This window comes from Cupriavidus sp. F041 (genome assembly GCF_057814235.1).
Window position 1 is genome coordinate 2,835,502 of sequence record NZ_JBVASY010000001.1, and the last position, 227,304, is coordinate 3,062,805.

Annotated in this window: 216 protein-coding genes and 7 pseudogenes (1 of these 223 only partly in view); 139 read left to right on the forward strand and 84 right to left on the reverse strand. The window is 63.0% G+C overall.

Translation table 11 applies throughout. From position 1 onward, the window contains the following. Positions 1-246: 246 nt before the first annotated feature. From ACZY0R_RS12940 to ACZY0R_RS12955, 4 genes are all read right to left on the reverse strand, one after another. Positions 247-645 (reverse strand): hypothetical protein, encoded by a 399-nt coding sequence (locus ACZY0R_RS12940; protein ID WP_488858770.1) that lies wholly within the window; start codon positions 643-645, stop codon positions 247-249. 147 nt (positions 646-792) lie between these two features. Beyond that, complete coding sequence (locus ACZY0R_RS12945; protein WP_488858771.1) at positions 793-2,133, reverse strand: metallophosphoesterase family protein; 1,341 nt, start codon at positions 2,131-2,133, stop codon at positions 793-795. Between the two features lie 220 nt (positions 2,134-2,353). Beyond that, positions 2,354-3,757: a recombination directionality factor gene (locus tag ACZY0R_RS12950; protein ID WP_488858772.1), complete on the reverse strand. Its 1,404-nt coding sequence runs from the start codon at positions 3,755-3,757 to the stop codon at positions 2,354-2,356. 144 nt (positions 3,758-3,901) lie between these two features. After that, positions 3,902-4,042 carry a hypothetical protein gene (locus ACZY0R_RS12955; protein WP_156177282.1) on the reverse strand — a complete coding sequence of 47 codons (141 nt, stop codon included), beginning with the start codon at positions 4,040-4,042 and terminating at the stop codon, positions 3,902-3,904. Between the two features lie 325 nt (positions 4,043-4,367). Between ACZY0R_RS12955 and ACZY0R_RS12960 the strand changes: the two genes are divergently transcribed. After that, positions 4,368-4,886, forward strand: a complete 519-nt coding sequence (locus ACZY0R_RS12960; RefSeq protein WP_488858773.1) for a hypothetical protein — start codon at positions 4,368-4,370, stop codon at positions 4,884-4,886. Here the strand turns inward: ACZY0R_RS12960 and ACZY0R_RS12965 are convergent. Both ACZY0R_RS12965 and ACZY0R_RS12970 read right to left on the reverse strand, forming a co-directional pair. Then, positions 4,883-6,730, reverse strand: a complete 1,848-nt coding sequence (locus ACZY0R_RS12965; protein ID WP_488858775.1) for an ATP-dependent helicase — start codon at positions 6,728-6,730, stop codon at positions 4,883-4,885. The genes ACZY0R_RS12960 and ACZY0R_RS12965 overlap by 4 nt on opposite strands. After that, entirely contained in the window at positions 6,730-7,641 is a 912-nt protein-coding gene (locus tag ACZY0R_RS12970; RefSeq protein ID WP_488858776.1) for a hypothetical protein, read from the reverse strand. The genes ACZY0R_RS12965 and ACZY0R_RS12970 overlap by 1 nt, the downstream gene beginning before the upstream one ends. A 338-nt stretch (positions 7,642-7,979) precedes the next feature. On the opposite strand from ACZY0R_RS12970, the gene ACZY0R_RS12975 reads away from it, so the two are divergent. The 3 genes from ACZY0R_RS12975 to ACZY0R_RS12985 all read left to right on the forward strand — a co-directional run bounded on the left by ACZY0R_RS12975 (position 7,980) and on the right by ACZY0R_RS12985 (position 11,558). Further along, entirely contained in the window at positions 7,980-9,089 is a 1,110-nt protein-coding gene (locus tag ACZY0R_RS12975) for a carbon-nitrogen hydrolase family protein (RefSeq protein ID WP_488858777.1), read from the forward strand. A gap of 922 nt (positions 9,090-10,011) precedes the next feature. Next, positions 10,012-10,530, forward strand: a complete 519-nt coding sequence (locus ACZY0R_RS12980; protein WP_488858778.1) for a bactofilin family protein — start codon at positions 10,012-10,014, stop codon at positions 10,528-10,530. A gap of 488 nt (positions 10,531-11,018) precedes the next feature. Next, positions 11,019-11,558, forward strand: a complete 540-nt coding sequence (locus ACZY0R_RS12985; protein ID WP_488858779.1) for an AAA family ATPase — start codon at positions 11,019-11,021, stop codon at positions 11,556-11,558. Between the two features lie 57 nt (positions 11,559-11,615). On the opposite strand, the gene ACZY0R_RS12990 is transcribed toward ACZY0R_RS12985, so the two are convergent. The 3 genes from ACZY0R_RS12990 to ACZY0R_RS13000 form a co-directional block, all read right to left on the reverse strand. Next, positions 11,616-12,173: a FlhC family transcriptional regulator gene (locus ACZY0R_RS12990; protein WP_488858780.1), complete on the reverse strand. Its 558-nt coding sequence runs from the start codon at positions 12,171-12,173 to the stop codon at positions 11,616-11,618. Positions 12,174-12,290: 117 nt separating this feature from the next. Further along, entirely contained in the window at positions 12,291-12,911 is a 621-nt protein-coding gene (locus ACZY0R_RS12995) for a hypothetical protein (RefSeq protein WP_488858781.1), read from the reverse strand. Then, complete coding sequence (locus ACZY0R_RS13000; protein WP_488858782.1) at positions 12,908-13,942, reverse strand: hypothetical protein; 1,035 nt, start codon at positions 13,940-13,942, stop codon at positions 12,908-12,910. The genes ACZY0R_RS12995 and ACZY0R_RS13000 overlap by 4 nt, the downstream gene beginning before the upstream one ends. Positions 13,943-14,424: 482 nt before the next feature. Here ACZY0R_RS13000 and ACZY0R_RS13005 point away from each other — a divergent pair, with 482 nt between their 5' ends. The 7 genes from ACZY0R_RS13005 (at position 14,425) to ACZY0R_RS13035 (ending at position 21,222) form a co-directional block, all read left to right on the forward strand. Further along, on the forward strand, positions 14,425-15,549 hold the full coding sequence (locus ACZY0R_RS13005; RefSeq protein WP_488858783.1) for a TraI domain-containing protein: 1,125 nt from the start codon (positions 14,425-14,427) through the stop codon (positions 15,547-15,549). Further along, a complete protein-coding gene (traD, locus tag ACZY0R_RS13010; protein WP_488858784.1) occupies positions 15,549-17,396 on the forward strand; it encodes a conjugative transfer system coupling protein TraD in 1,848 nt (615 codons plus the stop codon). Before ACZY0R_RS13005 ends, traD begins: the two co-directional genes overlap by 1 nt. Positions 17,397-17,570: 174 nt before the next feature. Beyond that, positions 17,571-18,227 (forward strand): IncC plasmid conjugative DNA transfer DtrJ family protein, encoded by a 657-nt coding sequence (locus ACZY0R_RS13015; RefSeq protein ID WP_488858785.1) that lies wholly within the window; start codon positions 17,571-17,573, stop codon positions 18,225-18,227. Positions 18,228-18,679: 452 nt separating this feature from the next. Next, positions 18,680-19,669: a TadA family conjugal transfer-associated ATPase gene (locus ACZY0R_RS13020; RefSeq protein ID WP_045240677.1), complete on the forward strand. Its 990-nt coding sequence runs from the start codon at positions 18,680-18,682 to the stop codon at positions 19,667-19,669. After that, a complete protein-coding gene (locus tag ACZY0R_RS13025; RefSeq protein ID WP_156177274.1) occupies positions 19,635-19,964 on the forward strand; it encodes a hypothetical protein in 330 nt (109 codons plus the stop codon). The genes ACZY0R_RS13020 and ACZY0R_RS13025 overlap by 35 nt, the downstream gene beginning before the upstream one ends. Continuing rightward, the gene (locus ACZY0R_RS13030; RefSeq protein WP_488858786.1) at positions 19,964-20,269 is read left to right on the forward strand and encodes a VirB3 family type IV secretion system protein; all 306 of its coding nucleotides are present in this window, start codon (positions 19,964-19,966) and stop codon (positions 20,267-20,269) included. Before ACZY0R_RS13025 ends, ACZY0R_RS13030 begins: the two co-directional genes overlap by 1 nt. Continuing rightward, positions 20,263-21,222 carry a VirB4 family type IV secretion/conjugal transfer ATPase gene (locus ACZY0R_RS13035; protein WP_488858788.1) on the forward strand — a complete coding sequence of 320 codons (960 nt, stop codon included), beginning with the start codon at positions 20,263-20,265 and terminating at the stop codon, positions 21,220-21,222. Before ACZY0R_RS13030 ends, ACZY0R_RS13035 begins: the two co-directional genes overlap by 7 nt. Positions 21,223-21,239: 17 nt before the next feature. Here the strand turns inward: ACZY0R_RS13035 and ACZY0R_RS13040 are convergent, their stop codons facing one another. Beyond that, positions 21,240-22,274 (reverse strand): IS630 family transposase, encoded by a 1,035-nt coding sequence (locus tag ACZY0R_RS13040; protein ID WP_477115608.1) that lies wholly within the window; start codon positions 22,272-22,274, stop codon positions 21,240-21,242. Between the two features lie 57 nt (positions 22,275-22,331). Here ACZY0R_RS13040 and ACZY0R_RS13045 point away from each other — a divergent pair, with 57 nt between their 5' ends. The 15 genes from ACZY0R_RS13045 (at position 22,332) to ACZY0R_RS13115 (ending at position 38,985) form a co-directional block, all read left to right on the forward strand. Further along, positions 22,332-23,837, forward strand: a complete 1,506-nt coding sequence (locus ACZY0R_RS13045) for a VirB4 family type IV secretion system protein (RefSeq protein WP_488858789.1) — start codon at positions 22,332-22,334, stop codon at positions 23,835-23,837. A gap of 20 nt (positions 23,838-23,857) precedes the next feature. Next, entirely contained in the window at positions 23,858-24,577 is a 720-nt protein-coding gene (locus tag ACZY0R_RS13050) for a hypothetical protein (protein WP_488858790.1), read from the forward strand. A gap of 3 nt (positions 24,578-24,580) precedes the next feature. After that, on the forward strand, positions 24,581-25,939 hold the full coding sequence (locus tag ACZY0R_RS13055) for a type IV secretion system protein (RefSeq protein WP_488858791.1): 1,359 nt from the start codon (positions 24,581-24,583) through the stop codon (positions 25,937-25,939). A 266-nt stretch (positions 25,940-26,205) separates the two neighbouring features. Beyond that, positions 26,206-26,928, forward strand: a complete 723-nt coding sequence (locus ACZY0R_RS13060) for a VirB8 family type IV secretion system protein (RefSeq protein WP_488858792.1) — start codon at positions 26,206-26,208, stop codon at positions 26,926-26,928. Continuing rightward, positions 26,925-27,740, forward strand: a complete 816-nt coding sequence (locus ACZY0R_RS13065) for a TrbG/VirB9 family P-type conjugative transfer protein (protein ID WP_488858793.1) — start codon at positions 26,925-26,927, stop codon at positions 27,738-27,740. Before ACZY0R_RS13060 ends, ACZY0R_RS13065 begins: the two co-directional genes overlap by 4 nt. After that, positions 27,740-29,014, forward strand: a complete 1,275-nt coding sequence (locus ACZY0R_RS13070; RefSeq protein ID WP_488858794.1) for a TrbI/VirB10 family protein — start codon at positions 27,740-27,742, stop codon at positions 29,012-29,014. The genes ACZY0R_RS13065 and ACZY0R_RS13070 overlap by 1 nt, the downstream gene beginning before the upstream one ends. Next, positions 29,011-29,634 (forward strand): hypothetical protein, encoded by a 624-nt coding sequence (locus ACZY0R_RS13075; RefSeq protein ID WP_488858795.1) that lies wholly within the window; start codon positions 29,011-29,013, stop codon positions 29,632-29,634. Before ACZY0R_RS13070 ends, ACZY0R_RS13075 begins: the two co-directional genes overlap by 4 nt. 74 nt (positions 29,635-29,708) lie before the next feature. Beyond that, positions 29,709-30,173: a toxin co-regulated pilus biosynthesis Q family protein gene (locus ACZY0R_RS13080; protein WP_488858796.1), complete on the forward strand. Its 465-nt coding sequence runs from the start codon at positions 29,709-29,711 to the stop codon at positions 30,171-30,173. A gap of 45 nt (positions 30,174-30,218) precedes the next feature. Beyond that, positions 30,219-31,985, forward strand: coding sequence for a type II secretion system protein GspD (locus ACZY0R_RS13085; RefSeq protein ID WP_488858797.1), 1,767 nt, complete (start codon positions 30,219-30,221; stop codon positions 31,983-31,985). 13 nt (positions 31,986-31,998) lie between these two features. Beyond that, positions 31,999-33,276 carry a hypothetical protein gene (locus ACZY0R_RS13090; RefSeq protein WP_488858798.1) on the forward strand — a complete coding sequence of 426 codons (1,278 nt, stop codon included), beginning with the start codon at positions 31,999-32,001 and terminating at the stop codon, positions 33,274-33,276. Between the two features lie 15 nt (positions 33,277-33,291). Beyond that, positions 33,292-33,750, forward strand: a complete 459-nt coding sequence (locus tag ACZY0R_RS13095; protein ID WP_488858800.1) for a hypothetical protein — start codon at positions 33,292-33,294, stop codon at positions 33,748-33,750. Continuing rightward, positions 33,747-35,552: a GspE/PulE family protein gene (locus ACZY0R_RS13100; protein ID WP_488858801.1), complete on the forward strand. Its 1,806-nt coding sequence runs from the start codon at positions 33,747-33,749 to the stop codon at positions 35,550-35,552. Before ACZY0R_RS13095 ends, ACZY0R_RS13100 begins: the two co-directional genes overlap by 4 nt. Positions 35,553-35,581: 29 nt before the next feature. Continuing rightward, positions 35,582-36,709 (forward strand): type II secretion system F family protein, encoded by a 1,128-nt coding sequence (locus ACZY0R_RS13105; RefSeq protein WP_488858802.1) that lies wholly within the window; start codon positions 35,582-35,584, stop codon positions 36,707-36,709. Positions 36,710-36,907: 198 nt separating this feature from the next. Continuing rightward, positions 36,908-37,525, forward strand: a complete 618-nt coding sequence (locus tag ACZY0R_RS13110; RefSeq protein ID WP_488858804.1) for a type 4 pilus major pilin — start codon at positions 36,908-36,910, stop codon at positions 37,523-37,525. Between the two features lie 173 nt (positions 37,526-37,698). Then, complete coding sequence (locus ACZY0R_RS13115) at positions 37,699-38,985, forward strand: hypothetical protein (protein ID WP_488858805.1); 1,287 nt, start codon at positions 37,699-37,701, stop codon at positions 38,983-38,985. A 52-nt stretch (positions 38,986-39,037) separates the two neighbouring features. Here the strand turns inward: ACZY0R_RS13115 and ACZY0R_RS13120 are convergent, their stop codons facing one another. Then, on the reverse strand, positions 39,038-39,511 hold the full coding sequence (locus ACZY0R_RS13120) for an RES family NAD+ phosphorylase (RefSeq protein WP_488858806.1): 474 nt from the start codon (positions 39,509-39,511) through the stop codon (positions 39,038-39,040). Continuing rightward, entirely contained in the window at positions 39,508-40,014 is a 507-nt protein-coding gene (locus tag ACZY0R_RS13125; RefSeq protein WP_488858807.1) for an Xre family toxin-antitoxin system antitoxin, read from the reverse strand. Before ACZY0R_RS13125 ends, ACZY0R_RS13120 begins: the two co-directional genes overlap by 4 nt. Positions 40,015-40,227: 213 nt before the next feature. Here ACZY0R_RS13125 and ACZY0R_RS13130 point away from each other — a divergent pair. Beyond that, a pseudogene (locus ACZY0R_RS13130) lies at positions 40,228-40,308 on the forward strand (IS200/IS605 family transposase); the annotation flags it as partial. Between the two features lie 177 nt (positions 40,309-40,485). On the opposite strand, the gene ACZY0R_RS13135 reads toward ACZY0R_RS13130, so the two are convergent. From ACZY0R_RS13135 to ACZY0R_RS13150, 4 genes are all read right to left on the reverse strand, one after another. Further along, positions 40,486-40,683: a YqaE/Pmp3 family membrane protein gene (locus ACZY0R_RS13135; RefSeq protein WP_488858808.1), complete on the reverse strand. Its 198-nt coding sequence runs from the start codon at positions 40,681-40,683 to the stop codon at positions 40,486-40,488. A 70-nt stretch (positions 40,684-40,753) separates the two neighbouring features. Further along, the gene (locus tag ACZY0R_RS13140) at positions 40,754-41,311 is read right to left on the reverse strand and encodes a hypothetical protein (RefSeq protein ID WP_488858809.1); all 558 of its coding nucleotides are present in this window, start codon (positions 41,309-41,311) and stop codon (positions 40,754-40,756) included. A gap of 531 nt (positions 41,312-41,842) precedes the next feature. Further along, entirely contained in the window at positions 41,843-42,382 is a 540-nt protein-coding gene (locus ACZY0R_RS13145; RefSeq protein ID WP_488858810.1) for a hypothetical protein, read from the reverse strand. Between the two features lie 227 nt (positions 42,383-42,609). After that, a complete protein-coding gene (locus ACZY0R_RS13150; RefSeq protein ID WP_488858811.1) occupies positions 42,610-42,819 on the reverse strand; it encodes a lipoprotein in 210 nt (69 codons plus the stop codon). Positions 42,820-43,122: 303 nt separating this feature from the next. Between ACZY0R_RS13150 and ACZY0R_RS13155 the strand changes: the two genes are divergently transcribed. Next, positions 43,123-43,710 (forward strand): hypothetical protein, encoded by a 588-nt coding sequence (locus tag ACZY0R_RS13155; RefSeq protein WP_488858812.1) that lies wholly within the window; start codon positions 43,123-43,125, stop codon positions 43,708-43,710. Positions 43,711-43,718: 8 nt separating this feature from the next. Beyond that, a complete protein-coding gene (locus ACZY0R_RS13160; RefSeq protein ID WP_488859672.1) occupies positions 43,719-44,162 on the forward strand; it encodes a lytic transglycosylase domain-containing protein in 444 nt (147 codons plus the stop codon). A gap of 280 nt (positions 44,163-44,442) precedes the next feature. Here the strand turns inward: ACZY0R_RS13160 and ACZY0R_RS13165 are convergent, their stop codons facing one another. Next, a complete protein-coding gene (locus ACZY0R_RS13165; RefSeq protein ID WP_488858813.1) occupies positions 44,443-46,164 on the reverse strand; it encodes an IS1634 family transposase in 1,722 nt (573 codons plus the stop codon). A 42-nt stretch (positions 46,165-46,206) separates the two neighbouring features. On the opposite strand from ACZY0R_RS13165, the gene ACZY0R_RS13170 reads away from it, so the two are divergent. The 3 genes and pseudogenes from ACZY0R_RS13170 to ACZY0R_RS13180 all read left to right on the forward strand — a co-directional run bounded on the left by ACZY0R_RS13170 (position 46,207) and on the right by ACZY0R_RS13180 (position 47,356). Further along, positions 46,207-46,557 (forward strand): DUF6788 family protein, encoded by a 351-nt coding sequence (locus ACZY0R_RS13170; RefSeq protein WP_488857120.1) that lies wholly within the window; start codon positions 46,207-46,209, stop codon positions 46,555-46,557. Between the two features lie 68 nt (positions 46,558-46,625). Then, positions 46,626-46,742 (forward strand): annotated as a pseudogene (locus ACZY0R_RS13175) (peptidoglycan L,D-endopeptidase MepK); the annotation flags it as partial. A gap of 308 nt (positions 46,743-47,050) precedes the next feature. Continuing rightward, positions 47,051-47,356, forward strand: coding sequence for a hypothetical protein (locus tag ACZY0R_RS13180; RefSeq protein WP_488858814.1), 306 nt, complete (start codon positions 47,051-47,053; stop codon positions 47,354-47,356). A 67-nt stretch (positions 47,357-47,423) separates the two neighbouring features. Here ACZY0R_RS13180 and ACZY0R_RS13185 read toward each other — a convergent pair whose 3' ends face one another. From ACZY0R_RS13185 to ACZY0R_RS13195, 3 genes are all read right to left on the reverse strand, one after another. After that, positions 47,424-47,882 (reverse strand): hypothetical protein, encoded by a 459-nt coding sequence (locus ACZY0R_RS13185; protein ID WP_488858815.1) that lies wholly within the window; start codon positions 47,880-47,882, stop codon positions 47,424-47,426. A 98-nt stretch (positions 47,883-47,980) separates the two neighbouring features. Continuing rightward, positions 47,981-48,655 carry a hypothetical protein gene (locus tag ACZY0R_RS13190; RefSeq protein WP_488858816.1) on the reverse strand — a complete coding sequence of 225 codons (675 nt, stop codon included), beginning with the start codon at positions 48,653-48,655 and terminating at the stop codon, positions 47,981-47,983. A gap of 136 nt (positions 48,656-48,791) precedes the next feature. Then, positions 48,792-49,514: an AAA family ATPase gene (locus ACZY0R_RS13195; RefSeq protein WP_488858817.1), complete on the reverse strand. Its 723-nt coding sequence runs from the start codon at positions 49,512-49,514 to the stop codon at positions 48,792-48,794. Between the two features lie 166 nt (positions 49,515-49,680). On the opposite strand from ACZY0R_RS13195, the gene ACZY0R_RS13200 reads away from it, so the two are divergent. The 5 genes from ACZY0R_RS13200 to ACZY0R_RS13220 all read left to right on the forward strand — a co-directional run bounded on the left by ACZY0R_RS13200 (position 49,681) and on the right by ACZY0R_RS13220 (position 53,788). Next, the gene (locus tag ACZY0R_RS13200) at positions 49,681-50,115 is read left to right on the forward strand and encodes a hypothetical protein (protein WP_488858818.1); all 435 of its coding nucleotides are present in this window, start codon (positions 49,681-49,683) and stop codon (positions 50,113-50,115) included. A 15-nt stretch (positions 50,116-50,130) separates the two neighbouring features. Continuing rightward, positions 50,131-50,469: a hypothetical protein gene (locus tag ACZY0R_RS13205; protein ID WP_045240655.1), complete on the forward strand. Its 339-nt coding sequence runs from the start codon at positions 50,131-50,133 to the stop codon at positions 50,467-50,469. A 186-nt stretch (positions 50,470-50,655) separates the two neighbouring features. Continuing rightward, positions 50,656-51,585, forward strand: a complete 930-nt coding sequence (locus tag ACZY0R_RS13210) for a DUF932 domain-containing protein (protein ID WP_488859674.1) — start codon at positions 50,656-50,658, stop codon at positions 51,583-51,585. Positions 51,586-51,641: 56 nt separating this feature from the next. Then, a complete protein-coding gene (locus tag ACZY0R_RS13215; protein WP_488858819.1) occupies positions 51,642-52,022 on the forward strand; it encodes a hypothetical protein in 381 nt (126 codons plus the stop codon). 647 nt (positions 52,023-52,669) lie between these two features. Beyond that, positions 52,670-53,788, forward strand: a complete 1,119-nt coding sequence (locus ACZY0R_RS13220) for a tetratricopeptide repeat protein (RefSeq protein ID WP_488858820.1) — start codon at positions 52,670-52,672, stop codon at positions 53,786-53,788. 82 nt (positions 53,789-53,870) lie between these two features. On the opposite strand, the gene ACZY0R_RS13225 is transcribed toward ACZY0R_RS13220, so the two are convergent. Beyond that, on the reverse strand, positions 53,871-54,278 hold the full coding sequence (locus ACZY0R_RS13225) for an FAD-dependent monooxygenase (protein ID WP_488858821.1): 408 nt from the start codon (positions 54,276-54,278) through the stop codon (positions 53,871-53,873). Positions 54,279-54,295: 17 nt separating this feature from the next. On the opposite strand from ACZY0R_RS13225, the gene ACZY0R_RS13230 reads away from it, so the two are divergent. Further along, positions 54,296-55,330, forward strand: a complete 1,035-nt coding sequence (locus ACZY0R_RS13230; protein WP_477115608.1) for an IS630 family transposase — start codon at positions 54,296-54,298, stop codon at positions 55,328-55,330. A 275-nt stretch (positions 55,331-55,605) separates the two neighbouring features. Here the strand turns inward: ACZY0R_RS13230 and ACZY0R_RS13235 are convergent, their stop codons facing one another. The 5 genes from ACZY0R_RS13235 to ACZY0R_RS13255 form a co-directional block, all read right to left on the reverse strand. Then, positions 55,606-56,640: a ParM/StbA family protein gene (locus ACZY0R_RS13235; RefSeq protein ID WP_488858822.1), complete on the reverse strand. Its 1,035-nt coding sequence runs from the start codon at positions 56,638-56,640 to the stop codon at positions 55,606-55,608. Positions 56,641-57,345: 705 nt separating this feature from the next. After that, positions 57,346-58,035: a GGDEF domain-containing protein gene (locus ACZY0R_RS13240; protein ID WP_488858823.1), complete on the reverse strand. Its 690-nt coding sequence runs from the start codon at positions 58,033-58,035 to the stop codon at positions 57,346-57,348. A 76-nt stretch (positions 58,036-58,111) separates the two neighbouring features. Beyond that, complete coding sequence (locus tag ACZY0R_RS13245; RefSeq protein WP_488858824.1) at positions 58,112-58,486, reverse strand: zinc ribbon domain-containing protein; 375 nt, start codon at positions 58,484-58,486, stop codon at positions 58,112-58,114. Between the two features lie 315 nt (positions 58,487-58,801). After that, positions 58,802-59,077 carry a hypothetical protein gene (locus ACZY0R_RS13250; protein WP_488859758.1) on the reverse strand — a complete coding sequence of 92 codons (276 nt, stop codon included), beginning with the start codon at positions 59,075-59,077 and terminating at the stop codon, positions 58,802-58,804. Next, the gene (locus ACZY0R_RS13255; protein WP_488858826.1) at positions 58,998-59,309 is read right to left on the reverse strand and encodes a helix-turn-helix domain-containing protein; all 312 of its coding nucleotides are present in this window, start codon (positions 59,307-59,309) and stop codon (positions 58,998-59,000) included. Before ACZY0R_RS13255 ends, ACZY0R_RS13250 begins: the two co-directional genes overlap by 80 nt. 54 nt (positions 59,310-59,363) lie before the next feature. Here ACZY0R_RS13255 and tnpA (ACZY0R_RS13260) point away from each other — a divergent pair, with 54 nt between their 5' ends. After that, positions 59,364-59,735 (forward strand): IS200/IS605 family transposase, encoded by a 372-nt coding sequence (tnpA, locus tag ACZY0R_RS13260; protein ID WP_488858827.1) that lies wholly within the window; start codon positions 59,364-59,366, stop codon positions 59,733-59,735. A gap of 63 nt (positions 59,736-59,798) precedes the next feature. Here tnpA (ACZY0R_RS13260) and ACZY0R_RS13265 read toward each other — a convergent pair whose 3' ends face one another. Together ACZY0R_RS13265 and ACZY0R_RS13270 are read right to left on the reverse strand one after the other, a co-directional pair. Continuing rightward, a complete protein-coding gene (locus tag ACZY0R_RS13265; protein ID WP_488858828.1) occupies positions 59,799-60,650 on the reverse strand; it encodes an NAD(P)H-binding protein in 852 nt (283 codons plus the stop codon). A gap of 226 nt (positions 60,651-60,876) precedes the next feature. Further along, positions 60,877-61,365 (reverse strand): hypothetical protein, encoded by a 489-nt coding sequence (locus tag ACZY0R_RS13270; RefSeq protein ID WP_488858829.1) that lies wholly within the window; start codon positions 61,363-61,365, stop codon positions 60,877-60,879. Between the two features lie 1,401 nt (positions 61,366-62,766). Between ACZY0R_RS13270 and ACZY0R_RS13275 the strand changes: the two genes are divergently transcribed. The 17 genes from ACZY0R_RS13275 (at position 62,767) to ACZY0R_RS13355 (ending at position 80,911) form a co-directional block, all read left to right on the forward strand. Then, entirely contained in the window at positions 62,767-63,093 is a 327-nt protein-coding gene (locus tag ACZY0R_RS13275; RefSeq protein ID WP_488858830.1) for a hypothetical protein, read from the forward strand. 310 nt (positions 63,094-63,403) lie between these two features. Then, positions 63,404-64,543, forward strand: coding sequence for a polysaccharide biosynthesis/export family protein (locus ACZY0R_RS13280; RefSeq protein ID WP_488858832.1), 1,140 nt, complete (start codon positions 63,404-63,406; stop codon positions 64,541-64,543). Further along, positions 64,540-64,977: a low molecular weight protein-tyrosine-phosphatase gene (locus ACZY0R_RS13285; protein ID WP_488858833.1), complete on the forward strand. Its 438-nt coding sequence runs from the start codon at positions 64,540-64,542 to the stop codon at positions 64,975-64,977. The genes ACZY0R_RS13280 and ACZY0R_RS13285 overlap by 4 nt, the downstream gene beginning before the upstream one ends. 20 nt (positions 64,978-64,997) lie before the next feature. Continuing rightward, positions 64,998-67,241 carry a polysaccharide biosynthesis tyrosine autokinase gene (locus ACZY0R_RS13290; RefSeq protein ID WP_488858834.1) on the forward strand — a complete coding sequence of 748 codons (2,244 nt, stop codon included), beginning with the start codon at positions 64,998-65,000 and terminating at the stop codon, positions 67,239-67,241. A 465-nt stretch (positions 67,242-67,706) separates the two neighbouring features. Beyond that, positions 67,707-69,023, forward strand: coding sequence for a UDP-N-acetyl-D-glucosamine 6-dehydrogenase (gene wbpA / locus ACZY0R_RS13295; protein ID WP_488858835.1), 1,317 nt, complete (start codon positions 67,707-67,709; stop codon positions 69,021-69,023). Between the two features lie 16 nt (positions 69,024-69,039). Beyond that, positions 69,040-69,990: a UDP-N-acetyl-2-amino-2-deoxy-D-glucuronate oxidase gene (gene wbpB / locus ACZY0R_RS13300; RefSeq protein ID WP_488858836.1), complete on the forward strand. Its 951-nt coding sequence runs from the start codon at positions 69,040-69,042 to the stop codon at positions 69,988-69,990. Positions 69,991-69,997: 7 nt separating this feature from the next. Continuing rightward, positions 69,998-70,585 carry a UDP-2-acetamido-3-amino-2,3-dideoxy-D-glucuronate N-acetyltransferase gene (gene wbpD, locus ACZY0R_RS13305; protein ID WP_488858837.1) on the forward strand — a complete coding sequence of 196 codons (588 nt, stop codon included), beginning with the start codon at positions 69,998-70,000 and terminating at the stop codon, positions 70,583-70,585. Beyond that, positions 70,582-71,679 (forward strand): DegT/DnrJ/EryC1/StrS family aminotransferase, encoded by a 1,098-nt coding sequence (locus ACZY0R_RS13310; protein ID WP_488858838.1) that lies wholly within the window; start codon positions 70,582-70,584, stop codon positions 71,677-71,679. The genes wbpD and ACZY0R_RS13310 overlap by 4 nt, the downstream gene beginning before the upstream one ends. Positions 71,680-72,276: 597 nt before the next feature. Then, on the forward strand, positions 72,277-72,924 hold the full coding sequence (locus ACZY0R_RS13315; protein WP_488858839.1) for a lipopolysaccharide biosynthesis protein: 648 nt from the start codon (positions 72,277-72,279) through the stop codon (positions 72,922-72,924). 62 nt (positions 72,925-72,986) lie between these two features. Continuing rightward, positions 72,987-74,294, forward strand: coding sequence for an O-antigen ligase family protein (locus ACZY0R_RS13320; protein ID WP_488858841.1), 1,308 nt, complete (start codon positions 72,987-72,989; stop codon positions 74,292-74,294). Next, complete coding sequence (locus ACZY0R_RS13325; protein WP_488858842.1) at positions 74,291-75,391, forward strand: glycosyltransferase; 1,101 nt, start codon at positions 74,291-74,293, stop codon at positions 75,389-75,391. Before ACZY0R_RS13320 ends, ACZY0R_RS13325 begins: the two co-directional genes overlap by 4 nt. Beyond that, a complete protein-coding gene (gene wecB, locus ACZY0R_RS13330) occupies positions 75,388-76,482 on the forward strand; it encodes a non-hydrolyzing UDP-N-acetylglucosamine 2-epimerase (RefSeq protein WP_488858843.1) in 1,095 nt (364 codons plus the stop codon). The genes ACZY0R_RS13325 and wecB overlap by 4 nt, the downstream gene beginning before the upstream one ends. Then, on the forward strand, positions 76,479-77,702 hold the full coding sequence (locus ACZY0R_RS13335; protein WP_488858844.1) for a glycosyltransferase family 4 protein: 1,224 nt from the start codon (positions 76,479-76,481) through the stop codon (positions 77,700-77,702). Before wecB ends, ACZY0R_RS13335 begins: the two co-directional genes overlap by 4 nt. Before the next feature lie 21 nt (positions 77,703-77,723). Further along, on the forward strand, positions 77,724-78,332 hold the full coding sequence (locus tag ACZY0R_RS13340) for a sugar transferase (protein WP_488858845.1): 609 nt from the start codon (positions 77,724-77,726) through the stop codon (positions 78,330-78,332). Positions 78,333-78,335: 3 nt separating this feature from the next. After that, positions 78,336-78,986 (forward strand): acetyltransferase, encoded by a 651-nt coding sequence (locus ACZY0R_RS13345; protein ID WP_488858846.1) that lies wholly within the window; start codon positions 78,336-78,338, stop codon positions 78,984-78,986. A gap of 11 nt (positions 78,987-78,997) precedes the next feature. Beyond that, positions 78,998-80,176, forward strand: coding sequence for a DegT/DnrJ/EryC1/StrS family aminotransferase (locus ACZY0R_RS13350; RefSeq protein ID WP_488858848.1), 1,179 nt, complete (start codon positions 78,998-79,000; stop codon positions 80,174-80,176). A 78-nt stretch (positions 80,177-80,254) separates the two neighbouring features. Beyond that, positions 80,255-80,911 (forward strand): phosphatase PAP2 family protein, encoded by a 657-nt coding sequence (locus tag ACZY0R_RS13355; protein WP_488858849.1) that lies wholly within the window; start codon positions 80,255-80,257, stop codon positions 80,909-80,911. 150 nt (positions 80,912-81,061) lie between these two features. Here ACZY0R_RS13355 and ACZY0R_RS13360 read toward each other — a convergent pair whose 3' ends face one another. Further along, positions 81,062-82,756 (reverse strand): IS1634 family transposase, encoded by a 1,695-nt coding sequence (locus tag ACZY0R_RS13360; RefSeq protein ID WP_488858850.1) that lies wholly within the window; start codon positions 82,754-82,756, stop codon positions 81,062-81,064. Positions 82,757-83,460: 704 nt separating this feature from the next. Here ACZY0R_RS13360 and ACZY0R_RS13365 point away from each other — a divergent pair. Continuing rightward, on the forward strand, positions 83,461-84,348 hold the full coding sequence (locus tag ACZY0R_RS13365) for a transcriptional regulator (protein WP_488858851.1): 888 nt from the start codon (positions 83,461-83,463) through the stop codon (positions 84,346-84,348). Here the strand turns inward: ACZY0R_RS13365 and ACZY0R_RS13370 are convergent. Next, on the reverse strand, positions 84,286-85,422 hold the full coding sequence (locus tag ACZY0R_RS13370) for a helix-turn-helix domain-containing protein (protein ID WP_488858852.1): 1,137 nt from the start codon (positions 85,420-85,422) through the stop codon (positions 84,286-84,288). The genes ACZY0R_RS13365 and ACZY0R_RS13370 overlap by 63 nt on opposite strands. Positions 85,423-85,512: 90 nt before the next feature. Then, entirely contained in the window at positions 85,513-87,516 is a 2,004-nt protein-coding gene (locus ACZY0R_RS13375) for a polysaccharide biosynthesis protein (protein ID WP_488858853.1), read from the reverse strand. 968 nt (positions 87,517-88,484) lie between these two features. On the opposite strand from ACZY0R_RS13375, the gene ACZY0R_RS13380 reads away from it, so the two are divergent. The 7 genes from ACZY0R_RS13380 (at position 88,485) to ACZY0R_RS13410 (ending at position 96,001) form a co-directional block, all read left to right on the forward strand. Continuing rightward, the gene (locus tag ACZY0R_RS13380; protein WP_488859676.1) at positions 88,485-89,261 is read left to right on the forward strand and encodes an XpsR family transcriptional regulator; all 777 of its coding nucleotides are present in this window, start codon (positions 88,485-88,487) and stop codon (positions 89,259-89,261) included. A 400-nt stretch (positions 89,262-89,661) separates the two neighbouring features. Further along, complete coding sequence (locus ACZY0R_RS13385) at positions 89,662-91,368, forward strand: hypothetical protein (protein WP_488858854.1); 1,707 nt, start codon at positions 89,662-89,664, stop codon at positions 91,366-91,368. A gap of 172 nt (positions 91,369-91,540) precedes the next feature. Further along, the gene (locus tag ACZY0R_RS13390; protein WP_488858855.1) at positions 91,541-92,653 is read left to right on the forward strand and encodes a hypothetical protein; all 1,113 of its coding nucleotides are present in this window, start codon (positions 91,541-91,543) and stop codon (positions 92,651-92,653) included. A gap of 469 nt (positions 92,654-93,122) precedes the next feature. Next, a complete protein-coding gene (locus ACZY0R_RS13395; protein WP_488858856.1) occupies positions 93,123-94,046 on the forward strand; it encodes an EAL domain-containing protein in 924 nt (307 codons plus the stop codon). Positions 94,047-94,218: 172 nt separating this feature from the next. After that, complete coding sequence (locus tag ACZY0R_RS13400; RefSeq protein ID WP_488858857.1) at positions 94,219-94,791, forward strand: nitrogen fixation protein NifQ; 573 nt, start codon at positions 94,219-94,221, stop codon at positions 94,789-94,791. Positions 94,792-95,022: 231 nt separating this feature from the next. Further along, complete coding sequence (locus ACZY0R_RS13405) at positions 95,023-95,247, forward strand: hypothetical protein (protein ID WP_488858858.1); 225 nt, start codon at positions 95,023-95,025, stop codon at positions 95,245-95,247. Then, a complete protein-coding gene (locus ACZY0R_RS13410) occupies positions 95,183-96,001 on the forward strand; it encodes an AraC family transcriptional regulator (protein ID WP_488859678.1) in 819 nt (272 codons plus the stop codon). Before ACZY0R_RS13405 ends, ACZY0R_RS13410 begins: the two co-directional genes overlap by 65 nt. Before the next feature lie 122 nt (positions 96,002-96,123). Here ACZY0R_RS13410 and ACZY0R_RS13415 read toward each other — a convergent pair whose 3' ends face one another. Continuing rightward, positions 96,124-97,515: an aminotransferase-like domain-containing protein gene (locus ACZY0R_RS13415; RefSeq protein ID WP_488859680.1), complete on the reverse strand. Its 1,392-nt coding sequence runs from the start codon at positions 97,513-97,515 to the stop codon at positions 96,124-96,126. Between the two features lie 420 nt (positions 97,516-97,935). On the opposite strand from ACZY0R_RS13415, the gene ACZY0R_RS13420 reads away from it, so the two are divergent. The 9 genes from ACZY0R_RS13420 (at position 97,936) to scpA (ending at position 106,677) form a co-directional block, all read left to right on the forward strand. After that, on the forward strand, positions 97,936-98,418 hold the full coding sequence (locus ACZY0R_RS13420; protein WP_045243109.1) for an MSMEG_0572/Sll0783 family nitrogen starvation response protein: 483 nt from the start codon (positions 97,936-97,938) through the stop codon (positions 98,416-98,418). A gap of 34 nt (positions 98,419-98,452) precedes the next feature. Next, entirely contained in the window at positions 98,453-99,469 is a 1,017-nt protein-coding gene (locus tag ACZY0R_RS13425) for a Nit6803 family nitrilase (RefSeq protein ID WP_045243108.1), read from the forward strand. Further along, entirely contained in the window at positions 99,420-100,553 is a 1,134-nt protein-coding gene (locus ACZY0R_RS13430; protein WP_488858859.1) for an MSMEG_0568 family radical SAM protein, read from the forward strand. The genes ACZY0R_RS13425 and ACZY0R_RS13430 overlap by 50 nt, the downstream gene beginning before the upstream one ends. Then, the gene (locus ACZY0R_RS13435) at positions 100,550-101,095 is read left to right on the forward strand and encodes an MSMEG_0567/Sll0786 family nitrogen starvation N-acetyltransferase (RefSeq protein ID WP_488858860.1); all 546 of its coding nucleotides are present in this window, start codon (positions 100,550-100,552) and stop codon (positions 101,093-101,095) included. Before ACZY0R_RS13430 ends, ACZY0R_RS13435 begins: the two co-directional genes overlap by 4 nt. After that, entirely contained in the window at positions 101,092-102,102 is a 1,011-nt protein-coding gene (locus ACZY0R_RS13440) for a sll0787 family AIR synthase-like protein (protein ID WP_488858861.1), read from the forward strand. The genes ACZY0R_RS13435 and ACZY0R_RS13440 overlap by 4 nt, the downstream gene beginning before the upstream one ends. 9 nt (positions 102,103-102,111) lie before the next feature. Then, a complete protein-coding gene (locus ACZY0R_RS13445; protein ID WP_488858862.1) occupies positions 102,112-102,399 on the forward strand; it encodes an MSMEG_0570 family nitrogen starvation response protein in 288 nt (95 codons plus the stop codon). 66 nt (positions 102,400-102,465) lie between these two features. Next, positions 102,466-103,746 carry an MSMEG_0569 family flavin-dependent oxidoreductase gene (locus tag ACZY0R_RS13450; protein ID WP_488858863.1) on the forward strand — a complete coding sequence of 427 codons (1,281 nt, stop codon included), beginning with the start codon at positions 102,466-102,468 and terminating at the stop codon, positions 103,744-103,746. A 1-nt stretch (position 103,747) separates the two neighbouring features. Beyond that, complete coding sequence (locus tag ACZY0R_RS13455; RefSeq protein WP_488858864.1) at positions 103,748-104,587, forward strand: Pnap_2097 family protein; 840 nt, start codon at positions 103,748-103,750, stop codon at positions 104,585-104,587. Further along, positions 104,584-106,677, forward strand: coding sequence for a methylmalonyl-CoA mutase (scpA, locus tag ACZY0R_RS13460; protein ID WP_488858865.1), 2,094 nt, complete (start codon positions 104,584-104,586; stop codon positions 106,675-106,677). The genes ACZY0R_RS13455 and scpA overlap by 4 nt, the downstream gene beginning before the upstream one ends. 80 nt (positions 106,678-106,757) lie before the next feature. Here scpA and ACZY0R_RS13465 read toward each other — a convergent pair whose 3' ends face one another. Then, entirely contained in the window at positions 106,758-107,432 is a 675-nt protein-coding gene (locus ACZY0R_RS13465; RefSeq protein ID WP_488858866.1) for an FABP family protein, read from the reverse strand. Between the two features lie 388 nt (positions 107,433-107,820). Here ACZY0R_RS13465 and ACZY0R_RS13470 point away from each other — a divergent pair, with 388 nt between their 5' ends. Next, positions 107,821-108,978: a patatin-like phospholipase family protein gene (locus ACZY0R_RS13470; RefSeq protein WP_488858867.1), complete on the forward strand. Its 1,158-nt coding sequence runs from the start codon at positions 107,821-107,823 to the stop codon at positions 108,976-108,978. A 338-nt stretch (positions 108,979-109,316) separates the two neighbouring features. Next, positions 109,317-110,720 (forward strand): class II fumarate hydratase, encoded by a 1,404-nt coding sequence (fumC, locus tag ACZY0R_RS13475; protein WP_441625692.1) that lies wholly within the window; start codon positions 109,317-109,319, stop codon positions 110,718-110,720. Between the two features lie 82 nt (positions 110,721-110,802). Here fumC and ACZY0R_RS13480 read toward each other — a convergent pair whose 3' ends face one another. From ACZY0R_RS13480 to ACZY0R_RS13505, 6 genes are all read right to left on the reverse strand, one after another. Continuing rightward, complete coding sequence (locus tag ACZY0R_RS13480; RefSeq protein WP_488858869.1) at positions 110,803-111,828, reverse strand: ribonuclease Z; 1,026 nt, start codon at positions 111,826-111,828, stop codon at positions 110,803-110,805. 6 nt (positions 111,829-111,834) lie between these two features. Then, entirely contained in the window at positions 111,835-113,016 is a 1,182-nt protein-coding gene (locus ACZY0R_RS13485) for an FIST signal transduction protein (protein ID WP_488858870.1), read from the reverse strand. Positions 113,017-113,076: 60 nt separating this feature from the next. Further along, on the reverse strand, positions 113,077-114,180 hold the full coding sequence (locus tag ACZY0R_RS13490) for a dihydrolipoamide acetyltransferase family protein (protein ID WP_488858871.1): 1,104 nt from the start codon (positions 114,178-114,180) through the stop codon (positions 113,077-113,079). 20 nt (positions 114,181-114,200) lie between these two features. After that, entirely contained in the window at positions 114,201-115,178 is a 978-nt protein-coding gene (locus tag ACZY0R_RS13495) for an alpha-ketoacid dehydrogenase subunit beta (RefSeq protein ID WP_488858872.1), read from the reverse strand. Continuing rightward, positions 115,171-116,268 (reverse strand): pyruvate dehydrogenase (acetyl-transferring) E1 component subunit alpha, encoded by a 1,098-nt coding sequence (gene pdhA, locus ACZY0R_RS13500; RefSeq protein ID WP_488859682.1) that lies wholly within the window; start codon positions 116,266-116,268, stop codon positions 115,171-115,173. The genes ACZY0R_RS13495 and pdhA overlap by 8 nt, the downstream gene beginning before the upstream one ends. Positions 116,269-116,370: 102 nt before the next feature. Then, the gene (locus tag ACZY0R_RS13505) at positions 116,371-116,688 is read right to left on the reverse strand and encodes a hypothetical protein (protein WP_045236621.1); all 318 of its coding nucleotides are present in this window, start codon (positions 116,686-116,688) and stop codon (positions 116,371-116,373) included. A 462-nt stretch (positions 116,689-117,150) separates the two neighbouring features. Between ACZY0R_RS13505 and ACZY0R_RS13510 the strand changes: the two genes are divergently transcribed. The 5 genes from ACZY0R_RS13510 to ACZY0R_RS13530 all read left to right on the forward strand — a co-directional run bounded on the left by ACZY0R_RS13510 (position 117,151) and on the right by ACZY0R_RS13530 (position 122,118). Beyond that, positions 117,151-118,017, forward strand: coding sequence for an IclR family transcriptional regulator (locus tag ACZY0R_RS13510; RefSeq protein WP_488858873.1), 867 nt, complete (start codon positions 117,151-117,153; stop codon positions 118,015-118,017). A 25-nt stretch (positions 118,018-118,042) separates the two neighbouring features. Next, complete coding sequence (locus ACZY0R_RS13515) at positions 118,043-118,984, forward strand: dihydrodipicolinate synthase family protein (protein WP_035870485.1); 942 nt, start codon at positions 118,043-118,045, stop codon at positions 118,982-118,984. Between the two features lie 87 nt (positions 118,985-119,071). Next, positions 119,072-119,764 carry an SDR family NAD(P)-dependent oxidoreductase gene (locus tag ACZY0R_RS13520; protein WP_488858874.1) on the forward strand — a complete coding sequence of 231 codons (693 nt, stop codon included), beginning with the start codon at positions 119,072-119,074 and terminating at the stop codon, positions 119,762-119,764. A gap of 76 nt (positions 119,765-119,840) precedes the next feature. After that, entirely contained in the window at positions 119,841-121,013 is a 1,173-nt protein-coding gene (locus ACZY0R_RS13525) for a mandelate racemase/muconate lactonizing enzyme family protein (protein ID WP_488858875.1), read from the forward strand. Positions 121,014-121,155: 142 nt separating this feature from the next. Continuing rightward, the gene (locus tag ACZY0R_RS13530; RefSeq protein WP_488858876.1) at positions 121,156-122,118 is read left to right on the forward strand and encodes a Bug family tripartite tricarboxylate transporter substrate binding protein; all 963 of its coding nucleotides are present in this window, start codon (positions 121,156-121,158) and stop codon (positions 122,116-122,118) included. A gap of 43 nt (positions 122,119-122,161) precedes the next feature. On the opposite strand, the gene ACZY0R_RS13535 is transcribed toward ACZY0R_RS13530, so the two are convergent. Further along, positions 122,162-123,097 carry a LysR family transcriptional regulator gene (locus ACZY0R_RS13535; RefSeq protein WP_488858878.1) on the reverse strand — a complete coding sequence of 312 codons (936 nt, stop codon included), beginning with the start codon at positions 123,095-123,097 and terminating at the stop codon, positions 122,162-122,164. Between the two features lie 220 nt (positions 123,098-123,317). On the opposite strand from ACZY0R_RS13535, the gene ACZY0R_RS13540 reads away from it, so the two are divergent. The 6 genes from ACZY0R_RS13540 (at position 123,318) to ACZY0R_RS13565 (ending at position 130,176) form a co-directional block, all read left to right on the forward strand. After that, positions 123,318-124,832, forward strand: a complete 1,515-nt coding sequence (locus ACZY0R_RS13540) for an ABC transporter substrate-binding protein (RefSeq protein ID WP_488859684.1) — start codon at positions 123,318-123,320, stop codon at positions 124,830-124,832. Positions 124,833-124,906: 74 nt separating this feature from the next. Further along, a complete protein-coding gene (locus ACZY0R_RS13545) occupies positions 124,907-125,824 on the forward strand; it encodes an ABC transporter permease (protein ID WP_488858879.1) in 918 nt (305 codons plus the stop codon). A 23-nt stretch (positions 125,825-125,847) separates the two neighbouring features. Continuing rightward, positions 125,848-126,786: an ABC transporter permease gene (locus ACZY0R_RS13550; protein ID WP_488858880.1), complete on the forward strand. Its 939-nt coding sequence runs from the start codon at positions 125,848-125,850 to the stop codon at positions 126,784-126,786. Between the two features lie 44 nt (positions 126,787-126,830). Beyond that, on the forward strand, positions 126,831-127,826 hold the full coding sequence (locus tag ACZY0R_RS13555) for an ABC transporter ATP-binding protein (protein ID WP_488858881.1): 996 nt from the start codon (positions 126,831-126,833) through the stop codon (positions 127,824-127,826). After that, positions 127,823-128,674: an ATP-binding cassette domain-containing protein gene (locus ACZY0R_RS13560; RefSeq protein ID WP_488858882.1), complete on the forward strand. Its 852-nt coding sequence runs from the start codon at positions 127,823-127,825 to the stop codon at positions 128,672-128,674. Before ACZY0R_RS13555 ends, ACZY0R_RS13560 begins: the two co-directional genes overlap by 4 nt. A gap of 89 nt (positions 128,675-128,763) precedes the next feature. Beyond that, positions 128,764-130,176 carry a M20 family metallopeptidase gene (locus ACZY0R_RS13565; protein ID WP_488858883.1) on the forward strand — a complete coding sequence of 471 codons (1,413 nt, stop codon included), beginning with the start codon at positions 128,764-128,766 and terminating at the stop codon, positions 130,174-130,176. 59 nt (positions 130,177-130,235) lie between these two features. Here the strand turns inward: ACZY0R_RS13565 and ACZY0R_RS13570 are convergent, their stop codons facing one another. Then, positions 130,236-130,745, reverse strand: coding sequence for an Lrp/AsnC family transcriptional regulator (locus tag ACZY0R_RS13570; RefSeq protein ID WP_488858884.1), 510 nt, complete (start codon positions 130,743-130,745; stop codon positions 130,236-130,238). 204 nt (positions 130,746-130,949) lie between these two features. Here ACZY0R_RS13570 and ACZY0R_RS13575 point away from each other — a divergent pair, with 204 nt between their 5' ends. Next, positions 130,950-131,966, forward strand: a complete 1,017-nt coding sequence (locus tag ACZY0R_RS13575; RefSeq protein ID WP_488858885.1) for a 1-aminocyclopropane-1-carboxylate deaminase — start codon at positions 130,950-130,952, stop codon at positions 131,964-131,966. 329 nt (positions 131,967-132,295) lie between these two features. On the opposite strand, the gene ACZY0R_RS13580 is transcribed toward ACZY0R_RS13575, so the two are convergent. Together ACZY0R_RS13580 and phnN are read right to left on the reverse strand one after the other, a co-directional pair. After that, positions 132,296-133,288, reverse strand: coding sequence for a tripartite tricarboxylate transporter substrate binding protein (locus tag ACZY0R_RS13580; protein ID WP_488858886.1), 993 nt, complete (start codon positions 133,286-133,288; stop codon positions 132,296-132,298). Between the two features lie 43 nt (positions 133,289-133,331). Then, entirely contained in the window at positions 133,332-135,137 is a 1,806-nt protein-coding gene (gene phnN, locus ACZY0R_RS13585; protein WP_488858887.1) for a phosphonate metabolism protein/1,5-bisphosphokinase (PRPP-forming) PhnN, read from the reverse strand. A 352-nt stretch (positions 135,138-135,489) separates the two neighbouring features. Here phnN and ACZY0R_RS13590 point away from each other — a divergent pair, with 352 nt between their 5' ends. Then, the gene (locus ACZY0R_RS13590) at positions 135,490-136,035 is read left to right on the forward strand and encodes a MarR family winged helix-turn-helix transcriptional regulator (RefSeq protein ID WP_045236619.1); all 546 of its coding nucleotides are present in this window, start codon (positions 135,490-135,492) and stop codon (positions 136,033-136,035) included. A 100-nt stretch (positions 136,036-136,135) separates the two neighbouring features. Here the strand turns inward: ACZY0R_RS13590 and nadC are convergent, their stop codons facing one another. Both nadC and tnpA (ACZY0R_RS13600) read right to left on the reverse strand, forming a co-directional pair. Continuing rightward, the gene (gene nadC, locus ACZY0R_RS13595; RefSeq protein WP_441633157.1) at positions 136,136-136,969 is read right to left on the reverse strand and encodes a carboxylating nicotinate-nucleotide diphosphorylase; all 834 of its coding nucleotides are present in this window, start codon (positions 136,967-136,969) and stop codon (positions 136,136-136,138) included. 367 nt (positions 136,970-137,336) lie between these two features. Continuing rightward, a complete protein-coding gene (gene tnpA / locus ACZY0R_RS13600; protein ID WP_488858888.1) occupies positions 137,337-138,329 on the reverse strand; it encodes an IS200/IS605 family transposase in 993 nt (330 codons plus the stop codon). A 54-nt stretch (positions 138,330-138,383) separates the two neighbouring features. Between tnpA (ACZY0R_RS13600) and ACZY0R_RS13605 the strand changes: the two genes are divergently transcribed. Further along, positions 138,384-139,607 carry an RNA-guided endonuclease InsQ/TnpB family protein gene (locus ACZY0R_RS13605; protein WP_488858890.1) on the forward strand — a complete coding sequence of 408 codons (1,224 nt, stop codon included), beginning with the start codon at positions 138,384-138,386 and terminating at the stop codon, positions 139,605-139,607. A gap of 60 nt (positions 139,608-139,667) precedes the next feature. Here ACZY0R_RS13605 and ACZY0R_RS13610 read toward each other — a convergent pair. Further along, positions 139,668-140,057, reverse strand: a pseudogene (locus tag ACZY0R_RS13610) (LysR family transcriptional regulator); the annotation flags it as partial. A gap of 10 nt (positions 140,058-140,067) precedes the next feature. Here ACZY0R_RS13610 and ACZY0R_RS13615 point away from each other — a divergent pair. The 4 genes from ACZY0R_RS13615 to ACZY0R_RS13630 all read left to right on the forward strand — a co-directional run bounded on the left by ACZY0R_RS13615 (position 140,068) and on the right by ACZY0R_RS13630 (position 143,989). Further along, the gene (locus ACZY0R_RS13615; protein WP_488858891.1) at positions 140,068-140,412 is read left to right on the forward strand and encodes a ketopantoate reductase family protein; all 345 of its coding nucleotides are present in this window, start codon (positions 140,068-140,070) and stop codon (positions 140,410-140,412) included. Positions 140,413-140,495: 83 nt separating this feature from the next. Next, entirely contained in the window at positions 140,496-141,869 is a 1,374-nt protein-coding gene (locus ACZY0R_RS13620) for an MFS transporter (protein WP_488858893.1), read from the forward strand. A gap of 35 nt (positions 141,870-141,904) precedes the next feature. Next, positions 141,905-143,041 carry an alpha-hydroxy-acid oxidizing protein gene (locus ACZY0R_RS13625; protein WP_488858894.1) on the forward strand — a complete coding sequence of 379 codons (1,137 nt, stop codon included), beginning with the start codon at positions 141,905-141,907 and terminating at the stop codon, positions 143,039-143,041. A gap of 93 nt (positions 143,042-143,134) precedes the next feature. After that, positions 143,135-143,989 (forward strand): alpha/beta fold hydrolase, encoded by an 855-nt coding sequence (locus ACZY0R_RS13630; protein ID WP_488858895.1) that lies wholly within the window; start codon positions 143,135-143,137, stop codon positions 143,987-143,989. 10 nt (positions 143,990-143,999) lie between these two features. Here the strand turns inward: ACZY0R_RS13630 and ACZY0R_RS13635 are convergent, their stop codons facing one another. Together ACZY0R_RS13635 and ACZY0R_RS13640 are read right to left on the reverse strand one after the other, a co-directional pair. Beyond that, positions 144,000-144,551, reverse strand: coding sequence for a DUF934 domain-containing protein (locus tag ACZY0R_RS13635; protein ID WP_488858896.1), 552 nt, complete (start codon positions 144,549-144,551; stop codon positions 144,000-144,002). Further along, positions 144,544-146,283 (reverse strand): nitrite/sulfite reductase, encoded by a 1,740-nt coding sequence (locus ACZY0R_RS13640; RefSeq protein WP_488858897.1) that lies wholly within the window; start codon positions 146,281-146,283, stop codon positions 144,544-144,546. Before ACZY0R_RS13640 ends, ACZY0R_RS13635 begins: the two co-directional genes overlap by 8 nt. Positions 146,284-146,373: 90 nt before the next feature. Between ACZY0R_RS13640 and ACZY0R_RS13645 the strand changes: the two genes are divergently transcribed. The 4 genes and pseudogenes from ACZY0R_RS13645 to ACZY0R_RS13660 all read left to right on the forward strand — a co-directional run bounded on the left by ACZY0R_RS13645 (position 146,374) and on the right by ACZY0R_RS13660 (position 148,707). After that, the gene (locus tag ACZY0R_RS13645; RefSeq protein ID WP_488858899.1) at positions 146,374-146,589 is read left to right on the forward strand and encodes a hypothetical protein; all 216 of its coding nucleotides are present in this window, start codon (positions 146,374-146,376) and stop codon (positions 146,587-146,589) included. Between the two features lie 108 nt (positions 146,590-146,697). Next, positions 146,698-147,765: a maleylacetate reductase gene (locus tag ACZY0R_RS13650; protein WP_488858900.1), complete on the forward strand. Its 1,068-nt coding sequence runs from the start codon at positions 146,698-146,700 to the stop codon at positions 147,763-147,765. Between the two features lie 48 nt (positions 147,766-147,813). Beyond that, positions 147,814-148,290: pseudogene (locus ACZY0R_RS13655) on the forward strand (NAD(P)-binding domain-containing protein); the annotation flags it as partial. Positions 148,291-148,323: 33 nt separating this feature from the next. Continuing rightward, on the forward strand, positions 148,324-148,707 hold the full coding sequence (locus tag ACZY0R_RS13660) for an NAD-binding protein (protein ID WP_441633177.1): 384 nt from the start codon (positions 148,324-148,326) through the stop codon (positions 148,705-148,707). A gap of 12 nt (positions 148,708-148,719) precedes the next feature. On the opposite strand, the gene ACZY0R_RS13665 is transcribed toward ACZY0R_RS13660, so the two are convergent. Next, complete coding sequence (locus ACZY0R_RS13665) at positions 148,720-149,634, reverse strand: LysR family transcriptional regulator (protein WP_488858901.1); 915 nt, start codon at positions 149,632-149,634, stop codon at positions 148,720-148,722. Between the two features lie 313 nt (positions 149,635-149,947). On the opposite strand from ACZY0R_RS13665, the gene ACZY0R_RS13670 reads away from it, so the two are divergent. From ACZY0R_RS13670 to ACZY0R_RS13705, 8 genes are all read left to right on the forward strand, one after another. Continuing rightward, positions 149,948-151,279 (forward strand): amidohydrolase family protein, encoded by a 1,332-nt coding sequence (locus ACZY0R_RS13670; RefSeq protein WP_488858902.1) that lies wholly within the window; start codon positions 149,948-149,950, stop codon positions 151,277-151,279. 186 nt (positions 151,280-151,465) lie between these two features. Further along, positions 151,466-152,974 (forward strand): sugar ABC transporter ATP-binding protein, encoded by a 1,509-nt coding sequence (locus ACZY0R_RS13675; protein ID WP_488858904.1) that lies wholly within the window; start codon positions 151,466-151,468, stop codon positions 152,972-152,974. Further along, positions 152,967-153,923 (forward strand): ABC transporter permease, encoded by a 957-nt coding sequence (locus ACZY0R_RS13680; protein WP_488858905.1) that lies wholly within the window; start codon positions 152,967-152,969, stop codon positions 153,921-153,923. Before ACZY0R_RS13675 ends, ACZY0R_RS13680 begins: the two co-directional genes overlap by 8 nt. Then, on the forward strand, positions 153,920-154,888 hold the full coding sequence (locus ACZY0R_RS13685; protein WP_488858906.1) for an ABC transporter permease: 969 nt from the start codon (positions 153,920-153,922) through the stop codon (positions 154,886-154,888). Before ACZY0R_RS13680 ends, ACZY0R_RS13685 begins: the two co-directional genes overlap by 4 nt. 63 nt (positions 154,889-154,951) lie before the next feature. Beyond that, positions 154,952-155,917: a sugar ABC transporter substrate-binding protein gene (locus tag ACZY0R_RS13690; protein WP_156177013.1), complete on the forward strand. Its 966-nt coding sequence runs from the start codon at positions 154,952-154,954 to the stop codon at positions 155,915-155,917. 49 nt (positions 155,918-155,966) lie between these two features. After that, positions 155,967-156,860 carry an intradiol ring-cleavage dioxygenase gene (locus ACZY0R_RS13695; protein WP_488858907.1) on the forward strand — a complete coding sequence of 298 codons (894 nt, stop codon included), beginning with the start codon at positions 155,967-155,969 and terminating at the stop codon, positions 156,858-156,860. A gap of 6 nt (positions 156,861-156,866) precedes the next feature. Then, the gene (locus ACZY0R_RS13700) at positions 156,867-157,169 is read left to right on the forward strand and encodes a YciI family protein (RefSeq protein ID WP_488858908.1); all 303 of its coding nucleotides are present in this window, start codon (positions 156,867-156,869) and stop codon (positions 157,167-157,169) included. Between the two features lie 19 nt (positions 157,170-157,188). Then, positions 157,189-157,500: a Dabb family protein gene (locus tag ACZY0R_RS13705; protein ID WP_045236571.1), complete on the forward strand. Its 312-nt coding sequence runs from the start codon at positions 157,189-157,191 to the stop codon at positions 157,498-157,500. 75 nt (positions 157,501-157,575) lie between these two features. On the opposite strand, the gene ACZY0R_RS13710 is transcribed toward ACZY0R_RS13705, so the two are convergent. Next, the gene (locus ACZY0R_RS13710; protein ID WP_488858909.1) at positions 157,576-158,001 is read right to left on the reverse strand and encodes an ElaB/YgaM/YqjD family protein; all 426 of its coding nucleotides are present in this window, start codon (positions 157,999-158,001) and stop codon (positions 157,576-157,578) included. A gap of 343 nt (positions 158,002-158,344) precedes the next feature. Between ACZY0R_RS13710 and ACZY0R_RS13715 the strand changes: the two genes are divergently transcribed. Together ACZY0R_RS13715 and ACZY0R_RS13720 are read left to right on the forward strand one after the other, a co-directional pair. Beyond that, positions 158,345-158,803, forward strand: a complete 459-nt coding sequence (locus tag ACZY0R_RS13715) for a PRC-barrel domain-containing protein (protein WP_488858910.1) — start codon at positions 158,345-158,347, stop codon at positions 158,801-158,803. Between the two features lie 259 nt (positions 158,804-159,062). Further along, the gene (locus ACZY0R_RS13720) at positions 159,063-160,625 is read left to right on the forward strand and encodes a class I adenylate-forming enzyme family protein (protein ID WP_488858911.1); all 1,563 of its coding nucleotides are present in this window, start codon (positions 159,063-159,065) and stop codon (positions 160,623-160,625) included. 677 nt (positions 160,626-161,302) lie between these two features. On the opposite strand, the gene ACZY0R_RS13725 is transcribed toward ACZY0R_RS13720, so the two are convergent. Beyond that, on the reverse strand, positions 161,303-161,818 hold the full coding sequence (locus ACZY0R_RS13725) for an ureidoglycolate lyase (RefSeq protein ID WP_488859687.1): 516 nt from the start codon (positions 161,816-161,818) through the stop codon (positions 161,303-161,305). A 278-nt stretch (positions 161,819-162,096) separates the two neighbouring features. On the opposite strand from ACZY0R_RS13725, the gene ACZY0R_RS13730 reads away from it, so the two are divergent. Continuing rightward, complete coding sequence (locus tag ACZY0R_RS13730; RefSeq protein ID WP_488859689.1) at positions 162,097-163,419, forward strand: MFS transporter; 1,323 nt, start codon at positions 162,097-162,099, stop codon at positions 163,417-163,419. A gap of 154 nt (positions 163,420-163,573) precedes the next feature. Here ACZY0R_RS13730 and ACZY0R_RS13735 read toward each other — a convergent pair whose 3' ends face one another. Then, on the reverse strand, positions 163,574-164,038 hold the full coding sequence (locus tag ACZY0R_RS13735; protein WP_276285998.1) for a carboxymuconolactone decarboxylase family protein: 465 nt from the start codon (positions 164,036-164,038) through the stop codon (positions 163,574-163,576). 231 nt (positions 164,039-164,269) lie between these two features. Between ACZY0R_RS13735 and ACZY0R_RS13740 the strand changes: the two genes are divergently transcribed. The 5 genes from ACZY0R_RS13740 to ACZY0R_RS13760 all read left to right on the forward strand — a co-directional run bounded on the left by ACZY0R_RS13740 (position 164,270) and on the right by ACZY0R_RS13760 (position 168,885). Then, entirely contained in the window at positions 164,270-165,136 is an 867-nt protein-coding gene (locus tag ACZY0R_RS13740; protein ID WP_488858912.1) for an RNA polymerase sigma-70 factor, read from the forward strand. 238 nt (positions 165,137-165,374) lie between these two features. Further along, complete coding sequence (locus ACZY0R_RS13745; protein WP_488858913.1) at positions 165,375-166,103, forward strand: FadR/GntR family transcriptional regulator; 729 nt, start codon at positions 165,375-165,377, stop codon at positions 166,101-166,103. 107 nt (positions 166,104-166,210) lie between these two features. After that, positions 166,211-167,407, forward strand: a complete 1,197-nt coding sequence (locus ACZY0R_RS13750) for a methyl-accepting chemotaxis protein (protein ID WP_488858914.1) — start codon at positions 166,211-166,213, stop codon at positions 167,405-167,407. 444 nt (positions 167,408-167,851) lie between these two features. Next, the gene (locus ACZY0R_RS13755; RefSeq protein ID WP_488858915.1) at positions 167,852-168,214 is read left to right on the forward strand and encodes an RcnB family protein; all 363 of its coding nucleotides are present in this window, start codon (positions 167,852-167,854) and stop codon (positions 168,212-168,214) included. 350 nt (positions 168,215-168,564) lie between these two features. Further along, the gene (locus ACZY0R_RS13760) at positions 168,565-168,885 is read left to right on the forward strand and encodes a high-potential iron-sulfur protein (RefSeq protein ID WP_035860975.1); all 321 of its coding nucleotides are present in this window, start codon (positions 168,565-168,567) and stop codon (positions 168,883-168,885) included. A gap of 136 nt (positions 168,886-169,021) precedes the next feature. Here the strand turns inward: ACZY0R_RS13760 and ACZY0R_RS13765 are convergent. Then, positions 169,022-169,291 (reverse strand): annotated as a pseudogene (locus ACZY0R_RS13765) (MlrC C-terminal domain-containing protein); the annotation flags it as partial. Between the two features lie 53 nt (positions 169,292-169,344). Here ACZY0R_RS13765 and ACZY0R_RS13770 point away from each other — a divergent pair. Then, positions 169,345-170,142 carry a hypothetical protein gene (locus ACZY0R_RS13770; protein ID WP_488858916.1) on the forward strand — a complete coding sequence of 266 codons (798 nt, stop codon included), beginning with the start codon at positions 169,345-169,347 and terminating at the stop codon, positions 170,140-170,142. A 332-nt stretch (positions 170,143-170,474) separates the two neighbouring features. Here ACZY0R_RS13770 and ACZY0R_RS13775 read toward each other — a convergent pair whose 3' ends face one another. Next, complete coding sequence (locus tag ACZY0R_RS13775) at positions 170,475-171,236, reverse strand: metallophosphoesterase (protein WP_488858917.1); 762 nt, start codon at positions 171,234-171,236, stop codon at positions 170,475-170,477. Between the two features lie 115 nt (positions 171,237-171,351). Here ACZY0R_RS13775 and ACZY0R_RS13780 point away from each other — a divergent pair, with 115 nt between their 5' ends. From ACZY0R_RS13780 to ACZY0R_RS13790, 3 genes are all read left to right on the forward strand, one after another. Further along, positions 171,352-172,137: a DUF6597 domain-containing transcriptional factor gene (locus ACZY0R_RS13780; RefSeq protein ID WP_488858918.1), complete on the forward strand. Its 786-nt coding sequence runs from the start codon at positions 171,352-171,354 to the stop codon at positions 172,135-172,137. 83 nt (positions 172,138-172,220) lie between these two features. After that, the gene (locus tag ACZY0R_RS13785; RefSeq protein ID WP_447434471.1) at positions 172,221-172,574 is read left to right on the forward strand and encodes a VOC family protein; all 354 of its coding nucleotides are present in this window, start codon (positions 172,221-172,223) and stop codon (positions 172,572-172,574) included. 274 nt (positions 172,575-172,848) lie between these two features. Then, positions 172,849-174,213 carry an MFS transporter gene (locus ACZY0R_RS13790; RefSeq protein ID WP_488858919.1) on the forward strand — a complete coding sequence of 455 codons (1,365 nt, stop codon included), beginning with the start codon at positions 172,849-172,851 and terminating at the stop codon, positions 174,211-174,213. Positions 174,214-174,257: 44 nt separating this feature from the next. Here the strand turns inward: ACZY0R_RS13790 and ACZY0R_RS13795 are convergent, their stop codons facing one another. The 4 genes from ACZY0R_RS13795 to ACZY0R_RS13810 form a co-directional block, all read right to left on the reverse strand. Continuing rightward, a complete protein-coding gene (locus ACZY0R_RS13795) occupies positions 174,258-175,235 on the reverse strand; it encodes an aldo/keto reductase (RefSeq protein ID WP_488858920.1) in 978 nt (325 codons plus the stop codon). 153 nt (positions 175,236-175,388) lie between these two features. Further along, a complete protein-coding gene (locus ACZY0R_RS13800) occupies positions 175,389-177,404 on the reverse strand; it encodes an acyl CoA:acetate/3-ketoacid CoA transferase (RefSeq protein WP_488858921.1) in 2,016 nt (671 codons plus the stop codon). Between the two features lie 45 nt (positions 177,405-177,449). Then, on the reverse strand, positions 177,450-178,841 hold the full coding sequence (locus ACZY0R_RS13805) for a GntP family permease (RefSeq protein WP_488859691.1): 1,392 nt from the start codon (positions 178,839-178,841) through the stop codon (positions 177,450-177,452). Between the two features lie 84 nt (positions 178,842-178,925). Further along, complete coding sequence (locus ACZY0R_RS13810) at positions 178,926-179,510, reverse strand: CBS domain-containing protein (RefSeq protein WP_488858922.1); 585 nt, start codon at positions 179,508-179,510, stop codon at positions 178,926-178,928. A 308-nt stretch (positions 179,511-179,818) separates the two neighbouring features. On the opposite strand from ACZY0R_RS13810, the gene ACZY0R_RS13815 reads away from it, so the two are divergent. Beyond that, positions 179,819-180,355, forward strand: coding sequence for a hypothetical protein (locus tag ACZY0R_RS13815; RefSeq protein WP_488858923.1), 537 nt, complete (start codon positions 179,819-179,821; stop codon positions 180,353-180,355). Between the two features lie 553 nt (positions 180,356-180,908). After that, positions 180,909-181,922, forward strand: a complete 1,014-nt coding sequence (locus ACZY0R_RS13820; RefSeq protein ID WP_488858924.1) for a 1-aminocyclopropane-1-carboxylate deaminase — start codon at positions 180,909-180,911, stop codon at positions 181,920-181,922. Positions 181,923-182,322: 400 nt separating this feature from the next. Here ACZY0R_RS13820 and ACZY0R_RS13825 read toward each other — a convergent pair whose 3' ends face one another. From ACZY0R_RS13825 to ACZY0R_RS13850, 6 genes and pseudogenes are all read right to left on the reverse strand, one after another. Further along, positions 182,323-183,171, reverse strand: a complete 849-nt coding sequence (locus ACZY0R_RS13825) for an enoyl-CoA hydratase-related protein (RefSeq protein ID WP_488858925.1) — start codon at positions 183,169-183,171, stop codon at positions 182,323-182,325. Next, the gene (locus tag ACZY0R_RS13830; RefSeq protein WP_488858926.1) at positions 183,168-183,950 is read right to left on the reverse strand and encodes an enoyl-CoA hydratase-related protein; all 783 of its coding nucleotides are present in this window, start codon (positions 183,948-183,950) and stop codon (positions 183,168-183,170) included. The genes ACZY0R_RS13825 and ACZY0R_RS13830 overlap by 4 nt, the downstream gene beginning before the upstream one ends. Positions 183,951-183,989: 39 nt before the next feature. Beyond that, the gene (locus ACZY0R_RS13835; protein ID WP_488858927.1) at positions 183,990-185,213 is read right to left on the reverse strand and encodes a CaiB/BaiF CoA transferase family protein; all 1,224 of its coding nucleotides are present in this window, start codon (positions 185,211-185,213) and stop codon (positions 183,990-183,992) included. A gap of 10 nt (positions 185,214-185,223) precedes the next feature. After that, a pseudogene (locus ACZY0R_RS13840) lies at positions 185,224-186,182 on the reverse strand (Bug family tripartite tricarboxylate transporter substrate binding protein). 134 nt (positions 186,183-186,316) lie between these two features. After that, positions 186,317-186,835 (reverse strand): LysR substrate-binding domain-containing protein, encoded by a 519-nt coding sequence (locus ACZY0R_RS13845; RefSeq protein WP_488858928.1) that lies wholly within the window; start codon positions 186,833-186,835, stop codon positions 186,317-186,319. A gap of 256 nt (positions 186,836-187,091) precedes the next feature. Continuing rightward, positions 187,092-187,283 (reverse strand): annotated as a pseudogene (locus ACZY0R_RS13850) (helix-turn-helix domain-containing protein); the annotation flags it as partial. Positions 187,284-188,066: 783 nt separating this feature from the next. On the opposite strand from ACZY0R_RS13850, the gene ACZY0R_RS13855 reads away from it, so the two are divergent. From ACZY0R_RS13855 to ACZY0R_RS13865, 3 genes are all read left to right on the forward strand, one after another. Further along, a complete protein-coding gene (locus tag ACZY0R_RS13855) occupies positions 188,067-189,788 on the forward strand; it encodes an amidohydrolase (protein WP_488858929.1) in 1,722 nt (573 codons plus the stop codon). A 242-nt stretch (positions 189,789-190,030) separates the two neighbouring features. Beyond that, entirely contained in the window at positions 190,031-190,558 is a 528-nt protein-coding gene (locus tag ACZY0R_RS13860; RefSeq protein WP_488858930.1) for a DUF3455 domain-containing protein, read from the forward strand. A gap of 780 nt (positions 190,559-191,338) precedes the next feature. Beyond that, positions 191,339-191,623 (forward strand): septal ring lytic transglycosylase RlpA family protein, encoded by a 285-nt coding sequence (locus tag ACZY0R_RS13865; protein ID WP_080744829.1) that lies wholly within the window; start codon positions 191,339-191,341, stop codon positions 191,621-191,623. 422 nt (positions 191,624-192,045) lie between these two features. Here the strand turns inward: ACZY0R_RS13865 and ACZY0R_RS13870 are convergent, their stop codons facing one another. Next, positions 192,046-192,459 (reverse strand): hypothetical protein, encoded by a 414-nt coding sequence (locus ACZY0R_RS13870; RefSeq protein WP_488858932.1) that lies wholly within the window; start codon positions 192,457-192,459, stop codon positions 192,046-192,048. A 625-nt stretch (positions 192,460-193,084) separates the two neighbouring features. On the opposite strand from ACZY0R_RS13870, the gene phaP3 reads away from it, so the two are divergent. Both phaP3 and phbB read left to right on the forward strand, forming a co-directional pair. Continuing rightward, entirely contained in the window at positions 193,085-193,642 is a 558-nt protein-coding gene (gene phaP3 / locus ACZY0R_RS13875; protein WP_488858933.1) for a TIGR01841 family phasin PhaP3, read from the forward strand. 264 nt (positions 193,643-193,906) lie between these two features. After that, positions 193,907-194,650, forward strand: coding sequence for an acetoacetyl-CoA reductase (gene phbB / locus ACZY0R_RS13880; protein ID WP_488858934.1), 744 nt, complete (start codon positions 193,907-193,909; stop codon positions 194,648-194,650). A 316-nt stretch (positions 194,651-194,966) separates the two neighbouring features. On the opposite strand, the gene ACZY0R_RS13885 is transcribed toward phbB, so the two are convergent. Beyond that, positions 194,967-195,935: a LysR family transcriptional regulator gene (locus ACZY0R_RS13885; protein ID WP_488858935.1), complete on the reverse strand. Its 969-nt coding sequence runs from the start codon at positions 195,933-195,935 to the stop codon at positions 194,967-194,969. 83 nt (positions 195,936-196,018) lie between these two features. On the opposite strand from ACZY0R_RS13885, the gene ACZY0R_RS13890 reads away from it, so the two are divergent. The 4 genes from ACZY0R_RS13890 to ACZY0R_RS13905 all read left to right on the forward strand — a co-directional run bounded on the left by ACZY0R_RS13890 (position 196,019) and on the right by ACZY0R_RS13905 (position 198,602). Next, the gene (locus ACZY0R_RS13890) at positions 196,019-196,240 is read left to right on the forward strand and encodes a hypothetical protein (protein ID WP_488858937.1); all 222 of its coding nucleotides are present in this window, start codon (positions 196,019-196,021) and stop codon (positions 196,238-196,240) included. 59 nt (positions 196,241-196,299) lie between these two features. Continuing rightward, positions 196,300-196,638 carry a hypothetical protein gene (locus tag ACZY0R_RS13895; protein WP_488858939.1) on the forward strand — a complete coding sequence of 113 codons (339 nt, stop codon included), beginning with the start codon at positions 196,300-196,302 and terminating at the stop codon, positions 196,636-196,638. A gap of 226 nt (positions 196,639-196,864) precedes the next feature. Continuing rightward, positions 196,865-197,476 (forward strand): glutathione transferase GstA, encoded by a 612-nt coding sequence (gene gstA / locus ACZY0R_RS13900; RefSeq protein ID WP_488858940.1) that lies wholly within the window; start codon positions 196,865-196,867, stop codon positions 197,474-197,476. Between the two features lie 157 nt (positions 197,477-197,633). Next, entirely contained in the window at positions 197,634-198,602 is a 969-nt protein-coding gene (locus ACZY0R_RS13905; RefSeq protein WP_488858941.1) for an MBL fold metallo-hydrolase, read from the forward strand. A gap of 556 nt (positions 198,603-199,158) precedes the next feature. Here ACZY0R_RS13905 and ACZY0R_RS13910 read toward each other — a convergent pair. Both ACZY0R_RS13910 and ACZY0R_RS13915 read right to left on the reverse strand, forming a co-directional pair. Continuing rightward, on the reverse strand, positions 199,159-199,491 hold the full coding sequence (locus ACZY0R_RS13910) for a hypothetical protein (protein ID WP_488858942.1): 333 nt from the start codon (positions 199,489-199,491) through the stop codon (positions 199,159-199,161). 177 nt (positions 199,492-199,668) lie between these two features. Beyond that, a protein-coding gene (locus ACZY0R_RS13915; RefSeq protein ID WP_488859618.1) for an IS3 family transposase occupies positions 199,669-201,233 on the reverse strand; the annotation gives its coding sequence in 2 pieces (ribosomal slippage) (positions 199,669-200,795 and positions 200,795-201,233; 1,566 coding nt in all). Positions 201,234-201,373: 140 nt separating this feature from the next. Here ACZY0R_RS13915 and ACZY0R_RS13920 point away from each other — a divergent pair. After that, on the forward strand, positions 201,374-202,300 hold the full coding sequence (locus ACZY0R_RS13920) for a LysR family transcriptional regulator (RefSeq protein WP_488858943.1): 927 nt from the start codon (positions 201,374-201,376) through the stop codon (positions 202,298-202,300). A 6-nt stretch (positions 202,301-202,306) separates the two neighbouring features. On the opposite strand, the gene ACZY0R_RS13925 is transcribed toward ACZY0R_RS13920, so the two are convergent. Beyond that, positions 202,307-203,428, reverse strand: a complete 1,122-nt coding sequence (locus ACZY0R_RS13925; RefSeq protein WP_488858944.1) for a Gfo/Idh/MocA family protein — start codon at positions 203,426-203,428, stop codon at positions 202,307-202,309. Between the two features lie 231 nt (positions 203,429-203,659). On the opposite strand from ACZY0R_RS13925, the gene ACZY0R_RS13930 reads away from it, so the two are divergent. Continuing rightward, complete coding sequence (locus ACZY0R_RS13930) at positions 203,660-204,889, forward strand: MFS transporter (RefSeq protein ID WP_488858945.1); 1,230 nt, start codon at positions 203,660-203,662, stop codon at positions 204,887-204,889. Positions 204,890-205,024: 135 nt separating this feature from the next. Then, complete coding sequence (locus tag ACZY0R_RS13935; protein ID WP_488858946.1) at positions 205,025-206,131, forward strand: alkene reductase; 1,107 nt, start codon at positions 205,025-205,027, stop codon at positions 206,129-206,131. A 9-nt stretch (positions 206,132-206,140) separates the two neighbouring features. On the opposite strand, the gene ACZY0R_RS13940 is transcribed toward ACZY0R_RS13935, so the two are convergent. Continuing rightward, positions 206,141-206,767, reverse strand: a complete 627-nt coding sequence (locus ACZY0R_RS13940; protein WP_488858947.1) for a cysteine hydrolase family protein — start codon at positions 206,765-206,767, stop codon at positions 206,141-206,143. Positions 206,768-207,521: 754 nt separating this feature from the next. Then, positions 207,522-208,562: a GlxA family transcriptional regulator gene (locus ACZY0R_RS13945; RefSeq protein ID WP_488858948.1), complete on the reverse strand. Its 1,041-nt coding sequence runs from the start codon at positions 208,560-208,562 to the stop codon at positions 207,522-207,524. Between the two features lie 109 nt (positions 208,563-208,671). Here ACZY0R_RS13945 and ACZY0R_RS13950 point away from each other — a divergent pair, with 109 nt between their 5' ends. From ACZY0R_RS13950 to ACZY0R_RS13975, 6 genes are all read left to right on the forward strand, one after another. Beyond that, positions 208,672-209,205 (forward strand): tautomerase family protein, encoded by a 534-nt coding sequence (locus ACZY0R_RS13950; RefSeq protein WP_488858949.1) that lies wholly within the window; start codon positions 208,672-208,674, stop codon positions 209,203-209,205. Positions 209,206-209,291: 86 nt separating this feature from the next. Next, complete coding sequence (locus ACZY0R_RS13955) at positions 209,292-209,732, forward strand: hypothetical protein (RefSeq protein WP_488858950.1); 441 nt, start codon at positions 209,292-209,294, stop codon at positions 209,730-209,732. Between the two features lie 265 nt (positions 209,733-209,997). After that, positions 209,998-210,462, forward strand: a complete 465-nt coding sequence (locus ACZY0R_RS13960; protein WP_488858951.1) for a MarR family winged helix-turn-helix transcriptional regulator — start codon at positions 209,998-210,000, stop codon at positions 210,460-210,462. A gap of 82 nt (positions 210,463-210,544) precedes the next feature. Further along, positions 210,545-211,537 (forward strand): carbon-nitrogen hydrolase family protein, encoded by a 993-nt coding sequence (locus tag ACZY0R_RS13965; protein WP_488858953.1) that lies wholly within the window; start codon positions 210,545-210,547, stop codon positions 211,535-211,537. Between the two features lie 411 nt (positions 211,538-211,948). Next, complete coding sequence (locus ACZY0R_RS13970) at positions 211,949-212,884, forward strand: SDR family NAD(P)-dependent oxidoreductase (RefSeq protein ID WP_488858954.1); 936 nt, start codon at positions 211,949-211,951, stop codon at positions 212,882-212,884. Between the two features lie 224 nt (positions 212,885-213,108). Further along, a complete protein-coding gene (locus ACZY0R_RS13975; RefSeq protein WP_488858955.1) occupies positions 213,109-213,687 on the forward strand; it encodes an NnrU family protein in 579 nt (192 codons plus the stop codon). 133 nt (positions 213,688-213,820) lie between these two features. Here the strand turns inward: ACZY0R_RS13975 and ACZY0R_RS13980 are convergent, their stop codons facing one another. Next, positions 213,821-214,585: a helix-turn-helix domain-containing protein gene (locus ACZY0R_RS13980; protein WP_488858956.1), complete on the reverse strand. Its 765-nt coding sequence runs from the start codon at positions 214,583-214,585 to the stop codon at positions 213,821-213,823. A 116-nt stretch (positions 214,586-214,701) separates the two neighbouring features. On the opposite strand from ACZY0R_RS13980, the gene ACZY0R_RS13985 reads away from it, so the two are divergent. Then, positions 214,702-215,403, forward strand: a complete 702-nt coding sequence (locus ACZY0R_RS13985) for a YebB family permuted papain-like enzyme (RefSeq protein WP_488858957.1) — start codon at positions 214,702-214,704, stop codon at positions 215,401-215,403. A 65-nt stretch (positions 215,404-215,468) separates the two neighbouring features. Here the strand turns inward: ACZY0R_RS13985 and ACZY0R_RS13990 are convergent, their stop codons facing one another. Beyond that, on the reverse strand, positions 215,469-215,993 hold the full coding sequence (locus ACZY0R_RS13990) for a TolC family protein (protein WP_488858958.1): 525 nt from the start codon (positions 215,991-215,993) through the stop codon (positions 215,469-215,471). A gap of 31 nt (positions 215,994-216,024) precedes the next feature. Next, complete coding sequence (locus tag ACZY0R_RS13995) at positions 216,025-216,735, reverse strand: TolC family protein (RefSeq protein WP_488858959.1); 711 nt, start codon at positions 216,733-216,735, stop codon at positions 216,025-216,027. Between the two features lie 88 nt (positions 216,736-216,823). On the opposite strand from ACZY0R_RS13995, the gene ACZY0R_RS14000 reads away from it, so the two are divergent. After that, positions 216,824-217,354, forward strand: coding sequence for a MarR family winged helix-turn-helix transcriptional regulator (locus tag ACZY0R_RS14000; protein WP_441636523.1), 531 nt, complete (start codon positions 216,824-216,826; stop codon positions 217,352-217,354). Between the two features lie 26 nt (positions 217,355-217,380). Here the strand turns inward: ACZY0R_RS14000 and ACZY0R_RS14005 are convergent, their stop codons facing one another. The 10 genes from ACZY0R_RS14005 to ACZY0R_RS14050 form a co-directional block, all read right to left on the reverse strand. Then, positions 217,381-217,905, reverse strand: coding sequence for an aromatic-ring-hydroxylating dioxygenase subunit beta (locus ACZY0R_RS14005; RefSeq protein WP_045241619.1), 525 nt, complete (start codon positions 217,903-217,905; stop codon positions 217,381-217,383). Positions 217,906-217,922: 17 nt separating this feature from the next. After that, entirely contained in the window at positions 217,923-219,212 is a 1,290-nt protein-coding gene (locus tag ACZY0R_RS14010; RefSeq protein WP_488858961.1) for an aromatic ring-hydroxylating dioxygenase subunit alpha, read from the reverse strand. A gap of 23 nt (positions 219,213-219,235) precedes the next feature. Then, positions 219,236-220,516 carry an NAD(P)/FAD-dependent oxidoreductase gene (locus tag ACZY0R_RS14015; protein ID WP_488858962.1) on the reverse strand — a complete coding sequence of 427 codons (1,281 nt, stop codon included), beginning with the start codon at positions 220,514-220,516 and terminating at the stop codon, positions 219,236-219,238. A 9-nt stretch (positions 220,517-220,525) separates the two neighbouring features. After that, positions 220,526-220,843, reverse strand: a complete 318-nt coding sequence (locus tag ACZY0R_RS14020; protein ID WP_488858963.1) for a non-heme iron oxygenase ferredoxin subunit — start codon at positions 220,841-220,843, stop codon at positions 220,526-220,528. A gap of 74 nt (positions 220,844-220,917) precedes the next feature. Further along, on the reverse strand, positions 220,918-221,961 hold the full coding sequence (locus tag ACZY0R_RS14025; protein ID WP_488859693.1) for a branched-chain amino acid ABC transporter permease: 1,044 nt from the start codon (positions 221,959-221,961) through the stop codon (positions 220,918-220,920). Continuing rightward, positions 221,961-222,845, reverse strand: coding sequence for a branched-chain amino acid ABC transporter permease (locus ACZY0R_RS14030; protein WP_488858964.1), 885 nt, complete (start codon positions 222,843-222,845; stop codon positions 221,961-221,963). The genes ACZY0R_RS14025 and ACZY0R_RS14030 overlap by 1 nt, the downstream gene beginning before the upstream one ends. A gap of 12 nt (positions 222,846-222,857) precedes the next feature. Next, on the reverse strand, positions 222,858-223,589 hold the full coding sequence (locus tag ACZY0R_RS14035) for an ABC transporter ATP-binding protein (RefSeq protein WP_488858965.1): 732 nt from the start codon (positions 223,587-223,589) through the stop codon (positions 222,858-222,860). Beyond that, positions 223,586-224,365 carry an ABC transporter ATP-binding protein gene (locus tag ACZY0R_RS14040; protein WP_441636511.1) on the reverse strand — a complete coding sequence of 260 codons (780 nt, stop codon included), beginning with the start codon at positions 224,363-224,365 and terminating at the stop codon, positions 223,586-223,588. The genes ACZY0R_RS14035 and ACZY0R_RS14040 overlap by 4 nt, the downstream gene beginning before the upstream one ends. 41 nt (positions 224,366-224,406) lie before the next feature. Then, positions 224,407-225,624: an ABC transporter substrate-binding protein gene (locus tag ACZY0R_RS14045; RefSeq protein WP_488858967.1), complete on the reverse strand. Its 1,218-nt coding sequence runs from the start codon at positions 225,622-225,624 to the stop codon at positions 224,407-224,409. Between the two features lie 177 nt (positions 225,625-225,801). Next, positions 225,802-227,304, reverse strand: partial view of an MFS transporter gene (locus ACZY0R_RS14050; RefSeq protein ID WP_488858968.1) — the 3' portion only. The gene runs 102 nt beyond the window's last position; only the last 1,503 of its 1,605 coding nucleotides appear in the window; the start codon falls outside the window, past its right edge; it ends in the stop codon at positions 225,802-225,804.

Genomic DNA, 227,304 nt, shown 5'->3' on the forward strand with positions numbered 1-227,304 from the left:
GTCGTGAGCGGTTGTTGCTTGGGATGCGTGGCGTTGTTCGAGTACCAGCCATTGCCGAAGCCAGCCCCTGCGTTCGGCCGGCGAGGCTTCGAACCACTGGCTGTTCTCGCTATCCATAAAACTGAAGAACAGGCCGGCGGCGTCGCCCGCCTCGATACCGGCAGCGATTTGCAGAGGCTGTCGTGCGGTGTCCAGATCGTGTTCCTGAGTAGCGCCCCGGCGTGATGGCATCGAACCGGATGAGGCCTAGGGTTCGCTCATTCCCTCCGGTGGAAATTCTCTGACGTAGATGGCACCTGGACCTCCACGGACGCAATATGCCCTCTCGAGGGAAGCCCATTCGGTCAGCCACGCAATCCGCTTGGATCGCAGGCTTCCAGCCCATTCGCCGTCGGTCGTCTCCATGTACGTCTCGTACATTGCGGTGATGTCGACGAGCGGCTTTCCGAGGGCGGCCTGGATGCGCGCCATCGCCGCTGCCTTTGTTGGCTGCGATGCGGCATGCACGATGAGATCGGCTGTGATCATGCGTAGCAGCGTGCGCAGCGCAATACTCGGATCACTGCTCTCATCAAGCGGATCTGGCTGGAAGTCAGGCCAGACGACGTTGAGTTTGCGGTGTTTCCGCCCACGTCGCTTAGCCATGTTGGTATCCCATTAGTCGCGCGTTCTCTGCGACCAGTTCCTGTGTCATGCTGCTTCTCCTTGTCCTCGGCAGCCGGAAGCCGGCGGTGCCGAGGGTGGTGACCTTGGAATGGCGGGGCAGGGCTGATATTTGCCCCGCGGATGGCGCTAAGCGAACAGGTCCTCGGTGACCCAGGACGGGACCTCGGAATCGATCGCCGGCGGTAACGGATCGGTCGGGTTGCGGGCGGCGGCTACCGGTACCTGGCCAAGGGCGTCAGGGGTGTCTCGCGCGGCTTCCTCCGCCTTGAGGCGCTGGACAATGCTGCTGGCGATGGCCTCTGGCGCTTCGGCCGACAGTGCCTGAAGCCGATCGCACAAGGGCTCGAAGGGTGACTGCGTTTGCTCGCACCACATCTTGACCTTGTCATCCAGGCTCGCCACGGTAGAGATGCCCGCCGCGCGCTGGCGCTCGACCACCAGGGTCTTGCCTTCGAGTTTCACCTCGGCCGCGCCTTGCAGCGCGTCCTTGATCGCCGCGCGGTCCACCGACTGCAGGTGCTCCTCGTCGACCAGGTAACGCACGCGCACGAAGGCGCCGGCGCAGCGCTGGCCGAACTCGCGGATCGCCTCCAGGTCGGGCGGACCGTCGAAGTGCAAGTCCAGCGTGACCCGCGCTGGCGTCACGAAGACCGTATATTCGGCTTGCCCGGGACGGATGTCCCAGATCAGGGCGGACTTGTCGCCATCCTCGCCGTAGTGGAAGCGTCCGATGGAACCGGCGTAGGCAATCAGTTGCCGTCTGCCGGCGAACTCGCGCCGCCACGCTTGCTGCTTATGGATGTGGCCCAGTGCGACCGCGTCGGTGTTCGCCTGGAACAGCGAGCCCAGATTGAACTCGTGGTCCTGGCCCGCCATCGGCACGCCGTGTTCGGTCAGACAACCATCCACCGTGCCGTGTCCGATGAGCAGCGTCGGCACCCCTTGCGCGAACAGCCGCGCATTGACGGACCCGAACAGGGTCAGCAGTTGATGGAGCGCCTGGCCAACCTCGGCCGCGGCATGGTCCGCGCCGACCGTGGCGATCAGGTCTGCCTTGTTGACGGTCGGCAAGCACGTGACCACCAGATCGGCGGGTGCGTCCCATGTCAACCCGTTGCTGTGCCACTGGCCTTGCACCAGGGCGATCTGGCCGATCCGGTCTGCGACGGCAATGGGATGCCGTGCGCCGACCAGTTCCAGGACGCGCAGCAAGCCCGGGGGCTCGTGTGAGAAGGTGCCTTGCAGCATCAGGACCGGGCAATGATTGGCCAGCCGCTGGATCTGCTTGGCCAGTTCCCGGAAGGCCGGTTCGTGGGCGTCAAGTGCATGGTCGGTGGCGTCGCCGGTGATGACCGCCGCCTGCACGCTGATCTCGATAGCATGGGAGACCGCAGCGCCAAAGCAGCGGCTCGATTCTGCGAGATGGGTTGCGGAGTAATGCAGATCACTCATGTGAGCGAGTTTCATGGAAGTTCCTCCTTACCTGCCGCGTTCGCGGCGATTGGAAAGCGAGGGAACGGCTTTCCGTTGCGCGCTGCGGGAGCGCGCAAGAGAAAGCCCCCGGAAAATCGGGGGAGACGCGGATGCGTCATTGAGGAAAGGTCTGCCGGCGTCAGGCCTCGACGGAAGCGTTAGCGGTGTCGGACGCGAGGCTGGCCTGCGCCATCGTGGCAGTTGGTGCCGACCGTTACGCGACTTCCAGGTCGTCCAGGAAGCCCAGCATCAAGCTGCTGGCATAGTTCGCGCCGCGCTCGGCCAGCGCCTCGAGTTCGCCGGCGGCGGTGGCCAGCCGGTCGATCTCGCGTGTCCAGCCGTTGCCCAGCTTGGCCTTGAAGTACTGCTTGCGCAGCGTTTCGTCGATGCCACTCACCAATGCCGCGATCTCGAAACGCAGACGGGCGTTGACGTACGCGCCGTCGTTGCCCAGGCCGCGGAAGACGGTATGGACGCTGGCGAGCGAGGCGTTGGTGCGGGACCAATCCTGCCCATACCGCAGCGTGGCCCAGTGGCTGATCTGTTCCGGGTCGCCGTTGCTGTCGTTGACAGCATGTAGGACCCGCGCTTGCAGCTCGGCATCGTAGTCGCCGGGAGGATCGGCGTCCGGCCTGGGGGCCGGCGTTGCCGGGGTACCGGGCGTTGTCCCGGCCAGCCATCCCTGGGGGGCGGTAGGAGCCAGGCCGAGCGACAGCGCCGGGGCCGTGTTCAGGCTCAGGGCCTTCGCCATATCGAGATCCGCGGTGAGCTTGGGCACCCACTGCATACCCAGACGTTTGGCACCCTGGTCGTCGTAGTACGTCCGCGTTTCCTGCACCTTGGTGAGCCAGTAGATCGGCTTGCCAGGTTGGAACGGATTGAAGCGCGGGATCGTGCCCAGCGCCGTCTTGATCCGCATCAGGTCCGTGAAGATGCCTTCGGCGGCGTACTGGCTGGTCGTGGTGATCGACACGGGCCCCACAGTTGGGATGTCGGGAATATAGAACAGCAAGTCGCCGCGGAACTTGCACAGCCCCTGCAGGTACTCGGGGCAGCACTCCGGCTTGCACTCGCAGCGTGGGACCAGCTCGCGGCGCGGGAGGAACTTCATGCGCCGGGCGCGCTGCTCGCGGACTTGCTCCGGAAACACGGGTTCGCGATACATGCAGTAGCGCTTGCCGTCCTTCCCATAGAGGGACTCGTAGTTGATCGCCCCGCCATAGGACCTGAATGCGTGGGGGAAGAAGTCGAGCAACTGGTCGGTATGAAAGACGATTGGGAAGCGGTAGAGCCGTGGCTCGCCGCGCTCGTCAGGCTCGCCGTAGGTATCGAGGATGTGCCGGGCGAATTCCGGCATCTCGAAGTCTGCCCCGGAGACATTGAAGTAGGGCGTGTTGGCGGGACGGGTGGGATGGGGGATGTTGCACTGCGCGGCGATGGCCGCTTCGGCGTCCTTGAACTTCTGCTGGCCGGCAACTGCCGGGGCAAAGAGGGAGACGGCCTTGGGGTTCTTTGCGGCGGCCGCGGTGAGCAGCTTGGTGCCACTGCGGATACGGCCCGATATATTCAGGCGCGCGGTTCCGTTGCTGAGTCGGTCCGACAGGATGGACTTCTCCATGATTTCTCTCCATGACGGCAATCGCCGTGACGGTTTATCCACCGGCAAATCCGGTGGATCTCCATGTATGCCTCGACGAGGCTTGGGAAGTCCGTGTGCCCTATGCACTGGAATGGCGAGGCCATTCCGCTGCGAAGGCAGCTGTTATTCGTCGTCCATGCTGTCCTTGTCTTGCGAAAAGAAGAATGGATCGATCTGCGGGGCGTCATCGTCGGACCGGCCGCGTTTCCCGAAGGCGAACAGCAGCAGCACGGCCACGATCAGCACGGCGGCAAGGGATTCCATGTCGATCAGCGGGGAGGTGGAAGGATGCCGGCAATGGCCATCGGCAGCCAGCGGCGAGGATTGCAGGGCGCACGCCTCAGCGGAAATGATCCCGGCCCATGGTATGGAAGGGGACCAGCACCGCGGAATGGTCGCATCTTGGCGTCGAAGGGCGAATTCGCGATGAAACGTGCTGGTATTCGCCAATGACGCAATGCCGCTTGTGCGGCGGAGAAGTGCATCCATCATAGGGCGTGGCACGGGGAAAGGAAAGCGGCGAGTCGCGTGCGATTTCCAGCCGGTTTTGCCCCGCCCACGCAGCGGCGAACCCTAAATAATGCTTGCCATGGACCAGAAGACCTCACTCGTCATCAAAAATGCGCACCGTATCGAGGAGGTGCGCACGCCCGTGCAATCCCGCGCCGTGCTCCCGCTGCGAACGGCACTGGTGTGCCGTCTGGTTCGGCGTGACTTCCACTTGCTGACCACCAAGATGCTGGCCTGCGCGCGTCAGCGCGGCTACCTGGGCGCCGTGCGTCGTGACCTCGATCAGCTCGAGACGGAGGTCGATCTGCTGGAGATTCGCTGCCATGCGATCCATCCGACCACGACGCCGGTGCTCTACGCGGAGGTCGAAGTGCGTCTGGTATCGACGGATGGAGCACGGTTGTTTCGATTGATGCGTCGCTTCGACGAGGCCTATGGGTGTCTCTATGTGGCGCGATACGCGGGGCGCATCGATCGCGACCAGCAACTGGCGGTCTTGCCGCCGGTACTGATGGCGTATGCCGCGGTCAAGTGCAGTGCGCTGCGGCTTCAGCGCAAGACGGCGCAGGAACTGGCCGACGAACACGGCATCGGCTAAGGGGCTGGGGCAGGCCGATCCGAAGTCTCGTATTTCCCTTCCGGCGCGCGCGCAATTCCCGTTTCCGCGATGAACAGGCTGGGCCGGCGCTTGCCGGCGGCGCTGATCCACAGCTGCTCGCGCGCCCGCGTCATGGCAACATACATCAGGCGCCGCTCCTCTTCTAGGGCGCCATGCTTGGATGGCCATGCCTCCTCCTCGGCGCCAAGGATCCAGACCCGATCGAACTCCAGGCCCTTGGCGCTATGTGCCGTCATCAGGGCAACCCGGACGGTGCCGGGCACCGTTTCCTCCTTCTTTTTCTTCTGGCGGGCCAGGCGCAGTTCGTCGAGCCGCTCCCTTGGGCTCTTGCCCGCCGGGCGGTAGATCGCCGCCGCGACCTCTAGCATGCGCTTGGTCCGGTCGTCCTTCGCATGAAGCATCAGCCACTCCTGAATGCCGTGCAGCATCAGGTGGTACAAGCCCGCCTTGTTCAAGTTGGCCCAGGCCTGGTGGCGCTTGGCAAAGTCCTTCCAGGTGGCGATGGCGTCAGATGAGAGCGTGGTGGTCTCGAAATCCTGTTTCGCCCCGATCCGGATGGCATTGCCAAACAGCTGGTGGATCTGAACGAGGTTGTCCTCGGACAGACCCGCCCAGCCGAGCACCTGGTCCACCGCCCGGGCGCTTTGCGTGCCCACGGCATCGATGACCGCACCGAACAGGGCCACCTCCGGTTTGTCCAGCACGGACTCGCCATCGGTGCGCCGGTGGGGGAGCTGGCGCGCCACCAGCATGGCCTCGACCAGGTCCAGCCGGCGGTTGGCGCGGGTGAGCACCGCAAAGGAGGCGCCGTCCGACGCGGCGGCCGCGACGGCGTCGACGCAGGCTTCGGCTTCCAGCTCGAAGTCGCTGAACCGCTCCCATTCGACGTGGCCACCCGGTCCCTTGGCCGCCCGCAGCAGCTTGGGGATACGGCCGAGGTTGGCCTGCACCATCTTGCCGGCGGACGACAGGATCTCGTCCCGGCAGCGGTAGTTCATGCCGAGCAGAATGGTGTTGGCATGAAACTCCTTGGTGAACATCTGCATGCACTCATAGCCGAGCGCGCGCCGGAAGGCATAGATCGACTGGTCGTCATCGCCCACCGCCGTAATCTGGCTGCCGGCGGCGCCATGGTGCGCGCTCCAGCGATATTGCACCAGGTCGGTATCCTGGAACTCGTCGATTAGCAGGTAGTCGACCGGCAGCGGTGTCATGGCGCCAGAGAAGAGGGCTTCGTTGGTCTTCAGGAGAATGTCCTGGAAGTCCACCTGACCATTGCGCTGCAGGATGCGCTGATAGGTCTCCAGCAGCTCCAGTTGCGCGTCCGCGAGGCCGTGGCCCTTGCCGGCCGCCTTCGCGTCCTCGATCAGGCGGGTTGCCTCATCCAGTTCGATCTCAAGGCCGGCTTGGACCATGGCGCGTCGCAGATACCCGCGCCGCTCGCCCTCGCGCACGATGTCCCACGGGCGATCACCATAGGGCGAACGCATGTTGGCAAGGATGGCGCTGCCGAAGCCGTTGCGGCCCTTGGGGAAGCTCATCAGGAGATCAATGGAGTGGAAAGTGCCGACCAGCAGGCGCGGCTTGGCGGCTTCGCCGGCGATGGCCACGATGCGCTCGCGCAGCTCCAGCGCGGCGTCACGGGTAAAGGTGACGGCCGTGACGGTTGACGCGCCGTCCGATAGCAAAAAGGCCGCTTTCGAGGCCAGGGTCTTGGTCTTGCCGGAGCCCGGGCAGGCCACGGCAAGACAGTAGGTGCGGCAGCGCGCCGTCTCGAGCTGCTCGGGATTCAAGTCCGCGAGCAGGCGTTCGTCACTGGGCATCAGAGGGCATCGGCATCGGTGGCGCTGGAGAACGAGCCCTTTTCCAAACGCTCCTGCAGGCTGCTCACCGCTTCCACGATGGCGGCGTCGCCCTTGGCGCTGCCGTTGACACGGCCGGTACCGCGACCGGGGCGCCCTTGCGCATTGCGTGCCCGCGAGGTCTGCATGCCGATGTTGGCTCGCGCGGCAAAGCGAAAGATCGGGCGGATCTTCTGCTTCGTCTGGTAGCGCATCTGGTCGACCTCGCTCGCGTCGATCTTGCCGTTCCACTCCAGGTTGACCATCAGGGCCAGCAGCTGGTCGTACAGGGTGAAGACACGCTGCAGCGCCAGGCCTTCGCGGGAGCGGATCTGGATCGTTTCCTCGTACGCTGGGCCCGTGTAGCTGACGGCAATCGCGCCCTCGGCATAGGCGTCGCGGTCGACGAGCGCCTGCGTGGCCTCCAGGTTCCGGCGTACCTCGGTGTCGACGGCGCCGATCAGCGCCTGGAGTTGCTCGCGCAGCTTGGCGGCCCGTTCCTCGCCAATGATCGCATCGCCGCGCCGGCGCATGAGCTCGGCGCCCTTGTCGATGAGGTAAAAAAAACGGGTGAACGACGAGGCGACCACCTGGTCGTTGAGCATGACGTGCTGCTGCACCGATGGGATCCCGGCCATCTTGCGCTTGAGTTCCTGCTTGCCGCGCTCACGCTGCGCGCGGGCGCGGCGAATCAGGTCGTCGGCAAGTGCCTGCTCGGCAGCGCTGTCAGCCGCTACGGAGACCGCGTTGCCGGCGGCGGCCTCCGCGGCCTCCGCGGCCTCGGCCGCCAGCGCGACGCGCGACTCTTCGGCGGCCTCCAGCAGTTCATCGTGCTCCGCGCCCGGGCCGCTGCCGAGCTCGTCGTGGATGCTGTCCATGGCGTTGACGGTCATCGTGGTTCCTTGTTTAGATGGATGCCTCTCAATCGTGCGCGAAGGGCGGGAATCGGTGCGGGGGAGAGCGCGGCTAAAACGCGCGCGATTCGCGTCCAAGAGGCTGTGGCGGCCCTCGTGACAGCCTGAATTTGCCCGCAGTGGGCAATTCTCGCGCGCGTAATCCCTTGATTTTTAAAAACGTCGTGAGGCGAAGCGGCCAGTTCTGTGCCGGAAAATGGCCCAAAAAACGCTCCGACACGCTATGCCGCGAGGCGTCCAGGCGCCGCAGAAACTGGCTGAAAATCTAGATCTATTAGCGCTGATGTTGGTGCAGGTTTTTGCCGAAAATGCGTAACATGAGCAAAAAACTCATCAGTGCTGACATTGGCAGTCTGCTGCTCGGCGGCTGTCTCTCCCTGCCGCCAGCTAGCGGCCTAGGCTATATCATCCTGCCGCTCGCGACCGACCGCCAAACAGCAGCCCTACGCTATGCCCGAGCCGTCTGCTTGTACTTCGGTGCCGCGTGGTGCGTCGCGCCGTCCGCTTACGCGTCCGGGGCGTCTTTGTGGCTCGCTCTGGCGGTGCAGTGCCTATACGCAGCGCTGATGGCGGCGCCGGCGCTGCTGCCGGGGCCGCAGTGGCTGCGCGGCGTGATGCTGCTTGTGCTGCCGTCGCTGCCGCCATTCGCGTATTGGCTCCCATTGCCGCCGCTCGCAGGAGCGGGCTGGCTCTTCCCAGGAATGGGGTACGCCGGCGTCGCCGTGTACGTTGGGATGGCGCTTGCCATTGTAGGCTGCCGCAATGCTGGCGGAAAAGCGCGGCAAGCGATGATGGCACTGCTGATGGTGGCTACCGTGCTCGCAGCGGGGTTAAACCTGCATGCCTATTGGCATCCCCCACGTGGCGTTGCCGGCTGGCAGGGGCTGCAGTTCCGCCCGGCACCGCCCGTGCCGCAAACCTTCGAGGACGCTGCACAGGCCATGATCGGGCTTGCCGATGTCGTGCGTGGTTCGTCGATGCCGGTGATCGTGGCGCCGGAAAACTGGCTCGGCACCTTGCCGCTGGCCGCGATGCGAAGTCTTCGGGCGGCCTTGCAGCCCGGTCAACGTCTGCTGGTCGGGGGTATCCATATGCACGATGGAACGTCACGCAAAGGCGTCTGGCACCTCCCGGAAGGGACCTTCACCCCGGCCATCGCGCCTATCCCGTTCATTGAACCGTACCCGGCGGACTATGCGAGGACCGGCAGCGCGATTGACGTCGCGGGCGAGTCCGCGAGCTTACTGGTCTGCTTCGAAGCCAGCACGTCGCTGCCGCTCTATCACCTGCACTATGGCCCGCCCGTGATTCTGGTCGCGAACGGATGGTGGGACACCCTTGGCGCGCTATCCATCCAGCGCTCGGTGGCCAGATCCTGGGCGCGTCTTTTCGCCAGTCCGCTTCTGACTAGCGAGGCACGGCCTTGAGCGGGACCGGCATCGAAACCGGCGGTTTTTAGCGTAGATCTTGCCCAACACGATTGGCATGTTTTGGCGTTCAATACCTCCATGCAATCTGACCTCAGCCCCAATCTTACTGCCCTCATCGGCGCGCAAACCGTGGCGCGGGCACCGACCGCTTGGCCTATTGAGATGGGGCAGCCGTCGCCGATGGAAGTTCCGCGCGCACGCCAACGACATCGTGCCAGGCGCAAGCTGGAGCAGCCCCATGTGCAATGGGTCGCAGGTGCGGTGGCCTGGTGGCTTCGCTATCGTAAACAGATTGGACTCTGGGCGCTGCTTGTCTCTCCCGTCCTTGCGGGCGTCGTCGGGCAGCAATATATTCAGCATCGGCGGCAACGGGGCAAGCCAACGGTGGTGCAATCGGCGCCGGTAGCTGAAGCATCCCCTGTCTCCGCAGTGTCGCCTGTGCCTGTATCGGTATCAGAGACACCTTCCGAGGCGAGCCATTCCGCGACAGGCACCGTGGCCGCCGCGGCCCAATCTGCCCAGCAGACTGGGGATGCCGACCGCGCAGCCGCGCAACCATCTGCAGCACAACCGAGTGCTACGCCCGCCGACGAACCAGCTCGGCTACCGAAGGCCTCCCATGTCGCCGCTGCGCCAGCGCAGTCGGTGACCCTGCCGCCGGCGATCAAGTCGACTGCTGACGTACCGTTGCCGCTACCCGCGCCACTTCCGAGCGCGACCCTAACACGCCCGACACAGAAGGCGCTCACTGCCGGAGAAGCTGCCGGTGTCAAGGTCACCTTGAAGGGCGCGCTTCCGGCCAAGCCGCCGATGGCGCCAACGATCACCGGAACCGCACCCGTCGCTCAGCCGGAGAAAGTGGTCGGAACCGTCACCGAGACCGCCCGCTAGTCCAGCCACCATCCTCTCAGCCGCGCCTATGAACAACGTTAATCCCCTCCCGCAATTGGCCGCCGCGCCGGCCGTGCAGCTAGCACCGAGTACCCCGCAGTTCGAACCCGCCGTACGCGAACCCGTGTCGCACGGCTATCGGATCGAGGGCAAGGAACTGGTGATCGACCACCAGGCCGAAGACATTCGTCATGTCCTACAGGGCCAATGCGCGATCCAGGGCACCATCGAGATCCTGGCGGGCGGGCTCTATTTTGCGGGCAGTCTGCCAAAGGGAACCATCAACATCCCGAACGGCACGCTGATCTTGGCGGAGGGTGCGGAGATCAGCGCAGAAATCTCGGTCAAGCGACTGTTCAACCTGGGTGCGATCCAGGCTTCGACCGTGACCGCGGCAGAGCTGCTCGTCAACTGGGGAAGGATTGACGCCAAGGAAGTCGCAACCGTGTCGCTACGCAATGGCGGAACGCTGGTTGCCGAGCATGTTCGCTACGGCGACATGGACTCCAGTGGCGTGCTGCAGGGCAACCTTGCCCAGACCTCCTGATTGCATGTTTGGGGATCTGCCTCCACCAATGCGTCGGCGCTGAGCATTGGGCCGGCTCGCGGGCCTGCTGCTTGTCGTTTGGGCTAGCCGTGAAGTAGTTGACTGGGCGGCGCTCTGGGCGCTGGTGCGCGAACACGTCAGCCGGCTGTAGCAGGACATTGCAAAAGACCTGGCGGATCTCGCCACTGCACGGGTCCATTCTCATGACGGCGAATGCTGTGGTCAACAAACAGAACGACGGGGCACGAACCAAATGAAGCAATCAGACTAGCGAGGAGAGGCCGTGAAGCCGATGATTACTCTCGAGTACATGGGGGATGTGACCGACAATATGGGGACGCGCGCACAACCCTGAGCGCGTTGAAGCGGCTTGACCCGCCAGCCTATGAGAAATTGCGGGAAGAGGGCGTATTCTCAGATATTGAAGCACTCCTAGGCAAGGTCATGAAGGTGCGTGGCTTCGTCCATGCAAAGACCTATAGCTCCGGGTGAGCAACATTCACCGATTCTGCCTGATCGGGCCGCACGGCGTTGGCAAGAGCACGATCGGGCGGATGCTGGCCGACCATGGATTTTGGCACCTTAGCATCGGGATCCTGCGGCGCCTTGCGCGAAAGGGGATGTTGCCGAGCGACATTCCAATCCGGTTACTCCTGACGCTGCGAGACGCTGACCCGGGCCGCCCATTGCCCGACGGGGTGGCGGCAGGGGTTATCGAATTGGCACAAACTCGGGAGCGAGTCGTGATCGACGGCCTTCCGTCCAGCCCGTCGCATCTGGCATTGCTGGACCCGAGCTGGCGGATTATCAGTGTCACCGCGCCAGACGAATTGCGCCTGGATCGGCTCAGGACGAGGGCGGGGCAATCCGCGCGCGCGTGGGTGGCTGGCGGCGCATCGGCACGTGATTTCCAACTGCCAAGCGTCATCGAAGCCGCGGGCGCGCGAATCGAGAGATTTGACAACAGCGCTGGCCTCGACGCATGCCGGGACAGGGTATGGCGTTTAGGAGCCAATCGACGGCAATGAGCGATCAGCAGGGCGCTCCGCCGGAGCATGTTGTCTCCGGCGTCAAGTCGTCTAGTCTCATGCGCACAAACGATGGCTGGGATTTTGGAATCCGGATGCGCATTGCGGGCAGACAAAAGCGGCCTCGTGTGTCGGAGCCAGGATCTCCAGGCCGCAGGATCGGCAAGGTAGTGCGGCGATAGCCTCGCCTAGGCCTGGTGCGCTCAACACGCCAAAATCGCCAGACCGCTTCACCAAGTAGAATCCTCGCTCGGGATCAATCAGTCTCTCCGACTGCTGCCGCTTGCTGGTATCGGCGGTTCCGTAGATATTCCAGTAGACCTCATACGCCGCGATGAACGCTTGCTGGGTTGAGTAGCCGGACTGGACGCAGAGAGAGTAAAGCTTCAGGAGTAGGCTAGCCTGGAGCCGGCGAGCGGGCCGCTCCAAGTACCACTCCAGCGAGTGAGGCGTCTGGCCTGGCGGTGAGATGGTGCCATGAATTTCCTTGTAGATTGCACGCGCGTCTGTCGGGCGGATCCCCGCGGCGGCTGCAATGGTGACTGCGCGTGCTCCCATTAAGCACAGCATGCGCGCTTGCTGAATTCTCATGCGGCTAACTGGTGTCTCTTTCATCGGTCTGCGCGGGAAACTCCGGCCTTCAGGCCGGCGAGGGATAGCGCGCGACGCGTAGCGTCGCCCCTGTTCCCGGTCTCCTTTGTAGAGTGCGCTACGAGTTGTGAAACGGGCGGCTCAACTGCCTCGCCCTTTTGTGCGGGGCAGTTGAGCCAGCCCGCTCAGAAAACAATGCGTGACCCCGATGGAACCGATTTCGCCGGCAATCAGCGCCCTGGTCAATTCCACTGTGGCGAACCGGTATTCCCAAAGTCGGAAGCCACCGCTGCATAGGGTTTCTAGCTGCACTGGTTTTGCCTTTGCGAGTATTGCCAGTGTCGCTCCCGGTACACAGACGATCGCTGGCGAGATACTCGACTCAACATTGGCGGCGGCCAACAGGGCGGCCATCAGCGCCGTATTGGCCTTCCGGATCTCTGTGCGAACCAATTGGGAGAGCGTGATTGCGGGAGGGTGATTCCGACCGGTAAGGAGCTCGTTTGCCAATTCCGGGCTCGAAAACCGAAAGCGCCAAAGCGGAAACCCAACAGCGCTCATGGCCGCCAGTTGACCTGGTCCTGCCTTCGAAAGGAGTTCAAGCGTCTCCCTCGGAACTCCGGTGACCTCGCGTGCCAATCCCTCTCCTGCGTCAGCGGCAGTGACAAGAGCGGCCGTCATCGTCTTGTTAACTTTCACTATCTCCGCGCGGATCAACTGGGACGTCGCAATGTTGGCAAAGCCATCAGGGATGCGATTCAAGACGGTTGTCCCTTGCTGCAATATTGCTGAATCGTCGTCGTTAGACCCAGTAGGTAGGACCCCATTTGGAGCACGGTGAGCCGGGCTTGTTCACTGAAAAAGCTATGCTTGAGTAACAACGTTGCCGAGAGCTTCTCACAGAATCCTTGGAGGTCGGATTGCAGTTGAAGGACATCGCCGTCAATCTCTTGCATTTGCGTAAGCAGAACTCGCTCCGCTTCGGCATCGGCCAGCTTTCGCGCCGTGGCCTCGAGTTGCTGGGTGACCCGGTCAAGTTCCCTATTGCGGTCGGCAATCGCGTCTTCCATGTTCCGGAAGGTGTCTGGAACCTTCTCCACTACAACGACTTTTTCAACGACGTGACCTTGCTCAAGCTCCGCCCGTAGCCGTTCGAGCTCCGCCTCGTGCTCACAGATGTCGCGAGACAATGTTTCGATGCGATTCAGGCGTTCAGTCGCGACATTTGAAGTTTCCAGCTCTGCCAACCGACTTTCGTTCCTCTGCTTTTCCAACTGCACGATATGACTATCCTTTGCGGAAAGTTGTCTTCCATATGATTCTATCTGCTCTTTTGCATCATCGAGGCGTTCTTCAAGATCGTGCCGGGCGTTTATCAAGTCCTTTACGAGCGTCTCGTTGGTCGCCTCGCCGCGCATGGCGCGCTCTCTCACCTCGTTCAGCACATCTTCGTCTGCCCCATACAAGAGTTGCAGGGCCCGGGCGGTAGTGTTGGTTAGCAACATTCTTGGATCTTCCATACCCTTGATCATCGTACGGGCAGACGCTCCGGTCCTCAGATATCGATAGAGCGTTCCTCTGGAGAGTTGGAGCGTGACTCTGGCGAGTTCAGTAAATTCGTGACCCTCCATTTCGTCCTTCAGCTCCAGGAGAAGCAAGCACATTCTATTCAATTCGTCTGCGGCACGGTCCCGCGTGTTGATGATTTCTCGGACAAGCGAATAGATCCTCATCCTTTTCTCGGGAGAAAGATCGAGTTCCGCAGGAAGCTCAAATCGCACATCATTTTTCATGAATTAAATCCCACGTCTGTGTCTGATTGTCCCCTCGCTATGGTCAACTATGTTTGAAGCGAAGCAACTCTCGAATGCTAGCGAATTTCAAACGGTTTACGAAGATCTCCCCACCACCGTGGGGAAAAACTGCCTAGTCGATAAGAAATTCCACTGCGCGCAGAATCAGTCGTTTTACCTTGTGATTGAGTGCGTCAATTTGACTGTTAACCGCGGCCAATTGTGTGCTCGAAATCGGCCCTAATCTGTAGGGAACCGGCCAATATGAGGCGCAAAATTGGCCGTGATTATTTTTTTATTATTTTGGATCAATGACTTTCGATGCTATTTTTTGCCCACTGCGGGCAGAATCCGTCGGATTTCCATCGATGCTGGTCGCTCATTACCTGGCAAGCTCGAGTGCCGTTCGAACTGCGAGTCGCGATCGATTTCGTGTGCCTATCGTCGTGGCCACATGCCAAAACCGAGTCAGGATTGGGGGCATGGAACTCTCAATGCAACCCCCCGAAGCGCTCCTGGCCACCCTCGACGCGGAGCTTCTGAAAACGCTGCACTCGGCCTCGGGCTTCAGCGGTGCGCTGTTCGACAACCACATTCAGCCCCTGCTGGCTCGCCTGGCCGAGTGCGTGCAGTCGCTCCCTTTATCTCGCGATGCATACAGCGAGCCGGGCGGCGCCCTGCGCTTCGGCGTGATCAGCGGCCTGATGGCGTTTCGGCTGGCCGATAGCGCCATCTTCGTACCGGGCCACACCACTGAGACGCGGCGGGTGCTCGATCCGCAGTACCGCTACAGCGGATTCGCGGCGGCGCTGGCGTCCGTGCCCGCCATTATCGAGGCGGTCATGATCGTGACGGTGGCTGGCCGGCGGTGGTCGCCGATGAGCCAGGTATCGCTGACGCAGGCGCTGGTGGACGCCGAGGTGCGCGAATACACCATCAACTGGAATCCGTCGGCACGGGCCCCCTCGCGCATGGTCGCGGCGCTGGTCGCCGGCCGGTTCTTCGTGCCGGGTCTGTGGGCGGATTTCGAGGAATCGGTCATCGCGGCGCTCGCCGATGCGATCCTGCCGGTCCGTGGGGTGATCGCGGTGGAGACGCCGTTGTGCCGCGTGGTGCGTGTGGCGCAGGACAAGGCGTTCGAGATCAACGCCAAGGAGACGGCGAAACGTATCGATGCGCTTGGCGGGCGGCGCCTGTCCCTGCGCGACATCCTTGCGCTACCGGAAGTCCCCGCGGCGCCGGCTTCTCCGCCTGAGGCGCCATCCCCCCCAGCCGTCAGTGCGGCACCTTCGGCAGTGCAGACTTCGGAGCCCGTCGCCGAGACGCAGGTCGCCGCTGCCGGGACCTCGACGTTGAGCCCGGAGGTCACCGAGCTCATGAAGGCCATCAGCGTCGATAAGGACGTGGCGCGGATCCGCGCGGATTGTGCCCTGAAGGAGACGGGGTTCTTCTTCCCGAAGAGGGCGCTCATGATGCGATACGGGATGTCGCAGGATAAGGCCATCAAGCTGTTCGTGGATGCCGGATTGGTCCGGGAGCAGACCGCCACCCATCTGGTCATGGTGCCGGCGTTCGGTACCATGGTATTTGGCGATAAGGCGGCCTGATGCGAACCTATCGCGACATGTTCCGCCCGAATTACGATGTGGCGATCTCGGGCGTCTGGGCGGGATCGGCGATGTTCCTGATGGCCGCGCAACCGCCACTCTGGTGGGTTGGGGCGTCCTTCGGTCTGGCACTCGGCGCGCAGCGGACGAAAGATGCGCTCGATCTGTATCGATTCCGCATCTCGCTGTCGGTGCTGCGCGCGGAGAAGCTGCCCGCACTCGAGGTTATCACGCGCTCTCGGGCACAGCGCGTGCCGCGCGACCCACATTCCGGGGAGCAGGGCGCCTTCTGGCTAGGTAGCGGCTTCCTGTGGAAGCAACGCCACGCGGAGATCGCGCGCGAGATTCTGAGCCGCAATCCCGAGGAGATCTGCACGTTGCCCAGGTGGTTGCCGCAGAGCGTGGTCCGCCATATCACCCCGCCGAACGCCGTGCTATTGCGGGAAGACGCGATCGGGGTGCCATGGATCCACGGCATGGAGCCCACCGAGGTCCCGGTGCGGCTGCCGCTGGATTCCCTGCCGGGCCATACCCTGATCGTGGGGACCACGCGGGCCGGGAAGACTCGCCTCTACGAACTGATCTCGACCCAGATCATTGACTTGCCGTCGAGCACGCTGTTCGTGCTGGATCCGAAAGGCGACCAGGATTGGGAGCGGCGGTTGCGATCCGAGTGCAAGCGGATGGGGCGCAAGTTCCTGTACTTTCACCCGGCGCACCCATCGAAGTCGTTTCGCATCAATCTGCTGGCCAACTGGGGAGACATCAGCGAGGCGGCTACGCGCATCACCAACCTCATCGACGCCCAGGAAACGTTCCGTTCTTTTGCCTGGAAAACGTTGTATCGGGTCATGTCCGGCATGGTGGCCTGTGGGGTGCGCCCGAACATCAAGAAGGTGAAGCGCTACGTCCAGATGGGCGTCGAACCGCTGCTCGAGCAGTTGCTGACGCAGCGCTTCTTTGCCGCAGAGGGGCCCTCGTGGGACCGGGATATGAATCAGGGAGGCGCAGGGAAGCCGGTTAGCCGCCTGGAACTCATGATCCAGAAGTACGTCCTTGACGCGAGCAATGTCGACGAATCGATCGACGGCCTGATCGCCATGGTGAAGCACTCGAAGGAGCACTACTCGAAGATGATCCAGGTCTTGGAGCCGGTCCTCGAGATGCTCGGCTCCGGCGAGCTCGGCGCGATGCTGTCGCCGGATCCTGAGGACATCACCGACCAGCGTCCGATCTACGATACCCGCAAGATGATCAACGAGCGCGCCGTGGTCTATATCGCGCTCAATTCGCTGCCGGATAACATCCGCGGCTCGGCAATCGGCAGTGCGTTCTTCGCCGATCTGGCATCAGTCGCCGGCGAAATCTACAACACAACCGGCAAGACCGACGTGTACATCATGGCCGACGAGTCCGCGGAACTGACCAATGACCAGGCCATCCAGATCCTGAACAAAGGCGGCGGGGCCGGCTTCAAGACCTTCATGGCGACGCAGACGGAGGCGGACTTCATCGTCCGGCTGGGGTCGAAGGAGAAGGCCCGTCAGATGCTGGGGAACCTCAACAATCTCATTTGCCTGCGTGTCAAGGACTACGAGACGGCGAAATGGATCTCCGAGAGCTTTGGCCAGACCATTGCACGCAAACAGACGACGTCCTATTCCAACACGTCCGAAAGCTCCATCGCATTCACGGAGTTCAGGGGTAGCACCGGCCGGGCCATGGAGGAGAAGGAAGCGCCGTTCGTCTCGCCGGACCTGTTGACCAGACTGCCCGGTCTCCACTACTTTGCATTTCTTGGCGGCAGCACGTTGTACAAGGGCCGCCTGCCATTGATGGCGGACTAAATACAAAGAAGAAAAGAAATAAAAGAACACGAATACACGCCGCTGGTCCCAACGGGCTAAGCCAGACCAAGGCCATCGAGCGTTCCGCCCGCCAGTTCCTGGCGCCGGCGACTGCGGCAATGCTGCTCAGGAAATACCAGGACCGTAGTGACTAGTCAGGCAGGTGCCGCCCCAATGATCCTCTTTGCCGAAAAAAGCGAGTTCAGCCAGCACATCCTGTTCTGGTGGCTGCTGGCGCCGCTGATTGCGCTGCTCATCCTGCCTGGCGTGATGTCCCCCGTGGCGTTCCAGATCGAGCCGGCAGAAGTGCTCTTCCTCTCCCACTGGGGCGGCCAGGACCGAGAGGTGACGAGGAGGGCGGACGCCAAGTTCGACCGTTGGTTTGTCGCGCCGGGGTGGGTGGACCGCAGCGTCGCGCTCACGCGGCCGCAGCGCATGGGCGGCCCATCGCTCGCGGGCGGCGTCTCTTCGTTCCCGGCGGGGACCGGCAACTGGTTGCGGGACTGGGTGGCCGGTTTCTGGATGCTGGTGTATCGCGTCCTCTGGCGCGTGCTGGCGCTGGGTCCGCTCTACCTGACCGCCGCCATCGGCTTTGCCTTGCCCGCCTTCGTGGACGGCATTGGCTCGCGGCTCAAGAAGCGCTATGACTTCGGCCAGCACAATCCGATCTTCTTCTACGCCAGCATGCACTTTGTCCTGCTGGCGGTCGGACTGGCCATGTTCGTGCCCATCACGCCCTTGACCTTGACGCCGACGGTGCTCGGCGGCTTCTTCCTGGCGACCGCCGCGGCGATCCGGGTCATGGCCGCCAACCTGCAGACGGGCGCTTAACGGGGTCGTCTCAGAAACAGAAAACAAGGCACGGTAAGCCGGTTGCCTGTTCTGCTGCTCCCAAAGCCAGCTTTCCAAGACATACAAAATTTTGTATAGCTCAGGCATGACCGATTCCAAGCCCCGGGGCAGTTCCCTTGATGATCTTCGCGCCTTCCCGCTCGCGGCCATATCGAGGACACCCCGGAAGAAGCGGAAAGCATGAAGCTGCGTTCCGTCCTACTGACGGCGCTCACGAACCACGTTACCCGCACCGAAATGAGCGAGGTGCAGGCTAGGCCGCAGCGGCGCTACGCACCCTAAGCGCGCTTTGTTTTCCGTCCTGAGACGACTCCTTAACGCCCGATTCCGGTACCGATTTCTGGTACCCGCAGAAGTGGTCGACCGAAAAGGGCACATTTCAGTGCACCTTTCGCCGGCAAAATCCCCAGCCGGCGCGGGATCATGTTCGCATGATCCAAGCCAACATCATCGCCGACGCGATCTCCCGTAGCCTGAAGCCGCTGCTTCCATTTTTCTGGGATGAAGCAGTCACCGAGATCATGGTCAATCCCGGCGGCATCGTCTTCATCGAGCACGACGGCAAGATTGTGAACACCGGGCTCAAGTTGCCCGAGTACGAGATCCAGATCGCGATCCAGGCCATTGCCAAACAGGTACGCAAGGATGCGATGGCGTCCTCCGCCGACGCCATCGTGGATGCCACGGTTGACGGCATGCGATTTGCCGGCGCGCTCGCGCCCACCTCTCCCGACGGCTCAACGTTCTCGATCCGCAAGCACTTGCCTCCGGAGAAGCGCCCCACGCTGGAGAAACTGGTCGCCCGCGAGATGCTGACGAAGGCACGGGCGGACAAGGTCATTGACCTATTCATCCACCAAGGCCGCAACGTGTTGGTGGCTGGCGGCACGTCCTCGGGCAAGACCACGCTGGCCAATGCCTTTCTCGGCAAGGTGCCGCTGCATGAGCGGGTGATCACCATCGAGGACGCGCGCGAGCTCAATATCACCGGACCCAATCACGTGCCCTTGGTCGCCAATCCGCAGGCCGGGCTGACCGCGCGGCTGCTGGTCAAGCTGGCGATGCGCTTTCGGCCCGACCGCCTGATCCTGGGCGAGACGCGCGGGGACGACACCTACGACCTGATCCGCGCGATGAACAGCGGCCATGACGGCACCCTGACAACCGTGCACGCGAACGGCCCCGAGGAAGCCCTCGACGCGATCGAGATCCTGTTCCAGCAGTCGCTGCCGCCGGGCGCGCAGTTCGACGCCATGACAACGCGTCGCTATCTCGCCAAAACCATTCACTTGGTGGTGTACGCCAGGAAGCGCCCCCGGGTCCTACCGAACCACGAAGTCGGCATCGAGCGCCGCGTGGAACAAATCTGTCTTGTCAAAGGATTGAATGAACATGGTCAGTACATTCTGGAAGAAGTTTAGGCACACGCCGCAACAGATCGTCGTCCTGACGGTCCTAGGCATCTTCTCGGCGTCGGCGGTTGCGCAGTCGTCCTCCGGCGGCATGCAGGCGTTCTGCTTCATCATCAACTACTTCAAGCAGATCGTGGGCGCCATTGCAGTCCTGTCGATCATGATCTGGGTGATTGGCTATTTCAACAAACAGGCTCAACTGTCGGAGCTGGGCCAGTACATCTTCCTGGGCTGCGTGATCGCGGCCTCCGCCTACGTGTTTGTTACGGCAACCGGTCTGATCCCACCAGCTTGCTCAGTCTGATGCGCGAATCCGTCACCTATCCCGCCTTGCAGCGGCCCATGTTGTCCGCTGGCATTGGCATGAAGGCGGTCGCCCTGATCTGGCCAGGGACCGCCCTGGTGTGCCTCCTGGCGATGTCGCCGCTGCCATTGGCCGTGGGGCTGGCGGCTCATGTCGTGCTGCGCTGGGCGTACAAGAAGGACCCTCAGGTCATTGCGATCTATCTCAAGTATGCCGAGACCGCGGATCACTACCAGCCCTACGTACGAGAGCGGTGCAAGGGCGCACAGCGGCCAATAGGCTATGGGCGGGGCGTGCGATGCTAGAGATCGCCTACAAGACGGCGGAAGCCGAGCACCCGCAGCAGGAGATTCTGCCGTGGCTCGACTTCGTCACGCCGGAATTGCTGCTGTGCAAGGATGGTTCGCTGCTCGCCGCCTACGCCTATGAGGGGCTGGACCCGGACAACCTCGATGACGATCTGGTCGACCAGGCCGTCACGCAGTTGCAACGTGCCCTCGGCCAGTTTGATTCGCGACTGACGGGCTGGTGGATCGTCGACAAGCGCAAGGACTATGCGTACCCGGAAGGAGATTTCGACAACGCCACGTCGGCCCAACTTGATAGTGTGATCGGTGACGCCTTCCGCGCCGGCATCTCCTACCGCTTCCGGCACTGGTTCTTCCTGCTCTATACCGGGCAACAGGGTGTGGAGGGGTACCTCGACAGCGTGACGTGGCTGGTGAACGAGGAGGGCAGGAGCCTGCCGGTTGCGCTCCTGCGTGGCGCGCTCGGCTCCGTTTCGGCAAGCACCGCCGTACTGCGGGATCGCGATCGTCTGCTGCAGGCCATCGGCGAGTTCGAGCGGCTGCTGGGGATGTTCGATACGACGATTTCCTCGATGCGATTCGAGCGGCTGGACCGCAGGCCGTTTACGGACGCCCTGTACCACCTCGCCAATCCGGCGACGCGCCTCCCGGCCCCGGCCAAGCCGCCCGGCGTGCTGCTCGATGGCTGGCTGCCGAACGGGTATATCACCACCGGCAAGCAGGCCATGGCATTCCAGAGCGAAGGGGAGGCCAGGTACTGTGGCGTCATCGGGGTTAAGGAGTGGCCGTCGACGACCTCGCCGCTGCTGCTTGAAGCACTGATGGGTTCGGATGTGGAGATGACGATCTGCCACATCATCCGCTTCCTCGGCAAGGACCATGCGAAGCGGGAGCTGAACGGGGCGGCGAATTACTATCGGATGACGCTGTTCTCGCCGTTCAACTACTAACTTTTCAGAAAGTATTGTCAGGCCGCAGCGTATTGGCACTCCGGCTGGCGAAAGAACGACTTGACTAACTCAGGCAGTCGTTGAATGCGACGTAACGCACTTCTCGCCAATTTCTTCATTTCGTTCTTTCCCTGGACTAAACGCTTGGAGACTTGCCGCTTCACGTGCGCCCACACCTGCTCGTCGGGGTTCAGGTGAGGAGAATACGGCGGCAGGTAGAACAGCTTCAGCCGGCCTTGCTCACTTTCGACGTATGTTTTGACTAGCTTGCTTCTGTGTACCGGATGCCCGTCCACCACCACAAAAACCGGCTTGGTCGCGCCGATCATCAATCGCTTGAGAAACTCGATAAACACCGTCGTATTGACGGAGCCGTCATGCACCATGAAACGGAACTCCCCACGTGGACTGACTGCCGAGATCATGTTCAGCGAGAAGCGCCGGCCGGTCACGCCAACCACAGGTGTCTGGCCACGCGGCGCCCAAGTCGTACCGGTGTGATAATCCGAGCGAATGCCCGCCTCATCCACGAAGTAGATCGTTGCGCCCGCCGCTCGCGCCTGAGCCCGGATCTCCGGATAGGTCTCAATTTCCCACTGCCGCACCAGCTTGGCGTCCTGCTGCCAAGCCTGATAGAGCGGCTTCTGCGCACTAAATCCCAGCAGCTTCATGATCCGGCTGACCGAGGCCAGCGACAACTTCTTGCCGAATTGGCGATGGATCAGCTCACCGATCAGCGACAGCGTCCACAGCCCGAACTCGAACTTGTACTGCAGCGGCGTGTTGTCCCTGATTGCCTTGGCCAGCCAGCGCATTTCCTCGGCGCTGATCTTTGGTGGGCGGCCGGGTATCGGCTTAGCCAGCAGCGCCGTCTGCCCGCCGTTGGCAAAGTCGGCCAGCCAGCGATAGACGCTGCGCACATTGACACCAAAGGCCGCAGCCACGCTTTCTACCGTCTGGCCTTCGCGAATAGCCTTCACTGCCTGCTGCCGCATTACCTGCAAGGCTTGATGCTCGATCGACCGAGCGTCCGAGTTTCGTTTGCATTTCATGAAATGCATTGTCTCACATGACAATACTTTCTAAAAGGTTAGTATGTCGCGCAGAAGATGGCGGACGCCGAGCCGGAGCCGGACAGCGGCAAGCAGGACCTGCACGACGAGTGCAAGGAGGCCTTGCGGCGCCTGTCCGCCGAAGGGCTCGGGTTCGCCTACCATAACCTCTCCGTGGCGGTCTACGCGGATTCGGAAGACGAACTGGCAGCGGGCTGCCAGCTGGTGCACGGACGCTTGGCTAACGTCGAGTTCGAATCCGTGCGCGAGCGGCAGAATCTGGGCCTGTCGTGGGAAGCCATGCTGCCCGGGCAGTGGGCGCGCCAATCCCGCTATCACCTGATCAGCCTGGAGAATGTCGCGGACGCCTCGCCCATCTTCACGATGGACGAAGGGAACCGCGAGCACGCCTACTTCGCCGAGGTGCTGAAGCGCCCGGTGTCGGCACTAGCCCTGCTGATCGACGGCTATGGCGGTCGCTACTACTTCGTGCCACACGTGGGGCAGGTCGGGCACGCCGTGCTCATTGCCCCCACCCGCAGCGGCAAGACGACCTTCGTGGCGCTATGCCTGAGCCAGTTCCGGCGCTACTACGACCCGGAGTGGGGCGACTCGAACGTCTTCATCTTCGACCGGGATTACTCCTGCCGCATCATCACGGAGTTGCACGACGGCCAGCACATCGATATGAGGCAAGGGCAAATGCGGATGAATCCGCTGGCCGTGCTGCGGGATGGCTCCCCCGATGGTCTGGTGTGGGCGCGTGAGTGGATTATCCAGCGCTTGCTGGAGGGCGGCTACCGGTGCAATGCGGATGATCGCGAGAAGATCGATTCGGCCCTCAGCAATCTGGCGCGGTCCACCCAGGACATCCGGTTGTCGACGCTGGCGATTCAGTTGCCCGCGCACCTCGGCAAGGAGTTGGGCGAGTGGCTGGAGGGCCGGCCCTACGGCATGTTTGACTCGTCGACCGATGACTTTTCGCTATCCAGCTGGACCTGCACCGAGATGAAGGATCTGATGGCGGTGGACCGACTGGCCCGCGCCTTCATCGACTATGCGTTCCGCAAGATCTACGAGAAGCTCGATGGCCGGCCGACCTTCATCTATATCGAGGAGGCGTCCTTTCTGGTGAACCACCCGGCCTTCGCGCCGCGGCTGGACGACCTGCTCAAGACCCTCGGGAAGAAGAACGCCTTTGTGTGGCTGACGGTCCAGTCGCCCACGTCGATCACGACCACGGAGATGGCGGCGACGATGACGGACAACATCCTGACCAAGATCCTGCTCGCCAACAAGAGTGCGGAGGCGCATCGGGAATCGTACATCAAGTACTTCGGGCTGACGAAGGAGCAGGTCGATCTCGTCAAGACCCTCATACCGAAGCGGGAGTACCTGATTGTCGCCGACGGCTTCGCGCGGGTGGCGCGCACCGCGCTGGATGCGCAGTCGCTCCCGTTCCTGCGCTCCGAAGCGCACCTGCAACGCTGCTTCGACGAACACAAGCGCAGCGGCGATCCCAACTGGAAGGCCAACTATCTCGCGGAGGTCTCAACGCTATGACTACCCAACGTATCGCTCAAGTGCTATTTGCCGGCCTGCTGATTGCGGCGCCCGCGGCGAACGCCGGCGGCGCCGGTGGTGGCATCGTCTTCGATCCCACCAACTGGGTCCAGACCTCCGCGACGGCGGCGTCCACGGTGAAGCAGGAGGCGATCGCCGTGGCCAATGCGGCGCGGATGGTGCAGATGGTGGTCAACTCAGGAAAGCTGATCCAGCTTCGCGAACTGGGGATCAGCGATCTGGCGCAGGCGGATCAGATGGTCGCACAGATCGGGCGCCTGACCAGCGCCGACGAGGCGCTGCTCCAGGCCCTGGGCAAGAAGACCGACTTCATTGGCGACGTGACGGCGCTGTACGGTGCGTCGCAGAGCAGCAGCTTCGGGAGCTTCGTGAGCGGGATCACGCAGCGCGCCGCGCTGGGCAATGCCAATGCCGCGAACCTGATCAACAAGCACGAGGCGCTCAACCAGGGTATTCAGGCGGCGCAGCAGAAGCGCCTGAAGATTGCCAGCGAGATCGGCATGGTGCCGGGGGCCACCCAGGCGATCCAGGTGGCGACGGCCGCGCTGGACACGCTCATCGAGCAGAACCAGCTGCAGTCTGCGGCCGTCTCGGCGCAACTGGCGAGCGCCGCCAAGAAGGAGGCGGCGGAGTCCGCGCGCGAGCAGACAGCCGACCGAAGTGCGCTGGACTACGCCAACGGCGTCAACCAACGGCTTCAGCAGCTCGGCATTAGGTAACCAATGAATCCGCTCAGCGTCTTCTTTCTCCGTTTGCTTGCAGCGCTCACGTTCCTGCTGGCCGGTGTGCTCCCCGCAGCGGCCCAGGCCGTCATGCAGGATGGCGGCGAGACCGGGCCGTACATCGGCTTTCCGTTGAACGCGGGCAAGGCGCAGGCTGGTAGCGACAACTGCAAGGCCATCCCAGACTATTTTGGCGGAATGGCACAGATTGGCGAGCGGTTCAAGGCCCTCGATGGCTTGGAGACCAGCCTGTTGACGAAGGCGAAGGTGACGGCAGACAAACTCATGGCGCCCGCCAGGGTGATTGGGGGAATACTGGCGCTCACTGCGCTGCTGTGGGGGCTGATCATCGCCATGGGCACCGAGCGGAGTACACCCGTGACCGTGGTGATCGATGTCGTGTTGCCCGCCGCGGTCGTCGCGCTATTTCTTACCTATTATGGCCAGTTCGTGGACGGTATGGTGAGCGCGAGCAAGTTGATCGCCTCGGCGGCCAACTCCCCCTGGGCAGCGGTAATGAAGCTGGTGGGATCGATGCTGAATACTCTGATGGGCGGTCTTAGCAGCATTATCAAGGCATTCACTTGCTCAAGTTTCGGTTTGACTACGCTTGGCGTCGTTCTAGGGAGTCTTGTGGCGATCGTTCTGCTGCTGATGGCGACCTACGTCATGATCAAGGCGTTGGTCGATATCATCGCCGTCATCTTCCTGGGGCCATTCCTGGCGGCGGTGGGCGCGGCTGTCGGTCCGATCTTCATCGCCTTCGGTGCCTCCAGCTGGACACGGCCGTGGATCAGCAGCTGGGTGGGTTTCCTGTGTCAGGCGCTTCTTTTGAACTTTTTTGCTGCCCTCGTGCTGGAGCTGATGGCGGCGCCATTCGACGAGCTGACCAAGACGATGCGCTTTGCCGCGGTTGCCGGGGAGGGTGGACTCACCGTGGCGCTGGACGCGCTCGGGATTCTGGGCATCTCGCTCATCGCTTCGCGGATCTTTGGGCAGATCCCGCAGATCGTGTCGGCACTCTTTCCGGGCAATCTGGGCGTCGTGACTGGAGATGGGGGGAGGGGCACGCCGAAGGTCGTGAAGGATGCAGCGAATTACACAAAGAAGAAGGCCGGAGCAGGACTTGGTGCCGTCGGGAGTGCCGCCGGGAAGCTCGCGATGAAGATTCCTGCGGTGAGAACGGCGGCGGCCGGCGCCTCGACGCTCACCAACAAGCTGCTAGGGCGTGGTGGCCGGGGCGGGTCCGGAGGCGGATCCCCCAAGGGGGGGCAAGGACTTGCCCGACCCTTCAAGCCGGTGAGCGCTACCAGCGCGCAGCGCGCCGCTTCGCGCATGGTGGCCCGTCGCGGCAAGTAGCGCCGCCACCGAACGCCGGCGTCACCCTCGAGCGCCCGCCTTGTGCGGGCGCTTTGTCGTTGGTGCGCCCGGCAGGGCGCACTCACTTGGGGGGCACCTGGGGCAAGTCCCAGCGGAAGGCAGGGGTTCCCTGGGAAGCCGGAAGCAACGAACGAAGCGGCGTGTAGCCGCGAGAGCCACGCGCGAGACGGCTCACCTCGAATCAGGATGCTTTCTCCATAGCATTCGAGTCGTAAAAGCCGCGCAGTGCCTGAAAAAATGGGTACATGAACCCATTCCGCAAATCTCCGCGCTCCACGTCCCTGCCGGCGACCCCGCCCGAGTTCACGCCTGGCGATCCGCACGAGGCCGCGCGACGCCGCCATTACGAACTCGGTGCCGGCTCGCGCATTGAGAGAAACCGCTGGTTCCTTGTCGCGTGCATCGAAGCCGTGGCACTGATTGCAAATGGCGCGGGCACGTTCCGCCTGTTTCCACTCAAGGTGGTGGAGCCGGTGGTGATTCACCAGTCGGAATTCGGCAGGCGCGTCGTTGATACCAACCAGTCGGGCAATTGGATGCCGGACCAGCCGGCGCTTGCGTTCTCGCTAAATCAGTGGGTGGAGTGGGTGTTTGCCATCAACGGCGCCACCGTGGAGGCCAATCTGGCACGCGCAGCGGCCAAGACGGTCGGCACTGCCAGCGATCAGCTGCGAGACCTGCGGCGCAAGGAGAACCCGCTGGTGCTGCTGCGGGACAACCCCAAGCTCGTGCGCGAGTACCAGAACCTGTCCGTCAATTTCCTGGAGGGTGGCAATGCTGCCTTGCTCCGATTCCGCACGACGACGCGCCGCGCGCCAGGCGCCGTGCCCGAGTACCGCAACTATGCCATGACGATCAATTTCACCGTGATCAAGCCGACCACGCGTGAAGAGATCATCAAGGATCCCGCCGGCGTCTACCCCACCGGCTTCAACCTCACCGACGAAGCAACCACTACGAGCCAATGAAGCGACGACTCCTGACCTTTCTTCTCTGCGCCGCGATGGGTGTCTCGGCCGCGCACGCCAAGCCTAAAGCGTCTCCGCCGGCAGAGGAGCGGCAGTCAATCGCCGCGTTGCCCATTGAGGTGCCGGACGAAAGCCGTATCGTCATGTTCACCTACAGCCCGGACGCCGTCTTCAGGATCCTGACGACACCGGGCACCGTGACGCATCTGGAACTGGAGGCCGGGGAAGGCGTCGTGGAACTGCCAGCCATCGGGGACTCGATCCAATGGCGGGTGAGCGGCGGGCCGCGCAATCTGTACATCAAGCCGCTACGTCCGAGCTTGGCGACCACGCTCACCGTGGTGACGGACAAGCGGACCTACCAGTTTGACCTGCGTTCCGGCGAGCCAGGGGCCAAGCGCTTCCAGAAGGTGAACTTCCACTACCCGGAAGTGGAAGCCGCGCTGACCCTCAAGGAACGCGACAAAGGGGAGTCGGTCGAGACGGAGAGGGCGCGCCTGAAATCCCAGGAACTGGGCGGGGCGCCCGATCCCACCGCCTACGACTTCGACTATGAGTCCGAAGGGGACGCCCCCTTCAAGCCGCTCACGGTCTTTAACGATGGTAAGCAGACCTTCCTGCGGCTGCCAAGCGTGCAGGATCAGCCCGGCGTCTTTCTCTATGAAGATGACAAGCCGTCGCTGGTCAACTATGTGGTGAAGGGCGACTACATCGTCGTCGATCGTCTTGCCAAGAAGCTGTTGCTGAAGCTGGGCAAGCGCGAGGTGAGAGTCTCGCGCAAGACGTCCGGATGGCATTGGGGCAGCAACTGATGGCCACTGATCTCAAGAATCCCTTCGTCGACCGTCCGCGTGCCACGCCGGCCCAGTCGCTGGCGGATAGCGGCCCCTCGCCGATGCTCACCAAGGGCAAGGCCAGGCGGAATCTGCATGTCGTGGCATTGATCATGCTCGCGGCGAGCGTGCTGGTATGGATGTTCTGGCCCGAACACACGAAGCGCGTTGTGCCGGCAGAGCCGGTCGGCAAGGCGGATCTGGCACCGGCGGAAACAGCGGGCAAGCAGCTGCTGCGCGATCTCCAGGAGGACGCGAGCGTGCCGGTCGCCTCGCCGCAGGCCGGCACTGCGGCGATGCCCACGCCAATGGGGGAGGGCAATGCGGCGTCGCGCGCGCTCGGCGCTCCGGAGCCTGCTCTGGATGGGCGAAGCAGTGGCGCCAGCCGCGAGGAGGAGATCTGGGGCTCGGCGATCACCGCCGGCGCGTCCGTCACGCTGAAGAAGGTTGGCGGGACAGAGGCGAGCACGCTGGGCGTGAGCGGCCGGGATCCGGGGATGGCGCCGGCGGCACCGACCACGCCGGATACGCTTCCCGAGCGGCAGATGGCCTTGCTCTCCCAGCTGGGCCAGCAGCAGCCTGCAGCCAGTTCCCGGTCGGCGGACAGTGGGTTCCTCGAGCAGGCGGCCGGCGATACGCCGAACCTGACCAACCGGCAGCAGCCGGCCCATGCGCAAGCGGCGGCCTACGAGGGGACGGTGGTGCGCAGCGTGCTGATCACTGGCGTGAACAGCGATATGCCGGGCACGGTCACCGCGCGCGTGACGTCAACCGTGTACGACTCGATCACCCAGCGTATTCCCCTGATTCCTGCCGGCGCTGTGCTGAGAGGTGTCTATCGGAACGAAGCGCAGGTCGGGCAGACGCGCGTGCTCATTGCGATGCAACGGATGATTCTGCCCAACGGCAGCTGGATTCCGCTGTCCGGTGCCTCGGCCGCCGACATGCAAGGCATGGCCGGACTGGACGCGGATGTCGACAACCACTTCTTCAAGATTTTCGGCAGCTCGCTGGTGGTCGGCGCGGCGTCGCTGCTGGTGTCCAAGGCGTCGCAGAACGTCACGGTCAACGTCGGGGCGGGAGGCACGCAACTGGGCGGTTCCGTCTTTGCGCAGTCGCTCTCCGAGACCGTGCGGGCCATGCTCCAGCGCAACCTGAATATCCAGCCGACGCTGACCGGAGAAGCCGGCTCCGAGTTCCTCTTTGTGGTGTCGCGCGACACCCTCATGTCGCCATGGAGCGCACAAAAGTGATTAAGACAGCCATTGCCTCTCTCTTCCTGGCCGGCGCGGCGGCCTGCGCGCCGGCGCAGGGTGCCGATTCGCCGGTACGCATCGTCTTCAACGATGGGGTCAATACCTACATCCAGGCGCGGCCCGGGGTTGCACTGACCGTCCCGGACGCCGTGCGCCGGCTGGACGCCTTCCTGGTGCGCGGTATGCCGGTGGAGATCATCGCGTATGCCGGTGGTCAGCGCTACGAGATTCGACGCACGGGGAATACAAGCCAGGCCTATGTCGTTGAGCTCGTCGTGCCCCGCGCACCAGCGATTCCGGCCACGGCAGTTACCGCTCCCACCTTTCCTCCCGCTCAGACCGTCGCCGCGGCTGCTGCACAGCTGCCGGCACAACCACTTGCCCGGACAGAGCCTGCCGCGCCCTTGTTGTCACCGCCGCCGACTGCCGCTGTGGCACCGGTGGATTCGCGCCTTGCGGTCCATGGTTCGTCGGACGACGAGGTCCGCGCGGCCATCGCGGAGGCCAAGGCCAGGGGCTGGACGTCGATCCGCGCGGCGGGGGACCCCGAGTTCATTGTGCGTGTGCAGGCGCTGTGGAATGCAGTCGTTCCGGCGTCGCCAGCGGCGGCGCAGTGAGGCCGTGTGGGATGGGCGGCAAGACACCAGTCCCGTATGTAGTCAGTACCAAGTTCACTCATGGAGAGGTCGAGATGGCCATCAAACAAACGTGCGCGACCCTGCTGCTGGGCCTGATGGTCTCGAGCTCCGCCGTCGCGGCCAACTACATCGTCCGCGAGAGCGGTCCGGTGACCCAGGGGCCGGCAGGCCAGCTGGACCCGATCGCCGCGCGGAGCGCGCAGCGGGAAGCCGCCGTACCCGTTTCTGCGTCCGCGCCGGCACCCGCTCCGTCGGGGTGGCAAGTGACGCCCGCCGACCAGAACGTGCGCATGCTGCTCACGCGCTGGGCCAGCGCCGCAGGGTGGTCGCTCGTCTGGAGTGCCGAGCGGGACGTACCGCTGGTCGGCAGCGCGCAGTTCCCGGGCGACTTCAAGTCCGCCGTCCGCGAGGTCCTGCGCGCGACCGACATGAGCGACGCCGCGGTGCAGCCGTGCTTCCACACCAATGCCGTGGTGCGGGTCATTCCGGCCACCGCGCTGTGTGACCGCGCCGAATAAGCCACGCCGCCACAGATCGTCCCGCCCATCCATCGGATCGAACCCATGCATATCACCTTCAAACTCGCCGCCTGCGCGGTTGCCGCCATGATGCTGGCTGGCTGCGTCTCCCCGGCACTGACCCAGCGCGCGATGGATGAGTATCACAATGCGGCCAACAAGGCCGACGCCAAGCGGGCCGAGATCAACCGGGCCATCGACGCCAACCGCGCCTTCATCGAGCAGGCGCAGGAGGTCAATCGGCCATATCTCGTGGGCAAGTCGGTGCCGCTGGCCCGCGACGTGCACCTGCCGCGCGCGCTACAGCGCGGCTTCAAGACCGCCGTGCTGTTCCCCAGCGGCAGGGTGTCGCTTGCCGAGGCGGCACAGCGCATCGGCGTGGTCACAGGTATCACCGTCAGCATCACGCCCGACGTCTACCTCTCGGCCCTGTCGCTGATGCCCAAGAGCGGCAATATCGATACCGGTGCGGCGAAGGCTGGCGGGCCGGCCGCTCAGCCGATGGCACCGCTGCCCTTGCCGTCGCCCACCGGCGCGCCGCCGATGGCGACCAATGGCCTGCCACCCGCACCGCTGCCGCTACCCACCTCGGCCGCCGGCGGCGGTCCCCTGCAGCCCGACTCGCCCACCGAACTCGACTTCCCCCGAATGGAGGCGCCCCTGGCCCAGATTCTGGACAACATCGCGAACCGCCTGCAGATCCAATGGAAGTACGACGACCAGGCCAACGCGATCAAGTTCTATCGGTTGGTCACCAAGAGCTGGAACCTGCCCGTGTCGCCGGCGACCAACTCATACTCCACCGCGCTGTCCGGCCCTACCTACCAGAGCAACAACAGCAATGCGCTGAGCGCGCAGCAGGCGGCCAATGCCGTGCGTAGCGAGGCGAGCGGCCTGAACGAGCTGAACGCGATCAAGGAGGCCGCCGACAGCGTGCTCACGCGCGTGGGCGCAATCAACGCCAACCAGGCCACCGGCACCATCACGATCACCGACACCCAGGACGCGGTGGAGCGCGCCGACGCCATCATCAAGGAACAGATCGCGATTCTGTCGCGCATGGTCCTGCTGCGCGTGCAGACGGTGCAGATCACCACCACCGACACCGGGGAGAGCGGGGTGGACTGGAATGCCTTGCTGACCAAGGCCCTGGCGCACATCCCGGCATTCAGCCTGTCGGCGGTCTCGCCGGCCTCGCTGGTGAGCAGCAACGCCGGCACGCTGGGGCTGAACATCATGTCCGGCGCGGGGAGCGGGACCCAGGCGATCATCCGCGCGCTGGCCGAGATCGGCCGGGTCCAGACCTCCACCGAGCTGCCGCTGTCGACGCGCAACCGTCACGCCATCAGCTACAACGTGCGCAACACCTTCTCCTACGTGAGCAACACGACGCCGGGCGTGGCCTCGATCTCCGGCGGTGGCTCGACGCCGGGCATCCAGACCGCCCAGGATTCCACCGGGCTGAAGCTGGTGCTGTTCCCCAATGCCACCAGCAAGGACAGCGTGATGCTGACCTTGTCGCTGGACCAATCGGTGCTGCAGAGCCTGCAGACCTTCGTGTCGGGCAGCGGTAGCAACGCCCAGTCGGTCCAGTTGCCCAACGTGAACGGGGAGGGCTCGACCCAGGAGGTGCCGATCAAGAACGGCCAGACCCTGATCCTGACGGGGTTCGACCGCATCCACTCGCAGTATGACCGCCGCACAATGGGCGACGGCGCGCCATTGGCCCTTGGCGGCTCGCTCACGCAGAGCCGCACCCGGACCACCACCATCGTGCTGGTGTCGGCGGTGATCCGCGACGCCGATATCTGAGCGCGGGGGCATCGTGATACTCACCATTGATGGGAAGTTGGTGGCCTTTGGCCTGCAGTGGCAGGTGCTGCTGCGGCAAGGCAGTGAAGAGGCCGTCGCGCGCAAGGCCGGCGCCACGATGCTGTGGGCGGACCGTGCCGGGCAATACGTTGGGCTGCTGCCGGCGAAGACGAAGCGCCCCGCAAAGCGGGCGACGGTCTACGCCGGCGCGCAGCTGATCCTGCGCGCGACGGGGGTGCAGAATCTGATTTACGTGTCGGAGATTCCCGGTCAGGACGGCTATGTTGCCGTGGGGATTCATCACCGGCGGCCACGCCAGGGCTTCGATCACGCCTTTCTGCGTGCAGCGGAGGTCAAGGCGCTTATTGATGAGTTCACCAAGATCTGTGGCAGCGAGCCATTCAGCCTGATCGGCGATGCACGCTTGGATGGCATCGAGACGCTGAGCCTGACGGAACTGGCACTACTCGCGGATCCCAGCGCTGCCATGCGCCGGCCGAAGCTTCGCGTCACGCCAATCCAGGGTGTCGCCGTACTCGTCCTGCTCGGTGGGATCGGCTACGGCTGGCAAACCTACAGCAAGTGGCGGGCAACGCAGCTCGCGGAAGAGGCGGTGCGGAAAACGCAGACCCCGGCGGAACAATATGCCCAGGCGCTCAGCGTGGTCAGCGCTTCGCCGCTGTTCCTCGCTACGGGTATCGACGATTACCTGGATTGGGTGAGGGGACTGCCGGTTTCGGTCGGCGGCTGGGGGGTGAAGTCGGTCGATTGCGAACCCAAGGACACCCCGCGCTTGGGCTGTGTTGTCCGGCTTGAACGCAACTTCTCCCAGGCGTCGAATGAGAGCTTCCTGGCAGCGGCCCCAGCCGAGTGGGCGAAGTCCGCAGCATTCGACCCAGACCAGCGCACGGTACGGGTTTCGATCACGGCGCCGCTGGCTAGCACCAAGACGGTCGGGGACGTGCTCAAGCTCGCCCGATCGCGGGCCGAACTGACGCAGGATTTTATCCCGACCCTGCAAAAGATGGCTGTGCTCGGCACGGAACCGAAGATGGGCAACATCAAGCCCTTCCGGCTTCCCGACGGCGTGCCTGAGGACGCGGTCCCGGTGGTGTACCGGGAAACAACGTGGACCGCACAGTTGCCACTTCGCACCGCCGCAGTGCTGAAGACCTTCCCCGAGTACGCCTACCTTACCGCGCTTTCGCTCAACCTGGAGCGCAATGGCAAGGCTGGTACCGCCGAATCGTTCGCGACCGTCAAAGTGGCGGGCGCGGTTCTCACCAAGTAAGAACAGGACCTGACCGTGAAGACGACCCAAGTGATTACCGTGCTTGCCGCGGCCATGCTCTGCCAGGCGGCGTTTGCCCAGACCGATGTGCCGACCGTCGGCGAGATCGAACGCCTCGAGAACAGGCTGACGATCAAGCGGCTCAACGACGAATTGCTCAAGCCGGGCGCGAACGTGGCCGGCATCGCCACCCCGGGTGTGGCGGTGGCAGCGCCGGCAGGCGGCCCAAGTGTACTCGCTGCGCCCGCGGTGGAAGCGAAGCCGTATGTGGCGGCCATCTACGGGGTGAGCAACGCGGACGGCACCATGGATTATCACGGGCACCTCAACTGGAATGGCCGCATCTACCCGATCCGCACCGGCGCGCGTGTTGCCGGCTACCAGGTGCGGCGCTTGACCGCAGAAGGTGCGGTTCTCGCCCCTGTCGGGCAACGCGGCAAGGGCGGACACACCGTCTGGGCCCCCACGATGTGATCGACTCCGGCAAAGGACTGACCGTGCTCAACCGATTGTTTGGGAGGAAGGCGCCGCAGGTGCCGCTCTCCGCTAGCCTGGCTCCGGCGACCCCGGCCGCTAGTCATGAGCGCCGCGCCGGCGCCGCGGCCGGCGGCTACCAGACGGCCCCGAAGCCGGTCGAACACATTGACGACCTGCCGCCGTTCACCAAAAAGCTGTACGAGGAGATCAACCTCCAGGCCTCATTCCGGCATTACATCTGCCCCGTTGAGACCGAGGCCAACCGCTTCGCGCTGATCCTGACCGAGAACATGATCAACTCGGACATTGCCAACGAGCTGATCAAGGCCCTTTCGTTTAAACGTGAGGCAGCGGAGCCCGTCTACTACATCGCATCCACCGTGGTGATGGTGGAGCTATGCCGCGATGGGGTGATGGAGAACAAGCCGAAGACGAAGGCGCTGGCCAACGGACTGAATTCGCGCAACAGAAACTCCGCACTCTGGTCACAGTTTGAGAACATCGTCGGGTTCGCGGTCGAAACCAACGCCTCCGACTTGCACTTCGAGATTGAACGCCTGCAGGAGCGTTCCAAGGTGGGCTTCCGGGTCGACGGCAAGCTGATTCGCCCGCGAGAATTCGAGATCAAAACTGGCGACCTGCTGGACACGTCGGCGTATCTCTACAACATCCACAGCCGGTCTGGCTCGGAGAACGCCTTCAACGAGAACAAGCCGCAGGCCTGCCAGATCCGGGCCGACGTTGCCGGTCACCGCCTGCTGTTCCGCTGGGCCTCCAACCAGTCCGCGAAGGGCACCAAGATCGTCATGCGGATGCTGACCCAGGACGAGGCCCAGTCGATTCGCACGCTCGAGGAGCTCGGCTACCTGCCCGACCAGATCGCGGCCTGGAAGCGTACCATCGGCCGCCTTGGCGGCGGTACGATCACCGCCGGTGTGGTGGGGTCGGGTAAGTCGACCACCGCCCAGACCATCATGACGATGTTGCCGTCGACCATGGCGAAGTACACGGTGGAGGATCCGGTCGAGTACATCATCCCGGACACCACCCAGTTCTCCGTGTCCCGGTCCATGAACGATACCGGCAACGACCCGTTCCTGGCGGTGAAGCGCCAGCTCAAGCGGATGGACCCGGATGCGGTCCTGATTGGTGAAATCCGGGACCATGAGAGCGCAGGACTCTTCCGCGATATCGCGGAATCCGGTCACCGCGCCTTCTCGACGGTGCACGCACCGAGTGCGATCGACACCATCACCATGCGCCTCACGTCCGACGAGTTGGGCGTCCCACGCGACGTGATCGCGACACCCGGCTTCATGAACCTGCTGGTGTACCAGGCGCTGTTGCCGATCAACTGTCCCAAGTGCAAGGTTGACCATGTGCAGGCTAAGTGGATCAGCGAGGCGTATCTCGCCCGCATCGAGCGGGTGTTTGGCATCGAGCGGAAGGTCCTGCGGTTCGCCAATCCGGAGGGTTGTCCGTATTGCCGGCGGGCGGGGCTGCCAGAGCTGCATGGTGTCAAGGGCAGAACGGTCGTTGCCGAGATGATCGAGCTGGATCAGACCATGCTCAAGATGTTTCGAGAGCGGCAGAACCTGGAGCTGAAGGCCTACGTGCGCTCGCTCAATCGGTCCCGATTCTATGAGGAGGCCAGCGCGGGCAAGACCGTGCTGGAAGTCTCCATGTTCAAGGTCTCCCGGGGCGAGATCGACCCGCGCGAGGTCGAATACAAATTCGGCACCTTCGACCAGTACGAAATGCAGCTTGCCTCCGAGACGGGCCTGCGCCGCGTGGCCTAGGCAGTTCCAACACGCACTAGAGATACCCAATGCCATTTCTTCGCAAGTCGTCATCGGTCCCGGTCGCCAAGGTGCACTCGGTGGGATTTACTACCAAGCACGAGTTCAGCGGCGAGCGCGGTGAGTTCTACGTCGACCTCGCGCAGAGCATGCGCGCCATGCGCGGGGTGCCGATCACACAGTTCCTGGAGAACTATGCGAAGCGGTACCAGAAGCGCGCGATCGGCAAGATGGCCCAGTATTGGCTGACCCGTTTCGCGGAGACAGGCACCTTTACCGAATCCATTCGTGGCACCGTGCCAGACGAGGACCTAACGCTGCTTGCCGTCTCGGAGAATGCCGGCGACCTGGCTTCTGGCCTGCAGTCGTTGGGGGAAAACATCGTCGCGATGGCCAAGACCAAGCAGGAAATGATCATGACCATGGCCTCTGGCCTCGTCCTGATCGTGCTGCTGCACGTCTTCCTCGCCATTCAGGCATTCATGGTCATGCCGCAGCTCGAGAAAGCCATGACGGCGAATGCCGACCCAGCATCCATCGGCTTGCTGCCCAGCTTCCTGTTCGGTGCGGCGACGCTGATCCGCACCTGGTGGCCACTGGAGATCGCTGTCGTGTCCGTCGTCCTTGTCTGGATCTTCTGGTCGCTGCCGCGGTACACCGGGCCTGGCCGCGCGTGGCTGGACAATCATTTCCTTCCCTATGAGATGTACCGGGACTTTCAGGGCGCGGCCTTCTTCGTGGCGCTCGGATCGGTCACCAAGCTGATCGGCTCGCAGATCATCCAGATCGCGGACGCACTGCAGCGCATCCGGCAAAACTCAGTGAGTTGGCTGGCATGGCACATTGACCAGATCATGCGGAATATGGAGGAAGAGCCAACATCCAAGGGAGCGCTGTTCAATACGGGCATTGTCAACGAGCGCAACTATTACCGCGTGGTGGATATCGCGGAGTACGCGGAGCTGTCGACGATGCTCAATGAGGTCGGCGCGCTCATCATGACGACGGCCCCAGTCGAGATGCAGAAGAAGGCCGGCAAGTCCCGGTTCGCACTGATGCTCACGTGCGTGGTGTTGATGTTCGGACTCTATGGCGCGACGCTGTTTATGATTAACGACTTCAAGAACCAAGCTCAAATCAAGAGCATGAAGCGCTAGTCCGAAGGGGTTGGCCGGAGTCACGTCGGGGTGCCGCAAGGCACCCCGATTTGCTTTTGCGCGGGCACACCGAATCAGGACGATTTTGCTAGCGCATTCGAGCCGAGATTGCCGGCACCGGCACGGAAACTGTGTCTCGAAGGCAGCGCATCGCGGCCTTACACCCAAGCCACTCTTCCGCTCAAGGAGCTACTTCGTATGCAAGCCTCAACGTTCTCCCGCCGTCGCGCGGTTCATCGCGAAGAACTGCAGCGCCTTCGCGCTGCCGGTGCTTCCAAACTGACCCTGATGCGCGCGCAGGCCGGTTACAGCATGGTCGAAGTCGGCCTGGTGCTGGTTATCGTCGCGCTCGCCCTGGTGGGTGTGATTCTGTACTTCTCCAGCAACAGCGCGTCGAGCCAGGCCAACTCGCTGTCCGGTGACCTCACCAGCCTGATCGGCAAGGTCAAGCAGGGGTATCAGGGCAACTACGCCGGTGTCACCAACACGGCTCTCAAATCCGGTGGCTTCTTCCGCGATATGAGCAGCATGAACTCGAGCGGCGCCAATCCGACGCTGGCACTGGGCGGCGGCACGCTGACAGCCGTCGCTGGCACCGTGAACACGGCCAACGACTCCGTCCAGTACACGCTGACGCAAATTCCCGACAGCGCCTGCCTGCCGCTGGTCTCCTCGCTGGCCAGCAGCGTCGCATTCCTGTCGATCGCGCCGAACGGCGGTACCGCGTCGGTCGTGAAGGCAGTCGGTGGCGTCGTCGACCCGTCGAAGATCACCTGCTCCAACGACAAGAACACGTTGCTCATCAAGGCGCTGTAACCACCTTAGCCCGGCGCGCGGTATCAACGCGCCACGCGGTCTGCAGTTTCCTGTGGCGCGGCCGTGAGCCGCGCCACAACTCCACCAACGCGACATCCATCTTGCGCTCATCCATGCCAAAGCTCCGAACCCGTAGGGCCGCTCGCCGGCAGCGCCGCGACGGCGGCTTCCTGATGATCGAGATGGGCCTTTACCTCATTATTGCTGCGATGATCATCGCGACGGTGAAGCTGCCGGAGATGATCCGCGAGATCGAAGATAATCAGGCCGTCGGCGCAGGCCAATATGCCACCGCGATTCGCACCGCGGTCAACCGCTTCGTGGTTGGCAACAAGACCCAGATCGTGGCCGGCGTGGTGCCAGGCTTTACCGATCCGCTTGCGCCCACGGTGCAGGAATTGATTACGACGAAGTACCTCCCTGCGGGCTTTGGTTTGAGGACACCGCTTGGGCAGTCCCTCCGGGTCAAGCTCGCCCTCCAAGCCTGTCCTGGCGTGAACTGCGAGGTGGTGGGGCTGGCCTACGCGGCGCAGGCCCTGAACGACGAAGCGGGGCGGCCGCGGATTCCGCTCCTGGCCGTGGCGAGCTCGACGATTGGCCCCGACGGCTATATCTCATTCCCGTCCGCGCCGGCAGTGCTGGCGGGGGCGGGTGGCAGTACCACTGCGAATCCGGTCGCGGGCACGCCGGCTGGCGTCCTCGGCATTCGGGTTGGCTTCGGGAGCTTCGGGTACACCAGTGTTGCGTCCGACCTGGTGGGGCCGTGCGTGAACATCAGTGGCGCCAACGGCCTCATTCAGGTCAAGTGTGACGGCAGCGTGACTGTGACTGACGGCACCAACACGTCGACGATGGACGCGGCGGGCTTTACCGCCCCCAATGGGAACGTGCAGACCAAAGAGTTGATCACCTCGGGGGATAACTATCTGTACGGGAAGGCGACCCCAAATACCGCTTGCACGGTCGACGGCTCGACCCGAACCAATGCGAACGGCACCGGCCTGGTGATTTGCGGTAATGGCAAATGGCAACCCGTGGGTACGGCCGTCGCCAACATCACCACCGGCATGGCCTGCGGGACCAACAGCCAGATTGCGACCAGTGGTACCAACGAGGGGTACATCTGCCGAGGCGGAAAATTTCAGCTTCTGGCGTCCGCATTTGGAACCATGACGGCCATGCGGAAGATTGAGAACGTCACTGACGGCATGACCTTCACCAAGGACAACTGCCCTGGCGGCACGCCTTGGGCGCTCTATACTGGCGCGGTCTTCCAGGTCAACGTTTCCGGCTACATCGCACAGCCGATTCAGGCGGTTTGGTTTACGGCGATCGACTCCGGCTCATATTGGACCGCACAGGCGATGGCATTGGCTGGAAATTCCTGGATCGGCGGCAACCAGTATTGGTGGATCGGCGGCACGCTTAGCGGGACGCTGACGACGGGCTGCGCCTATTGAGGGAGCGACGGAAGGCGATTGAGAGAGCCCGCGTGGGTCGCGGGCTTGTTTCTCATGAGAGTCTCGCGTCGTAGAGCCATCGGCGCTGCTTTGCAAAGGAGATCTGGGCGGCGTGGGGATGGTCCGGATTGATGAGGATGTTGAACTCTTCCGGGACTACGATCGACGGCACGAGGAGCACCGCCGATCCCTTCGATGCCACCCACGCCTCACCGGCGTCCAAGCTCGTCTTTCCCGCAGGAATCGCGTCCCAGCCTACAGGCGCGGTCGCGGCTGTCATCGGCAACCCAGCGTCCCAAATGTCATCGGGAATCTCGACGCGGACCAAGTAGCGGTTCAGGGGAAGACTCGCGGCGCCCAAATGCGCAAGTGTCTCGAGACACGCCAATGCAATACTGGATGCGCAGTACACCAAGGCCGTGCCTTGTCGGTTCCAACGCCCGCCGGTTGCTTTGGCGCCAGCGCCGGTGCGGTCGTCGTCCGTGTAGTCAGGCGTGTCCGTCGCGATCCGCCAGACGCTCCTCAAGCGTACGCTCCGCTCTGCATCTTCGCGACCAGATCGGAGACGACTTCCTGGCCGGCCACGGTATCCATCAACTCTGCCGGGCGCTGGCCGCCCAAGGCTTGGGAGGGCTGCTCAAGCCACTGGGCCACCCATTGTGCCGCGTTGAAGTTCGTCGGATCGCCTGATCGCTCGACCATGGACTGCACCTGGCCAACCAGCTTCGCCATACCTACAACGCGTTCACTTTGCTCGCTGGATAGGTTCTGGTGCGCCTTTGCTTTTCTGTCGACGGTTGCGCGCGGTAGATCGAGCGTCTTTATCAGGTGCTCCTTGCTAGTGCCCATGAGCTGAGCAAGACGCGAGATGTCGGTGGCGGGAACTCCTGCCCTGATGATTTGGATGACGCATAGGACACCCTGAGTCGTCAGGCTGGCCTCGTGGACGGCAGAAAAATCGCTGACGCGGAGACCAGCTTGCTGCTTACGAGCGGCTCCTTTGACTCTAACCTCGACTGCGGCGGTCATGGTAATCTCCATTTGAGCAATTAGTATAGCTCAAATGAGAGTTTGTGCGGGGCAAGCCTCTTGGCTTCTTCCAGAGGGGACTGTGCAGCGTTCGGGGTGAACATTGCCGGTGGCTTCGAGGTATGTTGGAAGAGCTGATCATCCTGGGGTGCAGCTTTCGGCGCTCCTCTATACCGGCGCGGTCTTCCAGAACGTCGGCTTGGAGCCCGAAGCTATTGCGTCCTGAGTTGCGGAGACGCGCCACTGGAGACCGTCAAGCAATACATTCAGCAACAATCCAGGCCATCGGACTGACCGGCTCTGCGAGCCGGGCGCTATCCCCCTCCAGCCAAATCGGACGGCGCCGCCTAAGTGACGCTCCGCGTCAGGCCGATTTGGATGGAGCCCTCGCGCCGCAGGGTGCTGGCGCCCTCCGTCACCGCACTCAACGCGCGGACGGGTCCCGGTTCCGGCGAAGGTCGGAATCCTCTCTCAGATCCGTCGCTCGGCGAGGGCCCTCTGGATCTTTTGGTCGGTCTCGTATTGGCTGAGCGAGTATACGGCCCAAATCGTGGCAGGGATCCAGCCGATCAGCGTGATCTGCAGGATGAGGCAGATGATCCCGGCGAATGGCCTGCCGATCGTGAAGAAGGTCAGCCAGGGCAAGATCAAGGCAATTAGCAAACGCATCTCGAAAGCTCCTCTCGTTGTTCGTAAGAAAGACCCACAAACGTAGGCCATCCAAAACTCTCACCGCCGCTCACTGGGTGGCGAAGCTCCAGATCTTGTTGACGGGTTGGCCGTTGTTCGTGCCAACCAGCTTCGCCGTATATGTCGTTCTCGTTTCCAAAGGGGCATCCGGAATCAGCGCGGCGACGTTGCTTGGCAAGAGCTTGTTTGGGTCCGAAGCGCTCGTGAGCAGCGTTGCCTTGAGCGGCCTCCCGCCGCGTGTCGCGATAGAAAACTCGGACACGATCAGATTTTGATGGACACGGACGACTGCGACAATCACTCGGCCAGCGGGATCGATCGACAAACTTCGTCCAGGAAGCGGGCTCGGCTTTTCATCGCCATGCGACGTCGTGACCCCGGTTTGACCATCGCATGAGAATGTCGCAACAGTCCTGGAGTCCAAATATTGAATGTCAGAGGGCGAGCGCAAGCCCACCTTGAGGACGGTGATGGGCACGGCGAGGGCGGTAGTCCTATCGGACTTTCCGATCCCAATCTCGCGATCGAAGCCTAGCGTCCCAACCGTGTGGTAGGTGACCGACGTCAGCACCTGTGCGGCCTGCAACGCAGAGGGTTCGGCGGCCAAATTCTCACCGATGCCAATGCCGCCATATTAGTACGAGGTGGCTCGGTCGAGTGGTAAGGTGCCTGTGTAACCGGGATATGACGGATTCTCAGTATGCCCATAGGCATCCGAACGGCCAGCGTCCAGATTGGCGGCGATGAACTCGGCGTGTGCCTGCGCTGCCTTGTCCAACGCAACGCTCTGGATACGCGCGCCGAAGCCTCTTTGCACGCGGATGGCGTTTAGGTAGTCGTATGCAGCCCGACTGTCGGAGTCGGCGTAGGTCGCCTCGGGCGCCGAAGCGAGGATGGTTGCATCGGATATCGTAGAACCAATGGATGCGGCCGGGGCTCCGTGCGCGGAAGCAGGGCCTCCATCAGTTAGCCCGCGGGATACACCCCCACTGCTGCTGCAGCCCGCCAGCGCAGCTAGGATCGCGAGGCAGGGATAATGTCGCATCGTATGCCACAAATATGCCCCGCGCTGTCGCGAGCGCGGTATTGCAGAAGAAGACCCGCTGAGGCGGGTCTGGATGCATGTTCGCAGGAGCGCTTATTGCGTGGTAAAGCTCCAGGTCTTGTTGACCGGCTGCCCGTTGTTCGTGCCAACGAGCTTTACGGTGTAGGTCGTCTTGGCTGCTAGCGGCGCGTCGGGGATGAGGACCGCAACATTCTGCGGAATGCCGTTGTTCGGGTCTGTGCCTTTGGTGCGCAGAATGGCAGTAAGCGCGCCAGCACCGTTCGATATGGTGAAGGTCTCAACGGTCAGAGTTTGCCCATCACGGACTGTGGCGACGACGGCGCGGCCTGCTGGCGAGGCCTTCAGGTCACGGCCAGGAATCGGATTCGGAGACTCGGGGCCATGTATGGTCGTGACGTTGGTCTGCCCGTCACATGGGTACGTCGCCACGTTCTTCGAGTCTATGAACTGAAAGTCCGCTGCGGTACGGTACCCGGTATCTACGACCAACGCGTTACCACTGATCGTCGGCGACAGCCCGATTCCAATATCGTGGTGCCCGCTCAGCAATATGAGCGAATGATAGGTCGTGTTGAGGAATGCCTGAGTCTGCGCTAGTGCAGTGCCCGACATAGATATCGCCTCGCCGATGTTTATACCGTTGTACCCCGCAAACATCCCGCGATCGATTGCTCCTGCGCCCGTGAACCCAGAATATGCGGGGATTTCCGCGTGCGAATATGCATCTGTACGCCCGACATTCCAGTTGGTCGAAATGTAGTCCGAATGGTTCTGCGCTGATTTGTCGAGTGCCGTGCTTTGCGCAAGCGCACCAAAGCCGCATACAAGGCGTTGGGCGTTTAAATACGTGTAGGCCGCGAGTTTGTCAGCGTCGGAATACGTGCCGGTCGGAGCGAGTGTCGCGAGGGTCGAATCCGAGGTAACAACTGGAGGGGTGGTCGGCGCGTCGACGGGGCGCCAGTAGCCTGGGTGCCGCTAGTGCTATCGCCGCCGCCGCCGCAGCCAGACAGCGCAGCGACAATAGAAAAAGCGAGGATTGTTTTACGCATGGATTGACCTTTAGGAATGGGTTGGTGCTCCAAGGCACAACCTCAATTTAGCGCGGGCTTTCTTCGGCGCAACTCTAGCACGCAGCCATATGGCTGAAGATGTTGCCCCCTCGATAGAGGGGAGTCGTATATTTGATTGGTCAGTGCTACATTAATTCGTCGGTGCAACCTCTGAATCCGCACGCCGATGGGGCAGCATTCGACCCCTGCGATAACGCACGCGCCCGCATACTGGGTTCCTGGAGTCGTGGTGACTGGCGCCATGCCCACTACTGCCATACCACTCGAATAGCGGAGCTCCCAATGAACAGTCGTCTGAAGCCCATTGCAATCATGATTGCGGTCGGCATACCACTATCTATACCCGCGGCTAGGGCGGAACTCATCACGCTTCCGGCAGTGCCTGTAACCGTAGCGGATTGCCGCCCAGGCGACCATTGGGGCCGTGTGAACGGCATTGCTCGTTGCGTTCCAGACGCACCTCCTCCAGCCCCTGACAATTGCGGCAAACACGGCCTCTACACCGCCGACCAGGGCGGGGGCTCCACCTTTGTGCCGGGAGTCGGTACTTGCTACAAAGCCTACGTTCCGCCAGTTACGCAGTGCAAGTATTCCACCACGGAACCGGTCACGATGTTGATGGTTGGCCCGATGGATTGCAACGGCGCTGACGACGGCTGCTCGGCGACCGGTTTCACCGCTTATTGGGATTCGACGACCGTGGCTGGAGATAAGCGGAATGACATTGATCTGACTTTCAACCACAACGAAGTTATTGCTTGGGTCGACTCGACGATGAACCGACTCGGATATTCGAGAGGCGCTGTCCGTCGAAATTCCCAGGGAAATGGGAACTATTCGAATTTGTATGTCTTCGAGCTGTGCCGTTGATGCGAGCGATGGGATGGTGGTGCGCGTGTAGGGTGGCCGCCTCTGTTGGGGTTTTGGCTTACGCCTGCACGGCGCATGCCTTTTGCTTCGACGAGGCAGCCGCGCGATACGGTGTCAATCCATATGTTTTGCGCGGCATAGCTTTTGTCGAATCCGGCCTTCGCGGGAATATTGTCAATCGCAATGCCGATGGCTCGATCGACTACGGCGCAATGCAGATTAACAGCGTTCACCTGGGTGAGCTCAAGCGCTTCGGGATTGCGCCGGCACGGCTCATGGATCCGTGCACGAACGTCATGGTCGGTGCCTATCTATATAGAAGGAAGATCGAGCGCTACGGCAACTCGTGGCTGGCCGTCGGCGCCTATCACTCGGAGACGCCCGAGTACAGAGACGCCTACTGGCCGAGAGTTAAGGCTGCGGTGGAGAGCTGGACTGGGGCGGAGCGCTGAGCGGCCTCGCGTCGGCGTCGGACTTGCCAGGTAGCGCTTTGGCGTTCGCTACGCTGGCTCGGGATGGAAAACGCGGATGCGCGGGGCGATCTTAGGCGACCGCCGGGCCCGCGGAAAGCGTATGCATTTCCATGTGCAATCGGCCAAAGGTTGTAGTGATTGGCCGCGATCATGGAGGATCGACCAGCACCCATCCGGCGCCATGCTTCCCAACCCGAAATATGATCTTCTCGTCTTACATTCCGCACGTCGAGGACACAATTTGACGCGAATTTCGTTGCTAGCCTGGCGTCCGAAAGGCGTGCTCTGAGACGCCGAGTAACGTGAGCACCTGACGCTGCAGATCCGTGAGCGGCACGTCAAAGACTTGCACGGTGTGCGCACCTTCGATCAACTTGTGGCGCTCAGCGAGACTGAATAAACGTAAGATTTGTTCGGTAGTTGGGCGTCTGCACTGACGCTGCTCCGGGTACAGAGGAAGTTCATCGATGTGCTCGCGCTTCATAGCAAGACGTAGCTCGCGCTCGATGAGCGCCTGCACGAGTAGCGCGAGGAAGTAGAGGGTGAAGAGCGCCTCGATTCTGCCCTCGTCCTTCAGGAACACGGGCGCGATCTCGTGCACGGTCTTGACCTGTTCGAAGCGCTTTTCGATCATGGGCTGGCCCTTGTGGGCTTCCAGCACCTGGGCCGGTGACAGGCTGCGAACGTTGGTCATCAGCGGGTACATGCCATCGCTTTTGTGGTCATAGGCGATCGCCTCATCGTCCGTGGTCCACTCGATGTCAAAGCGCCGCTTGGTGATCTTGCGGTAAGCGGTCTCGGGTCCGGGGCGACCCCGCTGCGTCTGCTTGTACTGATGTTCTTCGCGCACGGTGCGGCGGACTTTCAGGTAGCGGCCGACGTGGTGCTTCTCGAGAATCCCCTTGATCTGCAGATCGATCTCGGCGGCGCCCCGCAGTCTCGTCTTCGCGCCGGCGAGCCGCGCGCGTAACTGTTGGAGCGCTTCAATGGCCGCGGCAATGTTTCTGCGCCGCCGGGCCTCCTGGCGTAGCGTGAGTAGCGGGATCCAGACCCACACGACTGGCCAGGCTTCGGCAGACGGTAACGGCGCCCGATAGACATACCAGCAGTCGCGCGGCCCGTCGCTGTGGCGTCGATTGGGGTGGTCGCACACACAGGTCCAATCAGGGGTGTTGGTCTGGATCCAGTGGCGGAACTCGCTGTCTTCCAACCGGTTGCGGGGCATCACGGTAACAAAGCGCCCGCCCGCGCGATCAATGTAGTCCGTGTTTTCTCGCGAACACAGTTTTGAATCGGCCACATAGAGAAAGTCGCTGCGCCCTGCCACGGCGCGCAGCGTATTCCAGGTCTCGATGTGGGTACGCGAGTCGCTCGCGTTGCCGTCGGCACAGCGAAACGCGATGGGGATGTTGCCGTCGGCGGTCATGGTGAGGATGAACAGCAACTGCTTCAGATCGGGGCGATGGTCCTTTGAGTGGCCATAGGTGATCACCGGTGCGGTTCGCCCGCGAATCTTGCGGCCTGAGGCGCCACGATAGCTGCCGCAGAAGCGGATCGAAGTGCTGTCGTTATGGCACTCGTCGAAGTTCACGCCGAAACGCTCCCCGACTGCCAACGCCACCTCGGTCAACAAGGCCGCCCGGTCGGCGTCAAACAGCCGATCCAGCGCGCGTCCGAGCCGATCATCGCCGAGGTGCGCCATCTCCTCCGCATGGATGCCGAACATCCCACTGGCGAAGCCGTGCACGGTGTCGTGTTGGCGGTAAATCGGCTCGCGTTCGACGATGATCGAGCGCAGCAGGACGCCCAGGGCTCTGGCGTGAGGAACCGCACAGCGTGCGTCCGAGGGGACGTGTCGATCGAGCACGTCCTCCAGGCCAATGCGTTGAATGAAGTGATTGATGAGGGGTAAAGGACCCAATCGCTCGCTGTGAAGGATGAAGCGAGCCTTGTGCGGAGAAGGTTCTTGCGTGCCTTTCATTCTGTCGCTAAGCTTAGCGACAGACGCCTAAAAGTCAAGTTTATGCCACGCCGTCCCGAAACCATCATCAAGCAAGCTCGCGAGCGGATCGAGCGCATCCGGGAGAGGCTAAATGCGATCGACTATCTGTGTTCCGGGACGCTACTGGAACGCATGAAGGTCTGCGGCAAACCGGGCTGCCGCTGCGCGCAGGATCCCGACGCACGCCACGGCCCGTACTATGAGTGGGGGCACATGAAAGACGGCAAGCTTGTCCATCGGACGGTCTCACCCGAGCAAGCCGCCGTGTTACGGCGTGCCATCGCCAACTACCGGCAGGCGAAGAGGCTGATGCAGGCCTGGGAGGACGAAACCGAACGCCTGATAGACGCCGAAGCGCCCCGCAAACCCTGACCTACCGGCGCCCGGGAAATTACGCGGAAATTCAATCGGCGACCTGCGGAAAGTAAGTCCCGGGCGTCTCTGCGAGCCGCATTGCGCAACTGGGCAAGTACTTGTCGGCCGGCGGCGTGGGCTACTACCCAGCGGACGGGTTCACGCATCTTGACCGCGGAAAGCTGCGCGCGTGGACCGGCTAATCCGCCAAAAGTGGGCACAGAACTGGCCGGGATTATAAGAAATTTCATTAAAAATCAGAGGTATACGTCGACAAAAATTGCCCACTGCGGGCAAATTGCTTGTGCGCTTGGCAAATGAGTGACGCAAATCAGTAGGACTTGCCTCTCCAAACGCATGATCTGTGTGCCAGAATTACGGTAAGCCTCCCGAGAGGCAGGAGCAACAAACGGACATCCGCCTGGCGACTTCGGACTGGATCCCAATCCGAAGGCGCTCCGCGCCCATCTCCATTTCAATTGCCGTTTCACGGCACTGTTTGGAGATCACGATGCCCGCAATTTTTGACAAGGTTGAACGCAAAGCTATTCAGGCGGCTTCCGAAGGCAACGCGTTTCGTCGCACCGCTCGAGCTCAAGCCAGTGCCTATGCACGTTGGCCGCTGTTCGAGCCGGCGTTTTGGCGCAGTCTGACCAAAGCCGCGGAACGGCCGGAAGAGGCGGCTCGAGTGAAGGCCCTTGTAGAGCGGATGTTCGAAGCCGGAGCGGACGAATCGCCCACCGTGCTTCGTAACCTCGAATCGCTGTTGAAGCTCGCAAGCGAGAGCTCGCGTCGCGCACGCGTGCTGCACTATTAATAATAGCACCGCAATCCGAAGTCCCGAAAGGGACTTCCAGAACTGACCGTTCCGGAAGTCCCTTTTTCTATCCGTGACGCCGCCTTCCTACGGATGCGGAGCCTTTGGCAGGCATGAGCTTTGCAAGCACACGCTTGTATGCATTGATGACGTCGTCGCTACAGAGGCGCACATCATGCAACGAAACGATGCTTCCACCTGCCACCTCTGCCAACTCGCGATGTACCATCAGACCAAGTAGGTCTGCAGGCGATTTGCAATGGTAACGAGCAAGATCTTCCATCAGTTCAATATCATCAGCCGCGACCCCCCGTAGTCTGAGAATACGCCGTACCACCTTGCTCCTTGATTCCTTGATCAGCGCTGCGACGCGTCTGCACTCCGCCCTCGCTAAGGTGAGCGCATAGCGCTTGTTTGCCTCTTCACCGACTGCGACCGCTGAGACTCGGCCCAATACGGCATCGATCGCAGCGATTTGTTCCGGTGCCAGGCGTACCTGGCACGACCTTCCTTGATTCTTGACCATGTTTCTTCACTTCCTTGGCTCGAGTCGCTTGCCCGAGGCCGTTGCTGACACATATCCCGAACGGCTCACGCCGAAAAATTCCCATGATTTAGGGCTACCTAATGGATAGTCCCAGGGGAATGCATGCTCCCCGGTCGTTTATCAATCTCCTGGCTCTCCACCTCGCTTTCAACTGCTCGATTTGAATGGACGTGCTCGGCTATTCGGCGGAAGGCAGTTGTCTTCCGCATCGGCCTATTGCCTCGACGATGTGTGCAGAAACCACTCGCGAAACATGCTGTCTGTCCGAAGCGAATCGACCGCGCGCGTGACGGCGACGTAGGCCAGATTGGCCTCCTGCAGGTCCAGATCGGCGTCGGCGAGATCGGGAAGTCGTCCGCCATGACAACACGAGAGAGGTCCTGGTCTTTCGATTTGTGAGCTGTGGCCAGCGTCAAATCGGCGATCTGTCCTGGCGGTGTCAGCGAGTGCCGAGTGGCGTGGATGAGGCCCGAGATGTCGCCCCCGTAAAGGCTCACGACGTTGACGAGTCTGTTTGTCTCCGGGTCTTCCGCCGCCTCCGCGTAGTGCTCCATTTCCGCAAAGGAGCGGAACTGCCGTACCAAGGAATCGCGCACCTGATCGAGGTGCCCGATGAATAGCCAATAGGCGTCCAGGATCTGTGCGAAGTAGTAGCCGTCGATGCCTCCGACAAATGTCAGCGTGTAGCCGAGCCGGACAGCAGTCGCGGCCTGGGGCGAATACTTCAGCGTTGGTGCGGCGCAGGCATGCATATGGACCGTACGATTGGAAGCTCTTCGATTTGCGTATCCGCGCCGAGACCCAGCATGGTGCGCTGCTCGCCGTAGCACTCGCGCAGTAGCGCAGTGGTGATCTCTACCACCCGCGGCCCGAATCGAAAGCTCCCCGTCAGATGATAGCGCGGGAGGCGGTGGTCGGTTCCATGGCGTTGACGCTGCCGCAGTACTGGTAGATGCTCTGGTAGGGCTCGCCCACGATGATCTTGGGCTGGCGCTGATGCCGGAATAGCGCGAGGGTCGCCGGATTGCTGTCCTGCCCCTCATCGAGTGTGATGAAGCCGTAAGGGCGTGTGGGGCGCGATAGCTGATGGAGCTTCAGGTACCTGTCACTCACCATCGGCGCTTCATCTCGCGGGGCGGCCATCCGCTGCCACAAGCTCTTCACGACTGCCGCGATCTGTGCGCTGCGCTCCGGCGTTTGTGCGAGATCGCCGGGCACCAGCCGCGGAAAATCATCGAGATCCGCGCGGATGTATCGGTCGACGCAATCGACCACTCCGCGCCCGAGCTTCCAGTCCTCACCGAGCCCCATCAGCCGCATCGCGTCGCCCACGCGCAGATTCCCGGCGAGGTTGTGGGCGTAGCAGCGGCCGAAGCGCGGATAGGCCAGGGCGTGGACCGTCTTGCACTTCGTGTTGGCCGGGAAGGTCGCCTGAGCCGCCTCGGCCGCTGCTCGGTTGTAGGCCAGGTAAAGCCCGCGCTTCTTCTGGTGGGTGCCCGCCTTGATGCGCAAGGTCGTTGTCTTTGCCGCGCCGGCGAAGGCGATCACCATGATCAAATCCGTGTCCAACGGATCGCCGATGATCTTGTGCTGCTTTTCCGTCAACGCCATGTCTTCTCTTCCTGATACCTCCGTTGTGGTGCGCGCGTGTCACCACAAATCACGATTCATTCTCTTGGCGTTTCTCTTGCGCGTCGCCCCGAAAACGATGCAGAATTGAACCCGTTCCCCCTTTTTCAAATCGCCGCAGCAGCGGCATGCACCGGAAGGGGGTGAAATGACAGAGGTAGCAGTAGGCAAGGGATTTATGCGGCGGCTCGGGAAGCTTCAGCCCGAGCGTGAATGCGACGAGCCCATGCATATTGCGCGGCTCATTTCGCCCGCTTGCCGCACAGAAGACGAGCTCGGCCTGGTCTATCCCATTGGCGCGTTACAGCGCCGGGATTTGGTCCACGCGCTCCCAGTGTTCGACCATCGCGATTTCATCGCGCGCACGTTTTTGCGATATCACGTGCGCTTTTTTGATAGCGAAGGTCGCATCCATCAATTCCACAAGGCGACTCCGGAATCGTTCGTACTTTACGGCACGATCGTCACGGACAGCGCCAATCGTCTCGTCGATTTCTGCGTGCAGTCTGGCAGTCGACAGGAATACAGCAGACAGCTCATCCGCAGCGTAATTGCCGTCTTGTGCTGTCGCGAGACGCAGTAAGGAAATCCAACAAACATGAGAAAGCACCCAGACGATCGGGGTGGGCTGGATCTCGCCCTGCCCGAAGAGAATCCTGAAGTGGAGGCTGCTGTCAGCCCGTCGCGAGGACGCAAGTCCAAGAAACAGCACAGCCTGTTGATCGCCGGCTTCCGCACCCTGGAGATTGAGCTGGTGCTCATTCAGCGGGGCAACACGTTTCTGGTCCGCAAATGCTGCGTTCAGCCGTATGCCGAAGAGGCCCGTACTCCGGTACCGGACAAAGACACGGGTATAGCTGCGCTGGTCAACGAGTTGGCCACTGCCGGCATCACCGGTCCCTTAGCCCGCATGCGCTGCGCACGTTTCGGGTTCTAACCTTCTTCCCACAACTTCGTGAAGCCCTTCGGGGCTTCCGTTTGCGCCCATCACGAGGCATAGACGGAAGGTCCGATACCTCCTGGCATTTTTTTGTTGCGGCACCCGGCCGCATTGTCACAAACGCCACCCAGGAGATTCCAATTGGCTCACGAACTACAACTCTCTCGCGACGGCACGGCCTCCATGGCCTACGTCGGTGCAATGCCATGGCATGGCCTCGGCCAAAAGCTCACCGAGAACGCGACGATCGAAGACTGGCGCCGCGAAGCCAAGCTGGATTGGCATCTGCACCGCAGCACGGTGCAGTTCATGAATGGCGAGATACACGACTTCCCGGAGCATCACGTGCTTTACCGAAGCGACAGCAACGCGCCGCTGGCGGTGGTTTCCGATCGCTACAAGGTCGTCCAGCCGGGCGAGGTCCTGGAATTCTTCCGTGACCTGGTCGCGCACTCGGGCTTCACGCTCGAGACCGCGGGCAGCCTGAAGGGCGGGCGCCGAATCTGGGCGCTGGCCAGGACGGGTTTTGACGCCGAAGTGGTCGACAACGATCCGGTGAAGAACTACCTGCTGCTGGCCACGTCTTGTGATGGCTCGCTCGCCACCACCGCGCAGTTCACCTCGGTTCGCGTCGTTTGCAACAACACCTTGCATCTGAGCCTGCACGGCGCGCAAGCCGCGTTGGCCAGTGCTTCGGTGATCAAGGTGCGCCACAACACGGAATTCGATCCGACCGTGGTGCAGGACCAGCTCGGCCTGATCGGCGAGAAGGTCTTCGGCACCTTCATCGACCGCATGAAGAACTTGTCCCAGAAGCGGGTCTCGGCCGCCCAGGCTGACGCCGTGCTGCAGTCCTTGATGAGTTCGATTGCGACGCCGGATGTCACCAAGTCGCGAGGCTACAAGACCGTCATGGGGCTATTCAACGGCGCCGGCAAGGGCGCCGAGTTGGACGGTGTCAGGGGTACGGCATGGGGGCTGCTTAACGCGGTCACCGAGTACCACGATTTCCATATCCGCGCACGCGGTCAGGACAATCGCCTGAACTCCGCTTGGTTCGGCATTGGCGCCAACGCCAAGGAAAAGGCGCTTCAAGCGCTGGAAGCACTGTAAGACGTTCCGCCGCGGCCAGCCATATGGCTGGCGCGGCGCCATATCTGGAGATTGTCATGAGCCAACATCACTTTGAAACTATCCACGGGTCCAATCGTGTCGACGTCGTACTCGGCTGGGACCGACCGCTTCACCACTTCTTTCTCTGGGTGGAGCATCTGCGTGCGCCGGTGGCCCACACTGCCGGGGTGGTTGATGCGGACACGGAGGATCCCGACCTGTGCGACTCGGTGGAGGAGCCATCGGAGGATTTCGTGTACCACAACCTGGACGATGACGCTTCGATAGGTGCGGGCCTGTCCTACTTCCGCCGCAAGCTGGCCGAACTCGGCATTACGGTACCGGAGACGATGTTCACGCAGGTCCTGCGCGACAAGGCACTCAATATCGGCAACCGCCACGTGGTTTATCGACCGGACGGCAGCTTCGAAGGGTAGGCCGTGACCGCCGCTAACACCATGTAGGAAGCTCGGCAGCCTATCGCCGCGTTTTCGGACTGCCGCTGCAGTCCAAAGATGCCAGGCATCAACGCATTTTTCATCGCCGCCCCCAGCAGCATTGTCAACCCACGAGGGAACGTCTCCCTCAGGGGATGGGTTCTTCGGGATGGGTTCTTCGCTAAACTAAACCAGGAGAGCCCAATAGTTTGGGCAGCTGCAGAGGGATGAGATGCGAGAAGCCATCGCTGGATGGCGGCATAGTATGCCGAACGCAGACGGCTGTGATCGGCCACGGCGAGATTCGGCCATCCTTGCCCACGGTCTGAAAGGCCGCGTCTAACAAGAGACGTTGGCGAAGCGGCGGAGGAACGCCGCGTGCACTATAAATAACGGACACGGCCGACGCCGGGGCGCCCCGGCCCACATTCAAAATGTGTACTAATCGCCCTAACCGCGGGAGTGTGCCATGTTGGCAGACCGATATGGATTGCCATTGTCGACCCCGTCGCAGGCGGCACGCGACGCCTATGCGTCTGGCGTCGATAGTGTGATTTCCGGCGTGGCTGGATACCGGGAGTATCTGGCTGCGGCCCTGAAGGCCGATCCTGCCTTTTGCCCTCGCCCACATCGCGTTGGCACGCGGCATGTTCCTCGATGCTGAGGTGCTACCCGCGCGTGGACTGGCCACAAAGGCGCGGCAAATGGTGGCATCCGCCACGCTACGCGAGCAAAGCCACGTGAACGTGGTGGCGCTCGGTGTAGAAGGCAAGTCGGTGCAGGCGATGCAGGCGATGCATGAACACCTCAAGACCTGGCCGCGAGACGCGATGGTGCTGGCCCCTGCCACCAGCGTGTTCGGCCTATATGGTTTCAGCGGCGACCCGCATCACGAGGAGCAGCTTTATCAACTGCTGGCATCGCTTGCGCCTGCCTACGGGAGCGACTGGTGGTTTGATACGGTGTATGGATTCGCCGCTTGCGAGACAGGCCGGCTCGACGAGGCATGGACACTGATTGAGCGCGCCCTCGCCGCCAATCCCCGCCATGCCCACGCCGCCCATTTCCGCGCGCACGTGATGTACGAGCGCGGCGAGTCGGCCGCGATCTTCGATTTTCTCGAAGGCTGGATGCCGCAGCACGACAAGCGCAGCCTGACCCATTGCCATCTGTCTTGGCACGTGGCGCTAGCGGCGTTGGCTGTGGGTCGCCTGGAGCGCGCTTGGGACGCGTACCGTACGAGTGTTTGCCCCGGTGGCGCGTGGGGGCCGCCCATCAACGTGGTCACCGATTCGGCGTCGTTCCTCTGGCGCGCGGAACTGGCAGGCCATCCCCGCGATGCCGCTGCATGGCGCGTGGTGCACGACCACGCGCTACGCTGCTTCCCCACGGCCGGGTTGGGCTATGCGGATGTCCATGCGCTGATTGCATGCATCGTTGAAGAAGACCACGAAGCGCTTCAGATGCGAGTGGCGGAGATCCGCGACAAGCTCGCTGTGAACCAATACCCCGCCAGCGATGTGGTGATCGGCATCGCCGAAGGCTTTGCCGCCTATGCGGCAGAAGAATGGGACAGGGCGATTCGCGCACTGGAACTGGCGTTGCCCGAGACCGCCCGCATTGGCGGTAGCCGCGCGCAGCGCGACCTCGTAGAACTGACCCTGGTGGCCGCCTATATCAAGGACGGACGGCCCGATTCCGCACGTGCGCTAATCGACCGCCGGCCCGTGCGGCGCGCTGCCGTTGGCGTGGCCGGATACCACTAGTTGTCCAGGGAAGTCCATGGCAGGCACTGACATCAGTGTGGTTCTGCGCTTGCGAGGACGGACTATGGTGGCACGAGAAGACTCAGACAACGAGCGAGAGGCGCAATGAGAAATACTGCCGATGTCGTGGTGGTCCGCTCTGGCGGGTTGGGTGCACGTTCATGCCCCGGGTCCATGCAGCCCGAAGATCGGGGTCGCCTACAACCCAATTGCAGTCCACTTGGGAGCGGCGGCCAATGCGCCGCGTGCGCTCGAGCAATTGCTGTCCAAGTGCAAGTTGTCCCCGCTCCCGATCGGCCAGTGCAGCCACCACGTCCCCGTGACGCTTCAAGGCGCCCGCCAGGGATCCGGCATCAGTTGCTGCCCTGGCAGTTCCGGTCGCTGCATGCGGCCTGACCACGAATGCTGCGTCCCCGATTAGGCAGACGCGGCCAAATGCCATCCGTGGCACCTCAACGTCGTATACTAACCTTTTAGAAAGTATTGTCATGTGAGACAATGCATTTCATGAAATGCAAACGAAACTCGGACGCTCGGTCGATCGAGCATCAAGCCTTGCAGGTAATGCGGCAGCAGGCAGTGAAGGCTATTCGCGAAGGCCAGACGGTAGAAAGCGTGGCTGCGGCCTTTGGTGTCAATGTGCGCAGCGTCTATCGCTGGCTGGCCGACTTTGCCAACGGCGGGCAGACGGCGCTGCTGGCTAAGCCGATACCCGGCCGCCCACCAAAGATCAGCGCCGAGGAAATGCGCTGGCTGGCCAAGGCAATCAGGGACAACACGCCGCTGCAGTACAAGTTCGAGTTCGGGCTGTGGACGCTGTCGCTGATCGGTGAGCTGATCCATCGCCAATTCGGCAAGAAGTTGTCGCTGGCCTCGGTCAGCCGGATCATGAAGCTGCTGGGATTTAGTGCGCAGAAGCCGCTCTATCAGGCTTGGCAGCAGGACGCCAAGCTGGTGCGGCAGTGGGAAATTGAGACCTATCCGGAGATCCGGGCTCAGGCGCGAGCGGCGGGCGCAACGATCTACTTCGTGGATGAGGCGGGCATTCGCTCGGATTATCACACCGGTACGACTTGGGCGCCGCGTGGCCAGACACCTGTGGTTGGCGTGACCGGCCGGCGCTTCTCGCTGAACATGATCTCGGCAGTCAGTCCACGTGGGGAGTTCCGTTTCATGGTGCATGACGGCTCCGTCAATACGACGGTGTTTATCGAGTTTCTCAAGCGATTGATGATCGGCGCGACCAAGCCGGTTTTTGTGGTGGTGGACGGGCATCCGGTACACAGAAGCAAGCTAGTCAAAACATACGTCGAAAGTGAGCAAGGCCGGCTGAAGCTGTTCTACCTGCCGCCGTATTCTCCTCACCTGAACCCCGACGAGCAGGTGTGGGCGCACGTGAAGCGGCAAGTCTCCAAGCGTTTAGTCCAGGGAAAGAACGAAATGAAGAAATTGGCGAGAAGTGCGTTACGTCGCATTCAACGACTGCCTGAGTTAGTCAAGTCGTTCTTTCGCCAGCCGGAGTGCCAATACGCTGCGGCCTGACAATACTTTCTGAAAAGTTAGTATAACCTGCAAGAATGGCTGCGCGGCGCCGCACACGACCCGCGCAAACGGTACTGTGGGTGCGGCCATTGCTCTCAGCTCAGCCAGGTGTGTGTCTCTCACAGTCCCCGGGGGCAAGTGCGACACGTGTGTCGCACTTGTACACAATCCTTGGTCCGTATTTCATCGTCGACCAAGTTTTTGCTCAAAAGGAACCGGCCCGCGCTCCAATCGATCGCGTCGCTAGGCGCAGGATCGGAGCCTAGCTGCCCCTGTTAGTCTTCCGCTGCTCCCCATTGATAGAAACCCCGAGCGTTTGCCATCATCGGCTCGGCGACAACGCGAACTATGTCTGGAGGGAAGCACTTTCGGATTGCCTCCTCAAATAGCGGCAGGCCACCGCCGGTGAGCACCACATTGTCGAACGCTGTCGACACCAAACGCTTCTTGAGTTGCTCCGTTACCTCGCCCGCAAATTCTTTCGCCTTAGCATGGAAGGGGCGCATGTCGATCATTCCCGCGCCGATCAGTGCAAGCTCGTTCCGCCTTAACCCACGGCTTGCTGTGTAATAGTCGATATGTATCCCTAATTCTCTCGTCATCGTATTCGCCAGTCTGTAAATAATGGATGCCATCCCTTCCGGGATAGCTCCCGATTCGTCGTAGATTGGCTTCGTGCCCTTGGCTGCATACCAATCGAAAGTCCGCTCACCCGGGTCAATGACCAAATTGGCGCGCTCGCCGTTGAGGTCTTCCTCGCTTCCCTCTCTCGTCGCCCAGTACACTAAGCTTCCAACGGGTTGCGGGACAACCTCGACATTCTGGATGCGTACCGCAATTTCAGGGCCGTATCGGGCTTCGAGCGGGGGAGGCGTTGGAATTGAGAGCCGCTTCCCCTGATAGCGTTGACGCAACGTTTCTCGTCTCAGAGAAAACTGCGAGAGCGGCAATCCGAGTACGAGCTTGTGGATGGACCTTCTAATGACGCCGCTCTTGCGAAACATGTAGTGCAGGCCTCCAATGACGTGCGCCTCGTATTCTGGGCTGTCACTATAGGTATCGGTCACTATCGGCTCGGGAACGTATAGATGGGTATCCGGACCAATCCAATAGTACCGGCCATTTACTAACACCTTTACTTCATCATAGCTGGCTCGCATCCCATTCAGTTTATGGCTCTCGGTCGCACCGAACCAATCAGGCTTCACCCGCGCTGGGTACGCAAGGTCGCCGTCTCCCCAGTCCATTTTTATGTTGCCATATCCAATGTCCATTCCCACAACGAGTTGGTCTGTAACCTTTTTCGACATTAACTACTCCTAGAATTTGTGTATCTTTACGGGCGGACGCGGGACGGCCGATGGCGATTGATTGGGCAAAGCACTCACGCTGGGAACTCGCTCAAGTACTTCGTACCCACGAATTAGTAAGGCCCTAATGTAATAAGCACGCTCTCTGCTCCCTGCGTGGGCTGCAAAGGTGCTGAGCTTCTCGAAAAGAGGGCCATCAGAGGACGCGATCGTCACCTGAACAGCGATTTTGTGTTGCTTTTTCATGATTGAAAATTGCCGGGCAATGATTGCATGAGGTAACAATGCGAATGGCAACGTAGATCGAGATAGTGGTGCTCCCACGGTTCGATGTACTTACGGGATTCAGTGTCGTCAAACTGACGGCAGGATTGGGCGACGAATGCACATGAAAAAGTGTCGTGATTTGGAGCCGGGGCCAAAATGGCAATTGCGGCGGGTGTCCAAGTCGCACTGGTGCCTGTCCGCTGGAGCGGGCTCTATGGATGTTGTTCTCTTGGGGTATCGAGCGCGGCTGTGTGCAGAGTGAGGACGAAGACGAGCCCACGGGTGTCCAAACGGGTAGCCGCGAGGACTTCACTCGGATTGTCTGCGTGTTCCAGGCGTCCGATCACATCGGCGCAATGACCTGCACGGTAGCCAACCCGGCTTGCGGCATGAGCTTGGACTGCGTGCCGATCGTGCCAAAGCGTCCTGGGCTACAACTCAGGCGCCTTCCATCATCGCTTCGACCCGGTTCCTGCCCGCGCTCTTGGCGCGGTAGAGGGCCAGGTCTGCGCGGCCAATGGCGCCATCGAGGCGCATTTCCGTCTTGTCCAGGCAGGCCACGCCGATGCTGATGGTGAGCGCGGCGGTGCGCTTGCCGAAGAACCGCGGGGACGTTGACCGCAGGCGCTCCGCCGGGGGCAGCGCGCCGTCCATGCCGGTACGCGGCAGCAATACCAGGAATTCCTCTCCGCCGAAGTGGCCGGGGTAGGCGTGGGCCGGCAACTCGCGCTTGAGCATGGCCGAGAATTCCTTCAGCATCCGGTCGCCTTCGGCATGCCCCAGGCTGTCGTTGACGCGCTTGAAGTGGTCCAGGTCGATCATCAGCAAGGCCATCTCGCCGCCATCCACCTTCATCCGGTCCAACTCACACTGGCCGGCATCGTACAGTGCGCGGCGATTGAGCAACTGCGTCAGCGGATCGGTCCTGGAGAGGATGTCGAGTTCCACATGCAGGCGCCGCGTGATCACCAGCATGAAGGCGACCGACAGCGCCAGGACCATGAGCGTGTTGGAGCTGAGATAGATAATCTGGATGATGTCGTCGGGGGCGAAGAGCGTTTGCTCGGCCAGGCCCGCGAACAGGCTGGTCGCGAAGCGCACCGTCACCACCAGCGTCTGGGCGGCCATCAGCCCGCCAAAGAAATGAACTACTCCAACCAAGTCGCTGCGCGATTGGATGGAGTTTCGCAGAGCAAAACCCTGCCTACGCCAGTTCCTGACGTGATGGGGCTGTCGGCGTACCGTACAGCGCCCAATTCAAAACCACGCGCGCCGATGCCGCGTCTCGCGGCTCCGTATGGCCGCATTCGGTGCATCGGTGCGTTCTCTCCGACAGGCTCTTCTTCCGGACATACCCACATGCGGGGCATGTCTGGCTCGGTTTGAGCGCTCGCGTCGGCGCCTCTGCCCACAATCCACCAGTGTCCGTGACTTTGTAGCGGAGCAGTTGCATCAACAGTGCCGGCGCGGTGTCGAGGATCTCCCGGTTCAGCCCCGCTTTCTGCGAGACATTCTTGCCGGGGAACTCCATCGTGCCTTTGGCACTGCGGGTCATGTTCTTGATCTTGAGTTCTTCCATGGCCACCAGCGCGTGTTCGCGCCAAATGGCAAGTCTCCTTATGCAGGAAATCCAAGCGCTTGCGGGCTTGACGCGAGCGCGCCTTGGCCAACTGGCGCACCGCTTGCTTGCGCCGCGCGGACCCTCGCTTCTTCCGGCTGACTGCTTGCTGCAAGGCAGTGATCACTGCCTCGCTGGCTCTGTGCCAGCGAGGATTCTCCAGCACGAAGGCCGTCCCGTTCTCCTAAATGCCGGACAGGAGCGTTTCGGTGCCCCAGTCCAGCGCGATCGCGCCGTGCCCGGTGCGTTGCCGCTCGATCAATGCCGGTTGAACGGTCAGAGACAGGAACCACTGACCGTCACGGTGCAATAGATCAGATGCACACACTTCTCCGCCTTGTCGCGCGTGCCCTCGGCACGAGACATGTCCAACGCCCGAGATGCGCAGCGTGCCGTGCTTCCAATTCGCGCTTGGTGTGAAGCGCCAACCATCGCCGTGAGATTTGAAGGAGAAGCCGGGAAAGCGAGCGATTTATAACGGGGGAATCCGGGCGTATCGCCGGCCTTGACGCGGCGAAAGAATGCCGCAAAAGCCTTGTCCAGTCGGCGCAATGTCATCTGCTGGCTGGAACAGTTCACCGTCGCCCAATCGGGCAGGTCTCGCCGGATCTCGGTGAGCGATGTGCAACTTGCGGGCCTTCTGCCACGCGCTGATCCGCTCTTCGAGTGCTGCGTTATAGAGTTGCTGATGCGAACGCAGCAATGCAGTCAGCGCCAGGGCTTGGCGCGGCGTTGGGTATAGGCGATAGGTCACCTTGCGCCTCTGCGCGGGCGTCTGCATCATCTGATTACTATGCCGGCGATCGAACTCAAGTCCCTATCCCACTGCGTTTAGGCGTTGCAATACCATCTAGTCATTGTAGCGAAGTACCGCAAAAAATGTCTGACGGATGCCATGCTGAGCGCCTTCGGCACGCAAGCGCGGGAGCGCTGCGTGGCCTGGGAAGGGACGCTGCTGGAAGTGAACGGCGAAGCCGACCACATTCATCTCTTGCTGGAGCTACCGCCTACCGTCGCGACGGCTGACTTCGTGAATGCCCTAAAGACAGGCACCAGCCGCCGGCGGAGAAACCAGTTTAAGGAACACTTGGCGCGCTACTACAGCAAGCCAGTGCTCTGGAGCCGAAGCTACGGCATCCTGAGTTGCGGCGGTGCGCCACTGGACGTCATCAAGCAATACATCCAGCAGCAAGCTCGCCCTAACGACTAACCGGCTCTGCGAGCCGGGCGCTATCCCCCTCCAACCAAATCGGACGGCGCCGCCTATGTGTCGCTACGCGACGGGCCGATTTGGATGGGGCCCCCCGCGCATTGGGTGGGAAGCCGCTCGGCAGGCGAGGCAAAGGTGGCCGGCGCGTGCAAGGGCCGCCCGGCCAGGGCGACGGCAGCGTGCGGGCTGGCGCTGTTGTCGCGACGTAGCATGACCAGGCTGTCGCGGTCGACAAGGCTGCCCGGAACCCTCGCCAAGCCTGCCGCGCACGCGCAGCCACCGCGCCGGGCGCAGGCCCATGCCGCCCCTGAGGGCGCCAAGCCAGCCGGCAAGCCCGAGCCGGGCCGGCCCGACCGCGGGCACGGTGCGCCGGCCCGCGCAGTTCCCGCTGAGCGCATTGGCCAGCAGCGCCACCAGGTCGTCAATATGGATGGGCAGCACGTGCCCGGCGCCCGCTGGCACCGGCAGCACGGGGAGTGCCGCCAGCCGCCGGAACAAAGTGGCACTACGGCCCGAAGGTGCATACACCAGCGACGGCTGTACGATCAGCCAGTCCAGCTTGCTGGCCCGCAAGGCATGGTCGGCCATGCCCTTGCTGCGCCAGTAAGCGGTAGCGGCATCGCGAGCCGCACCCAGCGCGGAAAGCTGGACCATGCGGCGCACGCCAGCCTGCTCGCAAGCCAGCATCAGGGCACACGGCATATCCGCGTGCAATGCCTGGAAGCGTTGCCGCCCGACCTCGCGGAAGATACCTACCGCATTGAGGACGACATCGAAGCCGCACAAGGCAGCGTGCCAGTGCGCCGGCGTGGCCCAGGTCGTCAGGTCGCCGGCGATGCAGTGCAGCCGGGGAAGGCGCGCAAGCGCGTCGGGCCGCCGGGCCAGCGCCACCACGTGATGCCCTTGCGCCAGCAAATGATCACCAAAGCCGACCCCACCAGCCCGCTGGCCCCCACCACCAAAGCCCTTACCGTATCACCTGTCAATTCTGTAATTTCGGTCTGAGCAGGAATTACAGAATTCGCGACGGGAAGTCAAGGGATGCCGTACGGGTGGGGCGGCAGCCAGGCAGCCAGGAAGCGCAACCTGCAGGATGAGGCGAAGGGAGGGCGGCTGTGCCGCCCCGAACACGTAAGGCGATTCAGCCCGCTCGCGAATCCGTGGCGGGGGTGCGCCGGGCATCACGGCGCTTGAGCGTATCGCTTGCCACGGACTCCGACAAGAACAGCCACAAAGTGCGAACCCGGATAATCCCGTCCCCCGGGCCATCGTGGGTCAGGCGCTTTGCGACTTCCTCCAGCTTGCCAAACATCTCCGGGCGAAGCCGCGTGCGCAGCTCGTCGACTCGCGCCGCCGGCACCACTACCTCGTCGCGGTTGCCGAACCAGCGGCGCTCCGCGAAGAACAGCAGCGCGGCCAGTATCGCCACACCGATACCCACATTCTCAAAGCCGGCCAGATGGAAACTACTGGCCGCGAAACACAGCACGGCCACCGCGGCCATCAGGACAAAGGCGGCCCGCAGGACGACGAAGGAGCGAGGGTGCGAAATCATGCGCGCCAGATCGCGCACCGCGGCGATTTCATCTTGCTCCAGGATGTTGAGGACGTTGGTAGTCGAAACTTTCATTTTTCTATTTGCTACTGTTTCTACTGTCTCGTTGCCTTCGGCCGTTCGGGCGCGGCCCCAGGCGGCTTTGCTGAGCCTGTATCCATCGAGGAACCGGCAGTGTACACATATGGCGGTTAAGGCGCTTGAGCTGCGGGTTTCGGCAGGATTGGACCGCGGCGAGGGAATTGAGTGGGAATAAGCTGATGTTAGGCCCTGGCCGTGCACCGTCAATGCGCCGTTTGACCTAGGCCGGTCATGCTTCCGGGCTAGAACTGGCGCGCTGTCATAAGGCCGTCTGCGGTGGAGCGGCCAGGCAGCCGTCCCGGCGCGGTGCGGAAAAAGGGCGGATACAAGGAGAGATCCGTGTCCGTCCGGTGTGGCGGATACGGCGCTCCAGCCGCGCGGCCCGTATGCTGCCCACGGCACAGGAGCCAAAATCCTGTCACAATGCCACGTTGGCTACCCTCGGTACCTGGTGCGTCCTGATATTGAAATGCGGCTCACCGAAGGCTTCCAGCAAGCGGATGATTTCGCGCGTAGAATCCGCGCGCGTTATGCGCACCTCGCTGAGCCTCCGGGGAGCCGCGGCGTCGCTAACAATATAGTGTCGCCGGACCGTCAGCACCGCCTCGCTGGGCGCCGTGACCAGGACCGGGGGCGCGTCCTCGTCCTTATAGCTGCCATAGATTCAGCCCGACGGCGTCAGATGCGCCTCGATCCAGGCCTCCCGCGCCTCGAATGCTGTCGCCCCGGCCTCCACATTCCTCTCGGTTGAATCCAGCATCCGCCTCTGCCCTTCGAATTTGAGTCAGTCATCCCCAAGCCGCGCGCACGCATCGTGCATCGACCAGCGCGGATGGGGCAGATGCCTGACCCGTGGTGAATCACCGGGCGAATTCTGATTTCGACAAGGCCGCACCGCTACCCTGCATTGGTAGGAATCACTGGTGCACAGGGTACGAATGTCTGCGCGCAGGCTAGTCGGGTCGGCCAGCGGCCGGCATCCCGGGCAGCCCGGACACCTTCCGTTCCCCACCTAAGCGTGGGGCCTACCTAAGCGGGGTAACAGCGATTACCGCGTCCATCAATAATCGGAACCAGCAAGCGTGACCCCTTGCTAATTCCCGATAGGGTGTAGGCACTCCCCGCGCCTACACCCTTTTTTTTATGGTGCTTCGGACTTTCGTGTGGGTACCGCATGCGGGTGCAAGTGGCCGCAAGCAAAACGCTGGTTTGCTCCCCTCTCCCATGAAATGGGAGAGCAACCGAGGGAGAGCGCGGGCGCTCGCTCACGTGATGCGTCTCGCTCTCGCGCAGGCCCGCCCGCTCTCTCAAAACCCTCTTCCGCCATGCGGGAGAGCGGGAGCTACGGCAGTGCTGGAAGTAGCCCGGCGATGAATCGACCCGCACGAAAGTCGGGTGAACCTTTTTATCAGTAGTCCGCTTTGCGCGATCGCCTTCACGCACGGAATTGAGTCAGCATGGCAGTCCTCGCGACTACACGCTTTCCCTCCCTTGTGGGGGTACCGGAATATTCGTATCGCCGGGCTTTCCGAACATGCAAAGGGACGGCGGAAGAATTCGCCGCAACGCAAGAAATCTCTTCGCGCCCGCAGAGAAGATTCCGGACAACGCAGCGAATATGCAACGAAAAGCCGAAGCGAAAAAAGCGAACCGAAATCCCAGGAAACGACGGAATTTCCCACCATGAACACAAGCCGAATTCTTCTGCATCACCGCTTCTGATGACATCCCTCCCTTTGTCGGGTCCACTCTTCAGTGGGGATAGAAAACAGGGCAAAAACGCCCGCGCCGCCTTGAAGAGCGACCCCCATGAGCCATACACTTCGCCGGGCTCAACGCTGTGATGCAGTGCAAGGAAATAGCGCACGCATCACAAAGCCATCGCCGCAAAGTTCATCTCCGCCCGGCAAGCCCAGGTAGTGGAAAGGCACCGACGTGTGCCATGTTGGACAAGCGGCTTCGTCGCAGCAATCCCCGGCCAGGAGACGGGCGGGAGTGCGGACCTTTCGGGTTTCAAGGGAATTATCAAGACGTGTTCAAGCTTTCAAGCCTTCTGTCTTACCGTAAAGCGGTACTGTTGCTGGGGATGATTCCGTTGCTGGCATCCTGCGCATTGGCGCCGGGGATGCGCTTCGATCCGCAGCGCCCGCTTGATCCGGAAGACCCGAATACTGTACCCAAAGTCACCCCCATCACCCCCGCCCTGGTGCGCGCGATGAAGGCCGCCGCCGCGCCAGCCAACGCAGATGTAAGCGAACTGTTTGGCACGCCGGATCCTTATACGGTGGGTGTCGGCGACATCCTCTCCATCGTCGTGTGGGACCACCCCGAACTCGTGTTCCCCACCCAGACCTACTCCATCGGATCCGCGTACGAGATCCCCAACTACAGTGGCGCAGCCAACGTACCGGGATACGTGGTCAGCCCCGCCGGCACAATCCAGTTTCCGTACGCAGGCGTGCTCACCGTCCTCGGCAAAACGCCGGACCAGATTCGCGGCGAGCTCAGCAAGCAGCTAAAGGGCGTCGTCAACATGCCCCAGGTCACCGTGCGCGTGCTCGCCTTCCGCAGCAAGCGCGTGTACCTGGATGGCGAAGTGAAGACCCCCGGCCCGCAAAATATCGACGACGTGCCGATGACGCTGGTTGAAGCACTCAATCGCGCCGGCGGCGTCAATGTCACGACCGGTGACAATAGCCGCATTCGCATTGCCCGTGGAGGCAAGAACTACTTTGTCAACCTGCCCGCGCTACTGCAACAAGGCATCGACCCGGCCCGCGTCATGCTGCGCAATGGCGACATCGTGCGTGTGGAACAGCGCGAAGACAGCAAGGTGTTTGTCACCGGCGAAGTGGTGCGGCCATCCACGATTCTGCCGCGCAATGGCCGCCTCACGCTGAATGAAGCGATTGGCGAAGCCGGCGGCGTCAATCCCACCTCCGCAGACGCGAAAGAACTCTACGTGATTCGCAAGAACGTGGACGGCGAAGCTGAAGTCTTCCACCTCGACGGAAAGTCGCCCGTGTCACTGGCCCTGGCGGAATCGTTCGAACTGAAACCCAAGGACGTCGTGTATGTCGACGCAGCCGGTGTAGTCCGCTGGAGCCGCGTGATCAACCAGTTGATCCCGAGTGCCAATTTCTTCAACGCCACCGCGAATACCGTCAAATGATCAAGACCGTGCTCGTAGTGTGCATAGGCAACATCTGCCGCAGTCCAATGGCGGAAGCGCTGCTCAAGCAAGCGCTGCCCGAAGCGAATGTCGTGTCGGCCGGGCTGGGCGCGCTGGTCGGCCAACCCGCCGATCCGCACGCGGTTGCATTGATGAGTGGCCTGGGTCTGGACATTACCGGGCACCATGCGCGCCAACTCAATCGCGCAATTGCCACGCAAGCCGATTTGATTCTGGTGATGGACAACTCGCAAAAGCAGGAGATCCAGCGACAGTATCCGGCGACGACGGGCAGGATATTCCGGCTTGGCGAACTCGCCAGGTTCGATGTGCCGGACCCATATCGCGAGGCGCTCCCCGCCTTTGAAAACGCGCTGCAGTTGATTCAGCGCGGCGTGGAAGCCTGGGTGCCGCGCATCCAGGCCCTCCGTTAACTGTATTTGTAGTAGAGCCAATGAACCAGAATCCTCTTCCCGTTGCTGTTGCTGGTCCGCCGGACGACGAGATTGATCTCGTACGGTATCTGGATGTATTGCTCGCCAGCCGCGTGCTGATTGCGACGATCGCCGCCGTAGTCCTGGCACTTGGCGTTGCTTATGCTTTCCTGGCCCGGCCGGTGTATCAGGCAGACATTTTGGTGCAGGTGGAGGACAACCCTAATAGTGCGAAGAGCCTGCTGGGGGATGTGTCCAGCCTGTTCGACGTAAAGGCTGAAGCGACCGCCGAGATCGAGATTCTTCGCTCGCGCATGGTGGTGGGCAAGGCCGTTGACAACCTGCATCTGTACATTTACGCCAAGCCCAACTACTTGCCATTCTTCGGTGCATGGATTGCCAGCCGGGCGAAAGGCCTATCCGACCCGGGTTTGCTCGGGTTCGGCGGCTTTGCCTGGGCGAAGGAATCCATCGATGTCGACCAGTTCGATGTGCCTGAGTCCCTAGAAGGCGAGAAGTTCAAGCTGGTCGCTCTGGGCGAAGGCCGCTACCGAGTGGAGCAGGACAGCCTCGACAAGCCATTGGAAGGCCGCGTAGGAGAGTTGCTACAAGCCAATCAAAACGTTGGCAGCTTTACCCTGCTGGTGAAAGATCTCAAAGCCAAGCCCGGCATTGTCTTCAACCTAGTACGTAATTCACGTTTGCAGACACTGGAAAAGCTGCAAGACCAGCTCAAGATTGCCGAGAAAGGCAAGCAGAGCGGCATTATCGGCGCCTCGCTTGACGGTACCGATCCCAAGCTCACCGCAAGCATCCTCAATGAGATCGGCGACGAATATGTCGCCCAGAACATCAAGCGCAAAGCTGCCGAAGCCGAGAAGTCCCTGGTCTTCCTCGGCGACCTAGTGCCGCAGCTAAAAACCGAGCTTGAGCGCGCGGAAGTCAAATACAACGAAATGCGCAACAAGCGCAACACCTTCAACCTCAGCGAAGAAGGCAAAGCCTTCCTGCAGGAAAGTGTAACGGCGGAAACTAGCCTGCTTGAGCTGAAGCAGAAGCGTACGGAACTGCTGACCCGGTTCACCACAACGCACCCCAGCATTCAAGCCCTCGACCAGCAGATCGCCACACTGAGCACCAAGGTGGGCGGGATGGCCGCCAAGTTGAAGACGTTCCCCAATGTCGAGCAGGACACCCTGCGCCTCATGCGCGACGTCCAGGTCAACAATGACCTCTACGTGGGCCTGCTCAACAATATGCAGCAGCTCAAGCTGGTTAAGGCCGGCAAGGTCGGTAACGTCCGCTTGCTGGATAATGCCCCCATTCCCGAAGAACCCATCAAGCCCAAGAAGGGCCTTACCATCGCCCTGGCCGCAATCTTTGGCGTGCTGATTGGCGTGGTGGGCGCCTTTGTGCGCAACGCACTCTATGGCGGCATTACCGACTCCCAGGATATCGAGCAGCACAGCGGACTGAACGTCTATGCCACTGTGCCGCTGTCGACGCAGCAAGGCATGCTGAGCGAGGAGATCCGCCTGCGCAAGCGCGGCCGGTTCCTACTGGCAGACCGCTATCCCAACGATCCATCAATCGAAAGCCTGCGCAGCCTGCGTACCGCGCTGCAGTTCGCGATGCTGGACGCCGACAACAACCGTGTTCTGCTGACTGGCCCCACGCCAGGTGTAGGCAAGTCATTCGTTTCCGCAAACCTTGCGCTGGTCATGGCCACCGGCGGCAAGCGCGTGCTTCTCGTGGACGCGGATTTGCGCAAGGGCTATCTCAACCAGTACTTTGGCAAGGAGCGGCAGCGCGGGCTCTCCGACGTCTTGATTGGGCAGATCAGCTTCGACGAAGCCGTACACCGGAGCGTCTTCGAGAATCTGGACTTCCTGAGCACCGGCGTATTGCCACCGAATCCGGCGGAACTGCTGCTCAACGAACGGATGGTGAGTCTGCTGCAGGAGATCAGCGAGGGGTATGACCTGGTCCTGATCGATACCCCACCGGTACTCGCCGTATCGGACACAGCGATCCTGGCGGCGCGCTGCGGCACTGTGTTCCTTGTCACTCGGTTTGAGAAAACGACGATTGGTGAGGTCACAGAATCGGCCAAGCAGCTTCGTCAATCCAACGCTGAAGTGAATGGCGTGGTCTTCAATGGATTGGATGCCAGTGCCTATCGCTACGGGTATGGATCAAAGTATGGGCGCTATCGGTATACGTATTACGGGTATGCGAGTGAGACGGAGAAGGTGCAGAGCTAACGCCATCGTACCGAGTATCAATTAAGGTCAAGTAGATAATCCGTCATAAGAGCGGGTGAGCCAAATAGAAGTTAATTATTTGTGGATCGGTCAAGTCCATGTATTCATGGCCGAATCACACCTGACGCAGGGCTAGTTGCTGTCGGAATCACGTAGAGATTTCACTGGCGAAGTAAACAATCTGGAATGTGCATTTAATTATGACGGAAATATTCAATATTTCTCGCATGCGGGCACACTCACGCCGAAATTCCGGTTCGTTCGGTAATTCGTCGAAGCACAGGCGCACAGTCGATGCGAAAGGCGTCATGGACTCAGGACGATCCCGTTTGGGATCCGGATTGCTATGTTAGCGATGTCCGGCCAGAACACGAGCCATAAACCGCACTCCATCGCACCCTGACCTCGGCTTGAAAAGAGGCTTCAGATTTAGTCCATCAAAGAAATATCAGGCGTCTAAAAATCATGTCTAATCTCATCGCAGCTAATCTTGTCGAGCGTTTGCAACGCAAGGAATCCATCATCGGCATCGTGGGGCTTGGGTATGTCGGGCTTCCGCTCATGCTTCGCTATAACGCCATTGGATTCCGGGTGCTGGGCATTGACATCGACCAGGACAAGGTCGACAAGCTCAACGCAGGTCATAGCTATATCGAGCACATCTCCGCCGTCAGTATTGCCCGAGCGCGCGAGAGCGGGTTCGAGGCCACCACGGACTTCGAGCGGGCCCGTGAGTGCGATGCGTTGATTCTCTGCGTTCCCACCCCGCTCAACAAATACCGAGAGCCCGATATGAGCTTCGTGGTGAACACCACGGATGCCATCAAGAAGTATCTGCGCGAAGGGCAGGTAGTCTCGCTCGAGAGCACCACCTATCCGGGCACCACCGAAGAGGAGTTGTTGCCACGCGTACAAGAAAGTGGCCTTGAAGTTGGTATCAATATCTTCTTGGTCTACTCGCCCGAGCGAGAAGACCCGGGCAACGCAAACTTCGAGACTCGAACCATTCCCAAGGTCGTTGGCGGCCACACCAGCCTCTGCCTGGAAGTCGGGCTCGCACTGTACGCGCCGGCAATCGACAAGGTGGTGCCCGTGAGCTCCACCAAGGCAGCAGAGATGACCAAACTGCTGGAAAATATCCATCGTGCAGTGAACATCGGACTCGTCAACGAAATGAAAGTTGTGGCTGACCGCATGGGCATCGACATCTTTGAGGTCGTGGACGCGGCCGCCACAAAGCCGTTCGGGTTCACCCCCTATTACCCCGGCCCCGGGCTGGGCGGCCACTGCATTCCGATCGACCCGTTCTATCTGACCTGGAAGGCGCGCGAGTACGGCCTGCATACCAGATTCATCGAGCTCTCGGGTGAGGTTAACAAGGCAATGCCCGAGTACGTCGTCGGCAAGCTGATAGACGGCCTGAACTTCCATGGAAAGGCGCTTAAGGGCTGCAAGGTCCTGGTCCTCGGTATCGCCTACAAGAAGAACGTGGATGATATGCGCGAGTCCCCGTCGGTCGAAATCATGGAACTGATAGAAGCCAAGGGCGCCACGATTTCGTACAGCGATCCGCACGTCCCCATTTTTCCAAAAATGCGAGAGCATCACTTCGACCTAGCCAGCGTACAGCTGAATGCCGAAACGATCGCGAGCTTCGATGCCGTGGTACTGGCCACCGACCACGACAAGTTCGACTACTCGCTGATCAGCAAGCACGCCGCACTTTTGATTGACAGCCGCGGTAAGTACCGTGTTCCCGAATCCCATATCGTCAAAGCCTGATTGACGGGAGATAGAATTGAAACGATTTGCACTGATCGGCGCAGCCGGCTACATCGCACCGCGCCATATGCGCGCTATCAAAGACACGGGCAACGAGCTCGTCTCGGCCTATGACATTAACGATTCCGTAGGCATCATCGACAGCATCTCGCCGCAGAGCGAGTTCTTCACGGAATTCGAGCGGTTCTACGATCACGCCTGGCGCTTGAAGCGGAAACCGGATGCGGCCATCGACTACGTGGCCATCTGCTCGCCCAATTACCTGCACCAACCGCACATCGCTGCTGGGCTGCGCCTGGGCTGCAATGTCATTTGTGAGAAACCATTGGTTCCTACCGCTGCGCTGCTGGATGAGCTGGCTCTAGTGGAACGCGAAACTGGAAAGCGCGTCTTCAACATCCTGCAGTTGCGTCATCACCAAGCCATTCTCGCCCTGAAGGAGAAGGTAGCCGGGGGAGGGAGTTCGAGCAAACACGAGGTGGAACTTACCTACATCACGTCGCGCGGAAAATGGTACATGGAGAGCTGGAAGGGTGACATGCGGAAGTCCTTCGGCGTGGCGACCAATATCGGTGTCCACTTCTATGACATGCTCCATTTCATCTTCGGCAAGCTCCAGCGCAACGTGGTGCACTACAGCGGCGAGAGCAAGGCAGCTGGCTATCTTGAGTATGAACACGCGCGGGTTCGGTGGTTCCTGTCCATCGATGCCAATGACCTGCCCGAAAGCGTAAAGGGAACGAAGTCCACCTATCGATCCATCACTGTAGATGGACAAGAGATCGAGTTCTCCGAGGGCTTCACCGACCTGCACACGGTTAGCTACCAAGAGATCCTGGCTGGACGCGGTTATGGTCTGGATGACGCACGCCACTGCGTGGAGACAGTAGATACGATCCGCTCGGCCACGAGTGTTGCGCCTAAGAACGAAGAGGGGCATCCCTTCCTGAACCGACTAGTTCGCTGAGGTGGAAATGGCTTATCAAGTTCATCCCTCAGCCATCGTGGACGAAGGCGCGCAGATCGGGGACGGTTCGCGAGTCTGGCACTTTGTCCATATATGTGCTGGTGCAAGCATCGGAAAAGGCTGCTCGTTGGGGCAGAACGTATTCGTGGGAAATTGCGTAGTCATTGGTGACAACGTCAAGATCCAGAACAACGTCTCGGTGTACGACAACGTTACCCTCGAAGAAGGAGTGTTTTGCGGGCCGAGCATGGTGTTCACCAATGTCTACAATCCCCGCTCGCTAATCGAACGCAAGAACGAATACCGAAACACGCTCGTGAAGCGTGGCGCCACGCTCGGGGCCAACTGCACAATCGTCTGTGGCGTGACCATCGGTGAGTTCGCTTTCGTAGGTGCTGGCGCGGTCATAAATAAAGACGTGCCGGCCTACGCCTTGATGGTCGGGGTACCCGCACGCCAGATCGGATGGATGAGTGAGTTTGGGGAGCAGCTGGAGCTGCCGTTGCGAGGAGCGGGAAGTGTTACTTGCCAGCATTCAGGCACCAACTATGTACTTGATGGTGACAAAGTGATGAAAATGGAAGGCCGCAAATGATCGAATTTATAGACCTCAAGACCCAGCAAGCTAGGATCAAAGACAAAATCGATGCGGGGATCCAGCGCGTCCTCGCACATGGACAATATATTCTTGGTCCGGAAGTGGCGGAGCTTGAGGAAAAACTGGCACATTTTGCCGGTGCAAGATATTGCATCACATGTGCAAATGGAACGGATGCACTGCAAATTGCTCAGATGGCATTAGGCATTGGTCGAGGCGACGAGGTAATAACTCCTGGCTTCACTTATATTGCAACGGCAGAAACAATCGCCCTTCTTGGCGCGAAGCCGGTCTATGTAGATATAAATCCGTGCACGTACAATATTGATCCAACGTTGATTGAGGCAGCCATTACCCCGCGTACAAAGGCAATTATTCCCGTTAGCCTGTATGGCCAATGTGCTGATTTTGAAAGCATTAATAAAATTGCACTTAGACACAATATTCCAGTAATTGAAGATGCTGCGCAGAGCTTTGGTGCGACTCAAAAAGAAAGAAGAAGCTGCAATTTGTCCACTATCGCCTGTGCGAGCTTCTTTCCCAGCAAGCCACTTGGCTGCTATGGAGATGGCGGAGCCATTTTCACCAATGACGAGGCACTTGCGAAAATAATACGACAGATTGCCCGTCACGGCCAGGATCGGCGTTACCATCATGTTCGAATAGGCGTAAATAGTCGACTCGATACAATCCAAGCTGCAATTCTATTGCCTAAGTTGGATATCCTCGCCGAAGAGATTGAAATGCGCGCGGTGGCGGCGCAGCGTTACGACAAACTCTTGGCAGAAATCGGAATTGAATCGACTCCGTATATCGAAATTAATAATAAGAGCGCATACGCGCAGTACACGATTCGAGTCCAGCATCGTGATGAATTTAGAGAGAAATTGTATTCTTCGGGGGTCCCTACGGCCGTCCACTACCCGTTACCTTTGAATAAACAGCCGGCAGTCGCCGACACGAACTGCCACGAGTTGCCTTGCGGAGATGAAGTAGCAAAGACCGTAGTCAGCTTGCCGATGAGTCCGTATCTCGATGCGACAGTTCAATCTGACATCGTGCGTGCCGTCCAGCAAGCGATGTCGGACTAAACCGTGAAAGCGCGATTCACTCAGGCGATTGCTCTCCAGGCATCTGCACCGCTTCTCTTGCTGGGATTGTCTGCAATCATATCCCGTTCGATGGGGGCGGCTGAACAAGGCGCTTTCATTTCAGTAAAATCTTGGTTGGACGTAGTAATTGCCGCGGGATGTTTCGGCTTTCCACAAAGCATAATAATTTCAGTTAACCGATACGGTACCTCGAGGCGTCGATTATACGTGATGGCCTGCGTTTATTCCGCCCTTTTAGTTCCACTAATTGCGTTGCTGTGTCGCGTGATAAACCCAAGTCTGGCGAGTTCGAATTGGGTAGCACTATTTTTGGCTCTAGGGGGCTCCGGAATAATATTAGTAAATATATGGCGCGGCATCATATTGACGATAGATGATGGGCTTAGATTTCAATTAATAACAGCTCTGCCAACCCTCTGCTTGGTGTGTGTGGTGGCCGTGTATATCACATTTGACGCATCGCTCATTACTGATATGCCTTATGTGTATCTCGTGAGCGGAATGTCTTCCGCTGGAATCGGGTTCGCAATATTCAGATGGAGAGAGGTATCTAGGTACGGAGGAGAGAAACCCTCCATGGTGCAGTTGTTTTCGAACGGGGCAGACGTTTTTGTTCAGTCTCTTGCTACAACTTTTCAGACCTATATTTGCTTTTCGTGGATAAAGAATATTGGCGGGTTGTCTTCTGCGGGGCATTTTAGTGTGGCATTGATGGCATTGAACGCGGTTGGCTTTCCGCTTCAGGCGATAGCTCCGATGATTCTAAATAGCTGGAGTCGGCACAAAGATAATCACGCGTTAAGTGTCGGACGGGAAAAGATAAAACATTTAATTGCCTTGCTTCTGGTTGTTATGTGCGCGTCTGTTCTCCTTACTCCATGGGTAGTTCCATTAATATTCGGTCGCGAATTCGATGATGCCATCTTGGCTGTTCAGATAATGTTTGGTGCGATAGTGCCCATGGCGCTTTTTCGTCTCGGAGCGCTACGACTTGCCGCTCTTGGCAAGTTCCGATTCAACTCGGTCGTCGCGGGAGTTAGGTGCTGTTTTCTGTTTGCTACGCTTCACTTGTTGGCGGGGAATTTTAGTGAAGGAAATGCTGCAACTATTGCTGCAATCGTCTGGTTGATGGCCGAGGCTATGGCAGCTGCAATGATGATGAGAAAGTTGGAACGCCTGCGGCGACAGAATAGCCATGGAGGCTTATCTGTTGAGGGAGATTAGCGATGATTTATATTGATATCTCGTCGAAGAAATGAACTGCATGTTATATCGATCGAGGCTGTATGAAATTCGGCTTTAAGTCGCTGCTCTATTTTCTGTTCGCCGCGGCAGTAATTGGGCCGGGGGTTGGATATTCGAGCCTGTATCTATTCCATCTTGTCCTGGTTACGGTGTTGATATCGTGGTTCACCATTGGGCTCGGGGGAGGGGGAACGTATCTAAGCCCGGTGCGTTCTTGGTTTTTTTGGTGGTTAATTTTGATTCTCATTTGGTATCTGATCGGTACCGTTTGGGCCTTGGATAAGGTCTATGCTGCGCAGTACCTTGTCTATCTAATTTTGGGAATTTTGCTTGTATTCTTCTTGGTGAGTCACATTAATACCAGGGAAAGATATGAGGCCGTCTTTAGAATATTGAGGTATGTATTTTTGGTGTCACTGCTGATCGGCTTGCTGGAAGTGTTCACTCCATTTCGTTGGCCGCTGTCGCCGTATTCCGAATACGCCGCAATTTTTGGTAGAAAAGCTGCTGAACTCGAGAGTTTTGACGGGTTGGTGAGATCTGTCTTGGAAGAGTCGCCAACTGGTTTTCTTGGAAATCCAAATAATTACGCCGTTATGGTTGTTTGCTTACTTCCATTCTCCTTATTGCAGAGAGGGAGGAGTTGGCTGGTTGTAATGCCTATTATATTTATAATAATCTTTTTCTCCGGTTCTAGGGGTGCCTTCATTGCCTTTCTGATTGGAATATTTTCATGCCTAGCGATTCGGAGTGTGCGGTCACTTTTGGCTACTGTTATAGGTTCTATTGTCGCTTCGCTGTTGATGTTTCATGCGATCGATGTGATGAAGGACTCTGATAATCGGCGAATCGCGGAGATCGCCTCGACGGGCGAGGCGCTAGTAACATACGCATTTGGATCGGACGATACTGGGGGATCAATTTCTGTTCGACAGGAACTAATTAAGAACGGATTGGATGCATTAAGGAAAACCTACGGTTTGGGGGTTGGTGGCGGCGGAAGCAAATCAATTCAGGAGAGTCTGGGTGGGGTTGGAGGAGAGGTAACTTCAATGCACAATTTTTGGATCGAAATTCTGGTCGAAGCTGGATATGTAGGATTTTCTCTCTTCGTGATTTGGTATCTGAAAATATGTCTGAAATTAGTCGCAATTTTTCGATGTGGGCGAGATGAATTTTATAGATATCACGCCGGTGCATTGCTGGTCGCGATGGTGATATTCTCTATCGCCTGCATTTCGGCTAGTTCCGTTGTGTATCTTCTGCCAATGTGGATCATGTTCGGAATGGCGATCTCACTTATAAATATTTTTTCCAAACGTAAGTTGTCGGGGAGAGCATATATATGAATGGGAATTTGAAGATTGCTCTTTTGGCCAGCGCGCGTTCTAGTCATACGGTAAAGTGGGCAAATGGTCTCGTGTCACGAGGTCACGAAGTACATTTGATTAGTGCTCATGCTTCGGTAGGCGAGTTGGATTCGCGTGTGGTCCTGCATATTCTTCCGTTTCCCGCTCCTTTGGGATATTTTTTCTCGTTTTTTGCTTTGCGACGAATTTTGTCCGGAATTCGTCCGGATATATTGAATGCGCATTATGCGACTGGGTATGGATTTTTGGCTACGCTGTCATTTTTTCAACCGGTTGTGTTATCTGTTTGGGGTAGCGATGTATACAGATTCCCAAATAAATCGCCGTTCCATAGATTGCTGGTGAAATGGAATATCGTTAGAGCGACATCGGTCGCCTCAACGAGTAGATGCATGGCAAGAAGGGTTGAAGATATTCACGCCAATGCACGGATATTCTTGACTCCGTTTGGAATAGACGAGAATTTATTCGCTCCTTGCATCGTTCAGGGGAGGAGAGAGCAGGTTGTTATTGGGACTGTGAAAAGTTTGACGCATGTTTATGGCATCGATATTTTAATTGAGGCATTTTCTTTAGTAAGTAGAAAGATTCGAGGTCTCAAGTTAGAGATCACGGGAGGCGGCGAGGATCTTGATCGGCTACAGAAGTTGGCAGCCGATTTGGGCGTCGGTGATAGCGTGAAGTTCTGCGGTGCGATCCCGCATTCACAGGTGCCGACGGCCCTTGAAAGAATTGATATCTTCTGTGCGCTCAGTCGTGAGGAGAGCTTTGGTGTCGCCATTTTGGAAGCGAGTGCGTGTGGTATCCCAGTTGTGGTGTCTGATGCTGAGGGGCCAGCCGAAGTGACGCTGCAGGGTAAAACTGGCGTAATCGTTCCACGAATGGACCCGCTTGCAGCCGCGGACGCTATTTTGACACTTGTTAGAGATTCCGGACTTAGATCGCGCCTCGGGCGCGCAGGTCGAGACCACGTTATTAGGAATTATACGTGGGAAAAATCTATCGATTCGATGATTGAAGCGTATAGAGAAACAGTTGAAATGCATTCAAAAGCTAGTCGGAGCGAATTAGTATGAAGAAAATAATTACGGTTCTTGGAGCGCGGCCCCAATTTATCAAGGCAAGCGTGGTTTCCGCGGAGTTCAAGAGGATATCTAACGTCAAAGAGCTGGTCGTGCATACTGGGCAGCATTTCGACTCGAATATGTCGGATATTTTTTTCGCTGAGCTCGGCATGGGGAAGCCTGATTACTTCCTCGACATTCACGGGGGTACACACGGTGAAATGACGGGACGGATGTTGGGCGCGGTGGAACGCGTGCTGATGGAGGAACGACCAAATGCCGTACTGGTCTACGGCGATACAAACTCGACGTTAGCGGGCGCGCTCGCGGCGATTAAATTGCACATTCCCGTCGCACACGTTGAAGCGGGGTTGCGCAGCTTCAATATAGAAATGCCAGAAGAGGTCAACCGAATCCTGACAGACCGTATATCACGCTGGCTCTTCACACCTACGGCCCTGGCCAAGGAGAATTTGTACGGTGAGGGTGCAACTGCCGAAAAGGTCTTCGAGGTGGGGGACGTAATGTTTGATGTCGCGCTCCATCACGGTGAGCGCGTTAAACGAGATCAGGGGTTGCTGCGAGAGCTTGGGCTAATATCCCAATCGTATGTGTTAGCAACGATTCATCGGGCCGAAAATACCGATGACACCGGGAGACTTGTCGCAATAATAGATGCGCTAGAATCTGTTGCAAAAGACATTCCGGTTATCTGGCCCCTTCATCCAAGAACAAGAGGGGTAATTCAAAGAATTGGGCGTTTTGATTCGCTTTCGAAACGAATCACCGTGATAGATCCCGTGGGCTACATCGATATGGTGCAGTTAGAGAAATATGCTTCGCTGATAGTTACCGATTCAGGGGGGGTGCAGAAAGAGGCATTCTTCTATCAAGTTCCATGTGTAACTCTGCGTGATGAAACGGAATGGATGGAATTGGTTGATGCTGGTTGGAACATGTTAGTCCCACCCCATAGTGCCTCTCAGGTTGAGAGTTGCATCAGATCTTCACTTGGAGGGCGGGGTAGGGACATTCGCCCGTATGGTGATGGTCATGCTGCTAGAAGAATTGTGGAGTGCTTGGTCGGGGATTTGGAAGAATGAAACGCGTCTGGATTCTCAATCACTACGCTCAAGAACCGGGAGGAGCGGGTGGAACGAGGCATTTTCACCTTGCGGAACACCTAGCTGACCTTGGCTGGCAGGCCACGGTGATCGCTGCGAGTGTTGAGTTGAACACTGGGAGGCAGAGGCTTGCTCGCGGTCAAGCTTCCCGCCTCGACCACATCTCTGGTGTGCCATTCCTGTGGCTGAATACTTCGCAATACAAGGGGAACGGCGGCGGGAGAATGATGAACATGCTCAAGTTCAGTTGGCGGGCAATATTGCCCGGAACAACGCGAGATTTACCCCCGCCGGACATTGTAATTGGATCGAGTGTGCATCCATTTGCAGCTGTCGCGGGGGTGATTTTGGCGAATCGATTCAAAGTTCCATTTGTATTCGAGGTGCGGGATCTTTGGCCACAGACGCTGGTTGATCTGGGTCGTCTTCGAGAAAAATCTTTAGTAACGAAGTTGCTGAGGGGACTCGAAGCATGGCTTTATAAGCGAGCGTCGCGGATAATCGTTTTGTTGCCACGCGCGTGGGAGTATATAGTACCTATCGGTATTGATAAAGATAGAATTGTATGGATACCGAATGGGGTTGATTTGTCTTTGTTTGTGCGGTCTAGTGAGTATTCTCCCTTATCGGCAGGGTTATTTACTCTGATGTATTTTGGTGCGCACGGGCAGGCAAATGGGCTTGATAACGTTCTCAGGGCTATGCGGATCGTGCAGGAGAGAGGTGCCGATCATATAGTATTACGAATGATCGGTGATGGTCCGCTAAAGAGTCAGTTGGTGGCTATGGCTGAGGAATTTGGCTTGACTAATGTCGTTTTTGAGTCTCCGGTCCCTAAGGGTGACATCCCTAAATTGGCGGCTGAGGCAGACGCATTTGTGTTTAATCTCGTGGATGCTCCGGTGTTTAGATACGGAATTAGTTCTAACAAATTATTCGACTTTATGGCGAGTGAGCGCCCGATTGTATTTAGTTGCGATTCTTATAATAATCCAGTGAATGATGCCAATGCTGGGATTACTGTTAAGGCAGGGTGCCCGGAAGAGTTGGCGGAGGCTATTTTGAAAATTGCTTCTACTCCTTCTGATGAGCGAAGAAGAATGGGGCGATCGGCTCGACAGTATGTCGAAGATAATCATGGATTTCGTCAGTTGGCTACTAAATTGGCTGCGGTGCTAGAAGAGGTTCGGGCATCGTAGAATGTAAGTTTGGAGCGTAATATGAAGCGGATTTTTGATATTATATCTTCGTTTTTAGCCTTGACCGCATTTGGTATTCCGATACTCATTCTATTTTGGATGGTTCGTCGCAGACTGGGAAGCCCTGCTTTCTTCTGTCAAATGCGACCTGGTCGAGATGGAAAGCCATTCCGGATGATAAAGTTCCGCACTATGAGCAACGCAATCGGGCCAGACGGCGAAGCTTTGTCGGATGCCGCCCGCATGTCCAGTTTTGGTCGGCTCCTCCGCTCCACGAGCTTAGACGAACTCCCCGAATTATGGAACGTACTCAAAGGCGACATGAGCCTGGTAGGCCCGCGCCCGCTCCTCATGGACTACTTGCCGCTGTACACCCCGGAGCAGGCTCGACGCCACGAAGTCCGGCCTGGAATCACGGGTTGGGCGCAGATCAACGGGCGCAATGCACTGTCCTGGGATGAGAAGTTTGCTTTGGATACGTGGTATGTCGACCATCGTACGTTCTGGCTGGATCTGAAGATCTTGGTCTTGACCGTAAAAAAGGTGCTGGTGCGCGATGGGATCAGCGCAGCCGGTGAGGCCACCATGACGCGATTCACCGGCGTCCCGGCCAACGAACAGAAGGAGTAAGCGATGAAGTTGATTGGAATCTATGGCGCTAGCGGATTTGGGCGTGAGGTGATGCCGCTGGCGCGTGCCCAACTGACGACCGCCGGGGCGGGGCCGTTCGAATTGGTGTTCGTGGACGATGGTGACAATCCACCCATTAGTAATGGTCATCGGGTGCTGTCGTATTCGCAGTTTCTAGAGGAGCCAGCTGCCGAAAAGCAATTGAGTTTCGCTATCGCTGCCAGCCAGGTACGCGAGAAGCTGGTGCAGCGCGCGGAGCTGGATGGCTTGGATTGCATTGATATCCTTGCATTCAATGCAGTGGTCTTGGATGACGTTACCATCGGCCCCGGCGCGGTGATTTGTCCGTTCGTCACGTTGACGAGTAATATCCAGATCGGCAAGCATTTTCACGCCAATATCTATTCCTACGTTGCACACGATTGCGTCGTGGGGGACTACGTGACGTTTGCCCCCGGGGTCAAGTGCAATGGCAACGTGCTCATCGAGGACCACGCTTATATCGGCACGGGTGCAGTACTCAAGCAAGGTAAACCGGGTGCGCCTCTTGTCATCGGCCGCGGGGCGGTAGTTGGCATGGGTGCTGTGGTGACGCGGGATGTGCCTCCTGGTGTCACAGTAGTGGGCAATCCTGCTCGCCCGCTTGTCAAATAAGAGGAGCCGAGATGCTGAATACAGGTTTTTCACCTTGGCCGAGCTTCACGTCCGAAGAGATGGCAAGCGTACAGCACGTGCTGGCCTCCAACAAAGTCAACTACTGGACCGGCACCGAAGGCCGTGAATTCGAACGCGAATTCGCCGCCTGGGTTGGCGTGGAACACGCCGTCGCACTGGCCAACGGCACCCTGGCTCTGGACGTGGCCCTGAAGGCGCTGGACATCGACGCTGGCGACGAGGTGATCGTCACCTCCCGTACCTTCCTGGCGTCTGTGTCCAGTATCGTGCTGGCCGGTGCCACCCCGGTCTTCGCCGACGTGGATCGCGATGACCAGAACATTACCGCCGAGACCGTGCGGGCGGTCCTGAGCCCGCGCACCAAGGCCATCCTCTGCGTGCATCTTGCGGGCTGGCCCTGCGATATGGATCCCATCATGGCGTTGGCCAAGGAGCATGATCTTGCGGTGATCGAAGATTGTGCCCAGGCGCATGGTGCGTTCTACAAAGGGCGGGCTGTAGGCTCAATCGGTCATGTCGGAGCCTGGTCTTTCTGCCAGGACAAGATCATGACGACTGGCGGCGAAGGTGGCATGGTGACGACGAACGATCGTGATCTGTGGGCGCGCATGTGGGCTTACAAGGACCATGGCAAGAGCTACGAGGCGGTTTATGAGCGGGAGCATCCGCCGGGCTTCCGCTGGTTGCATGAGTCGTTTGGCACCAACTGGCGCATGCTGGAGATCCAGGCGGCTATCGGTCGTATTCAACTGAAGCGCATGGCGGACTGGACCGCACGGCGTACTGCAAATGCCATGACGCTGGCCGAGGCACTGAAGCCGTGCAAGGCGCTGAGGGTTCCCCTGCCGCCGGCAGGCGTGGAGCATGCCTGGTACAAGTTCTATGCGTTTGTGCAACCCGAGTCATTGGCCGAGGGCTGGGATCGGGACCGGATCATGGCGGAGATCAACGCAGCGGGGGTGCCGTGCTATTCGGGTTCCTGCTCCGAGGTGTATCTGGAAAAGGCGTTCGATGGTACGGGATGGCGTCCGGCCGAGCGTTTGCCGGTGGCGAAGGAACTGGGTGAGACCAGCCTGCTGTTCCTGGTCCATCCAACCTTGACCGAGGCAGAACTTGCCCGGACCGCACAGGCGGCTCGCGCGGTGGTGGAGCGGGCTACGCGTGGTTGACAGGGGGCGCGAGAAGGCGGGAAGGGCGCGCGCGGCTTGTCCGGACGGGCGGGCGCCTGGTGATGTGGGCGCCCGGTCATGACGCTGTGGGCACATGTCATTCCGTTCGGCGATAGCACGTGGACTTTGCCGCTTGCCGCGTCTGTCGCTGTTGCCTTGCTGCTTGGCGGGGATCGGGCTCGGGCCATTCGTTGGCTGGCCTGTTTTGGTGCCGGCATCGCGTTGATTGTTGCCGGCAAGCTGGCGTTCGATCTGCGCGGCTGGTGTCTGCCATCGATTGGCTTCTACAGCATCAGCGGCCATGCCATGCAGACCACGGCGATCTATCCGCTGCTGTTCATGATGCTCTTTTCCGCAGTCGGGCCTCAAGCCGCGCGATGGGGATTCCTGCTGGGGTTGGCGGCGTCGATGTTCATGGCGGTAACGCTGCTGGCCGGCAACTATCACACGCTGTCTGAAACGCTGGCTGGCATGGCAGTCGGCGCGATGGTCGTTTGCACGTATCTGCGCTGGCAGCCGAACTTGCGCCCGGCGCATCTGTCCTTGCTTGTCGCGTTGCCGGTTGCCGTGGTGGTGCTGGCCGATATGCATGGCACGGTCAACCCGACCAAGGCGGCGCTCTGGCAGCGCGCGGCGGTCTGGCTCGGTGCTACCGAGCAATATACGCGGCAGATCTATACGGATCCGATCAACGGTACGCGGTGGGTATCTGTGCGGCTGCGCAGGCTTTCTTAAACCCCGGGCGCGTCATTGCCGCCCCGCGCGGGCGGCGTCCCTTCGCAGCAACGTGCCCGCGCTAATGTTGCTCCCCAATTGTTGCCCCCGAGTTCGACAGTTAGAAGCTTAAGTCTTTGATTTGATTGGAGCCGACTGCGAAACGCTCCACTACAAGAGAGTCAGTTGGGTCGTTTTGGCTGGTTTGCGAACCTTCAATGCGGAGAGAACCCGGGCCTGCTCCTGGCTGATGGCCGAGAGCCCTGTCACGGACTTGGTTTGGTCGATGACGATGCGGTGGTGCTGAATGCGACTGAGCATGGCAAGAGCTCGCGCAGGCGACAGCTCGCTGTTGGCGGCCTGTAAGCGCATCCGCATCACCCGATACAGAATCAGTGCCATGAAGCAGATGGCCGCATGGGCGCGGATACGGTCTGGCAAGCGGTGGTAGACCGGGCCAATCTCGATCTCGGACTTGAGCACACGGAACCCGCGTTCAATATCCGCCAATGACTTGTAGCGGTCGACGACCTCACGTGGTGAGAGATCCGCGGCATTGGTGACCAGCAGCAGCTTGCCATCCATCATGCGGGCATGATGCAAGGCTCGCTCATCGATGGCGTAGCAGAAGCGCTCGCTCTTCAGATCGACCTGGATGATACGAGCCAGATGGGCCTCGCAAACCGCATGGTAGAACCGTGCACGGGCACCGCCATCCGAGAGCTTTTTGCCACGACTGCGATGACCGGTGTCTTGCGCGTCAAGCTTGCCCACCCACTGCGCGGCAAGCTGCTCCAGGTGTGCAATCTGCGCATCGCGTTGCGTGCCTTTCTGCTGCGCCGCCACGGGATCGTGCGCCACGATCAGACGTAAGCCGTTCCATGGCACTTCGCCCAGGACTTCTTCACGGGCCGGCAGGCATTGCTGTGCGTGGAGGTCTTCCAATGAATTGACCACATCGTTGTAGCGACGGCCCGGCACCGCCAGGATAAATTCCAGCGGCGCACCGTGTGGCAAGGTCATCGCCTGCAGCTCTGCCAGGTTGTCGATCGAGAGCAGTCCCCGATCGGCGACGACGATGACGCGCTTGACGGGGAACCGGCTCAGCACCTTCTCGAGGGTTGGCTTCAGGGTCGTGACTTCTGCGGTATTGCCGTCAAACACCTCGTGATAGAGCGGCAACCCTTCTGCGGTCTGCACGACCCCCAACATGAATTGCCGGGCAATGACGCCTTCCTTGGCCATGCCGTACTGGCGCACATCATCTTCTTGCTGCGACAGGCCCTCGGCACGAATGGTCGTCATGTCGTAGAACACCACTGGTAAGGTTTGATCGACCAGCGGACGCAACAGCCCCGCCAACACGGCGTCGACGTCCGCCTGATGCGTGACCAGCGCGTCCATTGCGCGCAGCAGATGTTGGTGGTCGACGGCTTCGATGGACAGCCCTGGCAGGCCAACTGTTTCCAGCCAGCGCAGCACACCCAATTTGGATTCCGGGTCACACAGGCGATTGAAAACCATGATGCGCACAAGCGCTTCGACATCGATGGTATGGCGGGTGCGCCGGAACACGCGGCGCATGCCGTCGAAGCCGAGCTCTTGCCACAGTTCGGAGAGCGCCCACACGTCGCCGAGCGCACGGGCCGATTGGAACGTCACCGCGGGTTCGGCGGCTGCCTCAAGTGCGGGGCGGCCGGTGACGCGCAACAGCCCATTGATCACGCCTTCCATGCTGTCGCCAAGTTGATCAAGACGGCCCAAGGTGGCAACGGTGCGCTGCTTAGGCTGACCGTTGTCATCGCGATAGGACTCGACCAACTGCACGTAACGGCGAGAACCGGAGGAGGTGACTTTGACAAACATGCCGTTACTTTACAGGCTTTGACTGCCTTGTCAAATATAGGCTTCGTTGTTACAAACGTGCCACTACAAGAGTTTGGCGCCCACGACCCGGGAAGCCGCGCCAGCGCTAGCGGCGACGGTCAGAAATGGCGAATATCGGGCTCAAACTGTCGAACTCGGGAGCACAAGGTCGCGGCCATGCATGAAGTCGCACGATATGGTGTCACCGCGTGCCGGTCCGGGCGTAACACGTCTCTTACAACCTGCACCAAACTCGAGTCCCCCGCGGAAGGCGGATCGGCCTCGCAGGGTTCTCGGACCTTCCTCGAGGCCGTACGCTGCATTTTGTTACGCACCCACAGAACATCGCCAGATCTGAGTGGTGCACCCTGACCTGGCTTGCTCCAGTTCGATGCGAAGGAACTGGGGCCGCGCCGTGCCGGTGCTCGTGCGGGTGCCTATGCCGGATTTTGTCTTTAATGTATCAGGGCTGATACCCTGGATTACATAGTCAGGCCGCTAAAAAGTGAGACGCACGGTCAAGTCCCTCCGGCGGGGGGGATTATCCTTCCGGTGGATTTTGCTTCGAGCGCCTGGTCCCGCATCCGCCGAAGGCCGTGACTGGTTCTGCCTCTGGTTGAGTTGTGTCGGGCGTCCGTGCGGGGAACGGGCGAGGGAGCAAAGCCGCTTAGCAATTGCCACAAACGCCAGCCCCTGCCGGACCTATGGAAATTCATCAAAGTGCATTTACCCGCGAGCAGTTCGATGCCTATTTCGCGTCGTATGTGGGCATGGAAGGCGGGAACCCCGCAGCCGCCGTATGGTTTTGCGAGTTTTCACCCAGTGGCGTCGAGACGCCGCTGAGCGATTCGCTGCGGCCTTTACCGCAGCCTCATGCATGGGACGAGGCATTTCGCCGCCGGCACCGGCAGGATATGGCGCGCTGGCAGACGCATCAGCGCATTGCCAGGATCATGGCGGCAGCGCGCGAGAAGATACTCTACGGGCGCTCCGAAGGGGGCGACTGGCGGCAGTACCTGGAGGAGATGCTCTACCGGCCATGCGGCTGGGAGTTCAAGCTGAACCTCTTCCCCCTGGCAATCCGGCCGGAAGGCAGGCTCCCCTGGTCCAAGCTTTATCAGGGCCAGCCGGAGCTGAATCCCAAGCAGCGCTATTTCGATCTGTGCCGGCACGGAGGGCGGTTCCGGTTCATCGGTGGCTTGTGCCGCCGGATGCGTCCCAAGGTGGTGGTGTGCCTGGGCGAGCGCCATGCCGACGATTATCTGAAGGCCTTCGGCATGCAGGGGATTCCGGCTGTCGAGCACACGCTCAAGCCGGCTGACCAGGCCAGGACCCTGCAGGTCTATATGCGGCAAGGCACCACGCTTATTGTCTGCCCGGCCGTTGCAGGTAGCGCCGGGCTAAGCTCCGACGTTTTGCTAAACGCCATGGGGTGCTTCATCAGCCACTGGCTGACGCACGAGGATTTTGCGGAGCGTGCCGATACGGACGCGCCGGATGCGCGCGGCGACATGAAGCCAGCGCCTGCGTCATGGTCCGCGGTACGCGCCGTCGTTGGCGCTCCGCTCATGGCTTGTCAGATATCGGCGTAGCCACCGCTCGTAGTCCTGGCCCTGTACCTTGAGGGCGGCGCGCATCAGATCTTGGCGCCGCGGGCTGGCGGCCTCGATACGCAGGTCGCTCGGCGACATGCCGTAGGCGCGCCGAAACGCGCGCGTGAAATCCGATGCGCTGGAGAAGCCCAGCCCATAAGCAATCTCGATCACCGGCAGATTGGGAAACCGCACCAGTTCCGACGCTGCCGCGCGCAGCTTGCGCTTGCGGATGTACGCGTGTACGCCGCCTTCATGCTCGAACAGCCGATACAGCGAGGGCCGGGAAATGTTCATCGCCGCCAGCAAGCCGGTGGGCGAGATATCCGGCTGGTGGGCACTGTGGTCAATCAGGCGGCGGGCTCGCGCGAGCATGGCGTTGCGGGTGGCGGAACGGGCGTCGCCTTCCAGCCGCGCGGCTTTGCGGAAGGCGGCCACGAGCAGATGGATGGCTTCGCGCAAGGCCGGTGCGGCCTGCTCTGGCGTCATGTGCGGGAGTTCGCGGGCCAGCACGGTCACGTGCTCGACCGCGAGCATCGTCATTGGCGTGTTGGCCTCCACAATGCGGCCGTGCGCCGACTCGGCATCGGGAAAGACGGCGTCCATCAGCGGGCGCGGCACAAAGAACGAGAGGGCGTGCGAGGGGTCGCGCACCAGGCGCGCGGGCTGGCCCAGATCCGTCAGCAGGATGCCGCCGTGGCGCGGCCTGGGATTGCGGCGCCGGCCTTCGACCAGGCCCGCATTGCCGCCGATAAACACCTGGAACACATAGTGCCGCATGGCGTCGGTGGAGATCCGCGCCACGGTGCGGTGCAGGTTGACACCGTCGCACCGGCAGTCGGTGAAGACCATGTCCTCGACCAGGTACCTGTCGATCGCCGCCGCGAAGGGGCGGGCCACTTGTTCTTTCGTCAGGTCCAGGTCGATGACATGGCCTACGCGATCGCGCCAGGCCAGGATCTGGCCGGCGGATGACCGGGTCCCGGTTGCGGTGCCGACTTCAAAGCGGGTATGCGGTATGCCGGAGGCGGGCTCCGGCGGCGGTTGCGGCTGGGCAAGTCTGTACGCAGTCATGGCATTGGAGTTGCAGCTTGGTAATCAGGCTGCGGCGCGATCCAATGTACAGGAAACCGCCGGACTCCGTACAGACTCGCTTGCGCGAGGTCAGCCCGCCTTGGCTTGCTTGGCGTTCAGTTCCGCGAAATCCGCCAGCACGTCTTCCGGCCCGCGCACACGGGCACCGAAGGGGAAGGGCAGCAGTACGCGCGGACGCGGCGCCTTGCTTCTCTTGCCATCCAGGGAGCTGTAGGGCGCGTACTCCGGCACGATCGCTTGTACCAGGCTCTGGATCTTGAGCGCATCGCGCGTGTCGCAGGCGGCGAACAGGGCGGCCAGCAGATCGTGCAGCGTGGCCTCTTCCGTGGAGTGCTCTTTTGCACACATGATGCGTTCGTGCGAACTGGGGATGACACCCTCGCCAATCAGCAGTTCTTCATAGAGTTTCTCGCCGGGGCGCAGGCCTACCACCTTGATCTCGATATCGCCGCCGGGATTGTCCCTGGTCTTCTCCTGCAGTCCGGACATATCGATCATGGTACGTGCCAGGTCCACGATGCGTACGGGGTCTCCCATGTCCAGCACGAAGACCTCGCCGCCCTTGGCCATGGCGCCTGCCTGGATCACCAGTTGCGCCGCCTCGGGGATCAGCATGAAGTAGCGGACCACGTCGGCGTGGGTGATCGTGATCGGCCCGCCGGATTCGATTTGCCGGCGGAACAATGGCACGACCGAGCCGGATGAACCCAGCACGTTGCCAAAGCGCACCATCGAGAAGGTGGTGCGGGTGCGCGGACGGACGGCGGCGGCCTGGAAGACCAGTTCGGCCATGCGCTTGCTCGCGCCCATGACGTTGGTCGGGCGTACCGCCTTGTCGGTCGAGACCAGGACGCAAGTCTCCACGCCGTACATGTGGGCGATATCGGCGACGGTCAGCGAACCCAGCACATTGTTGCGGATGCCTTCGGGCATGTTCGACTCAACCAGCGGCACATGCTTGTACGCCGCGGCGTGGTAGATGGTATCGACACGGTTCTGGCGCACCGCAGCCGTGACGGCCTCGGGATCGCACACCGAGCCGATGCGCGCCGATACGTCCAGCCCCGGAAAGAGCTGCCGTAATTCCTGTTCGATCGTATATAGCGCGTACTCGGAGTGTTCGAACAGGACCAGCCTGCGCGGTTGCTGCGTGGCGATCTGCCGGCACAGTTCGCTGCCGATCGAGCCGCCGGCCCCCGTCACCATCACAACCTTGCTGTGCGTGCATTTGGCAAATAGGTTTTTGTTGGGAGGCACCGGCTCGCGGCCAAGCAGATCCTCGATACGGATTTCGCGGATGGATTGCGTGGTGATCTTGCCATCCACCAGTTCCAGCAGCGTGGGCAGGGTGCGCACTTCCACTGCCTGGGTGCGCAGGCTTTCCACCACTTCACGGCGGCGCTCGGGCGAAGCGGACGGAATGGCCAGCACGACTTCGTCGATATTCAGCCGGCCCAGCTGTTCGGTCAGCCGCTTGGCGTCATAGACGGGCAGGCCGGCCACAATCTTGTTGTTCAGCGTGATGTCGTGATCGAAGAAGCAAAGCACCTGGTGATCGGGGCTGGCACGCATCGCAAGGGCGAGCTGGAAGCCGGCCTCGCCGGCGCCGAATATCGCAAGGCGCGCCACTTTGCTGCGGTTCTTGCGGTATTGGGAAGTGCGCAGCAGCGCTCGTGCCAGGAAGCGTGAGATGACTACATAGGCAAACGCGATAAACCAGTAGATCAGCAAACCGGTGCGCGGCAGGTAGTCGTCCTGGATCAGCAGGGAGACAAGATAAGTCAGTCCGATCAGCGCGGCCAGGCTGATGCCGGACACCCACAAGACCTTGAGATCGATGTATCGCAGCACGGTGCGGTAGAGCCCGCTCAGGTAGAACACCGGAATGGTGAACAGTGCGATCGCCAGCGGCGGCAACGCGCCGTATTGATTCAGCAGGTCGGCATCTCCCTTGCGCAGCAGCAGCGCCAGCGAGAAGCACAGAGGCAGCATCAGGATATCTGCCGTCACCATGAAAACGACTTTGCCACGGCGCGGTAGAGCGAGTAGCCATTGAGTAAGCGCGGATGTCATTTGCATATCCACATTGCGAATCCGGCACCGGTGATCCAGGTGCCGTGAATGATGACTGCCTTGCCTGCAGCAGGATGAGACAAAGGGAATGCCACGTTGAGACAAGCCGATAGCGACTGGCTTCCCGGCAGGGCTTTCCTTCATCTTGCGAATGGTGCGAATAGTGCGGTGCAGCGCTACCCACCGGTACCCTGCGTGAGAAGGGAACCCGAGGGGGTGGGCGCGTGTCTTTGCGCTGCGACGGCACCGTGCAAACGCACTGCGGATTGCCGGCGCGCCCTGATTCCGTTGGAAAAAGCGTTGAAATTCTGAATGCCGGATTTAAACGCGCTTGCCGCCAATTTGGTGCGTGATCTGTCCTCACCAAAGGAGAGGCAGCGTGCGGTTTTGCAAGAAAGTTTCGTTGCGGACCGCGCTTGTCATCGGCGATACACATTTCATGCCACGCAAACGAAACGCCGTTGCGACGACGGCAGCTCGCCAAATAGCGCATCGCCTCGCACGATGGGTACCCTGCGTAAGAAGGGTAAAGAGACTACCGAAAATCCCTCCGAAGGGGGGCGCGGACCGATCAAATCTCGCGCAAAATCTCGCTCCGCCTAGTAAGTGTTTCGCGCAAACGAGATCAGGCTCTTTGGAATGGCATCAGGAACGTCGCGGGTTTCACAAAATATGTTCCTGAAAGCTATTTTCAAAACGAATGCACTGATTCAGACTGGTTGCAGGCAGGTCAAATCCGTCGAAGCCTGGCGTTGGCATTGCGCCAGCCGGCATCCGATACGAAGGGGGAAGGTGCGCGAGAGCGCCAGCGGTCATTGCATTCCCCCTTCAGTGGAGTGGGTTGTCTCCATCGTTCTATTAGAGAGTTGCCGATGCATCGGAGGCGTCTCACGCCCGTCACGTCGTACAGGTAAGTTTGCCTCAGTGCGTGGGCATCTTTAATTCCACCAAGCGGTAGGGGCATGGAAATAGAACAAAAGGCAGTATTCTCACGTGAGCAGCTGGACGCGTATTTCGCGTCTTACGTTGGAATGGAAGGGGGAAATCCGGCGGGGGCCGTCTGGTTTTGCGATAGTACGCCGCATCCCTGGACCGAGTCGCTGGTGGCGCCACTGGAGCCGCGCACGCAACCGGGAGCCTGGGATCACGCCTATCGCGACCGGCACCGGGACAGCATGGAGCGCTGGCAGTCGCATCAGAAGATCGCAAGGATCATGGCCGCCGCGCGCGCGCAGACATTCTCATCCGCCCAGGATGAGCGCGACTGGAAGCATTACTTCGATCAACATCTCTATGCACCGAAAGGCGCCGAATTCAAGCTCAGCCTTTTCCCGCTGCCGGCGCACCTGATTGGCCAGACGCCGTGGTCAAAGGCGTTTCGCGGGCAACCGGCGCTGGTGCCCAAGCAGCGCTATGTCGATCTTTGCCGCAATGGCGACCGATTCCGCTTTATCGAAGGCATTCGCCGGCAATGGAAGCCCAAGGTGGTGGTATGCCTGGGCGAGCGGCACTTCGGCGATTTCGTGCAGGCGTTTGGCCTGGAGAGGGCGCGGACTGGCAGTTACGTCCTCCAGCCCGCCGATCTCGCGAAGACACTGCGCGTGCTGGAGCACGACGGTACCACCTGGATCGTCTGTCCTGCGCTGGCGGGCGCAACCGGCCTGACTTCCGATGTCCTGCTGGAGGCAATGGGCCGGTATATCGCGCGCTGGCTGGTGCAGGAGGATTTCCCCATTCCGCATTAGCTGCATTGCATTAGCCGCATCGGCCGCATCGGGATTTTTCGGGCTTATCCGACACGTTCGCTGTACTCGTCGAAACAACACCGGGACATGCGCGGCAGCGCTGTCGCCGGCCGTGCGGGGTTGCCTGCCTTGCGTTCCCACATGCAAGTCCGCGCTTTCCCCCGCCTAGTAGGGGTGACACGGTAGTGGGGATTGTTTATCTAGTTGGGCTGGCAAAGGCACTGACGAAGTGGTCTTGCCGATTGCGGTTGCAAGAGCCAACAAGGGTATCCATGAGAGGTGATGAACCCGGGCAGCGAAGGGCACCACAGGCGGTGCGTTGCCCTGGAGGGGTTCAGGATCCATAGACGACGTATCGACGTATCGAAGTAACGACGTAGTGATTTCAGGAGCGAGAAGAGTGCAAACCAATACCAGAAATATCTTTACCCTCGGCATGATGGCTTCCGCGGCTGCGGCGCTGGTGGCTTGCGGCGGCGGGGACTCGGAAACACCGACGCCCACGCCAACGCCTGTCACTGTGCAAGGCAAGGCCGTTGACTTCTATCTGGCGCAAGCCACGGTCACTTTCCTCGATTGCGACAACAAGACCGTGAAGACCAACGCGAACGGGGACTTCACGTTCCCGAGTGGTTGCACGACGAGCGCGCTCAAGGTAACCGGCGGTACCGACATCGGTACCAATCAACCGTTCACCGGTGTGCTGCAAGCGCCGGCCGTCACCTACAAGGCCGGTGTGACGCCTGTTATCACGCCGCTGACGACGCTGGTTGCGCAACTGGGCGCGTCCCAGGCCGCGGCACTCGCGACCAAGCTTGGCCTGCAAGGCAAGGACCTCTCCACCCTGGATCCGATGAATGACGCCGCCGTGCTGAAGGCCTCGGTGGTGGTGCAGCAACTGGTGGACCAGATCGCAAAGACGCTTGCTGGCCTGTCCAAGACCACGGGCGGCACGTTGACGGCGGAAGCCGCGGCAGCGGCAGCCGCCAATGCCGTGGCCAACGCGGTGAACGCAGGCTCCGGTACCGCCGACCTGTCCAACACCTCGCTGGTCACCACGGCAATCACGTCGGCCGTACAAAACGCGAAGACCAGCTTGCCGGCCAGCGTGCAGGCGAATATCGCGGCAGTGGCAGCTAACGTGGCGGCGCTGGCGGGTCCGGTCGTGGCCAGCCAGGTAGCGAACGTGGACGCCGCCCTCGGCACGGTCGTGCTGGGCAGCGATCCGGCGGCTACGCTGGCAGCCTTGCAGAAGGGCGGCTCGGTCAACGCGGTGGTGGACAGCACCAAGTCTACTGCCAGCGGTGCACTGGTGGCGGCGGTCACGCCGACCGCACTGGCCGACGCCTCGCTGACGGCCAACCTGGGCAAGCTCGGCGACGCCGTGGCAGCCGGCAACGCTGGTGCGATCCAGACGGCATCCTCGAATCTCGGCGGCAATGTCAACTCCGGCGCGATCACCGCTGTGATCAACAGCGTCAAGCCGGCCAACTACATCCAGTTGGCAAGCATGACCATCAACGGCCAGCAGTTCCCGGTCGGCGATGCCGTGACGGTTACGGGCGGCACGCTGAGCAGCATCAAGGTTGCGGTTTCGCAGAGCGGCGATGCATTCTCGAACGGCGCTCCGGAATTGCGCGCGGGCCTGAGCTACACGTACAACGGCAGCGAGGTCGATGTCATCATCGAGAAGGTGGCGCTTACGTTTAGTGGCACGCAGTTGACGGCCGCCCAGGTGCCGGTCAACACGACCTATTCGTTCCGCATCACCGGTGGTGTCACGGCTAATGTCAGCCTGACCAATGCGGTTGCCGACAACCTGTTCGACAGCGCCAACGGCGGCTCGCTGAACCTGCCGTTCACCGTCTTCCTGACCAAGCTGAAGAGTGCCGGCGCGCTGAGCCAGGCCCAGATCGACGCGCTCACGCCGAAGTCGGTCAGCACCTTCCCCGTGACGTTCGCGGTGGGGGGCCAGGGCGGCAAGCCGGTCACCGTTACCACCCTGGTCAACGGTAGCGCGCAGAAGACCAAGACGCAACACGTGCAGACCGCTTCGGCGAACGTGGCCGGCGACGGCATCGAGACCTCGGTCACGCTGAACCCCTGATCGATGCGTCGCCAAGCCCTTCCCGTGGTCGGGGAGGGCCTGTCCGGTCATCCGTCACCCGCGCCAGCAAGCGCGCTGGCGGGTGGCCGGCTTCTTTTTGTGTGCAGTTTGCCGGACCACGACCCGGCCAACGCCGTGGATGAGGCCAGCCCCCCGGCCTCGGAGTCTTCCTATGCTGTTGTATCGCACGCGCCTGCTCGGCAATGCCGGCGCCTTGATGCTGGGCTTGTCATGCGCAGGCGTTGCCAATGCGGCGCCCGACGATGTGTTCATGCAGGCCGAACCCGCCACGGGCGAGTTCACCGCATTTCGCGTGGAGGCCAGCTATGACATGGTCAACAATGCCATGGACATCTTCAACAGCCAGGGCGGCGTGCCGGACAATGCCGGCAATTACCGTGGCGGCCGCCTGATGCTGGGCTACAAGTTCTCGCCGAAATGGTCGGCCTCGGCCACGTACTGGCGCCGCGGCATCGACTACGGGCCGGACAACAACCAGATCGATAGCTGGATGCTGGCCTTGCACTACGACCCGCTGGCCGAGCCCGGCGCGCGCGACCGCCTGATGTTGCGCTTCTCGCTATGGGGCGACCGCGCGGGTAGCTTGACCCGCTCTTCTAACCTGAAGGCCAGGAATGCTACGTTCAACAGCGTCACGGTCAACGATGCCAATGACATCCAGGGCCAGGCGGATGTGATCTTTTCCGGTGACCTGACCGAGCGCAACAAACTGACCGGGTTTATTGGTCTGGGTGTCAGCCGTGTGACGATCGGCGGGCTCAATACGCGGTTGCAGCAGGGGGGGTGTAATTTCGACATCAGCATCGGCACGGACAATGTCGCCAATGGCTCCCTGGCCGCGCCTTGCCGTGTTGGCAACGTCAACGTGCAGTCCGCGAGTTTCTCGACCGATGCCGGGCAATACGGGATCAATGTCAACGACGATTTCAACTACACCGCGGGCTACCTGAACCTGGGTGGCTCGTGGCGCTGGAAATACCAGAATTTCAGTGCCAGGCTGGGCTACCAGTTCCAGTACCTGTTGCGCAGTAACGTCGATAGCCGTGCCAGCGCGTATGGCAATTCCCCGATCAAGTCGAATCACACGCTGGGGCTGGAGTTGTCGTATGCGGTGGTGAAGAACGTCGAAGTGTTCCTGCGGGGGCAGGGCTCGCTGCACAACTTCGTGGGCACCATTCCGTTTCTCTACAACGCCGCCACCGCGGGCAAGATGGATCGCTATTACGGCTATGGCTCGATTGGCATCCGCTTCTCGGGTTTTTAGGGCAAGGCTCGCGGAATTCGAGTTTCGGGCGCGGACGGGATTGGAACGGCGAGATGACCGGAGTGCGTACTTGCGCGGCGGGCGAGAGGAATGGCAACGCGACCGGAGGGGGACGGCCTGACCCGGAAAAAGAAGGGTGTAGGTGCAGGGCGCCCCTACACCCCTTGAGTAGTTCAGCAAGGGGTCAGTCTTGCTGGAATGAATTGTCTGATGGGTTGTATGGCGTCAGTACCCTGCCTTGGTAGGTGTTACTCCTTTGGAGGGGAGCCGGAGTCCGCCGTGGCCGGCCGGGTGCTGAAAGAATAGGGTCTGGGTTGCATAAGGACGGCCTTCAGGTTTGCCGTAGTTTGAATTTGCCTGCACTTGCCGGGCGGTATGACGTTGTCGCGATGTGCCGTATTTGCTTGCGTTTCCCAGGTGACGAGTGTGCAGTCGTGCCCGACCGTCAAAAGACCTTCCAGGAGCTGAATTGCATTACGCGTTCATCAGGGGCAAGGTGTCTGCCCGCCCGGCGGCCTCGCATCCGGTCGTGGCCAACGCCGGGCCGGAGGGCGAGGGCCATGCCGCGGCGGCGCGCATGGCGCGGCTGCGACGGTTGATGGCGTGGCCATCGGGCGGCGTTGATCGCAGCCTGGATAGCGAGGAACTGCTTGTGCTCACCAGGGGCGACCTGATCGGCGCCATCGAACTCGGGCATATCTACCCGGTGTTCCAGCCGCAGATCAGCGCGCGGCATGGCGGCATCGTCGGGCTGGAAGTGCTGGCGCGCTGGTCCGATAAGGGCCGTCATCATGCGCCTGAGACGTTCGTCGGCAGCATCACCAGCCATGGGGTGGAAACCCTGCTGCTGGATCATTTCCTGGGTGCCTGCGGGCGCGTGCAGACTCGTTTTCCGCGCTACGCAGGCCGGTTCGCCCTGAACGTCAGCCCGAGGACCGCGGCCACGGCGGGGTTTGTCCAAGTCTTTGCGGACGCCAGCATCTCGCATGGGCTGGATGTCTCGCGGGTGGTGCTCGAACTGACCGAACAGACCCGGATCTCCCGCGACGGCGAGGCTCGCCTGCTGGAGAACCTCAATGCGCTCTCGGTACGCGGCATGGTGATCTCGCAGGACGATTTCGGTTCCGGCTACGCATCGCTGCAAGCCCTTGGCCTGCTGCCTTTCACGCAGGTCAAGGTCGACAAGATCTTGTTGCACCGGGCGCGGCATGCCGAACGCGCCAGGCGGCTGTTCTCTTCGTCGATGGATCTGGCACGCTCGCTGGAACTGCAGACCGTGGCCGAAGGCGTGGAGAGTCCTGACGATGTGGTGCTGGCAAGATCGCTTGGGGCGGACTTGCTGCAGGGATATGCCATTTCGCCGCCGGTGCCTTTCGAGAGGCTGGTGCTTTAAGCGAGCCGCCGGGCGACGGCGCTCCCCCTGCACCCTGCAGAGCCTTGCATGGCCTTGCGTTGACTACCGTTATATACATCGCTATATTTCGGTAATTGGGCAATGGCCGGCTACCGCCCGGCCACCGCCAGAGCCGGCATGGCTGGCGTGTCCAACTCCACAAGGCATTGCCGTGAACCTGTCGTTGCTGATCCTTGATGCGTATTCGCTGTCGCCTGGCGAGCCGGCATGCCGCGCGTTGGCCGGCGTGCTGGAAAGCGCCAATGCCGGCAGGCTGCCGCGGTTCGCGCAGTGGCTCGGCCTGGACGAGCCCGAGTTCTGGCAAATGCTCGATCATTGCTTCCCCGGCGCCAGGGCGGCGGGGTGGGCGCCCGAGTCGGCGCCTGTCGATGCCGCCGCGCTGCCTTGCGAGTTTGCCGACCTGGTGGAGATGCTGATCTCCTCGGGCGATCCGGCCCGCCCGGAAACGCGCTGGGCCGCCCATGCGCTGGCCAGCGGCTGCTTTGGCGGGTCCCATCTCTGGCACGACATGGGCCTGGCCGGCAGGCACGGCGTTTCGCGCTTGCTGCGGGACTACTTTCCCTCGCTCCATGCAGCCAACACCGCGGACATGAAATGGAAGAAATTTTTCTACCACGTGCTATGTCTGCGGCTGGACCTGCATCCCTGTCCTGAACCGGCTTGCGCCGGCTGCGAGAATTACGCCGGCTGCCACGGCACCGAGACGGTGATCGGCTGGCGTTAGGCAGGCGCGGCTGTACCCCAATCGCACCTTTGGATAACGCCTCCTGACCCATGTCCATGGGCTTGCGGCGTCCGGGCGACCATGGGTGTGGTGGTGGCGCTGCCCGGCTCCAGGGTACACAGCCAGTCTCGACCTGGGTGCTGCCCACCGTGCACCCTCTACAATCGCACTCATAAAAAACCGCGAAATCTGCAAACCTCCCTCCGGTACATTGCGGTCCATGGAGACCACTTGAAGCCCGAAACCCGAAACCAGTACGCCCAACGCCTGGAGCCCGTTTTGCGCTGGCTGGCAAGCCATCCCGAAGCCGACCCGGACCTGTATCTGCTGGCGGACCTGGCCTGCCTGTCGCCGTTTCACTTCCATCAGATTTGCACCGAGAAACCACGCCATTCAAAAACCGCAAAATCTGCAAGGCTCCCCGGTACGCTGGCTGGCAGGCCATCCCGACGCTGACCCAGACCTGTACCAGCTGGCGGACCTGGCCTGCCTGTCTCCGTATCACTTCCATCGCGTCTATCGCGCGATGATGGGAGAAACGGTAAAGGCCACGGTGCAACGCATCCGCATGCACCGTGCGGCCGTTGCGCTGGCGGGTACGGAAGCTTCATTGCGGGATGTGGCGCTGCGTGCCGGATATGAGTCGGACGCGGCGTTCATCCGGGCATTTGGCGCGACCTTCGGCATGCCGCCGGGACGGTATCGCGCAGCCCGCTCCCGTCCCTTCGACCCTCAGGAGCTGTCCATGTACCCCATCACGATCGAAACCTTCCCCAGCACCATTCTGGCCGCGCTGTCCCATCGCGGCAGCTATCAGGAAATCGGCCCGGTGTTCACCCGTGCCTTCATGCTGGCGGCCAGCCGCGGCGTTGCCAGCCCGGAAGCCACCGGTTTCGGTGTGTACTTCGACGATCCCGAGCAGGTGCCGGTTGACCAATTGCGTTCGCTGGCCGGCATGTCGGTTGTGCCGGATGCGGACCTAGGCGAGGAACTGGTGCGATTCGAAATCCCGGAGTGCCGTTGCGCGATACTGACCTATACGGGCCCCTACAGCGAGATGAGCAAGGCCTATAACTGGATGTTCTCGGAGTGGCTGCCGAACAGCGGGGCGGTGCCAGCGGACTTTCCCATGTTCGAGCAGTACGTCAACGACCCTCGCATCACGCCGCCCGCGCAATTGCAGACGCGGATTTGCATGCCGGTGAAGTAAGCGGCCGGCGGAAGGCATCGGCTACGTGATCGTCAACGGCACCGTCACATGGGAGCAGGGCGGCCACACCGGGGCGCGTGCGGGGCAGGTGATTACCCGCCCGCGCCAGCCATAGCCGGGTGCTACAGCATCGCCGAATGCAGGTGATGCGGATCGTCCAGCGTGTCAGCCACGATCTGCAGCGACTCTTCCATCTCATCGCGGTCGGCCGGTCCGCCCAGGCAGAGGCGGATCGCATCCGGCGGGTTGCCGTCGGTAGAGAAGGCCGCGCTCGAGACCGCGCCAATGCCGCGCGAGCGCAGGTGCAGCGCCAGCTCGGACGGACGCCAGCCGCTGTCCTGCGGTACCGGCAGCCAGAGATGGAAGCCTTCGGGATCGGCGTCATAGGGCCGCCCGGCGAAGACCTCACGGGCCACCAGCTGCCGGGCCACGCTCTCGGCGCGAATGGCCTTGAGCATGTCTTCCGCCGTGCCATCCTTGATCCATGACGTGGCCAGCAAGGTGTTGAACGGGCTCGCCATGACGGTGGTGGCGCGCAGGGTGCCGGCCAGGCGCTGGGTCTGGCGCGCGGTGGGGCCGTTGATAAAGGCAATGCGCAATCCCGCGCCAAAGCACTTCGACAGGCCGGTTACGTAGTAGGTGAGTTCGGGCGCGAGCGTGGCCATGGCATCGGGCGTGCGCTGCGGCAGCATGCCGTAGGCGTCGTCCTCGATGATCGGCACGCTGTAGCGCAGGGCGATATCCGCCAGGATCTCGCGCCGTCCTTGCGGCATGGTTCGGGTGCTGGGGTTCTGCAGCGTCGGGTTGCAGTACAGCGCGCTGGGCTTCTGCGTCTTGCACAGGGTTTCGAACGCCGGGCCAAGCGGCCCTTCCTCGTCGCTGGGCAGGGCCTGCAGCTGCACGCCGAGTTGCGTGGCGATGGCCTTGATGCCGGGGTAGGCCAGCGTATCCAGGCAGATCGTCTGCCCGGGGCGGGCCAGCAGCGATACCAGCGCCACCAGGGCGCTGTGGATGCCGGGGCAGATCAGCACGGTATCCGCGCGGCAGGCCGGCACATAGCGCTTGAGCCATTCCGTGGCCACGGCGCGGTCGGCCGGCGTGCCGCCGAAATCCTGGTAGCGCAGCAGGCTGTACGGATCGGTGGCACCCATCAGGCGCCCGGCCGACTCGCGCAGCCGCGCCGTCAGCACCGGCGGCTCGGGCGGCATGTTCATGGTCATCTCGGCACCCGTGCCCGCGCGCAGCGGCAACGCCGGGGCGCGCCCCCGCACGAATGTGCCGCTGCCGGCCTTGGCGTCGATCAGCCCGCGCTTGCGCGCTTCCGCGTAGGCGCGCGCCACGGTGGTGTAGTTGAGTCGCAGCGCCTCGGCCAGGTCGCGCAGCGCCGGCAGCCGGTCGCGGGCCTGCAGGCGGCCGCTCGCGAGGTCTTCCTCGATCAGGTCGGGGATCATCAGGTAAGCGGGTTTGGCGCTCTCGGAGAGGCGTTTCAGCCAGTGGCTGGCAAGACCGGACAAGGTGGGCTCCAGGCGATTCATGCGTACAAGGTACCGAGGCATCAGGCTATCACATTGATCGCTGTCTATGCCGGAAGTGATCGTATTTTTGAGTGCTCAATGATGGTGCGTGATTGCGGGATTGCACCGCTTCCGGGCGTCTGCGCGGCGCCTGCGCGTTCCGCCCCAGTGCATGCCCCATATTGGGCTGTATCGGCCAGCGCACAACCGATTGCCACCGGTTCCGCCATCCGGAAAATCATCCATGCGATCAATGAACGATTCCCTGCTTGATCGCTAATTGATCGCATGAATCGGCAGGGTAGATGGCATAGCCCGTGCTCATGGTGTGGTGTCGGCCCCCCCGGCCGATCGATCGAACGAATACGCGAACGGAATGCGCGGACGATCGACAGACCCACCCACCCTATGGAGCACAGCATGCCCGCAGTCAACAAACCGGCCCACAAGAAAGGCGATTTCCTGGTCGACTACGAAGAGAAGGTCTTCGAGGACGTGAAGGCGGAGCCGGGCGAGAAGGCGCTGGTCACCTTCCACACCGTCGCCTTCGAGGGCTCGATCGGCTTCGTCAACCTGCTGCAGGCCACGCGCCTGCAACGCAAGGGCTTCGAGACTTCCATCCTGCTGTACGGCCCGGGCGTCACGCTGGGCCTGCAACGCGGCTTTCCCACGCTGGGCGACGAAGCCTTCGCCGGCCATCTCAACTTCAACAAGCAGATCACCAAGTTCATGGAAGAGGGCGGCAAGGTCTACGCCTGCCGCTTCGCGCTGCAAGCGCTCTATGGCCACGGCGAAGCCTCGCTGATCGAAGGCATCCGCCCGATCAGCCCGCTCGACGTACTGGACCTGAGGCTCATCCACCGCAAAGAGAACGCGCTGATCCTGGATACCTGGACGGTTTGAGAGACAGATAGAGATAGAAGAGGCGGGCACCACCATGTCACAGAAACGCATTGTGCGCGCGGCCGCGGTCCAGATCTCACCGGACCTCGAGCACGGCGAAGGCACCCTCGGCAAAGTCTGCGAGGCCATCGACAAGGCCGCGCGGGAAGGCGTGCAGCTGATCGTCTTTCCGGAAACCTTCCTGCCGTACTACCCGTACTTCTCCTTCGTGCGGCCGCCCGTGCAATCCGGCAGCGACCATATGCGCCTGTACGAGCAGGCGGTGGTGGTGCCCGGCCCCGTCACCCATGCCGTGTCCGAGCGCGCGCGCCGGCACGGCATGGTGGTGGTGCTCGGCGTCAACGAGCGCGACCACGGCAGTCTTTACAACACGCAACTCATCTTCGATACCGATGGCCGCCTGGTGCTCAAGCGCCGCAAGATCACGCCGACCTTCCATGAACGGATGATCTGGGGCCAGGGCGACGCAGCCGGCCTGAAAGTGGCCGATACCGCGATCGGCCGCGTGGGCGCGCTGGCTTGCTGGGAGCACTACAACCCGCTGGCCCGCTACGCGCTGATGACCCAGCACGAGGAAATCCACTGCAGCCAGTTTCCCGGCTCGCTGGTGGGCCCCATTTTTGCCGAGCAGATCGAAGTCACCATCCGCCATCACGCGCTGGAATCCGGCTGCTTCGTGGTGAACGCCACCGGCTGGCTGACCGACGAGCAGATCGCCTCCGTGACCACCGACCCCGGCCTGCAAAAGGCACTGCGCGGGGGCTGCAACACCGCCATCGTGTCCCCGGAGGGCCAGCACCTGGCGCCGCCGCTGCGCGAGGGCGAGGGCATGGTGATTGCCGACCTGGATATGTCGCTCATCACCAAGCGCAAGCGAATGATGGATTCGGTGGGGCACTACGCCCGGCCGGAACTGCTCAGCCTCGCGATCAACGACCGGCCGGCGGCGACTGCCTCGCCCATGGCCGCCGCCTTCTCCAACTTCCACGGGAGCACCCAACATGAACTCCAGCGAGATGACGCCGGCCTCGAGCCGGTTGTCGGTAACTGAACTTCGGACCGAGCTGCAATCGGTAGGGCTGCGCCTGCTGGACCCGGCGGCCGGCGCCGCCAGCCGGCGCGGCGGCGCGGGGCCGTCTGACCACAAGGCCGTGACCATCGACGGCGTGACCATCATGGTGCCGGTGCATACCAATACCGCGTGGCACTCGCCTTTCGTGGCGTCGTCGCCCGATAGCAAGGGCACCAGCGCGCTGATGCGCGGCACCATTCCGATTGCCAATATCAGCTTTCCGAAGGCGCCCCGATTCTACGGCCTGCAGACGCTGGATGGCGTGCCGTATTCCCAAATCGCCACGCTGCACAGCGCGGATGTGCTGGCCACCACGGTGCTGCAGACCTGCATCCGCTACGAGAGCCGCCGCAAGACCTGCAAGTTCTGCGCGATCGGGCAATCGCTCGCGGCGGGGCGCACCATCGCGCGCAAGACGCCGGAACAACTGGCCGAAGTGGCGCGCGCCGCGGTGCTGCTGGATGGCGTCAGGCATATGGTGCTGACCACCGGCACGCCGCCCACGCCGGACCGGGGCGCCGCCATTCTTTGCGAAAGCGCGTTTGCGATCAGGGCGGCCGTCGACCTGCCCATCCAGGCGCAATGCGAGCCGCCTGACGACGACCGCTGGTTCGACCGCATGAAGGCGTCCGGCATCGATACCCTCGGCATGCACCTGGAAGTGGTGACGCCTGCCCTGCGCGAACGCATCATGCCCGGCAAGGCCGCGGTGCCGGTCAGCCGCTATATGGAGGCGTTCAAGGCCGCGGTGGCCGTGTTCGGCCGGGGGCAGGTGAGCACCTATATCCTCGCGGGGCTTGGCGACAGCGCGGAGACCATCCTGTCGATCTCGCGGGAACTGGTTGAGCTTGGCGTCTATCCCTTCGTGGTGCCCTTCGTGCCGATCACGGGCACGCCGCTGGAAGACCATCCGGCGCCGCCGCCTGAATTCATGAAGTCCATCCTCAAGCCGCTCGGCGCCATGATCGGCGCGGCGGGGATGCGCTCGGCGGATATCAAGGCGGGCTGCGGCAAGTGCGGTGCGTGCTCCTCGCTGTCTTCCTATGAAGAGGTGGCGGCATGAACGACGATCTTTGCGTGGAGGTGCCTGCCGCGGCCACGTTCCGCATCCGCTGGGCCGGGGCGCAGTGGGAGGCGGAGCAGGCCATGGCGCTGCGCCGGGCGGTGTTCTGCCACGAGCAAGGCATCTTCGCCGGCGACGACCGCGACGACACCGACGCGTGGGCGCAGTTGCTGGTGGCGGTGAAGTGCGAGGCGGATGCACCCGGGATGGTGGTCGGCACCGTGCGTATTCACGAGGAAGAGCCTGGCGTCTGGTTTGGTTCCCGCCTTGCCGTGCACGCCGCGTATCGCAGCCACGGCAAGATCGGCGCCACGCTGATCAGGCTGGCGGTGAGCAGCGCGCACGGGCTTGGCTGCACGAAGTTCCTCGCGCATGTGCAGAGCCAGAACGTGCCGCTGTTCCGCCGCTTGCATTGGAACGTGCTGGCGGAGGAAACGTTGCTTGGCCGCCCGCACCACCTGATGCAGGCTGACCTGGACTACTACCCGGCTTGCCTGACGCCGCGCGTCGGCATGTCTACGCCGGGCAGGAGCGGGGCATGAACGTCGCGCAGATCGTGGAAAGCCTGCGCGCCAGCCGCGGCTTCGGCCACAAGACCGATATCGCCGGGGTGCTGTCGTCGCTCGGCAGTGCGCTGCCGGGCGGGGTGCGCGATCTCGGCCAGGCCGTTGCCGTGGGTGACGACTGCGCCGCCATTGCGGACCATGACGGCTACCTCCTGTTCGCCATCGAGGGCATGGTCAGCGACTTCATCCATGCCAAGCCGTGGTTCGCGGGCTACAGCGCGGTGATGGTCAACGTCAGCGATATCTATGCGATGGGCGGCCGCCCGCTGGCGGTGGTGGACGCCATCTGGAGCGCGGGCGTGGCCGAAGCCGCCGAAGTGCTCAAGGGCATGGCGGCGGCTTCGGCCGCGTATGGCGTGCCCATCGTGGGTGGCCACAGCAACGCCCGCAGCGATCACGGCCAGCTTGCGGTGGCCATCGTCGGCCGGGCGCGCAGCCTGCTCTCCAGCTTCGCGGCGCGTCCGGGCGACCGGCTGCTGATGGCGGTCGACCTGCGCGGCGCCTTTGCCGAGCCGTATCCCTACTGGAACGCCTCCACCGGTGCGCCCGCCGGGCGGCTGCGGGCCGACCTGGAACTGCTGCCCGCGCTGGCCGAGGACGGCCTGTGCGCCGCGGCGAAAGACATCAGCATGGCCGGCACGCTGGGCACGGCGCTGATGCTGCTGGAGTGCTCCGGCGTTGGCGCCCGGATCGACCTGCACCGCATTCCGGCGCCGGCGGGCGTGCCGCTGCCGCGCTGGCTGACGGCGTTCCCGAGCTATGGCTTCCTGCTGGCCGTGCGCGAGCAGGACGCGGAGCGCGTGAGCGAGCGATTCAGGGCGCGGGACATTGCCTGCGCGGAGATCGGCGTCATTGACGATTCGAAGCAGGTCTCGGTCAGCGGCGCCGGCGAAACCGCACTGCTGTGGGACTTCGCGCGCGATGCATTTATCGTCCCGCAGGCCGGTTGCCCGGCGCGGGATGCCACCCCCATCGATGCCTGAGGAGAAGCCATGCCAGTGACACATTTCCGGGTACGTTGGCCCGATCAGAGCGAGGTCACCTGTTATTCACCGTCGTCGGTGGTCAGCGAGTTCTTTGTAGCGGGGCAGGACTACGCGCTGGAGGAATTCATGCGGCTTGCCAGGCAGGCGCTGACGAGCGCTTCGGAGCGCGTCAGGGCGAAGTATGGCTATGCCTGCTCGTCCGCGATGGATCAGCTTGAACAGATCGAGAACACTGCAACGCGTTTCAGCGCGCAGCCCGGCGCCATGGTGCGCGTGCTTGGCTTCGGCCGTTAGCCCGCATCCAAAAGCCCGCATCTGGAAGCCTTAACGCATCTCACAGCAATCAACGAAGGACGCATCATGTCTAACACCCGCAGCGAATCCCTGGCCACCTCCCCCAAGCACTACAGCGTCATCGTGGTCGGCGGCGGCCAGGCCGGCCTGTCCATGAGCTACTACCTCGAGCAGGCCGGCATCGACCATCTCGTGCTGGAGAAGCACACCGTCACCCACACCTGGCGCAGCCAGCGCTGGGATGCCTTCTGCCTGGTCACGCCGAATTGGCAGTGCGCCTTGCCGGGCTATCCCTACCAGGGCGACGACCCGCACGGCTTCATGAAGAAGGACGAGATCACCGCCTATCTCGATGGCTTCATCGGCATGGTGAACGCACCGGTGCTGGAGCATACCGAGGTCCGTCGCGTGAAGCCGCTGGAGCAGGGTGGCTACCTTGTCTCCACTTCGCAGGGCGACTTCACCGCCGGGCAGGTGGTGGTGGCCTCGGGCGGGTATCACACGCCGATCGTGCCGCGCATGGCGGAGCGCCTGCCCGCCGGCATCCAGCAGATCCAGTCCTCCGAGTACCGCAGCCCGCAGGCCTTGCCGGAAGGCGGCGTGCTGGTGGTGGGCTCGGGCCAGTCCGGCGCGCAGATCGCGGAGGACCTGCACCTGGCGGGCCGCAAGGTGTTCCTGGCTGTCGGCGAGGCCCCGCGCTGCGCGCGCTTCTACCGTGGCCGGGACGTGGTGGACTGGCTGGCCGACATGCAGTACTACGACATGCCGGTGCAGGAGCATCCGCTGCGCGAAGGCGTGCGCGACAACACCAATCACTACGTGACCGGCCGCGATGGCGGGCGCGACATCGACCTGCGCAAGTTCGCCACCGAAGGCATGGAACTGTTTGGCGCGCTGGAAGACTTCCATGACGGCAAGCTGCGCTTCACGCCGAACCTGAAAGCCAACCTCGACGATGCGGACGACACCTACAACCGCATCAACGCCAGCATCGACAAGTTCATCGACAAGCACGGCATCGCCGCGCCGGCCGCCAGCGCGTATGTGCCGGTATGGACGCCGGGCGAGGAACGCTGGGCACTTGACCTGGCCGAGGCCGGCATCGGCGCCATTGTCTGGTGCATCGGCTTCCGCCCGGATTTCAGCTGGCTGGAGGCGCCTGTCTTCAATGGGCGCGGCTATCCTGGCCACGTGCGCGGCGTGACGGCGCAGGATGGCCTGTACTTCCTTGGCTTGCCGTGGCTGCACACCTGGGGCTCCGGGCGCTTTTCCGGCATCGCCCGCGATGCCGAATACCTGGCGGCAATAGTCAGCGAAAAGCTCGGCGCGCAAGCACTGGCGGCCTGACATGTTTGACGCGCGCACAAGCTATGTCGCAGGCATGCCGAACCTGTCCTATACCGGCCTGTCGGAGAACTGGCTGCTCAAGGCGTGCGGCGACCTGCACTGGCAGGGGCTGGCGAAGCTGTCCGGCCAGGCGCTGCCGGAGTTCCGGGACGCGGAAGGCAACAAGGCTTACGCGGCCTTCACCGCGATCCGGTTGCGGGAGGCATCGCTCGAAGCGCTTGGCGAGAATGCGGCATTCTCCGTGGACACGCGGTTGATGCGGGTGGCCGGCGCACGGCATTTCAGCGCGCACGAACTGATGCTGGAAGGCGATGGCTCTGGCGCCAGGCGCGCGCAGGTATCGATGGTATCCACCTTTATCCGGCGCCAGCGCGAGCGGGACAACCGCTCGGTGGTCAGGGCCGCGTTCAACATGCCTGTGGACGGGCCGCCGCCGGCAGCGGCGGTGGAAATGGCCGCGCTGGCCAAGCGCTTTCGCGCGGGAGACTGGGGCGGGCATCTTGGCCTGGAGCAGGCCCGCCACCGCGGCAGCCACACTGCCGAGTACCTGCCTTGCCCCTACAGCGACTTCAACGGCGCGGACCTGCTTTACTTCGCCAACTTCCAGGCCATCGTCGATCGTGCCGAGTGGCAATGGCAGCGTTTCGAGGAGCCGCTGACGGTAGCGGCGCGGGACCTGTTCTTCCACGGCAACGTCAATCTCGGCGAAGCGCTGGAGTTGTCGTTCTCCGCCGTGGATATCCGGCCGGACGGTCTTGCGCACTGGTGCGAGATCCGGCGCGGCAGCGATGGCGAGAAGATTGCCGACGTGGTGACACGCAAGCGATGGAGAGTGCGATGAGCATTGGCGCAGAGCAGCCGGACACGGCACGCGCGGTGCCGCGCAAGCCCGTCTATACCGCCGCCGACCTGGAGGGGCTGACGCACCTCGGCAGCCTGCCGGGTGAGGCGCCGTTCGTGCGCGGGCCCCATCGTTCGATGTACGCGGGCAAGCCGTGGACCATCCGGCAGTACGCGGGCTTCGCCGATGCCACCGCCTCCAACCTGGCGTTTCGCCAGGCGCTGGCGCAGGGCGCGCAGGGTTTGTCGGTCGCCTTCGACCTGCCGACCCATCGCGGCTACGACTCGGACCATGCGCTGGCACAGGCGGACGTCGGCATGGCCGGCGTGGCGATCGATTCGGTGGAGGACATGAAGCGCCTGTTCGACGGCATCGCGCTGGACCGTGTCTCGGTGTCGATGACGATGAGCGGGGCCGTGCTGCCGGTGCTGGCCGCTTTCCTGGTGACGGCGGAGGAGGCTGGCATCCCCCTCGGGCAACTGAGCGGAACCATCCAGAACGACATCCTCAAGGAGTACATGGTCCGCAACACCTGGATCTTCGCGCCCGGGCCGTCGATGCGGATCTGCGCGGATGTGGTGGCCTACCTGGCGCGGCATGTGCCCAGGTTCAACGGCATGTCGATTTCCGGCTACCACTTCCAGGAGGCCGGGGCGGACCCGGTGCTGGAACTGGCGCTGACGCTGGCCAACGGCGAGGAGTACGTCAGGCAGATCCGCGCGCGCGGGCTGGATGTGGACGATTTCTGCGGGCGGCTGAGTTTCTTTTTCGGCGTGGGCAAGGACTTCTTCACCGAGATTGCCAAGCTGCGCGCCGCGCGCCTGCTGTGGTGCGAAATCGTCCGCGGGCTCGGCGGCACCACGGACCGCGCCACCACGCTGCGCACGCACTGCCAGACCTCGGGATGGTCGCTGACGGCGAAGCAGCCCGAGAACAATATCGTTCGCACTACCGTGGAGGCGATGGCAGCGGTGTTCGGCGGCACGCAGTCGCTGCACACCAATGCGTACGATGAAGCGCTGGCGCTGCCCAGTGCCGATTCGGCCAGGCTGGCGCGGGACACGCAACTGATCCTGCAGCACGAGATGGGCCTGTGCGATGTCGCCGATCCCTGGGCCGGTTCCTACATGATGGAGTCGCTGACCGCGCAGGTTGCCGGTCAGGTGCGCGCGCTGATGGCGGAGATTGCCGCGCGTGGCGGCGTGCTAGCGGCCATCGAATCCGGCTGGGTGCATGGGCTGATCCATCGCGCCGCCCTGCGGACGCAGGCGGATATCGATGGCGGCACGCGCGTCATCGTTGGCGTCAACCGCTACCAGGCGGCGGCCGGGGAGGCGCCGGCCTGCCTGGAGATTGACGGACGGCAGGTGCGGGCGCATCAGCGCGAGCGGCTGGCGGCGCTGAGGGCAGGGCGTGACGGCGAGGCCGCGGCACAGGCCCTGCACGCGCTGATGATGGCGGCGCGCAGCGGGCAGGGCAACCTGCTGGCCCTGACCATGGACGCCATCCGCTGCCGGGCGACCGTCGGCGAGTGCACGCGCGCGCTGGAGCGGGCGTGGCCGCGCTACACGATGGTCCCGGCCTACGCGGCGGGGGCCTACGCCGCCGCGCGCGACGCGGCGCCGGCCTGGGAAGCCGCCTGCGTGCAGGTCCGCAAGCTGCACGCGTGCCTGGGCCGCCCGCCAAGGATGCTGCTTGCCAAGTTGGGACAGGACGGCCACGACCGTGGCGCGAAGGCGGTGGCGGCGGCGCTCGCAGACGCCGGTTTTGCCGTCACGCTGGGCCCGCTGTTCCAGGCGCCGGACGAAGCCGCCGCGGTGGTCGCGCAGGGCGGCTTCGACGCCTTGGGCGTCTCCACGCTCGCCGGCGCCCACCTGGACCTGCTGCCCCGCCTGGTCAACGCGCTGCGCCAGCGCGGGCTGCGCACACCGGTGTTTGCCGGCGGCGTGATCCCCGCCGGCCACGTCAGGCAGCTGCGGAACATTGGCGTACGCGCCGTGTTCGGGCCGGGGGACGCAATGGAAACCATCGTTGCCGGCATAGCGCGGGAGCTGCTCGGCCAGGTCATGCGCGCAGTGCCACAGCCATGACGCCGGCGGCCAGCGTGCGCGGCAAGGCAACCTTGTCCCGCACCTGCGCTCCGGGTCAGGGCGGGTTTGTCGTCAGCCAACTATTTACGAGCTAACGGATTTGGCGTGGGCTCCCCGATCTTGGTCAGCGTATTGCGGTCGGTGTGGTGGAACGGTTCCGTCTTGCCGCGGATCATGAGAACCGTGTCTTCGTCGTAGGACCACGTTCCATTCTCGTTGATGGTCACTTTGATGCGGAACTCGACCGTGTCGAACGCAAGTTCGAGAAAGGGATTGGAGCTGATGCCGGCGGTGCTGGATCCCTTCGTTGCAACCAGTTCAAACGCCTTCGCGTCGGCGGATGCCTTGCCCATGGCCATGACGGTCTGGCCGCGTGGGATCGTCAGCGTGTGGATGATGTTCCCGGTAGCAGGCTCCCAAAGCCAGTAACCCACTTGCTCGTGATACGTCTTCACCTGATCCGGCTTGGTGATATGCGTGTGATAGCGCAAGCCATAGAACAGTTGTGGTCCGTTGGTCTGGGGGTCGACCGGCTGAAGCTCGATTCGCTCGACGAACGCCTGCTTTCGGGGTCCATCCACCTTGGGCTTGACGTCCAGCCCACGCGTACCTTGCCAGATACCGGCCATGCCTGTCAGCGGCCCGAGATTGCTTAGCGTGTCGACATCCAGATCGGAGGGTTCCGTGTAGATGTCATGCAGTTGTGCGGACTGTTCATCCTGTTCAACCTGGTCTGCCTGTTTCGACTCTTCCATTGCTATCACCCGACTCAATACTCAAGAAAGGAAAATGCCACCGCGCCGCTGCTGGCCGCGAAAGACGCGGGGACTTGAAGTTCACTTTTTCCGGCGTCGGCCAGAGCCATCCGGTGGTTCCCCGGGATTCCCGCTGCGCTCGGAGGGCGTGCCGATTGTACCGGTCCAATCACGTGCATGTCCCGGGCCGGTGAACCTGGCCCCGGGGAGCGCCCCTGAACGCCTGGACGGCCCGGGAAGTTGTCTCTGGAAAGATCGAGGCAAAGTGCTAGGATTCATAGTCAGCCAGGCACGGCAACGGGCCGCGCGAGATCGCCAGTACCCTGTCCGATGCAATAGCGAATAGCGAAGTAGCCTGTCCGAAGTAGCCTGTCAAAAGGGGAAAGCCATGGATACCAAGGCGCGGGCCGATGACGGCGGGCAATGCCTCCCGGAGCCATCCGGCCCGGCATTGCCGGGACAGGTAGTGCTTGTGCTGCAAGGCGGCGGAGCGCTTGGTGCCTACCAGGGCGGCGTCTACGAGGCGCTGCACGAGGCGGGCATTGAACCGGACTGGGTCATCGGCACGTCGATCGGGGCGATCAATGGCTCGATCATCGCCGGCAACAAGGCCGCGGACCGGCTTTCCCGACTGCGGCAGTTCTGGGAGCAGGTTGCCCGGCGCGGTCCGTTCGAGATGACCAGTCTCTTGCCCGGAGCCGACAACAAGCTCGCGGACCTCGCCACGGTCATGCAGGGCATCCCCAACTTCTTCGTGCCCAATCCCGGCGCGTGGTTCGGCCTGCATGCACAGCTTGGCGTCGAACGGGCCGGATTCTATTCGACCAATCCATTGCGCGAGACACTCCTGTCGCTCGTGGATTTTCCTTACCTGAACCAGAAGCACACGCGCCTGACCGTCGGCACGGTCAATGTGTGCAGCGGGCAGATGCATTACTTCACCAACCGCGATATCGCCCTCAGCCTTGAGCACGTGATGGCATCCGCGGCATTCCCGCCAGGGTTCCCGGCCGTGTGCATCGAAGGCGAGGCCTATTGGGACGGCGGTATCTGCTCGAACACGCCGCTTGAAGCTGTGCTCGACGATTATCCGCGCCGCAGTTCGGTGATCTTTACCGTGCAGCTATGGTCGGTGCGAGGGCCGGAACCGCAGACGCTGTGGGAAGCCATGGGCCGGCAACGGGACATCCAGTATGCGAGCCGGGCAGAGACCCAACTGGCGCGGCAGAGGCAACTGCACCGGCTGCGCCATGTGATTCGCGAGCTGGCCAAGTACATTCCGGAGCCCGAACGGCAATCGGCGGCAGTCAAGGAACTGCTGGGCTGGGGCTGTAATACCACCATGCACGTGGTGGAGCTGAATGCGCCACCGTACGGAGGCGGGGATCTTAACAAGGACATCGATTTCACCGCGAACGGTATCGAAGCACGCTGGAGCCTGGGCTATGCGGATGCCAGGCGGGCCATCGGACTCGCGCCCTGGCGCGGGGTCATGGATCCCATCGAGGGGATAGCCGTGCACGATACCGCGCCGGCACCGGCATGAGCGCGCCGGCCTGCCGGGCGGCCCCCGGCTCGAACCCCTCCGGTTAGTCGGGATTCATTGCCCGCGGCCGGCGGCTGGGATATCGTTCAGCCTGGCTCGCAGCGGGTGCGGCAACGTATGCGCCGGGGCCGCCTCTACAAAAGGGGAGACCGTTACGGCTTACGGCCTCCCGTACTTCAGCCCCCGCACGCCGGGCCGGAGTTCGCCATGGACACCCAAGAGCGAACGATCCCTCGGCAGGACTGCGCTGGCGTTTATCGCGACCCGATGAAAGGTGCCGTCCGCAGGCACCGCGCCGGGGCCATCATTGACGTAGTCTTGTTTGGAGAGTGACCCCCATGCCCGCATTCCGTTCCGAAACCGACTCGATGGGCGCCATCGACGTACCCGCGGATCGCTACTGGGGCGCGCAGACGCAGCGCTCCACCATCAATTTCCCGATCGGCGTCAGCCGCTTCCGCTGGCAGCGGCCGGTCATCCGCGCGCTGGGCATCCTCAAGCGCGCGGCGGCCGAGGCGAACGCCGAGCTGGGCGAGTTGCCTGACGACCTGGCCCGCCTGATCGTGCAGGCGGCCGACGAGGTCATCGCCGGCAAGCTGGACGATCATTTCCCGCTGGTGGTGTTCCAGACCGGGTCCGGCACGCAATCGAACATGAATGCCAACGAGGTGATCTCCAACCGGGCCATTGAGCTTGCCGGCGGCGAACTCGGCAGCAAGAAGCCGGTGCATTCGAACGACCACGTGAACCGCGGCCAGAGCTCCAACGACACGTTCCCGACCGCCATGCACATCGCCGTGGTCGAGCAGATCCACACCAAGCTGTTCCCGGCGGTGAGCGCCCTGCGCGATACGCTGGCCGCCAAGGCCCAGGCCTACCAGGACATCGTCAAGACGGGCCGCACGCATCTGCAGGACGCCACGCCGATTACGCTCGGCCAGGAAATCAGCGCCTGGGTCGCGCAGATCGATTTCGGCCTTAACGCCGTCAAGACAGCGCAGCCGGGCCTGCTGGAACTGGCCATCGGCGGCACGGCGGTCGGCACCGGGCTGAACGCGCATCCGCAATTCGGCGCGCGCGCCGCGGCTCACATTGCCACGCTCACCGGCCATCCGTTTGTCGACGCGCCGAACAAGTTCTTCGCCCTCTCCGCGCACGATGCGCTGGTGCAAACCTCTGCCGCGCTGCGCACGCTCTCCGGCGGCCTGATGAAGATGGCGAACGACGTACGCTGGCTGGCCTCCGGCCCGCGCTGCGGCATTGGCGAACTCAACATCCCGGAAAACGAACCGGGCTCTTCGATCATGCCGGGCAAGGTCAATCCGACCCAGTGCGAAGCGATGACCATGGTTTGCGCGCAAGTGTTCGGTAACGATGCGACGGTGGCCTTCGCTGGCAGCCAGGGCAATTTCCAGCTCAACGTGTACAAGCCGGTGATGGTCCACAACGTGCTGGAAAGCATTGAGCTCATCGCCGACTCCTGCCTCGCGTTCAACGATCACTGCGCCATTGGCATCGAGCCGAACCTGCCGAAGATCGCGGAGAACCTCGACAAGAACCTGATGCTGGTGACGGCGCTGAATCGCCATATCGGGTATGACAAGGCGGCGGCGATTGCCAAGAAGGCGCATAAGGAGGGGTTGACGCTCAAGGGGGCGGCGCTGGCGCTTGGTTATCTCACCGAGGAGGAGTATGCGCGGTGGATTGTGCCGATTGAGATGACGCATCCGAACAAGGATTAAACCGGATCGGCCGGGGCCCGGGCCCGGTGGGACGGGACAAGCTCACCGGGCCCGGGCCAGGCTTTCCCAGTCCTGGCCTCGCCTATTCTTGCGCGTTCGCCGTGCCCGACCATGCCGCCTGCAACTCGGCCAGCAGCGCGGCGGGATGCCCGTGGTAGCGCGGCGAGAAGTGAAACGGCACCACCGCCCGGGCGCCGATGCGGCGTGCGATCTGCCCGGCCTGTAGCGCGGTCAGGTGGTTCTTGCGCAATCCGTGCGCCTTGTCTACATCCAGGAACACGCTCTCGATGAACAGCAGGTCCACGCCTTGCATCAATGCGGACAAGGCCTGCACATTCGCTTCGGTGTAGCGCAGGTCGGTCACGTAGCCGATGCGCTGCCCGGGCACGGTGTCGAGGACCAGATGGCGCAGCTCGCCGACATGCCGGGTCAGTGCGTGGTCGCCTTGCCGGTCGCGCCATTGCACCAGGATCGGTGTGTCGTCTGCGGCGCCGCTCAGCACCGCGTGCTTCAGCTCCCGTAGCCAGGCGCCAGTGGTCATCCCCAGCGCCGCCAGCCTGTCCCTGGCGACGCCGAGGCGGGCCTTTTCCTCGATCAGGTAGGCCAGGCAAGGGGTTTCATGATCGACGAAGCAGGCGCTCACGCGAAAGGTGGTCTCTTCATGCACCACGTCGCCAGCCCGCGCGATGGGCGGGGCGGGCTCGCGCGCGAAGCCGCTGCGGGTGCTGAATCGCACGCACTGTGTCTGTCCTTGCAGCGGCAACTCGCGCGCCTCGATTACCAGCTCGACCGCATAGCGATGGACCACGTTCCAGGTATAGGCGCGCAGCTTGTGCTCGACCTGCGCCAGAAATCCGGGACCGCCGTATAACACGATGCCGGTCTTGCGCCCCAGCAACACGCGCAGCAAATGATCGAAGCCCGAGAAATGGTCCATGTGCGCGTGGCTGACAAACACATGCGACAGGCGCATCAACTGGCCAGGCATCAGCGCGCTGATGTCGCCAAGGTCGAACAGCAAGGCCCTCCGCTCGTCGCGGAAATGCACGTACACGCCCGGGTCGCCAAAGGCGTCATTGACGAGCGCGGGTTCCAACAGCGCCTGCATGCTCGCTCACTGCCCGGTGAAGACCGTCAACACCCCGGTGTAGCCGTACAGGCGATCCCGCGCGATCTCGCCGCCGGCGAAGAATCCCGCCAGCGGCAGGTCGCCCAGCGCATTGCGCACCATCTGCAACTCCGCGTGCGGCGCGCCGAAATGTGGCCCGCCACGGCCAGAGCAACTGATGTAAAGCGCGCCCAGGGCGTGGCCGCTCGTACCGCTCTCCAGTTCGGCGCGGATCTCGGTAGCCACGCGCACCAGATCCGCCCGCGCCGCGGCGGGATTGCGCGTGCAGAACGCCAGCCGCATCCCGTCCTCCACCACATCCGCCAGCGCCAGCACCCCATGCTGCATGTCCACGCCGAGCACATGCCGCACCAGCGTTTCCACGCCGAACCTGCCAGGCACGCTGGGTGCATCGTCGGTCCCCGTGCTCAGGCCCACCAGCGTGGCCGACAGTACGCTGGACAAGGTTTCCTCCGGCACATCGCTGCCCAGCCCCAGGTCTTTCAGGACGCAGTGAAGCGCAGGTTCGCCGTCCAGTTCGAACAGCAGGTTATGCGCGGCACGGGTGACGGTGCGCACCGGCCCGATCGGCTTGCAGCCCTGCGTCACACGCGAAATCAGGCCGATCTCGGCGTCGAACAGCACACCCGACAACCCGCCGGAGAAGACACCATCGGCGATGTGCAGGGTGCGGTTGCGCGCCGATGACAGGCCGCCAAACAGGTAGCCGGTGGCGGTGCGCTCGCTCAGTTCGTGCAACAGGTCCTGGACATCCGGCGTGCTGCCTTCGGCATGCACCAGCGCGGTATGGGGCACGAAGGCGGAGGAGGCGGGGGGCAGCGGCTGCAGCCCGGAGAACAGCCTGAACGCGGTGGGCGGCAACGAGGCCGCCATCAGCACCATGGCGGGCTCGTCGATGTATTCGACGCCGGCCGCGCAGACGCCCACACCGGCCGCACCCACCCAGGCCACGCCTGGCCAGTGTTCCTGCAGCGCGGCGAGAATGTCCTCGGCCGACGGCGCGTAATAGTCGCTGAGATAACACCACCCGAGCGTGAGCGCGGCGCCGCCGCCCGGCGCTGCCTGGCGCGCCGCCAGTTGCGCGTCAAGTTGCGTCCGGCACTGGGCCAGCGCCTCCCGCCAGTCATCATGGGCGGCGTGAGCATGGATGAAAAAAGCATCGGACATGGTCGCTCCGCGGCCAGGCCGGCAAGCTGCCGGACCTCGGCCTGCAAAATCTGTTCTGGCCTATAACGGCAGGGCCAGGTCGGCGATCACCGCGGCCAGGAAGCGCGCGGCTTCGCCGCCCGTGACCACCCGGTGATCGAAGGTAAGGCTGAGCGGCAGGATGCGGTGCACCGCAGGCACACCGCCGGCTGCCACCACCGCGTCGTGAATGCGGCCGGCGCCAAGAATGGCCACCGTTGGCGGCACCACGATGGGCGCCGCGTATTTGCCGGCGATCATGCCGAAGTTGGACAGCGTGATGGTATTGCCACGCATTTCCTCGGGCGCGATCTTGCGCGCGCGCACGTCCGCGCGCATGCGGTCCAGGCCGCGCCGCAGGTCGGCCGCGTCGCGGTTGCCGGTGTCGCGCAGTACCGGCACGAACAGGCCTTCGGGCAGGTCCACCGCGATGCCTACGTCGATCCGCTTCGGTACATGGCGGCGGCCGGTCTGGCTTTCGTACCAGGCATTGAGGCCGGGTTCGGCGCGGCATCCGGCGACCAGCGCGCGCACCAGCCGGATCGTGGTGTCGGTGCCGGGCGCCCAGGCGTGGATATCGGCGTCGTCGATCACGGTCGCCGCCGCGACCTCGCTTTGCGCGCGCGCCATGTTCTGCGCCATCGCGCGCCGCACGCCGCGCAAGACTTCCGGCGGCCCCAGGTCCGCCAGCGTCGCGGCCACGCGCCGCACGTCGGCGGCGGTGATGACGCCATCCGCGCCGGAAGGCGTGACCATCGCCAGGTCCACGTCGAGTTGCCGCGCCAGGGCGCGCACGGCGGGCACTGCCCGCACCGCGCCGCCGCCGCGGCCCAGGGCGGCGGGCGCTTCCGCGACCACCTGCGTGCCGACCTTGACATCGCCCACCACCGCGCCCGCATCCTCAGGCTCGCCGGCGCCTTCGAAGCCAGCCAGTGGCGCGCCGAGATGCACGATCTCGCCGGCCGCGGCAAACAGCCTGGCGACCTGTCCGGCGTAGGGCGAGGGAATCTCGACGATGGCCTTGGCGGTCTCGACCGAAACCAGCGGCTGGTCGGCCGCCACCGTGTCGCCGGGCTTGACGTGCCACTCGGTGATCTCGGCTTCCTGCAGGCCTTCGCCCAGGTCGGGCAACTTGAAGATTTTCATCGACGCTCCCAGCAAAGACTTCAGGCGGCCATGGCCCTGCGCGCCGCGTCGGCAATCCGCGCCACGCTGGGCAGGTACTGGTGTTCGAGCCTGGCCATCGGCACTACCGTGTCGTAGCCGGTGACGCGCTGCACCGGCGCGGACAGCGAGTACAGCCCCGCATCGGCCAGGTTCGCCGCGATCTCGGCGCCAAAGCCGGCGCTGCGCGGCGCTTCGTGGACGATGACGCAGCGGCCCGTCCTTCCGACCGACTCCAGGATGGTGCCCATGTCGAGCGGCTTGAGCGTGGCGACGTCGATGACGGCGGCGGAGATGCCCTCGTCCAGCAGCAGGTCGGCGGCGGCCTGTGTCTCTTGCAGCATCGCACCCCAGCTCACCAGCGTGATGTCGTCGCCGTCGCGCAGCGTGAAGCAGACATCGAGCGGCAGCGCCTCGCCGTTGTCCTGCACCTCCTGGCGGAACAGCCGGTAGAGCCGGGTCGGTTCGAGGAACACCACCGGGTCGGGGTCGCGCATGGCCGCCAGCAGCAGGCCGTAGGCACGCGCCGGCGACGACGGGATCACCACCCGTAGGCCCGGCATATGCGCGAACATCGCCTCGGGACTCTCCGAGTGATGCTCCGGCGCGTGGATGCCAGCCCCGAAAGGCGAACGCAGCACCATCGGGCAGCTCAGCCTGCCACGCGTGCGGTGGCGCAGGCGGCCGGCGTGGTTGATGATGTGGTCGATGGCGGGGTAGATAAAGCCGGTGAACTGGATCTCCGCCACCGGCGCCAAGCCCATCGCCGCCATGCCGACGGCGGCGCCGGCGATGGCGGACTCGGCCAGTGGCGTGTCGATCACGCGCTGCGCGCCAAAGCGCGCCTGCAACCCGGCCGTCGCGCGGAACACGCCCCCGTTGACGCCGATGTCCTCGCCCAGGAGCACCACGCGCGGGTCGTGCTCCAGCTCATAGGCCAGGGCGTGGTTGACGGCTTCGACAAGGTGGATTTCAGCCATGATCGCTCTCGCTTGCCGGCGCGCGCGGTGCAAAGCGCCGCGCCGTGTCCACTTGCGTATCCAGCGCTTCGGGCAGGCTGGCATAGAGGTAGTCGAACATCGCTGCCGTGTCCGGCGGGGGGATTGCCAGGTAGGCCTCTACCGCGGCGGCAACCTCGCCCGCGCAAGCCTTGGCTAGCTGCTCTTCGCGCGCCGCGTCCCACGCGCCCAGCCGCAACAGGTAGTTGCGCAGCCTGGCTACCGGTTCGAGCAGCCAGTGCTGCTTGACCTGATCGCTGTCGCGGTAACGCGAGGCGTCATCCGCCGTGGTGTGGTCGCCGAGCCGGTAAGTGATCGCCTCGATCAGCGTGGCCCCGCCGCCGGCACGCGCCCGTTCGAGCGCTTCCAGCGTCATCTGGCGCACCGCGACGACATCGTTGCCATCCACCTGCAGGCCGGGGATGCCGGCCGCGATGGCCTTTTGCGCCAGCGTTTGCGCGGCGGTCTGCTGGCTGCGCGGCATGGAGATGGCCCACTGGTTATTGTTGACCACCAGCACCAGCGGCGCGCGCCAGGCACCGGCCATATTCATGCCTTCATAGAAATCGCCTTTCGAGGTGCCGCCGTCGCCAAGCAGGCAGACCGCCGCGCGCGGCTCCGCGCGCAGCATGATGGCATAGGCGATGCCGGCGGCATGGCAGACCTGGTTGGCGATGGGCACGCAGTTGGGGAAGTCATGCGGCGCTGCCGCAAAAAAATTGCCGCGCTCGTCGCCGCCCCAGTACAGCAGGCTCTCGGTCATCGAGACGCCACGCTGGAACTGCGCGGCATGATCGCGGTAGGACGGCACCAGCACGTCCTCCGGCCGCATCGCGCTGGCCACGCCGACGCCGACCGCCTCCTGGCCCAGCGCGGAGGCAAATGTACCGATCTGGCCGGTGCGCTGCAGTGCAATGGCCTTCAGGTCGAACTGGCGCGTCAGCACCATGGCCCGGTACAGCGGCACCAGTGCCTCGGGATCGAGCGCAAAGGCCGGTAGCGCCTGGGTCGGCTCACCTTGTGGATCGAGAAACTGCGTGTACCCGATTTCGAATGTCGCGACGGTCGCCATGGCATGCCCTTTGTTCTTGTGTTCCAGTGGTTGCACTGGGGGCTGTCTTCTTCCGGTGCGCGTCCCGGCCACGAGCCGCGATGCGCATGCTCCAACTGCGATTCAGTGTTTGGGGCCTTTCATCGCCTCGGCTTCCATGGCGGCGATCCGCTCCTCGCCGGCCTCGATCGGATCCATCTCGTCGTCGACCGCACCCGCCGCGCGCTCGGCGGCCGCTTTCGCTTCCCCGTCGTCGGGCTCGAAGTCCTCGTCCTCGTTGCTCGGCGGCCGCAGCATATCCGCGAGCATCGCGGCCAACTCAGGTGTATCCCATGGCGCACTACGTTGTTTTTGCTTCTTGATGTAGTGCCTGACTTCCGCATCCTGTTCCGGGGTCAGGGGAAGACCACGGAAGGTGCGTTGAGGGTCAATGCCGTCCATCATGCCGCTCCGGAGGGTTGTCTCGTTTTCAGTGTAATCCTATTGCAGTGGTTGGGGCGATTTGAGGGGAGTGCGGCAATGTGGGGTAACGCCCGGTCGCTTGCAGCCTGATCTGTCTTTCTTCCAAGGCCTGTTCCTGGTGAAAACCCTAGGAAAATCGGGCTTGCTCATGCACGGAAACGAGGTCTAAACTATTTCATATCGCGAATACAAGTTCGCAATCCGAATAAATAACAAGGGTCCCCAGGACCCGGGCAGGAACAAGAGGTGCCGTGATGCGGCGCCTTGTTTCAGACTTAAATTGCGAATAAAAATTCGCAATCCGAATTTTAAAGGCCGGCCGCGATGCCGGCGTTCATCCACCAGTCATGAGCGAGGGCTTTCCTCTGTCAGTTCAGCGAATTAAAATTCGGAATCCGAACTCGAACCGGGTTCGCACCTGAACTAACCGTGGAGATTGAAATGGCTACCGAGAACCCAGTCCGTTCCGCATCGAAAGCAAGCAGCGCGGGCGACGCATCCAAGAACACGGTGCAGTCGCTGGCGAAGGGCTTCCGCATTCTCGAAGCGTTCTCGGCGCAGGAGCCCGAACTCACCATGGCGGAGGTGGCGCGCCGCTCCGGGCTGGACAACGCGACCGCTTTCCGCTTCCTCAACACGCTGGTGGATATCGGCTATGTGCAGCGCGTCCCGGACACGCGCCTGTTCAGGCTGTCGCTGAAGGTGCTGGACCTTGGCTTTGACGCCATCGCCCATTCCGACCTGCGCACGCGGGCAAGGCCGATCCTGCGCGCGCTGGTGGGGGAGATCAACGAAGCCGCTTCCATCGGCGTGCTGGATGGCCCGGATGTCTTGTACGCCGAGCGTATCCAGGCGGGCCTGACACGGCTGGGCGTGGATATCCGCATCGGCAGCCGGGTGCCGGCTTATTCCACCGCCGTCGGCTACGCCATCCTGGCCTGGCTGCCCGAGGACATGCAGGCCCGCGTGCTGGATGCACAGCCGCGCCAGAAGCTGACCGACCACACGCTGACCGATCTCGACACCATCCTTGACCGGCTCAAGACCGTGCGCGCCAAGGGCTACGCCCTGTCGGACCAGGAAACGGTGTCCGGCCTCTACGTGGTCGCCGCCCCGGTGCTGGATGTCGACGGCGTGCCGGTTGCGGGCCTGAGCGTGGCGGCGCCGGCGATGAACACCTCGCTTGACGATTTCGAATCGACCACGGCCCCGGCGGTAGTACATGCCGCTACCGACCTGGCCCGTGCGTTGCAACCTTCCGGAGGATTCATTCCTCCCACTCTGACCACCACCGTATTGCGCAGATAGCGCAAGCCTTACCAGGAGACGAAACGTGTCTGATATCAACTTCCGCGGCATCATTCCCGCCATTGCGGTCCCCTTCAATGCGGACTACAGCATCAACGAACCGGAACTGCGCCGCTTCTCCAGGTGGCTGGGCGGGCAGGAGGGCGTGACCGCCCTGATGACCAATGGCCATACCGGTGAAGTGTTCTCGCTGACCCCGCGCGAGCGCGCTGAAGTGACCCGCATCACCGCCGACGCCACCAAGGGCATTTGCCCGGTGATCTCGTCGGTGGTCTGCGAAGGCATCAACGATGCCGTGGAGCAGGCGGGCTGGGCCAAGGAAGCCGGGGCCGCCGGACTCGATATCATGCCGCCGCATCACTGGCTGCGCTTTGGCTTCAAGCCGGAACACTGCCTCGATTACTTCAACGCCATCGGCAAGGCCAGCGGGCTGCCGCTGGTGGTGCATATCTACCCCGCTTGGACGCGCGGCTCCTACTCGTCCGAACTGCTTGCCGAGCTGGCAAAGCTGCCTTACGTGAAGGCCTTCAAGATGGGCGAGCGCGAGATGAACAAGTACGCGCGCGATATCAAGGAAATCCGCGCCGCCGATCCCACCAAGGTGCTGATGACCTGCCATGACGAATACCTGCTGGCGTCGTTGGTGCAGGGTCTCGACGGCGCGCTGGTCGGCTTTGCCTCGCTGATTCCCGGTCTGATCAATGATCTGCTCAAGGCGGTCAAGGCTGGCGACCTGCATGAAGCGATGCGCGTGCAGGCCCTGATCAATCCGCTCAAAGACGCGGTGTATGGCGCCGGCGAACCCACGGGCGAAGCGCACGGCCGCATGAAGGCCGCCATGGCGCTGGCCGGCATCCTGAGCGATGGCACCGTGCGCCCGCCGACCCACGCCCCGTCGGCCGCGGAACTGGCCGCCATCAAGGCCGCGCTGGAACAGGCCGGCATCACGCAGAAGGCCGCAGCCTGATCCTGCACCGGTCCGGCCCCGCGCAGGCAGCGCGCGGGGCCGGACCGCCAGCAACTGCATTCCAAAGGGGCTTCGATGAGCCAATCCATGCAAGCCGACGCGTCACCCGCAAGGCACGCCCTTGTCACCGGCGCCAGTTCCGGCATCGGCGCCGCCATCACCCGGCGCTTGCTATCCGCTGGCTGGCGGGTGACGGGTCTTGACCGCGCGCCGGCGCAAGGTGCCGAGCGCTTCAGCGCGATCGAGGTAGACCTGACAGACGCGGTGAAGCTCGCCGCCGCCGTGGCCGCCCTGCCGCGTGTCGACGCGATCGTCCATGCCGCCGGTTATATGCGCACGGCGGTTCTCGGCGAACTGAAGGCCGAGGACGGGGAGGGCATGTGGCGCATCCATGTGGAAGCCGCCGCCGTGCTCGCCAACGCGCTGGTGCCAAGACTGCCGGATGGCGCGCGCATCGTGCTGATCGGCAGCCGCACGGCGGCGGGCGCGCCGGGTCGCAGCCAGTACGCAGCAACCAAGGCCGCGCTGGTGGGCATGGCGCGCTCATGGGCGGCGGAGCTGGCGCCGCGCGGCATTACGGTCAATGTGGTGGCGCCGGGTGCCACCGAGACCCCCATGCTGAACGATCCCGGCCGCAAGGGCACGCCGCCGCGCACGCCGCCCATCGGGCGTTTTATCCAGCCCGGCGAAGTGGCCGGGATGGTGAGCTTCCTGCTCGGCCCGGATGCCGGGGCCATCACCGGCCAGCAGATCGTGATCTGTGGCGGCGGCTCACTATAGGGCGCCCGACCGAGATACCGAATTCCGAATTCCGAACATCGAAATACCTGAGCACTAAAGACACTGGAGACAAGCAATGTCCGTCCGCATCATTGACGTCCGCGAAGTGACGAAGCCGATTTCGTCGCCCATCCGCAATGCCTATATTGATTTCTCGAAGATGACGAGCAGTCTCGTCGCTGTGGTGACCGACGCCTTCCGCGACGGCAAGCGCGTGATCGGCTATGGCTTCAACTCCAACGGCCGCTATGGCCAGGGCGGGCTGATCCGCGAGCGTTTCGCGCCGCGTATCCTGGCGGCCGATCCGGCTTCGCTGCTGGACGACGTAGGCACCAACCTCGATCCCAATCGCGTGTGGGCAGCCACCATGTCCAACGAGAAGCCGGGCGGCCACGGCGAACGCTCGGTGGCGGTCGGCACCATCGACATGGCGGTGTGGGATGCGGTGGCCAAGATCGCCGGCAAGCCGTTGTTCCAGTTGCTGGCGGAGCGCCACGGCGTCAAGGCCAACCCGCGCGTCTTCGTCTATGCCGCTGGCGGTTATTACTACCCCGGCAAGGACCTGTTCGCGCTGCGCGCCGAGATGCGCTCCTACCTCGAGCGCGGCTACAACGTGGTCAAGATGAAGATCGGCGGCGCCAGCCTGGAAGAAGACAGCGCGCGCATCGAGGCCGTGCTGCAGGAGATCGGCACCGATGCGCAGCTCGCGGTCGATGCCAATGGCCGCTTCGACCTGGATACCGCCATCGCCTACGCCAAGATGCTGCGCGACTATCCGCTGTTCTGGTACGAGGAGGCCGGCGATCCGCTGGACTACCACCTGCAGGCCACGCTGGCCGAGTATTACCCCGGCGCCATGGCCACGGGCGAGAACCTGTTCAGCCACCAGGACGCCCGCAACCTGATCCGCTACGGCGCCATGCGCGCCGACCGCGATTACCTGCAGTTCGACTGCGCGCTGTCCTACGGCCTCGTCGAGTACGAACGCACGCTGGAAGTGCTGAAGACCTTCGGCTGGTCGCCCAGCCGCTGCATTCCGCATGGCGGCCACCAGATGTCGCTCAATATCGCAGCCGGCCTGGGTCTGGGCGGCAACGAAAGCTACCCCGACCTGTTCCAGCCCTATGGCGGCTTCCCCGATGGCGTCAAGGTGATCGACGGGCACATCACCATGCCGGAGTTGCCGGGCATTGGTTTCGAGGGCAAGGCGGATCTCTATGCGGAGATGGTGGCGCTGGCGCAGCCTTGAAGATGCGCCAATGCCGTTTGGAATGACGACGGATGTTGCTCCCCTCTCCCGCAAGCGGGAGAGGGGAGCAAACCTAAACCGTGCGGCCGAACAAAGAACCGCCCCATAAGGGCGGACCTGCAGTCGAGACAGGAGACAAAACATGCTGTTCCACCGAATCTTCCGCTGTGCCGCGGGCGCGCTGCTGCTGTGCGCCGCCGCCGCTTCCGCGCAGACCTACCCGAACAAGGCCGTGCGCGTCATCATCCCGTTCCCGCCCGGCGGGCCCACCGACACCGTTGGCCGCATGCTGGCGCAAAAGCTGTCCGAGCAGACCGGGCAGAGCTTTATCGTCGACAACCGGCCCGGTGGCCAGGGCATCATCGGCGCCGATGCGGTGGCCAAGGGGGCCGCCGATGGCTACACGCTGCTGTTCAGCGCCTCCACCTTCACCACCACGCCGATGACGCTGAAATCGTCGCCTTACGACGTGACGAAGGATTTTGTGCCGATCGCGCTGGTCGGCAAGGGCCCACTGGCCGTGTCGGTCAACAAGAACCTGCCGATCAAGAACATCAAGGAACTGATTGCCTACGCACAGGCGCACCCGGGCAAGATGTCGTTCGCGATCGGCTCGCAGGCCTCTGCCGGGCATTTGTCGACGGAACTGCTCAAGCGCACCAGCAAGATCGATTACCTGGTGGTGCCGTACAAGGGCTCGGCGCCTGCCTACCAGGACCTGATCGGCGGCGCCATCGACGGCTTTATCGATCCGGTGCTTGGCGCCCTGACGTACCACAAGAGCGGCATGGTGCGGGTGGTCGCGGTGACTTCCAAGGAGCGGCTGCCCTCCATGCCCGATGTGCCTACCGTTGCCGAGACCGTGCCGGGCTACGAGTTCTACTCGTGGTACGGGCTGTGGGGCCCGGCCAAGCTACCGCCGGACGTGATCAAGCGGCTCAACGCCGAGGTCAACAAGGCACTGGCTTCGGACCTGCGCACGAGGCTGGCCGAGCAGGGATACCTGTTGTCGCCCGGCACCCCGGAAGACTTTGCGCGGTTTGAAAAAGAGGATATGGCTCGCTCCGCCAAGATCGTCGCGGAAGCGAAGATCCGCGCGGAGTAATGCGCCCCCGCCTGGCGCTGGCATGCCAGCGCCAGGCGGGCTATCACTCGGGCCCGATGCCATTGCGGCTCGATAGCATCGCGATCAGGAAGTCCCGAAACACGCGCACCACTTCTGCGTGGGTCCTGCCCTGCAGGGTCTGGACCTCGATACTGCGGTCGCTCATTGCGCGGTCCCGAATGGCGATGGCGCACAAGCCGCGCTCCTCCAGCAGCAGGCGCACGGAGACCTCGCTCGCCAGCGTGATGGCATCGTTGAGCCGCGCGAAGTTCAGCAGGGTCTCGACATAGTTGCTGGTGAGTACCGGGTCAACCGTCACGCACTGTCGTATGCAGGCAATGTCGAACACCTGGCGCACGGTGGTATCCGCATCCGGCAGGGCCATCGGGTAACCCTGCAGCTGGGACAGGGTGACCTGCCTGGACTTCGCCAGGGGATGGTCGGTGCGCATGATGGCAAGGCCGGGCGCCGGCTGGCGATGCTCCACCTTGATGTCCTTCTGCCCGACCCGGCTGTAGTTGAACACCATGCCGATATCGCATTCGCCCTGGCGCACGCGGCGGGTGACTTCGGCCGGCGCATCCACCGATAGCTGGAAGTGGATGCCGCGATATTTTGCGCGGAACGCCTCGATGACGCTCGGCAGGAACTGGATGGCGAAGCCCTCCGAGCTGGCGATGCGGACATGCCCTGTGCCGAGGCCTTTCAACGCCAGCACGTCGGCCACGACCCGTTCGGCCTCGAAACTGGATTTGCGGGCATGCGTGGCCAGCAGTTCGCCCGCGGCGCTGAGTACCATGCCCCGCGGCCTGCGCTCGAACAGGACCACATCCAGCGTCTCCTCCAGGCCGGCAATTTGCCGGCTGACGGCGGATCCGGCGACATTCAGGCGCAACGCCGCCTCGCTGATCGAGCCGCAACGGACCACTTCCAGGAAATAGCGCAGCGCTGTGCTCTGCAAACGGTGGGACTGGGACACGTTACCTCCGGTCGGATGGATAGGGTTGCGCCGCATGCGCGGCAGGCGCAGTTTGCACGGTCATCACGGTTTGCCATAAAGGCAAACCACACATCTGAATTCTATGCTTTTCGCAAAGTTCGCAAGGATCTAGGATTCGAACAACAGGATTCGAACAACCTTGCATTTCTTCCATTCGGCTGCACTGGCCAGAGGCGAAAACATGAGCGCGCGCATACCTATGACATCGGTACGGTCCTTCCTGGCTGCGGCATTGGTGCTCGCAGCGTCCACGGCGCACGCGGGCAAGGCAAACGACACCTTGGTCTATGCCTCCGACAGCGAGGTCGAGAACATCAGTCCGTATCACAACAACTTGCGCGAGGGCGTGGTGCTCTCCCGCATGGTGTTCGACACGCTGCTCTATCGCGACCCCAAATCCGGCGAGTACAAGCCGCAACTTGCCACGGCCTGGACGTGGGAGTCGCCAACCGCCCTGGTCATCGAGCTGCGCCAGGGGGTGACGTTCCAGAACGGCGACAAGTTCAGTGCGGACGATGTGGTGTTCACGTTCAACTACGTCGTGTCGCCCGAGTCCAAGGTTGTCACGCGCCAGAACATCGACTGGATCAAGAGCGCCGAGAAGCTGGGGGAATACAAGGTGCGCCTTCACCTGAAAGCGCCGTTCCCGGCCGCGTTCGAATACCTCGCCGGTCCCACGCCGATTCTCCCCGCGGCCTATTTCAAGAAGGTGGGGCTGGAGGGCTTCAGCAAGGCGCCGATCGGCACCGGACCCTACAAGATCACGGCCGTCACACCCGGGCAGGGCGTGACGATGGTCAGGAACCCCGCATACTTCAAGGCAAGCCCGCAAGGCCAGCCCAGGATCGGGACGCTCAAGTTCGTCATCATTCCGGATCCCGAGACACGGGTGGCGCAGTTGATGACCGGGGCAGTGGACTGGATCTGGCGCGTGCCCTCCGACCAGGCGGATGCCATGCGCAGCATGCCCAACCTGACCGTGCAGAGCGGCGAGACCATGCGCGTGGGTTTCCTGATAATGGACTCGAAGGGCAACTCGGATCCCAAGTCGCCCTTCAAGGACGTGCGGGTGCGGCAGGCCGTGAATTACGCGATCAACCGTGAAAGCATGGCGAAGAACCTGGTGCGCGGGGGCAGCCAAGCGGTTCCCGCGGTGTGTTACCGCACCCAGGTCGGTTGCGAAACCAAGGGCATCGCCAGTTATGCCTACGACCCCGCCAAGGCCAAGGCGTTGCTTGCACAAGCCGGCTATCCAAATGGCTTCGAGACCGACATCTACGCTTATCGGGAGCGTGACTTCGCGGAGGCCGTCATCGGCGATCTGCAGAAGGTCGGTATCAAGGCACGCTTGCGGTACATGAAATATGCGGCGCTGCAGGGCGACTACCGTGGCGGCAAGGCGCCACTGACGTTCCAGACCTGGGGCTCCAATTCGGTCAACGACGCCTCTGCGTCCCTCGGCGTGTGGTTCAAGGGCGGTGCCGACGACATTACCAGGGACAGCGCCGTCAAGGCGTTCTTGGACGCCGCGGACAGCGCGGCCGACCTTGGGGTGCGCAAGGCGAACTACGCGAAGGCGCTGGATGTGATTGCCCGGCAGGCCTATACCGCGCCGCTCTTTACGTACTCGACCAGCTATGCCTATACGTCGCAGCTGAACTTCCAGGCCTATCCGGACGAAGTGCCACGCTTCTACGACGCCCGCTGGAAGTAAGCCGGCAGGCATGACGGCGCGGCAGGCAGACTGATATTGCCTGTCGCGGGCAGATTCGACCAAGGGCCCCCCACATGTTGACCTATATTCTCCGGCGCCTCGCTGTGGCGCTTTGCGTTGCCCTGACCGTTTCGATCGTGAGCTTTGTCCTGCTGCACCTGTCGGGCGATCTGGCCACGTCGATTGCCGGCGCCGACGCAACGGCCGAGCAGGTGGCAACGATCCGCCACCAGTACGGCCTGGACCAGCCGATGGTGACGCAGTACTTTGAGTGGCTGGGCCGCGCGCTGCATCTTGACCTGGGGCGTTCCTTCTTCTTCCAGGGGCCGGTCACCGAACTGGTGGCCGAGCGTCTGCCGATCACCCTGAAGCTTGGCGGCATTGCGCTGGTCATCGCCGTGCTGACGGCCATCCCCCTGGGGGTGCTGGCAGCGATCTGCCGCGACAGCTGGATCGACCGGCTCGCCCTCCTGCTGGCCGTGATCGGGCAGGCCATGCCGAGCTTCTGGTTTGGCCTGACGTTGATCCTGCTGTTTGCCGTCAAGTTGCAGTGGTTGCCGGTATCCGGCAACGCGGACTGGCGGAATTTCGTCCTGCCGGCCATCGTCCTTGGGTACTACGCCACCCCGGCGATGATGCGCCTGACCCGCGCCGGCATGCTGGACGTGCTGGGGGCCGACTACATCCGCACGGCGAGAGCAAAGGGTCTCGGGCCTGGCACGGTGATCTTCAAGCACGCGCTGCGCAACGCGGTGATTCCGGTGGTGGCACTGGCAGCCGTCGAGCTTGGCTTCATGCTGGGCGGCTCCGTCGTCATCGAATCCGTGTATGCGATGCAAGGTCTTGGGCAACTGGCCTGGGAGGCCATCGCGCGCAACGACTATCCCGTTGTGCAGGCGGTGGTGCTGCTGATCTCGATCTTCTATATCGGCCTGACCTTCCTGGCCGATGTCATCAACGCCGCGCTCGATCCCCGCATCCATACCCGCTGAGAGCCCATTCTTCGGAGCCGCACATGAACACCGAGACCTCCCCCGTGCCGGTGGACGGCGCGCGCGCAGCGTTCCCGCCCTCGCCAGTTTCGGCGCTGCCCGTCATGCCTGCCTGGCGGCGCACCCTGCGCCGCGCGCTCGGGCATTATGGTCTGACGCTTGGCGCAATGTTGCTGGCCGTGGTAGTCCTGGCGGCCCTGTTCGCGCCGCTGCTGGCGCCGCACGAGCCCTATCTGCAGGACATGGGCCGCCGGCTCGTGCCGCCCGCGTGGCAGCCAGGCGGAAGCCCGGAACACTGGCTGGGTACCGACAAGCTGGGCCGCGACTACCTGAGCCGCCTATTGTTCGGCGCCCGGGTCTCGCTGGTCATCGGGCTGTGCGCGGTCGCCATCTCGGCGTTGATCGGCATCACGCTCGGGCTGCTCGCCGGGTACTTCGGCGGCAAGGTCGACGCCGTGATCAGCTATGTCATCACCACGCGGCTCGCCATGCCGGTGGTGCTGGTGGCGCTGGCCATGGCCGCGCTGACGGGAGGCTCGGTGCAGGCGGTCATCGTGCTGCTTGGCCTGCTGCTGTGGGACCGCTTCGCGGTGGTCACCCGCTCGGCGACCCAGCAGTTGCGGGATGCCGAATTCATCGCGGCGGCCAAGAGCCTTGGCGCCTCGACGTTCTATATCCTGCTGCGCGAGATCCTGCCGAATCTCATGGGTGCCCTGACGGTGGTGGTGACGCTGGAAATGGCGCACGCCATCCTGCTCGAAGCCACGCTGTCGTTCCTCGGCCTGGGCGTGCAGCCGCCGACGCCGTCCTGGGGCCTGATGGTCGCCGAAGGCAAGGCCTATATGTTCTTCAAGCCCTGGGTCATCCTGATCCCCGGCGTGGCGCTGGCGGTGCTCGTGCTTGCCATCAATCTGGTGGGCGACGGCATTCGCGACATCTGCGCGCCCGACGGCCGCAACTAGCACAAGGTAGGACAACCAAGGGAAACCAAGGACGGGAGTCGCGCATGACAAGCTTGCTGGATGTAAAGAACCTGCGGGTGGACCTGCCGAGCGAAAACGGCATGCTCCATGCGGTACGCGGCATCGATTTTCACGTCAATCGCGGCGAGATGCTGTGCCTGGTCGGCGAGTCCGGATGCGGGAAGTCGATGACTTCGCTGGCCATCATGGGGCTGCTGCCGGGCAGGGCGAAGCGCAGTGCGGACCATATCCGGTTCGACGGCGAGGATCTGCAGGCGTTTTCCGAGCGCCGCATGGCCGGGCTGCGCGGACAGAAGATCTCGATGATCTTCCAGGAGCCGATGACGTCGCTGAACCCCGCCTACACGCTGGGCAATCAGCTTTGCGAGGCGATGCTGCATCACGGCAAGGGGACACGCGCACAGGCGCGCGACCGGGCCGTGTACCTGCTGGAGCGCGCTGGCATTGCCAACGCGGGGCAGCGGCTCAGGCAATATCCGCACCAGCTCTCCGGTGGCTTGCGCCAGCGCGTGATGATTGCCATGGCCTTGATGTGCGAGCCGGACCTGATCATTGCCGATGAACCCACCACGGCACTGGATGTCAGCATCCAGGCGCAGATCCTGCGGCTGATCCGCGAACTCCAGCAGGAGTTCGGCACCGCTGTCGTATTCGTCACGCATGACCTTGGCGTGGTGGCGCGAATCGCGGACCGCGTCGCGGTCATGTATGCCGGCGAGATCATCGAGACCGCGCCGGTGGCGGAGCTGTTTGCGCATCCGTCGCATCCCTACACGCGTGGGCTGCTCAATTGCATCCCGGTGCCGGGCAAGACACCGCCCGGCAGCCATCTCGCCGCTATCCCCGGCGTGGTGCCAGGGTTGATCGGTGACGTTGCCGGATGCGCGTTCCGCAATCGCTGCACGCAAGCTGTGGAACGCTGCGCGCGCACGCATACGGAGGTGACCCTACGCGATGGACATAGCGCGCGCTGCAATCTGCTCGAACCCATGACGGCGCAAGCGCGGGAGGCTGCATGAACACGACGACCGAACCGAGAGCCGAATACGCGCTTGAGCTTTGCGCGCTCAGCCGGCGCTTCGTGACAAGACGGAGCCTGTTTGGCAAGCCGGAGGAATTCAAGGCGGTCAGCGAGGTTTCCCTGCGGCTGGCTCGCGGTGAAACCCTCGGCCTGGTCGGGGAGTCTGGCTGCGGCAAGAGCACCCTGGCCAAGATGCTGCTCGGCCTGCTCGAACCCAGCGAGGGCAGCGTGCTCATCAACGGACGCGAGGTGCTGCCTGCCGAACGCAGGGCGATGTCGCGCCATATCCAGCCGATCTTCCAGGATCCTTACTCCTCCCTGAACCCGCGCAAGACCGTTGCGCAGATTGTCGGCCTGCCGCTACGGCTGCACGGCCTGGGCAACGCTGCCGAGCAGGCCGCCAAAGTCGTGCAGACGCTGGACCTGGTGGGCATGCCCAAGCGAACCCACGGGCAATATCCTGGGCAGTTGTCCGGAGGCCAGCGCCAGCGTGTCGCCATCGCGCGCGCCCTGATACTGCGCCCGCAGATTCTCATCTGCGACGAGCCGACCTCGGCGCTGGACGTCTCGGTACAGGCGCAGATTCTCAATCTGCTGCTGGACCTGAAGAAGGCGTTCGGGCTGTCCTATCTCTTCATCAGCCACAACCTCGGGGTGGTGGAGCATCTGGCGGATCGCGTTGCAGTGATGTATCGCGGCAGCATCGTGGAGCAGGCATCTCGCGAGGCGATTTTCTCGACGCCTTCCCATCCCTATACGCGCATGCTGCTGTCGTGCGCGCTCACGCCGGAGCCCGGGCTCGGCATTCCGGATATCAAGCGGGACTTCGAAACACTCGCCGCCTGAGAAGGCACCCCGGCGCGGTGCGGACGCCCTGGACGCACAGGATGCACCGTGCCGGAGAATACACGCAACACAAAAAAGGAAGCAGAGACATGAGTCGCTCACAAGCCATCGAACTTGCGGCCCGCTATTTTGACGACGGCAGCTTCGAGCAGGTGCTCCGGCAACGCGTGGCGATGCGCACGGAAAGCCAGAATCCCACCAGCGCCGCGATCCTCACGGCCTACCTGACCGATGCCATCGGGCCACAGCTCGAAGCCCTGGGATTTACTTGGAAGCGCGTCGACAATCCGGCCGCCGGCGGCGGGCCGTTCATGCTGGCGCAACGGCTGGAGCCTGGGGCCGCATTCACCGTGCTGACCTACGGGCACGGCGATGTGGTGCGCGGGCAGGATGCGCAATGGCGGCCGGGCCCTGGGCCCTGGGAGGTGTCGCGTGACGGCGACCGCTGGTATGGCCGCGGCACGGCCGACAACAAGGGCCAGCACACCATCAACCTGGCCGCGCTGACGCAGGTACTGGCGCTGCGCGAGGGCAAGCTGGGCTACAACGTCAAGATGATCCTCGAGATGGGGGAGGAAACCGGTTCCCCGGGTTTGCGGGAGGTGTGCGCGAAGTACGCGGACGAACTCGCCGCGGATGTGTTCATCGCATCTGACGGGCCGCGCGTGGCCGCCGCGCGGCCGACCCTCTTCCTGGGGTCGCGCGGGTTCTGCAATTTCAGGCTTGGCGTCAACCTGCGCGAAGGCGCGCATCACTCCGGCAACTGGGGCGGGCTGCTGAGCAACGCTGGCACGCGGCTGGCGCATGCGATCGCCAGCGTGGTGGATGCCAGGGGCAGGATCCTGGTCAGCGGACTCTTGCCCGACGGGCTGCCGGCAAACGTCCGTGCGGCACTCAGCACCATCGAGGTCGGCGGCGGCCCGGCCGATCCCGGGATCGACCCCGGCTGGGGCGAACCTGGCTTGTCTCCCACCGAGCGCGTCTACGGCTGGAACACGTTCGAGGTACTCGCCTTCAAGACCGGGAATCCCGACGCGCCGGTGGGCGCGATCCCCGGCCACGCGTTCGCGCTGTGCCAGATCCGTTTTGTGGTGGGCAGCGACAGCGCCAACTTCATGCGCCACCTGCGCGAGCACCTGGACGCCCGTGGCTTCCAGGATGTGGAGGTCCAGCCGGATGGCGAACCGATGCAGGCAACCCGACTGGATCCGGACGATGCCTGGGTGCAGTGGGCCCTGGCATCCGTACAGCGCACCACGGGCGAGCCGCCCGCGCTGCTGCCGAATTTCGGCGGGTCCCTGCCCAACGACGTGTTTGCGGACGTGCTGGCCTTGCCGACGCTCTGGTTTCCGCATTCGTATCCGGCCTGCAGCCAGCATGCCCCCGACGAGCACCTGCTGGGCAGCGTGGCCAGGCAGGCGCTGCAGATCATGGCCGGCGTGTTCTGGGACCTCACCGAAGGTGGCGCGGCCATTGCCGGCAGCCGGTCTCGGGGCGTGTGAAGGAGCGGCGCCACGGCGCCGGTGCGCAACTCGCCGCACCGCGCTGCGCCCGCAGCGCTTCAGATCGGAAACTGCGTCGTCGACAGCACCTGCTTGAGCACCATGAATGAGCGTATCTGCCGGACCCCCGGCAGATACAGCAGCTGCTCCGCATGGAGGCGATTGAAGCTCTCGCTGTCCTTGGTCCGCAGCATCATGAAGTAGTCGAATTCGCCCGTCACCACGTGGCACTCCATGCATCCGGAGACCTTCTGGGCGGCCTTCTCGAACTCCGAGAAGGATTCCGGCGTAGACCTGTCCAGCACCACGCCGATCATCACCAGCATCCCCGCGTCGAGCGCGGCCGGGTTCAGCAGCGCCACGATCCCGCGAATCAGCCCGAGTTCCTTCAGCCGCTCCACGCGCCGCAGGCAGGCCGGCGGGCTCAGGCTGACCTTGGCTGCCAGCGCCACATTGGAGACGGACGCGTCGCGCTGAAGTGCGCGCAGGATGGCTTTATCGGTGCGGTCCAATGCCTCGGAAAGTGGCACGGAATGCTCTGATTTGGTGCGCAATTTTGTTTCGTCCATTGGCATTCGAAAAAAATAAACAGGTCAAGAATTCTATTTGTTGTTTTTTATAGTGCATAAATAGACGGATATTTGCAACCACGTTTCGTGCGTTTTTTTCTAGGATTGAGTCCATGCAGCATCAACGAAAGGTGGTTCCACATGCCAGTGTTCTTCGCCAGTCTTGATGCCTGGATCCCCGCCCTCAACCCAGGAGTTGCCGCCATGAATCTCAAACGCTTTCCCCGCCACCAACTGACGTTCGGACCCACGCCCATCCAGCCGCTGAAACGACTCAGCGCGCATCTCGGCGGCAAGGTCGACCTCTATGCCAAACGCGAGGACTGCAACAGCGGCCTGGCGTTCGGCGGCAACAAGACGCGCAAGCTCGAGTACATCATTCCGGACGCGCTCGCCCAGGGTTGCGACACGCTCGTCTCCATCGGTGGCATCCAGTCGAACCAGACTCGCCAGGTTGCCGCCGTGGCGGCGCATCTCGGCCTGAAGTGCGTGCTCGTGCAGGAGAACTGGGTGAACTACTCGGACGCCGTCTATGACCGCGTTGGCAATATCCAGATGTCGCGGATCATGGGTGCCGACGTGCGCCTGGTCAGCGATGGTTTTGATATCGGGATCCGCAAGAGCTGGGAAGATGCCATGGAAAGCGTGCGCCAGGCCGGCGGCAAGCCCTACCCGATTCCGGCGGGGTGTTCCGAACATCCGCTGGGCGGCCTGGGTTTTGTCGGCTTCGCCGAAGAAGTGCGCGCACAGGAGGCCGAACTCGGCTTCAAGTTCGACTACATCGTGGTCTGCTCGGTCACCGGCAGCACGCAGGCTGGCATGGTGGTCGGCTTCGCGGCCGATGGCCGGGCCAACCGCGTGATCGGTATCGACGCATCGGCCAAGCCGGAGCAGACCCGTGCGCAGATCCTGCGCATTGCGAAAAACACGGCGCATCTGGTCGACCTCGGCCGCGATATCACCGGCGAAGACGTGGTGCTCGACACGCGCTACGGCGGGCCGGAGTATGGCTTGCCGTCCGAGGATACGCTCGAAGCCATCCGGCTGAGCGCCAGGTTCGAGGGCATGATGACCGACCCGGTCTATGAAGGGAAATCGATGCAGGGCATGATCGACATGGTCCGCCGCGGCGAATTCCCGGAAGGCTCCAAGGTGCTCTACGCCCATCTGGGCGGGGCCCCCGCGCTGAGCGCTTATAGCTTCCCGTTCAGGAACGGCTGAACCTGCCTGCGTGCTTGCCTGCGCACGTGACTATCTCCTCGATGTATTCCCTTGATGCCGGTCGTTCAACGCCGGTATCAAGGGGCGCCTGATCGGCAGCACGCCTGGTCTCGCTTTGTCCCCGTCTGCCCCCGTCGCGCAATCACAGGCGTAGCGAATGAACGTGGTTCTACGAAGCGTTTCGATCAGCGCGGGCGGCCAACGCCATCACGGGTGGCTTCAGGACGCAGGGACGAACGCGCTCTCACGAGGGCTGGCTTGCGCCCGTGTGGCAACGATGTAAAGCGGGAAATTGGGGATCTGCCTGCTTTGGCCGGTTCCCCGGATGGTCAGTCGACGAGCAGATTGATCTTTGTCGCGAATTTCTGCCAGCGATCGATGTCGGTGGTGACCAGCTTCTGGAATTCGGCAGGGGTACTCGTGGTCGAGGCGAAGCCGAGTTGTGTCAGGGAAGCCTTGATCTCGGGCTTGGCGATGGCCTTGGCGATTTCCGTGTTCAGCTTTTGCACGATCTCGGGCGGCGTATGCGCCGGGGCGAGGATGCCGAACCACTGTTCCACGTCATAGCCGGGGACGCCAAGCTCGCTCACACTCGGCACGTCGGGCAGGAACGGTGAGCGCGCCTTCGACGTGACGGCCAGCGCACGTAGCTTGTTGCTCTTCAGGTAAGGCATCGTGTTGGTCAGCGTGTTGACGCTGACGTCGGCCTGGTTGCCAAGCACGTCGGCGATGGCGGGCGCGCAACCTTTATACGGCACATGGAGCATCTCGATTTTTGCGGAGACCTTCAGCAATTCGCCGGCCAGATGCTGCGGCGTGCCGTTACCGCACGACGCATAGCTTGGCGGCGAGGCGCTCTTGCCCGCCGCCAGCAAGTCGTTAAACGTGCGGATATTCGAGTGCGATGGCACGGCGATCACCGAAGGCACCGAAGCGAATGTGATGACCGCGCTGAAATCGGACTTCGGGTTGAACTGCAGCTTCTTGAAGATGCTCGGGTTGATGGCGAAGCTGCTATTGACGATTAGCAGCGTGTAGCCATCGGCAGGGCTCTTGGCCACGAACTCGGCGCCAATATTGCCGCTGGCGCCGGGCCGGTTGTCGACAACCACCGGTTGGCCCAGCGACTTGCTCATGTCGGTGCCGATCAGGCGCGCGAGCGTATCGGTCCCGCCTCCGGCCGGAAACGTCACCACCATACGGATGGGCTTTTGCGGGAAGGTACTCGCGATATTGGCCTCGGCGCGCCCGGGCAGAGTGCTCAGGCTGCCTGCGACAAACAGAAGCGATGCCAGACTGCTGACGACGGATAGGGGTCTCATGGATATGCCTTGTCGGTTAGGTTGAGGGAAAGGGAAGGGCTGGTCAATCGGGATCTATACGCACTGCCTGGTGACACTCGCCACCGACGCGGACTAGTGCCGCGGCCGCCGTAAGTGCTTCAGCTGAGTCGGCGTGAATGCGGTAGAGGGGTTGCCCCGGCGCCACCTGTGCGCTGATCGTGCACAGCAGGTCGATGCCTGCACCAGCATCGCGCGGTGCCCCGGCAGCACGCGCCACACCGGAAATTTGCAAGCCTTCTATGGCCGTCACCTGTCCCTGCGTCGTGGCAGCCACTACCTGCGTATGCGCACCCGGCACCACTGGATCGGGGCGAACGCCCTGCGCGGCGGCGATGCGATCGAATGCGGCCTTCGCCTTGCCTTCGTTCAGAAGCGCTGTTGCAATTCGCATGCCTTGTTCGGGCGAGCCCACGCGGGGATCGAATGCGATGATTTCGCCGGCAAAGCGCAGGGCCTTCTCGCGCAAGTCTGCGGGCGCATCGGGATCGTTGTCGAGCACCAGGCGGACGTCGCGCACTTCCAGTGCGGGGCCAATGCCACGGCCGATCGGGCGGCTGCCGTCCGTGACCAGCGCGCGTACGTGCAGGCCCAGTCCCTTGCCGACGTGTTCGAACAGTGCGCCAAGCGCCTCGGCGTCGGCGCGCGTTGCCAGCTTGGTCTCCGGCCCGTAGGGCAGGTCGACGATGACGTGGGTAGCGCCGGCAGTGTATTTCTTCGACAGGATCGACGCTACGGACCATCGGCGCGAATCAAGGCGAAGTGGCCGGGTGATTGCGTTCATGACATCGTCGATCACGGAATGGTTCAGATGTCCGTTCCACGCAATGCATGCGCGTGCCTGAGCTACGCACCGGCGCACATCCTCCTGCGTCAGGTCTACACGTGCGACTGTTTCCATTGCATCGGCAGTGCCGGCGGCAGATGTGATTGCGCGCGACGATGTCTTGGGCATCGCCAGACCGTAGGCCGCGACTATCGGCACCACAATCAGCGTGATGCGACTGCCGGGAACGCCACCCATCGAATGCTTATCGACGACAAGCGGCTCGTCCCAGTCGATACGGGGTGTGAAGGCCGTACGTGCGCGTGCCAGTGCCACCACTTCGTCGTCCGTCAGCGTGCGGGTTGCGGCAATGAGGAACTCGGTCAACTCTGCCTCGGTGTACCGTCCGGCAATTGCATCTTGCAGCACAGCAGCGTAGGCAGCTTCGTCGAGCGGCTGACCGCGCAGCTTGGCCATCAGGTTGGCGCGGCTGGCCGGCTGTTCGGCGGAGGATGCTTCGGTGCGATTTCGCAGAGCTCCGACAAAGCGTGCCATTCCCACTTCCAGCGTGCTGTCATTTGACACCGTGATACACGAAACGTCTGGTGGCATCGGTGCTCCCGTTCGTGCAACGCGTTTGGCAACCTGGTCGCCCGACTCACGCCCGCGCGCGGCAATGCGCTGTGCAAGCACATCATGCGGTGCCGTTACAAGGACGACCTCGAAACGGGGCAATCGGGCGGCAAGTTCCGCGATGACGCCGCGCGAGCCATTGGCCACGACATTCCGCCCGCGGTCGAGCTCGAGCATCAGCGATATGGGCAATCCATAGCGGAGACCGTGTGCATCCCAAGTTACCAAAAACTCGCCGCTTCGCTGACGTCGTGTGAACTCGGTATCGGAGACGCCCTCGTGCTCTTCGCCCGCCGAACCGCCAGGACGCGTGATAACGCGCCGTGCAAAAACATAGTCGTCACCGAGCGTTGCACGTGCACCGTCGATCAGGGAGTCCTTGCCAGCGCCACTGGGCCCAACAACAAAAAAGAATGTGCCGGTCGCTTTCATAATTACCTTAGATGTCGAAGTTGTACGGTTATGCTAGCACCGGCCATAAGGGTGTCAAGATATGTTCGATGTCTAAGCTAATGCAAGCAATGGGCCAACGCCCGCAAATCCAGTGTGTACGCGGGATTCGTGTACTTGTAGGGGAAAACACGGACAAACGGTGTGTGCGGTGACGGTGCCCCATGCATTGATTGAGCGCATCGTGCACTGATGTAGTGAACGCTACATGGATATGCTGGGAAGCTGAGGACGTAGTGTCGGGCGTGCGATCGCCGGAGGCGCTATCATGTGCGCTGTCGCTCGCACCGATTCGCCGGTGCCGCATGTATACGTTTCATTTTTGGTCAAGACTATGGCTACAAGAAAGCTGGGTACTCCGGTCACAATCAGCCCTTCGGATGAAGCCGATGAAGAACGGCTTGCCCACTTGGTGAAGGACGCTGCCCGCGCTTATATCCGGGCGCTACAACTGCGCCTGGCGGAACATTCGGTGTCCTACGGCCACTGGACCATCCTACGCATCCTGTGGCGTCACGATGGTCTGTCGCAGCGGGAGTTGAGCGAACGGGCCGGTGTGACTGAGCCGACCACGTTTGCGGCAGTTAAGGCGCTGGAGGCGCTGGGCTACGTAGAACGTACGCATCTTCCTGGTAACAAGAGAAAGGTGCACGTGTTCCTGAGCAAGACCGGAAGCGCTCTGCGCCGCAAGCTGGAGCCGCTGGCTACGGAGGTGAATGAACTTAGCGTGGAGGGCGTGAGTGAAGAAGACGTGCAGACCACGCGCCGCGTGCTGATTACGATCGCGGAGCGATTGGTGGCTGACGAAGTCGCCTCGGCCGAGCATGGCCGGCGCGTTCCATCTACGCAGGAAGTGGGGCGGCTGCTCTCGGATCTGTAGACGACACCCTTATGCAAAAAAACTCGCCGGGACGACCGGCGAGTGTGAAGCACTCGGTAGAAGGTGCGAATCGCTGTATGGGAGCTAGGCTCCGAAGGTGTCAGGCTTCGTCGAGACCGATATCAACGGCAGGGGCAGACTGGGTAATCTTGCTCGTGGAAATGTAGTCCACGCCTGTTTCCGCCACGGCTCGGATCGTTTCCAGGCGGATGCCGCCCGAAGCCTCGACCTTGGTCCGGCCATTGACAATCTGCACGGCTTCCTTCATGTCGGGCACCGACATGTTGTCCAGCATGATCACGTCGACGCCGGCTGCCAGTGCCTCGTGCACCTGTTCCAGCCGATCGCATTCCACTTCCAGCTTGGTCAGCACCGGCAGCTTCCGGCGCACGCGTGCCACGGCGGCAGCAATGCTGCCACACACGGCGATGTGGTTGTCCTTGATCATCACGCCGTTGTCCAGGCTAAGCCGGTGGTTCAGTCCACCGCCGCAGGTAACCGCGTGCTTTTCCAGTGCGCGCAGGCCCGGCGTGGTCTTGCGGCTGTCGATCAGGCGAGCCTTGGTATGTGCAATGGCTTGGGCATATGTTGCCGTGTGGTTGGCGATGCCGCACAGCCGCTGCATGATGTTCAGCGCGGTGCGCTCAGCTGTCAGGACGCTTCGCGCATTCCCGCTCACATTGATGAGCACCGCGCCTTTCTCAACCTTGTCGCCATCGGCGACCCGCACATCGATAGCCAGCGTGGGATCGTAACGCGCGAAGATTCGTGCTGCCACGCCGATACCAGCGATGATCATGGGTTCGCGGGCGTTCATGCAGAAGGTGCCGGTCTCTCCCGGTTCGATCATGGTCTGGACAGTCAGATCGCAGATCCCGATGTCTTCGGTCAGCCAGAGGTCGATCAGCTTGTCAGTGGCAAAGATGTCGTACATGTAAGGGCTCCTAAAGGTGGTTGCTGTACCTCAGCAATCTTAGAGATCGAAGTACATGGCGTAATAGTAGCGGTTGCCTGCGCCTTGTCAAGAATTATTCGAGATCTAAGATAAATCAGGCGAGCGCATGCGCTCTAGATTCGTCGACCGCACATGGAGGGACTGGGGCGCGCGGCGCGGCCGGGAGTTGAAGGGGCGTGAGATGAGCGAGCCGTGTGGCGCTCTGCTTTGGCGGCAGCTCCGGGCGGGCAGCGATGGCTTCGCGCGAAGCGATTCGCGGGCGGCACTGCGCCGCTATTTTGAGGTCGATGCCGCAGCATCGTCCAGGCCGGCCTGGCGGCGGTTTCAGAAATCAGGCACAGGCCGGTCAGGCCGCGGTCAGCTGGCGCAGCGCTTCCAGCAGCTTGACCGCGGGGCCCGGCAAGATGCCCTGGCGCCGGCGGAACGCCGTCAGCGTGCGCTTGCCGACCCCGCCCGGAATGTCCAGGATGTCGATCACGCCGGCCTTGCGCTCGGCGTCGACCATCGGCTCGGCCATCCAGATCAGGAACCCCGAGCGCGCGACCAGGCTCTTCAATGCGGTAACGGAGCGCGTTTCCACCACGATATTCGGCAGGCCCAGCCCCTGGGCTGCAAACACGTCCCGCATATGCTCGAACGGCCCGGTGCCCCTGGGCGGGATGGCCCACTGCTGATCGAGCGTGTCGGCCAGGCATAGTCCCGGCTTGCGCCGCAGCGGGTGGTCCGGCGCCGCCACCACGTAGCTGCTGTCCTCCCAGCGGCAATCGGCGATGGCTTCGATTTCGTCAGTATCGGGCGCGCGGATGCTCAGCGCGAGATCGATCTCATGCCGGATCAGGCCCTCCGCCAGGCGGTCCCACCCGATGCGCGGGGGGCTCCATCCAAATCGGCCCGTCGCGTAGCGACACATAGGCGGCGCCGTCCGATTTGGTTGGAGGGGGATAGCGCCCGGCTCGCAGAGCCGGTTAGTCGTTAGGAGAGCTTGCTGCTGGATGTATTGCTTGATGATGTCCAGTGGCGCACCGCCGCAACTCAGGATGCCGTAGCTTCGGCTACAGAGCACTGGCTTGCTGTAGTAGTAGCGCGCCAAGTGTTCCTTAAACTGGTTTCTCAGCCGGCGGCTGGTGCCTGTCTTTAGGGCATTCACGAAGTCAGCCGTCGCGACGGTAGGCGGTAGCTCCAGCAAGAGATGAATGTGGTCGGCTTCGCCGTTCACTTCCAGCAACGTCCCTTCCCAGGCCACGCAGCGCTCCCGCGCTTGCGCGGCGAAGGCGCTCAGCATGGCATCCGTCAGACATTTTTTGCGGTACTTCGTTACAATGACTAGATGGTATTGCAACGCCTAAACACAGTGGGATAGGGACTTGAGTTCGATCGCCGGCATAGGAATCAGATGATGCAGACGCCCGCGCGGAAGCGCAAGGTGACCTATCGCCTATACCCAACGCCGCGCCAAGCCCTGGCGCTGACTGTATTGCTGCGGTCGCATCAGCAACTCTATAACGCAGCACTCGAAGAGCGGATTAGCGCGTGGCAGAAGGCCCGCAAGTCGATCGGCTACGCCAACCAATGCACATCGCTCACCGAGATCCGGCGAGACCTGCCCGAATGGGCGACGGTGAACTGTTCCAGCCAGCAGATGACATTGCGCCGACTGGACAAGGCTTTTGCGGCATTCTTTCGCCGCGTCAAGGCCGGCGATACGCCCGGATTCCCCCGTTATAAATCGCTCGCTCGCTTTCCCGGCTTCTCCTTCAAATCTCACGGCGATGGTTGGCGCTTCACACCAGGCGCGAACTGGAAGCACGGCACGCTGCGCATCTCGGGCGTTGGACATGTCTCGTGCCGAGGGCAAGCGCGACAAGGCGGAGAAGTGTGTGCATCTGATCTATTGCACCGTGACGGTCAGTGGTTCCTGTCTCTGACCGTTCAACCGGCATTGATCGAGCGGCAACGCACCGGGCACGGCGCGATCGCGCTGGACTGGGGCACCGAAACGCTCCTGTCCGGCATTCGGGAGAACGGGACGGCCTTCGTGCTGGAGAATCCTCGCTGGCACAGAGCCTGCAAGGCAGTGATCACTGCCTTGCAGCAAGCAGTCAGCCGGAAGAAGCGAGGGTCCGCGCGGCGCAAGCAAGCGGTGCGCCAGTTGGCCAAGGCGCGCTCGCGTCAAGCCCGCAAGCGCTTGGATTTCCTGCATAAGGAGACTTGCCATTTGGCGCGCGAACACGCGCTGGTGGCCATGGAAGAACTCAAGATCAAGAACATGACCCGCAGTGCCAAAGGTACGGTGGAGGTCCCCGGCAAGAATGTCTCGCAGAAAGCGGGGCTGAACCGGGAGATCCTCGACACCGCGCCGGCACTGTTGATGCAACTGCTCCGCTACAAAGTCACGGACACTGGTGGATTGTGGGCAGAGGCGCCGACGCGAGCGCTCAAACCGAGCCAGACATGCCCCGCGTGTGGGTATGTCCGGAAGAAGAGCCTGTCGGAGAGAACGCACCGATGCACCGAATGCGGCCATACGGAGCCGCGAGACGCGGCATCGGCGCGCGTGGTTTTGAATTGGGCGCTGTACGGTACGCCGACAGCCCCATCACGTCAGGAACTGGCGTAGGCAGGGTTTTGCTCTGCGAAACTCCATCCAATCGCGCAGCGACTTGGTTGGAGTAGTTCATACGCCTTCCGTAATCTCCACCCGCCGGTTTGGCCACGCCTTGGTCACCCGGCCGACCGCCAGCGGTAGCACCAGGCTCGCAATGCTGCCCACCGCGCCCACCTTGATGGTGCCCTTGGACAGCCCCCGCATGGCATCGATCTCCTCGCGCGCGTGCTCGGCCTCGCGCTGCAGCAAGGTGGCATGCGGCAGCAGCGCGCTACCCACCGCCGTGAGCTGCATGCCTTTGGAGTGCCGCTCGAACAGCGGGGCGCCCAGTTCGTCTTCCAGGCGCTTGATCGCGCGGCTCAGCGCGGGCTGGGTGACATGCAGCGCCTCGGCCGCGCGGCCCAGGCTGCCGCTGGCAACGATGGTGGTGAAGGCCTTGAGTTGTCGCAGATGCGCGGTCACCGGCAGCACGGTGGACCAGCTGGGCAGCATCCCGGATGGCCCGGCGCTCGCCTTCGCGGTGGTGGGCGAGGTGCTGGCCGTGGCCAGGAGCCATGGCGTGGCTGTCGATGTGGCCAAGGTCGGCGCCAACGTGTTGCACGCCATCGAGCACCACATCGGCCACAAGCCATCCATGCTGCAGGACATCCTGGCCGCCCGGCGCACGGAGATCGATGCGATCAACGGCGCCGTCGTGGCCGCGGCGCAGCGGCACGGGGTGCCCGTGCCGTGCACCGAAGCCCTGATGCAACTCGTCCGGCTGATCGAGACCCGGGCGGCCGGCCACGGGCTGGATGCCAGTCCGGTCCTGCACTGAGTGGCGGCACGCCACTCTCGAAACCCAATACAAAAGCAAAAGGCGCTGGCGCCCGCCAGGACGCCAATCGACAGGAGACACCCATGCATACCCAAGCCGGCACGTCAATCGATGTGGGACGCGTACTAGACGACGGACCTTACACCACCATGCAGAAGATCGTCGTGGTGCTGGCGGCGCTGTCCATCGTGATGGATGGCTTCGATGGCCAGTTGATCGGTTTCGCCATTCCCGTGCTGATCAAGGACTGGGGCATCACGCGCAGCGCCTTTGCACCCGCGGTGGCCGCGGGGCTGGTGGGCATGGGCATCGGCAGCGCATGCGCCGGCCTGTTCGCGGACCGCTTTGGCCGCAGGTGGGCCGTGATCGGCAGCGTCTTCCTGTTCGGCACAGCCACCTGCGCCATCGGCTTCGCCCCGGACACCACGACGATTGCCATGTTGCGCCTGATCGCCGGGCTGGGCATCGGCGGCGCGTTGCCAAGCTCCACCACCATGACGGCCGAGTTCACCCCGGCGCGCAGCCGCACGCTGGCGGTGACGGCCACCATTGTCTGCGTGCCGCTTGGCGGCATGCTGGCCGGCCTGTTCGCCAGCGTGGTCCTGCCGGCCTATGGCTGGCGCGGCTTGTTCTTTATCGGCGGCGCCCTGCCGCTGGGCCTGGGCGTGCTGCTGATGCTGGTGCTGCCCGAGTCGCCGCGTTTCCTGGTGCGCCGTCCGGCCCGCTGGGATGAATTGCGCCGGCTGCTCGGCCGCATGTCCAGGCCGCTGCCGGCGGACGCCGTCTTCACCGACCTGGCCGAGCGCGGCGCGGAAAGCCGCAAGGGCTTCGGCGCGCTGTTCGCGCCTGGGCAGGCGCGCGATACGCTGGCGATCTGGTGCGCCTTCTTCATGTGCCTGCTGGCGGTCTACAGCGCCTTTAGCTGGCTGCCGACCATGCTGGCCGGGGAGGGACTGAACGTGGCGGTCGCGGGCTCCGGCCTGACGGCCTACAACCTCGGCGGCGTCATTGGCGCGCTGTGCGGCGCGGTGGCCATCGCCCGCTTCGGCTCGCGCTGGCCGCTGGCGATCTGTTGCGCCGGCGGGGCGGCCAGCGCGCTGCTGCTGCAAGGCGTGGACGTGCGCCACAGTACGGGGTGGCTGATCTTTGGCCTGGGCGTGCACGGCATGTTCGTCAATGCGGTCCAGTCGACCATGTATGCGCTGTGCGCCTTCGTGTACCCCACCGCGGTGCGCGCCACGGGCACCGCATCGGCGCTGGCCTTCGGCCGCCTCGGGGCGATCCTGAGCGCGTTCGCGGGCGCGGCGGTGATCACCGCAGGTGGCGCGTCGTCCTATCTCGGCATGCTTGGCGCGGCGATGGCCGCGGTGCTGTTGGCGCTGCTCGCGGTCAAGGGGCATATCCCGAAGCTGGCGCGGCCAGCCGCCCGGGGCGATGCAGCCCTCGCGCGTTCCTGAGGCCCGCGTCCCATGCAAGCTCCCTGGCAGGCGGCATGACATCGCTGATCAATCTGGAGGCCTACCGGCACCTGGCGCAACGTCGGCTGCCGCGCATCGTGTTCGACTACATCGAGGGCGGGGCGGACGACGAATCGGGTATCCGGCGCAACCGCGCTGCGCTCGACGCCCTGTTGCTCGACCCGGCGCGCCTGACCGACGTGAACGCGCGGAACCTGTCGACCACCCTGGCAGGCGCGCGCAGCGAGGCGCCGCTGATCGTCGCGCCCATGGGACTGAACGGCGCCTGCCGGCCCGATGGCGATGTGATGCTTGCCCGCGCCGCCGCCCGCGCCGGCATTCCGTTCACGCTGTCCACCGCGTCCAACGTGGCGCTGGCGGAAGTGGCGCGCCGTGCCGGCGGCAGGCTGTGGTTCCAGCTCTATGTGGTGCAGCGCGACCACGCCCGCGCGCTGGTCGGGCGCGCGCTGTCCGCCGGCTACGAGGCGCTGGTGCTGACCACCGATGTGACCGTGAACGGCCGGCGCGAGCGCGACCTGCGCAACGGCTTTGCGGTGCCGTTCCGGCTCACGCCGCGCATCGTGGCGGATGCGGCGCTGCATCCCGCGTGGACGATCCGGCAATGCCGCCATGGCTTGCCGGCGCTGCCGAACGTGGATGGCGGCATGGACGGTGCCGATGCCGGCGCGCAGGCCGCGTTGCTCCAGCGCCGCATGGACGCCAGTTTCTCCTGGGACGACCTCGCCGCGCTGCGCGACATGTGGCCGCGCAAGCTGTACGTCAAGGGCATCCTGAACGCCCGCGACGCCGCGCGCTGCGTGGCGCTGGGCGCGGACGGCGTCATCGTGTCGAATCATGGCGGCCGGCAGCTTGCGGACTTTGCGGCGCCGGTCTCCGTGCTGCCCGAGGTGGTGGCCGTCGCCGGTGGCGCGGAGACGATGGTGGACAGCGGCTTTCGCAGCGGCCGGGATGTGGTCAAGGCGCTGGCGCTCGGGGCGCGTGCTGTCATGCTCGGCCGGCCCTTGCTCTACGGCCTGGCGGCGCGTGGCGAGACCGGCGTTGACGAAGTGCTGGCCATGTTCAGGGCCGATATCGACCGCACGCTGGCCTTGCTCGGTTGCCCGGATGTCGCTTCGCTTGGCCGGGGACGGTACATCCGGAATTCGCTATGATCCGGGATCGGAACCATTTCTCGCACGGCCGGCTTCCTCACGTTCGCCACGGCACAGCCGCGCCGGGAGGCAAGGCGGCGCGCGCCCATGCCCATGACCCAGATAAGCAGCAAGACCCCTGTCAACCCGGAACAGCCTCGGGCGGAGGCGGCCGCCCTGGCGCATCGGGCGGAACGGATCGTGACCGATGCCGGCGGCTGCCGGGTGGTCTGGCGCCGCTTCGGCGAGGGACGCCCGGTCATCCTCTTGCATGGCGGACATGGCAGCTGGCTGCATTGGGTGCGCAATATCGAAGCGCTGGCTGCGCAACGCACGGTCTGGGCGCCGGACATGCCCGGCTTTGGCGAGTCGGATGACATCGTCAGCGATCTGTCCGTCATGGCTGGCACGCTCGCTGCGGCGATCCGACAGTTGCCCGGCTGCGCGGACGAGATCGACCTCGCCGGCTTCTCGTTCGGCGGGCTGGTCGCCGCGAACCTGGCCGCCGCGCTTGGCACGGTGCGCCGGCTGGCCCTGCTGGGCTCGGCCGGGCACGGCGGCATCCGCCGGCAGCAGCGCGCGCTGGTGGACTGGCGCACGGCGGCGGACGGCGAGGCGCTGGCGCAGGCGATGCGCTACAACCTGGAGGCCTTCATGATCGCGGACCCGGCCAGGGTCGATGCCATGGCCCTGTACGCGCACACCGAGTCATGCCGGCACACACGCTTTCGCAGCAAGAACATCTCGCGCGCGGGCGGCCTGCGCGACGCGCTGGACCGCTTCGGCGGCGAAGTGCTGCTTGCATGGGGCGAGCACGATGTGACGGCCGACCCGGCCGCGGCGGTGGCAGCCATGACGCAGGGCAGCGCGCAGCGGCAGGGCCGCATCATCCCGGATGCGGGTCACTGGGTCCAGTACGAGGCGCACGCGCCAGTCAACGCGCTGCTGGGCGGGTGGCTGGCAAGATAGCGTCCCGCGCCTATGCCGCCAGGGTGGACGTGGATGCGTACGTCTTCTGGTAATGCACCGTGAACGTGCCCAGCGCAGCGAGGGCGGCCTGCGGATCGTGGCTCGGCTTGACGGCGAACGCATTGAAGCCGCAGCGGGCCATGTAGTGCACCGTATCGATCATCACGTCGCCCACCGCGCGCAGCTCGCCACGCCAGCCATATTGCGTGCGCAGCAACTGCGCCAGCGAATAGCCGCGCCCGTCGGTATAGACCGGGAAGTCGATCGCCAGGTGCGCGATGCCGGTCGCATCGATGACGGTGGCGCCCGCTTCCAGCAAGTCTTCCGGCTCCGCATCCGGCGCCAGGTACACGGCCACCGGATGGCGGCGCACGCGCAAGGCATCGCGGGCGGCCCGCCAGGTGTCAAGCGTGACCAGCCAGCCGTCTTCATCAGGCGGCGTGGTCGAGCCGGCCATGCTCTGGTCCACCACGAAGGCGCGCCAGATGTCGGCTTCGAGCCGGCCGTTGCGGATCACGTTGTTCAATTTGTCGGACTGCGGCAGGAATTGGGTATCAGGCACGGGCCACCTCCGCCTGCTGACGCCGCGCGACGATCCGCGGGTCCTGGTAGACCGCCTGCTTGAAGGGATCCACGCCGACGCGTTCGACCACGTCGATAAACCGCTCCGCGTCGCTGTCGCGCAGGGACAGGTAGGTGTCGATCAGCAGCGCGACCACGTCGGGGATTTCATCGCGCGCGAACGACGGCCCGATGATGCGGCCAATGGCCGCGCCCCCGCCCTTGTGCTGATCGAGCAGGGCATGGCCGGCGGCGCCGTTCTGGCGCCCGCCGACGGTGACCTGGTACCACTCCTCGCCGGCCTTGTCCACGCCGAGGATGCCGATATGGCCGACGTGATGGTGCCCGCAGGAGTTGATGCAGCCGGAGATGTTCAGGTCCAGCTCGCCGATTTCGAACAGGTAGTCCAGGTCGTCGAAGCGGCGCTGGATGGCCTCCGCCAGCGGAATCGACACGGCGTTCGCCAGCGAGCAGAAATCCCCGCCCGGGCAGGCGATGATATTGGTGAGCATGCCGATATTCGCGGTGGCCAGGTGCAAGGCATCCAGCTCCAGCCATAGCGCGTACAGCTGGCTGCGGCGCACGTCGGCCAGGATCAGGTTCTGCTCATGCGAGACACGCAGCTCGCCAAAGCCGTAGCGGTCCGCCATATCCGCCACCGCATCCATCTGGTCCGCGGTGATGTCTCCCGGCGGCGCGCCGGTGGCTTTCAGCGACACGGTCACGGCGGCGTAGCCGGGCACGCGGTGCGCATGCACATTGCTGCGCAGCCAGCGGGCGAAGCGGGGCTGGGCCGCCGTCAGGGCAGGGCTGGGGCCGGGTTCGTCCGCCGCGCCGGGGTCGTAATCCGGCGTGGTGAAGTGGCTGGCCACGCCTTTCACGAAGTCCGCGCTGACCGTATCCGGGCCGCCGCGGATGCGCTGCCATTGCTCGTCAACCTGCTGCGCGAACACGCCCGGCGTCAGGTCTTTCACCAGGATCTTGATGCGCGCCTTGTATTTGTTGTCGCGCCGCCCGTGCAGGTTATAGACGCGCAGCGTGGCCTGCAGGTAGGTCAGCAGGTCGGACCAGTGCACGAAGGTATTGATCAGCTTGCCGACCATCGGCGTGCGGCCCATGCCGCCGCCCACCCAGACCCGGAAACCCAGTTCGCCGTCGCGCTCCACTGCCTGCAGGCCAATGTCGTGCACGCCAACCGCGGCCCGGTCCGTGGTGGCACCGCTCACGGCGATCTTGAACTTGCGCGGCAGGAAGGCGAACTCCGGATGCAGCATGGACCACTGGCGGATGATCTCGCACCACACCAGCGGGTTCACGACCTCGTCCGGCGCCAGGCCGGCGAAATGATCGGTGGTGGTGTTGCGGATGCAATTGCCGCTGGTCTGGATCGCATGCATCTGCACGGTGGCCAGCTCCGCCAGGATGGCGGGCGCGTCTTCCAGGCGCGGCCAGTTGAACTGCATGTTCTGGCGCGTGCTGAAGTGCCCGTAGCCGCGATCCCAGCGGCGCGAGATCTCGGCCAGCTTGCGCAGTTGCCTGGACACCAGCATGCCGTAGGGAATCGCCACGCGCAGCATGGGCGCATGCCGCTGGATGTAGAGGCCGTTCTGCAGGCGCAGCACGCGGAACTCGTCTTCGGTGAGCTGGCCGCTGAGGAAACGTTCGGTCTGGCCGGCGAACTGCGTAACGCGCTGGTCGACCAGTTGCTGGTCGATCTCATCATATAAATACATGGGGCACTTCCAGGTGTGCCGTGCGGGGAACGGACAATGTTGCCGCCGCCGGCGAGGGGCTTGTGGGTAGCCATCAGGCTAGCGCCCCTGATGCGGGCCGAACAGGATCAGTTGGTGCGCGTTTGGCACGGAGCAGCGGCGGCGCGCGCTGTCATGTGCGCTCTGGTGCGCTCGGCATGGGCGAACGCGCTGGCCATGCGTTCCCCGCGCAATCCCTGCCAACTGCGCCGCGCCTCCGCGATTCTTCCTTTCCCGTTAAGACTGTTTTCCCTTTCCGGCATTTTTTTCCGCGGCGCGGAAGGCTAACGTGCAGAACGAGTCCGCGCGTGCCGCCAGCCTGCTTGCAGGTCCGGGCGCGGGCAAGACCCGCAGAGCGGGCGCAGATCCCGATCGATCCGGAGGAAGACCACGCTTATGCCAAAGTCATTTGTCTATACGGCCCAGCCCATGCGCGTCCTGTTCGGCGCGGGCACCTTGAGCCAGGTTGCGCAGGAGGTGGAGCGCATGGGTGCGCAACGCGCGCTGGTGCTGTGCACGCCGAACCAGACGGAGGAGGCGCTGCGCGTAGCGGAATTGCTGGGGCCGCTCTCGGCGGGCATCTACGCCGGCGCCATCATGCACGTGCCCCTCGAGACCGCGCGCGCGGCTGCCAGCCACGCGCAGGCGTTGGGCGCGGATTGCGCGATCGCCATCGGCGGCGGCTCGACCACGGGGCTGGGCAAGGCGATCGCGCTGACCTCCGGCCTGCCCATCCTGGCGATTCCCACCACCTACGCGGGCTCGGAGATGACACCGATCTACGGCATCACCGATGCCGGCCTGAAGAAGACCGGCCGCGACCCGCGCGTCCTGCCCCGCACCGTGATCTACGACCCCGAGCTTACCGTCGGCCTGCCGGTTGCCATGAGCGTGACCAGCGCGCTGAACGCTATCGCCCATGCGGCGGAAGGCCTGTATGCTGAGGATGCCAACCCGGTGACGTCGCTGATGGCCGAGGAGGGAATCCGGGCGCTGGCCAGCGCGATTCCCCGTATCTGCGAGGTCCCGTCCGATCTCGATGCCCGCGCCGATTGCCTCTACGGCGCGTGGCTCTGCGGCTCGGTGCTGGGCAGCGTCGGCATGGCGCTGCACCACAAGCTGTGCCATACGCTGGGCGGTAGCTTCAATCTGCCGCATGCCGAAACCCATACGGTCGTGCTGCCGCACGCCATGGCCTATAACGCCGGTGCCGCGCCGGAAGCGATGGCGAGGATCCGTCGTGCCCTTGGCAGCGAACACATTTCGGCGGCGCGCGGGCTCCATGACCTGGCTGCCCGCCACGGCGCGGCCACCGCGCTGCGCGATATCGGCATGAAGCGCGAGGACCTGGACCGTGCCGCCGAAATCGCGCTGGCCAACCCCTACTGGAATCCGCGCCCCATCGAAAGCGCGCCGATTCGCGAATTGCTGCAGGCTGCCTTTGAAGGCGTGCGCCCGGACTGAGGTGCAACCGGCGCGCAACCGGCGCGCAACCACGCCAAGCACACAACGAACTGGAGACAAACCATGCATATCGGCTTCATCGGAACCGGCAAGATGGGCTTGCCCATGGGACGCCACCTGGCCGCGGCCGGCCACTCGGTCGAAGGCTTCGACCAGTCCCCCGCGGTACTGGAAGCTGCCCGTCAGGCAGGGCTCGGGGCGGCAGGCTCGCTGGCGGAGGCAATCGCTGGCAAGGATGTCGTATTCAGCTCCCTGCCGCACGACGCGGCCTTCGAGGCGGTCGGTGCCCGGCTGGCTGAACTGGCCGCGCCGGGCACGCTGTATATCGATACCAGCACGGTGTCGCCGCAGGCGTCCGCCCGCGTCGCCGCCGTGCTGGCGCAGCGGAACATCCAATACCTGCGCGTGACGGTATCGGGCAACAACAAGATGGCGGAGGCCGCGCAACTGACGGCGCTGGTCTCCGGTCCGGCGGCAGCGTACGAGATAGCGCGCCCGTTGCTGGCGGCCCTGGGGCCGACGCAGTTCTACCTCGGGGAAGCCGAAGAAGCCCGCCTGATGAAGCTGGTGGTGAACCTGATGATCGGCCTGACCTCCGGCATGCTTGCCGAAGCGCTGGCGCTGGGCGCCAAGGGCGGCCTCAAATGGCAGGACATGTGGTCCGTGATCACCGCCAGCGCGGTGGCCGCGCCCATCGTCAAGGCCAAGTCGGCGCAACTGGTGGAGAACGACTACACACCGACGTTCACCGTGGACCAGATGCTCAAGGACGTTGGGCTGATCCTGGACGCCGGCGCCAGCTTGCGCGTGCCGTTGTCGCTCACGGCGCTGCTCGGCCAGATGCTGCAGGGCGCGGCGGCGCAGGGCATGGCCGCCGACGATTATGCTGCGGTGATCAAGTCGGCGCGGCTCACCGCCGGCCTGCCGGCGGTGAGTGCCTAGCGCGCGGCGGCCTCACGACGTCCATTTGCGCTCGTAGTCCATGCGCTCGAAGTGCGCCACCAGGAAGTCGATGAACAAGCGCACCTTGGCGGCCAGGTAGCGTCGGCTCTGGAAGGCGATATTGATGGTGAGCCGGGGCAGGTCCCAGTCGTCCAGCACCGGGATCAGCCGGCCGGCAACGATGTCGTCATAGACGATGTACTTGGGCTGCACCAGGATGCCCAGGCCTTCCAGCGCGGCGGCGCGTATCACCTGGCCGTCGTTGGACTCCAGCTTGCTGCGCACCGTTACTGATTTCTCCTCGCCGTCGCGGGTGAAGGTCATCTCGTGCGGCCGGTTCGCATAGGAATAGATCAGCATCTGGTGGCGCAGCAGGTCCTCGACCTCGCGCGGTGTGCCCATGCGGCCCAGGTAGCGCGGCGAAGCGGCCAGGATGCGACGCGTCTCCGCCAGCCGGCGCACCGTGAGGCCGGAGTCGGGCTCGAACTCGCGGGTGCGGATGGCCAGGTCGATGCCGCTGTCCATGATGTCATAGTAGCGGTTGGCCGCGAGGATATTGACGTCCACCTTCGGATAGAGCGCGGTGAAATCGGGCAGCAGCGGCGCCAGGTGTTTCATCGAAAACGACAGCGAGGCGGTGATGGTCAGCGTGCCGCCCGGCTCCAGCACATTGGCGTTGACGGCCGCCTCCGCTTCTTTCATTTCCGCCAGCACACCCTTGCAGCGCCGGAAAAACTCATGCCCCACGTCGGTCAGGTACAGCCGCCGCGTGTTGCGCTCGATCAGCCGCGCCGAGAGGCGCTCCTCGAGCGAAGCGAGGTAGCGGCTTGCCGCCGCATTGGAAATGTCCAGGCTCTCGGCAGCCTTGGTGATGCTGCCCAGTTCAGCGATCTGAACGAACAGTTCGAATTCGGTCCAGCGGTCCATGTTGCGTCTCCCCGTGTGCGGCTTCTCCTCCCTTGTTCTGGCGGGATTCCCTCGCCAGGTGGAAAGAAGATTTCCTTATCCGTCGTTTTTTTCCGTTTTCCGGGAGTATAGAGTTTGTTCCAACGGATGTCAGGTGCTTGATACCGCCGCTGGCGGCGAATGCGCCCAGCACGACAGCCCAACCGAAGAAAGCCAGAGTGGCGCGCCGGATACCGGCAGCGCCGCCGCGCCAAGGAGACCATTCCATGCTTGCATTCCGCTTCGCTTGTCCCCCGCGTCTTGTTTGCCTTTCGCGTTAAAGAGGACCGCGCTCATGTCACGCATCCTGGTAAGCGGGGCGACCCTGGTCACGATGGAGCCCACCCTTGGCGAGTTCACCGGCGACCTGCTGATCGAAGGCGAGCGCATCGCCGCGATCGCGCCGCGCATCGACGCGGGTGACGCGGAACGGATCGATGCGCGCGGCTTCATCGCGGCGCCCGGCTTCGTCAACGCGCATATGCACACCTGGCAGACCGCGCTGCGCGGGGTGGCCTCCGGCTGGACGCTGACCGGATATTTCCGGCAGATGCACGCGGGGCTGGCCACGCGCTTCACACCGGAAGACATCGGCATCGCCACGCTCGCCGGCGCCTGGAACCAGCTGGACTGCGGCACCACCACGCTGGTGGACTGGTGCCATAACAATCCCACCCCGGCGCATAGCGATGCCGCGCTGGACGCGCTGGCGCAGTCCGGCATCCGCGCGGCCTTCCTGCACGGCTCGCCCAAGCCCGACCCCAAGCCCGGCGCCATGCCGTTCTGGGAAATGCCGCACCCGCGCAGCGAGGTGGAGCGCTTGTCAAAGCGGCTGCAAGGCTCGTCCTTGCTCAGCCTCGGCCTGGCCATCCTGGGCCCGCATTACTCGACGCTGGAAGTGGCGCTGCACGACTTCGCGCTGGCGCGCGAGTTCGGCCTGCTGGCCAGCATGCATCAGGGCGGCGGCAGCGCGCGCACGCCGGATGGGTGGGCGCGGCTGGAGCGGGCGGGGCTGCTCGGGCCGCATATCAATATCGTGCACGGCAACAACCTGACGGACGAACAGCTTGCCCGCTTCGTCGGCCTGGGGATGAGTTTCTCCGTGACGCCGGAGAACGAACTGACGCAGGGCCATGGCTTCCCGATCACCGGCCGGCTGATGCGCCTGGGCGCGGCGCCGTCGCTCGGCGTGGACCTGGAATCGGGCCTGTCCGGCGAGATGTTCATTGCCGCGCGGATTGCGCTGGGCGTACAGCGTGCGCTGGACCATGCCGCATACCGGCAACAGCATGGCGACATCGGCCCCGTCCATACGGCGGGCTGCCGCGACGCGCTGGACTGGATCACGCTGGCCGGCGCGCGAATGCTCGGCATGGAAGACCGCATCGGCTCGCTGGCCGTGGGCAAGCAGGCCGACCTGGTCCTGATCGACGCGCGCAAACTCAACATGATGCCGCTGCACGACCCCGTCAGCGCCATCGTGATGCAGGCGAGCCTGGCCAACATCGACAGCGTGTTCGTGGCGGGTAGGGCGCGCAAGCGCCACGGGCGGCTGCTGGTGGACGGGCTGGCGGGCAAGCTTGAGAGGCTGCGCGAATCCGGCGAACGGCTGGCGGCAGGGCGGTAGGGAACAAGAGATGTCCCGGGGCGAAAGGGAAGGCGGTGGCAGCGGCGAGTGCGCTCACTTCGAGCGGGCGGGCGCATCAATCCGCCACCAGCTCCTGAAGAACCACCAACCAAAAAAGGAGGAGACCATGCATCGACAACCCGCCACGCACGGCATCGGCGCCGGCGCGAACCACAGGCTCGCATCATGAACGCCATCACGGAAATCACGCCGCTGTTCGAAATGCGCGGTATCTGCAAGCACTTTCCGGGCGTGAAGGCGCTGGACGACGTGTCGTTCCGCATCTATCCCGGCGAAGTGCATATGCTGCTGGGCGAGAACGGCGCCGGCAAGTCATCGCTGATGAAAGTCCTGTGCGGCGTCTATGTGGCCGATGCCGGCGAGTTCTATCACGAGGGCAACCCCGTGACGATCGCCAGCCCGGCCGACACCATGCGGCTCGGCATTGCGGTGATTTTCCAGGAATTCTCGCTGGTGCCCTACCTGGACATCGCGCAGAACATCTTCCTCGGCCGCGAGCCCAGGGGCCGCATTCCTGGCTCCGTCGACACCGCCGCAATGCACGCCGAAGCGCGCCGCATCCTCGACATCCTCGGCATGGAGGTGAGCACGCGCACGCCGGTGCATGAACTGGGCGTGGCGCAGCAGCAGATGGTGGAGATCGCCAAGGCGCTGTCGCAGAACGCCCGCATCCTGGTACTTGATGAACCCACCGCGGCGCTGTCCGACCGCGAGACCGAGAAGCTGTTCGCGGTGATCGCACGGCTGAAGGCGGATGGCGTCTCGATGATCTACATCTCGCACCGCATGGCCGAAGTCTTCGCACTCGGCGACCGCATCACCATCCTGCGCGACGGCCGCAAGGTGGGCGCCTGCCTGCCCGGCGACGCCTCGCCGGACGAACTGGTGGCGCGCATGGTGGGCCGCAAGGTCGATATGAGCTATAGCCGCGAGCGCGGCGCGCAGCCGGGCGAGGTGGCGCTCGATGTGCGCAACGTCAGCGCGGACAGCGGCATCACGGATATCAACCTGCAAGTGCGCGCCGGCGAGATCGTCGGCCTGGCGGGGCTGGTGGGATCGGGGCGCAGCGAAGTGGCGCGCGCCGTGTTTGGCGCCGACCCGATCCGGCAGGGCGAAATCAGGATTTTCGGCCAGCGACTTACCGGGGGGCCGGACCGCGCCCGCGAACTGGGCGCCGCGCTGATCCCGGAAAGCCGCAAATCCGAAGGGCTGGCGCTGATCCGCACGGTGCGGGACAACCTGCTGCTGGCCGGCCTGCGGCGCGCGTTTCCCTCGCGCTGGTATCGCGCCGACAAGGCCGAGGCGCTGGCCGGGCGCGAGATCGCGCGGCTGCGTATCGCCACGCCCGATGGCGACCAGCTTGCGCAATTCCTCTCCGGTGGCAACCAGCAGAAGATCGTGATCGGCAAGTGGCTGGTGGCGCAAGCCAGGCTGTTCATCTTCGACGAGCCCACGCGCGGCATCGACGTGGGCGCCAAGGCGGAGATCTTTGCGCTGATCGACAGCCTGGTCAGGCAGGGCGCGGGCGTGCTGCTGATCAGTTCCGAACTGCCGGAAATCATCAATGTCTGCGACCGCACCTACGTCATGCGCGGCGGCCGCATCGCCGGCGAGGTCGCGCATGGCGAGATGACCGAAGAACGCATTCTGCAACTGGGGATGAACGATGCTTGATACCAACGCACTACCGCGGCAGCCGGGCCGGCCGTTCGGCAAGCTGCCCGGCTCGGTCTGGGTGCTGCTGCTGCTTTCGCTGGTTTTCAGCGCCACGGGCTCGGGCTTCCTGAGCGTGGACAACCTGCTGAACATCGGCACGCAATCCACCATCCTGCTGCTGATCGCCTTGCCGATGACGCTGATCATCATGACCGAAGGCCTGGACCTGTCGATGGGCGCCGTGCTGACGCTGTGTGGCGTGGTGCTGGCCATGGTGATGGTGTCCAGCGGATCGCTGCCGCTCGCGCTGGGCGCGGCGCTCCTGACCGGGCTGGCGTTCGGGCTGCTCAACGGCGCGCTGGTGTCGTGGCTGGAAATTCCGCCCTTCGTGGCGACGCTCGGCACGCTGGGCGCCGCGCAGGGCCTGGCGCTGGTGGCCACCGATGGCCAGAGCGTGGTGGGCATCGGCGACACCATCCCGCTGATCTATTCCGGGCAACTGCTGGGCATTCCATTTCCCATCTGGATCGCCGTGGCGTTCTACGGCCTGTTCCACTGGCTGCTGTACCGCACCCGCTTCGGCGCCTATGTGTTCGCGCTGGGCGGCAACCGCGAGGCGCTCAAGTTCTCCGGCGTGCGCATCAATGTCTGTCTCATCGCAGTGTATGTGTTGGGCGGGCTGATGGCCGGCGTGGCCGCGCTGCTGCTCACCGCACGCATGAACGCGGGGCATCCCACGGCGGCCATCGGGCTGGAGTTCGATGCCATCGCCGCGGTGGCGGTGGGCGGCACCACCTTCGACCGCGGCAACGGCTGGCTGCCCGGCACGGTGCTGGGCGTGCTGGCGGTGGGCGTGCTGCGCAACGGGCTCAACCTCGTCGGCGTGCAGTCATCGGTGCAGGTGGCGGCGATCGGCGTGCTGGTGCTGGTGGTGCTGCTGATCGAATCCTTCAAGGGGAAAGCATGAACACGGCGACTTTGTTCCCGCCACTCTCGGCGGATGCCCGCTCGATTGCCTACCGGCTGTTTGCGCTCGGCTTGCTGTGCCTGCTGCTTGCCGTGGCGTCCGACGCGTTCCTGACGCTGAGCAATATCCTCAACGTGCTGCGCCAGGCCAGCCTGCTGTTCCTGCTGGCGTCCGGCGTGACGCTGGTGATCCTCACCGGCGGGCTGGACCTGTCGGTGGGCGCCAACGTGGCGATGTCGGCCTGCGTGGCGGCGACCGTGATGAAGGCCACGGGATCGACCACGCTCGGCGTGGGCGCGGGGCTTGGCACCGGCGCGCTGATCGGCCTGGCCAACGGGCTGCTGGTGGCCATGCTGCGCATCCCGCCCTTCATTGCCACCTACGGCATGTTGTGGGTGCTGCACGGCGTCACCTACTGGTTCATGGCGGGCGAGACCATCCATGGCTTTCCGCCGGCGTTCCGCGCCATCGGCAGCGGCTACTTGCTGGGTGTGCCGATCCCGGTCTACCTGATGCTGCTGTTCCTGGTGGCCGGCACTGCCATGTCGCAGAAGACCGTCTACGGGCAGGAGATCTACGCCATCGGCGCGAATCCCGTGGCAGCCCGGCTTTCGGGCGTTCCGGTGCAGCGGCGGCTGGTGCTGGTGTACCTGGTGAGCGGCGCGATGGCCGGCATCGCCAGCCTGGTGTTCCTGGCCCGGCTCAACTCGGCCGAGGGCGACATCGGCGAAGCCCTGACGCTGCCCGCCATTGCGGCGGTGCTGATCGGCGGCACCTCGCTGTTCGGCGGCGTGGGCCGCGTATCCGGCACGCTGGTCGGCGCCATCATCCTGACGCTGGTGCTCAACGGCATGAACCTGCTGACCGTCAGCGCCAACTGGCAGCCCCTGGTGACCGGCGTGATCGTCGTGCTGGCGGTATTCCTGGACACGCTGTCGCGCAAGCGGCTGGGTGTCAGGCCGTAGTCGTTCCGGCGCGGCGGCAGGCACGGCTGCGCATGGCCCTTCATCAAAGACCAAGGAGACAACATGAACTTACGTAACCTAAAACAACTGGCAGGCGTGCTGGCCCTCGGCATGCTGGCGGCGCCGGCCCACGCGGACGGCGAGCGCATCGCGGTATTCACCAAGAACCAGACCAATCCGTTCTTCCAGGTGGTGCGCCAGGGCGCGGACGCGGCGGCCAAGAGCATGAACGCCCGCGTCACCCACTACATCCCCACCAAGCCGGACAGCATCCCGGAGCAGATGAGCCAGGTCGAAGACGTGATCGTCAAGAAGGCCGACGCCATCGTCTTCGTTCCGGTGGACTACAAGGCGATGGGGCCGGGCGTGAAGAAGATCAACGCGGCGAACATCCCGGTGGTCAACGTCACCGACAAGAGCGAGGTCGGCAACTTCGTCTCCTTCGTGGGTGCGAGCGACTACGACCTCGGCCTGAAGACCGCCACCCACCTGTTCAAGGCCATGGGCGGCAAAGGCAACGTCATCCTGCTCGAGGGCATCAAGGGCTCGCTGACCAATATCGATCGCGTCAGGGGCATGCAGGACGCGCTCAAGGCCTTCCCCAACGTCAAGCTGCTGGCGTCGCAGCCGGCCAACTACCAGCGCCTGCAGGCACTGCAGGTGATGGAAAACCTGATGCAGTCGTACCCGCAGATCGACGGTATCTTCGCCGCCAACGACGCCATGGCCATCGGCGCCATCGAGGCGCTGCAGGGCGCCAACCGCAAGGCGCTGGTGTCCGGCATCAACGGTACCCAGGAGGCGATCGACGCCATCAAGGCGGGTACCTTGCTCGCTACCGGTGACTACAATGGATTTGCCCAGGGCTGCCTGGGCACGATGGCGGCCATTCGCAAGCTGCGCGGCATGCCGGTCACCCAGAGCATCGTGCTGCCGGCCACGGTGGTGGACAAGACGAACTACCAATCGATCGATGTTCCGGTGAGCAAGCGCAGCTGCCCGCGCTGGGAAGACGCGGCCAAGGCCTGAGATTCACAGCCCCGGCGCCCGGACGATCGACAACCAGAGAACAGACATCATGCGCAATCTAGACGAAGAAACCATTACCCAGGCCGTGCTGGCGCGGCACGCCGATATGCCGGACGGGCGGCTCAAGGAGATCATGACCAGCCTGGTCCAGCATCTGCACGCCTTTGCCCGCGAGGTGCGGCTCACCGAGGCCGAATGGGCCGAAGGGATCAGGTTCCTGACCGAAATCGGCCATACCTGCACCGACAGCCGGCAGGAGTTCATCCTGCTGTCCGACACGCTGGGCCTGTCCACCCTGGTCACGGCGCAGAACCACAAGAAGCCGCGCGGCTGCACCGAGGCCACGGTGTTCGGTCCGTTCTACGTGGATGGTGCGCCGGAGTATGAACTGGGCGGCGATGTGGGCAACGGCATGACCGGCGAGCCGTGCTACGTCAGCGGCCAGGTCAGGAGCGTGACGGGCGAGGCGGTGCCCCATGCCAGGCTGGAAGTGTGGCAGGCGGATTCGGATGGCTTCTACGACGTGCAGCAGGCCGGGCGCGACGGCCACCAGGGGCGCGGCGCGCTGACCGCCGACGCCAACGGCGGCTTTCACTTCAAGTCGATCGTCGCCGAGTGCTATCCGATCCCGCACGACGGGCCGGTGGGGCGCATGCTCGACGCCATGGGCCGCCACCCGTGGCGCCCGGCCCACCTGCATTTCATGATCACCGCACCGGGCTACGAGACGCTCATCACCCATGTGTTCCGCGAGGGAGGCGAGTACCTGGATTCGGATGCGGTCTTCGGCGTGCGCAGTTCCCTGATCGGAGACTGGGTGCGGCATGAGCCCGGCATCGCGCCCGACGGCACGGCATCCGCCAGGCCGTTCTACACGCTGGACTTCGATTTCATCCTCAACCCGGCACCGTCGGCGCCGGCTTCAACGTCAACACGGAGGTAAGCCCGCATGCTGTTTGTATTCCATCTTCTCGACAAGCCCGGCACCGGCGAACTGCGCGCCCGGGTGCGCCCGGAGCACAAGGACTATCTCGGCGCCAGGGCGGGCAACATCGCCTTTGCGGGCCCGCTGCTGGGCGACGACGGCGCCACCATGGTCGGCAGCCTGCTGGTGATCGATTTTGCCTCGCGGGCGGAAGCGCAGGCGTGGCTGGAAGCCGAGCCGTTCACCAAGGCCGGTGTGTATGGGCAGTCGACCGTCCATGCCTTTGCCAACCTGTGGCCGCAGAAGGCCGGTTTTCCGCCGGCCTGAGATCCGGAAAGGAGGAGACGTGCCCATCGTCAAACACATCGTGATGTGGAACCTGCGCGGGGAAACCGAAGTTGACAAGCAGGACGGCGTGGCCCGGCTGAAGCTTGCCTTCGAAGGGCTGCGCGGCCGGATCCCGGGACTGCGCCACCTGGAGGTCGGCGTGGATGCCAGCAGGGTCAACTACGCCTGCGACGTGGTCCTGTACTCCGAGTTCGAGTCGCAATCGGCGCTGGAAGGCTACGCCAGCCATCCGGAGCACCTGCGCGTGAAGGCTGAGCTTGGCGACCTGCGCATTGCGCGGCACCAGGTGGACTACGAAGCGTCCGCGTGATGGCGCCGGGCGCGCGGTGACGGACGCGCCCGGCACGGGATGCCCGGCCGGGCGCAAGCGGGCGTGGTCCGTGTTTCAGCCTGTGGCGCGGCCGCCCCGGTTGGACATCAGCAGGCCCAGGATGATGCCGGCCCCGACCGCTATGCCCATCGAGCGCAGGGGTTGCTCCTTGACGTAAGCGGCGGTGTCTTCGGCGCGCTGGGAGAGTTGGTGGCGCACGTTATCGGAAATACCTTTCGCGGTGTCCCTGGTAGCGTTCATCTTGTTTAGGAACTCTTCCTTGGCCTGGTCCAGCGCAGCCCCCGACAAGGTGGGGATACGGCCAATCAGGTCATCGAGCTCCCGCTTCAGGCCGTAGGCTTCGGTCCGTGCGACCGTGCCGACCTGTTTGCCGGCGTCTTTAGCCGCGTCCATGACGTTTGTGGTTGCCGCGCCTACCTTGCCGGCGAAACCCGGCGAAACGTTTTGGGCGGGGAATTGGGTATTGCCTTGGGTTTCCATTCGTGGTTCTCCTGAGAGGGGGGCGTTCGGGGCGAGGGTGCCGCGTGCGCTGCACGCAGCGTGGACCTGGCGGCTCATCCGCCTGCGCGTCCTGGTTCGGCGCAAGCGAGGTCATCATGCCCGGCGCATGTTTCGTGCCATGTGCCAGCCTTGGTGACGCGGCGCGCGTGCCGCCGGCAAGGCCGGCGGGCAGCAATGCCGCCGGGCCGGCGCAAGGCATGGAAAATTACCGGCTTTGTAATTCTTCCCGTGACCCGGAGGCCGGAAAGGCGATGCCGCCGGCAACGCCGTCCTGGCATGTTCGTTGCGCGAACTACGGCACGACCCTTATCAGGAGACGAACATGAACGAACTCAATCGCAATGCACTCAATCGTGGCGTGGCCGCCGCCGGCCGTGGTGCGGCCATTGTCGGAGGTGGGATCGGCGACGGCCCCGGCCCGGACGTCATGGCGGCTTCGACGCTGGAAGGCGACAAAGTCTATTCCTCCGACGGAGAGCATGTCGGCAAGATCTCGGAGATCATGCTCGACGTACGTGGCGGCCGCATTGCCTACGCGGTGCTGACCAGCGGCGGGTTTCTCGGGATGGGTGACACGCTCCACGCCATTCCCTGGGGCGCGCTCACCCTGGACGCCGACGAGAAGTGTTTCCGCATCGGCGTGACCGCGCAACGGATCAAGGACGCGCCGGGCTTCGACAAGGACAACTGGCCGGCCATGGCCGACCCGAAGTGGGGCGCCACGCTGCACGAGTACTATGGGCGCGCGCCATACTGGATCGGGGAGGGTGGCCCGCTCTAAACACCGCGCATCAGGCGCCACGATACGTTCCTGTTTCCCTGCAAGCGTGCGTGGAATGCGCCCACCCCCGCCAGGCGCCGGGCATCATCCGCGGCAGCCTTGCCGCGTCCATGCGAGAATTCTCCCCGGCCAGCCGCAAAACCGGCGGGCACATGGATGAACGCCGGATGCCCGGCCGTTCAGGACAATAAATCTGCGCGCGATCGGCCGCTCTTCCAGAACGGCCGATCGCGACGTCAAGTGGAGACAGGAAAATCCCATGGGCATCACAGAACTTCTGGCGCAGCCGATTGGCAACCTGGCCGGCTGCGTCCGGCTGCACGCGGCCGAGCAACCCGGGCATGTTGCGGTGGTCGACGACCGCCGTTCGCTCACCTATGCCGAATTCGACGAACTGGTTGACCGCGTTGCCGCCGCATTGCAGCGTGACGGCCTGGAGCCCGGCGCTGCGCTTGCCGTGTGCGCGGCAGCTTCCGTCGAGTACGCGGCGATCCTGATCGGCGGCCTGCGCGCCGGGGTCGCGCTGGTGCCGCTCGCGCCGTCCTCCACGCCGGCCAGCCTGGCGGGCATGGTGCAGGATTCCGACGCACGGCTGCTCTTCGTCGATGCGGATGTCCTGCGCGAGATCGCGACGGTCAGGGACGGCATCCAGGCCCGCCTCGTCGGCCTGGGCGGCGCGCCCGCCGGGCTGTCCTTCGAAGCCTGGCTGGCGCCGCAAGGCAGCCGCCCGCAGGAGCATCCCGTCAGGCCGGAGCAAGTGTTCAACATCATCTACTCGTCGGGCACGACGGGGACGCCAAAAGGCATCGTGCACGGCCACGCCCTGCGCTGGAACCAGATTCGCCGTGTCCAGGAAAGCGGCGGCTACGGGCGTGAGGCGGTCACGCTGATCTCCACGCCGCTTTACTCCAACACCACGCTGGTGAGTTTCATCCCCACGCTGGCGCTGGGCGGCACCGCAGTACTGATGCCAAAGTTCGATGCGCAACGCTATCTCGAACTGGCGGCGCGGCATCGCGTCACGCACACCATGCTGGTGCCGGTGCAATACCAGCGCCTGATGGCCCGCGGCGATTTCGGCGAGTACGACCTGTCGGCATTCAAGATGAAGTTCTCCACCAGCGCGCCGCTTGCGGCCGCGCTGAAGGGCGAGATCCTCAAGCGCTGGCCGGGCGGCCTGGTGGAGTACTACGGCATGACCGAAGGCGGCGGCAGCTGCGTGCTGGCGGCGCACGAATTTCCCAACAAGCTCCATACCGTCGGCAAGCCGATGGAAGGGCACGACATCCGACTGATCGACGACAGCGGCGTCGAGGTTGCCGTGGGCGAGATCGGGGAGGTCGTCGGGCATTCCAACATCATCATGGCGGGGTATCACAAGCAACCGGAAAAGACCACGGCCGCGGAATGGCGCGACGCCACCGGCAAGCTCTTTATCCGCACCGGCGATGTCGGCCGCTTTGACGAAGATGGCTTCCTCACGCTGATGGACCGCAAGAAGGACATGATCATCAGCGGCGGCTTCAATATCTACCCCAGCGATCTCGAAGGCATTCTGCTGCAGCATCCCGAAGTGGTGGACTGCGCCGTGGTAGGGGTGCCGTCGCAGCGATGGGGGGAGACGCCGGTGGCGTTTGTGGTGCGTAGGGAAGGGGCCGGGGTGTCGGGGGAGGACTTGATGGGCTGGACTAATGGGCAGGTGGGCAAGACGCAGCGGCTTGCTGTGGTGGAGTTGGTTGAGGGGCTGCCGCGGAGTGCGATTGGGAAGGTGCTTAAGAGGGAGTTGAGGGATGGGTTTGGGGAGGGGCGGGGGTTGGAGTGAGGTTTTTTTTGGGGGGGGACGGTGGGGCTGTTATTAAGGGCTTAACGTCAAAGTCAAGACCCTAAAGTCAAAGGCAGTTTCACCACCCCTTCGGGGCGGCGACCTACTTTTTTGTCTTGCCAAAAAAGTAGGCAAAAAAGGCGTGCCGGGTACATCTACACGGGCTCGCTTCGCATCGCGCTGGGGTGTGGCCCGCCCTTGGGGGCGCTCCACACGGCTACACCGAATCGCTGATCTGGCGATATCGCGTATCGCCGAAATCTCTCGGCTCTTCGGACGCCAAACTCCCGGTCTCCGGTCTCCGGTCTCCGGTCTCCAGTCTCCAGTCTCCAGTCTCCAGTCTCCAGTCTCCAGTCTCCATGCGCCAACTGCCACTTGCTATCCGCTGGGTTGCTCCTTCGCCTGCGGAGGAGGGTGGCCATTTGCAGGAGCGAGCCTGCCAAACCATTGGTAGCCGTGCAGAGCGCCCTTTGGGGGCGGTCCACACCGGTGCGCGATGCGAAGCGAGCCCGTGTAGATATACCAGGTCGTATGGGGCGCTTTCTTTGCCTACTTTTTGGGCAAGACAAGAAAGTAGGTCGCTGCCCCGAAGGGGTGGTGAAACTGCCTTTGACTTTAGGGTTTTGACTTTGACGTTAAGCCCGTAAAGGCCCCTGCATAGCAACACACCAGCCCGCTCAGGCCGCAATCAGATACTTGCCGAGCAACTCAGTGACATCACAGTTGTGCCCCTCCCCACCACGATCCACCACCAGAAATCGCGCCCGCCCCCGCGTGACGATCAACGAGTGATGCCAGACGCCTCGCTTGTAGTTCACGCCTTGCCGGCCATTGGTGACAAAGGCGCGGATGGCCGACTCGTCGAGCTGGCCGCCGGCCGGCGCCACGACGACGAGGAAGGCGGTTTCGTCCAATGGCACGAAGGCCTGGCTGCCCAGCGGATGCCGTTCCATCGATGCGATGGCGAGCGGCAGGGAATAGGGCTGCGCGTCGAAGAAGTTGATCAGCGCACGGCCGTCCTGCGCGCCGACGTCGATCCCGGCGAGGTCGTGATAGCGCAGCGTCATGCCGCCATTGATCACCATCGGCGCGTGCCCTTCGCTTTCGATGACGTCGCCAAAGGGGGCGAAGCCAGCCGCGGTCAGCGGCTCGACCCGCAAGGGCACCGGCGCGTGGGCAGGTGTTGGGCGCATGATCGCCGTCTGGTCAGGAGCAGGCACGTTTTTCCTCTTGGTCAGGGGGATGAGGGAGCCGTGAAAGGCGGCTTTCTGAGCGGAGTTATCCAACTGGTATTACCAGTAGGGCTAGTATCGCGTTAGCCTGCCCTCGCGTCAAGGCGCCTTAAATTCCGGGTTTACGCTGCTTTTCCACAGCGCGATGCGGACGTATTCTTCGCCATCCATTAGAAATCATACTGGTAATACCAGTTGAGCGAAGTGCCACGCCACCCGAGGAGGAAACTGCTGTGTCCCTGACCACCGCCCCATCGCTAGCCCCCGAGCCGGCCGCCGCCAATGCGGCGGCGGCGCAGGAAAATGCCGTCTACCGCAAGGTCGCATGGCGCCTGTTGCCTTTCCTGATGCTTTGCTATGTCGTGGCCTACCTGGACCGCGTCAATGTGGGGTTTGCCAAGCTGCACATGCTTGGCGACCTGCGGTTCAGCGAGTCCGCCTACGGGCTGGGCGCCGGGCTGTTCTTCATCGGGTACTTCTTCTTCGAAGTGCCGAGCAATATCCTGATGCACCGGATCGGCGCCAAGGCCACCATCTCGCGCATCATGATCATGTGGAGCCTGATTTCGGCGGCGATGGTGTTCGTGCAGACCACCACGCAGTTCTATGTGCTGCGTTTCCTGCTTGGCGCGGCCGAGGCCGGCTTCTATCCCGGCATGATCCTGTACCTGACCTACTGGTTTCCGTCGCACCGCCGCGCCCGCATGGTGGCGTTGTTCATGTGCGCCATCCCGGTCTCGGGCATTTTCGGCGGCCCGCTCTCGGGGTTCATCATGGAGTCGATGCAGGGCGTCGCGGGGCTGCGCGGCTGGCAGTGGATGTTCCTGATCGAAGCGCTGCCTTCCTTGCTGGTCGGCTTCGCCGTGCTGGCCTATCTCGATAACAACATCCGTTCGGCAGGCTGGCTGACGCAATCCGAGAAGGAACTGCTGGAGCGCAATATCGCCAGCGAGAACGCGGCGAAGGGTGGCCATATGACCATGCGGCAGCTTTTTTCGGACAGCCGCATCATCAAGATGGCCTGCATCTGCTTCTGCACGGTGATGGGGCAGTACGGGCTGACCTTCTGGCTGCCGTCGCTGATCCGGCAGTCCGGCGTGACCGGCGCGCTGAATATCGGCTTGCTGACCGCCATCCCGTTTTCCGTCGCGGTGTGTTCGATGATCCTGGTCAGCCGCAGCTCCGACCGCATGCGCGAACGCCGCTGGCACCTGATCGTGCCATTCTGCTGCGGCGCCGCCGGGCTGGCGCTGAGCGCGGTCTTCAGCGACAACGTGGCGCTGTCGCTCGCGGCCCTGGCGCTAGCGGCCGGTGGCAGCCTGGCCACGTCGCCGCTGTTCTGGAGCCTGCCCACCGCGCTGTTGTCCGGCGCAGGGGCCGCTGCCGGTATCGCCATGATCAACTCGTTCGCCAACCTGGCCGGCTTCGTCAGCCCGTACATGATCGGGCTGATCAAGGATGCGACGCAGAGCACCAACCTGGCGATGTTCGTGCTGGCCGGCGTGCTGCTCTGTGGCGCGGCGCTCACCTATACCGTCCCTGCGCGGATGGTGAACAAGTAAGGTATGGCATGGCCCGGTCCATGCCATGCCGTTGGCCACAGATCTTTGCGCAGGCATCGGCGAGCTGGCAGATCGAGCATTTGCGCGGCGCAATGGCTACGGTCTGCATGGCGCAGGCGGCGCCGCGCCATCGCAAGACGAACCGGCAGCGCGATCAGAAGCCCGGAGCCGGATTTTCCGGAATCTGGTTGCGCAGGCTCAGGTTCATCACGTTCCAGCCGCGAATCGCTGCAATGGCGTAGGAGAGTTCGGCGATCTCGTTCTCGCTGAAATGCTCGCGCAATTCGGGATAGACCGCATCCGTGTCGTCGCGGTGCGGCAGCGCGTTGACGGCTTCCGCCCAGGCCAGCGCGGCGCGCTCGCGAGTGCTGAAGAACGGCGCCTCGCGCCAGCCGGCGATGGCATTCAGGTGGCGCGGTTCCGCGCCCTGCTTGATCAGGTCGCGCCAATGCATGTCGATGCAGACGCCGCAGCCATTGATCTGCGAGACGCGCAGGTTCACCATCTCCACCAGGCGGGGCCCTAGCGAGCTTTGCTTGACGGAGGCGGAGAAATTGATCATCGCCTTCAGGTTGGCCGGGGCGAGTTGGAAAAAGTTGATACGTGCAGCAGTCATGATTTTTGCCTTTCGATCCGTTTCGTCGGGTCTGGCAGGCGCCCTGCGCGCCTGCCATGACCGTAAGACGGCGGCGGGAACCGGCTTGTGACAGCCGCTGCAGTTTTTTTTGCTTTATATCTTCTCCGGTTTTCTTCGCGCCCGGTGTCGCCCCTGCGCGGTGCCAGTCGTTCGCCTGGATGTCACAAAACGCGTTGCCGGAACGTCTGGGGGTGATCTTCTCGCATATGACTTATGGATTCCGTCGAACCTTTCACCGCACTGAAGCCCCGTCTTTTCGGGATTGCCTATCGCATGCTGGGTACCCGTTCCGACGCCGAGGACGTGGTCCAGGACGCCTGGCTGCGCTGGCACGACACCGACCAGGCCGAGTTGCGCTCGGCGGAAGCGTGGCTGGTCACGGTCACGACGCGGCTCGCGATCGACCGCCTGCGCTCGCGCAAGAGCGAGCAGGAGAAATACATCGGCTGGTGGCTCCCTGAGCCGCTCGTCGAGTCGCATGAGGACACGCCGGAGGCGGCGGCGGAGTTGGCAAGCGAAGTGTCGGTGGCATTCCTTTTGGTGCTGGAACGCCTCTCGCCCGACGAGCGGGCGGCGTTCCTGCTACGGCAGGCATTCGATCTGGACTATGAGGAAATCGCTTCGATCCTCGGCAAGACCGAAACGGCCTGCCGCCAGATCGTACACCGCGCCGGTGAACGCGTGCGGGAAGGCCGCCCGCGCTACGACGTATCGCCACAGGAGCATCGCGAACTGCTGACCCGCTTCATGCAGGCCGCAAGCACCGGCGACCGGACCGCCATGAAGACGATGCTCAGCCCGGATGCCGAGCTGATCAGCGACGGTGGCGGCAAGGTGCCGTCGTTCGGGCGCATCCTGCGCGGCGCCGCGCGTATCGCCGGTGTCTTCTGGTCGCTCGGGCACGCCGCGCCAGGCAAGGTACGCTACCGGCTGGCCCGGATCAACGGCATGCCCGGGCTCCTTCGCTATGTGGACGGCAAGATCGAGTCGGCGCAGTCCTTCACCATCGAGGCGGGCCGCATCACCGCTGTCTACGTCGTGCGCAATCCCGACAAGCTTTCCGCGGTGCCGCCGCTGTAGGCTGTCACGGAGCAGGGGGAGGCGATGCGCAATCTTGCGAAAACAGGGTAGTTACTGCCTTTGGCTATCAGCCTTTTGGTCTTTGATCCTGACGTCAGGCGGTTGTGCTTGCAGTTAGATCTCCCGGTAGCGGTCGAGTACAATTTGCCGTCGATCCGGCGCCAGCGCTGGCGCCCGCGGCAATTTCCCTTGTCCTTTGCCATCAACACCATCCAGCGCAGGAGTTTCCATCACCGCCATGGTCACAGCCACCGCCATCTCCGCCAACGCCGCGACCCTCATCCGCGAGTGGATCGAAGGCGGCAAGTATCCGGCCGGCTCGCTGTTGCCCTCCCAACGCGACCTGGCCGAGCAACTCGGCATCAGCCGCACCTCGCTGCGGGAGGCGCTGTCCACCCTGCAGGGCCTGGGGCTGGTGGTCTCGCGACCCGGTAAAGGCGTGTATGTGGCCGCCGATGCCGCCGACGGCGCCCCGCCGCAGTGGCGTTTCTCGAAATCGCATTCGCTGACCGATATCTACCAGCTGCGCTTCGCGCTGGAAAGCTTCACCGTGGGGCTGGCCGCGGCGGCGCTGTTGCCGGAAGATATCGGCGCCCTGCGCGAGAACGCCGAAGCCATGCGCGCGTGCATCGATGCGTCCGACTTCACCCAGGCCGCCCGGCTGGATTTCGATTTCCACATGCGCATCATTGCCATCGCCGGCAACCGCGCGATTGCCGATATCCTGCGCAACAGCACCGATGTCATGCAGGAAAGCCAGCGCCTGCCGTTCTACCAGCGCGGCAGCCGCCACGCCACCTACACCGAGCATTGCGCCATCATCGACGCCCTGGCGGCGGGCGACGCCAGCCTCGCGCAGCGCGCCATGTCCGATCACATCGTGCGGGCCGCCCAGCGCGCCGGCGTGCATTTTCCCGCGGGTAGCCGGGCGGATGGCGGGATGGTGCCGGAGCAGCGTCCCGCCTGAATGCGACTGGAGGGCGGCATCTGGTAATTCCCCTAAAGTTTCTCCGCGCGTAGCCGTTACCTAGACGACGAGGCAGGCGAAGTCTACTAAAAAGGGGAGATGCAGCAATGATGGCACTGGCTAACCTGAGCACCCGCATGCGCCTTGGCGCTGGTTTCGCGGTGGTGTTGATATTGATGGCGGCGGCGATCGCGATGGGGCTCAATGCCCTGCCGGACGCGGCGGCCGGGAATGTCGGGCAGGTCCCCGACTCCGTCCGCGCCTGGATGTTCGGGCTCTGGCTAACCGCGCTGCTGTTTGGCGCCGCCTGTACCCACGGCATTGCGCGCAGCATCGAGCAACCGCTGGGCGAGGCCGTCTATATCGCCGAAACCGTGGCCTCCGGCGACCTCAGTAAGGAATTCGAAACCGAGCGCCAGGGCGAGTTCGGCCGTCTGCTGCGCGGCATGGGCGAGATGGAAGACATGCTTACCGACCTGGTGAGCCGGATCAAGGAGTCGACGGATTCGATCACGGACGCCTCGAAGCAGATCGCGGCCGGCAACACCGATCTGTCCCAGCGCACCGAGGAACAGGCCGCGGCGCTGCAGGAAACCGCGTCGAGCATGGGCGAGCTGACCGCCATGGTCAAACAGAATACCGAGCGCGCGCACGCGGCCAATGAACTGGCGGCCAATGCCTCGGATATCGCGCAACGAGGCGGCACCGTGGTCGGCGAGGTGGTGGACACCATGCAGGCGATCAGCGCCAGCTCCAAGAAGGTGGTCGACATCATCGATGTGATCGAAGGCATCGCGTTCCAGACCAATATCCTGGCGCTCAACGCCGCCGTGGAAGCGGCGCGCGCGGGCGAGCAGGGGCGCGGCTTTGCGGTGGTGGCGGGCGAGGTACGTACCCTGGCGCAGCGCAGCGCCGCGGCGGCCAAGGAAATCCGCGGGCTGATCGGCGACTCCGCGGAGCAGGTGCGCAACGGCTCGGCGCGGGTGGAGCACGCAGGCCAGACGATGCGCGAGATCGTGACGGCCTCCCGGCAGGTCACCACCATCCTTGGCGAGATCGCGGTGGCGTCGGGGCAGCAGAGCGATGGCATCGAACAGGTCAATCAAGCCGTGATGCAAATGGACGCGGTGACGCAGCAGAACGCCGCGCTGGTGGAGCAGGCCGCTGCTGCCTCGTCGGCCCTGGCGGACCAGGCCCACCAGTTGCAGGCCGCGGTGGACGAGTTCAAGCTGGACGCCACGCCAGACGACATGGCACCCGCGCAAGCCCGTTTTGCCGGCGCGCTGCGGGGCGCACACGCGTAGGCAGGGCCGTTGTAGCGTTTGCTGCGCGTGGGGCGGGGGTGCGGGGCATGTTCGTGTCTTCCCGCCGCTACCCGCCGCTACCCGCCGCTTTCCGCAGCCTTCCGCCACGCTCCGATAATGACGCCTCAGGCGTCATTTTTTGTGATGCCGGCGCTCCTTTGCGTTTCCATCCCGGCAGAAATTTTTACATTCCCAGCAGGTATTTCCCCGCTCTGCTTTCCCGCAACCCTTCTCCAGCCTGTCCCTGCAAGCCTGCGCACGCCTGGCGGGCGCCGGTTCCGGCGCTTGCCGTCCCCATCCGCCCCTATAGCCACTATCCTTAATCCGGGCATTGATGTTGCGGGCCCCTATTTCGCGACACACCGATCGCGTGGGCTGCCCGTGGCATCGCCCGGTAGGAGATGACCTGTCAGGGCCATTGCGGCCAATAAAAAGGAGTGCTCAATGAAGAAAACCATGAGAAGCAGACTGCTGCCGGGCGTATTGCTTGCCGGCGGGTTCCTGGTCTCGGCCTCTTGTTTTGCGCAGCCGGCCTCCGGCACCGGCAGTGGGTATCAATACCAGTCGCCGTCATCCAAGGATGCGAGCATGGCTCCGGCTGGCAACAATACGCGCAGCGTGCCGGGCCAATGGAAAAAGGGCGACAAGCTTCCCGCCGAGTACCGCGATCGTCAATATGTGGTGGATGACTGGCGTCAGTACAACTTGGCGCAGCCAACCAAAGGCCGTCACTGGGTCGGGGTGGGCGCGAACTTCTACCTCGTTGCGCCCAATGGCTCGATCGTCGAGGTAGGCGGGGGCAGCTAGGGTGTTTCTGCCGGCGTTTTTGCCCGCTTGACCCAGGGCATCCGCGCAGGGCGCATGCGCCACCGATCCTCGGCGTTCATGACTACGCGCAATGTCCATGTAATCGCCGTCGTCTAAACTCTATCGGGATACAGGCCAGGAGCCGGCCAGGACGGCGGCTCCTGGTGCGTGCCATGCGAGCCTCGAGCCAACGTGTCTGACACTTTGTTTCCTTGCTGTGATGTGGCTGCGTCCGGGCCGGTATCCGGCGCACGCCTTCATGGGTGCGCCGATGGTTGGGGCCGGTGCCTGGCGTTGTTGCGCGCGGCGCGGGCCCCGCCCAGTTTGTCCCCCACAAAAAGGATAGAAAGATGTCAACTCGTCGTCATTTCCTGAAAGGCATTCCCATTATTGCGGCCGCAGGCGCCCTGGGTGTTTCCCTGGCGTCCCGGGCCCAGGGCGGCGGCCCGATGGTCGATGAAAAAGACCCGCAGGCGGTCGGCCTTGGCTACAAGGCGGATACCACCAAAGTCGATAAAGCCAAATACCCCAAGCATGACGCCACCCAGCACTGCGGCAACTGCCAGCTCTTCCAGGGCAAGGCGACCGATGCCAGTGGCGGCTGCCCGCTCTTCGCGGGCAAGCAGGTTGCCACCAAAGGCTGGTGCAGCGCTTGGGTAAAGAAGGCTTGATAGCGGCCTGATACGGTGAAAGCGGCGGGCGCGCGGTCTGGGTGCGTCCGCCGCTTTCTTTTATCCAGGCGTGCGTTTGGCTGTCCGGTCTAGCGTACATCCAGGCGATCTTTCGCGCGGCTGTTCAAGCGTCCATTTAGCCGTCGATTGGCCACTTGGGGCGGCGCGCGCGGCGGCGATAGGGCAGTGCGCGCAGGTTGAGCGATACCGAGCCCGGTGCGTCCGCATAGATGACATGGAGCGCGATCCGCGAGAACGCGGTGTGGAAGTGCTGCGCGGACTTGACCACGATCAGCGTCTTGTCCTCCAGCCGGCAGCCAAGCTGCGTGAACACATCGGTATCCAGCGCCTGGGCGCGCAGCGTGATCAGCACGATCTCAATGCCGTCCGCTTCCACCAGCGCCGCGCCAGCGCAAGCGGCCCGCGCTGAAGGACGTCGCGCGCTATCCGGTCGCGCTGATGGCGCCTGGCTTCGGTTTGCGCCAGTTGATCGAGCTGGCGGAGCTTTCCGAGAATATCGTCCTGACCCCGAGTTTTGTCGCCAACTCGATCCTGACGCTCAAGCGTTACGTCGAGTGCCGCCTCGGGCTGACCTTCACGTCGGCCAACTCGGTGGTGAAGGAAGTCGCCAAAGGCGAACTGGTTGCGTTGCGTACCACCAATCAGGGCCAACCGGCCACTGACCAGCGCGGCGCGCGGCATGCTCGAACGCATCGAAGCATCGCCGTTATTCAACGGCGGCAGGTAGCGGCACTGGTCGCAGCGCTCTCGATGCCGCTTGACGGGGGCTGGTGTTGCCGCCCCCGCAAGCACACATCAGTGCGTCGCCTCGACCCGCTGTTCCGCCTGCCGCCCAAGGCGCAGGCTGTGATCGTGCAAGGTGGCTTTCATGCGCCTCAAGGAAGCGGTCAGGGCGGTGCGTTCCTCGGTGCTGAACGGCGCCACCGATACCGAGTGCAGTGCTTTCATGCCGCTCCACACACGCTCTACCCTGGGTACGGCGCCCGCGGGGATGAAGGGCTGGCCGGCGGGATCGAATTCGATCCAGCGATCCGCGTGCAATGTGTGCAGGAGGCTTTCCGACTGTGGAGCGGAAATCAGCATTGCGCCAAGACAGGGCTCGTGGCGAACGAACTCGTCCTGACGGATCGCGCGGAGCAAGATCCATTTGGAATAGTCGAGTCCTACATCGGAGAGAGTCTGGTCCAGCACACGCTGCCACTCGCGCACGCTGTCCATCAAGGCAAGAAGTACTGATTCGGTCGGTTCCAGAGCCCTGGGCCTCATTAATGTTGTCTCCTGTTTCGAGCTTGCCGCCAAACCAGGGGCCGGTGCGTGGCCGGCCCGGACGGCACAGGGATGTGGCGGGCGAGGCCCGCCTTGCTTACCTGCGGACCAGACAGTAGCAAACAACGGCGCCGATCGCGAGATGCCCGCTCCGGAAGGAAGCTCAAAGAGTGCGCTTCATGCCGCAAACCAAGGGAAAGTCCCAAGTGGATTGCTGGCTGCGGGATGCCGCAGCGCCCGCGCCGCAAACGCGGTGGGCGATCCGGCCTGCGTTGCCTATGTCAGGCCATTCCCCGGGCCTATCACAGTTCGATGACAAGATTGGGATCGAAGCGCGGATTCTCGAGCTTGCCTTCGCGCGCATAGCCCCGGGGGTTGCACACCACGCGGGTCGCGCCCACCTTGTAGTCGAAGCTGTCGTGGGTATGGCCGTGCACCCAGAGGTCCGGCTGCCAGGCCAGGATCTCCCGGCTCAGGTCGGAGACGAAGCTGGCATTGAGGTGCGAGCCGGCGAACTTGGGGCTGATGCTCAGCGGCGATGGCGCGAAGTGGGTGATGACGACTGTCTTGCCGTCGTGGCCGGCCTGGAACCGCTCGTCCAGCCAGGCTACCGAATCCCTGAAGAGGGCTTGCGACGTGGCAGGCGTGAAGCGCTCCTCGAAATCCGGCGCCACGCGGATGCGGGAGAAGTCCCGCATCAGGGACTGGGCGTCGCGCAGGCCATCCTCGCGCTGCTGCGCCGAGGCGAACAGGCGATAGTCGGACCACAACGTACAACCCAGGAAGCGCACGCCGCGGTCGTGCCATTCGGTACGTTCCAGCACCTGCACGCTCGTGCCGGCCGCGCCTGCGCGCAGGGTGTCCATGGTGGAGGCCAGGTCGCTGCCGTAGAACTCATGGTTGCCCGCCACATACAGCGTCGGCAGGCGCGCGGCGGCGGCCCACGCCATGGCTTCCCTGGGCCGCCAGATATCGCCGGCCAGTATCATCACGTCAACATCGGGGTTCGGAAAGTCCATCGGATAAACCGAGAGATGCAGGTCCGAAACCAATCCTATCTTCATAAGTCGCTCCTTTGCAGAATGGGACAATACCGCTAATCCACTATTCCACTTATTCCACTATTCGACTACTGGCGGGCATTGCCTGCAATCGGTAAATTTTCCTGGACAGAGAGTAATGCAAGCAAGCGATTCGCGAGAGGTTCCCGCGCTGGCCGGCACCGTTGGCCGGTATTGCGAAACCACGCCCCGGCCCGAACTGCAGGCGCATTTCCAGTGTGTATGGGCCAGCGCCTTGCCGGCCGGTCACGCCGGGGCGGTCGCCGTGGTGCCGGACGGCTGCGTGGATCTGCTCTGGCGCGACGGCCGGCTGCTTGTTGTCGGGCCGGACATCACGGCGGCCAGGCCAGACCTGGCGCCGGGCGCGACGGTGCTGGGTGCACGCTTCCAGCCTGGCGCCGCGCCGCACTGGCTGGGCCTGGCTCTGTCGGACATTGTGGGTTGCGAGGTCGGCCTTACCGACCTGTGGGGCCGGCGCGCGCTTGAATTTACCGGGCGGATGGCCGAGGTCGGCACGCAACGTGCCGAGGTATTCCAGAGCCAGCTGGCGAATCTGGCGCCGCGCATCGCCACCCCGAGCCGCGAGGCGGCAGCCATCTTTTCCCTGGTGCAGGCCAATGCCGGCGCGGCGGGCGAGACCATTCCGCTGCTGTTGCGCCGGCTGGGCCTCAGCGAACGTACGCTCAGGCGCCGCGGCATCGAGCATTTCGGCTATGGCGCAAAGACCCTTGAGCGGATCCTGCGGTTCCAGCGCGCGCTGACGCTGGCCCGGGCATCGGCGGATGGCGGCCTGGCCGCGCTCGCCGCGGACGCGGGCTACGCCGATCAAGCCCACCTGAGCCGGGAAATCCAGTCGCTGTGCGGCATGACCGCGACGGCCCTGTTGCGCCAGCTGCGGGTTTGAGTGGCCGTTTTATTCAAGCTTTTTGGCTGTGCCTAGGCGATCATGGCGCCCATCAATCCAACATCCGACATCAAGGAGTCGCCATGGGAACCAGAGGCCAGGACCGTCAGATCGACAATATCGAATTTAACGTCAGCGACATTGCCCGTTCCAAGGCGTTCTACGGCGGAGTCTTTGGCTGGACCTTCACCGACTACGGCCCTACCTATTGCGAATTCAGCGATGGCCGGCTGACCGGCGGCTTCACCACCGGCGAAGAGGTCCGTCCCGGCGGACCGCTTGTAATCCTCTATGCCGACGACCTGGCCGAGACCCAGCGCCGCGTGGAAGCTGCCGGCGCCACCGTGGTCAGGCCGGTGTTCTCGTTCCCGGGCGGCCGGCGTTTCCACTTCCGGGACCCGGACGGCTATGAACTGGCGGTGTGGTCCGTGGCATAGGCTTGGCCGGCACTTGAAAGCTGGCGGCGGGCGCGCCGCCAGCAGATGTTCGCGTTTTCCCGTATTGTGTTGGCTTGCCATGGTTTTCGCCGTTTTTTCGCCGTTTTTCCCCATTTCGCGCGCATTAACCATGCTCCATGTATCAGACAATAGCGAGTAGCTTGTAGCGGCAGGGCGGTGGCGCATCGGCGCGGTCCGGCCGCGGCGGTAACCGGTGAAGACAGTGTCGAACATTACGGATTCCAATCCCCCAGCCCGTGCCGCGGATGCGGCCATGACGCCGCTTGAACGCCGCGGCATGGCTGCCATCCTGGTGGCAGTCTCCCTCGCCACGCTCGATACGGCGATCGCCAACACAGCACTACCGGCCATCGCGGCCGACCTGCACGCGACGCCCGCGGCATCCGTGTGGGTCATCAATGCCTACCAGCTTGCCATGGTGGCCACGCTGCTGCCCTTCGCCGCGCTCGGCGGCATCGTCGGGCACCGGCGCGTGTACCTGGGCGGACTGATCCTGTTTATCGCCGCTTCGGTGGTCTGCGCGCTGTCCTGGTCGCTGCCGACGCTGGCCGCCGCCCGGCTGCTGCAGGGCGTCGGCGCGAGCGCCATCATGAGCGTGAACGCGGCACTGATCAGCGCGATCTTTCCGCCGCACCGGCTGGGGCGAGGGGTCGGGCTGAATGCGCTGGTGGTTGGCGTGTCGTTCGCGGTCGGGCCCACGGTGGCGTCGATCATCCTTTCGCTCGGACCCTGGCCGTGGCTGTTCGCCGTGAACCTGCCCATCGGCCTGCTGGCGCTATATATCGCATGGCCCGCGCTGCCGCAGACGGTGCGCGGCGCGCATCGTTTCGACCGTGTCGCGGCGGGGCTGAACGTGGTGATGTTCGCCTCGCTGATCTTTGCGCTGGGGGAGGGCGCGCAGCGCGCGCCGCTGCATCAGTCGCTGGCGGCGGTGGCCCTGTTCCTCGTGGCGTTCGTGCTGCTGCTGCGCCGCGAGCGCGGCCATCCCGCGCCGATGCTGCCGATCGACTTGCTCAAGCGCCCCATGTTTGCGCTGTCGACCATGACCGCGATCTTCTCGTTCGCAGCACAGGGGCTGGCCTTTGTATCGCTGCCGTTCTATTTCGAGAGCGTGCTCGGGCGCAGCCCGATCGAGACCGGATTCCTGATGACACCGTGGTCAGCGGTCGTCGCGCTGATGGCGCCGCTGGCGGGCCGGCTGTCGGACCGCTATCCGCCGGGTTTGCTCGGCGGCGTCGGGCTGGCCGTCATGTGCATGGGCATGGCGTCGCTGGCCTTGCTGCCGGCGCATCCCAGCGCGCTGGATATCGGCATCCGCATGGCCATCTGCGGCGCGGGCTTTGGCTTCTTCCAGTCGCCGAATCTCAAGGCGCTGATGTCGAGCGCGCCGCGCTCGCGCAGCGGCGGCGCCAGCGGCGTGATCGCGACCGCGCGCCTGCTCGGCCAGGCCACCGGCGCGGCGCTGGTAGCGCTGAGCTTCGGCATCGCGGGACGCCACGGGCCCACGCTGGCGCTCGGGATCGGCGCTGGCTTCGCCGGCGTGGCCAGCATTGCCAGCGGTCTGCGGCTGATCACGCGGGATACCGGCGCGGCTGCCATGCAGCCGTCCGGAGAGTGACCGGCCCCCCGTAGCCACCGGGGCCGGCCACGATGACGGCCGGCTCAGAAGCCCACCGGCGCGTGGGGCACGTAGGGGGCTTCCAGCGCGGCGACCTCGGCGCCGGTCAACCCGAGCGACAGCGCTCCGACGGCATCCTTGATATGGTTCGGCTTCGACGCGCCCAGGATCGGCGACGTGATCCCCGGCTTCTGCGCCAGCCACGCCATTGCTACCTGCGCCGGCGGTACGCCGCGCGCCTGCGCAATGGCGTGCACCTGCTCCACTACCTTGCGGTCCGCCTCCTCGGTATGGCGATAGAGCGACCTGCCGAACGCGTCGCTCTCCTCGCGGGCGCTGCCGGCCTGCCACGGCCGCGTCAGGCGGCCGCGCGCCAGCGGGCTCCACGGCATCACCGCGATGCCCTCGGCGGCGCACAGCGGCAGCATTTCGCGTTCTTCCTCGCGGTTCAGCAGGTTGACGTGGTCCTGCATGCTGACGAACTGCGTCCAGCCATGCAGGCGCGAGGTGTAGATCGCCTTGGAGAACTGCCAGGCATACATGGACGAAGCGCCGATATACCGCGCCTTGCCGGCCTTGACTATGTCATGCAGCGCTTCGAGGGTTTCTTCGATGGGCGTATGCGGGTCCCAGCGGTGGATCTGGTACAGGTCGACATAGTCGGTTCCCAGCCGGCGCAGGCTGTTGTCGATCTCCGCCAGGATGGCGCGGCGCGACAGGCCCGCCCCGTTCGGGCCGGGACGCATGCGGCCATGCACCTTGGTGGCGATCACCACGTCGTCGCGGCTGGAGAAGTCCTTCAGCGCACGGCCGACGATTTCCTCCGAGGTGCCGTCGGAATACACGTTGGCCGTATCGAAGAAGTTGATGCCGGCTTCCAGTGCTTGCCGGATCAACGGGCGGCTGGCTTCCTCGCCAAGCGTCCAGGGGTGGTTGCCGCGCTCCGGCACGCCATAGGTCATGCAACCCAGGCACAACCGCGATACCTTCAGTCCCGTCGAGCCAAACCTCACATAGTCCATCTCGTATCTCCTCCGATGTCATCGATACCGGCCGACGGCAGCGGGCCTTCGGCGCACTCCGGCATGGTATGCGAATTCCGGCAAGGACGACGGCGCGGCTTCGTGCCCGGCGTGGTACTGACCCCGGGAACTTGCAGGACAGGCAAGTTTTCGTTAGCGGGTAGTCGACTGATCGCGCAAATACGCCTTCGCTTCGGCTTCGGTCTCATAGACATAGGGCGCGAGCCCGCGTCGGGCGAGGGTGTCACCGAGCTTGGCGCGCATAAAGGCGCTGGTGGTGAAGCGGGTCACACCAATATAGTAGCGTTGCACCATTTCCTCGATCATTTCGACATAGGCGTCTTCCACACTGCGGTCGAGTACGAATCCTTCGTAGTTGACCACGGTGTAAACCTTGTGGCCTAGCGGCTCGCAGATGCGGCAAACCTGCGTGCGGATCGCTGCTATGTCTTCCGGGCGCTTCACCTCAAGTTGCTCGAAGTTCAGGAACAGGATGTTCTTCGCACCATCGTAGTTGAGCCGTGCTTCCAGCGGCAGGCGCAGGACGTCCGCGCGCAGTCCCATTGGCTCGGGGCGGAAGAGCCGTTCGTCCATCGGCACCGGTGAGCGCACGATCGGTGCGAAGTCCATCTTGGCGAGAATGTCGCGTTCCAGATCGACGCCGGGTGCAATCTCGATGAGTTCCATGCCTTGCGCGCTCAGCTCGAACACGCAACGCTCGGTGATATAGAGGACCGGCTTGAGGGCCGCGGCCGCGTAGTGTCCGGAAAACGTGCGATGCTCGACTTCCTGGACGAACTTCTTTGCCTTGCCATCGCGGTGGATCTGGAGCTTGCCGTCGATGACCAGGATCTCGCTGCCGCCTGCCATGAAGGTGCCAACAAACACGACCTTCTTTGCATTCTGACTGATGTTGATAAAGCCGCCGGCGCCGGCCAGGCGCGGCCCGAACTTGGATACGTTCAGGTTGCCCATGCGATCGGCCTGCGCCAGGCCAAGGAAGGCGATGTCGAGTCCGCCGCCGTCGTAGAAGTCGAACTGGTAGGGCTGGTCGATGATCGCGTGCGGATTGGTCGCCGCCCCGAAGTTCAACCCTCCGGCGGGGATACCGCCGATGACGCCGGGCTCCGTGGTGAGCGTCACGAGGTCGAGGATCCTTTCCTCGTTGGCGACGCCGGCGACACCCTCGGGCATGCCGATGCCGAGATTCACCACGCTATTGGGCTTGAGTTCCATCGCCGCGCGCCTGGCGATCACCTTGCGCTCGCTCATCGGCATCGGCGCCACGCTGCTCGCCGGCACCCGGATTTCGCCTGAGAACGCTGGGCTGTACGGCGTGGCGAATGTCTGCTGATGGTTTTCGGGTTGCGCCAGGACCACGCAGTCCACCAGCACGCCGGGGATCTTTACCTCGCGCGGCTTGAGCGAGCCTCTTTCGGCGATGCGCTCCACCTGTACGATCACCAGGCCGCCGCAGTTGTGCGCGGCCATGGCGATCGCGAGGGCTTCCAGCGTCAGGGCCTCGCGCTCCATGGTGATGTTGCCGTCCGGATCGGCGGTGGTGCCGCGCACAATCGCGACGTTGATCGGGAAGGCCTTGTAGAAGAGATACTCTTGATCGCCGATACGCATCAGCTCGACCAGATCCTCGGTGGTGCGTTCGTTCAACTTGCCGCCGCCAAAGCGCGGATCGACAAAGGTGCCCAGTCCGACCCGCGAGAGGTGGCCGGGCTTTCCGGCCGCGATATCGCGGAACAAATGGGTGATCACACCCTGTGGCAGGTTGTAGGCTTCGATCTGGTTGCCGATCGCGAGCTGCTGGAGCTTCGGCACCAGGCCCCAGTGTCCGCCGATCACGCGCTTCACCAGTCCAGGCAGCGCGAGATGGTTCAAGCCCCGTTCCTTGCCGTCTCCCTGCCCGGCGGCGTAGACCAAGGTCAGGTTGCCGGGCTTTGCGAGGCTGACTGGCGCGTCGTCATCCTGCGCCAGGCAGAGTTCCTGGATGGCGATGGCGATTTCTTCTGCAAAGCCGATGCCGACGAAGCCGCCGGTCGCCACCGTATCGCCGTCGCGGATCAGGCGTACGGCTTCGCGCACGGAGACTAGTTTTCCGTTCTCGCGCGAATGGATGGCTGGCAATGGACCATTCGTGCTTGCTTGCGTGCTCATTTTCTCACCTTGTCCTTGGCGGGAATATCAGTTCTTGCAGCCGTTTCAATAGAGACCAGTCAGGTAGTAGAAGGCAATCACGAAGAACACCGCCAGCGTCTTGATGCAGGTGACCGCGAATATGTCGCCGTAGGACTGGCGGTGCGTCAGTCCCGACACCGCAAGCAGCGTGATCACGGCGCCGTTGTGCGGCAATGTGTCCATGCCGCCGCTGGCCATCGAGGCGATGCGGTGGAAGACTTCGAGGGGGATGTTGGCGGCATGCGCTGCGGCGATGAACTGGTCGGCCATGGCGGCGAGCGCGATGCTCATGCCGCCGGAGGCCGAGCCTGTGATGCCGGCCAGCGTGGTAACCGTAATCGCTTCGTTGATCAGCGGGTTCGGAATTGCCTTGAGCGCGTCGGCAACTACCAGGAAACCGGGCAGACCTGCGATCACCGCGCCGAAGCCATATTCCGAAGCGGTGTTCATCGAGGCCAGCAGCGAGCCACCCACCGCCGCCTTGGAACCCTCGGCGAACTTCTGGCTCACCGGCTTGAAGGCGAACACCAGCACCGTCAGGATACCCACCAGCAGCGCCCCTTCGACCGCCCAGATGGCGGCCACCTTGGACACCTCGGTGGTGACCGGCTTGGTGGCGCCAGCGAGCGTGAACTCGTGGGTCTTGCCATAAAAACGAGGGATTAGCTCGGTGAATCCCTTGTTCAGTACGCCGACCAGGACAAGCGGGAGAATGGCGATCCAGGGATTAGCCAGCTTGCCATGCTCGAACGCTTCGGGTTCGTTGCTATGGCCCTCGCCATAACCTTCGCCGCTGACCGCGGCCTGGCGCCGGCGCCAATTGAGGTAGCCCAGGCCTACCACCAGGATGAAGATGGTGCCGACCACGCCCAGCCAAGGCGCAGCCCAGGTGTTGGTATTAAAGAAGGTGGTCGGGATGATGTTCTGGATCTGCGGCGTCCCCGGCAGCGAGTCCATGGTGAAGGTGAAGGCGCCCAGCGCGATCGTCCCGGGGATCAGCCGCTTGGGGATACCGCCTTGGCGAAACATTTCGGCAGCGAATGGGTAGACCGCGAAAACCACGACGAACAGCGATACGCCGCCGTAGGTCAGCACCGCGCACACCACCACGATAGACAGCATGGTCCGCTCGCGCCCCACCAAGGCGATCACCGAAGATACGATGGATTTGGAGAAACCGGACAGCTCGATCACCTTGCCGAACACCGCACCCAGCAAGAAGACCGGAAAGTAGAGCTTGACGAAGCCGACCATCTTGTCCATGAAGACGCTTGTGAACATCGGCGGCACTAGTGTCGGGTCGGTCAGGAGCACCGCGCCGAGCGCGGCGACCGGCGCGAACAGGATCACGCTGAAGCCGCGGTAGGCGACAAACATCAGAAAGAAGAGGGCGGCCAGGACGATCAGGAAGCTCAGCACGTTGTTCTCCATTTCGATGTCGGGTCCGGCGCGACGCCTCTGCAGGGCATCAACATTGTGGCAGGCGGGGGGGCAGTTGCCCTAGTAGCAGCCGCCACTATCAATCGTCAGGTTGAGCATGTCATGCTCGAAACCCTTGATCAAATGCTCGTCCTCCAGGATCAGTTCCTCCAGGACGTCGTTGTTGGACAGCACGCCGATAACCCGCTGGGACTCGATGACTGGCAGATGCCGGATCCGCCTGGCGTGCATCAGCGCCAGGCACTGTTCGCAGGTGTGCTCGGGCGTGACATAGACAATCTGCGTGGTCAGGATTTCGCAAACCTTGGTGTCGCTGGCGTTGCGGCCGGCCAGCTCGACTTTGCGGGCATAGTCGCGCTGGGACAGGATGCCTGCAAGGTTGTCGTCTTGCAGCACCAGCACGGTGCTGATGTCTTTCTCAGCCATGAGCCGCAGCGCTGTTAGCACCGAGTCATTGGGTCCGATCGAGATCACGTCGCGAGGCTTCTCGGACAGAATCTGGCCGGCCGTCTTTCGCTTTTTGTTCATCGTCGTCTCCGGTAGAAGCTTACGCACGGCGGCGCCCCGCCCTTCGTTGGCAGCAGCAGGTTTGCCGAATTGCCGAGTCATGAAGCTGGCCACGGCAGCGATCTGTCTGGGCGTCATCTGCTTGGCAAAGGGTGGCGTATCTGCGAGCGCATCGCGATTCCTTTCTACCTTGTCGTCCGATGTGGATGGCTGTGGATTGCGATGTGCTATCCATCAGAATAGTCCTCACAGGCGGCGCAGGGTGACTATGATTCCTACGATGCTCCCCGGATCAAAGAGGCGTCGGTAATTGTGCTGATAATGGCACATATAACGCCTCCGGTACAGGGCATGGCGTCTGAGGTAAGGCCTGGTCTCGTAACGCGCTACGCATCGTGATATTGCCCAATCGGCGTTGATTTGGATCCTGCGGGTATTGATCTCCTATGAAAAAAGCCATTTTGGGTGCTGCGTTGGTAGTGTTGTCAGCCGCCGCTCAGTGCGCCACTCATGTGGCCGCGCCCCTTGGACTGGAGCTCGGCAGAGCCACCTGCTCCAAGTTGTCGGCGGGGGAGAGCGACGTTAAGGGGACCTCAGGTTGGGCAGGCGGCCCAACGTTCACGACCCAGGATGTGGGGCGTTACCACATCCCTGGGCTCGCGCGCGTAACGATCAATTGCGACGCCAAGGACAAAGTAGCGCTAGTTTCCCTGACCTTCAACAAGGGAGCGGGCGCGAGAACGCTGCGGGACGTCGAGAGCGAACTTGACGGCAAGTTCGTCTCCACTCGCAAACAGCTTCCTGGTTCCGGCAATGGCTACGCCGAGTGGATGGCCGTGAATGGCAGCTTGGAGATGATTTACGCACCAGACAATCCACAGTTCCTGGTGGCTTACTGGGCTACGGGCGCGAAGGAAAAATACTTCGCCTACGGCGCAACCAAGGGCAGGAAACCGGCTCCGGAGCAGCGCGGCCGGTTGTAGCTGCTGGTCGATGGCAGCCTCCGCGATCTTGCACCAGGTGCGTTCGGCATGCTCCTGCGCTTTCACGCGTGCTCAGTCATCGCAGAGACCGCAAGGGCAGAAGAACCCAGTCGAGCCCCTTGAGGCCGTCCTGACACGGATTGCCAGCAGGTGCTGACTGTGAACGATCGGTCGCTACGGGGAAGGGCTGAACGCCCGGAGTGGCCGACGAGCCGCCGTTGACCGAGACTGCGGCGGACGGCTCCTCCCGGCCATGAGGGGTCGTTTGATGGCTGATGGACTGGGACGCTCAGCCGACCCGTCTCCCTTGGAAACGGCCATTCGGGCGTCATGTCCCGGACGCGCGCGAAGCATGTCCGGTCTAATGTGTTGTTGCCGCCGCAGTTTCCCCGCCAGTGGCGAGGGGCAAACATCGAGGCATGTCCTTTTCAAATGTCCTTCAGCTCTGGTCCAGGCGCCACCACGTGATTGCACGCCACGCTCCAAGATCTCGCCCGTTGGAGCCTAAACTGCAATTAGTGTTATCCCCCCGTGCTTCTTCAGGGAGTTCGCCATGGCACTCGATCTCGAAAAGCGCTTCAGCCGCATTTCGCTTGGCTTCTTCCCGTCGCCGATTCATCGGCTCAATCGCCTGTCTGATGTGCTCAAGGTATCGGTGTGGGCGAAGCGCGACGATGTGTCGTCCGGGCTCGCGTTCGGCGGCAACAAGATTCGCAAGCTCGAGTGGCTCGCTGCCGACGCAGTGAAACAGGGCGCCGACACGCTTGTTTCCATCGGCAACATCCAGTCGAACCACACGCGCCAGGTCGCGGCCGTCGCTGCGGTGCTCGGCATGCGCTGCCGGCTGGTGCAGGAGCAATGGACGCACTGGGACGATCCGGTCTACGACAAGGTCGGCAATATCCTGCTGTCACGGCTGATGGGCGCTGAAACGCTACTGGAGGGCGAGGGCTATTCGACCGAGGTGAAAGAAACGTGGGCGCGCGCACTCGACGAGGTGCGCCGCGAAGGCGGCAAGCCTTACGCGATTCCGGCGGGCGCATCGGATCATCCCCTTGGCGGCCTCGGCTATGCGAACTTCACCGATGAACTCGCGCGTCAGGAACAGGAAATGGGCGTGTTCTTCGACACCGTGATCACCGCGACCTGCACCGGCTCGACACAGGGCGGCATGGTCGCAGGTTTCAAGGCGCAGGACAGACCGCGCCGCCTGATTGGCATCGATACCGCATGCAACGAGGCGATGACGCGCCGCGCGGTGACGAAGAGCGCGCGACAGACGGCGGAACTGATCGGCATCGGCAAGCCGATCGACGACGCCGATGTGATCATTGATCCGCGTTTCGCCGGCCCGGACTATGGCCTGCCCGACGATCGGACAATCGACGCGATCCGCACCGCAGCCCGGCTTGAGGCGATGCTCACCGATCCTGTGTACGAGGGCAAATCGATGGCGGGCCTGATCGCGATGGCGAAGGCGGGCGAAATTCCAAAGGGAGCGAACGTGCTGTACGTGCATCTGGGCGGCGCACCTGCCCTCAACGCCTATCACAAGGCGTTCGCATGATCGGCATGCACATAATCGGGCGAGCCGGAAGCGGCTTGCGGGACTTCTGGAACTGATCTGGATGCCGCCGGTCTCGGCGGGAATGCGGGGCGCGGAAGCCGCGTCCGTCAAGGCGTCCTGTACCCCTATGGCCGGCTCAACATCGGATTCGAGTTCCGGCGCCGCTGCGTCACGCGCTGGGGGAAGATTTCCTAGTCGAAATCCTTGAAGCAGCCGTTGCGTCGGCGCCGGACCGAACGGCAGACGTCGTCGGGAAGCGCCGGCCAAGGGCCAGCCGGCGAAGGTCGCTTGCCGGCCAATTTCGGACATCGGCCAACGCTTGCGTCCAGACATCCCAATGTCCGGTCTACTCCTCGTATCGGACGTTCGGGCGTACGCTAGCGGCGTGCTTGCAGGTCGCTCAGCGTTCCAGTCCCGCAAACGAAGGCTGGCGTTTTCCGAGGAAGGCCGCCACACCCTCACGGAAGTCGCTCCCCTGCAATGAAGCCGCGATCTCGTGCTCGGCCAGCGCCACGCTTTCACCCAGAGTCTGGCCGAGCGCGAGGTAAGACTGCCGCTTGGTCGCCGCCATTGCACTGGGCGAGCAGAGGGTAGCCAATGCGGCGGCACGTTCGAGGACCTCTGGCAGAAAGCCATCGGTTTCGAGCACGGCTGAAACGAGGCCGGCCTGTTCCGCCTCCTGTGCGCTCATTGACCTGCCGCTGATCAGCCATTCGAGCGCACGAGACAGACCAATCAGCCTGGGCAGGATCCAAGCAATGCCGTGTTCGGCGGGCAGCCCGCGCCGCACGAAGGCTGGTACCAGGCGCGCTTCGCGGCTAGCGTAGCGGATATCGCAATAGAGGGAGAGCACCAGCCCCACACCGGCTGCCGCGCCATTCAGAGCGCAGATGATCGGCTTGCCGATCGACAGCAGATAGCTGTAGCGCTGGCCAAAGTCCTCCCTGGCGGCGACATCGTTGGGCGCGTGAGCCGCCGTACTACTGACGTGTCGCGGGCCGGACTCTGCCAGCCGCGCGCGCGCCGCCGACAGGTCGGCGCCGGCGCAGAAGGCCTTTCCGGCCCCGGTCAATACGATCACCCGGACCTCGCGATCGTCCTGGCAGCGCTCTAGCGCAGTGCGCAGTCCGGCTTCCATCTCAGGGTTCCAGGCGTTGAGCTGGTCCGGCCGGTTTAGGGTGATGACGGCAATCCGGTCCTCCACTTCGCAGAGGATGATCTCGTTGATGCTGGGGCTGGCCGCGCTCATGATTTGCTCCCCACGCGTTCAGTCATCAAGCGCAGCGCTTGGCGGTGCGCCTCGGTGGTGTGCGCCAGCGCCTGCATGCTGGCGGAGAGGTTGAGCACGGAGTCGAGCGTGTTGAGCAGGGACGCGTCCACCAGGCGCTTCGTCATCCTGACCGCGTGCCCCGGGTTCGCGGCGATCGCGCGCGCAAGCGTCAGCGCAGCGTCCATCAATGTCTCAGGCCCGGCCAGGCGCGACACGAGACCCCACTCCAGCGCCTGCTGTGCACCGATGGCGTTGCCGGTGAGCGCCATTTCATAGGCGCGCGCCAGAGGCAGGGTGCGTGCCAGTAGCCAGGCGCCGCCGTCACCCGCCACCAGGCCAAGCTTGACGAAGCTCTCTGCAAAGGTAGCGCGGGTCGAGGCAATGCGGATGTCGCACATGCAGGCCAGGTCCAGTCCAGCACCAATGGCGGGGCCGTTGACCGCGGCGATCACCGGTATGTCGAGTTGCTGGAAGGCTCGCGGGATGCGCTGGATGCCATTGCGGTAGCGCTCTTCGTTGGCGATCGGCTCGCCCGCGGCGAGCTGGCCCAGCGACTGCAGGCTGCCGCCGGCGCAGAATGCGCGCCCGGCCCCGGTCAGGACGGCCGCGCGCAGGGCCGGGTCGGCGGAGATCTCCGCAAGCGCCGTGACAATGGCCTGGATGCAGGATTCGTCTGCAATGGCATTGCGGGTATGCGGGTGGTTCAGCGTGATGACGGCGATGCCGTCATCACGGACAATCTGGACGAAATCTGACATGGCTAGCGTTTTCTCTTGGCTGGGGGGCTGGTTCTTGCTTCAGAACGCGCCTTGCTGGCGCAGGGTGTCGATTGCCGCGGGCGACAGTCCGAGAAGCTCGCTCAGTACAGCCTCGTTGTGCTCGCCGAGGTCCGGGTTGGGCCTCAGTGCCAACGGTGGGGACTGGTGAAAGCGCAAGGGGCTGTTGGGCAGGACCACCTCGCCCAATTTGGGATGCGTCACATAGTTCAGCATGCCGCGCTCGTGCATATGACGGTCGTGCACAACCTCATCGAGCGTGCGTACCGGCGCGCAGGGAAAGTGATGGGCCTGGCCGGCCGCCATTATCTCGGCGCGCGTCAGGTTGCAGGCCCAGGAGGCAACCAGTTCGTCCACCTCGCCCATCACCGCACAACGCGAGGCGTGCGTCGCGTAGCGTTCCTGCCTGCCCAGCTCAGGGCGCCCCATCGCCTGGCACAGCCCCGGCCAGTGGCCTTCGGTGACGCAGATAATGGCGATGTAGCCATCCTTCGCCGAGTAGGTGTTGTAGGGCGACATTGCGAGCGCCCCGTGCCGGTTTCCGGTGCGCGGATTGCGTTCCGGGTCCTCGTAATACATCGTCAGGTTTGAGGCGAGAGCAGGATACATCGTGTCCTGCATGGCGATCTCGACAATCCTTCCGCGGCCGCTGCGTTCGCGCTCGAACAAGGCCGAGACGATGGCCCCATAGAGGTGGATACCGCCCAGGAAATCGCTGATGGCCGGCCCTGCCTTGAGTGGGGGGCTGTCGGGATAGCCGGTCACGTGCATGGCCCCGCTCATGGCCTGAATGGTCAGGTCCATGGCAAGATGATCGCGATTCGGCCCACTGGTCCCGTAGCCCGAGGCAGACGCGTAGATCAAGCGAGGCTGGATCTCCAGCAGCGCCTCGGCCCCGAGGCCGAGGCGCTCCATTACGCCCGGCATGAAGTTCTCGAGCACCACATCTGCCTTGGCCACCAGGTCACGAAAGACGCTGCGGCCTTGCTCGGTCTTGAAGTTGAGCGTGATGCCGCGCTTGTTGGAATTAAGCATGGCCAGGGGCAACAGCGACTCGCGGCGCGCGCGCACCGGCTCGCCATGTGGTGGTTCGATCTTGATCACGTCGGCGCCGGCCATCGCCAGAAGGAAGCCGCAGTAGGGACCCTGATAGATCTGGCCCAGGTCGAGTACGGTAAGGCCGGCAAGGGGAAGCTGGCGAGCCGGAAGTTGGTCGGTCACGCTCTTGGTCAGGTTCGTCGTCATGATATGGCTCTCATTGTTTCTGCATCCCGGCCTGCCGGGCTGCCTGCTCCCAGCGGCTGATTTCCTCAAGCTGGAAGCGCCTCAGTTCGTTGGCATCGCCAACAAACGGCTCGCCGTAGGATTGCCGCACCTTCATCGCTGTTTCGGGCAAGCGGTAGATCGCCTGCAACTGCTTGTCGAGCAGGTCGACGACGGACGCCGGCGTACGAGCCGGAACGAAAGCGCCGGTCCAGTTGACCATGTAGTAGTCCCGGAAGCCCGACTCCTGCAGCGTCGGCACCTTGGGGAAAGCGTCGAAGCGCCGGTCGCCGGTCACAGCCAGCATCCGAACCTTGCCGGACTGCAGAAAGGGAACGACGGCGCCGAGGTCGACAAAGGCGAAGTCGAGCTGGCCGCCGGCCAGGTCCGACAAAGCCGGCGCCACGCCCTTGTAAGGCACCGGCGTAGCGCGGCCACCCGCAAGTTGAAGGAAGAGTTCGGTGGCGACCTGGTAGGAGGCCGCACCGGCGCCATAGTTGAGCGTGCCCGGCTGCGCGCTGCCAGATCGCCAATCGTTTTCACACCCGAAGAGCCTGGCACCACCACCGCCATCACGCCACGCGTCAACCGGGCCACCGGTGCGAAGTCCTTCAAGGGGTTGTATGGCAAGCGCTTGAAGATGGCAACATTGGTCGCCATCGGTGAATTGCTGGCCAGGAAGATCGTGTGGCCGTCGGCGTCGGCGCTGGCCACGGCCGTGGCTGCGATGAAGCTGTTGGCACCGGGCCGGTTCTCCACGACCACCGGCTTGCCCAGCCGCTCGCCGAGCTTCTGCGCGACATAGCGCGCAGTGGTATCAGCACCACTGCCGGGCGGGAACGAAACCACCAGTCGGATTGGCTTATCAGGGTAGGCGCCCGCGCTGAAGGGCATTGCCAGCAAGAGCAATGTGACCGCTCCGGCAAGGCGCAGTGAGGTGCGTCTGTTCATCTTGTCTCCACGCTAACTTATCGAGGGCGAGCTCTGTCTGGCTCGCATGGCTGCAGAATAGGCAGCCACAGACACGGCACCAATTGGGGCGGGTATATATCAGCCATACCACTACTGATATGACCTTGTAACCCTTATTGCGCGGGGAGCGCGTGGCTGATCTCGGTGCGCAGCCAAGCGCAGGCCGCGTCGCGGTGGGTGAGGTTGTGCCAAAACATCGAGACATCCGTGGCAGGCGCCTCGAAGGCAAGCTCGGCCACCACAACGTTGCCTGGCAAGGCCAGTCGCCTGGCTGTCCTTGCCGGGATGGCGCAGATCATGTCGGTCTCGCTGACGATCTGCGGCGCCGCCATGAAGCTGGAAATGGTGTACACGACCCGGCGCGAGCCACCTTGCTTGCGGATGGTCCGGTCGATCAGTTCACCCAGCAGGGTAAGGCCGGTTGGCGAGACGTCCAGGTGGGGCAGGTTGCAGAAGTCCTTCAGGCTGATCCGTACATTCCCTCCGGTATTGCGCGGCTTGCGCATCACACAGACGAACGCCTCGGAGTATAGGTGCCGAGTGCGGATCCCGGGTGCGGAGGGAAAGGCCGAGCCAATGCAGAGATCGAGTTCGCCGCTTGCCAACGCATCGACGGCGCCGCTCCGATGCAATGGACTGAACTGCGCCGTGATGGAGGGGGGCGGCGGACCGCAGTGCGCTCAGCAAGGAGGGGGCCAGCAAGAGCTGAATATGCTCATTGCAGGCCAGCGAGAAGTGTCGCACGTGGGTGGCGGCATCGAAGGGCGCATTGGCGCCCGCCAACTGAGCCGTGGTTTCCAGCAGCTTTTCCACGATCGGCAGCAATTCCTTGCCGTGCGAGGTCAGCAGCATATGGTTGCCTTCACGCACCAGCAGGGCATCCTGGAAGACGTTGCGCAGGCGATCGAGGGTTCGACTCATAGCCGGCTGCGACACCTCCATCTGGGCCGCCGCCTGCGATACGCTGCGCCCTCGCAACAGGGCGGCAAGCGCGTACAAAGTATGGAAGTCAACATTGCCCAGCCGGTCCAGACCGGATGTCGGGTTAGCTTTTTTGCCTGCTTTAATTTCGGGCTCCACGCCATCATTGAGATGGCCACATGATAGTAGCTATAGGAAAGGAGCTACGCGGATTTTGGTGAAGGAACGAAAAAATGCCCGGCGTCGCGACGGCCCGCAGCTATCGAACATTTTGCAGTCCGACGTACGTTCGCTTCGGCCGATGACCTGCTGATCGCGGTAAGCGAGGCGATGGCGGTTGTACTCCGGTAGCGGTCGTTCGCCTCCCGGTACTCGCAACGTCGCAGAAGGGTCGCAAGCAGCCGGTCAGCGTTACCGCCTGACGAGAAGCCCCTAGAGAGGGTTGCGAATCATCCGATCGCTGGGCAGGACAGAAGCTGGAACACTAGAGCGAGCGTCTGACGCTGCCCATGCATGAATAGTCTTGAGAGAGGCGGCTGCTCGTGCAGGATCAAGGGCCCGCAGTGGCCCGCAGCTTCGGCTGCGGTTCTTCTTTCTGGGTATTCCGACACAACGCTGGTCTGTTTCCATTGAGACTGACGCTTCCGAGCGACCGATAAAGGGGTGTTCCCCAACCACAGCTTGCATTCCCGCTCCCAGCGCCTCCACTCCCCGACCCTACCCCGCATAGGGAGCCATCAAGGCTTCGGTCCACATCGCTGACAGCATCCATCTTCACCAGCATGCCCCCGTGGCACCATAGATCGTCATCTTCTGGATCTATCAGCGCTTCCCACTCTTAAGCTAGGCTGGCCTGCCCACCCCCTGCTTCCGGGAAGGCACCGCAGGCGGAACCAAGGACAAGCACAAGGGAGGAGGCAGCGGAACATGAGAACAACAACGATGATGCGATCCATCAGATGCGCCCTGACACTGACCCTTGCGGCGGGCAGCGTCGCAGGGACGTCGATCTGCGCTGCCGTGGAGAATGCGGCCGCGAATGCAGACGCGATTTATCTCAACGGCAAGGTACTGACGGTGGACGCCAGCAACCGCACCGCGGAAGCGGTAGCCGTACGCAACGGCCGCATCCAGGCGGTAGGTCGCAGGAGCGACATCGAGGCACTGGCCGGGCCGGGCACCAGGGTGGTCGATCTCAAAGGGAAGACCCTGATTCCCGGCTTCGTCGACGCGCACAGCCATTTCCTGGCGACCGGTGCCGCGGAGGCGTTCTCCGTCGACCTGAGCAGTGCTCCCGTGGGCACCGTCAAGAACATCGACGAGATCGTCGCGCGCCTGAAGCGCAAGGCCGAAAGCACGCCCAAGGGAGAATGGATTCTTGGCCACGGCTATGACGATACCCTGGTGACGGAGAAACGGCACCCGACCCGAACCGACCTGGACCGGGTATCCATCGATCATCCGATCTTCATTCGCCACGTCTCGGGTCATTTTGCCGTTGCCAACAGCAAGGCCCTGGAGCTGGCTCAGATCACCAGGGACACCCCGAATCCGCAGGGCGGAGAATTCCGGCGCGATGCCGCTACGGGCGACCTGAATGGCGTATTGGAGGAGACCACCGCGCTGGCGCCGGTGGCAGCCAGGATACCGACGCTGAGCCGCGAGAAGAATCTCGAGGCGATCCGCAAGGCCACCGACATCTACACGGCAAAAGGCGTGACGACAGCGCAGGACGGCGCCTTCGGGAATCCCAGGCTGCTGGGCATGGTGCAGGAAGCGGCGGAGCAGGGGCAATTGCCGATCCGCCTGGTACTCTGGCCCACCGCTCCTGTCGCCAAGGCGCTGATCGACGGCAAGGCCGAGTTCCACTCGCCGGATCCGCAATTGCTCAGGATCGGTGCCACCAAACTGTTCGATGACGGCTCGATCCAGGGCTATACCGGCTACCTGAGCCAGCCATACCACGTGCATGCGCCCGGCAAGGACCACGGCTATCACGGCTACCCCACCATGCCGCGCGACCAGCTTGCTGCGCTGGTGTTCGAACAACACAAGGCCGGTCGGCAGATCGCTATCCACGGCAACGGCGATGCCGCCATCGACGACATCCTGTTCGCTTTCAGCGAAGCGCAGAAGGCCTTCCCCCGTGCCGATGCGCGCCACATCATCGTGCACGCGCAGACGGCGCGCGACGACCAGCTCGACAGGATGAAGGCACTGGGCGTGATCCCGTCCTTCTTTGTCCTGCATACCTACTACTGGGGTGACCGGCACCGCGACGTCTTCCTCGGGCCGCAGCGCGCCATGCGCATCAGCCCGGCTGAATCCGCGCTCAAGCGGGGGGTGCGGTTCACCATCCACACCGACACACCCGTGGTGCCGATGGATCCGCTGCGCCTGATGTGGTCGGCGGCCAACCGGATTTCGAGCAGCGGCAAGGTGATAGGAGCGGCGGAACGCATCAGTCCGACCCAGGCGCTGCGCGCGGTCACCATCGACGCCGCGTGGCAGGCATTCGAGGAGAACAGCCGTGGCTCGATCGAGCCGGGCAAGCTCGCGGACTTCGCCATCCTGTCAGCCAGCCCGCTGGAGGATCCGGCACGGATCAAGGACATCCAGGTGCTCGAGACTATCGTGGGAGGGAAGACCATCTATTCACGGTAAGGGGAATGGCCCGGCCCATACGCCTGCCCCTCCTGCCCGGCAGGGGCCAGAAGCGCCCGTGCCAGCGCTCTCACCACCGCCGCTACCGAAGAGCAAGTCGCCGGATTCTTGCATGTGGGCGCCGGGACTCGTTCGCCGATGGTCTCCACCCACGGGCCGGCACCGTCCGGACCCGCGCGGACGCAACTGGCAACGTGGCTCGGGAAGTACTATCCTCTCATGGGCTAAGGTAAGGAGGCCAAATGTCGCAAGGTTCTCGGCATTTTCGCAAAGCGAATCTCACGGTACTCTGCATGGCAGGCGTGCTCGTTTCGTGTACCACACCGAGGATATCGGCTCCGCCCGAACTCCAACCCACCGACGCGCGTGGAACGATCGCGGTGCTGCACGCATCCGGTGTACAGATTTATCAGTGTAAGCGTGCGAACGACGGCCGGTTGTTATGGAGCTTTTCGGCCCCGGAAGCAACCCTGAAGGATGACACCGGACAACTCGTCGTCAAACACTACGCTGGGCCGACCTGGGAAGCGCCTGACGGCAGCAAGGTGACCGGCAAGGTATTGCGACAGACGCCCAATGCTCAGGAGCCGGACAGCATTCCACTCTTGCTGTTGCAGGCAACGAGCACCGGCGGAACTGGCCTGCTTGCGAGGACGCGTTACGTGCAACGGCTGAATACGCTAGGCGGACAAGCCCTCCCTCAGGCCTGCACACAGGAGGGACAGGAGAATCGCATGCCGTATCGGGCGGACTACGTCTTCCTGGAATAGCCAAGGTGACGCTGGCAGATACCGTGCCGGTTAAGTACTCCCCGCTGGCGGTGGCCTGCTGGTTGTAAGGTTTGGTGGCGCCGCGAGTCCCGAAGTATTTGAGATTAACCAAGGCACCGTCGCTACGCCGGAGCTGGGCGCTCTAAAGGTCCCGGATGTCCGAGGACGGTCCAGAATATACGACCAAGTAGCTAGCGGGTCGAGGTCCCTTGCCGGCCAGTATCCGCCGTTCGCGAACACTGCAGCGTCGACGTCCAAATGACTCTTCGGGCCAACAAGCAGTCATTCGATTCGAGCGCAAAGACGTCACAGTGCAAGCATTGACATTGACATGAGGTAACGTGTAATCCAAGAGCCGGGCAACGGACTACCGCGCCGGAAGGGAATCATGGCGCTGACTGCCTTCAGGCTTTCCACAATGCGGGAATAGAGTGGTCAACTCAACGGCGTCGCGTCAAATGCTCCGGGCAAAATGCGAAACCTTTGGACCACATTCGACCGATAGTCCAGAAACCAGCCTGTCGTTGGGTCGGACCTTCAGGGGCGTCGCTTGTCACCTAAAATCTTGTCAAGGTGTTACATAACCCGGTCACGCCGCCAACGCGAACGTTTGGAGACCGCTAGAACCACGTCTCAATAACTGACTGGTGGTCTATGGTGCTATCACTTCGCTATTTGGGAGTCTTGGGAATCTGCACTTTGTTCACTGCTTGCGGACAGATTCCGTCCAAGCATGCTGCGTGCAGAGCTGATTCCTGTCGCCCTCGGCACGAGCACGAGATGTTGCAATCCGGCGAGGCGTCATGGTATTCGGCAACATTCCAGGGGCATCTGACCGCAAACGGAGAACGCTACGATGGCGGCGCCTTGACTGCCGCCCATCGAACATTACCGCTCGGCAGCTATGTGCGCGTCAGATCGTTGGCTACCGGAAAGTCGGTTGTCGTTCGCATCAACGATCGCGGACCATACGTCAAAGGCCGGATTATCGATCTCTCTTACGCTGCGGCGGAAGCCTTGGGTTTGCCAGACGCGCGGTCGATGCGCGTGCAGATTGAACGTTGATCGATTGCGGCTGCGGTTTTGACCGTTCTGCGCCACCGCGAATTTACGCGCCTTGTGCGACTTAGTGTCTTTGTCGCCGTGATCGCGACCGCGGAGATTTCCTCTTGATAGGGCGGCACGGAAAGAACCTCCAAACAGCGGACCTTCGCGGCGGGACGCCCCGACAACAGGCAGTGTTATGTGGTGAAGGGCGTAAGGCCGCCGCCTAGCCCGCGACTGTTTCATCGGCAATGGCCGAACTCCGGCCCCCATGCGAATCGACGAGCGGCGTTGTACCTTGAAAGCCGCCATAGATGTCACGCTGGGTCGACAGGCCGCCGGGTCGGGAAGAGATGACCGGGATAAGGGAGGCAATAGCAGTTGATCGGTGTGGATTCAACCGGTCGTACTGTTGGCGCGGCCAGCCGCATCGGCCAAGAGGGCTATCGCAGTAGGAACGCAATATCGTCGACGCTGACCTGCGTGATCGGCCGCCCCTTGCGAAGCAGGAGCAAGAAGTGCTGCTGCACCCGGCTGCGCTGCGCCGAGAAGATTGCCAGATCTATCGGCGTGCCGATGCGCGAGTAGTGTTCCACCAGGAGCTTGTAGGCGCGGCGCCTGATCTGCAGGGCCTTAGCCTCAGCACGCAGCCGCTTCCACTCGGCTGGGCTCATATCCATGGCGTGTTGGAGTTCTCCGAAGGTGAGGGCGTGAAGGTCACGATAGATGTCACGCTCAGCTTCTACCCTGTGCAATTCGTCACGCATCGTGCGAATCTTCTGCTGCAGCTTCAGGTTCTGGTTAACTGCCTGCTGCATGCGGCCGGTACCCTCCAATGCGCTACTGGCCATCTCCATTGTGTTATCCCAACGACTCGACTCTACCGCCTTGGAATCCGACGACCAACTGCCCCCTCCTATCCCTAGCGTTTTCATATGGCCCCCTAATGACCTGGCAGTATGGTCAGCCGCTTTCAGCCCTCCCGAGCACAGTCTCGGTGGACATAGATACAGGTAGAGCGCGCGCAGTAGCTCCGCCCGGCAAGGCTTTAGAGAATTCTGGTGCAGTTTGTACGCGCGAAACATCGCCCATAAGGAGGAAAACGGCGCGATGGGGTGCTGCGACGAACTGCCAACCTAGCCATTTGGATGGCTGTTGTTCCCAGCCCGCGGCAATGTTTTGTCAGTTGAGCGGGCTGCCGGGCCTGTCGGAGTGAAGTGCGCCGTACACGTGCCACGCATTGCACCATTTCTAGGTAAGCATATGCAATATAAATGACTATTACATCACTTTAATTGTCAGGTTTTCAAGACTTTTTGGGTATGTCCCTAGGGATCGCATTAGACGAAACACTCTAGAATTCGCACTCGGATGGTGCACCGGAGGATTGGCGGCGCTGCCAATCCGGAACCCATGCCTTGATGGATGACCTATACAGCATTTTTGCGCAAGTCCGTTCGATCAATCCACAGGAGATTACGCATGACCGCTTTTATGTCCGATCAGTTCGCTGCAGTGCAAAAAACCAATCTGGGCCATCTGTTCGCGCTGACGAACATGGCTTTTGACGGCTTCCAGAAGTTGACCGAGCTGAACCTGCAGGCAGTCAGGACGACGTTTGCCGAAGGCCAGGAAAAAGTCGAAGCGGCGCTGGCCGGAAAGGACCTCCGTGAAGTATTCACCGCGCAAGGCAATCTGGCCCAGCCTGCCGCGGAGAAGGCTGTTGCGTATGCACGCCATGTGTACGAAATCGCATCGAACACGCACGGGGAACTGACCAAGGCAGTCGAGACCCACTACGAACAGCACAACCGTAATGTGCAAGCCTTCGTTGACACCTTCATGAAGAACGCGCCGGCCGGGTCTGAAGCGATCACCGCGCTGCTGCAATCGAGCGTAGCCGCCGCCAACAACGCCTATCAATCGATCCAGAATGCGGCAAAGCAGACGGCTGAAGTCGCCAAGGCCAACTTGGCCACGACGGCCGCAGCCGCCTCCGGTGCGGTACAGCAGGCAGCGCCCCGCGCTTCCAAGCAGTAACGCCGTACCGCTGGCAATGCAGGCCAGGCCAGCGCGCTGAACAGAGATCGCTGGCTTGCAAGCCAAGGGACATCAGCGCCCCTGGCTTGCCGAACCGCGACAACCTTCCCGCAAAGACATACAAACTGGGACCGGAATCATCCGGCCCGGCTCGCCCTCGCCTTTCGCGCGCCAGGGCAACGGGAACTTGCTCGGGACAACCAGGGAAAAAGCCCTTCCGGCAAGGCTGGGGTCTTTCAACTTTACGAGAATGAAGCAGGCAGCATGACGAAGAGAGTCGCACTAGTAACAGGTGGTATGGGTGGGCTGGGAGAAGCCATCAGCATCAAGTTGCACGACGCAGGCTATGCCGTGGTGGTGACGCACTCACCGGGCAATGCGAACGCTCAGAACTGGCTTGCCGCGATGGCCGCCACCGGGCGCGAGATGCGTGCCTACGAGATTGACGTATCTGACTACGATGCCTGCCAGGCTTGCGCGGCGCAGCTCCTGGCCGACGTAGGCCGCGTGGATATCCTGGTGAACAACGCCGGCATTACCCGCGACATGGCCTTCAAGAAGATGGACAAGCCGAACTGGGATGCCGTGATGCGGACCAATCTCGACTCGGTATTCAATCTCACCAAGCCGCTTTGCGAAGGCATGGTCGAACGCGGCTGGGGACGCATCATCAACATCTCGTCGGTCAACGGATCCAAAGGCGCTTTCGGTCAGACCAACTATGCCGCCGCCAAGGCTGGGATGCACGGCTTCACCAAGTCGCTGGCCCTGGAAGTGGCAAGAAAGGGCGTGACGGTCAACACCGTCTCTCCGGGCTACCTTGCCACCAAGATGGTCAACGCAGTGCCTAAGGAAATCATGGAAACCAAGATCCTGCCGCAGATTCCAGTCGGCCGTGTCGGCAAACCGGAAGAAGTTGCAGCGCTGGTTGCCTACCTGTGCTCGGAGGAAGCGGCCTACGTGACCGGGTCCAATATCGCCATCAACGGCGGGCAGCACATGCAGTAACGGCGGATCGAGTGCCGGGCCGCTTGCGTTCGACTAGACCCATGGTGCCCGAACGTACCTGCACCGCCTATCCTGAGCCACCATCGGGCGCCGGCGGCGCATGCATGCAGGGGCGGCACGGCGCTCACGACGCCAAGGTTGAGCGCCCGCCTTCGTGACGCCTGAAGGCCGGCATTGCGTCGGGAAGAGACGCCCGAGGAGCGACTGGCGGACGCTCAACCGTCCCTTCTGCTTCCGAAGCCTGCCCTTGACCCGAAAGAACGACGCAGCAGGGACGAGTCGAACTCGGTCCCATGCATGGAATTCACGCAGACTATCAGCCTCCTTTTCGCGATCCGGCGCGCCTCGCGTCAGCTTGTACCCGGACCTTGCCATCGTCTGCCGTGCGGCTCTTCACATGATCGATGAACGCGCGCAACTTCGGCATGATCTGCCGGTGGCCTGGATAGCAGAGAAACACCCCCGGTCTCATCGGCGCGTACGCCTCCAGCACCTGTACCAGTTTTCCCGATCTCAACCCAAAAGCTGCCAGCGGCTCAGGCAGCTGGGCAAGGCCCAGGCCTTCTATCGCCGCGCCAAGCGTGGTGGGAAAGTCACTGGCGATGAGGGGGCCGGATACGGCGATCTCGATCGTTTGGTCGTTGTCGTTGAATGACCATAGCGCGAGCGCGCCGTTGGATCGCCGCCATCGCAAGCATGCATGTTGGCGCAGGTCGTTCGGGTGTCTGGGCCGGCTGCGCTCCGCGAAGTAGGCAGGGCTGCCGACGACGATGAGACGAAACGGTGGCGTCATTGGCACCGCGATCATATCGGGAGCAACGAGGTGCCCCTGCCGGACGGCGGCATCGAATCCTTCGGCCGCAAGGTCGGTCACCTCCTTGCTCGCAGCAAGCTCCACCTCGACCTCGGGATAAGCCTTGCAGAAGGATGCGATCAGCTCCAGCAGAATCGGGATTACCGCGCGCGGCACCGAGAGACGCAGTAATCCGGCTGGCCGCTGGCCGAGTCCACGCGCAACCTCACTGGCGGCGACCAGTTCCTCGAAGGCAGGCTTTGCGCGCGCAAGAAATCGTTCGCCGGCTTCGGTCAAGCCGACACTGCGCGTGGTGCGTATGAAGAGCGCTGCGCCAATGCGCGCTTCGAGTACACGCACCGTCTGGCTGATGGCCGACGGCGTCACGCCGAGCTCCGCGGCTGCCTTGCGAAAACTGCGATGCTGGGCAACGCTCAGGAACACCTCCACGCCGTCGAGCGCGCCCTGTCTGACTGTGAAGTTCTGCTTCATAGCTTATCAACATTGTGATGAATAGTCGCTCGCGAAAATCGATGGTACCTTGGCACCAGCAATTCACAAGTGAGGATTTTGCAATGACTGATGCACTTGATGGCGTACGCGAACACTATCGCGCGACCGGCCTGACCGATCGGCTGAAGATCGCGCTCACGGTCCTTGGGCGGGAGGATCAGCCGCTCACACCACAGCAACTGGGCGCCCTCGAACACTTTCACACGCGTGGGCTTGCTGCCACCGCCGATCTTGCCCAACCGGCCGGAATCTCCGCCGACATGTCGGTGCTGGACGTCGGATGAAACGCCTTCTTCTTAATTTGACAACAGCCTCTGTGCTGGTCGCTTCCGCTGGAGTCTCCATGGCGCAAACCACCCCGATGCCAACCACGCCAACCACGAAGATATTGGCGATTGGCACCTTTCCACCGGGCACGGACATGCAACTTGTCCAACACATTCTTCCGGCCGAAGTTCGCGAGACGGCGCAGCGCTACCTCGAGGGCAAGATTGACCAGTGGTATTCACTGCAAGACCGGGCTGGGGTGGCGTTCATCCTGAACGTTACCGACGTAAGTCAAGCGCATGAAATGCTTGAGGCACTTCCCTTGGGGAAAGCGCACTTGATGACATTCTCGCTCCTCCCAATAGGCCCACTGAAGCCGTTGAGTAAGCTGTTGAATCCGCCTCCGCCCCAGTAGAAAGCGCTAGAGCGTACTGGGCTGCTGCGCCGCCCCGGTTTTCTTGGAGAGGCAGGCAACGCGGGCAGACTATCTCGCCGTTGTGGTTTAGTAACCTGGAAGTTACCGGATTATATCGGCGCGGACTGCTCATGGCGTCCTATGGCCCGCCACCATCTGATGCGCGTGACGATTAAGGTGGGATCGATCGTAGCGCAATTGTTTTAACTCCTTGTCAGGATAAAACATGAAGCTTTATTACTCGCCGGGAGCATGCTCGCTTGCGTCACATATCGTCGCACGGGAAGTCGGTATCGCAATTGAAATCGAAAAGGTGGACATTTCGTCGAAGCGCACGCAAGGCGAAATCGACTTTCTCACAATCAATCCAAAGGGAAACGTGCCCGTGCTCGAACTGGACGACGGGAGTTTTCTTACGGAAGGTCCTGCAATCATGCAGTTCCTCGCGGACTTGAAGCCAGAACGCGATCTCGTTCCTCGCAATGGGACGATGGCGCGGTACCGTCTGCAGGAATGGCTTGGTTTCATTAATTCTGATTTACACACGAGTTACTCCCCGCTCTTCAATCCCGGGACGCCCGAACTGATCCGCAGCGAAAGGCGAGAAGTACTCTTCAAATATTATGCATTACTGGAGCGATCCCTGACGCCCCAGCAATGGTTGCTGGGAGAGCAATTCTCGGCAGCCGACGCCTATCTTTTCACGGTAACAAATTGGGCAAGGCACGTTGCCCTGGATTTATCGCGGCTGCCCGCCATCACTGCGTTTCAGCAACGCGTGGCTGGTCGCCCGCAAGTCCGGGAAGCACTTTTGGCGGAGGGTTTACTGCGGGGCTGATCAGGTAAGGGCTCTTGCGGCGACTGTTCGCCACGCAAGGTGCCAGGTACCGAAATCAATTCGGAGTTCAAGGGTAGTCGGCGTCAGGTAGCAAGCAGCAACGACAAACGTCTGAGCTTGGAATCTACTTGGAAACAGTGGCACTAAGGAGGCGGATATGATTGAGCCGATCGACAGCCTGGAGATTGCGGTCATAGTCGATAACGTTACCGATATCCTTTCATCAAATCCAAAATATGTGGAAACAGAGGTTGCCGGGGCATGGCGGCGCGGGATGAAATGGCTTGGCGGAAGTTGTCTTTGTTGCGCCGCTCACGGCTTGTCTTGCCTGATTACTGCCCGAATTGGCGGCACGTCGCACTCACTTCTGTTTGATACGGGGCCTGATGAGTGGGTATTCGAACGTAACATCGTCAGGCTCGGCATCGACCTCGGCAAGGTCGGCGCGATGGTGCTTTCACATGGACATTGGGATCATGCAGCAGCGATGCCACGGGCACTGCAGATGATAACTTTGGCAAACGGTGGAAAGCCTGTCCCAACCTATATGCATCCAGAAATGTTCGCATCGCGAGCGGTCAAGAATCCGCAGGGCCGCATGATGCCGATGGAGGATATTCCAAGCCAGCAGGTGCTTGCCGGTAACGGTGCAGAACTAATGATTACGAGAGTTGAACAGTCAGTTCTGTCTAAATCATTCTACGTTAGCGGTGAAATCCCGCGCGTGACAAGCTTCGAGCGAGGTATGCCTGGCCAGCACAGGCTCGGCCCTGACGGCGAATGGGAGTTGGATGAACGCCTCGTGGATGAACGATTTGTTGCCGTGCATATCGCTAACAAGGGTTTGTTTGTTTTTACAGCCTGTTCGCATGCAGGTCTCATCAACGTATTAACTCATGCACGCAATCGCTTCCCTGACGTCCCGATCTACGGGGTACTAGGCGGCTTCCATTTGTCAGGTGCAACTGAAAGCATCATTCCAGACACTGTCGAAGCGCTGGAACAGTTCAATCTTAGTCTGATCGCCGCCGCGCATTGCACCGGTTGGCGGGCAATGGGCGCACTGGAAACACGGTTCAAGGATCGAGTCGTATCATCGGCGGTAGGGAAGCGTTTCATTCTTTGACTAGGGAGTGAAATTGGTCACCGCGCTCCGGAATGGTCTGCGCCGTCGAAGAAAGTCGTTGGGCAAAAGGCGGCGAATCTGACTGCTGTGGACGTGGAGAACAGTGGCCATTTCATCCAGGAAGAGCAGCCCGAACTCGTGGCCAGAACGATGATCGATTTCTTGCAAGGCGATTATCAGCGAGCACTGAAAAGCTAATCTGGGCAGCCACACTGTCGGGCGTCCCCTGCTACACCGATTTCGGCCGTTCAGTCGACATACCAATGAATGCCAGAGAAGGGGGCCGGAAGGCGTCGGTCGCGCTGCCCGGGAGACGGGCGACGCGCCGATCGATCTCTCAGCAAGTTGGAGCAACTGATCTAGTTCGAACACGCTCGCGGATTACTAATGCATCACATTGAGGCTCGGTTTGCCCCTTGGCTTCACGCCGAAAAGCACACCCGTGCCGACATTTCAAAAGAACCTGTCATGCGCCCCGACGCAATTACGCTGTCAATGCGGCAAATCGACAGATTCAAAAGCAGCGTCGCCCAGCGCGCTGTCCCACTCCCCACCCTCATACCCGCCTGGCGAAGCGCCACAGAATCGCCGACGACGCCAGAACAGGCGCGCATGCCGCAAGCATCGTGTGTGCGATACCGGTACCGTCGACGAGCAGGCCGCCCGCCCATGCACCCATGGCGATAGATAACTGGAAGTTGGTGACGAACAACGCCATGCCGGCCTCGCCCGCGTCCTGCGCGGCCTTGGCCATCCATACCGGCAGCGCCACCGGCATCGCGCCGTAGGCGATGCCCCACACCACCAGCAGAACTAACACTGCCATCCAATGCGGCGCACTGATTGGCAGCAGCGACATCGGCAGCGCCATTGCCAGCATCGCCACCATCCGACATCTCAGTTCCTCGGATGGACGATCGCGCGACGACACACTGTTGCCCGCAGTGCCACCAATGTAGGGGTCGCGCGATGTCGCATCAACGGCCCGCGCGGCGCGACACCAGGGACAGATATTCCGAAATGGCCGCCCGATGGCCGGCGCGCGTCAAGGCAGATGTCGCCTCATTCATGCAGCCAAACGCTGTTTTTTGGCGCCTGGCTTGATACCGCTGGGCACGGCAATCTCGCGCTCCGGGTTTAGCGTGACCGTGCCGATTGGCGTCCAGTTTCGCGTGTGGCGTGACCAGCGACGTGGGTTGCGCTCGCGGGCCTCGGCATAGAGCACATGACGAGCGGCGAGAATCCTATCGTCGTGCCCGGCGTGGCGCTGTGCCGGGCTCACGTAGCGGATGCCGCTGTGCCGATGCTCGTGGTTGTACCAGTGCACGAAGTGCGCCGCCCAGGCGCGCGCCTTGCTCAGATCGGCGAAGCCGCTGGACGGGAACTCCGGCCGGTACTTGGCCGTGCGAAACAGGCTCTCCACAAAGGCGTTATCGTCGCTCACGCGTGGACGCGAATACGAGGGCTTGACACCCAACCAGTGCAACATCGCCAGCACCGTGGTGGCCTTGAGTGTGGCGCCGTTGTCCCCGTGCAGCACCGGCTTGGCCGCCATGGCGTGGATGCCCTCGGCCAGCGCCGTGCGCTTGACCAGATGCGCCGCGTGGTCGGCGTCGTCGCGGTCGTGGACTTCGAAGCCCACGATCTTGCGGCTATACACGTCCAGGATCAGGTACAGATAAAACCAGCGCCCGGTGATCTCGGCAGGCAGGTACGTCATGTCCCAGCACCATAGCTGGCGCGGTGCGGTAGCCACGTGCGTGGTGGGCGGGCGGCTTTGACGGGGCGCCTTGGCGCGGCCTCGATGCCGGCTCTGGCCATGCGCGCGCAGCACGCGGCCAAAGCTCGATTCGCTGGCCAGGTACACGCCTTCGTCGGCCAGCATGGGCACGATGCGCGCCGGCGGCATATCGGCGAAGCGCGGCTCGTTGGCCACGCGCAGGATCTGCTCGCGCTCAGCCTCGGTGAGGGCATGAGCGGGCATTGGCCGCACCGCCTGGGGCCTGCCGTCACCCGATATGAGACCTTGGCCGTCCGTCCAACGCTGCAGCGTGCGCGCGCTGATGCCAGCGGTCTCGCAGGCCGCGTGCAGCCTTGCCCCAGCAGCGTGCGCCACTTCGATGTCGCGGGCCAGAGTCTGGCGATCTTCGAGGCCGATCATTCGTCCTCGCCCTTGTTGAAGATCGCCGCGACTTTTTTTGAAAGTACCAGCAATGCAGCAGTCTCGGCCAACGCCTTCTCCTTGCGCCGCAACTCGCGTTCGAGCTCCTTGATGCGGCGGCGATCATGCTGGGTCTGCTTCGGACTGGCGCGCACCTCCTCCGGTTCAGCCAGCGCCTGCGTGGCGGCTTGGCGCCACTGTTCAAGCTGTTGGGGGTACACACCGTGCTCGCGACACCAAGCACTGCGCGCAGTCTCGTCCATGGCCGCCGTGGCGATTACAGCCTCCAGCCGGGCAGGCGCTGTCCATGCCCGCTCGCGAGCGGGCATGGACAGCGCATCCGCACGCCACCGCTCCAACGTGGCCACTGCCACACCCAGTTCCCTTGAAACCACTTCCACCGCCACACTCTCCGGCGGCAACAACCGCGCTACTGCACGGTCCTTAAACACTTGTCCGTATCGAGCCACTTCCATCTCTTATCGCCCCCAAGGTTCAGATTCTATCTGGGCGACATCTATTCTGACGCGGGGGGTGGCCGCTTGGGCTGCGTGCTATAGTCAGCGCCATATCGCCCCTCGCTTTCCAGTCCCATCGCCCACACCTGCCCATGGACAAGCTCGGATCCGTCAACGCATTCGTCAAAGCTGCGGAGATCCGCAATTTCAGCGAAGTTGGCAGACAACTCGGTATCTCCTCATCGGCGGTCGGCAAGGCAATATCGCGGCTCGAGGAAAGGCTCGGTGTCCGGCTGTTTCATCGCAGCACCCGCAGCATCACGCTGACCCCGGAGGGCCAGTTGTTCCTGAGTCGCTGCCAGCGCATCGTCGAGGAGCTCGAAGCGGCGGAGGCGGAACTGTCGGGCACCTCCTCCCCAAAAGGGCAATTGCGCGTGAGCCTGCCGCTGGTGGGCACGCTGGTACTGCCGGTGCTGAGTTCGTTCATCCGGGAGTATCCCGAGATCCGGCTCGAACTCGACTTCTCCGACCGCATGGTCAACATCATCGACGAGGGTTTCGACGTGGTGCTGCGCACCGGCGAAGCGGCGGATTCGCGGCTGGTCGCACGCGCACTGGGCCATTACACGCCCCATATCGTGGCGGCCCCGGCTTACCTGTCGCGGCGCGGCGTGCCGGCCACGCCCGACGATCTGTTCCGGCATGCCTGCCTGCTGCATCGCTATCCATCCACCGGCAAGGTGGACCGATGGCTGCTGCGCGATGGCGACAACGTACGCGAGATGGACCTGCCGGGCCTGTTGACGGTCAACACGGTGGAACCGCTGATCGCAATGGCCGAACAGGGTCATGGGCTGGCCTATATCCCGAATTTTCTCGTGAGGCGGCAACTCGAGGACGGCCGGCTAGTGACCGTGCTGTCCGACTATGCGACCGACCGCAAGGTGTTCCGCGCGGTCTGGCCGTCCGGCCGGCACATGTCGCCGAAGATCCGTGTGTTCGTCGACTACATGGCCAAGCATCTGTTCCCGGACAGCAAGAGCCGGCCTGCCGCATCGGCAAAATCGGCTCGCCCCTGACGCCAGTCAGCGCAGCGCCACCTCGCGCCCGTCGCGGGTCGACTGCTCGGCCGCGTCCAGCAGTTCATGCAACCGCACCGCGTCGGCGAACGTGGGCACCTGCCGTGAGCCGGTGCGCAGGTCCTCCGCATAGGCGACATACAACTCGGCGAGTTCCAGCACCGCCGACGGCAGATCCGACGGTGGCAGTCGGTCGTAGCTGACGGGCACATCGAGCCGCTGCATCGGCACATCCTGCCCGCGCGCGCCTTCGATCACGTAGTCGTCGCCGACCCCGCCGAACGCCGAACTATTGGTGATGCGCAGATCGCCCTCGTCGCCGGTGATGTCGATCCGCACGCCCCGGCCATTGCGCTTGCCGGCCTCCACATGCACCGCCACCACGGCATCGCCGGCCATCCGTCCCAGCATCACGAGTTGGTCCGGCGTGGTCGTCGGCAGCACTTCACCGGTTTCGCGGATCGTCACCGACTTGATCTGGTTGATCGCCAGCGCCGACACGCGCTCCGGCCAGCCCGTGGCCGTGAACAGCATATCGAGGAAATGCCCGGCGTAGATCGAGATGGCGCTCGAGAAGTTTTCCACCGGCACGGTCCAGCGCAGTGCCGTGGAGCGCTCGGCGCCGAACGCATTCATGCTGACGTGGATGCGTACCGAGCGGATCCGGCCGACATATCCTTCCTGCAGCAGGTCGCGAAGATAGCGGTTGTGCGGCGCCAGCCGGCGCTGCAATCCGACGGTATGGCGCACGCCGGCCTCGTCCGCCAGCCGCACCAACTCGCGCGACGTTTCCGTCGCTACCGTGAGGGGCCATTCGCAGTAGACATGCTTGCCCGCCGCAATCGCCTTGCGCACGGTCTCGGCGTGTTGCGGGGCGGTGTTCAATACCACGACAAGGTCGACTTCGGGATGATTGACGAGCGCGTCGAGCGTATCCACCACCTCCTGGATGCCATGGGCCTCGGCGGAGGCACGCCCCGCCTCTGGACGTGTGCTCCATAGCGCGCGCAGTGCGTACTGCGGCAGCAGATTCAGGGCTCTCACGTGGCCGTGAATCGCCCAGTTGCCAATGCCGACGAGACCGACACGAACCGGCGCGTCGCCGCGCTCCTTGCTTGTTGCGGACATGATGTTCCTGCTTTCGAAAATGAATGACAACTCGACTATAGAGGCCATCGGGCCGCTCGCCACCGACGCCCGGGTCTGAACACCTCAGCCCAAATGTCCGGAATCGCCGATTCGTGATCGCGCGCGATCCACTATGGACCAATCTGTCACAGATGCATGGACCGAATCTCCGAGCCAGATCGCCTTCGGCGTCCCAATATTGGCAACATCATCGTTCAGCAAGGATCAATCATGTCCTCCACTATTCGCGCGGCACATGCCGATCGGATTCCCGCGCCCATCTACCTGCTTGCGGTCGGCGCCTTTGCGATCGGGACCGAAGGCTTTATGATCTCGCCGCTGCTGCCCCGTCTCGCGCAGGATCTCCGCGTCACCATCGAGCAGGCAGGCCAGCTCGTGACCGCGTTTGCGCTGGCCTATGGCATCAGCTCGCCGATCCTGACGGCCGCCACGGGTGGCCTCAATCGCCGCACCCTGCTGGTGGCGAGCATGGTCGTGTTCGCGCTGTCCAATGTGCTCGCCTTCCTGGCGCCGGGCTATTGGTGGCTGATGGCCGCGCGCGTGCTGCTGGCGGTGTCGGCCGGGCTGTTCGTGCCGGGCGCCAATGCGCTGGCCGGCGCGATTGTGGCGCCTGAACGGCGTGGCCGGGCCATCGCGGTCGTCAACGCGGGCATCACGGTGGCGCTCGCGCTAGGCGTGCCGCTTGGTGCGGAGATCGGCCATGGCCTCGGCTGGCGCATGACGTTCGCGGCGGTTGCCGCGTTGTCGGCCATCGCGGCGGTAGGCGTGTATGTCGGCGTCCCGCGCGAGATCGGTCAGGGCATCCCCACGGCAACGCTGCGCGAACGGCTGTCGGTCGCGGCACGCCCCGCGGTGCTGATCACGCTGCTGTCGACCACCCTGTGGGCCACGGGCGCCTACACGGTCTACACCTATCTGTCACCGCTGGTGACCGCGCTCACCCCGCTGCGCGAGAACCAGATCGGCATCGTGATGTTCGCCTGGGGCATCGCCGCCGCGGTCGGCGTATTCTCCGGCGGCGGCCTCAGCGACCGGTTGGGCCCGCCGCGCGTGATCGTTCCCGCCGTCACGCTCATGGGGCTCGCCTTCTTCAGTCTCGCGCTCGGTGCGCAATGGCTCTCGCCCGCGCACGCGCTGTGGCCAGTAATGGGCGCGCTCATGGTCTGGGCCGTCAGCCATTGGGCGTTCTATCCCGCGCAGCAGGCCCGGCTGATCCAGCTTGCGGGCGTGAGCGTCGCGTCGATTGTGCTCTCGCTCAATGCCTCGTTCATGTACATCGGCTTCTCGATTGGCGCCGGCGTCGGTGCCATCGCGCTCAGGCACGGCCCGGTTGGGCATCTCGGCATCGTGGCCGGCCTGCTCGAGCTTGCCTCGGTGGCGGCCACGCTGGCGCTGCTCGTGCGTCGGCGTTCGTCGGCGCGGGCCGCGAGCGCCTGCTGAGGGGAATTTCAGACATCTTGTCTGAAGTGAACCAACGCCAGACACGCTATTCCGCACGTCGCGCTCCACTACAGTTGACTCACACGCCATCGCGCCACCACGCCGCTTCACGAACACCCGAAATCAGGAGTTGATATGTCCAAGCTTTTCACCCCCGTCAAGGTCGGCCCCCACGACATCTCGCACCGCGTTGTGCTGGCCCCTCTGACGCGCATGCGCGCCGAGGAAGGCGCCATTCCCGGCGTGTTGATGGCCGAGTACTACAGCCAACGCACGTCGCCCGGCGCGCTGCTGATCGGCGAAGCCACCATCGCCGCGCCGAACGGCAACGGATATCTCGGCGCCCCCGGTCTCTACGACGACAGCCAGATCGCTGGCTGGCGCCTGGTCACCGACGCCGTGCATGCCAAGGGCGGCAAGATCTTCCTGCAGCTCTACCATGCGGGCCGCCAGTCGAATGCCGAAGTCCAGCCGGCCGGCAGCCAGCCGGTGGGCCCGTCGGCCATTACGCACGGCGGCGTGGCTTACACCAAGTCCGGGTGGGTCCCCAATACGCCCAATCGCGCGCTCGAAGTCGACGAGATCGCCGCACTGGTCGAGAGCTTCCGGCAGGCTGCCCAGCGCGGTGTGGAAGCCGGCTTCGACGGCGTGGAACTGCATGCCGCCAACGGTTACCTGTTCGACCAGTTCCTGCAGGACGGCAGCAACAAGCGCACCGATCAATACGGCGGCTCGTTCGAGAACCGCGCGCGCTTCCTGCTCGACGTCACGCGCGCGGTGATTTCGGTATGGGGGAGCGACAAGGTCGCCGTGCGGCTTGGACCGAGTGGCTCGTGGGGCGACATGTCGGACAGCGATCCCGAAGGCCTGTTCACCTACGTCGCCGCCGAGCTTGACAAGCTCGGTCTCGCCTACCTGCATCTGATCGAGCCGCGCATCGCCGGCAACATCGAGGATGCAGCGCGCGACCAGCAGCCGGTGGCCGCGCAACTGCTGCGCAAGTTCTTCCGGGGCACAATCATTGCCGCAGGTGGCTTCAACGGCGACAGCGCGGATGCCATCGTCGCGTCGGGTGACGCCGACCTGGTGGCTTTCGGCCGCCATTTCATCGCCAACCCTGACCTGCCCGAGCGGCTGCGTCGCAAGCTGCCGCTCAACCCGTATGATCGCGACACGTTCTTCGGCGGCACCGAAGTCGGCTACATCGACTATCCGTTCCACCGGGAACGGGAGGCCGCCTGAGACGCCGGGTCAGGCATCGCGCCGGGCCATGTCGAGAAATGCATCGATTGTCAGCGTCGCGTGGCCGAACGTCGGGTAGGAGAGATCGATTGCTGCCCGGTGCGCGGCTTCGGTGAAGTCGGCCACACCATCGCTGAGAAACGTGACATGGAAGCCGGCTTCCAGCGCATGGCGGCCGGTGCCCTCCACGCACGTGTGCGACGTCAGCCCGGCCAGCACCACGCGCTCGATGCCATGCGCGCGCAGTTGCTCCTCAAGGTCCGTGCCGACGAACGAGTCGAACATCCGGTGCTGCCGGATGATCACGTCGCCCGGCAGCGGCTTGAGGGGTGCGTAGAAATCGGCACCCGGCGTGCCCTTCCAGAACACCTTGTTGTCGATGCCGAACTGGAAGCGGGGATGCAAGTGCGGCACATCGTCGAAGCTGTGTTCATCCACGCCGTGCGGCGAGAAGAAAATCTTGAGACCCGCGTCGCGGGCGCCGGCCAGCAGATGCTGGAGCCTGGCGACGAGGTCGGTTTGCGCCAGCATCGGCTCGATCATCGCATGCAGCTTGCCGTCGGGAGCGAGGAAGTCGTTCAGGACATCGACCAGGATCAGCGCGGTCGTGTTCTTCGGATAGGTAGACATGCTCATTACTGCTCCTTTGCAGGGCGGCCGGGGGGGGCGGGCCAGATGCCCCGGGGTGTTGGCCGTTGCTCCCAGTGTGGTGCTTCGCGCCGTGCGTTACTATCCCGCGCAGTCGAACTACAGATATTTGCCCGGCAAATGAGTGACCGATAGTTGGTGCCGGTGCTGCCCGACTACGCGCTGACGCCGGAGGAGGTCAGCGCGGTCTATCCGGCGGGAAGGTTTCCATCGCGAAAGGCACTGGCGTTCACTACGTTCGCTGCCGAGATCCTCGTCGCCGCGTCTCGATGACGTAGGCTGCCCGGTTGCACTGCGCCCCTCGTCGATTCTCCGGCCAAGCGACCGTCGCCTGATCCGCCCTCAACGTTTCTTGCCCAAGGTGGTTCTTACCGTTGGTCAGACCACAAAAGAAACGGAGGCGTTGAGCGGCCACGCAGAGCGCGTCCGCTACAAACTGGAGACCGGCGGAACGACGCTGGCAACAGCCGAAAATTTGTGGCACGCCGACCAGTCCGTCGCAGGTCGAACGTCTTACCCGGGGCGAATTTCAGTCGAAATTCGCCCCGCATGTACCGTAGCGGGAACAGTTGGCGAAGCAAAGCTGCCTACTCTGGCGGCTCGTGCCCAAAGCAGCGCGCCCGTGCTGAATATTATGTCTTCATCGGCCAATCCAGGCGGCCAGGCTGTCCATCGATTTGCGCAAACAACTGCTTGCTCGAGCAGCTCCAGGGGCATTCGGCCTCGGCGGTTTTCCGGATTGTCAATCAACAATGCCATGCGACTCGCGTTCTATATCGTCCGCGACAGAGGCGCGCGCAAATCGCATTTGATATTCGCTCGGCGAGAGACCGGTCTTGCGCTTGAACAGTTGTCGAAATGTGCTGAGGTCTCCATAGCCGACGCGCTGGCCGACAACATCGAGGCCGATAGGTCTTGATTCCAGCAATTGTTTGGCCACTTCGATGCGCAGGTTCTGCAGATACGCCAATGGCGCAAGGCCTATTGCCTGCTTGAAACGTCGGTTAAGCGTCCGCTCGCTGACAGCGAGCCACGCGGCGAGTTCACTCAGTCGAAACCCCTGATGAAGTGTTGCCTCCATGCGCTGTTGAGCTCGCGCGACGAGCGGATCGGCATGTCCGTGGTCGTCGAGAAGCTTGGCGTAAGAAGCCTGAGAGGTCCGGTTCATGTCGATCAATAGCGACTTGGCGGTCATCGCGGCAAGTTTCTCACCGGCGAATATTTCGACCAACCGCACGGCGAGGTTGAGATACGACGTCACGGAACCGCCCGAGATAATGCCATCTTGCCCGGTCAGGACTTCCTGGGCTCGAAGTTCGACACGCGGATAGCGTCGGGCGAAGTCAGGCGCTTTGGCCCAGTGTGTCGTGGCGACCCGGCCGTCGAGTAAGCCCGCCTCAGCAAGCAGATAGTTGCCGGTGCAGTATGCGGCCAGCACGGCTCCCGCCTTGCGTTGGCGCCGTAGCGCCGAAGACAGCGCGTTCAGCTGCTCCCGGCGGCCGATGAACTCATCCATGTTGGAAAAAAACGGGGCCGTAATCAGAACGGCGTCTGCACGCTTACGTGGATCTATTTTGCTGTCCACCGCAATGCTCTGGCCCGAAGCAGCCCTGACCGGTTGTCCGTCAAGCGATTCCACGTGCCACGCGAACATGGGTAGAGGGTTGGGCCTACGTGTGACTTCGCGTGCGCTCAGGTGATTGGCGGCGTTGAGGACGTCAATGGTTCCCGCGACGCCGGATGCCAGAATTCCGTCATAGACCCAGATCCGGATCGTGATCATTTGCGTATGTGTCCGATATCACTCGAATGATGGCAATACTGCCACTTCCGGATTCTCCCGTAAAGCGCGATGATCGCCAAACCGAAACACATGACGAAGGACTGCGACCATGCCAATGATCGACGCGCTGTGGCCGGACGATGCTTTGACGCCTGAAGCGGAAGCACGTTTGGTTAGAGAACTGACTGACATCCTGATCAAAGCGGAAGGCTATGACCCGGGAAATCCGATTGCGCAGGGAGTAACCGTGCTTCATCTCCATCGACCGGCCGCGGTATTCGTCGGCGGGGAACGCTCGAAGGCAGCGCGCTACCGGATCATTCCTTCGGCGCCCGAGGGGCAATACACCGACGAGTCACGTAGAGCGTTGGTTAAGGCAGTCACAGAAGCGGTAGCTCGCGCCGAGAACCGACCGTTCGACGAGGTCGCACCGCGCGTCTGGGTTTTCCCGACGGAGATTCCGGACGGTACCTGGGGCAGTCGTGGCGCCATTTATACGCTGCCTGACATTCATGCACTTCTGGCCGGTGAATCCGAACGGAGTGTCGGCGTGGAGCGACTCGCGCGGCGAAGGCGCGAGAAGGCAAGAATCGCGCTAGGAGCCGCTGTTGATGCCGCCAGCGCTGGAATTGCCAGGTCGTAGTGGCGTTGCTCGTGATTTGTTCAGCGGGACGGAAGAGGATGCCTGTGTTCGCTGACAACGTTCATGCAATCAATGGAGTACCCAACATGAAATTCAACGATACAGCACCAGTCTTGGCGCCTGCCGGCGGGCCGCCGTTCTGGCTGGCCAGGCTCGCCGAAAATGCGACGCTTGAGGCGACCGTCCTGAAGCGTCCGGTAGAAGGGCGGGCTGACATCCTGTCGGTGATCAAGCACGCGGTCTCGCTCTACGAGTTCCAGCATCACAGTTACAAGGGCGAGACAGGCAACGGACTATACATAGAGTCCTATCGCTCGCAGATTCAGGGCATGCCAATCGAGACGCTACTCGTGGCGCACCTGAACGAACAGGGTGAGGCTGACTCTGTGGTGATCAACCATCGTCCGCTGAATGCCGCGATGCTGTTCTCGAAACTGTTGTGGGAGCGGGTTGACGAGCGGTTCCGTGACCTCTATCTGACCGGACCGGAAGCCGACGCCGTGAATGCAGCCTCGGGTTCGAGTTGATCGTTTCGGCGCGGAATTTATTAGTGTGCGCCGACACGGTTCTCTTTGCATCGCAATGTATCTGCTGCGCGCTCTGATACGTGCACTCACAGAAACCACTTTTCCCAGATATATCCCGGATACGTTGGCGCGCTCAAATACGTCCATAGGGTGGTGAGTCCGCACAGCAACGTAGATACCTCGATCACGCTCGCTCAAACCGGATGAATCGCTGGCAGTCTGGAATTTGTCCTTCAATGTATTGCATATGCAGCATGAGCCGAGCATGACGTTAGACATTCAGCACAAAGCCGCTAATGACGTGAGCAGCGAGATCGCGCAGAAATGCCTGCTAACGCGTACGCGGCAGATTTCGCGGGTCTTGACCGCAATTTACGACGACGCGCTACGGCCGTTCGGCATCAATGCTCCTCAATTCAGCCTGCTCGTGCTTATCGTGGAGCATGAACCACTCAGCCGTTCGGATCTCGGTCGCAAGAACCATCATGACCGTTCGACGCTTACAAGGATTTTGCAACCCCTGATCTCGCAGGGGTGGGTCGCCGAAGGCTTCCCCGGAGGCGATGGCCGCAGTCGCCCCCTTTCGCTCACGGAACAAGGCAAAGCATTGCTCAGCAGCGCCGCGTCCGCATGGTCGACTGCGCAGACAAAGGCGAGAGCCCTGCTGGGAGAGGCTGGGGCCGACGCGCTAATGGGCATCGCGGGCGAGTTGCCGCGTCGCACGAGCTGATTTTTCTATTCTTAAAGTTGCATATGCAACACCACCACCAGGGGCGCCTGTGTGCCCGTCTTTATCAGTCCAGGAGTTTGCAATGACAGTCGTCAAAGCCGCCGCAGTCCAGATCAGCCCTGTCCTCTACAGCCGTGAGGGAACCGTCGAGAAAGTCGTGCAGAAGATCCACGAGCTTGGTGAGAAGGGGGTGCAGTTCGCCACGTTTCCGGAGACCGTGGTGCCTTACTACCCATATTTTTCCGCGGTCCAGACGGGCATTCAGCTTCTGTCCGGAAATGAGCAGCTGAGGCTGCTTGAGCAGTCCGTGACGGTGCCGTCCCCCGCCACCGACGCAATCGGCGAGGCAGCCCGTAAGGCGGGCATGGTGGTGTCCATCGGCGTGAATGAGCGTGACGGCGGCACCATTTACAACACGCAACTGCTCTTCGACGCTGACGGCACCTTGATCCAGCGTCGCCGCAAGATCACGCCCACGCATTTCGAGCGCATGATCTGGGGCCAGGGCGACGGGTCGGGCCTGCGCGCCGTCGACAGCAAGGTCGGCCGCATTGGCCAGCTTGCATGTTTTGAGCACAATAACCCGCTCGCGCGCTACGCGATGATTGCCGACGGCGAGCAGATCCATTCGGCCATGTATCCGGGGTCTGCCTTCGGCGAAGGGTTTGCCCAAAGGATGGAAATCAATATCCGCCAGCATGCGCTGGAGTCCGGCTGCTTCGTCGTGAACGCAACGGCCTGGCTGGACGCCGACCAGCAGGCGCAGATCATGAAGGACACGGGCTGCGCGATCGGTCCGATCTCGGGCGGTTGCTTGACCACCATCGTGACACCGGAGGGCATGCTGCTGGGCGAACCTATCCGCTCGGGTGAGGGCGAGGTCATCGCCGATCTTGATTTCTCGATGATCGACCGACGCAAGGCCTTGATGGACTCGGCCGGACACTACAACCGGCCAGAGCTGCTCAGTCTCCTGATCGACCGCACGCCCACCGCGCACGTTCACGAACGCGCCGCGCATGCCAAATCGATCGTCGAACCGGGCCCGGACGGTCTGCACACCACGATCGCCTGAGCATAGGGAACCAACCACGGCACACCCGCGCGCATAACCCCGCATGCCTTCTTTTGATCAATCGATATGTGTGGAGGTGTACTTTGATAATCATTGCCAGGATGGCCAGTGCGAGGGAGGTCCGTCGCGCAAAAGGCGGCGAATCTGACGGTAGTGGATGTGGAGAACAGCGGGCATTTCATTCAGGAAGAACAACCCGCGCTTGTTGACAGAAGAATCGATGATTTTCTGCGAGGCGATCATCTGTGATCACTGAATGGATGCGCTGAGAGGCGGCAAAAACAGCACGAAATTCGTCCTCGTATGTGCATATGCATAACCGTCCGACGTGACACCAGACGTGTACGGCAAACGAAATTGCGCAAGCCGCCTCGTCCAGATTTATTTGAACCCAACGCATAGGTAAACGATATGACTAATCAATCTACACATGATCGCCCGATCCTCGTCACCGGAGCGGCTGGCGCTATCGGTGGCATCGGTCGCCACGTCACCGAAATGCTCCTCGCCAAGGGGCACAAGGTGCGCGCCCTGGTTCGACGTGAGGATGAACGCGCTGAAGATCTGCGTCGGCTCGGCGCCGAGGTCATGGTCGGCGATCTGACCGATCTTGCTTCGATGCATCGCGCGATCGAAGGCTGCTCGCGCATCTATTTCGGTATGTCGATCTCGCCGGCCTATCTGGAGGCCACGGTCAATATCGCAGCGGTGGCGCGCCACCACGGCGTCGAAGCCTTCGTCAACATGTCGCAGATGACGGTCACGCAGATGAGCGTCACGGAGACCACCGGCAGCCCTCAGCACAAGCTCCACTGGCTTGCCGAGCAGGTACTCGCATGGTCGGGGCTGCCCGTCGTCACGGTACGACCGACGGTCTTCCTCGAAGGCTTCTTTCTGCGTCTCGCCGATGCTGGTGTGCGCGAACGCGACGAACTGGTGTTGCCACTAGGCGGAAGCCGAACCTCGCCGATCTCGGCTGTCGATGTGGCGCACGCCGTATCCGTTATCCTCGACGATCCGGCGCCGCACATCGGCCGTGTTTATAACCTGACCGGATATGAGTCGGCCGATCTCGAACACTATGCGCGAGCCTTTTCCGATGCGCTCGGCCGCACGATCCGCTATCGCGATGTGCCGGTTTCGGCGTGGGCCGAAAAGCTCCGGGAGGCGGGGGTGCCAGCGCATCTCGTCGGTCATCTCGCCGTGATGGCCGAACTGCATGCGCAGGGACGATACGACCGCATGACAGACGACATATTCAAGCTGACTGGCAAAGCGCCGATGAGTATGTACGACTTTGTGAAGCTCCACGCCGGCGAATTCACTCGTGGTGATGCCCCCGTTTAACTAGGGTCACCGCGGACATGGATTCAATCTCATGCGCCGGCCGCGCGCTAAACAGGGAGCGAGGCGCCCATTGGAGTTGGCGCCCCGATTCCAATGGACATTGAGTGTTCAACCACTATACTCAGAAAAGTTTGGCCTAGCAGGTCTTAACCGCCAGGTCTGCCGTTGGAGGATCGCGAGCGGAGTGCAATCAGTGGAGTACGTTGCCATAGTGGGGCGTCAACATGATGGTGCTGATACTAGGGCTGTTGATCTTTCTGACCGTGCATTCGGTTCGCATTGTCGCAGAGCCTTGGCGCGCGGCGCAGATTGCTCGCGTCGGTCCGAGCGGCTGGAAAGGTTTGTATTCCTTGGCTTCGGTCTTCGGATTGGTATTGATCGTCTGGGGATTCGGGCTGGCTAACGGGCACCCCATGGTCCTCTGGGCACCGCCGATGTGGGCTCGTCACGTCACGGCGTTGCTTACCGTACTGGCCTTCGTTCTATTCGCAGCAGCGTACGTGCCTGGTAACCGCATCAAGGCGGTGTTCGGCCATCCAATGGTCGCAGGCGTCCAGATCTGGGCGTTGGCACACCTGCTTGCGAATGGAACTCTGGCTGCGGTCGTGCTATTCGGCGCCTTCCTGGTCTGGGCGGTGACGGATTTCGCGTCGGCACGCCGCCGCGACCGGCAGGCGGGGACGCGCTACCAAGGCGGAGCACTCGCGCGCGATGCCGCTGTTGTTGTCATCGGGCTCGCGAGTTGGGCTCTGGTCGCATTCGTGCTTCACAGATGGTTGGCCGGCGTGCCAGCGTACATCTGAGCGTCGGACCGTCTCACGCACAATGCCGGGAATGCTTTCTCGAGACTGGATGGCAGTACCGCGGTACTGCGCATGGAGTCGCGCAGTTGTTGGGGGGGCGCTGATATACACAGATCGGCTAACTCGTCCGGTGTCATCTCCGCTTATTGGCTACCCCCGCTTCAGGAATCCGCTTAAGCTCCCTGAACGCAACCGGTTCCCATACACGCATCGCCAGCAGGAGTGCGGTTCCGCGCTTTTCAGTCAAAGGGGCGGCCGCGGATTCGGTGTGCAGCGCTGCCAGTTTGCTGCGCATCCTGTCCAATTCGCCCCGCAACTGGGCGTATGCGGAATTCGTCAGCATGCCGTGAGCGAAGTTCATGGCCTCGTCGGACCCGCCGAATCCGCTATCCATGAAATCGGGTAAGCCTTGCTGCAAAAAGAACTGACGGATAGGGCCGTCCGGCAACCAATCGAAGTCCCGCGCGACGAGCAGACGTATCCGGTTTCCCGGTTTCAGATGGGCCAGGCCCATCCGGTCCAGCACGAGCAGGTACTTGATGCACTCGGTTTTCGACAGGCGATAGGCCGACACCATGTCTTCCAGCGACCAGTGATTCAGCGCACACACGGCCACCAGCAACAACTTCTCATCCGATACGAGTTGCGCTTCCTGTTCACGCGTGAGCTTATGCAGGCGCGGCGCTGACAACTCTGCTTCTTGCAGCAATTCCGCCATCGTCAGGCCGAGCAGATCGCAGAACTGGGCGAGTCGCTCGACCGTCAGTCGTCCGCCGGCCAGCAGGCGCTTCACGCTGGGTTCCGAAAGGCCAAGCGCTTGCGCAACGTCGCGATAAGTCATTCCCGCAGCTTTGAGGCGTTGCTTGATCGTCGCAATGAGTTGAGTAACCTCGGTCATGAAAGTATTGATATACGATACCAAAGGTATCATTTTAAGCACTTGTAGGAAAAGAAGGTGCGAGATTTGCGACCTCCTCGCATACTGCACGCCATCGGAACAGCAAGGAGGCCGGTATGACCATAGGTGCCAGGATGATCAGGACAATCGGTATGGTTGACATGTGCGCGGGTTCGCGTCCCGCGCTGCGCACGCCTGAACCGCCGGGTGGGCTTCCGGCGGGCGATCTTCAGATTGGAGACCTGGTTTTCATCCGTGTGACCGCACGGCCTTTCCTGGAAGTGGCGAGCGCGACGAACTCATGGACGAATCACGTGGGGGTCGTTGTTGACAACCGGGGCGATGATCCATTGATTGCGGAAAGTACGTTTCCTCTTGCACGGACAACGCCGATGACGTCTTTCCTGAAGCGTTCCGAATGGGGAAGATGCGCGGTCGGGAGACTCACCACACCGCTCAGCGACACGCATCGCAGCATGCTGATCGCGGCAGCGGAGCGCCGGATGGGCACCCTCTACGACACCGGATTCAACATGAATTCGCGCCGCCAGTTTTGCTCTCGCTTCGTTCGTGAAGTCATCCAGGAAGCGACGGATATCCGGATTGGCGAGGTAGAGACGTTTGCAATGCTACTGCGTAACAACGCCGATCCGAGGCTCGCATTCTGGCGACTCTGGTATTTCGGCCGGATCCCGTGGCAAAGGTGCACCGTCACGCCGGCGAGTCTGCTTCGAAGCCCGCTTGTGCACATTGTCTTCGATACACAGCGGGATGCGCTGGGAATACGGCAACCTGCGGCAACGCAGGGGCAATCATAGTATTTTCGTTGATTGCCTTTTGTTTCGTGCTGGAGCGCCTGTCACCGACCCACACCCGACAACCTTCACCCATCCCCCTCCACCGGCGGCCCCCCCAGCGCCTTGTACAGGGTGGCGACATTAACGAGCCTGTCGAAGCGGTTCCGCGCCGCCGCCATCGCGGCCGTGCGCCGCGTCTCCTTCGCATCAAGCCACGGCTGGAGCGCGGTGGCGCCGGTCCGGTAGCGGACCGCGGCGAGCCGTTCGACCCGGCTCGCCGCCTGCAGGGATTCAGCCAGGCGCCGATCCCGTAGTGCCAGGCTGGCATGGCCGGACAGCGCGTTCTCCACTTCGGCGAACGCCGTGTACAGCGACTGGCGATAGCGCACCACCTTTTCCCGGTATTCGTTTTGCGAGACCTGTATCGTCAGTCTTGCTTTCTCCCATTGCAGGAAGGGCAGGCTCAGGCCCGCGCCGAGCAGGGCGGTGGGATCTCGCAGCATCGAGGCTAGCGCCGCGCTGCTGGTGCCAACGAGACCAGTCAGCGTCAATTTGGGATAAAGCCGGCGCGCGTAGCGTCGGAGTCCGCAAGAGCGGCGCGCAGGCGCCATTCCGCTTGCCGCACGTCGGGGCGCCTGCCGATCACTGCCGCCGGGATGCCGGGCGCGACGCGCGGCAGCGCATTGGTGGGCAGGCCCGCAGTTGCTGCTCGGCCTGCGCCAGGTCGAGCCCGGAGACCGCGCCGGCACGGTAGCGCGCCTCGACGAGTTCCAGCGTGTGCCGCGCGTCCGCGAGGCTTTGGTCGGAGATATCGATCAGCTGGTTCAGCAGCCCGGCACGCCAGTACAGCGTGGCCGTGGTGGCGGCCAGTGTGATCGACGCGGCTTCGAGTTCGGCTGCCGAGGCTCGCGCCTCCCAGTCCGTGGCGCTGCGCAGGCTGGCCAGCCGCCCCCACAGGTCGATTTCGTAACTGACGGTGGCATTGATGGCCGACTGGTCGCGCCGCCCGCCGCCGTCCAGCCCCCATTGGCGCGTAGCCCGGCCCTCCGCCGCAAGCTCGGGCAGGCGGTTGGTGCCGGCGAGTCCCGCGAGCAAGCGGGCCCGTTCGAGCCGCAGCGCGGCAATGGCGAGATCGTTGTTGGTTTCCAGCGCTGACGCTACGAGCGCGTTGAGCTGCGGGTCTCCGAAGGACTGCCACAACGCGTCCGGCCCCAGGGTACCGGCGGCAGGCGCGGCAAGCGCTTGCCGTGGCGCATGCTGCCAATGCCGGGGCGCTTCCAGCGCGGTTTTTTCAACAGGCGTGCGCAACTCGGCGCACGCACCGAGGGCAAGCGCGATGATCGACAGCGTCATCGACAGCGAGAAGGGACACCTCGTCGGCAGCGTGCGCGGGCGGCCACTCGTCTATACTTGTCAGCATGCTAACAATTTGGTGAATGGAATGTCCACCGCGAAACGTCAAACGGCGCACACCGCGCCCCCGGTCGAGGATCAAGCGCCGTCCGAAGCGGACCCGGCCAAGGAACTTCTCTGGGCCCGGCCAGGTTTTCTCGTGCGCCGCCTGCACCAGATCCACGTGGCCATGTTTTTCGAGGAATGCAAGTCGGCGAGCATCACGCCGGTGCAGTACGCCATCCTGACGGTGCTATCGGTGCTGCCGGGGCTGGACCAGACTTCGCTGGGGCAGGAAGTGGGCTTCGACCGCACCACCACGGCCGATGTGGTGCGCAGGCTGGAAGAGCGCGGCCTGGTCGAGCGCAAGGACAATCCGGCCGACCGGCGCACGCGTCACGTGCACCTGACCAAGGAAGGCCAGGAGGTGGTGGCGTCGCTGCGCGCCGATATGGAGCGCGCGCAGGAGCGCATGCTGGCGCCGTTGCGCCCGGCGCAGCGCAAGGTGTTCATGGACCTGCTGGCGACGCTGGTGGAGGCCAACAATGACTACAGCCGGACGGTGCTGCGCATCATGTAATGCGTTGCGCGCACCGTGCGCGCGGGTTACACCGGGTAGACCAGGTCGTTGGCGATGATGGTGGTGTCGTACACGACCTGGCGCTCGGCCAGCAGCAGCTTGCCCTGGGTGCGGGAAAAGCGGTCGTGATAGGTGCCCGCCATGTGGATGGTGGTGGGACCTTCGACCAGCGTCTGCAGCAGCAGGAAACTGGCTTGCGCATGGATCTCGCCATACGCGGTTTCCTCGGTGACGCGCGTGTTGGTGACAAGATGCAGCATATGGCGCGGCGCGAACATCTGGGTGCGCGCGATCGCCACCGCGCGGTCGTGCATCATGCCGCGGCCTTCAGCGTAGACCAGTCCCACGGGCATGCCGAGTTCCACGTTCTCCCTTGCTGTGATGCGGTAGATGCAATCCTCGGTAAAGAAATCCGGCCACGATTCCACCAGGCCGGCATCGAGCACGGCGCAGTATTCGGCGTGGAAGGCATCGATCTCCATGCGCAGCGCCTGCGCGCGCGCGGGCTCCAGCTTGCAGGGGCGGTAGAGGGTATGAGCCGTCGGTGTCATGGTTGGTATCATGCTGTTCAGAACCCCATCACGCTGCGATAGTATTGGTACATGGCGCGGATCGCGGATTCCGAGATCAGCGAGTTGGCGGTGCCGACGTGGCCGGGGTCCAGTTTCAGCACGTTGCGGTCGGTGCTGGAGCGGCGCACGCCTTCCTGCACGAACTTCATCGCTTCGTTGTCTTCCAGGCCGAGGAAGCCGGCCGGTCCCATCAGGTTGCCCTGGCGCAGGCGGTGCCGCATCATCTCCTCGCTGTCGTCCTCATAGCCGAACATGGTCCATTGCATCAGCATGCTGTCCGGGCCGTTGGGCACGATCTGGCGCACGCCCAGCGTATTCATCTCGCGCTGCACGATCAGGTTTGGCCAGATGGTCTGCATGGTGACAGACCACGGCGAGTCGAACTCCTTGATGTATTCCAGGAATCGGTCATCCTGCAGGCGCATGCCCTCGTGGAAGGAGCGCATTTCCTTCTTGTTCTCTTCGCTCACCGCGGCGTACTTGTCTTCCTTCTTGGCCGAGGCCATGGTGCCGTGGCGGCCGTGCACCGGGTCGGCGATCATGGCGGAGTCGTTGCCGGCCACCAGCAGGCCGAACACCACCAGGAAGGAATGCAGCAACGTGGCGTGGTAGGGGTCTTTCAGGTTCTCGTGGTACATCTTCCAGTTGCACGGCAGCTCATTCTTGTAGTACCCGAGGATCTTGAGCGGCTTGCCATTGAACACCACGTCGAAATCCTTGAGGATCTCGGGCGTCAGGTACTCCTCCAGGCTCTCCATATCGCTGGCGTAGGAGGCGAAGATCACGCCGTTGCGCGTGGCCACCTGCAGCTTCACCAGGCCGTGGTCTTCGTTACGGAAGTCCTTGGGCATGCCGCCGGCACGGTTGACGCCGCGCTTGAACGGGACGCCCTGCAGGTTGCCCTTGAGATCGTAGGACCACTGGTGATAGGGGCAGACGAACTCCGTGGCATTGCCCTGGCCGTGCCGGCAGAACTCCGCGCCGCGGTGGGCGCAGCGATTCTCGAAGACATTGATCGAGCCGTCCTCGGCGCGCGCCACGACGACTGGCGTGGGCCCGACATAGGAACGCTTGAAGTCGCCGGAGTTGGGGATCTCGGCCTCCAGCGCGACGAAGTTCCAAGTGCGGCCGCGGAAGATCTTTTCCAGTTCCATGTCGTACACGGCGTTGCTGGTGTACACCCAGTCCGGGATGAAATGCAGGGCGTCCTCCGGCCACTGGCAGGCGGCCAGTTCGGCATCCTTGGCGCGCGGCGTGCGGTTGATGACCGCGTGGGTCTGGTACATGTCGGTTCCTCGTTCGGGATCGTTCAGGATTGGGGCTGGCCCGCGAGCGCGGCGGCGGCCTCGCGTACCGCTTGCTTCAGGGGCAGGGCGGTGTTGCAAAGCAGGCCGATATCGCAGGCGGTGCGTTGTTCGATCAGGTTGCGGAGCTGGCGCAGGTCGCCGCCCGCATTGACGGCGATAGCGTGGCGCAGTTGCGCGCCGGCCATGCCAAGCAACAGGAATCTTGGGGCGTCGCCGTCCGCCGTGCCGTTGCCGCGCAGGGTGTAGCACAGCGTGGGGTCCACCGCGCCCAGCATCTGGATGTTGCAGCCGAGCTGGTCGGTCCAGAACCAGGGCACGGCGGCCGGTGCCGTCTCCACGCCGAGCATGGCGGCGGCGGCGATGCGGGCCTGCTCGTTGGCGTTCTGCCACGACTCCAGCCGGACTTCCTGGCCAAACAGCGGCTGGTACTGGCTGGTGCAATCGCCGGCGGCGAACACGCCCGGTGCGCTGGTGCGGCAGTGCGCGTCGACCTGGATGCCGCCGTTGCCCGGATGGAGCGCCAGCCCGGCGGCCCGCGCCAGGCCGGCATCGGGATGCAGCCCGATGGCGACCACTGCCAGCGGTGCGTGCAAGGCGGAGCCGTCCGTCAGCGTGACGACAACCCCGTTTGTGGCCGGCGGGATCGAGGCGATCCCGCAGCCCAGGCGCAGGTCGATGCCGAGGCTGCGCACGCGCTGCGCCAGCCAGTCGGAGAACACGGCAGGCACGGCGCGCTGCAGCAACCGTGGCGCGGCTTCGATCACCGTGACCTCCAGTCCCGCCGCGCGGGCGGTGGAGGCCGTTTCCAGCCCCAGGAAGCCGCCGCCGATCACCAGCACGGAGCGCTCCCGGCGCAGCGCGGCGCGCAGGCCACGCGCATCGGCCAGCGAGCGCAGGTAGTGCACGCCCGCCATGCCTTCCGGCAAGGCGGGCAGGGTGCGGGCACGCCCGCCGGTGGCCAGCAGGCAGCGGCTGAAGGCAATCGCCTGGCCGTCGGCGCAGCGGGCCGCGCCACTGCCGGGATCGAGCGAAGTCACTATCGTGCCCAGACGCAGGTCGATGCCCTGCTCGGCATAAAAGCCCGGCGCGTGCACGCCGATGCGTTCGTCCTGCTGCTCATCCGCCAGCACGGCCTTGGACAGCGGCGGGCGCTCGTAGGGTGCATGGACCTCGCCGCCGACCATGACGATGCCGCCGTCATGGCCCAGCGAGCGCAGCGCGGCTGCCGCGGTGGCGCCGGCCTGGCCGGCGCCGATGATCAGGATGGGGGCGTCTTGTGGCATGGCGGGGGCTCAGGCGGTGACCATGAGGTCGACCATCACGTCGCTGTCCACGATCCTGACCGGATAGACGCGGATGCCCTGGGTGGCAGGCGCGCACATGGCTTGCCCGGTGCGGACGTCGAAGCGCGCCTGGTGCAGCGGGCATTCGATGCAGCCGTCTTCCAGGTAGCCGTCCGACAGCAATGCGTACTGGTGCGTGCAGACATTGTCGGTGACGAAGTATTCCCCTTCGCAGCGGTACAGCGCCAGTTGCGCGTCCCCGAGCGTGAGCGGCATCACTTCATCGTCCTGAAGCTGGCCGGTAGTGGCGATCTTGGTCCAAGCCATGATGCATCTCCTTTAATCAGTATGCTGAGTATTAATGATCAGTGTACTGATTTAAATTGCCGACTGAATCAGCGTTAACCCTTGGCTGTGGTCGAGGTGGCGGAACGGCCGTGGAAGGCGGGTGCAGGCCGCGACAGCGCCGCCCGGCGGGCCAGCAGCGCCTGCATCTCGCCCATGATCCCGCGCCGGAAGGTAAGCACGCAGACCACAAAGATCAGGCCCGTGACCATGCTGACCGATTCGCCCAGCGTGTTGAACCAGTCCACGCCCGTAAGCGCGGCCAGGCTGCTGCCGAAATCACCCAGCTTGTTTTCGACCGCGACGATCACCAGCGCGCCCAGGATGGGCCCTGAGAGGGTGCCCATGCCTCCCACCAGCGTCATCAGGATGACCGATCCGGACATGGCCCAGTGCACGTCGGTGAGGGTGGCGAAGCCGAGCACCAGCGTCTTCAGGGCGCCCGCCAGCCCGGCCAGCGCCGACGACAGCACGAAGGCCAGCAGCTTGAAGCGGTCGGTGTCGTAGCCTAGCGAAATGGCGCGCGGCTCGTTCTCCTTGATAGCCCGCAGCACCTGCCCGAACGGCGAGTTGACCACGCGCGCGATCAGCAGCAGCGCGGCACCGGCCACGGCCGCCGCCACGTAGTACATGGTCAGGTCGCTCTCCAGCGAAACCAGCCCGAACAGGGTGCCGCGCGGCACCGCCTGCATGCCGTCCTCGCCGCCGGTGACGGGCGCCTGCAGGCAGAAGAAGTAGAACATCTGCGCCAGCGCCAGCGTGACCATGGCGAAGTAGATGCCCTGGCGCCGGATCGCCAGCGCACCGAAGGCCAGGCCGAGCAGCGCGCCGAAGGCCGTGCCGGCCAGCAAGCCCAGCTCCGGCGTCGCGTGCAGCGATTTCATCACGTAGCCGCAGGCATAGCCCGCGCCGCCGAAGAAGGCGGCATGGCCGAAGGACAGCAGACCGGTAAAGCCCAGCAGCAGGTTGAAGGCACAGGCAAACAGGGCAAAGCACATCAGCTTCATCGCCAGCACCGGGTAGGCGCCGAGGAAGGGCGCCAGCGCGACAGCCGCCGCCAGCAGGGCGATAGTCAGGCTCGCGCGTGAGTCGTTGATCATCATTTTTCCTTTCCGAACAAGCCGGCGGGGCGCACCATCAGCACGCACACCATGGCCACGAAGACGACGGTCGCCGAGGCTTCCGGGTAGAACACCTTGGTCATGCCCTCGAATATGCCCAGGCCGAGGCCGGTGAAGATGGAGCCGAGGATGGATCCCATCCCGCCGATCACCACCACCGCGAACACGGTGATGATCAGGTTCTGCCCCATCAGCGGCGAGATCTGCATCACCGGCGCGGCCAGCACGCCGGCAAAGGCGGCCAGCCCCACGCCGAAGGCGTAGGTCAGTGTGACCAGCAGCGGCACGTTGATGCCGAATGCTTCCACCATGCGGGGGTTCTCGGTGCCGGCGCGCAGGTAGGCGCCGAGCTTTGTCTTCTCGATCACGTACCAGGTCGCGAAGCACACCGTGAGCGAGGCCACGACGACCCAGGCACGGTAGTTGGGCAGCACCATGAAGCCCACGTTGGTGGCGCCGCTCAGCGCCGCGGGCGTGGCGTAGGACAGGCCGGACACACCGTAGGCGGAGCGCAGCAGGCCTTCGATCAGCAAGCTGATGCCCAGCGTCAGCAGCAGTCCGTAGAGGTGGTCGACGCGGTAGAGACGGCGCAGCATGGTGCGTTCCAGCGCCACGCCCAGCGCGCCGGCAACCAACGGCGCGAGCAGCAGCATCAGCCAGTAGTTAAGGCCGAGGTAGCTCATGCCCATCCATGCCAGCACGGCACCCAGCATGAACAGGGCGCCATGGGCGAAATTGATGACGTTGAGCAGGCCGAAGATGACCGCAAGGCCGAGACTGAGGATGGCGTAGAACGAGCCGTTGACGAGGCCGAGCAGCAACTGGCTCAGCAGGGCGGGCACAGGTATGCCAAAAAAATCCATAGCGATGGTTCCTTACACGCCGAGCAGGGCGTTGAGCGTGGGCATCTTGCGCCCAAGCGCGCTGGCGTCGAAGCTCTCCACCATGCGGCCGTGCTCCATCACATAGAAGCGGTCGGCCAGAGGCGCGGCGAAGCGGAAATTCTGTTCCACCATCACGATGGTGTAGCCGCGCTTCTTCAGGGTGGTGATCATTCTTGCCAGTGTTTGTACGATGACGGGCGCGAGGCCTTCGGAGATTTCATCGAGCAGCAGCACGCTGGCGCGGGTGCGCAGGATGCGCGCGACCGCCAGCATCTGCTGCTCGCCGCCCGACATGCGGGTGCCCTGGCTCTTGCGGCGCTCCCACAGGTTGGGGAACATCGCATAGATCTCGTCCAGCGGCATCGGCTCGCGGCCTGCCGTTGCGCCGTCCGGCTTGAACACCGGCGGCAGCATCAGGTTCTCCTCGCACGACAGGCTGGAAAAGATGGCGCGTTCCTCCGGGCAATAGCCAAGCCCCAGAGGCGCGATGCGGTGCGTCTTCATGCCGATGGTCTCGGTGCCGTTGACGCGGATCGAGCCTTTGCGGGCGCCGACGAGCCCCATGATGGCGCGCATGGTCGTGGTGCGGCCCGCGCCATTGCGGCCGAGCACGGTGACCACTTCCCCCGGATCGACGGTCAGGTCCACCCCGTGGAGGATGTGGGACTCGCCATACCAGGCGTGCAGGTCCTTGATCTGCAGGGCAGGGGTTGGGTGGGTCATGGCGTTGCCTCCGTCAGCGCGGCATCGGCCGTGCCCATGTACGCTTCCATCACCTGCGGGTTCCGCGCCATTTCCTCGTAAGGCCCTTCGGCCAGGATGGCGCCGCGCTGGAGCACGGTGATGCGGTCCGCGATGGATGACACCACGCTCATATTGTGTTCGACCATCAGCACGGTGCGTCCCGCTGAAACCTGCTTGATCAAGGCGGTTACCACTTCCACGTCTTCATGCCCCATGCCTTGCGTGGGCTCGTCGAGCAGCATCAGCTCCGGGTCCATGGCGAGCGTGGTGGCGATTTCCAGCGCGCGCTTCCGCCCGTACGCCAGTTCGGCGGTGGGCAGGTCGGCAAAGCCTTCCAGGCCGACGGCCTTCAGCAGCGCTATCGAGCGGTCATTGAGTTCATCGAGCGAGCGCTTGCTTTTCCAGAAGTGATACGCGGTGCCCAGCTTGCGTTGCAGCGCCACGCGCACGTTTTCCATCACCGTGAGCTGCGGGAACACCGCCGAGATCTGGAAGGAGCGGATCACGCCCTTGCGGGCGATCTGGGCCGGGCGCTCGCGCGTGATGTCCTCGCCGTTGAACAGGATGGCGCCGGCGGAGGGCGTGTGGAACTTGGTCAGCAGGTTGAAGCAGGTGGTCTTGCCGGCGCCATTGGGCCCGATCAGGGCGTGGATGGCGCCGCGCCGTACCCGCAGGTCGACCCTGCTGACGGCGGTGAAGCCCTTGAACTCCTTGGTGAGTCCGCGGGTTTCAAGGATTACGTCAGCCTGGCTCATGCGTGCTCCGCGTCAGTGTCATTGCGTGTCGGCATCGCGGCTCACTTCTTCACGAGCACGCATTCGCTTGCGGATAGCGGGCGGAACGCCGCGTCGCCGGGAATGGTGCCGAGGTATTTGACGAGATCCCACGGGCCCTTCGACTCCGCCGGCGACTTGGCCTGCGCCAGGTACATGTCATGCACCATCCGGCCATCCGCGCGCACCTTGCCGCCATGCACGAAGTCATCGTTGACCACCAGGGCGCGCATCTTTTCCGCCACGGCCGGCCCATCCACCGTCTTGGCCGCCTCGATCGCCTTGAGGTAATGCAGCACGCCGGAGTAGACGCCGATCTGGCCATGCGTCGGGTAGGCCTTCTGCTTGGCGAAGAAGCGCTCGACGAAGGCCTTCGACCTGGCGTCGAGATCCAGCTTGAACGGGTCCACATAGGTCAGACCCTGCGCCACGCTTGGCCCCAGGCTCTTCAGGTCGGTGATGAAGGTCGAGGGCGTAATCACGGTCTGGCCGCCTTTGATCAGGCCGAATTCGCCGGCCGCCTTGACGCCGTTGATCATGTCATTGCCCGCGTTGGCCAGCACTACCACCTTGGCCTTGGACGCGGACGCCGCCACGATGGGGCTGCTGAAGTCGCTGGCATTGAGCGGGTGTTTGGTGCTGCCGATATTCTTGCCGCCGCTGGCATCCACCTCCTTGCGGAAATCCGATTCCAGCGACTGGCCGAATGCGTAGTCCACGGTGATGTAGTACCAGCTGCTCTTGCCGTCGGCGATCAGGCGCTTGACCAGCGGCGCCGATACCGAGTAGGTATCCCAGCCCCAATGGAAGCCGGTGGGCGAGCAGTTCTGGTTGGTCAGCGCCATGGCGCCGCCCGTCGAGACGATATTGATCTTCTGCTTCTGCCTGGCGATTTCCTGCACCGCCAGCGCGGTGGAGGAGTTGGGGAAGTCGATCACCATGTCCACGCCATCGGTATCGAACCAGCGGCGCGCCAGCGACGAGGCGATATCCGCCTTGTTCTGGTGGTCGCCCGACAGCACGGTGACCGGCTTGCCGAGCACCTTGCCGCCGAATTCCTCCACCGCCATCTGCGCCGCGAGCACCGAGCCGCGGCCAGAGAGATCGGCGTAGGAGCCGGACATGTCGGTAATCACGCCAACCTTGACACCGCTGGCATCCGCCAGGGCGGCGGTGCCATACATCAGGGCGATCAGGGCAGGCACCAGGGCGATGCGTCGGGCTTTGTGCAGAGACTTCATGGGGGCGCTCCAGACAGGGTGAATGAAAAAAACGGAAAGCAGGAAGAAGAGGGGGCAGGGCCCGGCCGTGCATCGTTTGCGTACCGGCCGGCATCGCCTTGGTGAAATGATCAGTATGCTGATCATAAAATGCAGTGTACTGAGCAAATTCCGGGCCAGGCGCCATGGTGGGCCGGCTCAGGTCTCCAGGTCGCGGCCCCGCGTTTCGGGCACGAACACCATGCCGATCACAAACGCGAGGGCGGCGATCGAGACCGGATACCACAGGCCAAAGTACACATTGCCGCTGGACACGTTCATCGCCGTCACCACGAAGGACAGCATGCCTCCGACCCAGCCGGCGCCAAGGTGGAAGGGCAGGGACAGCGAGGTGTAGCGGATGCGCGCCGGGAACAACTCCACCATGAACGCCGCCAGCGGGCCGTACACCATGGCGAGGAAGAGGATGGGAATCAGCAGCATCAGGAACAGCATCGGGCGATTGATGGCCGCCGGGTCGGCGCGCTCGGGCCAGCCTGCGGCAAGCAGGGCCTGCCTGATTGCCTTGCTGTCGAAACCCTGCAGCGTGGCGTCGCCGATGCGCAGCTCGGGCTGCGGGCGGCCCTCGTCCTGGATGAATTCGTAGCCCACGCCGAGATCCGTCAGATAGCCCTTGGCCTTGTCGCACGCGGATACCGGCTCGGCAAACAGGCGGAAGTGGCAGTCGCCGGCGCGCAGTTGCACGGTGTTGCGCTGCTGGAACTGTTCGAGCGCCGGATTGGCGTAATGCGTCAGCGCCTTGAAGATGGGCTGCGTGGTGACGGCGGCCAGCAGGCAGGCGGCCATCATGATGTGCTTGCGGCCGATCCGGTCGGACAGCCAGCCGAAGAACAGGTAGCAGGGCGTGGCGATCACCAGCGCGATGCCGATCAGCAGGTGCACCAGTTCCAGCGGCACGTGCAGCGTCTTGTTGACGAAGAACATGGTGTAGAAATGCCCGGTCCCGAAGATGGCCCCGAGCCCCGAAGCCACCACGAACAGCAGCAGCACATACTTCAGGTTGGCCCAGTTCGTGAAGCTGTCCAGGATGGGCGATTTCGACGTGTTGTTGCCGGCCTTCATGCGCGCGAAGATCGGCGACTCGTGCAGCTTGCCGCGGATATAGACCGATACCACCAGCATCAGGAAGGACACCAGGAAGGGCAGGCGCCAGCCCCATTCGCGAAACTGCGCCTCACTCAGGAAGGTCTTGAGCAGGTACACCACCAGCAGTGAGGAGAGCAGGCCGAGGGTGGCCGTGGTCTGCAGCGAACTGGTGTAGAGCCCGCGCTTTTCGACTGGCGAATGCTCGGCGACGTAGGTCACCGCGCCGCCCACCTCGCCGCCCAGCGCCAGCCCTTGCAGCAGGCGCAACAGCACCAGCAGGATGGTCGCGGTGATGCCGATCTGGCCATACGTAGGCAGCAACCCGACGCCCACGGTGGCGATACCCATCAGCAGGATCGTCACCAGGAACGTGTATTTGCGGCCGATCAGGTCCCCCAGCCGCCCGAACAGCAAGGCGCCGATGGGGCGCACCAGGAAGCCCGCGCCGAAGGTGGCCAGGCTGGCGAGGAAAGCGGTGGTTTCGTTGCCGGGCGGGAAGAACAATGCGCCAAAATAGACGGCGAGCGCCGCGTAGATATAAAAGTCGTACCACTC

Coding starts and splice junctions, on each gene's coding strand:
- ACZY0R_RS12940 (WP_488858770.1), bottom strand. CDS start 645: ATGGCTAAGCGACGTGGGCGGAAACACCGCAAACTCAACGTCGTCTGG.
- ACZY0R_RS12945 (WP_488858771.1), bottom strand. CDS start 2,133: ATGAAACTCGCTCACATGAGTGATCTGCATTACTCCGCAACCCATCTC.
- ACZY0R_RS12950 (WP_488858772.1), bottom strand. CDS start 3,757: ATGGAGAAGTCCATCCTGTCGGACCGACTCAGCAACGGAACCGCGCGC.
- ACZY0R_RS12955 (WP_156177282.1), bottom strand. CDS start 4,042: ATGGAATCCCTTGCCGCCGTGCTGATCGTGGCCGTGCTGCTGCTGTTC.
- ACZY0R_RS12960 (WP_488858773.1), top strand. CDS start 4,368: ATGGACCAGAAGACCTCACTCGTCATCAAAAATGCGCACCGTATCGAG.
- ACZY0R_RS12965 (WP_488858775.1), bottom strand. CDS start 6,730: ATGCCCAGTGACGAACGCCTGCTCGCGGACTTGAATCCCGAGCAGCTC.
- ACZY0R_RS12970 (WP_488858776.1), bottom strand. CDS start 7,641: ATGACCGTCAACGCCATGGACAGCATCCACGACGAGCTCGGCAGCGGC.
- ACZY0R_RS12975 (WP_488858777.1), top strand. CDS start 7,980: ATGAGCAAAAAACTCATCAGTGCTGACATTGGCAGTCTGCTGCTCGGC.
- ACZY0R_RS12980 (WP_488858778.1), top strand. CDS start 10,012: ATGAACAACGTTAATCCCCTCCCGCAATTGGCCGCCGCGCCGGCCGTG.
- ACZY0R_RS12990 (WP_488858780.1), bottom strand. CDS start 12,173: ATGAAAGAGACACCAGTTAGCCGCATGAGAATTCAGCAAGCGCGCATG.
- ACZY0R_RS13000 (WP_488858782.1), bottom strand. CDS start 13,942: ATGAAAAATGATGTGCGATTTGAGCTTCCTGCGGAACTCGATCTTTCT.
- ACZY0R_RS13005 (WP_488858783.1), top strand. CDS start 14,425: ATGGAACTCTCAATGCAACCCCCCGAAGCGCTCCTGGCCACCCTCGAC.
- traD (WP_488858784.1), top strand. CDS start 15,549: ATGCGAACCTATCGCGACATGTTCCGCCCGAATTACGATGTGGCGATC.
- ACZY0R_RS13015 (WP_488858785.1), top strand. CDS start 17,571: ATGATCCTCTTTGCCGAAAAAAGCGAGTTCAGCCAGCACATCCTGTTC.
- ACZY0R_RS13020 (WP_045240677.1), top strand. CDS start 18,680: ATGATCCAAGCCAACATCATCGCCGACGCGATCTCCCGTAGCCTGAAG.
- ACZY0R_RS13025 (WP_156177274.1), top strand. CDS start 19,635: ATGAACATGGTCAGTACATTCTGGAAGAAGTTTAGGCACACGCCGCAA.
- ACZY0R_RS13030 (WP_488858786.1), top strand. CDS start 19,964: ATGCGCGAATCCGTCACCTATCCCGCCTTGCAGCGGCCCATGTTGTCC.
- ACZY0R_RS13035 (WP_488858788.1), top strand. CDS start 20,263: ATGCTAGAGATCGCCTACAAGACGGCGGAAGCCGAGCACCCGCAGCAG.
- ACZY0R_RS13040 (WP_477115608.1), bottom strand. CDS start 22,274: ATGAAATGCAAACGAAACTCGGACGCTCGGTCGATCGAGCATCAAGCC.
- ACZY0R_RS13045 (WP_488858789.1), top strand. CDS start 22,332: ATGGCGGACGCCGAGCCGGAGCCGGACAGCGGCAAGCAGGACCTGCAC.
- ACZY0R_RS13055 (WP_488858791.1), top strand. CDS start 24,581: ATGAATCCGCTCAGCGTCTTCTTTCTCCGTTTGCTTGCAGCGCTCACG.
- ACZY0R_RS13060 (WP_488858792.1), top strand. CDS start 26,206: ATGAACCCATTCCGCAAATCTCCGCGCTCCACGTCCCTGCCGGCGACC.
- ACZY0R_RS13065 (WP_488858793.1), top strand. CDS start 26,925: ATGAAGCGACGACTCCTGACCTTTCTTCTCTGCGCCGCGATGGGTGTC.
- ACZY0R_RS13070 (WP_488858794.1), top strand. CDS start 27,740: ATGGCCACTGATCTCAAGAATCCCTTCGTCGACCGTCCGCGTGCCACG.
- ACZY0R_RS13080 (WP_488858796.1), top strand. CDS start 29,709: ATGGCCATCAAACAAACGTGCGCGACCCTGCTGCTGGGCCTGATGGTC.
- ACZY0R_RS13085 (WP_488858797.1), top strand. CDS start 30,219: ATGCATATCACCTTCAAACTCGCCGCCTGCGCGGTTGCCGCCATGATG.
- ACZY0R_RS13105 (WP_488858802.1), top strand. CDS start 35,582: ATGCCATTTCTTCGCAAGTCGTCATCGGTCCCGGTCGCCAAGGTGCAC.
- ACZY0R_RS13110 (WP_488858804.1), top strand. CDS start 36,908: ATGCAAGCCTCAACGTTCTCCCGCCGTCGCGCGGTTCATCGCGAAGAA.
- ACZY0R_RS13115 (WP_488858805.1), top strand. CDS start 37,699: ATGATCGAGATGGGCCTTTACCTCATTATTGCTGCGATGATCATCGCG.
- ACZY0R_RS13125 (WP_488858807.1), bottom strand. CDS start 40,014: ATGACCGCCGCAGTCGAGGTTAGAGTCAAAGGAGCCGCTCGTAAGCAG.
- ACZY0R_RS13135 (WP_488858808.1), bottom strand. CDS start 40,683: ATGCGTTTGCTAATTGCCTTGATCTTGCCCTGGCTGACCTTCTTCACG.
- ACZY0R_RS13145 (WP_488858810.1), bottom strand. CDS start 42,382: ATGTCGGGCACTGCACTAGCGCAGACTCAGGCATTCCTCAACACGACC.
- ACZY0R_RS13150 (WP_488858811.1), bottom strand. CDS start 42,819: ATGCGTAAAACAATCCTCGCTTTTTCTATTGTCGCTGCGCTGTCTGGC.
- ACZY0R_RS13155 (WP_488858812.1), top strand. CDS start 43,123: ATGAACAGTCGTCTGAAGCCCATTGCAATCATGATTGCGGTCGGCATA.
- ACZY0R_RS13160 (WP_488859672.1), top strand. CDS start 43,719: ATGGGATGGTGGTGCGCGTGTAGGGTGGCCGCCTCTGTTGGGGTTTTG.
- ACZY0R_RS13165 (WP_488858813.1), bottom strand. CDS start 46,164: ATGAAAGGCACGCAAGAACCTTCTCCGCACAAGGCTCGCTTCATCCTT.
- ACZY0R_RS13170 (WP_488857120.1), top strand. CDS start 46,207: ATGCCACGCCGTCCCGAAACCATCATCAAGCAAGCTCGCGAGCGGATC.
- ACZY0R_RS13180 (WP_488858814.1), top strand. CDS start 47,051: ATGCCCGCAATTTTTGACAAGGTTGAACGCAAAGCTATTCAGGCGGCT.
- ACZY0R_RS13185 (WP_488858815.1), bottom strand. CDS start 47,882: ATGGTCAAGAATCAAGGAAGGTCGTGCCAGGTACGCCTGGCACCGGAA.
- ACZY0R_RS13190 (WP_488858816.1), bottom strand. CDS start 48,655: ATGCATGCCTGCGCCGCACCAACGCTGAAGTATTCGCCCCAGGCCGCG.
- ACZY0R_RS13195 (WP_488858817.1), bottom strand. CDS start 49,514: ATGGCGTTGACGGAAAAGCAGCACAAGATCATCGGCGATCCGTTGGAC.
- ACZY0R_RS13200 (WP_488858818.1), top strand. CDS start 49,681: ATGACAGAGGTAGCAGTAGGCAAGGGATTTATGCGGCGGCTCGGGAAG.
- ACZY0R_RS13205 (WP_045240655.1), top strand. CDS start 50,131: ATGAGAAAGCACCCAGACGATCGGGGTGGGCTGGATCTCGCCCTGCCC.
- ACZY0R_RS13210 (WP_488859674.1), top strand. CDS start 50,656: ATGGCCTACGTCGGTGCAATGCCATGGCATGGCCTCGGCCAAAAGCTC.
- ACZY0R_RS13215 (WP_488858819.1), top strand. CDS start 51,642: ATGAGCCAACATCACTTTGAAACTATCCACGGGTCCAATCGTGTCGAC.
- ACZY0R_RS13220 (WP_488858820.1), top strand. CDS start 52,670: ATGTTCCTCGATGCTGAGGTGCTACCCGCGCGTGGACTGGCCACAAAG.
- ACZY0R_RS13225 (WP_488858821.1), bottom strand. CDS start 54,278: ATGACAATACTTTCTAAAAGGTTAGTATACGACGTTGAGGTGCCACGG.
- ACZY0R_RS13230 (WP_477115608.1), top strand. CDS start 54,296: ATGAAATGCAAACGAAACTCGGACGCTCGGTCGATCGAGCATCAAGCC.
- ACZY0R_RS13235 (WP_488858822.1), bottom strand. CDS start 56,640: ATGTCGAAAAAGGTTACAGACCAACTCGTTGTGGGAATGGACATTGGA.
- ACZY0R_RS13240 (WP_488858823.1), bottom strand. CDS start 58,035: ATGGCCGCCCAGACGCTGGTGGTGACGGTGCGCTTCGCGACCAGCCTG.
- ACZY0R_RS13245 (WP_488858824.1), bottom strand. CDS start 58,486: ATGGAAGAACTCAAGATCAAGAACATGACCCGCAGTGCCAAAGGCACG.
- ACZY0R_RS13255 (WP_488858826.1), bottom strand. CDS start 59,309: ATGATGCAGACGCCCGCGCAGAGGCGCAAGGTGACCTATCGCCTATAC.
- ACZY0R_RS13270 (WP_488858829.1), bottom strand. CDS start 61,365: ATGAAAGTTTCGACTACCAACGTCCTCAACATCCTGGAGCAAGATGAA.
- ACZY0R_RS13285 (WP_488858833.1), top strand. CDS start 64,540: ATGATCAAGACCGTGCTCGTAGTGTGCATAGGCAACATCTGCCGCAGT.
- ACZY0R_RS13290 (WP_488858834.1), top strand. CDS start 64,998: ATGAACCAGAATCCTCTTCCCGTTGCTGTTGCTGGTCCGCCGGACGAC.
- wbpA (WP_488858835.1), top strand. CDS start 67,707: ATGTCTAATCTCATCGCAGCTAATCTTGTCGAGCGTTTGCAACGCAAG.
- wbpD (WP_488858837.1), top strand. CDS start 69,998: ATGGCTTATCAAGTTCATCCCTCAGCCATCGTGGACGAAGGCGCGCAG.
- ACZY0R_RS13310 (WP_488858838.1), top strand. CDS start 70,582: ATGATCGAATTTATAGACCTCAAGACCCAGCAAGCTAGGATCAAAGAC.
- ACZY0R_RS13315 (WP_488858839.1), top strand. CDS start 72,277: ATGGTGCAGTTGTTTTCGAACGGGGCAGACGTTTTTGTTCAGTCTCTT.
- ACZY0R_RS13320 (WP_488858841.1), top strand. CDS start 72,987: ATGAAATTCGGCTTTAAGTCGCTGCTCTATTTTCTGTTCGCCGCGGCA.
- ACZY0R_RS13325 (WP_488858842.1), top strand. CDS start 74,291: ATGAATGGGAATTTGAAGATTGCTCTTTTGGCCAGCGCGCGTTCTAGT.
- wecB (WP_488858843.1), top strand. CDS start 75,388: ATGAAGAAAATAATTACGGTTCTTGGAGCGCGGCCCCAATTTATCAAG.
- ACZY0R_RS13335 (WP_488858844.1), top strand. CDS start 76,479: ATGAAACGCGTCTGGATTCTCAATCACTACGCTCAAGAACCGGGAGGA.
- ACZY0R_RS13340 (WP_488858845.1), top strand. CDS start 77,724: ATGAAGCGGATTTTTGATATTATATCTTCGTTTTTAGCCTTGACCGCA.
- ACZY0R_RS13345 (WP_488858846.1), top strand. CDS start 78,336: ATGAAGTTGATTGGAATCTATGGCGCTAGCGGATTTGGGCGTGAGGTG.
- ACZY0R_RS13350 (WP_488858848.1), top strand. CDS start 78,998: ATGCTGAATACAGGTTTTTCACCTTGGCCGAGCTTCACGTCCGAAGAG.
- ACZY0R_RS13355 (WP_488858849.1), top strand. CDS start 80,255: ATGACGCTGTGGGCACATGTCATTCCGTTCGGCGATAGCACGTGGACT.
- ACZY0R_RS13360 (WP_488858850.1), bottom strand. CDS start 82,756: ATGTTTGTCAAAGTCACCTCCTCCGGTTCTCGCCGTTACGTGCAGTTG.
- ACZY0R_RS13365 (WP_488858851.1), top strand. CDS start 83,461: ATGGAAATTCATCAAAGTGCATTTACCCGCGAGCAGTTCGATGCCTAT.
- ACZY0R_RS13370 (WP_488858852.1), bottom strand. CDS start 85,422: ATGACTGCGTACAGACTTGCCCAGCCGCAACCGCCGCCGGAGCCCGCC.
- ACZY0R_RS13375 (WP_488858853.1), bottom strand. CDS start 87,516: ATGACATCCGCGCTTACTCAATGGCTACTCGCTCTACCGCGCCGTGGC.
- ACZY0R_RS13390 (WP_488858855.1), top strand. CDS start 91,541: ATGCTGTTGTATCGCACGCGCCTGCTCGGCAATGCCGGCGCCTTGATG.
- ACZY0R_RS13420 (WP_045243109.1), top strand. CDS start 97,936: ATGCCCGCAGTCAACAAACCGGCCCACAAGAAAGGCGATTTCCTGGTC.
- ACZY0R_RS13425 (WP_045243108.1), top strand. CDS start 98,453: ATGTCACAGAAACGCATTGTGCGCGCGGCCGCGGTCCAGATCTCACCG.
- ACZY0R_RS13430 (WP_488858859.1), top strand. CDS start 99,420: ATGAACTCCAGCGAGATGACGCCGGCCTCGAGCCGGTTGTCGGTAACT.
- ACZY0R_RS13435 (WP_488858860.1), top strand. CDS start 100,550: ATGAACGACGATCTTTGCGTGGAGGTGCCTGCCGCGGCCACGTTCCGC.
- ACZY0R_RS13440 (WP_488858861.1), top strand. CDS start 101,092: ATGAACGTCGCGCAGATCGTGGAAAGCCTGCGCGCCAGCCGCGGCTTC.
- ACZY0R_RS13445 (WP_488858862.1), top strand. CDS start 102,112: ATGCCAGTGACACATTTCCGGGTACGTTGGCCCGATCAGAGCGAGGTC.
- ACZY0R_RS13450 (WP_488858863.1), top strand. CDS start 102,466: ATGTCTAACACCCGCAGCGAATCCCTGGCCACCTCCCCCAAGCACTAC.
- ACZY0R_RS13455 (WP_488858864.1), top strand. CDS start 103,748: ATGTTTGACGCGCGCACAAGCTATGTCGCAGGCATGCCGAACCTGTCC.
- scpA (WP_488858865.1), top strand. CDS start 104,584: ATGAGCATTGGCGCAGAGCAGCCGGACACGGCACGCGCGGTGCCGCGC.
- ACZY0R_RS13465 (WP_488858866.1), bottom strand. CDS start 107,432: ATGGAAGAGTCGAAACAGGCAGACCAGGTTGAACAGGATGAACAGTCC.
- ACZY0R_RS13470 (WP_488858867.1), top strand. CDS start 107,821: ATGGATACCAAGGCGCGGGCCGATGACGGCGGGCAATGCCTCCCGGAG.
- fumC (WP_441625692.1), top strand. CDS start 109,317: ATGCCCGCATTCCGTTCCGAAACCGACTCGATGGGCGCCATCGACGTA.
- ACZY0R_RS13480 (WP_488858869.1), bottom strand. CDS start 111,828: ATGCAGGCGCTGTTGGAACCCGCGCTCGTCAATGACGCCTTTGGCGAC.
- ACZY0R_RS13485 (WP_488858870.1), bottom strand. CDS start 113,016: ATGTCCGATGCTTTTTTCATCCATGCTCACGCCGCCCATGATGACTGG.
- ACZY0R_RS13490 (WP_488858871.1), bottom strand. CDS start 114,180: ATGAAAATCTTCAAGTTGCCCGACCTGGGCGAAGGCCTGCAGGAAGCC.
- ACZY0R_RS13495 (WP_488858872.1), bottom strand. CDS start 115,178: ATGGCTGAAATCCACCTTGTCGAAGCCGTCAACCACGCCCTGGCCTAT.
- pdhA (WP_488859682.1), bottom strand. CDS start 116,268: ATGGCGACCGTCGCGACATTCGAAATCGGGTACACGCAGTTTCTCGAT.
- ACZY0R_RS13505 (WP_045236621.1), bottom strand. CDS start 116,688: ATGGACGGCATTGACCCTCAACGCACCTTCCGTGGTCTTCCCCTGACC.
- ACZY0R_RS13510 (WP_488858873.1), top strand. CDS start 117,151: ATGGCTACCGAGAACCCAGTCCGTTCCGCATCGAAAGCAAGCAGCGCG.
- ACZY0R_RS13520 (WP_488858874.1), top strand. CDS start 119,072: ATGCAAGCCGACGCGTCACCCGCAAGGCACGCCCTTGTCACCGGCGCC.
- ACZY0R_RS13525 (WP_488858875.1), top strand. CDS start 119,841: ATGTCCGTCCGCATCATTGACGTCCGCGAAGTGACGAAGCCGATTTCG.
- ACZY0R_RS13530 (WP_488858876.1), top strand. CDS start 121,156: ATGCTGTTCCACCGAATCTTCCGCTGTGCCGCGGGCGCGCTGCTGCTG.
- ACZY0R_RS13540 (WP_488859684.1), top strand. CDS start 123,318: ATGACATCGGTACGGTCCTTCCTGGCTGCGGCATTGGTGCTCGCAGCG.
- ACZY0R_RS13545 (WP_488858879.1), top strand. CDS start 124,907: ATGTTGACCTATATTCTCCGGCGCCTCGCTGTGGCGCTTTGCGTTGCC.
- ACZY0R_RS13550 (WP_488858880.1), top strand. CDS start 125,848: ATGAACACCGAGACCTCCCCCGTGCCGGTGGACGGCGCGCGCGCAGCG.
- ACZY0R_RS13555 (WP_488858881.1), top strand. CDS start 126,831: ATGACAAGCTTGCTGGATGTAAAGAACCTGCGGGTGGACCTGCCGAGC.
- ACZY0R_RS13560 (WP_488858882.1), top strand. CDS start 127,823: ATGAACACGACGACCGAACCGAGAGCCGAATACGCGCTTGAGCTTTGC.
- ACZY0R_RS13565 (WP_488858883.1), top strand. CDS start 128,764: ATGAGTCGCTCACAAGCCATCGAACTTGCGGCCCGCTATTTTGACGAC.
- ACZY0R_RS13570 (WP_488858884.1), bottom strand. CDS start 130,745: ATGGACGAAACAAAATTGCGCACCAAATCAGAGCATTCCGTGCCACTT.
- ACZY0R_RS13575 (WP_488858885.1), top strand. CDS start 130,950: ATGAATCTCAAACGCTTTCCCCGCCACCAACTGACGTTCGGACCCACG.
- ACZY0R_RS13580 (WP_488858886.1), bottom strand. CDS start 133,288: ATGAGACCCCTATCCGTCGTCAGCAGTCTGGCATCGCTTCTGTTTGTC.
- phnN (WP_488858887.1), bottom strand. CDS start 135,137: ATGAAAGCGACCGGCACATTCTTTTTTGTTGTTGGGCCCAGTGGCGCT.
- ACZY0R_RS13590 (WP_045236619.1), top strand. CDS start 135,490: ATGGCTACAAGAAAGCTGGGTACTCCGGTCACAATCAGCCCTTCGGAT.
- nadC (WP_441633157.1), bottom strand. CDS start 136,969: ATGTACGACATCTTTGCCACTGACAAGCTGATCGACCTCTGGCTGACC.
- ACZY0R_RS13605 (WP_488858890.1), top strand. CDS start 138,384: ATGATGCAGACGCCCGCGCGGAAGCGCAAGGTGACCTATCGCCTATAC.
- ACZY0R_RS13620 (WP_488858893.1), top strand. CDS start 140,496: ATGCATACCCAAGCCGGCACGTCAATCGATGTGGGACGCGTACTAGAC.
- ACZY0R_RS13625 (WP_488858894.1), top strand. CDS start 141,905: ATGACATCGCTGATCAATCTGGAGGCCTACCGGCACCTGGCGCAACGT.
- ACZY0R_RS13630 (WP_488858895.1), top strand. CDS start 143,135: ATGACCCAGATAAGCAGCAAGACCCCTGTCAACCCGGAACAGCCTCGG.
- ACZY0R_RS13640 (WP_488858897.1), bottom strand. CDS start 146,283: ATGTATTTATATGATGAGATCGACCAGCAACTGGTCGACCAGCGCGTT.
- ACZY0R_RS13645 (WP_488858899.1), top strand. CDS start 146,374: ATGCGGGCCGAACAGGATCAGTTGGTGCGCGTTTGGCACGGAGCAGCG.
- ACZY0R_RS13650 (WP_488858900.1), top strand. CDS start 146,698: ATGCCAAAGTCATTTGTCTATACGGCCCAGCCCATGCGCGTCCTGTTC.
- ACZY0R_RS13660 (WP_441633177.1), top strand. CDS start 148,324: ATGAAGCTGGTGGTGAACCTGATGATCGGCCTGACCTCCGGCATGCTT.
- ACZY0R_RS13665 (WP_488858901.1), bottom strand. CDS start 149,634: ATGGACCGCTGGACCGAATTCGAACTGTTCGTTCAGATCGCTGAACTG.
- ACZY0R_RS13670 (WP_488858902.1), top strand. CDS start 149,948: ATGTCACGCATCCTGGTAAGCGGGGCGACCCTGGTCACGATGGAGCCC.
- ACZY0R_RS13675 (WP_488858904.1), top strand. CDS start 151,466: ATGAACGCCATCACGGAAATCACGCCGCTGTTCGAAATGCGCGGTATC.
- ACZY0R_RS13680 (WP_488858905.1), top strand. CDS start 152,967: ATGCTTGATACCAACGCACTACCGCGGCAGCCGGGCCGGCCGTTCGGC.
- ACZY0R_RS13685 (WP_488858906.1), top strand. CDS start 153,920: ATGAACACGGCGACTTTGTTCCCGCCACTCTCGGCGGATGCCCGCTCG.
- ACZY0R_RS13690 (WP_156177013.1), top strand. CDS start 154,952: ATGAACTTACGTAACCTAAAACAACTGGCAGGCGTGCTGGCCCTCGGC.
- ACZY0R_RS13695 (WP_488858907.1), top strand. CDS start 155,967: ATGCGCAATCTAGACGAAGAAACCATTACCCAGGCCGTGCTGGCGCGG.
- ACZY0R_RS13700 (WP_488858908.1), top strand. CDS start 156,867: ATGCTGTTTGTATTCCATCTTCTCGACAAGCCCGGCACCGGCGAACTG.
- ACZY0R_RS13710 (WP_488858909.1), bottom strand. CDS start 158,001: ATGGAAACCCAAGGCAATACCCAATTCCCCGCCCAAAACGTTTCGCCG.
- ACZY0R_RS13715 (WP_488858910.1), top strand. CDS start 158,345: ATGAACGAACTCAATCGCAATGCACTCAATCGTGGCGTGGCCGCCGCC.
- ACZY0R_RS13720 (WP_488858911.1), top strand. CDS start 159,063: ATGGGCATCACAGAACTTCTGGCGCAGCCGATTGGCAACCTGGCCGGC.
- ACZY0R_RS13725 (WP_488859687.1), bottom strand. CDS start 161,818: ATGCGCCCAACACCTGCCCACGCGCCGGTGCCCTTGCGGGTCGAGCCG.
- ACZY0R_RS13740 (WP_488858912.1), top strand. CDS start 164,270: ATGGATTCCGTCGAACCTTTCACCGCACTGAAGCCCCGTCTTTTCGGG.
- ACZY0R_RS13745 (WP_488858913.1), top strand. CDS start 165,375: ATGGTCACAGCCACCGCCATCTCCGCCAACGCCGCGACCCTCATCCGC.
- ACZY0R_RS13750 (WP_488858914.1), top strand. CDS start 166,211: ATGATGGCACTGGCTAACCTGAGCACCCGCATGCGCCTTGGCGCTGGT.
- ACZY0R_RS13755 (WP_488858915.1), top strand. CDS start 167,852: ATGAAGAAAACCATGAGAAGCAGACTGCTGCCGGGCGTATTGCTTGCC.
- ACZY0R_RS13760 (WP_035860975.1), top strand. CDS start 168,565: ATGTCAACTCGTCGTCATTTCCTGAAAGGCATTCCCATTATTGCGGCC.
- ACZY0R_RS13770 (WP_488858916.1), top strand. CDS start 169,345: ATGGCGCCTGGCTTCGGTTTGCGCCAGTTGATCGAGCTGGCGGAGCTT.
- ACZY0R_RS13775 (WP_488858917.1), bottom strand. CDS start 171,236: ATGAAGATAGGATTGGTTTCGGACCTGCATCTCTCGGTTTATCCGATG.
- ACZY0R_RS13780 (WP_488858918.1), top strand. CDS start 171,352: ATGCAAGCAAGCGATTCGCGAGAGGTTCCCGCGCTGGCCGGCACCGTT.
- ACZY0R_RS13785 (WP_447434471.1), top strand. CDS start 172,221: ATGGGAACCAGAGGCCAGGACCGTCAGATCGACAATATCGAATTTAAC.
- ACZY0R_RS13790 (WP_488858919.1), top strand. CDS start 172,849: ATGACGCCGCTTGAACGCCGCGGCATGGCTGCCATCCTGGTGGCAGTC.
- ACZY0R_RS13795 (WP_488858920.1), bottom strand. CDS start 175,235: ATGGACTATGTGAGGTTTGGCTCGACGGGACTGAAGGTATCGCGGTTG.
- ACZY0R_RS13800 (WP_488858921.1), bottom strand. CDS start 177,404: ATGAGCACGCAAGCAAGCACGAATGGTCCATTGCCAGCCATCCATTCG.
- ACZY0R_RS13810 (WP_488858922.1), bottom strand. CDS start 179,510: ATGACGCCCAGACAGATCGCTGCCGTGGCCAGCTTCATGACTCGGCAA.
- ACZY0R_RS13815 (WP_488858923.1), top strand. CDS start 179,819: ATGAAAAAAGCCATTTTGGGTGCTGCGTTGGTAGTGTTGTCAGCCGCC.
- ACZY0R_RS13820 (WP_488858924.1), top strand. CDS start 180,909: ATGGCACTCGATCTCGAAAAGCGCTTCAGCCGCATTTCGCTTGGCTTC.
- ACZY0R_RS13825 (WP_488858925.1), bottom strand. CDS start 183,171: ATGAGCGCGGCCAGCCCCAGCATCAACGAGATCATCCTCTGCGAAGTG.
- ACZY0R_RS13830 (WP_488858926.1), bottom strand. CDS start 183,950: ATGTCAGATTTCGTCCAGATTGTCCGTGATGACGGCATCGCCGTCATC.
- ACZY0R_RS13835 (WP_488858927.1), bottom strand. CDS start 185,213: ATGACGACGAACCTGACCAAGAGCGTGACCGACCAACTTCCGGCTCGC.
- ACZY0R_RS13855 (WP_488858929.1), top strand. CDS start 188,067: ATGATGCGATCCATCAGATGCGCCCTGACACTGACCCTTGCGGCGGGC.
- ACZY0R_RS13860 (WP_488858930.1), top strand. CDS start 190,031: ATGTCGCAAGGTTCTCGGCATTTTCGCAAAGCGAATCTCACGGTACTC.
- ACZY0R_RS13865 (WP_080744829.1), top strand. CDS start 191,339: ATGTTGCAATCCGGCGAGGCGTCATGGTATTCGGCAACATTCCAGGGG.
- ACZY0R_RS13870 (WP_488858932.1), bottom strand. CDS start 192,459: ATGGAGATGGCCAGTAGCGCATTGGAGGGTACCGGCCGCATGCAGCAG.
- phaP3 (WP_488858933.1), top strand. CDS start 193,085: ATGACCGCTTTTATGTCCGATCAGTTCGCTGCAGTGCAAAAAACCAAT.
- phbB (WP_488858934.1), top strand. CDS start 193,907: ATGACGAAGAGAGTCGCACTAGTAACAGGTGGTATGGGTGGGCTGGGA.
- ACZY0R_RS13885 (WP_488858935.1), bottom strand. CDS start 195,935: ATGAAGCAGAACTTCACAGTCAGACAGGGCGCGCTCGACGGCGTGGAG.
- ACZY0R_RS13890 (WP_488858937.1), top strand. CDS start 196,019: ATGACTGATGCACTTGATGGCGTACGCGAACACTATCGCGCGACCGGC.
- ACZY0R_RS13895 (WP_488858939.1), top strand. CDS start 196,300: ATGGCGCAAACCACCCCGATGCCAACCACGCCAACCACGAAGATATTG.
- gstA (WP_488858940.1), top strand. CDS start 196,865: ATGAAGCTTTATTACTCGCCGGGAGCATGCTCGCTTGCGTCACATATC.
- ACZY0R_RS13905 (WP_488858941.1), top strand. CDS start 197,634: ATGATTGAGCCGATCGACAGCCTGGAGATTGCGGTCATAGTCGATAAC.
- ACZY0R_RS13910 (WP_488858942.1), bottom strand. CDS start 199,491: ATGGTGGCGATGCTGGCAATGGCGCTGCCGATGTCGCTGCTGCCAATC.
- ACZY0R_RS13920 (WP_488858943.1), top strand. CDS start 201,374: ATGGACAAGCTCGGATCCGTCAACGCATTCGTCAAAGCTGCGGAGATC.
- ACZY0R_RS13925 (WP_488858944.1), bottom strand. CDS start 203,428: ATGTCCGCAACAAGCAAGGAGCGCGGCGACGCGCCGGTTCGTGTCGGT.
- ACZY0R_RS13930 (WP_488858945.1), top strand. CDS start 203,660: ATGTCCTCCACTATTCGCGCGGCACATGCCGATCGGATTCCCGCGCCC.
- ACZY0R_RS13935 (WP_488858946.1), top strand. CDS start 205,025: ATGTCCAAGCTTTTCACCCCCGTCAAGGTCGGCCCCCACGACATCTCG.
- ACZY0R_RS13940 (WP_488858947.1), bottom strand. CDS start 206,767: ATGAGCATGTCTACCTATCCGAAGAACACGACCGCGCTGATCCTGGTC.
- ACZY0R_RS13945 (WP_488858948.1), bottom strand. CDS start 208,562: ATGATCACGATCCGGATCTGGGTCTATGACGGAATTCTGGCATCCGGC.
- ACZY0R_RS13950 (WP_488858949.1), top strand. CDS start 208,672: ATGCCAATGATCGACGCGCTGTGGCCGGACGATGCTTTGACGCCTGAA.
- ACZY0R_RS13955 (WP_488858950.1), top strand. CDS start 209,292: ATGAAATTCAACGATACAGCACCAGTCTTGGCGCCTGCCGGCGGGCCG.
- ACZY0R_RS13960 (WP_488858951.1), top strand. CDS start 209,998: ATGACGTTAGACATTCAGCACAAAGCCGCTAATGACGTGAGCAGCGAG.
- ACZY0R_RS13965 (WP_488858953.1), top strand. CDS start 210,545: ATGACAGTCGTCAAAGCCGCCGCAGTCCAGATCAGCCCTGTCCTCTAC.
- ACZY0R_RS13970 (WP_488858954.1), top strand. CDS start 211,949: ATGACTAATCAATCTACACATGATCGCCCGATCCTCGTCACCGGAGCG.
- ACZY0R_RS13975 (WP_488858955.1), top strand. CDS start 213,109: ATGATGGTGCTGATACTAGGGCTGTTGATCTTTCTGACCGTGCATTCG.
- ACZY0R_RS13980 (WP_488858956.1), bottom strand. CDS start 214,585: ATGACCGAGGTTACTCAACTCATTGCGACGATCAAGCAACGCCTCAAA.
- ACZY0R_RS13985 (WP_488858957.1), top strand. CDS start 214,702: ATGACCATAGGTGCCAGGATGATCAGGACAATCGGTATGGTTGACATG.
- ACZY0R_RS13990 (WP_488858958.1), bottom strand. CDS start 215,993: ATGGCGCCTGCGCGCCGCTCTTGCGGACTCCGACGCTACGCGCGCCGG.
- ACZY0R_RS13995 (WP_488858959.1), bottom strand. CDS start 216,735: ATGACGCTGTCGATCATCGCGCTTGCCCTCGGTGCGTGCGCCGAGTTG.
- ACZY0R_RS14000 (WP_441636523.1), top strand. CDS start 216,824: ATGTCCACCGCGAAACGTCAAACGGCGCACACCGCGCCCCCGGTCGAG.
- ACZY0R_RS14005 (WP_045241619.1), bottom strand. CDS start 217,905: ATGACACCGACGGCTCATACCCTCTACCGCCCCTGCAAGCTGGAGCCC.
- ACZY0R_RS14010 (WP_488858961.1), bottom strand. CDS start 219,212: ATGTACCAGACCCACGCGGTCATCAACCGCACGCCGCGCGCCAAGGAT.
- ACZY0R_RS14015 (WP_488858962.1), bottom strand. CDS start 220,516: ATGCCACAAGACGCCCCCATCCTGATCATCGGCGCCGGCCAGGCCGGC.
- ACZY0R_RS14020 (WP_488858963.1), bottom strand. CDS start 220,843: ATGGCTTGGACCAAGATCGCCACTACCGGCCAGCTTCAGGACGATGAA.
- ACZY0R_RS14025 (WP_488859693.1), bottom strand. CDS start 221,961: ATGATCAACGACTCACGCGCGAGCCTGACTATCGCCCTGCTGGCGGCG.
- ACZY0R_RS14030 (WP_488858964.1), bottom strand. CDS start 222,845: ATGGATTTTTTTGGCATACCTGTGCCCGCCCTGCTGAGCCAGTTGCTG.
- ACZY0R_RS14035 (WP_488858965.1), bottom strand. CDS start 223,589: ATGACCCACCCAACCCCTGCCCTGCAGATCAAGGACCTGCACGCCTGG.
- ACZY0R_RS14040 (WP_441636511.1), bottom strand. CDS start 224,365: ATGAGCCAGGCTGACGTAATCCTTGAAACCCGCGGACTCACCAAGGAG.
- ACZY0R_RS14045 (WP_488858967.1), bottom strand. CDS start 225,624: ATGAAGTCTCTGCACAAAGCCCGACGCATCGCCCTGGTGCCTGCCCTG.